This window comes from Microcoleus sp. FACHB-68, from assembly GCF_014695715.1.
Classification (GTDB): domain Bacteria; phylum Cyanobacteriota; class Cyanobacteriia; order Cyanobacteriales; family Oscillatoriaceae; genus FACHB-68.
The window spans coordinates 230,687-461,372 of the sequence record NZ_JACJOT010000013.1 but is presented as its reverse complement, the minus strand read 5'-3'; the positions used below and the strand labels follow the sequence as shown (position 1 = coordinate 461,372).

Below are 230,686 nucleotides of genomic sequence, written 5' to 3'. Positions count from 1 at the left end.
TTAGCCAACCAAACGGAACTTCATTGGTGATAGTTTCCAGCGAATTATAAGCACCACCGGCACTCGGTTGGTAATAAAACGCCAAAAGCCCGCCCGTAATTGCCGCCATTAGCGCCAGTGTCAAAATTGCGACAGACAATATTGTTGCCAGTCGCCGTAGCCTAAACTCCCAGCTTACATCGATCATGGCTATTTTGTACTTTTATTAAGGTACTCTATACTTTTGTAACGCAGTTATTAAAAAAAAGCTCAAAATTTTTCAACAGATGTGCAATCTACTCCCCAAGGAATAGCAGCCGGTTTGCACACAGCCTAAACTGTGCGCCTGCAAATCAGCTCAGACTCCCTTAAAATAACGGGGAACCGGCAACTAAACCAACTGATGGCGCGTACATCTACCATTACATTTGATCGCGGCACACTCATTTTGCACCCACCCCCAAGAGGTAAAGCCTGGGTGGAATTTGCAACGTGGGATGATCGCGTTGAGAAATTTCGCATCCCCGCCATCGACTACCGCCCTCTCATGGAAGCGCTGCAAGCCGAAGGCACCCAAATCAGCGACGAAGCCAAGGCATTTGAACCGCTGGAACTCAATGCCAGTATGGAAATGGAACCTTACGCCCATCAAAGTGAAGCGTTGCTAGCGTGGAAGCAGGCGGGACGTTGCGGGGTGGTGGTATTGCCGACGGCTGCCGGTAAAACTTATTTGGCGCAACTGGCAATGCAAGCCACCCCCCGCAGCACCTTGGTTGTGGTTCCCACGCTAGATTTGATGCACCAATGGTATGCACATTTAGAGGCAGCTTTCCCAGATGTGGAAGTGGGATTGCTGGGGGGAGGTTCACGCGATCGCACCCCGATTCTTGTTGCAACTTACGACAGCGCCGCCATTCATGCAGAAACTTTGGGCAACCGCTACGCCCTGATTGTGTTTGATGAGTGTCATCACTTGCCCACCGACTTCAACCGCGTGATTGCAGAGTATGCGATCGCCCCCTACCGGCTGGGATTGACTGCAACCCCAGAGCGCACAGATGGGAAGCATTCCGATTTAAATACTTTAATCGGCCCAGAAATTTATCGCAAGACGGCAGAAGAACTTGCCGGCGGCGCACTTGCTAACCATGAAATTGTACAGATTAAAGTCAAACTTTCTAAACTAGAGCGTGATCAATATACGGAACTGATTAAAACTCGCAACGAATTTTTGCGGGAATCCAATATTTCCCTCGGCAGTATCAAAGGCTGGCAGCTATTTGTGCAAGCCAGTTGCAGATCGCCGGCAGGAAGACGCGCCATGTTAGCCCACCGGCAAGCCAAAGATATCGCTCTCGGAACGGGCGGAAAATTGCGAATTCTGGCAGATTTATTAGCCCAACATTACCCGGAACGTATCTTAATTTTCACGGCAGATAATGCCACGGTTTACCGCATTTCTCAGGAATTTCTAATTCCCGCGCTCACCCATCAAACACCTGTTAAAGAACGCCATGAAATCCTCACCCGATTTAAAGCCGGTGAATATAAAGCTTTAGTAGCCTCTCATGTTTTAAATGAGGGTGTTGATGTGCCAGATGCTAAAGTTGCCATCTTGCTATCGGGGACAGGTTCTCAGCGCGAGTATATTCAACGGTTAGGGCGAGTTTTGCGAAGGGGAACGGATCGGGATAAAGTCGCAATTTTATATGAAGTTATAGCGGAAGATACGGCTGAGGAAGGAACGTCTCAGCGCCGCCGAGGAGAGAATAAATATGAACCGCACAAACGTGAAGAACCCTTGGAGAAAAAGGCTAAGAAGGATGAGAAGAAATACCGGCAGCTAGAAATTTTGCCTTCCCCTAAAACTGATCCTTCTATATCCCCTGAAGCACCAACGCCTCTGTATGGCGTTTCTAAGCGAGTTTCTAAGCGTGCGGCTGAGTCGAAGGAAAAATGGGGTGAGGAGGCAAAGGAGCAGGATAACGAGGGAACAGAGGAGTAATTTTTTTCCAGACGAAGATAGAAAGAAAATTATCAGGAACCTGAGTAGCTTCTGGTGAATCTTTTAAGGTAAGTGATAGTTGTTACAGAGATGAAAAAGCTGTGGTTGCTGGTGAGTGCTAGTTGCTTGGGAGGTTTCTTTTTCCTGGGCAATTTTAGTCAAGCTTTTCAAACTTCTAGAGTTGAGAGTTCAGCGAATATTAAGCTAGCTCAAACCCAAGTAAGTAGCGAGTGTCAAGTAGATAAAAATCAAAAAGCTTCGGGACGAGTTCGACAGTTGCTGGAGCAGTTTCAGCAGCAGGCTTATATAGAGCAGACTGAGAAAGCCGAGGAAACGCTTCTTCAAGCCTTTAAAAGCCTCCAAAACTTAACAGACGAGCAAATTACAGCTAGTTTCCTTGAAGAAATTGTTGCCGGCTCTAACAATCAACCGGGCGTCTTAAGTCAAATACTTGAGCGATACGAGGAAAGCGGGAAAAAAGAAAGAGCGCAAACGCTTTTATCACCGGCACTGCAATTAACGCAAAGTTTGAGCGCCGGCTCTAGTTTGGTAAAAACAAATGCTTTGAGTTCTCTTGCCGGCTTCTACGCCCAAATTGGACAGACATCACAAGCGTCTGAACTGATTTCTCAAGCACTACAAAGCGAAAAAACAATTCAGGGTGCTGAGTCTAAAACCAAAGCACTTACAGCGATTGCTAAAGCCTATGTGGCAGTGAATGAGTTTGATAAAGCGACACCAATTCTTTCTCAAGCACTGCAAGTCTCGCAATCAATTGAATATACTGATAGCAATCAAAAAGCGTGGACTTTAGAGCCAATCGCCCTTTCTTATGCCCAAGCCGGCAACTATACAAAAGCGATTGAAGTTGCCGAACAAATAACGGATGCTGAGTATTATCAAGGAACTGCTTTAGCCGGCATCGCTAGCCAGTATGCCAAAAATGGACAGTTACGGCAAGCCACCCAACTTGCTACAACCATCAAACCCATTCAAGTACAGGCAAAAGCTTTAACGAATATTGCCACAACTTCTGTTAAAAGCGGTAACAAAGATGGGGGATTTGAAATTTTTTCGCAAGCGTTGAAAGTGGCTCAAACTGAATCTCAGCCATACAATAAGGCAGCGTTAGTTTCAGAGATTGTGATTCAATACGCACAAGCCGGCGAACCGGATGCAGCCTTGACGGGAGTTCAAGCCATTAGCGAACCTCAACTAAAAGCGAGAGCATTGGGTTCTATTGCGCTGCAATACGCCAAAATGGGGCAATCGGAAAAAGCCTCCCAAGTTGCAAATCAAGCATTTAATTCAGTCGCAGAAATTAAGGATGTCCGTCAAAAACTAGATGTCAGTGGGGAGATGCTTCGCAACTACACCAAAGCCGGTTTCTACAACTATGCCATTCTAGCCGGTGAAAAACTAGGGGAGGTCTTTAAACAAGCCGGGAATTCCCTAGACTTGCCAGATAGTATGCAACAAGCAGGAAATTTACGAGAACTTTCTCTGCAAGCCCTAGAAGCTGGAAATTATGATATTGCTTTGCGAGCCATTCAAATTATTCCAAATTCCGTTGGCTATGAATTAAAAGAACCAACTTTATATCAAGTTGCACTTGCTTATGCCAAAACCGGCCAATCAGACAAAGCAGTGCAAGTTGCTCGCAGTCTTGTCAGTTATTCGCCTTTTTATCAATTTCAAATTATAGCTGCAATTGCGCTTCAGTCTCAAAATTCTGCGCTACTATCCCAAACACTGCAAGAGGCAAATGCGATTGCAGATGCCGAGCAGAAAAGTTACGCCCTTGCTGCTATTGGCTTGGAAACATCCAAAGCCGGCCAACAAAAAAATGCTGAAATTATTATAGCACAAGCCTTAGAAGCCTCACAGAAAGTCAATGAAAATACGAATCTTTTAACCGGCATTTCTCACCAATTGATTCGAGCTGAACAATACGAACTTGCCTTGCCGTTTGTGAAAGCAATCAGCATTGAGGATCACAAAAACAACAAGTTGCAAGAGATAGCCCAAGCAGCAATTCAATCTGGACAGTACAGTGCTGCCATTTCCTCGGCTAATTCTCTAGTCAACAATCCGCAAGCGCACGCCCGAATCCTGCTTTTACTAGCTGATAAACATATCGAAGCCGGCCAAACAGAGCGAGTTGACGAAGTTTTAGCTCAAGCTATTGCAGTCACAGGTACAATTGCCGGCCCGGAATCTCAAATAATGAACGTTACAGAGAGTATTCAAGTTGAGGATGAATTTGACAGAGCCAGCCTCTATGAAACAATTGCCATTAAATATGCTGAAGCCAAGCAATATGACAGAGCTTTACAAGTCACTCAAAATATTCAAAACGTCGCAGAGCGGGATTTAGCACAGAAACGTCTTGCCTGTTTCCGCTAGCGCTTGATTGTTTTTTAACCGCAGATACACGCAGATGCACGTAGATACTGTTTAGAATTATCTGCGTGCATTTGCCTATATCTCTAATTTTATAACCCTCATATTTTTTTGAAAGCCTGTAAAAATATGGGTTTAGATAGTTGATAAAAAACTTGACAAATTCAGTATAAAAAAACGCGTCAAATTGGATACAAAATCCCGGATGAACTAGAATTGTGAGCGTAAAATTTAAAAATCGCTGAAAGCGTGCTTTTCTATTTTCTTTATTTGCCATAAAAACGAAATTTAGCAGCCTCTGCAATTAAACCCATATTTCCTAACGAAGCAAACTGCTGAATCACCGACTAAAGGGAAAATTATGTTAACAAGACAAGGATTGATACTTTCCATGCGCTCGCATCTATCGGTTCCTCTTTGGTTTTTTGCTTTCGTTCCCTACAAGTTAGGCGAAGGTTTGCTCATCACCTTGTTGCCTTTATTCATCGTGCAGGTTGCCGGCGGGAGTGTCGCGGATGTCGGAAACATTCACTCCATTATCTCCCTTGCCGGCGTCGTGGCTTTCATTTTTTGGGGCAACCTTTCTGACATGATGAAACGCCGCCGCCCTTTTTTAACCATTGGGTTTCTTGGGTTTGCCGTTTTTACTTGCCTCATCGCTTTAGAGCAAAACGTTTCACACATTCTGCTCTGGAGTTTTCTAGTCGGATTTTTGATGGCAGCCGTGACACCTGTTGCTTCAGCTTTAGTATTAGATAGTGTGCCAGAAGATGAGAGGGCAGAATCTTTCAGCCGCTTCTATGAAATTAGCGGTTGGAGTTTTGTCGCAGGGGTTGTACTCGGTGCAGCTTGGCTGGCGTTGATGCCTCAATATTGGGGCGTTACCGGCTCAATGCGGGCTTTATTACTATTCGCCGGCGGCTTTGCTTCCCTGAGTTTAATTTTATGCCTGTACTGGGTGAAAGAACCGAAAAATGCCCGTTCCCGTCGGCACTTTCAACCCCAACTACGCGGACGTCTCGCAGTCGGCGTAATTGAAGAAAGGGCGCGGATTTACTCGTCCCGGATGATTTATTTTATCCTGCATCCAGGGATTTTGCGTCAAACTTCGCAATTGCTAGAGAGTCCTTTGATACTTTATTATTTGTGTTCTATTTCTTTTTTCTTTGCCATTCAAATCGTATTTGTTCCTTTCCCGATTTTTCTGACGGATGTATTAAAGGCAACCAATACTCAGGTACTTTTAATTACCGTTAGCAAAGCCATCGTGGAAACATTTTTCTACATTCCCGCCGGCAGATTTATCAAACACCGAAACGGCGTAACGCTGCAAGCTGTAGCGACAGGGTTGCGGGTTTTAATTTTTCTCATTTTTGCCACAGTCGCGTTCATGCAACCGACACCGGCAAGCTTGATCATCGTTGGGCTAACTCACCTGCTAACCGGCATTACTTGGGCAGCGATTAACTTATCTAGCATGACAACCATTGCCAACCTTACTCCCAAAGGTCAAGAAGGCACAGCCCTTGGCGTGTATAACGCGATGATTGGTATTTCTACCGTTGTGGGTAGTTTTATGAGTGGCTGGCTGGCCAAAACCTTTGGCTATAGCGTCTGTTTTGTGACGGGTGCAGTCTTGGTTGGCGGGATTGCTGTCGGCTTATGGAGCCTGCGAACAGCGCTGCCAACAAAGCCACAACCGGCATAGAGTCAGACAGTATCGCCGGCCATTGCAAATTTTTGGCAAAACTCCCAGCAAATTTATCTGTAGGGCCGGCACAATGCCGGCCTCTTCTTTTGTAATTTTTACAACAAAAAAATAGTTGATATAATTCCCAGGAGTGTGAGGAGATCAGGCACAATTAAAAAGTTAAAAGTGATGAATAATTTTTCATGCTCCCAACTGATTTATTGATGCACCGGCTTCAGGGCGAAACCATCGTTCCCAAATGCCTTAAAATTGATTCTAAACATCTGGCAATCGCCTTAGAAATTATCACTTGTTTCCAAGACTGCCAGGGTGCGACGCAAGGAGAACTCGACCGGCAACTCCTCGAACTCGAAGGCGACAGTCCCGACTACGGGCTCAAACGCGGACTCGCGCACCTTCTCAAAAGCAGCTTTTGCACCTTTGAAGCGATCAGTCCCCTCGATCCTGAACAATTGCGGCAGCGTGTGTTTGCGCTAGCAGCAGAAACCGTCCCCAGCAGCCACGCCACCGAAAAAACCCTCGACAAACTCGCCACGCAACTGAGTCAGGAATTAGAACGGGAAGTGCTGCCGGTGGAAATCAAAGCCGGCCTTTATGCCGATTTAAACGAAAATAAGATTCTCACTGAATTTGAGGCACCCACACCTGAAAGCTTGCTGCACCGCTACAACCTTTCCCAAGTACAGGGCGTTTTTTACCGCGCCACCCACCTTACCCTCAACGCCCACCGCAACGTTCCCGGTGAGTATAAGCTTTTATTCCGCTATCTCAAACTTTTTCAACTAATGGCTTATATTGAAGGCGATGCCGATTGCGGTTTCACCATCACTATCGATGGCCCGACCAGCTTATTTAAACCGAGCACGCGCTACGGACTCGCCCTCGCTAAAATGATCCCCGCCTTGCTGCACGTCACGAAATGGAGTATGAAGGCAACGCTGCAAACCCGCGACTTCTACACCGGCGACTGGAAAACGGGGCGCTTCGCCCTTGACTCTGAGTGCGGTTTAGTCAGTCACTACCCCCCCGGCAAGCCTTATGACAGTATGCTAGAAGCATCTTTTGCGGACAGGTGGGACGCAATGAAAACGAATTGGGTTTTGGAAAGAGAAGTGGATTTAATTCCCATTCCTGGGAGTGTGATGATTCCAGACTTTCGCCTGGTACATCCCGACGGTCGCACATTTTTGCTAGAAATTGTTGGCTACTGGCGACCTGAATATTTGCAAAAGAAATTTGCTCAAGTGCGCCGGTCAGATCGCGATAACTTAATTTTGGCGATTTCTGAGCGATTGAATTTAGAAAAAGCCGGGGTTAATCTCAAAGATGTGCCGGCGCGAATTGTCTGGTTTAAAGATAAATTATCACCCAAATCTGTGTTAGAAGTCCTTGACTAAATTGTTAAGGCATAATTTCGACAACCTTATACCATAAAACATCAGAATACATCATCCTCTAAAACCACCGCTGTTGAAGAGAGGTCGCTCTCATCTTCATAAAATATGAAATTTTTAACTTATTTTGTACCTAAACTTTCTCAGAACACTCCCGAAGCCGGCAGGAAAATTCACTTATTGCCCTATTTCGCCGCCTCATTCGCCTTCGTGATGGTTTTGGGTGTTACTGGGGTACTGGATTATTCTGAACAAAAACGGTTTCAAGAGCAACATCGCGCCACTGCTCTTAGTGAGTTGAGTGCCGTTAGAGCTCGCCTTGAAGGCGCATTAAACCAGCGGCTTTTTCTTGAACGGGGATTGGTGGCTTATGTTTCGGCTATTAATCCCGATATTGACCAAAAGCAATTTGAAAGTCTGGCTGAAGTGATCGTGGCGCGGCAACGGGGGATTCGCAGTGTCGCACTTTATAAAAATCTAGTGGTGACTCATCTGTATCCCCTAGCAGGGAATGAAGCGGCTATCGGGTTTGAGCCGATGAGTATCCCGGAAGAACGCGAAGCAATCGAACGGGCAATTAGAACCCGAAAAACGGTCGTTGCCGGCCCGATTGATTTAGTGCCGCAGGGGGTGGCATTTATCAGCCGCACGCCGGTTTTTCTGACTCCCCCTGGACAAGCGCCTGAAAGTGGTGATTTCTGGGGGATGGTTGGCATCATCATTGACAAAAATACCTTGTTGCAAGACGCAGGACTAATCGATCCTTCCGCGAAACTTCACTACACCATTCGTGGCAAGGATGGGTTAGGGGATACTGGGGAAGTCTTTTTCGGCGATGAGAAAATTTATCAGCAAGATCCAGTCATTTTGTCAGTGACGCTGCCAAATGGTTCGTGGCAGTTGGCGGCAGTACCGGCACAGGGATGGCCAAGCCAAGCCCCGATTTCCAAATGGTTGAAGTTGGGAGGTGGGGTGCTGGCGCTGGTTGCGGGTGGCTTGGTTTACATTTTGGTCAGATGGCCGGCAAAACTGCAAGAAGCTGTTGCACGGGCTACAGGGGCGCTGAAAAACAGTGAGGCGGCGCTGATGGCGGCAAATGCGGAATTGCAGCACTTGGATCGCATCAAGGATGAATTTTTGGCAAATACTTCTCACGAATTGCGTACCCCGCTGCATGGGATGATTGGGATTGCCGAGTCGATGATAGATGGAGCGACTGGGCAACTGTCAGAATTGCAACAGCAAAATCTATTGATGATCGCGCAAAGCGGACACCGGCTGAACACGCTGGTTAACGATCTTCTCGATTTCTCGAAACTCAAACATAAAAATATTGAACTACAACTGAAGCCGGTGGGAATGAGAGAAATCACTGAGGTAGTTTTAACTCTTAGTAAAGCGCTAGTTGGCAAAAAAAATTTACAGCTCATTAATAAAATTTCTCCGGATCTGCCGATGGCAAATGCCGATGAGAATCGGGTTCAACAAATTTTGTATAACTTAATTGGAAATGCGATTAAGTTTACGCAATCTGGCATAGTAGAAATTTCAGCGGAATTGGTTAAAAAAGACTTAGCGGTATCCTCAACCAATTCCCAACTCGCGATTACTGTTTCCGACACTGGCATTGGGATTCCCAAAGATAAATTAGACAGAATCTTTGAATCTTTTGAGCAAGCGGATGGATCGACAGCTAGGGAATATGGCGGCACCGGCTTGGGTTTAACGGTGACTAAACAGTTAGTCGAATTACATAATGGGGAAATTTGGGTTGAATCGACCCCAGGCGTTGGCTCTCGGTTTACGTTTACGCTGCCGGCATCTGTTGAAGAAAGGAAGCTGGAAAGAGAAGAACAAGAAACCTCTTCACAAACGCATTCTCCCATCCCTGCGGTTTCCCATCCTCCATCTCTCGCGGCGGGTTTCCAATCTTCTCAACTTTCAATTTTTCATCCGGAATCTGTCTCACAGTTTAAGATTCTGATCGTAGATGATGAGCCGGTGAATCTTCAGGTTCTGGTCAATCATTTGTCGCTGCAAAATTATGCCATTATTCAAGCGGCAAATGGGATCGAGGCACTGGCTGCATTTGAGAAAGGTTTCCAACCCGACTTAGTTTTACTGGATGTAATGATGCCAAAAATGACAGGCTATGAAGTTTGCCGGGAACTGCGCGAAAATTTTCCAGCTCATGAACTTCCCATTGTGCTTTTAACGGCAAAAAATCAAGTTGCGGATTTGGTAGAAGGATTGGATGCCGGTGCGAATGATTATCTAACTAAGCCGATTTCCAAATATGAACTTTTAGCAAGAATTAAAACTCACATTAACCTCGCTAATATCAGTCGAGCTTACGGTCGTTTTGTTCCCCACGAATTTCTTCAACTTTTGAATAAGGAAAGTATTATTGATGTCAAACTCGGCGATGCCGTACAACAAAATATGTCGATTTTGTTTTCCGACATTCGGGACTTCACGACGATCAGTGAAACAATGACGCCAGAAGAAAATTTCCAATTTATTAATTCTTATCTTTCTCGCATGGAGCCGGCAATTGCCAGCAATCATGGGTTTATTGATAAATATATTGGGGATGCAATTATGGCTTTGTTTGGAGACAGTGCGGATCGGGCGGTTAAAGCCGGCCTTGCGATGCTACAACGCCAGGGAGAATATAATCAAGATAGGCAACAAGCCGGTAGATCCCCGATTAAAATTGGCATTGGCATTAATACCGGCTCTTTGATGTTAGGCACTGTTGGCGGACACAACCGAATGGATGGAACGGTGATTAGTGATGCGGTAAATTTAGCCTCTCGCATTGAAGGACTGACGAAAAATTATGGGGTGTCTTTGTTAATTTCTCACCATACCTTTTCTCACCTCCAGCATCCAAATGACTATTCTATTCGCCTAATTGATAAAGTTACAGTGAAGGGAAAATCAGAATTAGTAACGGTCTATGAAGTGTTTGATGCCGATTCTGATAAAATTCGAGAGGGAAAGCTAATGACTGTGCAACTTTTTGAGGAAGCTTTATCTCTCTACAATCAAGAAAAGTTTCTTGAATCTGCACAATGTTTTAAAAATTGCTTAGCTAAAAATCCAGAAGATCAAGTCGCTCAAATTTATTTAAAACGCTGTCAAGTTAAAGCTTGGTCGTATTAAGTGCTGAGGGAGAGGAAGTTGACTGGATTAGAGACGGGTTTCTGTTAAAAATAATAAAATAATAAAATATCTATTTTAAAATTATCAAAATATCTACAATTAAAGCAGTTATGCCATTTCCATATCTTCGCCAGTGCCTAAAGCAGGGTTCAATCTATCCAAAAATGCCGACAATGATGCAGTTTTAAGAGAATTTACTGATGAAGCCGGTTTCAGTCGTGAGGAATTGCTCAAAGAATGATACAAGTAACAGAGTTCACACCCCTCTTGGCGCGATTGTACCCGGTATGTTACTTTAACACTCATCTTAAGTGCCGGTTGTGAACCCCACGCTGAAAAACCTTGTTAAGGAATAAAGAAGGTTATCACAAAAGAGAAGCTAAAATTAAGAATTTACCCTAGCTTCTCAAAGTGGAAAGATTCACAGATGCTGCCACTTGATAGGTAAATGTTGCTAGTTTTTTTGAGGATAACACCATGTCAAATGTAGTTAAAGTTCTAGCAATTGATGGAGGCGGAATTCGCGGAATTATTCCAGCGATGGTTTTAGCTGAAATAGAAGCTAGAACGCAAAAGCGAATTTCAGAGATGTTTGATTTAATTGCGGGCACCTCAACAGGAGGGCTGTTGGCATTGGCTTTAACAAAACCAAAAAGAAATAGCAAACAACCTCAGTACAAAGCTGAAAATTTAGTCAGAATGTATGAAGAAGAAGGTGAGACAATTTTTTCACCTAAAACTTTTGCAAAACTGAGAGCTTTAACAGACGAAAAATATCCAGCAGACGGCATTGAATCCGTTTTAGAAAAGTATTTTGGTAACACCCGTTTAAGTGAAGCTCTGACCGAAATTATCGTTCCCAGCTATGATATTGAGCAGCGCCGGCCCCATTTTTTTAAAAGCCGAAAAGCTAAAAATGACTATGAGCGGGATTTTCCCATGAGAAAAGTGGCGCGGGCTACTTCGGCTGCACCGACTTATTTTGAACCGCTCAAATTAGAAAACCATGATCTAACAGATTACTATGCATTAATTGATGGAGGTGTTTATGCCAACAACCCCGCCATGTGTGCCTATGTGGAAGCTAAAGATACTTATCCAAATGCCACTGATTTTCTCGTTGTCTCATTGGGAACAGGAGAGCTAAGTACCAGACTTTTTTACGATAAAGTAAAGGACTGGGGACTGCTTCAATGGGCGCAACCCATTCTTCACGTTGTTTTTGATGGCAGCAGCGATACGGTAGACTATCAACTCAGGCTTTTATTGCCGGCTCTAGAAGAAGGAACCAATCGTTATTACCGCTTTCAAACTAGCTTACTGGGGGATGTTGGCAATCATCTGGATGATGCGAATTCCAGAAATATCATCGGCCTGAAACGCCTTGCACAAGATATGATTGATAAGAACGATACTCTTTTAAACACACTTTGCCAGCAGTTAGTTAGCAGCATCCCAACCGGCAACGTTTAATCGAAGTAAAACGCAAGGTTCGCTTTGCTCTAACCAACCTAGGTTATCTAATTTCCCATGTTTTAGAATGCTTGGCTTGGCTATCCATAATAATTTTGACAATTCCCACTCCTGTTATCACACTTTAGGGGGCAGAATGGAGTTTTCCCCAAAAACCTGCTAACCGGCAGAGAATGCCTTACAATAGGGAATTGTCAAAAATTAGCAGCACTTACTGTCATGGCCGTCCCTAAGAAGAAAACATCAAAATCCAAGCGCGATAAGCGTAAAGCAACCTGGAAGCACAAAGCAGTCCAGCAAGCGCAGAAAGCCCTCTCCCTAGGCAAGTCGATTTTAACGAAACGCTCCAGCTTTGTTTATCCACCCGATCAGGAGGATGACGACGAAGAATAATCAGCAAAGCAGTTGGGCTAAAGGCTAATCGCTAATCGTTGACAATTGAAAGCAAAGCTTGATCGACCATTAGCCATTAGCCATTAGCACGATCACTATCATTAGCAATTCCTGCTATGCGTGCCGCCGGCAAAATTATCATCGCATCGCCAAACGAGTAAAAACGATACTCCTGCTCAATTGCATCCCGATACAAATCCAGCAAGCGCTCACGCCCCACCAACGCACTCACCAGCATCAACAAGCTAGATCGGGGCAAGTGAAAATTCGTAATTAGCCCCTCCACGACTCGCCACCGATAGCCGGGATAGATAAACAAATTGGTCTTACCGCAAAACGGTTGTAGCCGGCCATTCGCAGCCGCCCCCTCCAGAGATCGCACCACGGTAGTGCCCACTGCAATGATCCGCCCTCCCTTCTGCTGCGTCTGACGGATCGCTTCTACGGTGGCTGCCGGCACCTCTACCCATTCTTCATGCATCTTGTGGGTTGTCACGTCCTCAACCTCCACAGGTCGAAATGTCCCCACGCCAACGTGCAGCGTCACAAATGCGTGATTGATGCCGCGTTCAGCCAACCGGCCAAATAATTCGTCAGTAAAGTGCAGCCCAGCCGTGGGTGCCGCAACTGCCCCTGGTTGCTGGGCGTAGACGGTTTGATACTGTGCCGGTGAGGCAGCCGAGTTGGTGATGTAGGGCGGCAGGGGCATATAGCCGAATGCTTCTAACATCTGGCTCAGGGGGATGGCTTCTGGAAGCTCGAAGTGCAGCAAGCGCCCGCCGGTTGCTTCATCTGTGCCGACAACTGTGGCGCTCAACCGGCTTGAAATTGGGGAATTTGAAGATTTTTGGGGTTCAAATTCTATTTTTGAGCCGGCTTTGAAGCGCTTCCCCGGTTTGACTAAAGCCAGCCAGATGTTCTCCTGCCGCTCCTCTAGTAACAGCACTTCGACCACAGAGCCGGTGGGTTTGCGTCCATACAATCGGGCTGGGATAACGCGGGTGTTGTTGAGTACCAGCAAGTCTGCCGGCTTGAGCAAATCGGCTAAATCCCGAAAAATCCGATGGCTGTGTTCAGTGGGGGAATCTACCACCAGCAAGCGGGAGCTATCTCTGGGCACGGCTGGATTTTGAGCAATTCGATCCGCTGGAAGTTCGTAATCATAAGCCATCAATGACCGATCCCATTCACTGCCGGCTGCGGGTGAATTAACAGATGAGGAGTGGATCGGCATATTATTCGCTTCTAACAAGGTTGTACTCGCTTCCCTCGGTGTTCGTCTGGATGGGGGAAGATGGGGAAATTTAACCGAAAAACCTTGTAATTATCTCCTATATCTATTTCTTTGTCAAAATTTGCAATTCGCCCATTTGGCAGCCGTTACAAAAATTTATCAAAATTGAAATCGAGCCGGTGAAAAATTCTGTTTTTTCTTTTGTTCTTCACACAACGCCGACGGTAGAATCAGGTGTTAAGCGTTCACTGCCAGACTTTTTTGTAAGTAGTCAGACAGCTCCCTTGATTCTAGAAAATTGATTTTATCCTATTAAAGGCTTCAAATCACGTAAGTTCGTTGAATAAATAGAAAATATTCTCAAAAAGCCCAATAGCTTAACACGGCGTTACATTAAATTATTGCAACTAAATTGTAAGGAATGATTAGATATTGCTATAGAGTGTCAAAAGCTACCGCTTTCCTTAAAAAAAGAGGGAAAACTTCTAGCAGATAGCGGGCTTGTGTAAAAAGTTTGGAAGTACAGAATTACGATGATTGCTTTGCCCTTGAGCAAAAATACCGGCTCTCTGACAAAAAATTATCTGCTTTGAAAGCGTGTCTCATTCATGGATTCGCGAGAAAGAATAAGCGGCAACCTTTGCGTTTTAACCGTTAAATCCGATTCTGCCTAAAATTTCAAATATAAAATGAGCGCGTTTTCTGTAAAAATAAAAAAAATATTTAGAAATCAGCGATCGCAAGCCGGCAGTGCCAAGGGAAGCCTCAACGCTACAGACCGCTTAAAAATATTGAAGTGCAAACTTCAAAAATATATCTTTAGCTAGATGACTAAAGATAATTTTATTATTTTCTAGAATAAAAATGTTTAATGAGGAAGTGAATTGGGGAAACTTACCCATTAAAGATCGGGCTTTTCCCGTAGTCATAAGCACTGGCACTTCGCGACAATATAACAGTAGCGTATGCAGACCCCCGAAAAGATGGAATACCTTTATTACCTTGCCAATGCCAGCTTGACCCTGAGAGTCGCTGAGTACCTGCACAGCGCACGCCATCTTCCCGTGGAGTTCATGAGCGTTATTCATCAGATAGATGGCTGGGTAATTCGGGTCAAGATGAGCCAGCCGTTAGAATCCCAGACTGATGGCGACTTTCGAGCGTTCATGAATGAAGTAGGAATTTCCTATATGCCCGGAATTAGGCTGCAAATGGCGCTGTGGAGCTTAGAAAACGGACAATCTCCGATTGATGTCATGCGTCGCTATCAAGTGGCAGTGGTTTCTCACGGACATCCAGATCGTGGAGAAATTGAAGAATTTCGCCGGCAGTTTGTAAAAGGATTAGGATACTGCCCGGAAACGCTAGCTTAAGGGTTGTGAGTGTTGAGCTTACTTAACCGTCTTCAGCAAAAGCTGACTCAATGTAATCGATAAGCGTGAGTTTGCAACCTGGAGCGAAGACGGATTGACCTAATATAATTGGTTGCCCGAAAGCGTAAGTGCCGGCATCCGTCCCTATTTCACAATCTTGTATTTGCTTAGGCGCGAGTGGCTGAAAGCTAACAAGCGCCACATCAAATCGGCAGGGTAAATCAGCCAACTCCGGGCACTCTGCCAAAAACATCCCAGCCGCTTTCCTCAGTTTTGCTTGCTTTTGCTCAGTGATAGCCAAAAGTCCGCCGGCATCCCAATTCCACCGGCGACGAGTCTTAACTTCCACAAACGCCAAGGCTGTCTCCTGCAATCGACACTCAGATTTACTCGCTTGCTGAGCAATGAGATCAATCTCTCCCCACCGGCAGCGCCACCGCCGGCGTAGAATTACCCAACCGCGCTGCTGCAACCACACAGCCACCAAATTTTCCCCAAGCGTGCCGGTGTCAGGTTTACGGTTCTCGCCGGCAGACGGGGATGAGGGAAAGCTTGGCATAAAGCAAACTCACAGCGTTCATTTAACTGGTAGGATTACGAGATAGGAAGCATCGGTAACAGTCGTTACTTTTATTCCCCTCATCAAACAGTGGCAGCCTGCCGGCTATACCCTGTTAAGGATAAGGTTTCCTATCAACCTAAAAACCGAATGAATCATAGCTTTATTAAGCGTATCCCAGCAATCCTCCTCAGCGCACTCTTGTGCACTGTCGCCTGCCTGACAGCCCTTGGCGCTATAGCAACCCCTGCGTTTGCGAATGAATACGACAAAGAAATTCTCGTCAACATGGATTTCTCAGGCAAAAACCTGACAGACTCCAGCTTTAACAAAGCCAACCTGCGCGGTAGCAATTTCAGCCATACCAATCTGCAGGGCGTTAGCTTGTTTGGAGCGTATCTGGATGGAGCAAATTTTGAGGGGGCGGATATGCGAAACGCCACCTTAGACACTGCTCGTTTTACCAAAGTCAATTTATCCAACGCAATTTTAGAAGGTGCCTTCGCTTTTAACACCAAATTTGAAGGTGCCACAATTGACGGCGCAGATTTTACCGATGTGCTGCTGCGCGAGGATACCCAGAAATTGCTTTGTCAGATAGCGACAGGGAAAAATCCAGTCACGGGTAGAGATACGCGTGAAACGCTTTACTGTGATTAATGATGTGGCACGGGTGATGCTGCCATAGACATTACCCGTGCCGGCATCTTTAATCTCCATTAACGAAATTAAGCTATCGCAAACATCTGCGTTTATCTGCGTTCATCTGCGGTTAAAAATTAAAACCTATCAACACCCACAAACAATCTAAGATACAAAATTCCCGATCCAAGGTAACTGTACCAAATCAGAAAACGTAGTATGACGCTGCCGATCTAATTCTTGAATGCGAGCTTGTTCCGCATAAAGTTGCTGTAAATAAGACTCAAAAAGATCAGGATTTGCTTTGCTGTCTGTATTGCGCCATAAATCCAGAAATAAACGATAGCGTTTCTCACACATTACCCGCTCTATAGAAGCAGCAGCAGCGCGAATAACCAGCGGAGTACGCAGAATTTCCTGTTTTGTTCTTTCATCTAAATAAAATAGGGGAGAAATAACAGCCATATCCTCAGACAACTCCAAGCAACGATCTTGAAGCGTCGAAATAAGCTGTGCCGGTGTTGAGCCGGCAGCGGGAATCTCTGAAATTTGCCGCCATAAAAATCGATGATGAGATAAACTAAATTCTAAATCTCGTTCCTCTAAAGCATCCATTACAGCCTGCCGGTGTTCGGGGTAGTGAAGATAAATCAGCAGCAGTAAAGCTTCGGCTTTTTCTAAAAGATTGCGTTCAGAAGAAAGCGGAAGTGCTTGATCCGGATTTGACTTGGGGGTGCCGGCACGACGCACGAAACGTCGCTTATTTTGTTGTAAGCGACTTTCGATAAACGGCGCAAACCGGCACGACTCATCATGGCTGAGAAGTTCGTCGCAGTAACGAACAATTTGACTCAGAAGATTATCAGCTAACAAAGGTTGCCGGCGAGAGTCTCCTTGGCTCAAAAGTTCGGCACAGCGATTAATGTAATGAGTGAGCTGATTATCATTAGAAATATTGCACAGTAACTTTACCATTGCCGTCGCCACTTGCTGAAACTGATCCGCTTGTGTCAAGTTGCGCTCAAGCAAAGTTTGCTGAATTTTCCAATCAAGCCACAGAGAAGCATTTGCTAAAAGTTCTCGATACTGCTGGGAAGAATAAGTTTTGAGAAATTCATCCGCATCTTTACCTTCGGGAATATTAAGAATTCGTAACTGTACTTCACCTCGATAAGCCAAATCCGAAATTTCTCCAATTGCTCTGTCTGCCGCATTCGTGCCGGCTTTATCCGCATCAAAATTAAGCACAATTTGCTTCGATTCTGTGTGGCGTAGCAGCTGACGTACTTGATCTAAACTCAGAGCAGTTCCCAAAGAAGCCACAACATTGGCAATACCGGCAGCGTGAAGCGCGATCGCATCAAAATATCCCTCTACTACCACCGCTTGATCTTCTTTAGAAATCGCATTTCGGGCTTTATCTAGGGCAAACAGCGTTCTGCCTTTATCAAATAGCTCAGTTTCCGGAGAATTGAGGTATTTCGGTTGCTCATCCGTCAAAGTTCTGCCGCCAAACCCGATCGTTCGTCCTTGGATATCGTGAATGGGAATAATCAGACGCTCACGAAATCGATCATAATAGCCGCTTCCCGACTTGCGCGGTGCAATTAAACCGGCTTGTTCCACCAACTGCACCGGCTGCTGTTTCACTTCCACCAGATAGCGGTAAAGCGTATCCCAGCCGGCAGGCGCGTAACCTAGCTGAAACTGCTGAATCGTTTCTTGGCTCAGTTGCCGCTCAGATTGTAGGTAATCCAGCGCCAATTTGCCTTGAGGTTGCGTGAGCGCGTGCTGGTAAAAACTGGATGCGATCGCTAGAATTTCATACAATTGCTCTCTGATGGAAATTTGGCGCTGAAATTCCTGCCGATGTTCGGCTTGCAGGGTTTTAATCGGCACTTGATACCGCTTCGCCAAATCTAATACGACATCGCTATAGGATTGCTTCCCCACTTCCTTGAGAAATCCAATCGCATTACCGCCGGCATTACAGCCAAAGCAGTAGTACATTTGCTTGCCAGGACTTACTGTAAAGCTGGGTGATTTTTCCTCATGGAAAGGACACAAACCCACATAATCCTTCCCGCGCTTTCGCAGTACGACGTGTTCGGAGATAACATCGACAATATCAACGCGTTGCTTAACTTCTTCAATGGTGTCTGGATGTAGGCGGGGAGTGTCCATCAGTCAAATTTGCGCCAGAAAGAAATCGTCATCCCTATTTTGACGTTTCTGCTGCCGGCAGTAAAGCAGAGCTAATTTATTTTAAAATTAATTTCTCCTCAGATCGCTTAAAAGTTAAAAGCTGCTAAAATTCTTATCTACTTCCCATTGAGTTCTTTTAAAAAGATTTTCGTGATCAGCTATGGATTTGACATTTTGAGATTTGACATTTTGAGAGAAGACCCCATCAGGCAGTGCTTCTGAATAGGCTGCCGGCAGGGTATTTGTACTTGTGTTTAGCAATTCAATTCGCAGACTCAAGCTGGAGATTCGCTGCTCATAAAATGACTGATATTTATAATTCTAAATTTTCTAAATCCAAAGGTTTTAAAACTGAGCAGTTTCTTCCCTGAGCTTTAGCTTGATAAAGTGCCTTATCCGCTACAGCCATTAAAATTGAAGGGTTGAGTGGATTTTGAGGAATTAAGCTAACAACGCCCAAACTCAAAGTCACATATTGACTGATATCAGATTGGGCATGATCCATCTTAAGATTTTCAACTTCATTTCGCATAGTTTCAGCAATTTGTAAAGCTCCATTAGCATGGGTATTCGGCAAAATTACCACAAATTCTTCACCCCCATAACGAGCAACTAAATCTCCGGGCCGGTTGAGCGTGCAGCGAATTGTTTTTGCGACCTTCTGCAAGCAAAAATCTCCGGCTAAATGACCATAAGTATCGTTATATTGTTTAAAATAATCTAGATCGCACAAAATTAAAGACAAGGGTAATTTCTCTCGTGCCATCCGCCGCCACTCTTGATTCAAGTATTCATTAAAACAACGACGATTCGCCACTCCTGTCAACTCATCCAAAGTCGCAAGCCGGTGGAGTTTCAGGTTAGCTTCTTTGAGAGCGGATTCAGCCTTTTTGCGCTGAACAAGCGAACCTAATTGGGTAGCAACGGCATTAACTAGCTCAATCAATCGCTGTTTGGGTTCAAGCTTTTCTTTCTTAAAAAAAATCAAAACTGTTAAGACTTGGTTGTTAAGAACAATAGGAATCCCTAACGCTGCTTTGAGTCCAGCTTCTAAGGCAAGATCAGACCGAAAAAAAACTGGGTCTTTGGCAACAGAAACATCTTCTATCCACTCCGGTTGTTTAGATATCCAAACTCGTCCCGGCAGTCCTACATTTGGGGCATAGGTTAAGGTCTTGCTCTCAAGTTGAAACTTTTCTAGGTTCGCTTCGCTAGAATACCAACTTCGACTATATTCTAAAACCTCACGCTCCTCATCAGGAATCCAAGCTTCTCCCAAATCCCAACTTATTGTTTCGCAAACTTGGCGAACAGTTACTTCTAAAGCCGAAGGAAAATCTTCCGATGCGCTAATTGCTTGCGTTATCTTCAATAAAAGATTGGTTTCTGCTTCAGCGCGTTGGCGTTTTTTAATTTCTTGTTGTAAGCATTTATTTTGGTCGGTGAGTTTTTGTGCTTGCCGTTGCAGTTGAATATAAAAGCCTCGAATCGTCAATTGACTTTTAATCCGAGCTAAAATTTCTGCCGCCTGGAAAGGTTTCGTAATGTAGTCCACTCCGCCGACATCAAAGGCTTTAACCTTATCAAATATATCATCAAGAGCGCTGATAAAAATTACTGGAATTTCCGCTGTTAGTGGGTTCGCTTTCAGCAATCGGCAAACTTCATAGCCATCCAAATCGGGCATCAAAATGTCAAGTAAAATTAGAGCCGGTGGAGCGGTTTGCGCGACTATTAAAGCCAGTTTTCCATTAATTACTTTTCTCACGTAATATCCTTGCTCAGCAAGTATCGTAGACAAAACTCTTAGGTTGTCCGCGCTATCATCAACGATGAGAATATCTTCAGGAAAAGTAGATGCTTGGTCACTACTCATGATTAAATTCTTGAGTTAAATCAAAAAGCAGATCCAGACGAAAATTATTGAGCAAATCCGTAAGATTATGGGCTAAAGAAGCTTCAGCATCGGGAATTTGTTCGATTAGCTTCAAAATTAAGGGTTCATTTGCACAAAGTATTGCTTGGTGTAGCTGCGCTATCCACTCAGGAGACATGATGCTCAAATCTTGTGGGGTAAGTTTTCTGGGCGCTTCTAACTGAGGTGAGTCGCTTTGATAGTCTTCTTCGTAGATATAGCGCACTTTGAGGTGTTGAGCTATCTTGTCGAACAGTAGCGACTCCCGGAAAGGCTTATGTATGAAGTCGTCGCAACCGGCTGCCAAAATTCTAGCTTGCTGTTCCTCAAAAGCACTAGCGGTTACAGCAATAATTTTAGTTCTGCCGGCCAGAGTCAAGCTATTATTCTCTTGTACCCCCGCATTTTGCTGTTCCAAAGCTTTAATTTTTCTAGTTGCTTCGTAACCATCCATAACTGGCATCCGCATATCCATCCAGATCAGGTGCGGTTTCCAAGTTGACCACAAAGCAATTGCTTCATCACCGTTAACCGCTTCTCGCACTTGAAATCCTAAAGGTTCAAGCAATTTTAATAGCAACTGACGGTTCTCTTCCACATCCTCCACCACCAGGATACGATAGGTTGGCTGGTTTGGTTCTAATCCAATCACTCGCTGGGTGTTCGATAAACTTTTTTCATCAATCCCAACAACCTCGCGCACAAGAACATCAAATTTAAAAATGGTTCCTTTGGAGACTTGACTGCTGACTGTAATATTTCCTCCCATCATCTGTACAAACTGCCGACTGATAGGTAACCCTAACCCAGTTCCTTCCATTGATTTGCGTCCCGTTTCTGTTTGCACGAAAGGGTTAAATAAAGTTTCAATTTCAGGGGAGGCAATACCGGGTCCCGTATCTTCAACTTCAAATAATAGACAAGTTTCAACTTTTAGATGTTGAAAGTAAGCTTTTTCTAGTACCCGATCCTTAACTTCTAAAAGTTCGCGTTTTTTGACTCGCAATGCGACATGACCAACCGTCGTGAATTTAACAGCATTTCCCAGCAGGTTAATTAAGACTTGACGCAATTTATTTTCATCAGTTTGCACGTATTGAGGAATATCTGATGCCCGTTCAAAGATTAGCTGTAACCCTTTGAAAGTCGCTTTTATTTTAAGCATCTGTTCTAAATTGTCAAGTAGCTGATACAGGTCAAAGCGAGTTTGGTTGAGCGTGGTCTGACCGGCTTCAATTTTGGACATTGACAGAATATCGTTGATTAAATTAAGCAAATGTTCGCCACTGCGATTGATGATTTTTAACTGCTCTTTGTGTTCAGCGGAAAGAGAATGGCTGCGAACCATCACCTGACTAAAACCAAGAATGGCGTTGAGAGGGGTACGCAGTTCGTGGCTCATATTAGACAGAAAGCGGCTTTTAGCAATGGATGCGGCTTGGGCAGCTTGGAGTGCTTTTTGCAAGGCGGCTTCTGCCTCTCTGCGATCACTAACATCTATTGCGTGACCGACTGCTCGAATCGCTTGTCCGTTTGCATCTCTGGCGATCGTCCCATAATCTGATAGGTAAACGTAGTGACCATCTCGATGGCGAAGTCGGTATTCTAACACGTAGTAATTTTGAGTTTCACTAGCAAATGCTACGGATAGCTGCTGGGAAACCTTGGCTAAATCTTCTGGGTGGACTTGTTCGTTCCACCAATCAACTTTAGCTTCGGCTTCTTCGGGGCGGTATCCAACGGCTTCAAATAGTCCCTGTGTCCTTAGAACGATATTCTGTTTGAGATCCCAATCGTAGATAAATCCTTTAACTGCTGATGCTGCTAGCTGAAAACGTTCGTTGCTCTCTTGCAGGGCTTGCTCCATTTGCTTGCGGTCGGTAATATCGAAAGCTAAACCCTGAAGCACTTGAGTCTGTCCGCCGGCAGACGAAACGAGATGGGCACGATCTCTAATCCAGATCGTTTTGCCATTACCAGTAATCATGCGATATTCGACACTCAATGGTTCTCCCGTCGAAATCGCAGTGTTTACGGCTTGCCAAACCCGATGGCGATCTTCTGGATGCACATAATTAGTCCAACTATTACAGAACCCAGGAGACCATTCTTCGGGAGAAATCTCTAGCAACTGTTGCACTTGAGGGCTGATATAAGCTTGCTCAGTCGTTGCTGCAATCGCAGAGATATAAACAACGCCTGGAATTTGTTCGATTAAGGTGCGATATTTATGCTCGGCCTGTTTAAGCTTTTCTTCCGCTTGTTTGCGATCCGTGATATCTAATATCACGCCGTGCAAAACTTTAGTGCCATCTTCACGGCATTCCGGTTGGGCTTGGACGCGCAGCCATGTTTGTTTTCCAGAAGGAGCAATATTGCGCCATTCGGAAGTAAACGGTTGCACGTTTTGAATGGCGCGAGCAACAGCCTCTTCATACCTGGGTCGGTCATAGGGGCACATTTGGTTCAACATAAGATTTTCATCGTCTATGACCCGTGCCGGCTCGACCTCAAACATTTCTTGGCAACCGAGACTGATATATTCAAACTTGGCTGAACCATCAGGATAATGTGCATAGGCGTAAAGGGTTCCCGGAATACTAGCCGTTAGATGTTTGAGCCGGCTTTCGCTTAACTGTAGAGCCTCTTCTGCCCATTTGCGCTCGCTGATGTCCTCAACAATGTAAGACAATCTCGGACGACCGCTAGGGCCGGTTCCAATCGGGCAAACGCTTACAGAAAGCCACTTCTGCTCGCTTGAAGTCTCGTGAGTATATTCAAATTGCACGGCAGCTTGAGTGTGTAAAGCTTCTCGGTAGCGATCAATCCACTGTTGTAGGTGTGCTGCCGGCACTCCCAAGTCACTTGCGAACCGATTTTTCATCAGTTCTGGGGTCGTGTTGAAAAACCGCGCTGCTGATAAGTTATCGGAAAGATGCAGAATGTCGTCGTCATAAAGCTCAACAATGCCCATCAACATCGAGCCACTATCAAAGAAGCTGCGAAGCGTTGATTCGCTGTGCCGTAGCGCTTCTTCTGTTCGTTTCAGTTCGGTAATCTCGGTTGAGATCCCGCAAAGAGCGTAAATACTCCCATCGGCGCGTTTAAGGGGAACTTTCACGGCCCAATAGTAATGCACCTCCCCAGAGTGTTTCCTGATAGCAACTTCTTGGGATTGCCACACCTCGCCGCTCTCAATAACCTGCAAATCACTTTCTCGCAAGCGTTGAGCTGTTTCTGCATCAAAAAACTTGGAATTATCTGCACCAATAATCTCTTCTTTGCTACAGCCAAATAATTCCAAGATGGGACGGTTAGCGTAGGTGTAGCGACTATCTAAGTCCTTAATGAAAATATAAGCGCCGGCGTTATCAAAAATGCTCGATAGCATCGCTTCGCTTTCCCGAAGCGCTTCTTCCATTTCCTTGCGTTCAGTGATATCTCGTCCAACCCCTTGCAACTCTAGGAGTTGACCCTCTTCGTCGAATATTCCTCGGTTAATCCACTGCGTCCAACGCACCTGTTGTCCCTTGGCAGTGACCCGATGTTCGATAATCACGAGCGGATTATCGACACTAAGCGTCTTAATCAGTCTTGTAACATTTTCCCGGTCTTCCTCCAACACATCAGGTTCAAAGCAGTGACCGACGAGTTCTTCGCGTGTCTTCCCATAGAATCGACAGAAAGCTTCGTTGACAAACCTTAAGGTTCCATCGGGTGAGGCGCGACCGATCAGTTCCGTTTGATCTTCAATAATCGCAAGATAACGCGCTTCGCTTTGCCGCAATGCCGCTTCTGCCTGCTTACGAGCGCTAATATCCGCGAATGAGGCGACAACTGCGTAGGGAAGCGGTTCGCCGGCTCGAAATAAAGGCCGAGAATTAATTGAAATCCAAGTAAAACTACTATCCGGTTTGTGGACTCCCATCACGACGTTAGAGCAAGCGGTGCCGGTTCGCAGCGTTATCAATGCCGGGTGTTCTTCTTCGGGGAAAAGCGAACCATCTTCGCGAACAGATCGCCAACCGGCATTGAGGGAAGTTCGCCCCATCATTTGCTGACAAGACAAACCCAAAATGCGTTTGGCGCTGAGATTACAAGTTTGAATCGCACCATCGGCGTCTTGCAAGACAATCCCTTCTGCCATCGCTGCGATTACAGTCCGGTAGCGTTCTTTGCTCTCTTCTAGGGCGGCTTGCGAGTGCTTGCGTTCGGTGATATCGCGCACGAGACAAACGACCTCATCAGCACTGCTTTTCATGATGCGCGTCTCGTAGCTGTGCATTCCATCGGGTTGTTTGAGGTCGTGTTCGTAAATTTGCAGCGTTCCGGTTGCCACTGCTGCCTTGAAACGTTCCAGCAGGCCGGTTTTAATGGGTTCGGGAATAGGGGTCTGTTGTATCTTTTTGCCAATGAGTGCTTCGCGCGGTAGCAGTAAGGAACTGTCATTTCCCGCGATATCTAGATAAGTACCATCTACCCGATGCCGAAACATCAAATCGGGTATTGCCCTCAAAAGTGCCTGCATTCGTTCTTCACTTTGCCGCAGTGCTGCTTCTGCCTTCTTGATTTCCGTAATATCTGTGGAAATCCCGCAAATAGCATAGATATCGCCATCGGAATTTTTTAAAGGAACTTTGGTAGATAAATAGTTATGAAGCTCTCCCTGACAATCAATCCCGACTTCCTCAAAGCGATGGACAACACCCGTTTTGATCACCTGAGCGCTATTTTCTCTGTAAGTTACAGCGAACTCTTCTGCAAAAAAATCACGATCATTCGCTCCAATAATTTCAGATTCGTTCCGTCCAAAAAGCTCCGCAGTTAAGCGATTGACGTAGGTGTAAGTGCCATTCAAATCTTTGATATAAATACAAACACCTGCGTTATCTAAGATAGCTGATAGTTTCGCTTCGCTGCGTCGTAATTGCGCTTCTATTTGCTTGCGTTCTTCAATTTTCTGCTCTAAATAAGTATTCATTCGGCTAAGTTCAGCCGTGCGTTCTTGCACCTGAAATTCGAGAACTTGATTGTAATCTTTTAAAAGTTGTTCGGCTTGTTTGCGCTCTGTAATATCGGTAATAGTGCCGATGTAACCGATGATATTTCCCTCGGCATCTTTTTCAGCAATCGCCTGTCCTAACACCCAGATAACGCTACCATCGGGTCGCTGAAAGCGGTGTTCGCAGTGATAGGGAATGCCCTGTTGTACAAAACTCAACCAAGCGGCAATCGTGCAATCCCGATCATCCGGATGTATAGTTGTCGTCCAGCCGGCTCCTATCGATTCCTCTAGGCAAAGTCCGATCATTTCAAAACAGCGTTCGTTGCCGTACACGCAATTGCCTTGAGCATCGGTGCGGAAAATACCGACAGGCGCGGCTTCTGCCAAAGCTGCAAAGCGCTGTTCGCTTTCCTGCAATGCTGTTTCTGCTTGTTTGCGGTTGGTGATGTCAATAACGATGCCGGTGAGAAACCAGAAATCCTCAGATTCGTATTTTTTCGCAACCAAATTGTTATATAACCAGCGCCAACTGCCATTTTTATGACGAAATCTATACTCTATATTTATTTGGCATCCAGCATACAAATCTTCCATAATCGGCAGAATGATCGTCTCAATATCTTCGGCATGAATTCGACAAAACCACAGACTTGGATCGGCAGCAAACTCTTCTCCCTTATAGCCAAAAATTTCCTCTCCATTAGGGGAATAGTAGTCATATTCCCAAAGTTTGTCAGGATGGATACGTCCAGAGGAAATGAAAGCGCCGGTGTTGTCAAGCACTTCTTTCAGTCTGGCTTCTGAGGCTTGCAATGCAGATTGTGCTTGTTTGCGATCACTAATTTCATGCCGCAACTCCTGATTAGCTTTTGCGAGTTGAGCCGTGCGTTCTTTTACCCTAACTTCTAACTCGCTGCGAGCCTGTTTTAGAGCTGCTTCTGCTAACTTGCGTTCGCCAATTTCATGCTCTAGTTCTTCGTTTGTTGCTTCCATCTGTACAGGATTAGGAAGCGCAAGTGCCTTAGGCACTAATAGCAGCATCTCAACAGCCGTTAATAAAGAAACAAACGCGGTGATGGCTTTGAGGCATCCACTCAGCCAATAGGTGGGATGCCAAAGCGTCCAAATCTCCATCAGGTGAGTGGTGCCACAAGCGAGGATGAAGGTGCTAAATAGCAGAAGCATCCAGGAGTAGGGTAAGTCTTGTCGCTTACGAACAAAATAGAGCAGCGTGATGGGAATTGAATAATAGGCTAGGGCGATAATCGAGTCGGAAACAATATGAAGCCCCACTAACCCAGGCTTCCAGAGGAAGCAATGTCCGTGAGGTAGAAATGGTTCCCAAGCGAAAAGATTTTTGAATAATTCCAACATTTTATTTTTTTTAGAAGTATTAATCAGGGATCAAAGTCTATAAGATGTTGAGTTGGAGGTAGGCTCATACCGCTTAAAAGCCGGCAAACTCAACTTTATAGCTTTCTTCATCCCTCCCAGACTCCGTTACTTAAAAAAAGCTTATCAAAACCAGTATAATTAACTCCTCGATAAAGCTGCAACACGATTTCGTGAATTTACCAAAATTTGTTGCAGAAACCCAAGGTAAATATTACTCTTTTGGTAGAATAAAATTCCGCTGATAGGGTAATTGTTATTTTTGTGTGACTAGAAAATTAAATTTCATTTTTTAAAAAATTTTATATAGTAAATCTAAAAAGTGTAAAAGTCAACACTAATATTCATGCAATAAAAAAGCTACTTATATTTGAACAGGGGCAAAAATCAAACGCGATTAGGAAGCTCTTACTACAATTTTGCTAAACGATTTTTATGGGGATTTTTTCCTGACCTCACCGATAGTACCTATAGGGCGAGGGTGAGATAAATTTGACTGTTACTTATTAATGACTTGACTTTTTAGACGCAATAGCAACCATAGAGGCAGGAAACCCTATCAGCGAGGATGGGAATCCACACCCTTAGCCAGTACGCCTGGGCGGGGAAGATGTCAAACTGGTAAGTGTTGATACACAGAGGGATTCCATGACCGAGCAAACGAATGCTCGTGAGTTATTTCGAGCGGCTTACGAGAACCGCTACACCTGGGATGGGAACTTTCCCGGCTACACGGCTGATATCGTACTCAAGCAGGGTGATGAAGTCTATCACGGCCAGATCGCCATCAAGCCTGATATGAGTGTCGAAGTCACCGGCATTGAAGACGACGAGGTGAAACAAAGCGTCTACACCCAACTACGCGACATCGTCACCCACCGCAAACGCAGTAATTTCGAGCAATCTCACGGAAAAAACACCTTTAGTGCCGGCGAAGCTGACAACACCGGCGCACTCGAAATCTTAGTCAAAGGTGACGCGATGGGATCGAATTACAAGATCCGAGGCACCGAAATTTGCCAAGTCAGCCGAGTCATGGGACGGATGGCGTTTACCATCGACACCCACGAAAGCTTGGATACTGGGGAAGGCTACGCCGCAAGCCGGTATGATGCCATTTTCCGCAATCCGCAGACCAATGACACCATCAAAGAACTGCAATTTGAAGACAGCTACGAGAAAATTGGCAATTACTATGTAATGACCCGTCAGGTGATTCATTCCAAAGAAAATGGCCAAGTAACAACCACCGAGTTCAACTTCTCTAACGTAAAACTGCTCGAACCGGCAGCCGTTTAATCCGAAACCTCCTAGGGGGAAGCAAAAGCGCAGATAGTTGCCGTCGCTTTTGCTTCCCCCCCTACTCTTCCTACGCCCACGTTGGGAGAACAAAGGTAAAATGACCAATAGAGCAAGATTTTCCGAGGACACCATGAACACACTGGAACTAACCCCAGACAACGTAGAAACTGTTTTGGATGAACTGCGTCCCTACCTGATGGCTGATGGTGGCAACGTTGAGCTAGTTGAATTAGACGGCCCGATTGTCAAACTGCGCTTGCAAGGAGCCTGCGGTTCCTGTCCTAGCTCTACAATGACCCTGAGAATGGGCATTGAGCGGAAATTGCGTGAAATGATCCCAGAAATTGCCGAAGTCGAGCAAGTGATCTAGTTATCGCTCATCACTTATTTGTCAACAGCAAACGACAAATGACAAGCCATAAAAGATAACTGACAGCTGAAAACTGATACATTGAACAGGGAGAGGTAAAAGCTTTTCCCTGTTTGTTTTTAAGCTGAAACCTATGCCCCATCCCCTCTACGTTGCGTTTATCTGGCATCAACATCAGCCGCTGTACAAAAATCGCAGCAACGGTCAATACCGGCTGCCTTGGGTACGGCTGCACGGTACAAAAGATTACCTGGATCTCGTATTATTGCTAGAGCGCTATCCCAAACTGCATCAAACGGTGAACCTAGTTCCCTCATTGATTTTGCAGTTAGAGGATTACATCGACGGCACTGCACTCGACCCTTACCTGACAGCAGCGCTAACGCCAACGGAACAGCTCAACACCGAACAAAAGCATTTCATCATTGAGCATTTCTTTGACGCCAATCACCACACCTTAATTGATCCCCACCCCCGCTACGCCGAACTGTACCATCAACGACAAGACAAGGGATGGCCGTGGTGCTTGGAAAATTGGAACGGGCAAGATTACAGCGACTTACTTGCTTGGCATAACTTAGCTTGGATTGATCCCCTGTTTTGGGATGACCCAGAAATCGCGCAGTGGTTAGAGCAAGGGAAGAACTTTACCTTAAGTGACCGGCAACGAATTTATTCCAAACAGCGAGACATTCTCCGCCGCATCGTCCCGCAACACCGGCAGATGCAACAAGCCGGTCAGTTGGAGGTAACAACAACGCCCTACACCCACCCGATTTTACCCTTACTAGCAGATACAGATGCCGGTCGGGTGGCAGTGCCGCACATGACCTTACCGCAACATCGTTTCCAGTGGGAAGAAGATATTCCCCGGCACTTGCAGAAAGCTTGGGATATGTATACCGACCGCTTCGGTCAAGCGCCGCGCGGATTATGGCCCTCAGAGCAGTCTGTCAGTCCGCAAATTTTGCCCTATATTGCCAAGCAAGGGTTTAACTGGATTTGCTCGGATGAAGCGGTGCTCGGTTGTACACTCAAGACCTTTTTCCACCGGGATGGTGTGGGGAATGTTTGCGAACCGGAGTTACTTTACCGGCCTTATCGCTTAGAAACGCCTCACGGGGATCTGGCAATTGTATTTAGAGATCACCGGCTTTCAGATTTAATCGGCTTTACTTATAGCGCGATGGAACCAAAACAGGCCGCTGCCGATTTGGTTGGCCATTTGGAAGCAATTTCACGAACCCTAAAATACCGGCAACCGGGTGATGGCACAGCTTTAGAACAACCTTGGTTGGTGACAATTGCCTTAGATGGGGAAAATTGCTGGGAATTCTATCAACAGGATGGCAAACCCTTCTTAGAACAGCTTTATCAAACCCTAAGCGACGCACCGGATCTAAAACTGGTGACGGTTTCCGAGTTTATCGAGCAGTTCCCCCCGACGGAAAAACTGCCGGCAGATCGTCTGCACAGCGGTTCCTGGGTGGATGGCAGCTTTACAACGTGGATCGGTGATCCCGCAAAAAATCGGGCTTGGGATTTGCTCACACACGCGCGGCAGGTACTCGCCAATCATCCAGAGGCGACCGAAGAAAACAATCCGGAAGCGTGGGAAGCGCTATATGCGGCGGAGGGTTCTGACTGGTTCTGGTGGTTTGGTGAAGGCCATTCCTCGAACCAAGATGCGATTTTTGACCAGCTATTCCGCGAACATTTAGCGGCGATTTATCAAGCGCTGAATGAGCCGGTTCCCACTGAGTTGATGCATGCGGTGGAGATCCACGAAAATCAGGGGGATCACCTGCCACAAAGCTTTATTCATCCCGTTATCGATGGGGTGGGGGATGAGCAAGACTGGGATAAGGCAGGCCGGCTCGATATTGGTGGCGCACGGGGAACGATGCACCGCAGTTCAGCGGTTCAGCGGCTTTGGTATGGGGTGGATCACTTGAATTTCTATCTGCGGCTAGATTTCAAAAGTGGCACGCAACCGGGCAAGGATTGCCCATCAGAGCTAAATTTGCTGTGGTACTATCCGGATCGGACGATGCACAACAGCCGTGCGCCTCTGGCAAGTCTCCCGGATGAAGCGCCGGTGAATTATAGCTTTCACCACCATTTAGGGATTAATTTGGTGACGCAAACCTCTTGGTTTCAGGAAGCCGGTGAGCATCATCAGTGGCATCCCCGTGCCGGTCGTGCTCAGGTGGCTTTAGATAAGTGTTTGGAAATCGCGATTCCGTGGGCCGATTTGCCAATGAATCCAGATTGGTCACTGCGATTGGTGTTGATGCTTTCCGATGCCGGTCAATTCCGTGATTACGTGCCGGAGAATTCCTTAATTCCGATTGAGATGCCGTAGCAAAGGAATTCACTGTTTTATCGGTTTAGCCGGCTGCTTTGAGTTCATCTGTAGTCCCTAAAACCGCCAGGGAATCAATTCCCCGGCTAATAGCTAAAGCCGGCTTAAGCCGGCTAAGTTTAATCAATCAGTAGTCCACTTTAGTGGACTTTTGCTATTAGCCGGGGATTGAAATCCCCGGCGATCTTCTGGGTAAGCGCGAGTACCGTAAAATTCTTAAACCGGCCTAAGAATCCTTCACAGGTCTCATGGTGGGGAACATCACCACATCTCGGATACTTTGCGTATTTGTTAACAGCATCACGAGGCGATCTACTCCAATTCCCATGCCGGCACAATTCGGCATTCCTAACGATAAAGCTTCGATAAAATCTTCATCCATTGGATGCGCTTCATCATCACCGGCATTCTTTTGCGCTAACTGTTCTTCAAATCGCTTTCTTTGCTCTTTCGGATCATTTAACTCTGAAAATCCGTTGGAATATTCAGTGCCGGCGATAAATAATTCAAACCGCTCAACATAACCCGGCTTGCTGCGATGTCCTTTCGCCAAGGGACTGACTTCTACGGGAAAATCTATGATAAACGTTGGCTGAATTAAGGTTGATTCTACCAACTTATCAAAGACGGCATAGAGAACATAACCTAAGCTTTGTTTTTCTAACTTAGAAAGGTTAAGTCCCCGTTCTTCTGCTGCTTGGATGGCTGCCGGTAAATCTAAAACATCAAAATCTAAGCCGGTTTCATCTTTAACCGCTTCAACCATTGTTTTGACTTGCCAATGCTTGCCGGCAAACCCTGGATATTTGTCACTGTAATCGTATTGCCGGTTTAAGCTAATCGTTTGTCCCTGATATTCAATTTCTGTTTGCTCCCCAAAAACAGCCGTAGCAGCGTGACACATGACATCTTCTACCACTGCTAAAATATCGAAGTAATCTGCATAAGCCTGGTAAACTTCTAATCCTGTAAATTCAGGATTATGGGTGCTGTCAACGCCTTCATTTCTAAACACTCTACCGAGTTCAAAAACCCGCTCAAAACCGCCACAAACAGCCCTTTTTAAAAACAATTCTGGGGCAATCCGCAGATACAAATCGACATCTAGGGCGTTATGATGGGTGATGAAAGGTCTAGCCGCAGCGCCGCCATAAATGGCTTGCAAAATTGGGGTTTCAATTTCATAAAAATTCGCGTCAACTAAGTAAGCGCGAATGCTTTGAATGATGCGGCTGCGAAGTTGAAAACGATTGAAAGATTCTAAGTTGCCGGCCAGATCCATTTCCCGATGCCGGCGGCAAGTTTCCGGGTCATTTACACCGTAATAGGCATCAGGAAAGGGGATTGTTGCTTTTGACAAAACATCCAATTCTTTAACCTGAATTGAAAGTTCTCCCCGCTTAGTGCGACAGCCAATTCCAACAGCGCCGGCGAAATCTCCCACATCAAGCAGTTTTTTAATTTGGTCAAAAGATAAGCCGGGATCGCCGGTAACTTCGTTCTTTTCGATCTTCAGTTGAATCTTGCCGGTGGCATCGGTTAAATCGATAAAGCAAATTTTGCCACTGTCACGTTTTGAAGTAATACGTCCTGAAACCCGAAGTTCACGTTCTTCGGGGTCGGTTTCTTCATTTTGCAGTTCGTTTCCTGGCTGACTAAATAAATCGTGAACTTGTTGTGTGGTGTGCGACCGCTGATAAGATTGGCTGGGATAAGGTTCTATCCCTTGCGCTCGCAGTTCATCTACTTTTTGCGCTCGAACTTCCGCTTCACTCCGAGTCATTCCCTAGCATCCTGTGTTAAGTCAAACATAAAATTTTAGCATATAAATAACTTGTTAAAAGTTGGAAAAATTTTAAAGTGCTTGCCTTTCTCGATTCTGGCAGTTTGATTCACCATTGCTTCAAGACTGTGCTGCACTTGCTCAAAACGAAATTTAACTCGTAAACATGATTCAAATTGTCGGGAAAGCGAACACTCACTGCCTCCCAAAACCGGCATATCCACCTTAAACACCTCAGAAATCGAAACCTCATGGGTATGAGTCGATACCACTACTATTCCTAACCGGGGGTCATAACACCCGACCCAAGCTGCCGGGTGACATTCATGGACGAGATAGCCGTAAAGCCAAATGGGGCCTTTCCCTTCAATGACAATACCTTGCGTAAAATCAATTCCTGGGGGAAGTTTTAATCCCTTGAGGTCTGCCAGCATAATAATCCCATTGTCATTCGTAATTTCAATGTGCAGATGCTGATAAGGCAAACCTGAGTGAGTTTGATGAGGAATCACTTTGAGTTGAATGGCATTCATGATTTTTTTTGAAAGTGTTTCTACTGTATGTCTAGAGGTAAAGTGAACCAGAAAGTAGACCCAGAACCCGGAACACTATCGACCCCAATTTCACCGCCGTGAGCAGTAATAATTTGCCGGCATAAATATAACCCCAAACCAAGGCCGGTAGATCGGCGGGCATGAGTGCCACGAGTGTAAAGTTCAAATAATTGATTGCATTGCTCTTGACTCATCCCTACGCCACTGTCTTGAACTGTGCAGCGAATCATCTGCAATCTTGGATTAGAAGAAATAACAAAATTTGCTGCTTCCTCGTCTGTTGTTTCTGTTATTTCCTCACTAATCACTGTCGCAGCAATCGTTAATTGAAGTCCTGGCGGATTATGATTTAAAGCATTCGTGATTAGATTTTCAAACACGCGCCATAACTGCGCCGAATCCGCACTCACCACCGGCAGCTCAGCCGGCACCCAATTAGTCAGCATTGCTTGATTTTTAGCCAACAGAGGCTCTAAGTCCGCCACAATTGCTGCAATGAGCCGGCTCAACTGCAGCGGCTCCCGCTCAAGTACAATTCCTCGCACTTCAGTGGAATGAACTTCTAGCAGCGAATTAATCATCTTAAGTTGCCGCTGACTGCCTTGAATCATCCGCTCTAAAATTGAGCGAGGAATTTCAATTTTAGAGGATAAATTCTGAATACCAGTCTCCCCAGCAGCCGGCTGACTGCTCAGCAAATTATTCAATACCAATAACGAACCCATCACCGGCGTTCGTAAATCGTGAGTAACTGCGTGTAAAAACAAATCTTTCAACTGATTAATCTCTTGCAATTCCTGATTTCGCTGTTGCAACTGCGCCGTGCGTTCCCCTACCAGCCATTCCAAATTAGCCGCACTCGCTGCTAATTTTTGGTAAAGTTGGGCTTGTTTAATCGCCATTGATACCGGCGTCGCCAGTCGTTCCAAAAATTGCAGCTCAAACGGTTCCCAGTGACGCGGATGATCGCATTGATTCGCCACCAACAATCCAAACATCTGATCGTCCACAAGCAGCCGAACTGCCAAACTCGATTTGACTTTAAAATCTGCATAATACTGGGCAATATAAGCAGAAGGAGATTCCTTCAGACTGGTATCATCAACAGCGCGAACTGAAACCTCGTCAAAAAGTATTTTAATTTCCCCAAAATAGATATCACGCGGGGTCACGTGTCCTAAAGAAGAGGGAAAGCCGGCAGTCACAGATTCTGCGACAATTAAACCATCTAAATTCTCATCCAAATGACCGATATAAACGCGATCAGCTTTCAAAAATTGCCGAACTTCCTCAACCGTTGTGTTAAGAATTTGCTCCAAATCACAAGACTGGTGAACGCGCAAGGCAATTTCTGCTAACAAACGTTCGCGTTCTTGCGCTTCCCGCAATTGTTTCTCAGCCAAAACTCGGTCAGTAATATCATTCGTAACCGCTAACAAACAACACTCACCGTTAAGCGTAATAATTTCAGCAGAAAGCAAACCCACACGCACTTCTCCTGTTTTTGTCCGCAGTTGAACGTCCTGGTTATAAACAACACCATCCTCTAGCAATTGCTGTTTCATTCTTTCGCGATCTTCAAGATTAACCCAAAGATTGAGTTCGTAGGAAGTTCGCCCGATTACCTCGTCGCGCTGATAGCCAAAAATCCGTAAGCAACTCTCATTCACATCCAAATAGCGCCCCTCATTTAGGGTACTAATGCTCATTGAACTTGGGCTGGAACGAAAGGCTTTTGAAAACTTTTGCTCTGACTGTAACAGCGCCTCCTGAGCTTGCTTGCGGTCTGTAATATCAACACCAACACAGACAGCAGCTTGACCTTGTAAGTATTTTTGAGCCACCAATAAATGATGTTTGTTTGGAGTTTTTATCGCAATGTTTTCATGCAGCGGCTGAGCGATCTCTATTTCTTGAGAGGCTTCCTGTGCCGGCGAGGCAAAAAATTGATTCACAAACTCTCTAAATCCACCGGCTATATTGAGAAAGCCCATTTCTTTGCCCACAAAGTCTGCCGGTGATAACCCACAAATATTTGCTAAATACCGATTGACTCCCTGATATTTTAAATCTGAGCCAATCCAAGAAACACATCCCGGCACTGCATCTAAAACCGCTTGCAATTGGTCTTTTGCCTCTTGGAGAGCTTGTTCTGCTTGCTTACGCTGGGTGATATCTCGCACAATTGTCAAAACTTCATCTTCCCCACTTACGACAATTCGCGCCTCATAATAATGTTCTTTGAGGTCTGGAAAAGGCAACTGAAACTCAAAAACTTGCAACTCACCTGTTGCTAAAGCTTTTTCAACATAATCCATGCGCTGCTTCGCCACAGATGCCGGCAAAATGTCGTAAATGTTTTTGCCAATTTGCTCACTGGCAGGTTTCAGTATAAAGCTATCTTTTGGCGCTTTCACATCTAAATAAGTGCCATCTCTGCCAATCCGAAAAATTAAATCTGGGATGGCGCTCACTAAGCTGCGATTGTTCGCTTCAGCCCGCTTGCGGTCGGTGATATCGAGAACATACCCCTCATAATTAATCACTTGTCCAGCATCATTTCGGACAACAAACGTGAAGTCATAAACCCACCGTACCTGACCGTCAGGGCAAATAATTCGGTAGTCCTGTTCAAAAGAAGTCAAACCGGCAGCAATATTGGCTTCCACCTCAGCACAGGCTCTGGCCAGATCATCAGGATGCAGAATGCGGTCGTAGGGCACTCTGCCACTCATTAATTCCTCTGGATCGAAACCCCATTGACTGACATTTGGTGAGACATATTCCACCGGCCAGTTTTCTTGTTCGCGCCACCGGAAAACGGTTACCGGCCCTCCCATAAACAGCCGGCGTTCTCGCTCAATAGCCTCTAGCGCTCGTTTGCGTTCCGTAATATCAAACGCGGTTCCAATTAAGCCGGTGACTTGACCGCTATCGTTAAACAGCGGATTGTACCAAGACTCAAACGCCAGCCCATTTAGCTCGACTGTACAGCTAAATGCTTCGCCGGCCAACGCGCGGCGGCAGTTCTCTACAATTTGGGGCACTTCCCGATAAACATCAAAAATGGATTGCCCCAGCAGTTGTCCGGGACGCAGTCCCAGTGTCTCTAAAACTTTGCCTTCTGAAAAGGTGAATTTCCCCTCCCGATCAACTGCCCATAACGTGAGTGGCGCATTCGCAACGATGGTACGCAGAAACGCTTCACTTTTTCGCAGCGCTTCTTCAGCTCTCGAACGTTCGGTGATGTCAATTCCACTGCCGATAATATATTCAACATTGCCAGTGCTATCTAAAAGTGCCTTATTCGACCAAGCAATCAGCCGGCGTCTGCCATCGCGGGCCACCCAATGGTTTTCATACTGCATCGGCAGTTCCCCCAAGCAAAGGGTTTTAAAGACGTTTTTAACCGGCTCGACTTCTTCCGGCAGCAAGAACAAATCCCAGAAAGGCTGACCAATCACTTCCTCAGCCGAGTATCCGGTGGTTTGCTCACAAGCTCGATTAAAGCGGATAATTCTCCCTTGCGTGTCGAGAACCACCACTAAAGCGCCGGCAGTATCGAGAATTGTAGAAACAAAGTTGCGCTGAAGCAAAAGTGCTTGCTCTGCCTGCTCGCGTTGAGCAATTTCTAAGCGCAGGTGCTTGTTTGCTCTCACTAAAGCAGCGGTGCGATCCTCCACCCGGCATTCGAGTTCTGCATTTGCCAGTTGCAATGCGGCTTGTGCCTGTTTCAGAGGGGTAATATCTCGCCCCACACCCTGATATTCAATAAAGTTACCTTGATCATCAAACAGTGCCCGATTTGTCCACTGGTGCCACTGAATATGTCCGTTTGGTAACGTGACTTTGTGTTCAACTATCCTCACCGGCTCTTCCTGATTGAGGCAAGTGATACAACTTTTAACCGTTTCTCGCTCTTCTTCTAAAATTAAAGAAAATAGATTTTTTCCAATCAATTCTTCGCTTTCTTTGGCAAAGTAACGACAGTACGCACCATTAACAAAAGTGAGGGTGCCATCTGCCAAAAATCGGCAGATTAATTCGGTTTGATCTTCGATAATCGCGCGATAGCGGGCTTCACTTTTCCGCAGTTCCTCTTCTGCTTTAATGCGAGCCGTCATATCATTACCAATACAAAGGATTTCTGCAATGTGCCCGTCTGCGTCTAAAATCGCTTTGTTCGTCCACGCGACCCAGAGGCGATCGCCATTGCGACACATATTTTCATTTTCATTGCGCTGATACTGTTCCGGATGTTGAATGATATCCCGGATCGTGGCATCGAGATCGCGCCCGGATGTATCTGTTTGAGGCACAATCGTACCCACGACACTTCTGCCTAGAATTTCATCCTGAGAGTAGCCAAAAAAGCTTTGAGCGAAATGATTGATAAAAGTAATATGTCCCTGAGTGTCCATTTGCAAAATGATGCAATTTGCGTTTTGGACAAGTTCTCGGTACAAGTTCTCATTGGGGCTTAATGACTGTTCTGGCTGAGTCTCTGCAAGGTTTCTAGACATAATTTGAGATCGCTGCCCTTCAAAATTCAAAACACAAACGTTTTCTGCGCTTGCTTGCATCCCCTAAAATACCTGCTGCAAGCGCTTTCCCTTGAATGTGGCTATATTCTAATGCGATTGAAACCCGGTTGCCATGATTGCCGGCTGTTACGAGCAGTTAAGAGAGTTTTTTAACTTTCTTCTTCAATTCCAGGCTGTCTGCTTCTGATACCTGTTGAGGCTGCACGCCTTGCCGGCAGGAAGTTTGGGCTAACTCAGCAACGGTTGCCGGCAAAAAACTGTCAAAAATCCGCATAAGTGCTCGTTTCTCAAACATATATTCCTGTGACAGCCGGCTACAGGCTGAGACGTTAGTAAACGGAGTGCACATTATGCCTACCTACTTGGGGACTATCTTCAGTGACATCTACATAGGGACTTTCCGCGATGAAGACATCGTGGGGGGAAGCGGCAATGACACCCTTGCCGGCGAAGGTGGCGATGATATCATCGAAGGCGGCTTTGGGGATGACTTACTTGATGGCGGACTCGGTGCTGATATTCTTGATGGCGGATATGGCGCAGATATTATTGATGGGGGTGCCAATTCTGACTTACTTTATGGCGGAGACAACGTTGACATCATTGTAGGCGCAGGCGGCAGTGACACTATTTATGGACAAGCCGGCATAGACTACATCGACGGAGAAGAAGGCAACGATCTGATTTTCGCTGGTGTTGGCGATGACTACGTCGATGGCGGCATTGGCAATGACATTCTCAATGGCAACACCGGCAACGATACCTTACTCGGTGCCGGTGGCGATGACTACGTCGATGGCGGGGATGACAATGACTTGCTTTGGGGAGAATTCGGCGCAGACACCCTTTTAGGGGACTTCGGCAATGACTCGCTGCTTGGCGAGGAAGGCGATGACTACCTCGATGGCGGCGCTGGCAGCGACTACCTTGATGGCGGCAGCGATAATGATGCGCTTTTTGGTGGGGTTAATGATGACACGATGCTAGGCGCGGAGGATGAAGACTATCTCGATGGCGAAACAGGTGATGACTGGCTTTTTGGTGAAACCGGCAACGATATTCTCTATGGCAGAAGTGGCAATGACTACCTTGATGGTGGGTTTGGTAAAGACTATGTCGATGGGTTTAACGGCAATGATATTCTCATCGGTGGTGCGAATAACGACACTTTAGATGCCGGTTATGGCAACGATACAATCATTGGTGGCACGGGTGACGACATGATCCTGCTCGGAGATGATGACTCATCAGATACCGTTATTTATGACTTTGTAGATGGTTTTGATGTCATTGTTGGATTTGAGCGGTGTCGGTGCGGTGAGTCTGTCGATACCATCATCTTTAATGACATTTACTCAATTGATGTTGTTACGGTTGAAGACGGTACAGAATTCCGTCTCAGCGATGGAATTGTCGGTAATAGCGGCTTCGGAAGCGGTGAATTGCTGATCACCATGCTAGAAACTCAAGGTTTTACAGCCGATAATATTCAGTACAATATTTCCTCCACAAACACCACTGAATTATTATTTGGCTAATCGATCACTGGCTTTTTTAACCACAGATGAACAGCCAATACTATCTGTGTTTATCTGTGGTTAAAAACTGGCAGGGTGACAACGAGGGCTGAAAGCCAGATGATATAAAGACGCTTGACACTTGTACTCAAACGAGATCAATCAACGAGCCGTTTTCCAATACTTTATGCTTCAGGAATCACTAAAATTGTCCGTTACCTTGAACAATATGTTTGATGGTTGTTAGGGTTTCTAAACCGATTAAGCCCCGGCGATGTCCTTTTTGATTGGACATTCCTAGAAAAACGGCATCTCCTTGTTTTGGATTGCGGGAAAATCGCGGAGAGGCATTGATGTAGGTAGAGGCACTGTTGATTCCTAGGGCAAATTGCCGGCTTTCTTGGTAAGATTCGGTAACGATGCAATCGGCATGACCGCTACTGTAATGATTAATCCAGGCGATTGCGGCTTCGAGACTTTCTACAACTTTAAAGGCAATGGTTTTGGTTAAATAGGCGTTTCCCCACTCTGAGGTTTGAGCCGGCTTTAATTGTGGAAAATCCTCGACTAGATGAGCGTCTCCCCGAATTTCAAAGCCTTTTTCTTTAAGGCTATTCCACAGTGTTGTTAAGGACGAGGGTTTTTGATCGCGGTGAATTAAGACTTTCTCGATGGCGTTGACGGGATCGGGTTCGCTTTGATGGCTATCTCCAATTACCCAGCGGGCCATTTCTAAGCTGCCGGTGGGCGACCAATAGAGGTAACAGTTGCCCATTGCGGATTTCAACACCGGCGCGGTTGCCTGCCGCACGACTTGCTGCACCAAACTGGGCCGGCCATAGGGAATGACTAAATTCAGATAGTGGTCTAAAGTCACTAAATCCCGGATGGATGAGCCTTGGTCTGAGGGCAGTAGCTGCAAGCATTCCACCGGCAACCCTGTTTGTTGCACTGCAGACTGTAGCGCTTGCACAATCACTTCATTCGAGTGGCTTGCCTCACTCCCCCCTTTAAGAATTAACGTGTTGCCGGTTTTCAGGCACAAGCCGGCTGCGATGGCGCTTAATTCCGGAAATGCTTCGTAGATCAGCGCGATCACACCCAGCGGCATGAGCTGGCAATAAATTTGGGAGTGCTCGATTTGGTGGGAAGCGTTCATCACCCGCCGCAGGGGATCAGACAGTTCCGACAACCGTTGCAGAATTTGGATCGTGGTTTGCAGCCGTTCGGGAGTCAGTTTCAGCCACTCCAGAATCAATTCTGGCACGGCCATTTCCCGACTCGCTTCCAAGTCCAGCGTGTTGGCTTCTAAAATCTGGTCTGCCTCACGCTTGAGGGCTTGTGCCATTGCTTGTAAGGTTCGAGAACGGTCTATTCCCTTAACAGTGCCTAATTCCAGGGAAGCCTGATAAGCGCGACGAGCGGCTTGAGCGGATGCCGGTGAAGGATGTAACGAGTCAGTTGTCATGTAGCTAACGCCGATAAGCCAGCCAGACCATGAGCGCCGGCAGCACTGCTAACAGTACCGCTACGATAATGGCCCAGGGAATAATATTAGAACCCAAGGGTAAACTCAGTGCTGAGGGTAGCCAGATCACCAGTAGCACTAAAATAATTCCCAGTGCTAAGGGCAAGTAACTGTCCCTCAGTCCAGAATAAGCTTTACTCCACTGATTTCCCGTCCAGCGCCAAGCTTGCTTGTAGGGATAGTTTGTGGAGAGTTGCTCGATCGAATACCCGTTTTCATCGACAACGAATATCTGCTGACATCGATTGCAGCCAAATGCTTCTGTCAGAACAATCGGAACGAGACGCCCCCGACGCCGGCAGGGACAGGGGTAGTCAGTATTTAAGTCAATCTTCTGGGCTTTTTGAGATTGCACAAGCGCTCTTAAAGGCAAAAGTATGTAAGGAAAGTTTATCTAAAAGATTCGAGAACTAATGTTTTTTTATTAGGCTTTCAACAATAGCTGCCAACTAAATTTCTAAGTTGCGCTAGGTGCGGAAACAGCCCTCTAAGCGTCTGATGACTTACGCTAATTTTACCATTCTCAACTTCAAGCGAGTGTAGCTATCGCCTCAAATATCGGCTTAGCTGGCTGGCTTCTGGTTGTAGCTGTAAGTTTGCACCCGTTTTGAGCAACGACAATGCCACCGGCACTGAAAAAATAGTCTTTCAATGGCTAGGCTAGCTGCTTTAGTGCTACAGCAACCAATACATCTGGAAAACAGGATATAACCTGCACAGATGTTTTGATGAGATTGTTTTTTTTTAAGCGGGTAACGCGATTCGAACGCGCGACATTCACCTTGGCAAGGTGACGCTCTACCACTGAGCTATACCCGCAAATTTGCAGTAATCATTACTATGCCAGATTTCTCAGAGTTTGTCAACTCCCCGCGATGGTTTTTTTTGCTTGGGGAGTTGGTATCGGCTGGAAGCTTATCTACCGGCAGTTTTGACGCCGGTGCCAGCGCTGCTGAGAGCTATCAATTACTGCCGATCCACCGGCTCTTGTATCGGCATGGCATTTTTTATGGGAGCCGGCAAACTCTGGGGCGTACCGGATGGGTGATCGCTGTAAAGATCAGATACCACACTTCCCTTGACTTGATGCATCAAACTAGCCATTTCTAGGGCTGACATCCCGTAGTTCCAGCCGAGGTTACTCTTAATTCCCGCTCGTTCTAGGGCTTGCTGCATCGTGTCGGTAGTGACGACGCCAAACACCACAGGCACGCCGGTTTGAAACCCCGCCGCTGCAATTCCCTTAGACACTTCACCAGCCACATAATCAAAATGAGGCGTTTGACCCCGGATCACTGCACCGAGACAAATCACCGCATCATAACGACCTGTCAGCGCCAATTGGCGAGCCACCAGCGGCAGCTCAAAACATCCCGGCACCCAAGCATAATCAACTTGAGTCCCTTGGGGATTGACATCAACGCCGTGACGTTTTAGACAATCCTGACAGCCCTCTAACAGCTTGCCGGTAATCAGATCGTTGAAACGACCAATAACGATGGCGAACTTGAACTGGCTTGTCTGAGTAAAATTTCCCTCGAAAACTGCCATCTTATTTGTCCTTTGTCAAGTTTAAACTGTCCTTTGTAGGGTTCACTGATTAAGCAATCGTTGAACCCTACAAATGACCGGACTCAGATGACCAAATAGTTCAAGGCACCCACTAAAAATACCAGAGCTATCCAAAGACCAGAGCCAAGGAAGATAAGCTGTTTAGATTGATCCCAGTTTTGGGGAGAGGCATAGGCAACGGGGACGCCAATAACCATCACGAAGGAAAGGAAGACAAGAGCGGCAAGTGCGATTTGAAATAAAATTGACATTTTCTTTTTTTTCCCAACACAGCAATTAACTGGACAGCACCAGTTCAGCCAGACTCAGGCTACTTTAGTAATCAGCCCTGAGTCTTAAGCTACCAAAAAATGACCCTCTCTGATAGAGGTTAGTGAGGAAGTGCGCTCGTTTCGTGTGCGTAGCATAGAGGAAGAAGGGGCAAAGGTAAAAAAACGCTCACCGGCTCCTCAATTTCCAGGCTTCCCAGCTTCTGTATTTCCTTAAACAAGCAAGCGACATGGATTTAATTTTGTGCCACACAACCGCAGATTTTGATACCCTCGGCGCGGCTGTGGGGTTGACACGGCTTCTGCCGGGGGCAAAGGTGGTACTCACCGGCGGTGCTCACCCAACGGTGCGAGATTTTTTGGCATTGCATCGCGATGAGTATGCCCTAATTGAACGCCGTGCTGTGTCCGCCGGCCAAATTCGCTCGCTTTCTGTGGTTGATACTCAGCAGCGCGAACGCTTGGGGAAGGCGGCTGAGTGGTTGGATCTGCCCAATCTAACTGAAATTGCTGTTTATGACCATCATCTAGAGATGGAAAGCGATATCCCAGCCACCCGCAGCCAGATAGAGCCGGTGGGCGCAGCGACGACGTTGATTGTGGAGTTATTGCAAAAAGTCTTAGAAGAGAGGGAAAGAGGCGAGGAAAGCACTCAGCACTCAGAACTCAGCACTCAGGACTCAGAACGGTTCCTCACGCCGGCAGAGGCAACGGTAATGGCATTAGGCATCCATGTGGACACCGGCTCTCTCACGTTTGGCCATTCTACCCCACGAGATGCCAGAGCTTTGGCTTGGTTGATGGAACAGGGAGCCAGTTTGCCGGTAATAGCGGAGTGCGCTGATCCCGGTTTGTCTCCCCAATTGCAAACCTTACTGACGGTTGCCTTAGATCAATTGCAAAAGTCAACTGTCCGAGGTTATACAGTTTCCTGGGTGTTGCTAGAAACCGATGCCTTTGTTCCGGGGCTGTCGAGTTTGGCCTCACAATTGATGGATATTACAGAAAGTGACGCGCTGCTGTTGGCACACCGGCATTCTGGGAAAGATTCGGGGGACGAACGTTTGAGCGTGATTGGGCGATCCCAAATTGCCGGCACCAATCTTAATCAGCTATTCAGTCCACTGGGCGGCGGGGGACACCAACGGGCGGCGTCCTTGAGTTTGCGGGGTGTAGACGCACCGGCAACCCTGGATGAACTGGTAGAGCAACTTAAAGCTCAAATTCCTCATCCGCTGACTGCCGGCGAGTTGATGTCATCGCCGGTGCGAACCATTCGCCCAGAAACCACAATTTATGAAGCTCAGAGAATTTTATTACGCTACGGTCACTCTGGGCTTTCTGTGGTCAATGCCGACGGCAAACTGGTGGGGGTGATTTCCCGCCGGGATCTCGATATCGCCCTGCACCACGGCTTTGCTCATGCGCCGGTGAAAGGCTACATGACGGTGAATCTGAAGACAATTACACCGGCTACCCTGCTGCCAGAAATAGAGTCACTGATGGTAACTTACGACATCGGACGCCTGCCGGTGTTGGAGAATGAGCAGTTGGTGGGAATTGTTACCCGCACCGATGTGCTGCGAGAATTGCACCAAGATCGAGAGCGGGGAAAAGAGAGAGAGCGGGACAGCGGCAGAGCGGGAAAATTGGGTTATTGTCCGCTGCCACAAGCCATTCGGCAGCTATTGCAAGAACGTCTAGCCGCGCCAATGTGGCAGTTGCTCACCGATACCGCCGAACTCGCAGAACAACGGGGCTGCCACCTATATCTCGTGGGTGGCGGCGTGCGAGATTTACTGTTAGCCAACCCCGATGACACCATTTTATTGAGTGATATTGACCTTGTGGTGGATGGCATCGGCGCAGATGCGAACCGGCAACTTGCCACGCCTTTAGAAGGTGCCGGTGTGGAATTGGCAACTGCCCTCCAGCAACGCTATCCCCAAGCTCGTTTGGATATTCACGGGCAATTTCAAACGGCGGCGTTGCTGTGGCACAAAGACCCAATTTTAGAATCGCTGTGGATTGATATTGCCACGGCTAGAACGGAATTTTATCCTTACCCCGCTGCTAACCCGGAAGTCGAGGCATCGTCCATCCGTCAAGACTTATACCGGCGCGATTTTACGATTAATGCTTTGGCGGTACGGCTGACTGGGCCACGTGCCGGCGAGTTGTTAGACTTTTTTGGAGGGTTGGTCGATTTAGAAAGCCGGCAAATTCGGGTTTTACACGCGAATAGTTTTATTGAAGATCCCACACGCATTTATCGAGCAGTGCGGTTTGCCGTGCGCTTGGGATTTAAGATAGACCCGCAGACGGAAGGATATATTCGCCATGCTATAGAAAGTGGTGTTTACGAACGCGCAAAGGGTGACAGTGTATCCGATTTAAAATCTGGCGTGCAAAATCAACGAGCACCGGCACTGGAAACGCGCCTTAAAAGTGAGCTGAAATATATTTTGCAGGCTGCTTATTGGAAGCCGGCGTTGCAGTTGTTGGGAGATTTGGGAGCGCTAAAATGTATTCATTCCACGCTGGAATTGGATAAGCGGTTGTGGAAACAAATTTGTTTGCTCAGTCGCTGTTTGCAACGGTTTGAGTCTTTGAGCTTGAACTCTCAGGCTGAGGTTAAAAAGAAAATCCCCGACCCTTGGCAGATGCGCTTAGAGGTTTTAATTGCTTACTTGGCTGCTGAATATCGAATTCAGGTGGCGGGTGCTTTACAACTGCCGGCAGATAGTATCGACCGGCAACGGGAATTTGAGCGAGCTAAAATTGAGGTTGTAGAGTCTTTGCCTCTGTGCCAACGTCCTAGCCAAATTGTGCGGCTGTTGCGCCGGCATGAGTTACCGACTTTAATTTTGATTGGGGTGCAAAGTTCGCGCTCGATACGCCGGCAGATTTGGCAGTATTTAACCCGATGGTCTTTTGTTCAGCCGGTTCTCAATGGCAATGACTTGAAAGCGCTGGGTTATAAACCTGGCCCTCAGTATAAGGAAATGCTAGATGCTCTACTGGCGGCAACGCTTGATGGAATCATTGACAACCGCCATGCGTCTTCTCAAGAAATCCGTGCCGGTGCTGAAGCTTTTCTGACAGAACATTTCCCGCTTACTGATAATAAATAGTCTATTTTTGTAACTTGCGTTACGAATCTTAACTACTCTTAAATTATCAACACTGGGAACGATTCCCTGCAACCCAAAGGAGGGCCAATGAAGATTCGGAGTTTACTGTCATTGCTCGCAGTTTTTTTAGTGAGTTTAATCGTTGCGGTCAGTTGTACTTTTCCACAACCTCCGACTTCCACCACTTCTCCATCTGCGGTTTCTACTAACCAGTCTATTCGACTAGGCTTTAATAACTGGCCCAGTTTTCTTTATATGCAAGTCGCTGAAGAATCAGAAATATTTAATCAGAATAATGTTAATGTCGATTTAATATTTTATGACTATGCCAAGTCTCTTCAAGCCCTGAAAGAAGGGAAGATCGAGGCTAACTTTCACGGTTTAAGTGACACGATTAAAATGATAGATGGTAATTCAAATTTCAACCCAGTAATTGTCTTAACTACAGATGTCTCTAATGGGGGTGATGCGATGATTGTTCAAAAAGAAATCAAGCAGATGGCTGACTTGAAAAATAAAAAAGTAGCTGTAGAAAAAGGAGAGATTAATCATTATTTTCTGCTTCTAGCGCTGGAAAAGGCGGGTATGAGTGAAGCCGATATTAAGTTAGAAAGCTTAGATACGCGAGCCGCAGTAGCAGCGTTTGTAGAAAGTCAGGTGGATGCTGTCGTGCTTGCTTTACCTTACACGAAGGAAGCTCTTAAGCGTGCCGGCAGTCAAGTGCTAGTGAGTACAAAAGATTTCCCTCAAGCCATTCCCGCTCATTTAGTCGTTGACCGCAAATTGATTGAAGAAAGGCGTTCTGATGTTCAAGCGCTTGTTAATACTTGGTTCGCCACCTTAAACTTCGTTCGCCAGAATCCTGAAAGTTCCTATAAGATTATGGCTGACTATATGGGCGTTTCGGTCAGTGAGTTCAAAGGCTACGAGTCTGAAATCAAGTTTTTTAGTGCAGAAGAAAACTTGAGAGCGTTTAATTCGGGTTCTGATCTGACATCCTTACCTTATGCAGCCAAAGAATTAAGTAATTTTTTGCTGAACGCCGGCATGATTAAACAAAAGCCCGATATCAGTCAGTTATTTGATAGTAGTTTTGTCGAAGCTTATGCAAATTCTTTAAATAAATAAAATCGTAAGCGGATAAACTTTAACGGAGGGTGAAGAACTGGAGTTTTGCTAAAAAAATTGATTAGGAAAGTGAAGATTAAATGAGAACGTGAAAAGGTAAGATATTACTTTTCACGTGCTTATTCATTTTTAACTTTAATCAGAGCGGAGAAGCGACAAAGTAAGTTGGCTAAAGTGAGGGTAAAAATGAATCATCGGTTTAGTACCTGGTTTAAGAAAATGGGGCTGCAAGGAAAACTGATTAGTGCCTTTTTCATCATGGCACTGATTGTCTTTGCTGTTGGTTGGGTAGGGCAGCTCGGTAGTTTCTGGCTAACTCAATACCTTGATGAGATTAGTGAGGTGAGACTGCCGAGTATCGTAGGATTACAAATGGTAGATCAGGGACTGAGGGTTTCTCATGCCGGCGAAATGGCGCTACTCAATACCAGATTGAGCGACACAGTTAGGGAAGATCAAGTAAACCGAATCCAGCAGGCTTTGCTACAGATGCAGGCAGGGCGAGATAAATATGAGCGGCTACCCCGTACCCAGCAGGAAGATAAGCTGTGGAAAAATTTTCTCTCGAAATGGGAGCGCTGGAAGCAAGAGCATGAAGAATTTCTACGCCTCTATCAAAAATTTGAACAGGGAGGCATTTTAGCTCCCCAGACAACGCAGTTGGCTCTGTGGCGGCAGGATCGGGCTAACTCACAAGAAATGATAGCGGCTCAAGCAGCCAGCACTCTGCTAGAACAAATGAACGTGCAGGTCTTTACTATCAACCGGCCAGTATTTAATTCGGCAGCGCAAGACCTGGAAAAAGTTATTAAAGTAAACGAGACACTTGCAGCCAATCAAAAGCAGGCAGCCGATCTGAGTGTGACGCAAACTCAGCGCTGGGTTGTTCTGGGCACAATTGCCGGCCCACTAACGGCGATGATTTTGGGGATTATTCTGAGCTGGTCAATTGCTAAGCCGCTTGATAGAGCCATCAGCGGCATCATTAATGAAATTGTCAGTTCTTCCAGTCAGATTAGCGCAACAGTCGAGCAGCAGGAGCGCATCGCACAGGAACAGGCGACTTCGGTGCGCCAAACGACCACTGCAATGGATGAGCTGGGTGCCTCTTCCCGGCAGTCGGCGGAGCAAGCTGAAGCGGCAGCTGCCGACGCTTCTATGGCGCTGACGCTAGCAGAGGGGGGAAGCCAAGCTGTACAGCGCACGCTCGGAGGCATGACAGAACTCCAACAGAAAGTCAGAGGGATTGCCGGCTCGACCGTACTATTGAGCCAGCAAACCGCTCAGATCCGCGAGATTTCGTCTGTAGTGCGAGATTTAGCCGGCCAGACGAATATGCTGGCGTTGAATGCAGCGGTGGAGGCGGTGCGAGCCGGAGAACACGGTAAGGGTTTTGCCGTCTTGGCAGCGGAGATTCGCAAACTGGCAGACGAGAGCAAGAAATCGGCAGATAAGATTAACGCCCTCGTCGCCAATATCGAAACGGCTAGCAACTCAACGGTGCTAGCAACGGATGAGGGGACAAAAACAGTCGAGGACAGCGTTAAAATCGCTCAGGAAACGGCAGACACTTTCAGAAGTGTGTCTGAAGCTATCGAGCAAATCTGTGTAAGCAATCAGCAAATTGCCCTGACTTCGAGGCAGCAAGCCGTGGCAATCGATCAGGTAATTTATGCCATGAACACTATCAATGCCGGCGCTAAACAAACTGCCGGCGGCATCACTCAAACGAAAGTGGGCATCGACAACCTGAAACAAGCCGCCCAGAATATTAAGGCATTCGGTGTTGGGTAGAGACACGAGTAAGGGAACCCAGAAGAGTGAGTGTTTAAGAGGTTGATTGCGATTACTCTCCCTACTTTCTGCTCTCATTTTTTATTTCTTATTAAGGCATTTTTTTAGAAAAAAAGTAGATTTATATAATAATTTTTTGCTTAAGGAATGCGTCATTTTCTCAATGTAAAGAAATAAAGCTAGCTGTACATTTTTTTTATTAAGTATGTGAACATAAATAAACAAACACCTTTTTCCCCAATCCCCTATTTACGGTCACTTACCGTATCAAAAACTCTATGCCAGATGCCCCATTCTTCAGACGTGGTGATGGCCACCTCACAAGACCCACGACCCCTCTTCAGCAGTGATGTTTAATTTTCTCACCGACTGCTCACCCACATTTTTTCTATTAATATTAATTATAAAGCAAACAAATTAGGAGCGAGAAATATCGTGTTTCGTAACATGAATTTACAAAGTCGGCTGATCTCAGCTTTTTTAATGATGGGCTTACTTGTCTTGGTCGTAGCCGGTGTGGGATGGAATGGAAATTCTCGTCTCAGCGATCATATTAGTACATTAGGTAATAATAGCCTGCCAAGTGTTATGGGGTTGTGGAAAATTAATGAAGGGCAGACTCAAGTTCAATCGTCAGAAAGAGCCTTGCTTAACACCCTCTTGGGCCAAGAAAAACGTCAAGCTGAATTGAGCCGAATAAAAGAAGCTGGGCAACAGATAGACGAAGGATTTCAACAATATACTTCTGCCCCCAGAACTGCACCAGAACAAGTTCTTTACAAGCAATTTCTTCAAGACTGGGCTAACTGGCAGCAAGATCATGAAGAATTTCTGCGTTTATATCAAGAATTCGCACGGCTGGGTATTGTAGATCCTCCAAGCAGAATGGCTGAGCTAGTCAGTCAGCGTAAGCAAAATTCACGGGAAATGACAACAGCAAAAGCCGCCGATGCATTGCTAGATAAAATCAGCAACTTCGCGGCTAATGAAGAAAGAGCCTCGTTTGAAACATCAACAGAAGGGGTGATAAGCCTAATCAAATACAACGAGGAATATGGGGAAGCGGCACAGAAAGCCGCTGAAAGAGATGTGGCTCAAACTAACTTTTGGGTTATCTTAGGCATGGTGTTGGGTCCCATTACGGCGATTGTTTTAGGGATATTTTTAAGTACGGCGATTGCCAAACCTCTGGATAAAGCGATTAGCGGCATTATTAATATGATTGTTAGTTCTTCCACCGAAATTGCCGCTACAGTTGAACAGCAGGAACATGTTGCTTCAGAACAAGCAGCTTTGGTGAACCAAACGAGCAGTACGATGGAGGAGTTGAAGACTTCTTCAAGAACAGCAGCCGAGCAAGCTGGGGTGGCAGCGGCTAGCGCACAGCAGGCACTTAGCCTTTCTGAGGGGGGAACTCACGCAGTCAAATTAACCTTAAAAGGCATGGCGACGCTGCAAGAAAAGGTTGGTGCAATTGCGTCCTCTATTATGCGCTTGAGCGATCAAGCTAACCAAATTCGCAGCATTTCCGGTACGGTGAGTGATTTAGGCAGCAAGACGAATATGCTGGCTTTAAATGCAGCCGTGGAGGCAGTACGTGCCGGCGAGCACGGAAAGGGGTTTGCAGTGGTTGCGGCAGAAATTCGCAAACTTGCTGACGAAAGCCAAAAATCTGCAGATAAAATTAACGGACTTGTCAAAGATATTCAAGTGGCGATCAACTCAACCGTAATAGTGACAGAGGAGGGAACAAAAACTGTTACACAGGGCGTTAAAATTGCTCAAAAAACCGCCAATGCTTTTAAAGGAGTCGCTATTGCAATCGACCAAGTGGTGATCAATAACCAACAAATTGCTCTAAGTGCAGGACAACAAGCTGTAGCGATTCAGCAAGTAGTTAGTGCGATGAATGTTATCAACGCCGGCTCTCAACAAACGGCGAGTGGCATTACTCAAACGAAAGTCGGAACTCAAAAACTCAACGAAGCCGCTCATAACTTAAAAAGTTTGGGTGTGCGTTAAAGGCGAAAAGAACAGAGATGAGTGGATGGGGGGCGGCATCTTTCCCTTTCTCTACCTTATTTAAACGACTGCTTTCAGTGTGGTTGCCGCTTCGTTAAGCTTGTGGGTGCCATTTTTCGTTTGAGTGATGCCACTCGCTGTTTGTAATGCACCTTGCTCAATCGTATTCATGGCTTGTGCTACTTGTTGGATTGCAATCGCTTGTTCTTTAGCCGTGAGTGAAATTTTTTGAGAGTTAAGGGCAATGTTCTCAATTGCCTCCACAATACTTTCAACGGTTTTTGTGCCTTCTTCTGTGACTTTTGCAGTCGAATTCGTGGCTTTTTGAATCTCAATAACTAGGCTATTAATTTTCTCTGCCGATTTGTGGCTTTCATCAGCAAGTTTGCGAATTTCTGCCGCAACTACGGCAAATCCTTTTCCGTGTTCGCCGGCACGTACCGCCTCCACTGCTGCATTTAAGGCCAGCATATTCGTTTGATTCGCTAAATTACTCACTAAAGTTGAAATTGTGCCAATCTGATTGGTTTGTTCGCTTAAGCGGAGAATTTCTCTGGCAATCTGTCTAACTCGCTCTCTCAAACTAGATTCGGAAGCAACATATTTCCCATATTGCCTATTTAATTCAGCGTCGCTATCTACTAAAATTAACACTTGTTTGGCTCCCGCCGCTGCCGCCTCAGCTTGCTCAGCAGTTGCTCTTGAAGAAGCGCCTAATTCATGCATGGTTGCGGTGGTTTGATTCACCGCGACCGATTGCTGTGATGCTGTCCGTTCTTGCTGCTCTACGGTCGCCGCAATTTCTGTTGAGGAGGTCGTAATTATCTTTGTAACTTCATCGATTGGTTTCACAATTCTACGAACAACAAATGATACAATTATAAAACCAAGAGCTGTACCTAAAATTGTTCCCCCTAAAGTAATAAAACTCGAAAATTCTTCAGCTTCTCTCACTGATTGCTGACGCTTTGCTAATAAATCACTTTCTGCTTGGAGCATATTATTAATTCTGTCCCTCAGGATCTCCAACCCGCGTTTACCTTCAAGTAAGTTTGCTTGGGATGGAGATTTACCTGCTCTGGTCAGGGCAATATTTTTGGTTAAAGTATTTATGCCTTGTTGAGATAATTCTTCAATTTCTTCAAGAGCTCGACTTTTAACCGGATCATCTTTAAGCAAAGACTTAGCTTCTTTAAAATTATTAGCTAGATTTTTTTGTGCGTCTCTGTAAGGTTGTAAGAAATCTTCATTTTTAGTAAGAATAAAACCTCGCTCTCCGAGTTGAATATCAACTAACGTTTCTTCTAACTCTTGCAGCTTTGTTTGCACTCGATAACTGTGCATTACCTCACTCGCTGTTGAAACCAGACTGTTAACCGTTAATTTAGAGATTACACCATTGATCGCCATCACCACAATGATTGCTGAAAATCCCAAGGGAACGACTTTACTGAGTTTCATCGTTGCAACTTTGTACTGCATTTTATTTCCCCCTTTTTTAAGATTGTAAATATAACTAAAAAGCAATAATGCAAAACCGGCTAGTCGCGCACTCTAGGCAATCGGCGGGCAGGGTATGTTGGCACAGGCTTACGTCCTTCCCCTTCAAAACCAATACATCTGAGCGTAACTTGGCATCACTAACCGGGTTCCAATCTCGGTCATCTGTTGCTTATTTATTATAAGCTTGAAAATAAATTGAGAGATAGGTAAGCTATTTACTCGTAACAAAAGCTAACTTTAAACTTAGAGTCTCAAGTCTACCGGCCTGATTTACCAGGCAACTGCTGCTGTTAAAAATAGGCTAAGCTCTAAAAAAAAGCGCTTGAATAAAATTATTAGACAAAAGATTAACTTAAATAAAAATTAAAATAGCTTTATAAAAGATGAATTAATATAAATAACTAATTTAGAAGATATTTAAATTATTATTAAAATTTAATTTGTAAAAACATTGAAGGAGCAAGATGCTCTCACTCCTTAAGATGACGACAACAACATTCGAGGAGTAGGAGCAATATGCTCCCTTAGATTACAGCAAGCGGGCAAGATGCCGGCACTACAAAAAATTTTAAACAATGAGATGATCCCGATAGTAATTTTATGGGTTGTGCCGGCTCCAAGCCTGTGCGGTTTATTCTCCAGCCAAATCTGAAATCAAACGTGCCAGCGCAATACCGGCTCCTAAAGGTTCAGCTAACTGTAATTCTACTGCGGAAAATCGCTGGGAAAGCTCACTGACATATTGGGAGATCGCATCGGTAATCGCGCCAGCAAATAAGAAATAGGGCAAAATCCCGATCCTTCGGTGGCCGGCATTCACGAGTGCTTCCACTTGCTTTTCCAAACTTGATCGTACAGACCAATAGGCCGGCACCGCACCTAACTTAATGGCCATATCCTCAATCGGTTGATTGGCACCGGCACGACGGCTGCCGTGAGATAGCAAAATCCAGGCATCAGCTGCCATATTTGCCTGTTGTGCCGACAGCAAGCCGGTAAGACCCGGATGTTTACCTAAGTAAGGCTTGATCTCTATTTTCGCCTGTGAGCCTAAAGCTTGTTGCGCTCTGGCGACCTCTGCCGGGATATCTTCCATGACATGAACACCCGGAAGTAAAAACACCGGCACCACTTGAATAGAGTGGATGCCGGCGGCAAAAGAACGCTCAGCGAATTCTCGAATTTGCTCATGCAAAGGCAAGGGATGCAGTTCTAACAAACCCATCCCAACGAAGGTTTCTGCCGAATGCGTTGCCAAATTTCCCGATCCTGAGCGTCCAGAAGCCGGCCGGTGCATCTGAACATCGCAGACTAATTGAGTCAGTTGCTCGACAGCAACCTGGTAGCGCCGGTCGCGGCTGCCGTGAAATACCAATAGATAAGCAGATAACAATTTCTTGATGGTGCCTGTAAACTTTAAATGAACAATCACTGAGATATTTGCAATCTATCCGCAGTCATTGTACTTATAAAAACATAAATGAGCCAGAAGAAAAGTTACTTCTGACTCATTTTAGAACAAGCTAGGAGCGATTAAAGCAGATTAAGCTTTAGCATTCAACGGATCGGCAATATAGCGGAAATCTGGTTCAGAGTTCCAGGGGCCGCGCTCATCCTGTGCGCCATTTGTCGATAAATTGTAGTAGATATCTACAGTTTGATCGGGCTGAACATTACCGAAGAAAGGATCTGTGAGTTTACCCAGTGATTCCAGCGCCTTCATAAACATCTGGGTGTGGGAAATTTCGCGGGTCAGCAAATGAACCAGCATATCCTTCGTTCCCGCATCCGGAGCGTATTTAATCAACTGTTCGTAAGTTTGACGCGCCCCGCCTTCTGCCGCAATATTAGCCCGCAAATCGCGCACCACGTCGCCGCCTTCATTGATATAAGCTGCTGTCCAAGCACTGCCTTGGCTATCTAAGAAATGCGGCCCGATGCCTCGCATCGCAAAGAGTGTACTCTTGAACGCGTCTGTTTGGTCTGTATTTTTGGTATGGGCTTCAATCAGTTTGCCAACCATTTCTAAATGGCTAAACTCTTCGATGGCAATATCTTGAAGCATATCCCGGATGCCTGGATTTTCCACATGGAAGGACTGCACCCAATACTGTAAAGCTGCGGTCAGTTCGCCGGTTGCCCCGCCAAATTGTTCGAGTAGCAACTGGGCGAAACGAGGATTTGGTGCCTCAATTTTCACATCTTTTTTAATGAGTTCTTTTTTGTGAAAAAACACGATTCAATACCTCTTTGAGCTTTTTTTCGGCAGGTGTCTAACCAGGGAAGCTGCTTGAAGCGTTACCTGGCTTTAAATGTTTGTCTTGGATTCATTGTCTTTTTTGATGGCAATGGGTACGTCTATCTACAGAGACAAATGAAGAATATGCGATCTCTGCTTTAAGATAGAGCCATTTAGATTTATGGATTTTAAATCTTAGATTGATAGGACAGTGACGGGTTTAACCGGCTCCTGATTGCTATAGCAATCAGATATAAATAGCAGCCAGACTCTACTTTTAAAACCTCTGAAATCAAAGGATTTGAGCTTTTTGGAATCAATGAGTATTTGATCAATAACCGAGCGTGCTGTTGCGAATGTGGCATTACTGCCGGCTGGAAAAAACTAAAGAGTGTCACATTTGCTAAGTTTTTCAGACATTGCACCGGCGTGTTGCCACCAGTAAATTCCCCCAACCCATATCCGCGAGGGCAAATGTCCCGCCGGCGCTGAGGATTTAAATTTTAGGCTGTTATTGGGAATCGTTGGGTTATGAGCCGGCCATCCAATGCGTTCACAAAACATTGCGTAGTCCCCGGCAACACTGTCATAAATTTTTTTCTGCACACTAAAGCCAAAGCGACCTGCGCTGTATTTCACCCATAGCCGGTCAATTGTTTGCAAATCTTGACAGGGCAATTGTTCAATATTACGGGTATCGATATAACCGCCTCGCTTGCCGGCAGCCTGACATAAAACGGTTTTCGTTTCCTGATCGGCTTCTTGCCATTTGTGCGCTGCCAGTAAATCGCGCAATTTTGTATAGTCAACCCCCACCTCTGAGGTGAGCGAATCATTATCTTGAGATTGATGGGTTACGCGGCGAAATAGTTTATTTAAAAATGAAGGATTTTGGCGGGGAAGTGAGGATTTTACTACAGCCGGCACAGAAGATTTAATCGAAGGGCAAGCTGTTTTTAAGGATGATTGACGAACGGTTTTTTGAGCAGGGGGGTTTACCGGCTCATTCAGCGCTTGCAACACTTCAGCCGCTGAAAGATATCGCTGATTGAGGGCATTTTGCAACAATTTATCCAAAACTTTACCCAAGCGAATGCGAGACGCGGGCGAAGTCATTCCACCCAAGTCAGTGCCGGTGGGTAAATAATCGCGCCACGCCCACCGATCGCGGGTTGTGTCGTATAAGTTAGAGGGGGCAATGCCGGTGAGTAGGTGAATGCAAGTCGCGCCTAAACTGTAAAGATCACTGGCAGGAAGGGCTTTACCTCGCGTTTGTTCGGGTGCCATATATTCTAAACTGCCAATGATTGTGCCGGTTTGGGAAAGATTAGTGCCGGCAAACAATTTGGCAATCCCAAAATCGATCAGGATATATTTACCATCACTGCGCCGGCGCATAATATTTGCCGGCTTAATATCCCGGTGAATTACTTGTTGCTCGTGGATATACTGCAACACCGGCAGCAAATCTTGTAGCAATTGTAGAATCAGTTTTTCACTAAACACACCTTGTTGCTTCAATTGCTGTGAAAGTGTTTCCCCTTCAATTAATTCTTGAGCTAAATACAACCACTTGTTTTGTTCAAAGTGCGCTAGCAAAGACGGAATTTGTGGATGCGTACCTAAATGTTCTAACCTGACGGCTTCTTGGTGAAAAAGCTGAATCGCTTTTTGAAAGTTGCTATTGCTATCTTGTGAAAAGTAAAGTTGTTTAACCACACAGCGCGGTTGAGAAGGGATATCTTCATCAACGGCTAAAAAGGTTCGGCCAAACCCTCCTTGGCCGATTTGTTGAATCGGGCGGTAGCGATCTTTGAGCCACAGCTTAGAACCGCAACTCTGGCAAATTTTAGCTGTATCACAGTTGTGGGGGTGCTGGCATCCTGGGATAACGCAGTAAGTCATAGGAAGTCGCTCAATGCCGGTGCGTAAAGCTTAAATGTTCCTAGGATAACCTCTAGCTTGGTCGCTTAGCTGAAAAGTAGCCAATTCCTTTATTTTTGCTTGGCTTGATAAGTATAAAAGCTTTGCAGCACTCCAGCAGTTTCAAACTGGTAAGAGGGTAATGCCGGCAGCACAGATGTGAGTCTAGAAGGCAGCAATGGAGTGACAGACAAATTCGTTGTATAAATACTAAAAAAAATAAAGTTTTGTCGTTGTGTGTTCTGGGCGATGGCTTGCTTAAACTCAGATTGTCCAGAATCAACAATTGCAGCGCACCGATTTTCAAAAAAGCCGGCTTTTTGACAAAAGTTGCCCTTCACATACTCCGTCAATTTCTGAACGGCATACTCTTCATAGGCAGTTTGATCTGGATTGGTTACAGCCATTGCCACTCCCACTCCTGCCAAAACAACTCCCCCGACGATTGCAGCAGTCTTGAAACCCTTCATACGTCTTCCGCTGTGAATCTCTAAGCTAAGACTACCCGTTTTCTTTTAGCGATTACGCATTAGACTGAGTTTGCCGACGCAGATTTGAGATTTTGGCGAGGAATTTTGTTGGGATAATCCTTTACTTGCAAAGCTTCCAGCTTGTCGTGGGCGATTTTAGCACAAAGCGGAAAATATAGAAATTTAAAAAAATAATCACAAAAATGGAGAATTTTGAACGCAGGGGTAGATCGCAACCCGAAAGAAGTGCTATAGTAAGAAGCGCAATGGCGGGCGTAGCCAAGTGGTTAAGGCAGTGGATTGTGGTTCCACCACTCGTGGGTTCGAGTCCCATCGTTCGCCCTTTTCTTGTGTAGAGCAACAAATAATTTTCTGTTCTGCTGCTTTCCTGTGGCGCGAGGGTGGCTTTGCTGCGGTTGCAGTCAATTCACGATTTAGAGTTGGGTGCGTGACTCGCGCACCCTAAGACGCTGGGGAGTCGTCAGCAAGTTTCGTTACACTATAATAGCTTTCTCAAGCGCATATAATGGGCATCTTCCCGCAATGTGAGCGCACTTCACCGGCTAGCCATGACTCAAACCACTGACTTTCTCAGCCTCCTCAACTCATCCCAACGCCAAGCCGTTGAGCATTTCTGCGGGCCATTATTGGTTGTTGCCGGCGCAGGTTCTGGCAAAACACGGGCGCTAACTTTTCGGGTGGCAAATTTAATCCGCACCCACCGAGTCGATCCAGAAAATATTCTGGCGGTGACTTTCACCAACAAAGCGGCGCGGGAAATGAAGGAACGCATCGAGAAATTATTCGCCCAGCAGCAAGCAATCGAAAAATACCGCAAGCCTTTTGATGCTTTAGCACCCGATGAACAAACAAGGCTGCGTTCGTGGGTGTACAAAACTTATATTAAACCGCTTTGGGTGGGTACATTCCACAGTTTGTGTGCGCGGATTCTCCGTTATGATATTGAAAAATATCAAGATGAAAGGGGTCGCCGGTGGAAGCGAACGTTTTCTATTTATGATGAATCGGACGCGCAAAGCCGGATTAAACAAATTGTTACCAAAACTCTAAATTTGGATGACAAAAAATTTGATCCGCGTTCTGTCCGTTATGCGATTAGTAATGCCAAAAACCAGGGATTGAACCCGCAAGAACTTGAGCGAGAACAGCCGAATATGCGCGGGCGGGTCATTGCTAACGCTTACAGCCTTTATCAAGACGCGCTTGCCGCTAATAACGCCCTTGATTTTGATGATTTGATTCGGTTGCCGGTGCAGCTATTTAATCAAAATGAGACGGTATTGGGTTACTGGCATCAAAAGTTTTGCCACATTTTAGTCGATGAATATCAAGACACGAACCGAGTTCAGTATGATTTAATTCGGTTGCTGGTAACGAACAACGAAAGCCCCAAAACCTTTAATAACTGGCAAAATCGCTCAGTTTTTGTCGTTGGGGATGTGGATCAGGCAATTTATTCGTTCCGCATGGCAGATTTCAAAATTTTGCTGGATTTTCAGCAAGACTTTGGCGACGGGTTGCCAGATGATGACACGCGCACGATGGTGAAACTAGAGGAAAATTACCGCTCTAGAGATAATATTCTGCACGCGGCGAATCACCTGATTGAAAAGAATACCCAGCGGATTGATAAAGTGCTGCGTCCGACGCGTGGGGAAGGTGAACCGATTTATTTGCATCGTGCCGGTAATGAAATTGAAGAAGCTGAATTTGTTGTGGGCGAAATTAGAAAATTGGTTCGCAAGCACCCTGAACTGAAATGGGGAGATTTTGCTATTTTATATCGCACAAATCCTCAGTCGCGGGTATTTGAAGACTCACTGGTAGAATGGAATATCCCTTACAATTTGGTTGGAGGGTTAAAGTTTTACGACCGCAAAGAAGTTAAAGATGTGGTTGCCTATTTGCGATTTATTGTGAACCCAGCCGATACGCTGAGTTTGGAGAGAATTATCAACACACCCCGCCGAGGAATTGGAAAAGCCACCTTAGATCGGCTACAAAATGCGGCCCAACAATTAACGATCCCATTGTGGGAAATTCTTACAGATGCAGAATCGGTGAATACTTTAGCAGGACGGACTGCAAAGCCCATTCTTCAGTTTGTGGAAATGATGTGCGGGTGGCAGGCAAAAGCGCAAGTTGAGGAAGGAAGTAAACCCACCAGTCCGTCGGAAATTGTGCAAGGTATTTTAGAAGATTCTGGTTACGTTCAAGATTTGAAAGAGCAAGGCAAGGAAGGTGAAGATCGCTTAGCCAACGTGTTGCAACTTTATAACAAAGTGTTGGACTTTGAAGAAGAAAATCCCGACGCCACCCTAGAAGATTTTCTGGCAAATGCAGCGCTGAGTTCTGACATGGATAATATGAAAGAAGAAGAATCTCGCGTTTCAGTGATGACGCTGCACGCTGCTAAAGGCTTAGAATTTCCGGTGGTTTTTTTAGTAGGAATGGAACAAGGTTTATTACCTCATTTCCGCAGCTTAGATGATCCGGCTTCTTTAGAAGAGGAACGCCGGCTGTGTTATGTAGGCATTACTCGCGCACAGGAACGGCTGTTTCTGACTCATGCCAGTGAACGGCGTACTTGGGGAAACCGGGAGCCGGCGATTCCTTCGTTATTTCTCTCAGAATTACCTAAAGAGTTTCTGAGTGGAAGTAAAGCAAAAAGTATGAGTGCGGGGATGCAGAAGACTAAAGGGGCGGGGGAGAAATTTACGCTCAAAAATGCTGCTAAAATCCTAGATTGGAAAGTGGGTGATCGCGTGGTTGATGGGCGACATGGGGTTGGGAAAGTGACTCATCTTTTGGGATCGGGGGAGAAAAGAACCTTAGGGATTAAGTTTTCCGGTGGTAATTTGATGATTATCGATCCGAAGACTGCGCCGCTGCAACGTTTGGAATAAAGGATAATTTCACCGGCACAATTCACCCAAATTTGAGAAGGCGATAAATGCTCACCTTCGTTACGGGTGCTTTCCCCAAAGCACCCACAAAAAAAATGGTTGCATTTAAGTGCTGCAACCATCGAAGTGTGTCAATCAAGGTAACTATTAATGTTATAGCTATCTGATTGCCGGCACTTCCTTCTGTTAGGTCATCCAGTTGGGTGATTTTAAATGACTTCAAAATATGTAATCGGAATTTGCTGAGTGAATGCTTTATTGAGTTAGCCCGCGCATTGCTAATAATGCTGTGCCATAAGCTGCTTCAGTATGTGCCGGCACCCCCACCGGCACCTTTAATAAACGTTCGCGAATTGCACTCCAAACCGGGTTTTTAGCACCGCCACCGGCAGTATAAACGCGCGTTAATTTAGTCGCACCCAACTCTTGCAAAAGTTGATAGGCTTGCGCTTCAATTCGGGCAATACTTTCTAATAAACCCTGCAAGAATTCTACTGGATTATCCGGGCGCGGTTCCAATCGTGGGGGCAAATTGGGATCGTTAATCGGGAAGCGATCACCGGCTTTGGTCAAAGGATAGTAATCAAGCGGACTTTCTTGCTGAGGATCAATCTGCCGGCTGAGACTTTCTAACTCGGTATCGGTGAAAAATTGCCGCAGCACTGCGCCGCCGGTGTTGGAAGCGCCGCCAACTAGCCACAGATCCTCTAGCCGGTGACTGTAAATACCATAGCGAGCATCATCGATGCGAGTTTGGCTGAGCAGCTTGATCACCAGGGTGGAACCGAGGGACGTTACCGCTTCTCCGGGGGATTGCACACCGCTTGCGAGAAATGCGGCTATGCTGTCCGTGGTGCCGGCGCATACCTGGCAATCTGCCGGCAAGCCAAACCGCTCGGCAATTTCTGCGGTGATTTCCCCCACCGGCATCCCTGGCTTGACAATTTCTGGTAAATGTGGTAGTGATTTAATATCTAATAACCAGTTGGGATAGCACAAACGCTCAGGGTCATAACCCAGCTTCAGGGCGTTGTGATAGTCACTGATACCAAGCCGGCCATGTAATAAAAAGGCTAACCAATCGGCCTGATGCAGGAAATAATGCTTTTGCAGTGGCAAGTTTGCGTTTTGCTTGAACCACAGAAGTTTAGCCAAACTGGAAGTGGCGCTAATTACCGGATGATTTGCGGGGGCAATGGCTTTTAACTCCTGCATCACCGCGACTCCCCGCCCATCGTTGTAGAGAAGCGGTTCAGCAATCACTTTGCCACCGGCATCGCAGAGCAAAACGGTGGAAGAGGTGCCATTAATCGCAATTGCCCTAAGATCGCGGCAGATTTCCTGGGGAATTTGGGAAATTAAGGTAAATAACGCCGTTTGCCAGAGATCCGGCAAATGATTTTGTAAATCGCTGGTGCCATCAAAAGGATATTGCGCCTCGGCGTGAAGGGTGCCGGCAGCATCAATTGCAGTTGCCCGTGCGCCGGTGGTGCCGAAATCTATACCGAGATAGAAGTTCATCGCTGTGTTTTTTGACAGATTAAGGTTAATAATGGGAGCCGGCACCACTTTTGCCGATAATCTCACAAAGACCGTAACGGTTGATTAATCTTCGATAAACATTTATGGGTGCTGCCGTCTCGCTCCACAACGTTCACAAAGTTTATAACAACGTCCCCGTCGTTGACGAACTCTCTTTTACCCTCGAAGCCGGCGAAATGTTCGGTTTGCTTGGCCCAAATGGAGCCGGCAAGTCTACAACGATTCGGATGCTGACTACTCTGACGCGCCCCACGAGTGGACGGATAGAAGTGGCCGGTTATGATGTCACGCGGCAAGCAGCGCAAGTTAAGCAGTCGATTGGCGTTGTGTTGCAACAAATTAGTGTTGACAACGATTTGTCTGTGTGGGAGAACATGGAATTTCACGGGCGGTTGCATCATATTCCCAACCCTAGCCGGCAGAAATTGATTAACCAGTGGCTCGAATATGTGGAACTTGCAGATCGGCGGGATGATCTGGTTAAAACCTTGTCGGGAGGGATGAAGCGCCGGCTGCAAATTGCTAGAGCACTGTTGCATGAACCGAAAATTCTATTTCTCGATGAGCCAACCGTCGGACTCGATCCGCAAACTCGCCGCCGGCTGTGGGAAATTATTCGTGATTTGAACAAGCAGGGAATGACGATGCTGCTAACCACTCACTATATGGATGAGGTAGAGTATTTATGCGATCGCATCGGAATTATGGATGCCGGCAAGCTGATTGAATTGGGCACTTTGGAACAACTGCGGCAGAAACACGGCGAAGGACTGGTGATGAAGCAAATTGGAGATCGCTGGGAATATGTGTTTTTCCCGAACTTGGAACAAGCAAATGCCTATCTTGAGCAGCAAAGCGATAAAACCGGCATGATGGTGCGCCCCTCCAATTTGGAAGATATTTTTGTGGAACTCACAGGACGCCAGTTAGACTAACCAAGCGGCTACCCATTTTAGATTTTCGATTATTCGCTCATCTAAAATTTAAAATCTAAAATCTAAAATCTAAAATCCTCAATGCATCGTTTAGCAACCAAAATAGAAGCCATTCTCTACCTAAAGGGTCAACCCCTTTCCCTTGCAGAAATTCTTGAATATGCCGGTTGTGAGAAAGACGACGCGGAAGACGCTTTGATTGAATTGATGAACGACTACGCGCACCGCGACAGCGCTTTAGAAGTCGTTGAGACGCCGGCTGGATATTGCTTGCAACTGCGAGACAGCTTCCAAGAGTTAGTACAAACAATTATTCCCTTAGATTTAGGGTTGGGCGCACTGCGGACTTTGGCGGTGATCGCTCTAAAAGCGCCGATTACGCAAACTGAATTAGTAGAACTGCGGGGTTCTGGCGCTTATCAGCACGTTCAAGAACTTTTGGAACTGGGTTTTGTTCGCAGACGCCGGCAAACCGATGGCCGGTCTTATTGGTTGCAGATAACCGATAAGTTTCATCAATATTTCCAAGTTGATCAATTGCCGCAGCAGCTAGAACTGAAATTCCCCCTCAGCGAAGAGGAAAACTTGGAAGAAGAATAAAACATCTATCTTTAGCATTAACTGACGCTGGAATTTTTCATCCACAACAGCGGAGTACGTCTAGCTTGCAGAGGCGTCATTTTATCAGAATGGTCTAGAGTAGATAATAAGAAAGGCAGACATTTAGAGGCCACATGGTGTTTAACCCTGACTTTAACGAATCCGACACTGACGACAGCGAAACGAACCCGCTGCTGAAATATCTCCAGCACCAACCCCCTGAGGTTTTGGCCCGTGTGGCCAAGTCCGCCAGTCCCGAAATTAAGCAAATCATTTCTCAAAACGTCAAAGGACTCGTGGGACTGCTTCCCTCCGATCATTTTGATGTTCATATCACCACCAACCGCGAAAACTTAGCAGGGTTGCTGGCTTCCGCCATGATGACCGGCTATTTTCTGCGGCAGATGGAACAGCGAATGCAACTAGATGAAAGTCTAGACGATTGTGTCTCCCTGCGTCGCGATTCCTCTGCCGGTGGAGAATCCGAGTGCGATTAACGTTTAGCGTCCAGCGGTTCACTGCCAGTGAGCCGGCGCAGACTGTTCGCGTTCGGCAACTTATTCTAGCTGTTTGAGGGGAAAGGCTTCGGGCCGCACTTCAATCCGCTGGATCTTCCCGTTGCGGTTAATTTCCAAATTGAGTTCGCTACCAACGCCACTTGCTTCGACGCGATCTTGTACTTCTTCTGTCGTCTCAATGGCAGCGCCGTCGATCTTTTGGATAATATCTCCCTCGCGCAAACCGGCTTTCTGTGCCGGCGAGTCATTCAAAACGCCTAAAATCAACACACCTTTGTCCTGGGTAATTTTGAAGTTCCCTTTTGCTTGCTGATTGATTTCTTCTTGCCGCGCGGGGGTGAGCTGTACCATTTTAATGCCCAAAAAGGGATGTTCAGCACGGCCTTTGGTGGCTAAGTCTGTAGCAATGCGTTTGGCGGTTTCAATAGGGATCGAGAAACCTAAACCTTGAGCGTTCGCCCGAATCGCAGTATTGATGCCAATCACTTCCCCTTGGTCGTTTAACAAAGGGCCACCTGAATTTCCGGGGTTGATGGCAGCATCGGTTTGAATGAAGCGAACGCGTTTATCAGGAATTCCTACCTGAGAACTAGAGCGATCGGTGGCGCTGATAATGCCAACGGTAACCGTATTGTCTAAGCCTAGGGGGTTGCCAATGGCAATGGCCCACTGTCCGGGAACGAGGGATTCAGATTTGCCGAGTTGGACTGTGGGTAAATCCTTGGCGTCAATTTTCACCACAGCGACATCTGTGAGGGGATCGATGCCTAATACTTTGCCTTTAAATGTGCGGCCATCTTTGAGTGTGACATCCACAACATCTGCGCCGGCAACAACGTGGGCATTGGTGAGCATCTCTCCGTCGCTGCTGGTAATGAATCCTGAACCCGTACCGCGCTCAAACCGTTCTTCAGGAATTGGGGTATCTTCACCGAAAAACTGCCGGAACAGGGGATTATCTAAAGCTTGGGGAATTTGTGAGGCAACTTTACGGGCTGAGTCGATCCGCACGACTGCCGGCCCGACTTTTTGGGCAACTTCGGCTACAAAGTTAGGGTTTCCTCGCGCAATTAATGCGGATTTGGATGCCGGCAATGGCGCTCGTGCCGGTGTTCGCAGCACTACGGGCAACGTTTGCGGGCTGTTGGCGTTTTTCTGAGCTTCCAGATAGCGACTGCCTAAAAATCCCGCACCGCCGCCTATGGCTAGCAAACTGACATAAACGCTCAACTGCTTTAAGAATGAAGTCATAGATTTTCCCTATCTGACGGCGATACAGGACATAACTCTACTTTAGTCAAATATTCGGCAATTCGGGCTGCAACGACCTCGTTCTTCAACAACTAATAACAAACCGCAATTTTATCTGTCCTACTGCCTTTATTTCCCAGATTTTCGCTGCCGGTGAAATCTATCTCATATCAGACGCGGGAATTTAAGCTTTAGGCTTTAGGTTTTAGGTCATTCAGATTCAAATAACATTTTATCTTGAATTTGTCAATGAAAAAAGAGAATTGTTTTTCCAATCGGCCCGTGCTGTTGAAAAAAGCAAATCCGCTTCTTTTCCTGCTCAGCTCGCCTGAATACTGTCTTTTTCTGCGTGCTAACTTTTTGAGGTGAAGCATTGCATTTTGGATTGTTTGAGCCATTTATTCTTGATTGATTGAACCGGCCTCTTCGTCCAACGCTTGCCAATTAGTAAATTTTATTTTTCTAGCTTTTTTGTATATTATAATTCTTTTTTTAGCTGCATTCTGGGACGTTTCATGGCTAGGAGAATGCCATTCTTATACCTTTTAAACGGGGAAGTGAGGGGGAGGACTTCGCGTTACTGAATTGCTTGCCGGCGACGCAAATTTTGGCATTTTGCTGCTACTTGGCTCATATCATCCTGACTTTACGAGTTTTTATGAGTAAAAAATAGTGTTCCTACATCCTTTGTCCAAAAAAACTCAATTTTTGCAAAGGCCGGTTTTGCAACAATCGCTGCTAATGCATCTAGAGGGTCTTGGACGCTTTTTTTCGTCTATCCAGCAATCAGTCAACCTTTAATTTGCTGGAAATCGCTTTTGCAAAAGTTCGCTGCTAAGCCGCTCAATCATCTTCAGTTAGTGCTGATTGCGCTTCTCATCTGTCGCAGCGCGAATTCGTGTTGACCCCCACTGTCAAAATTTCTAAGTTATGCTATAAAAAACTCAGATTCAGATTTTTTTCATGAGGGTGCGTGTCCTGCAGAAGCAGCCTTAGCAATTCAAAGTTTTGATTTTTCTACCCTTGGTTTCATACAGGACATTTTTTCCAGCCGGCAGGGTAGAGACGCTGAATCACATTTGATGAAGTTGGAATTTTATTTTTCAAGTCTTTTTTCATGTTTTTTAACTCAAAGGAGTTTAATTTTTTTCAAAATTTTGCCGAATTGAAATTTAGCAAAAAGCCGCACTGCTGTTGAAACAATAAATTTTTAAGGGTTGCAATTTAGAGTTTGCAGTTGCTGCTCAACGCTATTATAGGCAATGAATTTAAGCCGCTTCCGCCATCATAATTCACTGATTTGCTACGGTTAGGTTTAAATCTTTCAAAATATGACGTGTCAGTAAGGATTGAGTTGAACTGTGATTTACATCAGCCCTAAATTGACTCAAATAAGCCATGCCGGCGAAATATTGCTCAGCAGTTATGATCCCAGCTTAGTTGCCTTGCCGGTTAATCCTGTATTGCTAGGGTGGGCAGTTTGCATCACGGTCTTAATAATTTTAGTTGTGACTCTCGTAACGTCCCAGCTTAATCGGCATCTGTCAACTCAGCAACAAGCACTGTCTCTGCTGGAGACATTTGTGAATGAAATGCAAGTTGGGGTTTTACTCCTCAGTCCACAGTTAGAGGTGAAATTCGCTAATTTAGCGGCAGCAGAGTTACTGGGTTTAAGCCAAAGTGAATTACTCAGCCAGATCCCTTTTGATAGCGACTGGCAAGTGTTTCAGCAAGACGGCACCCCGTTTGCCAGCAAGTTCCAACCTGTACGGCAAGCAGTGATCACGAAAGTGCCGGTGCGGAATGTTGTTCTCGGCATCCAGAGAAGTAAAGCGTTAAAACAGGAGTGTGAAAAGCAAGAAGCTGCTGCCGGTTTTAAGGCAGCATTTTCGACTGCTGACGCTTCAATTATTTGGTTGCAAGTGAATGCGAATCCTCTGCTTGCAGCTAATGGCGAAGTTGAGCAGGTGATTTGCAGCTTTAGTGATATTAGCGAATGTCTGCATAGCGAAGCTGAATTGCAGCAAACTCAAATCTTTCTGAATTCTGTGATAGATAATTTGCCGGTTTGCGTGTTAATTAAAGAAGCTGAATCTTTGCGGTTCACCGGCTGGAACCAAGCGAGTGAAAAACTATTTGGTTATTCTAAAGCTGAAGCAATCGGTAAAAATGATTATGATTTCTTTCCCAAAGAGCAAGCTGATTTCTTTACCTCAAAAGATCAAGAAGTATTAGCCAAGGGTCAACTTGTAGACATAGCCGCTGAGCCGGTTCATACTCCGCATCAAGGGGTAAGGCTATTGCATACTAAAAAAGTTCCCATCCTCGATGATGCCGGCACCCCTCAATATCTTTTAGCAATTTGTGAAGATATTACTGAGCGCAAGCAAGCGGAAAATGACCTTCTCAAGCAGCATCAAAGAGCGCAATTGTTAGCGGAAATTACACTTAAAATACGCCAATCTCTTCAACTAGAAGAAATTCTTCAAACCACGGTTACAGAAGTGCTAAATCTACTGGAAACGGATCGGGTTTTAATTTACCGACTTTTACCCGATAACTCCGGAACAGTGGTTACAGAAGCCGTGCGTCCGGGGTTTCCAGCGATTTTAGGACAGAATATCTCAGACCCTTGTTTTGGGGAAAAGTATTTACATTTATATGCTGCCGGTCGGGTGAGAGCGATTGCTGATTTGGAAAACTCGGATTTGCTACAATGCCATATTGATTTGCTACAAAGAATTGAAGTCAAAGCTAATTTAGTAGTTCCCATTTTGGTTAATGAAGAATTAAAAATCAAGAATGAAGAAAAGGTCGTTAATCCTAATGGTGCGAGACTTAATTCTCAGTTGTGGGGATTGCTAATTGCTCATCAATGCGGGGATACGCGGCAATGGACGAGCTTTGAAATTGAACTGTTGCAACAACTAGCAGATCAGGTGAGTATTGCTTTGTTTCAAGCTCAAATCCGAGAGCAAGAAAATCGGCAGCGCCAGCAGCTAGCTAAGCAAAACTTAGCTTTAGAACAAGCGCTTAAAAATCTCCAGCAAGCGCAAACTCAACTGGTGCAAAGTGAAAAAATGGTGAGTTTGGGGCAAATGGTGGCTGGGGTGGCTCACGAAATTAATAATCCAGTTAATTTTATCTATGCGAATGTCAGCCCAGCGCGAGATCATGTGAAAAACTTGCTGTATTTGCTGGAACTTTATGCTAAAAATTATCCCAAGCCGGTTGCTGAAATTTCGGAAGCCGCAGAGGAAATTGAGTTAGAGTTTTTGCAGGAAGATTTACCGAAAATTTTATCTTCGATGCACGTCGGGGCGGATCGGATTCGTCAAATTGTTCTAAGCTTGCGAAACTTCTCCCGTCTAGATCAATCGGAGAAAAAGCGGGTTGATCTGCATGAGGGAATTGATAGCACGCTGCTGATTTTGCAACATCGTTTGAAAGCAACGCCAGAACACCCTAGCATTCAGATTGTTAAAGATTATGGGGTTTTGCCGCCGGTGGAGTGCTATGCAGGGCAGTTAAACCAAGTGTTTATGAATATTTGCAGCAATTGTTTAGATGCCCTAGAAAATCAGCCGGCACCCCGTGTGATTACGATCCGCACTAAGCTGATTGAAAGTGCAGCATGGATTGCGAAAAAAGAAGACAAAAATTCAATGTTGGATTCTCAATATTTTGTCCGCGTTAGTATTGCGGATAACGGCCCAGGTATGACAGAGGAAATCCGCAGCCGGTTATTTGATCCGTTTTTTACGACAAAACCCCCAGGAAAAGGAACAGGTTTAGGGCTGTCAATTAGCTATCAAATTATTGTAGAAAAACACAGTGGTCAGTTGACGTGTGTTTCGGAACCGGATCGCGGTGCAGAGTTTATTATTGAAGTGCCGGTTAAGCTGCCGGCGTGGAAGAAGGGCTAACTAAGTTTTAATAACTGAATCGCATCAAGTGGACTGAAACGAGAATCGAGGCAATTGTTTCTAACAGCAATCCGTTTAAAAATAATGCCGGCAGCCACAACACCACCGGCACTCAAAATACAAGTTTCAAACCGGCTTTCAAACTGGAAGCGCTTGAGCTTGCCTCCTCAAAGTCACACCCAACTCGCCACCCACTCGCATCAACTGCGACGCAAGCACCTCAACATAGTCATCGCTGTTGTAGTGCTTCAAAGCATATTCATAGCCGCGCTTGGCTTGTGCTTTAGCTTCTTGAGGATTTTGCAACAAATTCACAATCGCTTGGCGCATTGCCCCAGCATCCCCTGGATTCACAACACTGGCAATTCCTGGAGACGCGACATAATCACTCAATCCTTGAGTGCGAGTGACCACCACTGGGCGGCGGCAAGCCATTGCCTCCATCATCGAAGTCACTCCAGCACAAAACTTGTTATCAATCACGCTAACCACAACCACATCTGCATTGCGGTAAAGTTGCAATAAATCAGGCCATTCGTAGAAGCAATTCGACATATTAATCGGCATCGTTTCCGGGAACGCCTGTGCCAACGACTGCACATCTTGAGAAAAACCGGCAATCTTTACATCAACATCCAAATCACAAGTAGCAGCGGCAACAGTCCGGTAGTCTCGCTTTTCTAAACCGACCCCCACAACCGTTGGTTTCTGCTTGTCTGGTGAGGCAGAACCGGGCGTGAAAAACTGCATATCTGTTTGGTCGCCCAGCATACACAGCCGGTCTTGCGGCAGTTTCAGGAAGCGGCGCAGAAAATCGGATTGAAGGCCGGCGTTGGTTACAAACAAATCAACTCGATCCGCCACGCCAAATAACTTCAATGAAGCGCGACCTCTTGGCCGGTCTAAATTGTGGGCAAACATAACAATTTTTGGCCGGCTTGCTTTTGCGCCGCAAAGTGTAGCTATCGGCACCCCAATATCTTCGCCGGTGCAGAACACCACATCCTCACTGCCTAGCTGCGAAGACAACGCCCGCGCCATCGCCCAGTGTTCAGGCTGGCCTGCTATTTTAGCCCGCAGCTTGTCTAAAGGCAACACCGGCTCTGACCCCGGTTCATGCACCGTTGCCCCCAATCGCTGGCTTAAGGCCCACATTACGTGTCTGGGGCGTTTTCTCTCTGCAGCATCCCTGCTAATTTCCTCTAGGTTGAGCGGACGTCCTAATGCGATATGGTATTTCACTGCATTCTCCTTGCCGTTTCACCTGTATTTGGATATAAAGCAATTCTGGAGGCTATTTTTCAATCGAAGCGAAAACAAATAACCACAGGGTTTCAGTCAATTTACTAAACTAAAAATTCTCAAGTTTTAGTCGCAAAGGTTTTTTCCGCTTCAACTGAAAATAGCCAGCGAAATCTTTTACAAAATGCTTTTGGTTAACTCTTCGCCTGGAACTTTTACGCTTTCAAGTTGGGTAGCTGCAGATGCTAAAATTTCCCCAACATCAAAGCGTTACGGATACTTAAATCACAAACCTTTGAAACTACCCCACCTATTTTTATAAGGAAAATTATGTGGAATGTGCGCCCATACTAAACCTTTTTTTCACTTAAAGAAGTATTCATTAACACTTAAGTCGTTAGAATTTACAGAAAGCGTAGCTTGTGCAGTCAAGATTAGGTTTAAAGTTAGGAATTCCTGACAGACCCAAACAAATTTTTCCCTTTAACAACGGCGGCGCAAAAAAAATAAACCCTGTTTCAAAGAATTTCCCTACCGTTGATCGTGCAGCTGGTAATTCCGGCAGGCTTCTGGATCTGAAAAAGCGCAGCAAGCATCCCGCACTTGCGAAGATTTACAGAAACCTGCCGAAAATCAATAAGTTATTTAGGCGCTGTGGCAAGCGTTTGTCGGTAAATTTCCAGCATTTGATCCGCTTTGCGTTCCCAGTCAAAATGCTGCCGGATGCGTTCTTGCCCAGCCAAACCCATTTGTTGCCGTAATTCAGGAGAGCGGGCTAATTTCAGCATCGCCTCAGTGAGTCCCTGGATCAACACTTCCCGCGAAGCCGGCTCAACTAAAATTCCGCAAGTAGCATCCAAATAATCAGTCGGTCCACCCCATTTCGTGGCAATTGCCGGCAACCCCATTGCCATTGCTTCGAGAACAACTGCCCCCCCAGACTCATACAAACTGGGAAGAACCAGTGCGTCAGCTTGCTGCAATTTAACCGCACACTTATCTTGAGAAAGCCAGCCGACGAATATAACATTACCCTGTAGTTCTAACCGAGCGGCTTGAGCTTCTAGTGCGGCACGTTCTGCCCCATTGCCGATAATTTCTAAAACGGCACCTGTTTCATCGGCAACCGGCTTGAACGCCTCCAGCAGCAAATCTACCGCTTTCCAGTCCACCAGCCGGCCTACAAACACAAAACGAACGGTTGGTTTCGGCTGCTTCGCCGCTAAATCTGTCGAATTCCACACCGACAAATCAACGCCGTTTTCTACCAATTCAATGACTTTACCGCCTACCCCAGCCGGCAGCGCTTGTCTTGTCCGCTCATTAGCAACCAACAGCGTCTCTGCTTTGAGTTTCCCAGGCAGCAGACGATTAAACAAATTGGAAAACCGGCGTCCTTGGTTCACCATCACGGTTGCCAATCGGCCTTGATAATCGGGGAAAGCCGGCGGATATTCCATTCCCCCATTCATCGGGCCAATCACAACTGGCGCACCGACAGAAAACATGAGAGAAGGCACTTTCGGTGAGACAGGGATCGGTTCATGAACAATATCGATATTGTGTTCACGCACCAGCCGGCACACCATGCGGCGCTGCATCACCTGAGTCAGGAGGTGCATGAGCGCGCCGGTGCTTAATTCCGCCACCCGTTGCGGTAAACGCCGGCCCCACTGCCACAGCAGCTGGTGTAGCCAAGTATCCGGGATAAAGTGTAGCCGGTCACCCTCATGCGGGAAAAGCTTACCAAGTTCTGCCTGAGTACGGGCATGAACTACCAGCCATGTCTCAATATTTCGCGAACGAAATAACCGGAAATAGTGCAGGGGCAGAAACGCCTCCCCACCGAATTTAGCAGAGGCGTGTTCAGCAACAATTAAAACTCGCATATCTGAGATTTCCATTGTTTTTCCTTATCAAGCGTCTGCAATTACCGCGCCTTGGTGAGGGAACGAGAGCGGACATTTTCACCCTCGTTCCCACCGGCTTAACCCACCCTAGGCAAAGAACTCATCCACAGGCAGGTATATGCCTTTGTAGATGATGGTTTCCCGGTCTTTAACCGGCGACCAACCAAGGCGGCGCTCAGCCTTAGAAGCGTCGAACCGGGCAGCACAACTGCGACCTTCACATTCGGCGTAGCTAGGAAGTGCGACGTTCGGATCGCGTCCAACGCTCTTGATCGCCCACTTCGCAACTGCTTCCGTGTAAGCACGCCAACCTGGGGTTGGTACGCGGCGCAACTTAATGCCGGCGCGATTTTCCAACTCGTCGAGATACTCGTTCGCCGTGATACAAGGGGCGCTACAGAGGTTAAACGACTCTCCGTCAATATTGGGCAAATCAATCGCCCGCGCCATTGCATCGGCAACATCGTCAACGAGGACGATCGGCAGCCGGTTGTTGCCACTACCATAGAGGGCGGCCACCGAGTTGTAAGGCCAAGCCGCAACGCCCCAATGGTAAGGACTACCACCGGCACCGAGGACAATACCAGGACGGAAGATCACCACCGGCAGTCGCTGTTCCCGGTGAAGTTCCAGTAGCACGCGCTCATTTTCTACCTTTGAGCGCGGGTATGGGGAGGAACGCATCACGCCCTCATGGGGTTTGGTTTCCTCAGTAATCGTCGAGGCGTTCTCGCCGGCATAGTAGATCGCAATTGACGAGGCGTAGAACAAGCGCTCAACCCCGTGTTTGATGCAGAGTTCTCCTAGCTTGCGCGTCGGTTCTACATCATATTTCAGGTATTCTTCCCAGGTTTTCCCGTAGCCGCGCCCCAAGTGGTAAACATACCGGATGCCTTCCAGGGCGGCTTCCAGCGCTTCAGGGTCGGTGAAATCACCCTTTGCGATATCGACTTGAAGTTTAAGTAATTCCGGCGGGCAGTCCCTAGGGTTGCGGCTGAGGACGCGAACCCCGCGCCCGTCCGCCCGTAGCCGCCGCACCAGCGCCCTGCCGATGAAGCCGGTGCCGCCAATCACCAGGACTGTGGGTTTCTGAACCGGCGGTTCCACTGCTTCAACCGGCGCGGACGCTGTTTTTTGAGGTTCTGGGAGATTGGCTTCCCGTGCTACCCACTCGGCCACTGCCACTGCTGCCTCGCCTATTGATGCTTCAACGCGTTCGTCGAGGACGGAACCGCGTCCGTTGTAGAAGCTTTCCACTGTCCGGGCAATGCTGTAAGGAAATGGCCCTTCCGCCTTAGATAGGCGCATCTTCGAGAGCACGAAGTTAGAGAGGGTGCCGCTTGCCTGCAATACCGAGTCGCGGGCGCTGCCAACGACATTGGCGTAGCGATCCACATCTAGTAGGTAGGGGGTGTGTTCGTTGCAGACGTAGGTGTTGTTCTCGAAGTCTACCCTTGCGACGCCATTTGTCCCGCGAATGTGGATATAGTGTTCGGGATATCCATCAATAAAAGAAAACCGGATGCGAATGCTGGTGTTGTCTTTCCACCCTCGGATCTCCCAGCGCCGGTAAAATTCTAGTCCGCGCGGCAGTTCTACTTTGTCGTGGACATCAACGGAAAGCGAGTCGGGGGAACCGATCAGGTGGACGAGGTGAACGAAGGAGTGGGGGGCGACCTCGAATAAGATATTTTTTGGTGAGGCTAGCATCCATGCCCCGAACGGCCCGCCTTTGAGCTGTCCAAGTTCTTTGTTCCAGACGATATCAATTTGATCGAGCCGGCCTAAACGACCACTCCGCAAGTCGGTTAGCAGTTTTTCATAGGCGGGGAAATAGAGAAAGTTGTGGCTGACGCCGAGTGAGCGACCTTGATCGCTTGCCAGCTGACGCAGCTTTTGGCAGTAGTCAACGGTATGGCACAGGGGCTTTTCAATAAAGGCGTCAACGCCGGCTTCTAGAATCTGAGAGCCGGTGACAAAATGGACATGGGGCGGTGTCAGGACGTGAACCACATCCAACTTCTCGGTTGAGAGCATTTCACCCAAGTCTGAGTAGACGTTTGGCACGCCTTTAGCTGCCGCGAAGCGCTCTGCCAGTCCCCGGTTTAAGTCGCAAATTGCCCGCACATCTACGTTGGGCAGTTGGCGCAGTGCGTTGAGGTGGTAGTCAGAAATGTAGCCGGCACCGAGGAGGGCCACGGCTACGGGATTGTTATTTCCGTTGCTAGTCGCCATTGGCTTATCTCCCGCTTGGTTGGATCGTATTTGTCACAGGTGTTCGAGGCCCCTTATATTCAATAATTTCATGTTGTTTGTTGCCCCAGCGATCTAGGAAGTATTTAGCGACTCCGAACGCGCCGGGAATTGCTGAGAATCCGCAGGATAAACCCCACGCCACACTCTCAGACCAAGAATATCCCTGCTGCCGCGTCTTTTTGATCACTTGCAATGCTGACAGTGGGTAACGTGCCAAGAGAATCAGGGAAAGTGCGTGGGTGGGAAGTGCGAAAGCCAGTGCGGCAAAGGGTATGATCGCTCCCCAAAGCCAGGTGCGCCGAATTTCTTTGACAAATTTGCGCTCTGGGCCGGCTCCATGCATCTGGGAAACCTGGGCGTAGGCGTACCCACAGCGCTTCGCCCGTTGCCACCACTGGGACAGACGGTGCATATCTGCGTCGTGCACCGTGCTATCCCGGTCAAGGCGCAGAATCTTGCCGCCCGCCTCGCGCAGGCGTACGCTGAGTTCATCATCTTCAGCGGCGATCACATTGTTATCGTAGCCTCCGACTGCTGCGAGTGCGGCTGCGCGGATCGCGACATCTCCCCCAAAGCTGCCGGTTTCACCGACCCCGCCCATGCGCCACTCTACGTCACAGATTTGGTTATAGAGACTGCGCTCTGGGTAGCGTTCGCGCCGCCAGCCACAGATAGCCACGGCCTCCGGGTTGGCGTCTAGCGCTTCGGTCGCTGCTTCGATCCAGCCGGCCACCACTTCGCAATCTCCGTCGAAGAAGTGGACATATTCTACTTCAGGATGCAAGGCTTGCAGCCGCTCAAAGCCGGCGTTTCGAGCGCGGGCAGCGGTGAATGGCAGCGACATATCTAAATCGACAACATCCACCCCGCGATTGCGAGCGGCTTCACAACTTCCATCGGTGGAGCCGGAGTCAACGTAAACGATCGCTACGCCTTCGGGAAGTTGCCCTTTCAGTGAATTAAGGCAACGAACCAGTCGTTCTCCTTCATTTCTTCCAATGGTGACTACACCGATGCGGCTCATGTCTTTTAATCAAGTATTTTTATTAGTCTAGATGTCAAGATTTTACGATATTTCTTTTTAAATAGCAAGTAAAATAATGATTTCTCCAAATAAAAAATGCCGTCTGTCACGAGATCATGGAGAAGTTCGCAAGCTTTATTTAAAAAGCTTTTATCTAAAGTTGATATTGGGAATCTATTTCTATTTTTTGCTCTCCAATGGATACGAGCAGGTTTCAAGTTTAAACTTGTTGACCCACTGAATAAGTTGACTCATCAGATCCTTTATAAGCTTTCACCCAATAATAATAATTGGTTGCCGGCTTGGCTGCCTTATCGGTAAAAGTAGTCGTCTGCGCCGGCACGGTTGCAATGCTGGTGGCATTACTTGGATTGTTAACAGTATGGCGATAAACTTGATAAGACGTTGCCGCTTCTACGCCCTGCCAATTGATCTCCACTGAATTATCTGAACGCGTCACCGTTACACCTGTTGGAGTCAGCTCTAACTGCTCGTTCAGTTTCAAAAGCGCCCGATATTTGTGAGCTTCCTCAAGGGGTTGGTTCAAATATTCCAACGCCCCCCAAGAACCATACTTGCCAAAGCCACCCACATAATTAAATTGACTAACCGTTTTAAATCCCCAAGCGTTCATCCGACCGAAATATAAAAGATACAGTTCGTATATCCGAGGATCTCGGTTCACTTTAACAAACACATCTGCCCGTTTAGAATCTTGAGGAGCCGCAAAATGTTGTCCGGATTCGTAGGCGAGAATATCTAAACCGCGAGACTTGGCTATCGATACATTTTCTAGCACTCGGTTATATCTTTCGTTGTCGTCTTTTTTGAAGTAATTTTCTGCAATCTCAATGACGCTATCAACGGTCAAACTTGACAATTTTTCTAAATCTTCCTTGGGAATTCCCCAGTAAGGGGCGATTGCTAAAGCATCCGGCTGTAGTTTGCCGGCATTAACCTTCGGATTATCAAGCGCCGCTAAAAGTTTTTCATTATAATCTGGGGCCCCATTCCAACCGGGAATCACTTCCACTAATCTTTCATCCGATCCGAAAACTTCCCGAAATATTTGGAAAATTTCTAGGGATCTTTTAACCGTTAAATCAATTCTTGCTAGCTTTTCACTAATTTCTTTATTTCCTTGCTTATTGAGCGTTTCTCCCAATCCTTGAGCGACGCCTGCTTCGGTAACATAGCGAAATTGCGGAAACCGGCCATTCCAAATTTCATTTGAATATTCTAAATATATCTTCCGGTTGGGAGCGAGACGTTCTTTTAGTAATTCGGCAGCATTTCTAATATATTCATCACTAATTGCATAGCCGGTGCTCCACCACAAATCCGCGCCGACTTCATTGCATAACTCAGCCATATATTCTAAAGGCCATCCCTCGCCCCATCCGCCTTTTCCGCCATCGGGGTAGCGAACTTCATTGGGTTGAATTCTATCCGCCCAAGCAACGATTTTTTGAGGTAGGGCATTGGCAAAAACAGGTTTAGTTGCGTTGCCAAAAAATCTTAAAGGCGAAAATTCTTTTAACCTTTCAACATAGAGGGGATTAAACGGTGCTTGGGTTAAATCGTCATTTTCATATCCCGGCAAAATCACTTGAATATTTCTCACCGGATCGGAAGCGTTTGACTCCATCAGATCCAGCGCAATTCCCCTTTTAGGCGTGACATTAAACTCAGCGGTTGTTGTTCCCCCTCTCCCTTCGACTTCTAATTCTCCATCCTGACTGATCACAATTTTTCCAGTTCCCTCAAACTTGAGGGTGTAGATTCCAGCCGGATAATTGCTGTTATCGGCTTGCATCACTGTTCTCACTCTTAACGGCATTGGCTTGCCGGTTTCTGGATCGTTATATCCCTCAAGAGTGTAGGGAACTTCTTTGGGATAGCCGTCCTCATCTAACCAATTGTTTTTAAGCTTTTCAAAATAGGCGTCATTTTCCTTATTTCGCTGAATCCCGCCGCGTCCCCAATCTCCAGCTTTGAGATTAGCATCGACCACATACCAAGGCCGAGATTGTTTGAATAGATTCTTAAACGGAATCGCCGGCGTCCAGTCGCTTAGGGAAGAAACCTGTATCCCCACCGACATATTCGTTTCTGCTGCGGGTGTAGAACTCACAACAGACAAAGCTAGCGGGTTAAGTCCGTGAATGCCATTCATGTTGAGGACGAGTGCAGCGATGAAGGCCAAAATAAAGCCCGTGATAGCCGTGACAACCGGGTTCTTTCTCAGAACTCTTAATCTATTGAAATGAAAGCGCTTTTTGCTGCCGGCATTCCCTATACTCAATTGTTCCCACAAGTTACTAAATTTGTGCTGCTGTTGGTTGTTTTTCATCTCAAATCCTTGGAAAACTTGGGGGTTGATAATGGAGGGAAGCCCCCTGCCGGCTACATTTTTCCCAACTCTGATTTTAACTTGTCGGGTAAAAATTGGCTGGCATCAGGGGGTTTATCCTGTCACCGTCTCACTTTTTTTCTCCTCCAAAGTTACGCCCTCTGGGTTAGCGGTAACTCCCATCAGATCGAGATATTTTCGAGCGGCATTTTCAAACGTGAATTGATTCAGCCAATCTGAACCGGCTGATTTAGATTGACCAGAGAGAACCTTTACAATTGCGGCTGCCATCGCCTCGCTGTCTCCCACCGGCACGAGTTCGCCGTACTTTCCATGATCTAAAATTTCAGCCGGCCCACTCTGACAATTTGTAGAAACCACCGGAGTGTTCACCGCTAAAGCTTCGACCACGACATTGCCAAAACCCTCCCAAGCTGAAGACAAAGCAAAAACGCTTGCTTTTGCCATATAAGCATAGGGATTTTTAACAAAACCGGGCATAGCAACATCATTTTCTAAGTTTAATTCACGCACAAGTTCTTGCAGTCGAGAGCGCTGCGAACCTTGCCCTAAAATCATCAGTCGAGCCGGTTTTACCTGTCGCACTTTTGCAAAAGCGCGAATTAAAGTGAAAAAGTCTTTTTGTTCTTCCAATCTTCCCACGCCCAAAATTACCGGCAACTCTCCAGGAGCAAACCAGGGATGATCGACGGGTTCTTTGGCTCTTGTCAAAAGTGCCGGCGTGATGACTGGATTATAAATCGTTTGAATTCGCTCTGCCGGCAAGCCGGTGATCGTGGTGAGGTCTTCAGCCACTCCCTTAGAAACTGCGACGATGCCATCCGCCATCGGATAAAACAACTTTGCCGCAAGCGGTGCCCAGTACCTCATCTTGTAAGGCGGTGCGTGTTTTGCTTCAACGGAAATCATCGTCCGTTCAGACACCACAACCCGTGTGGAAACTCCAGAAAGGCGCTTGGCGCACAATGCAACTTCGTTGGCGTAGTGATTCGCTGAGAGTAGCGCCACAGGTTGCTCTTGGCGTAGGTAACGGATTAAGTTTGGAAGTCTTGCTGCTACCCGTCGCGCATCTAAATCTACAATTCGGACTTCTGGTGGAAAATCCCACAGCTCGACGGCTCCTGGAAAGTTGAGGACTAAGTCCACCTTCAATCCACGCTCAATAAACTTGCGCGTTAAGTTCTGCATCATTTGCTCAATTCCACCATTGAAGAGGCAATGGAGATAAATGGCAATGTGCGAGGATTTTTCATGCATGATTAGCCAGTCCCACTTTAATCTTGAGCAGTGTTTACAATCCCAAAAGGGATACGCACCTTTAATGTGCGTTTTCTAACTAGCATTGCCCTGGAAGTTGGAGATTTAAAAAATATAAACCGGCATTTCAACAGCACCTAATTTTTTCAGCACTTCACAAACTTATACTTTGTTTTATTTTCGGTATTTTACGATACTTCTGCGTGCTTACCCTGTTGGCTTCTGACAGATATCCTTAAGCCAGATCTTACTATCCGCGACTCTTTAAGGGATTAATGGCAAGGACTCAATTCAAATTATCGCCCAAACTTAGGTAAAAATGTTGCCATATTGGCATAAAAAAATGTTTGTCTGTAAACTGCTGAGCTTTCCCTGATTAAGCCGTCCCTGATCACTTTAATCTACTTATCTGACAGAAAATTGTCGGCTGAGAACTGAATCAAGGAGGAATTTCATGAGTGACCGTTGGATAATTTTTCATCGGCTTGCCTAAAATTTCCAGGATTGAGATTATCTCTGATTTCTCAGTGGACTCGCCTTTTAAGATAACTGATTCAGTTTAATCTGCAAAGTTTTTACTAACTAAATATCCCAAGCGTTTTAGCAGGTATAGTAACCATTGAGGAGTATTGGCATCAATCTTAGGGTATATATTTAAAAAAATGCTCAAACTTTAGGAATCAGTATTGGCCGGCAGCAATTGATGAAACTGCGGCAGCCGGCGCTTGCAGCAAATCCTGACCTTGACTAGATTTCAGGCATTCAAGAATAATTGATGACAATTACACAAAGGCAGAAAGGATGCGTAAGGCAATTAAGGTGCATTGTCATTGCATTGGTTTAGCAAAATGAAGAATGTACAGGAGCGCAGCAGCAATCTTCTCGCCTTTACAACCACTCCTGCCCTGATAAGATTCCTGCCATTTTGGCAGACTCCCCCGTGCTGAGGACTGCTATAATTGCTAGGGGATGTATGGCAGTAAACATTCAGTAGTTGAAGGCTAAGTTCAAAACATAAGGATACTAGAAAAAAGATGAGCGTTAAGCCAGCAAAATCTTCAATGGCTACACAAGTTCTCGCTACAGAAGTTGTAGATAGTTCGTCACTCATGGAATTACAGACGAAAATAGCCATCGAAAAGATTGATGAGCAAAGCGTAGCAGCAGCACTGCTGACTCATCTGTCAGTAGATGACTGTGTAGTAATGCTTCGCCAATCTCAAACCGGCGAGGAAGCCCTCGTTGCTTACACAGTCCTCACGGGACAGTTCTCACCTGATCGGCTGCAAAGCCACTTAGAAAGTGTGTTTGCCGGCACTGCCTTGCCAAAAATTTACTTTGTGCCGGTTTCGACACTGCCTCTGACTGCTGAAGGTGAAGTTGATCGGCAAGCCTTATCCCAGATGCCGGTTATTGACGATAACTTAGTGCAGGAATGGGAAAACCGGCTGCGATCACTGCCAGAAATTGAACAAGCAGCCGTGGTGTTAGAAGATCACACGGAAAAAATTTCTCCGCTCCATCTGTCGGATCTGCTGCCCAACTGGAAAACCGCCTCAGAAAGTGCGGCAGTTTCAACGGCGGTGGATACACCGGCAGCCTCAACCGGCAAAGCAGAAGATTCAGCCCCCAAACCCCTCGCCATTAGCACCGGCGCACCCCTCACTGAAGAAGCCGATGCCCCGCAAAACCTGGCAGAAGCCCTCGCCAGAACCGCCCAAAAATCGCCGAATAAAGGCATTATTTACCTAGACAGTGACGGATCTGAAACCGTTCAGCTATATCCTGCATTATTAGAAAAAGCCCAGCGAATTTTAGCCGGCTTGAGAAAACTTGGACTGCAACCGCAAGACAAAGTCCTGTTTCAATTCGATAATAATCAAGATTTATTTCCAGCATTTTGGGGTTGCACCTTAGGCGGCTTCGTTCCCGTTCCCATTTCCGCCGCGCCGGCTTACGAAGCCTCCAACAGCACCGTTAAAAAGCTGCAAAACGCTTGGCTAATGCTGGATCGGCCTCTCGTACTCACCAACAGCAGTTTAGCCCCGCAAGTCCGCTCCCTCTCTGATAAATTAAATCTTGAGAACTTTCAAGTTGCGGCAATCGATGATTTCCGAGACTGCGATCCGGATCTGAATTGGCATAATAGCCAGCCAGAGGATCTCGCCTTGCTGCTTCTCACCTCAGGCAGTACCGGCGTTCCCAAAGGCGTCACCCTCAGACATCGCAACCTGATCAGCAGCGTCACCGCCACCTCTGCGATGAGTAACTTTACTCAAGAAGATGTCTCGTTGAACTGGCTGCCCCTCGACCATCCTGGCCCAATTGTCCGCTGTGTCATCCGCACCACCTTTTTAGGCTGTCAGCAAATTCACGCCCCCACCGGCGTTGTTTTGGCAGATCCGCTGAAATGGTTCGACTGGATCGAACGCTATCGGGTTACAACCACTTGGGCACCCAATTTTGCATACGCGCTGGTGAATGATCGCGCGGAAACGATTAAAAAGCGGCAGTGGGATTTATCCTCAGTTCGCTCTATTTTAAATACAGCCGAACCGATTGCCGTACAGACCGCGAAAAAGTTTCTTGAACTTCTGGCCCCTTATGGTTTAGAAGCTACGGCGATGCAATCTTCTTGGGGGATGGCAGAAACCGCCTCCAGCGTCACAGTTTATGACCGATATTTAATCGATTCAACACCGAATCAAGAAAGCGCTTCTTTTGCCGATTTAGGCAGTCCGATTCCTGGCACTTCCTTGCGGATTATTAACGCTCAAAATGAAGTGGTTGAAGAAGGAACCATCGGCAATCTGCAAGTCAAAGGTTCTACGGTAACTGCCGGCTACTATAACAACCCGGAACTGAACAAAGAAATGTTTACGGAAGATGGTTGGTTTAACACCGGCGATCTGGCATTTCTGCATGAAGGCCGGCTGACGATTACAGGCCGCACCAAAGATATTATCATCATCAACGGCAGCAACTACTACACCCATGAAATTGAAGCCGTCGTTGAAGAAGTTGCCGGAATTGAAGTTTCTTATACGGCGGCTTGTGCAACGCGAAAACCGGGAAGCAATACCGATGAATTAATTGTCTTTTTCAACACGGAAATTTCTGAAGATGAGCGCTTATTAGAACTGCTCAAAGACATTCAGAAAACTGTGGTGCGCCGGCTGGGTATCAGTCCGACTTATCTGATCCCGGTTGAGAAGGAAGTTATTCCCAAAACTTCGATTGGTAAAATCCAGCGTTCCCAACTCAAACAAGGCTTTGAATCTGGGACATTTGATGCCATTATCAAGCGAATTGATGTGCTGCTTGGCAATAAAAATACGCTTCCAGACTGGTTTTACCGCAAAGTTTGGCGTCCTAAGCAAATAACCGCTTTCGAGACTAAACCCAAAGCCGGTCAGTCTTTAGTGTTTCTCGACTCGCTGGGGTTAGGGGAATTGTTGCTAAAAGAACTGAGCAAAAATAATGCATCAGTTGTAACAGTGGAAGCCGGCACCGATTTTGCCAAACTTGCAGATAACCACTATCGAATTGACCCCAAAAACTCCGACCACTATCAGCAACTATTGGAGCAGGTTGTTAAAGAGAACGCCCCAATAGAGCAAATTCTGCACCTGTGGAGTTATGACAAATATCAAGGAGAAATTGAGAGTTTAGAAACGCTAGAAACCGCCCAAAATCAGGGAATCTACAGCCTGCTTTTCTTGGTTCAAGCACTTTCTCAAGTTCAGGGTTCTAAAACACCTGTGCGCTTAGATGTGATTGCCAGCCATGTGCAGCCGGTGGAACCTGATGATGAGATTGCTTGTGAGCGTTCCCCCATATTAGGTTTCGTTAAAACCATCCCGCAAGAATTTCCCTGGATAGACTGCCGGCATCTTGATTTATCCCCAGAGCAAAATGAAGAAAATGCCGGCTGCATTCTTCAAGAACTCCAAGGAATTCAACGGGAGTCAGAAGTCGCTTATCGCAGCGGCAAGCGTTTGGTTTCTCGCTTAGAGAAATGCGATTTTTCCCAAGAAGAAAAGCAAGCACTTCCCTTTAAAGCCGGCGGAATGTATCTGATCACCGGCGGCTTAGGCGGCATAGGGACAGAAATTGCCCAATATCTGTTGAAAAATTATCAAGCGCGGTTGCTGTTAATCGGCAGAACTCCCCTACCAGAAAGAAGCACTTGGGAGTCTAAATTAGAGCAGTCAAGTGCCGGTTCTGAGCGAATTAAAGCTTACTTAGAGCTAGAAAAGCTAGGCGGTGAAATCGCTTATGAAGCCGTTGATATTAGCGATTTTGCTGGGATGCAACAAGTTGTTGAAGGGGTAAAATCTCGCTGGCAATGTGAGTTAGATGGGGTGATTCATTTAGCCGGCGTGACATCCAGACGCTTGCTCAGTGAGGAGACAGAAGACAGTGTCGCCGGCACGCTTCGTCCCAAAGTTCACGGCACATGGGTGCTACATCAACTGCTCAAAAATCAGCCAAATGGTCTTTTTATCACCTTCTCTTCTGTAAACGGATTTTTTGGCGGATTTAGTGCCGGCGCTTACTCAGCAGCGAACAATTTCTTAGATTACTTCTGCCATTACCAGCGCCATAAAACTTCCTTGCAAAGTTATTGCTTTGCCTGGAGTATGTGGGATGAAATGGGGATGAGTCGTAACTACGAAATGAAAGAACTCACCCGTGCTCGCGGTTACTATTTAATTTCCGCCGAACAAGGTTTGCATTCAATTCCGATTGCTTTGCAACATCACCAAGCAGGCACAATTGTGGGTTTGGATGGCAGCAACCCGCAGATGTTGCGCTACATGGAGACGGATGCCTATCCTTTGCAGAAGTTAAACGCATATTTTACGGCTGCTGTCAAGGATTTATCCGCCACCCAGTTGCCGGCGCAGGAAGTGGGCGATCAATTCGGAACACCCAGCCATTGCAAATACCGGCAACTTGCAGAAATGCCGGTGACAGAATCGGGTGAAATCGACAAAGCGCAGCTCAGTGCAACCAATCGGGGTGCGACGGCTGAACGGGTTGCACCGAGGGATGAAATAGAACGCCAACTTGCCGGTATTTGGCAGGAAGTGTTAAGCGTTTCAGAATTAGGAATTCATGACAACTTCTTTGAGTTAGGCGGATCTTCCCTATTAGCGATTCAGCTATTTGCCAAAATTGAGGAGCAATTTAACCAAAAGCTGCCCTTAGCGACGCTGTTTGAGTCCCCAACAGTTGAGCAATTGGCGAATATTTTCCGCCCTTCTGAGGTGTCGGTGAGCTTCGATTCCCTCGTGGCGATCAAGTCTGGGGAGGCTTATCCGCCGCTGTTTTTAGTGCATGATGCCGATGGCGAAACCATGCTCTACTTGAATTTGGCACGCTTGCTGAACCCAGAACGCCCAGTTTACGGGTTGCGTCCTTACAGCAAAAATGGATTCCCTATTTTGCACACCCGGTTGTCAGAGATGGTGAATTACTACATCGAAAAGATCCGTAGCGTGCAACCTGAAGGGCCATATTTGTTAGGCGGTTTGTGTGCCGGCGGCGTGATTGCTTATGCGATCGCAGAGGAACTTCAAACGCAAGGTGAAAAAGTTGCCCTCGTTGCCTTGATTGATTCACTTGATGTTCATGCACCGAGGAAAATTGCTCGCGTTGCCAAACAACGTTTGAGTAGTTTTTCACAAGTTCTCAATCAAGACCGGCAGATGAATAAGCTAGAACGTTTTGCCGCTATTGTGAATAAAGCTTCTAAGAAAGCACGCAATTGGCTGGCTTATGAAATCGGCTCAAGAGTTGAGAGCAGCCGCAATAAATTTAAGGTGATGCTTTACAGGTATTACCTAGATAAAGGGCTGCCGGCACCTCAATTTTTGCAAGACCTTACTGTGCGAACAATTTACCGAATTGCTGCCAAAGAATATATGCCCCAAGGTTATCAAGGTCAGTTAGCACTGTTCCGGGCAACTGAAGGAGAAGGCATAGAGGAGCCGGCAATTAACCTCACCAATGATCCTTTATTTGGTTGGGGTAAACGCGCAACAAAAGGAGTCGTGGTTTACGATATTCCGGGCGGACATTCGAGTATGCTGCAAGACCCGAATGTGCAGGTAATGGCAGAAAAATTGAATGCTTACATTCATACAGCTTTGGCTGAAGAATCTGCTTCTAAATAAGCGCGTGTAAGCAAATTTTCTTAGTATGAGGGCGGGCGTAAAGCACCGCCCTTATTGTTTTATGATTGAATGCCGGTGTGATGGGAAGAAGTCAAACCGTTTTTCTTCTGCAGCAAACCGACATAATATGAAATCCCCCAAGCCAATTTATTAAGAAAGGCGTGGGGGATTGAGAACCGACATAAAAGAAAGTGTGATCAGCCTTCTGTTGGCTTGGTAAAGCCTTTAAATAACACACTATTCCGCAAAAAATCATTGAGGAGGTAGGGCGGATCTTCGTCAGGCTTGCGTTGAATCACCCGTCGCCCTCTCCATAAGATAAAACCTGAAGCCCAAGCGAGATCGGCAAGGGCAGTATACGCCCAGCCATGATTTTTGAGAAAATATCGTTGCCGGGAATCAAACCAATACTTCGGTATTCGCTTCCGTGAACCAACAGCCGTCACCCCGGTACTTTGTCCGGGAATATGGGCAACTCGGCTTTGCGGCACATACCAACAAGACCAGCCGGCCCGCTTTGCCTGCAAGCAAAAGTCTGTTTCTTCGTAATAGAGAAAATATTCTTCATCCATCAATCCGATAGACTCAAACACTTCGCGGCGGACGATCAGACTCGCCCCAGGCACCCACTCGGCTTCAGCGGGTTCTTCAGGCATAGGAGTGATCAGCGCCCACTTTGACAATAACTTCGACACTACCCCCAGACGCAGCCCAGAATCTAACTCACTCAGCACTGTCGGGAAGCGAAATGCTCTGCGCCGTTGATTTCCCTCCAAGTCTTCCAAACCGCTGCCGGCAAGCCCCACGTCGGGATGTTCTTCCATGAAATCCACTAGGATTTTTAGGGCGTTGGGGCGAACCACCGTGTCTGGGTTGAGCAATAGAAAATAGGGAGGTGGATTGGGTGCCTCCAAGGCTGGGCGCAAGGCAGCGTTGTTGCCATAAGCGTATCCGCCATTGTGTTCTAGAGCCATGAGTTCGGCCCACTCACCCCACCCTTCATTTTCAATCGCGGCAGCAATTTGTTCAGCGGAACCATCCCCAGAAGCGCCGTCAACAACGACCACATGGGTGCCTGGTAAAGATTGCACTTCCTCCACCAAGGAACGCAAGCATTCAATGGTGAGAACCGGCGTGCGGTAGTTAAGAATCACGACCAGTAAAAGAGGAGGGTTGATTGACGCAATGGCATCAGACATAACGGTGGTGTCCTCTTTCGTCGTTTCTGGTTTAGCTTGCATGGAATCGACCATACTTAAGATGCCCTATCTCGTTATTGATGTAGTAGAAAAAGTGCGAACAATGCGCTCTATGTTTTGGGTAAGGAATTCTGATTTGTAGGGGTAAAAATTGCTGCCCTATCAGAATTGTTTGGTTGCAAAAAATGAAGAATTGGTTACGAGCAGTTCCAGTATTCTAATATCACCTCTGTCGGGCTGTAGAACGCCTCGCCGGCGATGAGCGAGCGCTTGTTGCCTGTTGGGGTTCTGTTTTGCTCAGCATCAGTCCTGTGAGTCCTCCCGCAGCGAGCATAAATATCTGGTTAACCATTGCATTCAATACCGAATCCAGCATGAACAAAGGTAGTAGCACCACTAACACCGCTGCCGGCGCAACTTTGGGATGAGTCCACGTACTGGGCGGATATCCTAACCAGCAAAAACTTAAACTAGGAAGTAGCACAGAGGTCACAAAAGTGCTTAGGCCAAATAAACCTTGGTTGCCAAAGGCAATAATCCACAAGCTGTCGGTAACGGAGATATCTTCACCCCATTCGTCAAAGATCCGCGCTCTGCCCCATCCTCCCCAGCCAAACAACATTCTCTCCCGCGCCTTTTCTGCAAGCGGCCCTTCATTGATAAATCTAAACTCTAAAGACTGCGCTCGGTCTGGGCCAATAGTATCCGCGACGAATGAAACAACTTCACCTCCTGTAAAACCGCCGCTTACTCCCAGGTATAAGTAGAAACATAACCCAAACATTAGGAGATACATCGGCAAAGCCGTGCGGCAGTATTTCACAACAAACAGGATAAAGAGCCCCATCACAAAGTAGAGATAGGCACCCGTAGATCGGCACATAATAAATGTGACCAGCAACGTTAGCACCAGCCAATCCATTGGCATATTCCAGAATCGTTTGATGGTTCCCGTCTTCCACAACCAAACTGCTATCAACGCCGCTGACATCATCCACACACCGACCCAAAGGCCGTGTACCATAAACACGGTTGGTCTGTATCCCCCCAAGCGGATTGTTTGGGCAAAGTCTTTACGGGCGGCAAAACCGTAAACCATCCGGTGCAGTTGCGGACTCATGCGACTTTCAAACAGGCATAAAGGAACGTAGATCAGGCCGCCGGCGAAAATGCCCAATGTCAACTGGCGCAGTCCTTCTAAGTTATTGAGGTAGATCCGGCCTAAAAAATAAGGTGCTCCCCACGCCATCGTTTGTGCGAGTGTTGTTGAAAACCCATCGTAAGGCCCTAAGCCGTTAGTGATGGATGCAGCAAACGGGCTAAGACACCAACAAACCATTGGCACGTCAAGCCAGCCAAATTTAAATGAACTAAAGCGTTGAGGGTCGTAAATAAATGTTGCCAGTAAAATGCAGTAGCAAGGTGCCGATGTTTTGCTGTACTCTGGAATCCCCGGCAATTTAAAGGCCGCAACCGGCAGGAAGATAAACGCCGTGATAAAAACTATCACAACGGCCCGTTGAGAAGGATACCGTATGAACATATAAATGGTAAACGGTAGCAGGCCGAACAGAGCCAGCATTACTGTAGGACTCATGCTTTACTACACTTGTTTTAAAGGTCAGTTGAGTTTAGTGATCGCCAGGTTTCTGTTTATCTTTCAGGTAATTTTTGGCATCAATCAAAATTGGGGGCACTAACTTTTTCAAGAAAGTTTTAACGCCACCCCCTGAAGGATTTTCTACCTGCAGCTCGTCGCCGGGTCGGGCTTTAAATACCGTTGTGTGCGTCCCAGAAACTTCTTCAGCCGGTCGTCCGTTACTGTAGTAGTAAAGCGCCAAAGATTTTCGTGTTTGCCCTTCGGGACAGGTCAGCGGTTCGGGATGCCCGTGATAGGAAAAGTCTGTAGTGCTAAAGATGACACATCGATTAAAAATTGGCAGGATCTTTTTCTCGCATTGAGTCATATCCTTGTCCCAAAGTTCTAGATGACCGCCATATTCTTCTTCCCAATCTTTGTTTAGATAGATTAAGAGGTTTAACCGGCGGTCAAGTTTCAGTTTGTTGTGCCGGTTAAAATCAACGTGCATTTTCAAAAATCCGCCTCTCTCGATCTGATGCAGACCTCCGCCGGCAAAGTGCGGATCAGGGATAATTCCTTCAATCCCCGTGAGGCTTTCTAAAAACTTGATAAACGTTGAAGAATTCAATTGATAGAGCAGAACTCGTGTCCACTCTCCCATTTGCAGTTCCAAGTTAGAAGCCAGTTTCTTTTCCGCAGGATTATTAAACTTTTGCCACTCAATTGTACCGGGCTGGGGAAACTCCTCTAAAATCCTATCTAATAAAGAAGCCGGTAAAAAATCATCTATGATGATATGTGGAAACGGTGTTGCTTGAGCGTAGCTTTGACTGAACTGACTCGCTAGATTATTTAAGCGGTTTTCATCAAGACAAAACAGAGATGTTGTTGAATTCATAACAGCCTCCTAGTACGCTGATTTGATCAAGAAACGAACATTTTTCTTGAGAAGCAATTAAACACACGTAACAGCCGGCAAGCGGAACATCCAAAGGTGATAACAGTTGGTATTCTAGTTGTCGCCAAGCGGGCGACTTTATTTGATCACAAACGTCTTCAGCAGCTTTCGTTTGATCTTTCCCATGAAAGAATTGTCTCGGCGAAGCAACTCCCACTCAATTTGCGTATTAAATGGCAACTCCTGCCGGCGACGGGCATCCGCAGCGATCCATTTAGCATAATCTTCCGCCGACTCAAACTTAAGCTTCCGTGCAGTTAGCGCCGCATCTGAGCCTAGATTGCCAGACTTTGTTTTGACATTCATGGGAGAGCGGGGATCGTCCATGTTGTGGGCGTACAGCATCGGCAACGGGTTCCCACTGATTAAACCATCGAGGGTCATCTGGACGCGATTAATCGGCAAGCCATGACTGTAGCTTTGTTCGTCTGCGATGCTATAGCGAAGCAAGTGTTCTTTTCGGGCTAGAAACGACTGCCCAGCCACCGTAGTGCATCGAAATACCCGTTCGCCCGATAGCTCAACAATATTATGCTGGGCAAGTTTTTCGTTCCAATCTTCAGGCATAAAAATCCAGCATCCCAGCATCCCAAACTTGGGTTCTTTGCGAAGCATCGGCGCGATGCGATCGACCCAGCCGGCAGGCAGCAGAATATCATCATCGACCTTACCCAGCACATCACTGGCAGCCGTTTCAAAAAACCACATACAAGGCTTGTACTGCCCGACGTTTTCCGAGTTAAATTGCCGTTTGACAACACGCGGATCGTTGATCGAGGCGATTAAGTCTGCGGTTCCGTCCTGAGAGCCATTATCCCAACAGTACAGACGAAAATCTGAAGGATCGTTGAAGATCGTCGGCAGCGTCTTTTCAACATACTCCCGACGGTTCCAAGTGATGAGCAGCAAGTCTACAGGTTGAACCATCTATCAGAAACCTCGTGATGCCTACAAGTGAATCAATTTTTAAAACAATTTCTTGAATAGGGTAAGTGTTTAAGAGGTGTTGATTCAACCCCCTAAAGAGCGATTTGAAATGGCAACCCAAAACCCAAAAGATGTCGGCCAAATAGCAGAAGTGCGAGTGCCGCGAGAAACAGGCCGGTCGCTTGCAGATCCTGCCACACACAACTCATTCCCTCACGCCACAAGCCGTAAGTTACAGCGGCGTAATAGGGAATATCATTCAGCGCAATCACGATGATCGCCCCCTGAACTTGGCCCAAATAGAATCCGAGGGGTAAACCGATGATCATGAACACAAACTTGAGAAAGTTGCCGGTTGCTACATAGAAAGGCTTACCAAGGGCGAGAAGAGACGGATCAATTGTTTGAGATAGCAGGCGAGGCCAAAGACCTAGGCCCAGAATCGGCAGCATCCAACCGGCTTGAGAATATCTGTCATCGTAAAGTGCCAGAATCAACAAATCTCCAACCGTGATCAGCACTGCCAAGGCTAAGGCTAACGCCGCAATAATTAGCTTGCGTTTTCCCAGGATTTTAGCCCGAAAAGTTTCGCGAGGTAGGGAAACAAGCTTTGAAGTTGCGGCGAAAAGCACTTTACTGTTGATCGCCCCAACAATCTGACGCGGCATATCCGAGAGGGTAAAGGCAACGGTATAAACCCCCAACATCTGGAATGAAAGCAATCTCCCTAAAATCAGCCGGTCAGCTTGGCCGGCTAAAAATGTCATTGCTGTTGAAATAAATATCCACCGGCCAAAGGTAAATAAATCTTGGAGGGCATCTTTATCCCAGGCAAAACGGTTGCGTTTTCCGGGAATTAAAAAATGGCTCCACACCATTCTAATTAAGGATGAAGAAAGCTGGCCGCCAACGAGCGCCCAGATTGTCGGACTGAAGAACGCCCACACAATGGTTACGACAATGGACAGCGCTTGTGTCGTAAATTGAAAAATTGTCAGCTTACCAATGTCCATGTGCCGGTTGAGCGAGAACACAGCAGTGGAGCTAAACCCAGAAATAATCGTGCTCGCACCCACCAGTGGAATCAACCAAAGCAGCCGAGGGTCTCTGTAGAACTGGCTAATCGGCCAAGCGATGATCAGACAGCACACCCACAAAACAAAACCGCGCATGACTTGCAAAGTCCAGGCAGTATTGAGAAAATCTGGGTCATCGCCGCGTTTATTCTGGATGATGCTGGGACCGGCACCAATATCTGAAAACAGGTTTAGGCCAACAATAAAGGTCGTGACCAAAGCCATCAGACCAAATAATTCTGGCACAAGCAAACGAGTCAGAATCAGGTTGCTGCCAAATCGCATAACCTGACTAGCGCCGTAACTAACAATTGTCCAGACAGCGCCTCGGATAGCAAGCTTTTTAAGTGATGACATGATGACTTTGGCGAGTGGACATAAGGATATTTAGGCGTTAATTGCTCTTAGCGGAGGAGATGCCGGCATAGGGGAGGCTTGGCGATACATCAATGGCCCGCTCCTGAGACTTCTCGATAGTAGCCTGAAACAGAGCAGCAAGTTTGCTGGACTCGATCGCCGCATCATGCTGTTTTGCCACACGTTGAGACCCTTCTTTGCCCATTTCTTCTAGCTGTTGCGCCGGCAATTGCAAGGCAGTCCGCATTGCCTCGGTAAGCGCTTCAACCGATCCGGGGGGCACCAACCAACCGCAAACTCCAGGTTCTACCAACTCAGGAATTCCCGCCACGTAGGTACTAATTACGGGCCGGCCTAAAGCCAGCGCTTCCATAATCACCACCGGCAGTCCTTCTGCAAAGCTGGGTAGTACCATCGCGCGAGCGGCCAAAATCTGCTGCTGAACCTCAGCACCGCTCGCCCAACCTGTAATTTCCACCCGATCTTGAAGATTCAGTTTGGCGATCAACGCTTCAATGGGAGAGCGCAGTTCCCCATCGCCCACCAACACTAACTTAAACTCTAAGCCCTCGGCAGCTAGCTGACCGGCTGCTTCGATTAAAAGCAACTGCCCTTTCTGCTCACAAAGCCGGCCTACACAGGCTAAACGAGGCACTGCCGGCACCGCAGTCGGAGGCTGTTTCAAAAACATCTCGTCTACACCACAGTGAACCACATGAATTTTGGGCCACTGGTCGTAATCACACCAGCGATAAAGCTGGCTCTTGCCGAAGGAACTCACCGCCACCACAAACGCTGATCGCTTGATTTTTTCCGTTAAAGACAGCGCGTCAGGTTTATCAAACTCTTCTGGGCCATGCACCGTGAAGCTGTATGAAGGGCCACCCAAGGCGTGACACAACATCGCCACTGTGGTTGAATTGGTTCCGAAGTGGGCGTGAACGTGTTTGATCCCCATTTCTGCGAACCAGCGCAGCAGAATGCAAGCCTCTGCTAGGTAAGCCAGATGCAGCAAAACGCCGCGATCTGAACCCCAGCCGACTTTCAGCGCCAGTCGCAAAGCACCCAGCAGCCGAATGGGTCGGGTTATGGCGGCCCGGAGTAAGCCCGATAGCAGGCCGGCGACCCCACCTCCTAAGACAGTCCGGGTTTTCTCTAGTTCTCGCTTGTCTGCCTCGTCAACAAGTTCAGATGCGCTGGAACGGATAGAAATCCGCGCCACTGGAATCCCGCAAGCCTCAACCCCAGCAATCTCCCGGCGGACGAAGCTATGGCTGACCTTGGGATACTGATTGATTAAATAAGCAATTGACATTATTTTTTAGGGAAAACGATCGTTCTTAATAAACTCCCCGGCCCTGCTTCACGAAGACGGGGCTGTTTAAACACCGGCTCTCTGTGAATGAGAGAAACATTAATAAAACCTAGCTATGTAAAGTTATACAAACACTGAGCCAGTTAAAGATGTTGCCAAACTGGCAAGCTTTATCAATACTTTATATTTTCCCCCATTTATTTAATTTCTTTGCGATCTCGGCTGTTCTTTCTCCCCCTCTCCCTCTTTTTCGCTCACTCAAACTGAGGCACGGGCGCTGATTAATTTTCGTGTTCTTTCTCCCCATCTCCCCCTCTTCTAGAAGGAGATGGGTGTTAGTTGAGGCACAATTAACCAATCACAAAATTCACCAGCTTTCCAGGCACCACAATCACCTTTTTGATTTCCTTGCCTTCGATATGACGTTGCGCTACTTCAGATTCACGGGCATATTGCTCTAAAGCTTGCCGATCAGCGGCTGCCGGCACTTGAATGGTGCCTCTGGTTTTACCCATAATTTGAATCACCAAGGTAATTTCATCCACCACCAAGGCAGAAGCTTCTGCTTTTGGCCAACTTTGCTCATGGACTGAATCAGTATGACCAATTTCGTGCCACAATTCCTCAGCAATATGGGGCGCAAAGGGGGCTAAGAGACGAATCAGCGTTTCAATGCCTTCTGCATAAACCGGCGACGTTTTACAGCCGGCATCTGAGAGGGCATTGCTGAGTTTCATTAGTTCTGAAATGGCGGTATTAAATTGATAATCGCCTTCCAAATCTTCTGTCACCGCCTCTATTGCCGTGTGAATTGCCCGCCGCAAGTCTTTCTCAACTTTGCTCAGATCCCCGCCTTTATAAGGTTTTGGAGGAGTGCTGCCGGCAAACTCGGTGACTAAGCGCCAAACGCGATTCAGGAAGCGGGATTGACCCTCTACATCTGCGTCATCCCACTCTAAATCTTTTTCCGGCGGGGCTTTGAAGAGGATAAACATCCGTGCCGTATCTGCCCCATATTTGGCCATGACTTCCAGGGGATCGACGCCGTTGTACTTTGACTTGGACATCTTTTCATAAAAGACTTCCAGCGGTTCCCCCGTTTCTGGATCTTTGGGCGCACCGGCATTGACGTTTGTCGAGGGAATGTATTTGCCGGTTGTGGGGTTTTTGTAAGTCAAGCCCTGAACCATGCCTTGGGTAAGGAGGCGCTGGAAGGGTTCGTCAAAGTTGAGCCAGCCACAATCGCGCAACACCTTGACAAAAAACCGGGAATATAGTAAATGCAAGATTGCGTGTTCGATGCCGCCGACATACTGATCCACCGGCATCCAATCATTCACTTTTGCTGGATCGAAGGCTTGGGCGGAGTTTTGGGCGTCTGGGTAGCGCAAGAAATACCACGAGGAATCGATGAAGGTATCCATCGTGTCGGTTTCCCGCTTTGCCGGCGTCCCACAAGTCGGACAGGCCACATTCACCCAGTTTTCTAACTGAGTCAGGGGAGAACCGCCGCGCCCGCTAAATTCGACATCTTCTGGCAACTGCACCGGCAAGTCTTCGTCTGGCACCGGCACGATCCCGCAGTTGGGGCAGTGAATCACCGGAATCGGTGCGCCCCAGTACCGCTGGCGTGAAATTAACCAATCTCTGAGTCGGTATTGTATGCGGGCTTTCCCGAATCCTTTTTCTTGGGCATACTGGACGATTGCCGATTTAGCTTCCGTTGAATCCATCCCGTTAAATAAGTCGGACTCAATCACCACTCCGGGTTCGGTGTAAGCTTGTTTCGGGGCGGCTTTCGGGTCTGCCGCATCTGCCGGCACAATCACTACTTTTATGGGGAGATTTTGTTGCGTGGCAAATTGGAAATCCCGCACATCGTGGGCCGGCACTCCCATGACTGCGCCGGTGCCATATTCATACAGCACATAATCGGCAATCCAGATGGGAATTTCTGCGCCGGTGAAGGGATTGATTGCTTTGCCGCCGGTGGGAATCCCGCGTTTCGGCTTATCCTCGGCGGTGCGATCCAATTCACTTTGAGCGGATACTTCTTTAATAAAGGCGTCTACGGCTTCCTGCCGGTCTGGGGTGGTGACGCGGGGTGTGAGAGGATGTTCGGGTGCCAAAACCACGTAAGTTACACCATAAACGGTATCTGGGCGCGTGGTAAAGACTGCGATTTTCTCATCGAATCCGATAATCGGGAATTCTAAATAAGCGCCGGTGGATTTGCCAATCCAGTTAGCCTGCATCAACTTCACCCGTTCAGGCCAGCCGGTTAATTTATCGAGATCGTTGAGCAATTGTTCGGCGTAGTCGGTAATTTTGAGGAACCACTGCCGCAACAATTTGCGCTCTACTTTAGCACCGGAACGCCAGGAACGGCCCTCGTTATCAACTTGCTCGTTTGCTAGCACAGTTTGATCGATGGGGTCCCAGTTAACGGCGGCTTCTTTTTGATAAGCAAGGCCGGCTTTTAAGAATTGCAAGAAAATCCACTGCGTCCACTTGTAATAATCGGGCGAACAGGTGGCAATTTCTCGACTCCAATCGAAGGAGATGCCGAGTTTTTGCAATTGCCCTTTCATTTGGGCAATATTTTGATACGTCCACTTTGCTGGGGGAATGCCGCGTTCGATCGCCGCATTTTCTGCCGGCAGTCCAAAGGCATCCCAACCCATTGGACTGAGAACCCGATACCCTTGCATCCGTTTCAGTCGGGCAATCACATCGGTAATGGTGTAGACACGGACGTGTCCCATGTGCAGACTGCCTGAAGGGTAGGGAAACATAGACAGGGCATAGAATTTCGGTTTCTCTGTCTCTGCCGGTGTTTCAGCTAAGCCTCGCTCAGTCCAAGTCTGTTGCCACTTCTGTTCTATAGATCCGGGGTTGTAACGGGACTCCACGAACGGAACTCCTCGATGATTAATACTGTTTATCCGCCTTGATATTTTTACATACTCTCGCTCCGGTGCGACTATTCTGATTTAGGGAGATAGGGTGGTGCCGGTGTGCGTCCCCCCATCGGCTATTGCCGTGCTTTTAAATTTGGATGTGTAGCAACTTGATGGATTTTTTTGCCAGCCGGTTTGGTTTTTTTTAGGCAAAATTGTTAATAGCCTGACATCTTGAATCAGTCCAAAAGTATTATTTTGTAACTTCAGCCAATTGCAGTTCAACAGCCTTCTCTACCTATTAAAGCCTGTGTTCCTCAAATAGATTTGCTTAGAACCCTTGGGAATATCAATCCAGCCGAGGTCTTGTAAGCGGTTTGTAAAATTAGATATCGTTACACCTAAATCCTTTCGTAAAGCATAAAGGTGAGACCACTTGGTTAAATCATACTTTTTTCGAGCTTCTTCTAACTTATACCGAGGCATCAACAGACAACTAGCAAAATACTGAGCTTGCCACTCGACCCAATCAGCTTGAGTTTTAGGACTACTAAGAGCCATACGCTCACCAACATCACGACACAAAAATGGTTGTTCTGTTGTCACACAATCTAGAGGTAGCTCTAGTTGTTCTACAATACCATCAGCTTCTTCTTCGTTAATATGTAGTACCCAATGCCCAACTTCATGAGCAATTGTGGACTCTACAAAACCTGGGTCTTGCTGGAGCTTCGGTATATCTTCATTAATTTCTATCAAACGTTGTGTTGGATAAATTCTAGCCGCTACAGGTCTGCCATTTTGGTTAGGAATTTTATCCCAAACCATTCCCAGCTTCAGAAAATCAACTGCACGCTCAGCTACCCCAGGCCAGTTTGGGAAATTTGGTGTTCCCTGCATACGCATGAGAAGATCATTAGCTAAATCCTCTATCTTTTCTTTGGACAAGAACTGAAAAGTCTTAATTACACTCAACTTGATTCCTCCTCACTTTCTGCTTGTGTAGCTTCCCGAATAAATTTTTGAGCAAGTTCAGGATTGTCCCGCATTTGACGGAATAAAACAGGGATCTGTTTTGGGTAGGTTTTGACAAGCTCCTGAACAACTTTGACATCTTCTGGTGCGATCCGACCCGCTAGGTCATGTAACTCCTTCGCATCTAAATCTAGGTGATGTGCTAATGACTGAATAACCTCCTCTTTAGGCGGATACTCTGCGCGATCATTCTCTAGTTTGGACAGGTAAGTATAATCCACCTTTACCAACGCCGCCAAATCGCGCTGGCTGAATCCCTTATTCTGTCGAGCTTCACGGATACGCTTACCAAAACTTTTACTCACAGCTTTTTTCCTACTTACCTATTAATCGTAATGGGGGTTGACGTAATTCGTCAACCTTAGTTAGTATCAAAATAGGGTTGACGAATTACAACAACTCAACAAGGGCACTATATATGGTGTATGCAAGACAACTAGCTGGAAATGAAGCACTGTCTGCGGAACAGCCAACATTGAAGGCATCCCAGCAACAGTCGCCAATCGAGAGAGTCACACAGACAGGACAGGCAGTTGAGATGTCAGTTCATCGGTGCAGTCCGTTCGTTGCCCAAAACCTAGAGCGGGTCTTTCCCGACTGGGTTTTACCCGTAACGACTTGCCGAGTGATTGTAGTTCTCCAACAATCCCGCTACCCCTTGGCGGAAACGGCACCCCATATCGAGAGGGAGAAAGACCGTTTGCGGGAAAGGTTCATCAGCTTTGGTTCAGATGTAGTACGCCATTTGCGAGCTCGCGGTTTCCTAACAGACCTAATCGATCCTCGTACTGGTTATCCCCTACTCTCACGTCCCGGAGAAATCGCCCACGACGACACTGCCGCCGTCAAAGCTTTGTTAGGGTTCCCAGTCATTCACAATCGCTGCTCTGTGTTAGAGCATCCCAGTTGGGGCAGTGGCATTTATCCGAGTATTCTGATAACTTCTGCTTCTTCGCGAGCGATTATGTCTGTTTTAAAAAGAGTGGCCCTCCAGCATGATTGGATTGTTCCACAACCAAAAGCAGAATTAAAACTATCACTACTAGAAATTTGAACATGAAGAAAATTTGGCAGTATGCCAGCTACAATCTGTTGTCTTTATTCTCCCCAGCAGTAGGCCAAGAACACTGGCACTGTGATATGAAACGGGGATTTACTAAAGCTCGAAAAAAAGAACTCCCAGTTAAAACTCTTTTGGAGCAAGATACCCCCTGGCAGAAAATTGGGCTACTAGCACAAAAAGGAGTTTATGAATTTCATCGAGACACACAGCTCTTAGACTCATCAGACGGAATAGAGCGAGTAGCAGAGATTATTCAATTGAATCAGGAATCAATTGAAGTCCAAAAACGAGTTACCCATAGCCTAGAAAACTACCATAAAACCCCAATTCTATTTGGAAAAAATCTTATCAAGCTGAGTCGGGGTGATGAAGGGTTTCCAGAGCCAATTCTCCTTCACCAAGGCAACTACTCATTTAATTTTTTTGCTGCGATTGATTGCATTTTTCTAGAGCCTGATGGCAAGCTGCACATTTTAGATTTGAAGACAGGTAAATCGGAATTTGACCGCCGGCAAGGATTTATTTACCTGTTAGCTGCTCGCTATCTCTATCCAAAGCAACCGGCTGTTGCTTCATTCTATAACTTGGAAACTGGCCATTGGTCTGACCCCATCACTGCAACCTCTGTCCAACTTGACGCTGTTCAGATGGAACTGGCACGAATTTCTCAACAGCATCAAGGGGATTTACGGCGTTATCGACAAAATCCAGCCGACTTTGAAACAATTTTTCCACCGAATCCCGGACTTCCATGCCAATACTGCCAGTTCAATTCAATTTGTCAATTTTCTACTTTTGAGGTTTCCGCATGACTGCTGATGTTCCTGTTTCCCAAGTTCCCACATTTTTAAGCGAAATTTTCCTGCTTACTATCCGACAAGCAAATTTAATGGGCTTTCGATTGAGTCCAGAAGTTGACCGGGAGGTAGGCAACCGCTTAAGCTTCCATTTTTGCCGGAAGTTTCCAGGCATAGTTGTTAGTTGGCATGATAAATCGTTTTGGGTATTAGGGAAACCAAATCAACAAATGCCCCCCTCAAATGCTTGGAAAGAAGCTTTAAAAAAGATCCAAGAGGAAGTGGAAGATTTCAGAACTTGCTACTGGTCATTCCAATGGGTACGTCAGCCGTCAGTAACTCCATATATTTTGGCTCAACTAGCTTTTCAAGTTCTAAAAACAGAACGACGCTTTTTACCTGTACCTGTTTTATCAGACAATGGAATTAATGTCAGCCGTGAAGTCGATTTTTGGCCAGAAACTATTGAATTAAAAGGAACATTAGAGCCTGCCATAGCTTTAACATTACACAGTCGCATTCTATCCAAAGAAAATTTAGCTGAATTTTATCAGAATCATCCCTATCGACACGAGCCTGATAAGCTTTTGATTGGTTTAAAAGTACAAGATATTGAATCAGGGAATATTGCTACTATCACCGAATTAGCGGGAACAGTAGGAGAACACCGACAAAGGTTAATAGAAAATGCAACGGGTTCAGTGAGTAAAGAAGAATTGAAAAATGCGCCAGACAACCAGCCCCTTGTAGCCGTACAATTTGGCAAAAATAAAAAAAAGTTTCACTATGCAATGGCTGCTCTCCGTCCTGCTGTCACGCCTGAAACAGCTAACAAGTTTGGAGTAGAATATGGCTCACTTCTCAAGGCGACTAAAATTCGTAATAGGGAACGACAGGAACTTTTATTTAATTACAAAAAAGTAGCTGAAAATACTTTAGCTTCTTATGGTATCCAGTTAGCATCTAAGTGTCTTAACAGCAATCAATATTCCGATTTATTCTGGCAACCAGAAGTTCCTCTCTCAGAAACTCTTCTTCTTTTTGGTAAAAATTTTAAGGAAGTTCAAAGTAAAATCCTTACGGGCCTTAAAAAAGGTGGTGTTTATCGCCGTCATGATGATTATCGCGATTCCTCAAGATTTGTTAGCATCGCTGCTTTGAAACTGTGCAATACGAAAGTCGCTCCATTTCTCAATGAAGTTCAGAAACGTCTGAAAGAGTATGGATTTGAAAGCCATATTATTGATAAAAAAGCCCTATCGAGCAATAATTTGAGCGGAGCTGAATTTAGAGTAGAAGTTGAGAAAGCTGTTAATGACTTAGTAAATATTACACCAGACATTGTTTTAACGTTTCTTCCAGAAGAAGATCGGAACACAGATCGGAGCGACGAGGGGAGTTTTTATCATCAAATTTATTCACTATTACTTAATCGTCGCATTGCCAGTCAAGTAATCTATGAAGACACTTTAAAAGATGTTGAGTCCAAGTACATCCTCAATCAAGTGGTTCCAGGAATTCTAGCAAAGTTGGGTAATCTACCTTTCGTTTTAGCAGAACCTTTAACCATTGCTGACTATTTTATTGGATTAGATATTTCCAGGTCTTCTAAAGAAAAGTTATCGGGAACTTTGAATGCTTGTGCCAGTATACGTCTTTACGGTCAACGAGGAGAGTTTCATCGCTACCGACTTGAAGGCGATTTAATTGAAGGAGAAGAAATCCCTCAGCGACTTCTAGAAAGGTTGCTTCCATCTGCCGATCTAGGAGGTAAAACTGTCTTAATTTATCGAGATGGGCGGTTTTGCGGTCAAGAAGTTGATAATTTCTTAGCAAGAGCTAAAGCAATCGATGCCAAATTTATCCTGGTAGAGTGCAGAAAATCTCATATCCCTCGACTGTATAACTTAAATCAAAAAGTTTTGGCGGCACCTACACTGGGCTTAGCGCTTCGCCTGTCCTCTCGCGAAGCGGTTCTGGTAACAACTCAGGTTCCTGAAAATGTGGGTTTGGCTTGTCCCCTGCGCTTGACAGTTCACGAGCAAGGACATCCGGCATCAATTAAGGATGTGGTAGATACTACTCTTAAACTCACTCTTTTACATCACGGAGCATTAAAAACTCCTCGATTGCCAATGCCACTTTATGGCTCAGATCGGATGGCTTATCTGCGCTTAAACGGGATTTATCCGAGTCTATTAGAGGGTGATCGCCAATTTTGGTTATAACACCCTGAGACTTTTTGAATTTGCATTCAACGGAACTCTAACCCTAGTTATAGAGATAGATATAGTTAGGGTTAGAACAGGAGGTTGCCCTATCTTAATTACTTCATCCCCTTTTCTCTCATCAGTTGGTGCCGGCCACAAACCGAAAGTTTATACTGGTGCAAAATGCCAGTAGCTCAACGCTTGGAATTGGTACAATTGAGAGCATCTGTTTAAAATTATTAGCAGGGTTTAGCCTCTGTGCTATCTCCTATCCAAATAACCGGCCAAATTAAAGAGCCGGCGCTTGAGGAGAGTAATTTTTTTGGTTGTCAGTAGGAGGATCGCCCTAACGCGTTTGCCACTGTGAAGATGAACCCTAAAAAAGTAAAAACTAAAAAGGCAAGTAATAATTTATTTGTCAATATTGCTTTGCTTATTCTATCATTTATTAATCAGGGCAACGTTTAATTTTATAGTTAATTAATACCCTTGCGTGAAGGCTTAGCAGCCAGAGCAAGAGGCATCTACAGGGTAATTTTCAGCAAACCAATTGTAGAGAGGAGTGTTAAACGATGGCTTTATTCTTAGGCGATGATACAGATGACACGTTAATCGGCAGTATTGGAAATGATCTTTTCATCGGTGATCAGGGCAATGACAGTTTAATAGGGGGATTTGGCAATGATATTGTTTTTGGCGAAGAGGGTAATGACACCTTAACCGGCGGCACCGGCAGTGATGTTTTACTCGGCGGCAGCGGCAATGACAGTTTAAACGGGGGCGACGGCAACGATACTCTTTATGGTGGCGAAGGAAATAATACCTTAACCGGCGGTGCCGGCGTTGATGTATTCGCACTCGGCTTTTCTCTTGATTTAGGGCAAGATATTATTACCGACTTTGAGTTTGGTGTAGACAAAATTGGCTTGCCGGCTGACATTGATCTGACTCAAGTAAGGACACAAATTCTTCCCGTCAGTTCAAATTCAGGCATCGTTTTAATTACCTTTTTGCAACAAACCAACAGTCGGCCTCTCGTTTTGGCACAGTTGAGTTATCAAGGCGATGCCCCAGACTTGTCTAATCTGAGCGATTTATTGGTGCCGGTGAACCCCATTAGCAGTGCCTTAGAATTTAGCGCCCCCACATTTGCGTTTAATGAAAATGGGGTGCCGGTGGCAGTGGTGACTGTGAATCGGGTTGGTAGCACTAGCGGAGAAGTCAGCGCAACGATTAACTTAAGCGATGGCACCGGCACAGCTTTTCAAGATTACATCAACACCCCTATCCAGGTAAATTTTGCTGAGGGAGAAACGACGCAAACCGTCTCCATTCCCATACTCGATGATACCGCCGTTGAAAATACAGAAACCATAAATCTCAGCTTGGTAAACCCCACCGGAGGGGCAACCATTGGGGCGCAAAATACTGCAACTGTCAACATCTTTGATGATGATGTTGCCTTGCAGTTTAGTGATGCCTCCTTTAGTGTTAATGAGGATGGCACACCTGTTGCCCAAGTCACGGTAACTCGCACCGGCATTCTGGATCGAGAAGTCGGTGCCACCCTGACGCTGACAAATGGCACTGCTACCGCCCCAGAAGATTATGACAATACGCCAATCCAGCTAAACTTTGCTTCAGGAGAAGCAAATAAAACCGTAACAATTCCCATTGTTAATGATGCCTTAGTGGAAGGATCAGAAACGATTAATTTAGCCTTGGAAAACCTCACAGGTGGTGCAACAATTGGAGCGCAAAGTACGGCAAATCTAACGATTTTAGACAATGATGTTGCTTTACAATTTAGCGCCCCCATTTTTAGGGTAAATGAAGACGGCACACCGATTCAAGAGATCGGAATCATTCGCACCGGCATCCTCGATACAGAAGTGACTGCTACCATTACTCTGACTGAGGGTACAGCAACGTCCCCAGAGGATTTCAATAATAGCCCTATAGAAGTCACCTTTGCTCCTGGGGAAACCCGTAAAACTTTAGCAGTTCCCATCGTTGATGATAACTTAGTCGAAGGTTCTGAGACGATTAATTTAACCTTAAGCAATCCCCAGCAAAACGCACTGATTGGCAATAATAATGTTGCCGTTCTCGAAATTGTTGATAATGACACCGCACCGCCGGCACCCTCACCCTCACCCTCACCGTCAGCACCAGGCACCTTAGAGTTTAGTGAAGCGAGTTTTTTAGTTAATGAAAATGGGACTCCGATAACAGCCGTCACAGTGACTCGCAGCGGCGGTAGCAGTGGGGAAGTTAACGCGACAATTTCATTAACAAATGGCACAGCAATTGCATCTCAAGATTACAGGGATAACCCAATAACTGTTAATTTTGCTGAAGGAGAACTGTCTAAAACGGTTAATATTCCGATCATTGATGACACGTTAATCGAAGTTCCAGAAACGGTTAATCTTTCCTTAGTTAATCCTACCGGCGGTGCTATCCTAGGAGCGCAGAATACCGCAACTCTCACGATTGCGCGAAGTGATGTGCCGGCATTATTAGATTTTGAGGCTGTAGAAAATTTAGAAAATGTGGGCAATACTTATGCAGTACAAGGGGTTTCTTTCTCTTCAAATGCTTTAGGAATTATTGATAACGATGCCTTAGATGCCTTGGGAAGAAATGATGAATTTGGCGGTAACTTTGGAACACCACCAAGTGGAATTACGGCTTTAACCTATGGTGAAGGCTCTGAAATTGTGATGGATGTCAACGGTGGGTTTGACAGCCAACTTTCGTTTTTCTACGCTTCACCTTTCCGGGATCACACTGTAATTATTTATTCGGGTGCCGGTGGCACCGGCAATATTTTGGCTTCTGTTCCTTTATCTCGAACCCCTGCCGGTGAATTACCCGATGCTTACAGCACATTTAATGAAGTAACAATTCCATTTTCAGGAACTGCCAGATCCGTAACCTTTGGCGATGTGGCTAACAAAATTGTGATTGATAGCATCGAACTCGGTTAAAAAACCGAGCAAATATCCCCTACGTTGTTCAGGGGTTGAAGTCGTTATCTTCTAACTCCTGAACGGGGGATAATTACATCTGTAGGGTCAACGCCGGGAAAAATACCCCGATTTTGAGGCGAAAGCGGTGATAAGCCTTCGTTGCCTGTAAATTCAGCGCCGGCAGCGCCACCTCCCAACGGATCGCTCATACCATTGAGTGAATCCATTAAGAAGGTATTTTTAAATCCTCGCTGATCAAAACCTCTTCTTTCTTCTTCAGAGAAAGTCGGTTTCAGTCGCCGGGGTGCCGGCTGAGTTGAGGGGTTCGCCGGCACCGCTTGAGTCAAGTGATTATTTGCCCGAAATTGCCGGCTTGCATCTAATTCGCCGGCATAAACCGCTAAACAAGGTAAAAAATAAAAAGCTAAGACAGGCAAAAAAAATCGCATAAAATCTAACTCCTAAAACCGAAAAGTTGTGCGAATCGTTCCGATAAAAATATCACTGTTATCTGAATCATGCTCTGGATTCGTGATCAGAAAAAAACCGGGACTGATGGAAACATTATCAGTAATTCGGAAGCGATAAAACGCTTCAAAATGCAGAGAAGTATCCTCATCTTCCCCCAAAATCAGACCGTTGCCATTCACTAACTTAGGTGGCTGACCGAATAAAAACGCTAGCAAATCTCCCTCTCTCCCAAACGGATCGGATAAGCCAACCGAAAACAGATAAGTGGAAGTCGTTGCAGACGCAGATGATTGATTGGAGTTTGTGAAAATTAATCCCCCCCAAGTCCCGAAAGTAATTCTAGGATTGACACGCCATTGTAGAGTACCACTGACTGCATGAATCTGAGCCGGCTCATCCATAAAGCCATTGGTATCGGCAATAAAGCTGCCGGTGAAGGTATCTAACCGGCCATCGCTATTGTAGGCATTTACATAAGCCAAGCCGGTGAGAACATTGGCAGCCGGCTTGAGTAACAACTGCACCCCCAAAGCACTGCGATCTGCTCCAAATACGCCCCCACCAGGGTCAGAACGATTGCTATCTCCCGTACCGTAGGCAACTTGCAAACGCACAGGATCAGCCACTAACCAATCAAACCCAACACCGGCATCTAAATTGCCAATTTTAAACACCGGACTGGCTTCAGTAAACCGTGAAATCGCGCCTCTGCCGGCATCAAAATAAGGCGAGTTAGCGGTTAAAACACTGCTTAAACTAAATCCCACCGGCCTGATCGTAAAAACAACTCGATCATTGAGTGCAGCAAACCGATATTCCAGCTTATCTAATTTAATTTGATTATCTAAATCAGCTTGGTAAGATAGCAATGTCATATCGCTATTAAAAATCTCAGGGTTCGCAAATCCCCGATCATCAAAATTCCCCGTTGCTAATTCCAGCCGTAGCCGATCTTTGCCGGTGAAAGATGTGACAATGCCTAAGCGCGTTAAATGAGTGAGTACCGTGTCGCCGTCTCCTTTGCCTGGAGGATCGCCGCCGGCAGCACTGGATAGGGCAAAAATCACTTCGCCGCCAAAAACTGCTGTGGGAGAAAATTGCTGCACTTCTAATTGCGCTGCTCGATTTTCCAACACATCAACCCGACCCCGCAAGCCGGCTAATTCAGCAGCAAATTCTGCTTGCAGTTTTTGTAAAACTGCCACATCTTCCTGGGTAACATAGTCTTCCCTAGATTCGGCTGCAATCAATTCATTGATACGCTCTAAGCAGGCGTTTAAACCGGCAGCAAATTCATATCGGGTTATGGCTCGATTGCCCCGATAAACTTGATCGGGATAGCCGGCAATACAACCATAACGCTCGATTAAGTTTTGTAACGCCCCAAATGCCCAGTCACTCGGCTGCACATCCAGCAATTGCGATACGGAAGTTACCTGATCCATCGCGCTGTCAGGGGAAACGATTTCAGACGGCTCAGTTTCAATCTGACTAAGCCGTTTATCTAGTGGCGTTTCCGCACTTGCTTGGCTACCTGGATTGCGACTCAGCAGCCGAGTGGATGCCGGTTTACTCTTATGGGTTGATGGCAATAACCCAAATTTCGGGTTATCTGAGAGGATGTTCGGCTGTAAAGACTGTGTCGGCATTTCTCCCCCAAAGCTGCCCTCAACAGTTTTTAGTCCTTCAGATGAACCTGTCGTTGCAGACAACTGGGGGGTTGCTGCTGCCGGTGCTGCGAACAGTAATACTGCCAAACCGGGAAAGATGTACTTCATGCTGACGATCGCTCCTCACACCTAGATACCAGAAACACAGGTTAATGTTTCGCTCCTCTAAGGCACACTACCTGATTCACTGACAAATCTAGGAGATTTTTTATCACCGAAGTTCTGGTAATCCTCTAAATTTAGTCGCAGGTGTCACCTAGCAATAGACTGCCACATCCCCCAGAAGGTTCATCCCTCAGCAGCGATCGCACATCAAACGTGAATGCTTCGTAAATGTTTTCAATCACATCCGCTTTTTCCCGATTTCCCCTCCCAGTTTCTAGTAATTTCGGATCAACCGGCGGTTGCTTCAAGGCGAGCTGTAGTCCCGCCACTTCCGCTTGCTTGACAAAATGTATCGTCTGCATCCCACAACTGTTGTTGGCACTCAACCTTGGATCGATACAGTAGATGTTGTCCTGTGCTCTTCCCCGTCCGTGAATGCCGATTAACTCACCTTGTGCGTTAAACACAGGGCCGCCGCTCATGCCTCGGCGCGTTTGGTTATTATAAAGCAAGCTATAGCCACCATCCGGCGAGGGTGGAGCGACAATTTCACTTAAGTTGCCGGCGGAAAACTCTCGCACCCGGCGAGCGCTCTCATCTTCAGGATTTGGCCAACCGGAGATAAACACCGGCTCTCCTTCCGCTAACTGGTTGGATTTTCCAACTACGGCAACGGGATACTTGATATCGCTCTCAAATTTAATAATTGCCAGATCGAATCCTTTAATGGTTTCGCCTAACTGTTCGTCCTCGGTGCCGAAGGGGAGAATATTCTCGTGAGTTTTGACATCATCAACAAAGTGAACTTCCCCGTCACTGGTTCGCACCCCGTAAACCACATCTCGCGTCCGCACAACATGAAGCGCTGTTAAAACATAATAAGTCTTATCGCTGCGGGCCACGATCACCCCTGAGCCAGGGTTCCATTCCTGTCTGGCTTCAATATCTCCCTTTTGTAGACCTTGGGCGATCACGACCGTGGTTTGGGAGGCAACGGCATTGACCTGTTCTTTTGTCAATCGTTGAGCTGCCATCAGTGGAACCGTGATTGCCACTGCGGCAGTTGCCCCAACCAGACAGGAGGATAACCGGCCAAAGAAAATCATTTTAATAATTATGTTGTACTGAAAATTTATAATTCTCTATATCAATGAAAGCTAGGAGTTGGAGATCTCCCAGCCGGCATCCCTTCAAATCTTGCCGATCTAAAAACGTCTGTAATGTCCTGTGCTTCCTGTTGAAGGCTCTCTGCCGGCATCTTCGCTAAAGTTGGCCATGAACTACCCGGCATCCGCTCGATGGCCAAGCGACTTTATTTAATTAGACGCGCTCAAAGGGCCAGTCAAAGTCACGCAATGAAAGCAATTAACTTGTTGTTAGCAATCAGTTATTTTCTTTGTTGCCGTGACAGAGAACAAATGACCCATAAACCCTAGCGCTGATCTTCGCAACAATGAAGAGTTTGGCGACTTAAAAAAGTTGGTTAACCAACTTGCTCAAATCTACATAATTTTGACCGCCAGACTGCTGAATTGGGGTGCCGGTGCCACTCGCGCTGAATAATTTTTCTAAGACGGTATTGGGATTGTTTTCTCGCTTGAGGGTAAACAGCACGTTATTGCCATTGCAACCGGCTCTTGTGTTGTTTACCGAGCAGATAACGGGCAAACCGTTGACTCTTCCTGCCGTCAGATACAAGCCGTTCAGAGTGCCACTATTTTGAGCGATGGCGCTGTTTAGCCGGCTCGTCACCTCGGCGCAGCGCTTTGCTGGCGGGAACCCTGCCTCGCTAAACTCTTCGGTTGTCCAAACGATCATGGGATCTGAGACGGTGCCATTTTTTCTAACAGCTACTGTCACATAATAGTCATCTTGCCGGCATTCAAACGCTTGTAAGTTGGTTGACTGAGCAGAAGCCGGCTGAACGCTTAGCAGGGGAACTTGAGCGGCAACGAAGCCGGCGAATGCTAAACGAAAAACTGATTTGATACTCATGATGCTAAATCTCCGTAATAAAAAAACAGAATTGCACTTAACAACCTAAAAATTATCCTAAGTTTCACAGCTCAACTGGGGAGCGACGATAGAAGCTCTGTTTAAGCATTCTGAAAACGCATCGGCAATTTTGGGGTTGAACTTTGCAGAGCGGATGCATGACCCGCGTAAGCCAAGTTTAACTGAATCAGACCGTAAAACTGCTTACAGTTAAAAGCTTTAAGCTTTTTTGATAAAAAGCCCAACTTTTGTTAATTTTGTATGAGTTTCAGGGCTGATCTCAGTTGCTGAGCGACCCAGATATTCTGCTAGACGGAAGATACAGGCGTCAAGTTTCACCGAGCGGTATTTTCCTGTCAAGCTAAGCTGACTTACGCTCTCGCGTCCCGGATGTGCTCTAATTTTACTGTAGGAGAGTTTTTTGAGTCTATTAAAGGTATTTGTTTACGGAACGCTCAAACCTGGGCAATGTAACTATCAACGCTACTGTGCCGGCAAGGTTGTAGCGGCACAACCGGCAACTGCGTTTGGCCGGCTATTCGCGCTGCCGGTGGGATACCCGGCGATGACTGCGGGAGGCGATCCTATCAGCGGTATGTTGCTTTCATTTAGTGATCCGGCGGTCTTGCATGACCTGGATCGGCTGGAAGATTATGATCCTCACCGGCTGCCGGCTCACAATGAATATAACCGATGCCAAATTGAGGTCTTTGACTTATCCGGTCAAAAGTTAGAGCTTGCTTGGGTTTACTTAATGACACCCGAACAGGTTGATCGCCGAGGAGGCGTGCCGGTGGCATCTGGCTGCTGGGTTGCCGGTGAATTCCCCGAAAACAAATATGAGAAAACGGATTTTTAAGCTCATTGCAAATCCGCACTCTCACATCTAAAGTAGATTAAGTGTTTTTACTCGACAATTAATGCGCGAGTGATCACCGATTTTTCTGGAGTAGCCACTGGCGCTTTGGGAATTTCTACAACCGGGTTGTTGAGAGCAATCATCAAGCTGTCGTCAGATACACTGGTTTGAGGGGATTGCGCGAGTTGGGGTGCAAAAGACTGCTGAGAGGGGATCATTCCTGACACGGCAGCGATAAACATAGCCGCCAGTGCTGCCCCGCCCCACAGGATAGCTCGCTTTGGCCGGCGATCAATACGGGCAAAAACCTGCTCAACCGTTTCTTCAACACTTTGCTGGGCTGCCGGCACCGGCATCTTATGCAATCCTTGGCGCAGACCTAATAGCCGGCTGTACAACTGCTGTACCCTCGGATCATTGGCCAGCCATTCTTCAACTTGCCGGCGTTCTGCGGCTGTCACCTCGCCATCAAGGTAAGCACTCAGTAATTCAAAACGGTCTCGTTTTAGCGTATTCACGGCACCCATCAACTCAGCGTGATTAGCAAGTTTCCCATCCAGCGACTCCCCTTGGGGTTGCTTTTTAGAATCATCATGGAACTCAAAGTTAGGGGTCATTTTAACACCACCACCAACTCAAATTGGGGCAAAAACCCGGAGCAACGAACACAAGTTAATTTACTACCGATCATAGTGAAGCCGTTAGCTATCTGGGGTCATCTATCAAAGGAACGATTAAACTAGGCGCTTAAGACCTAACCTTCCTACTTACCGTCCAGATAGTTTTGTAATTGTAATTGCAGGCGCTGACGCGCTCTAGCGATTCGTGACTTTACGGTTCCCAAGGATACGCCTGTAATCTCGGCGATTTCCTCGTAAGCCATTCCTTCAATCTCTCTGAGAACTATTGTAGTACGAAAAACTTCTGGCAAGTCAGCAATTGCTTCTCGCAGCTGATCGTAAAATTCTCTAGTTGTGAGATTTTCTTCGGGTCCGGGGCTGTCGGCTGCAATTTCCCAATCCATCTCGCCGTCCTCTAGCAGCCGGGGGGCATCTAAAGAGAGTGGATCGCGCACCCGTTTGCGCTTGCGTAATTCGTCGTAAAACAAGTTTGTCGCAATGCGACTTAACCATCCCCGGAACTTAACCGGATCGTTTAAGCGCTTCACATTACGATATACCCGAATCCAGACTTCTTGAGCCAAATCTGCCCGATCTTGCCAATCTGGAGCCAAGTGGTATAGAACTCTTTCGACATGAGACTGATGACGGCGCAGCAGTTCAGCAAACGCAGCTCTGTCAGGGTGTAGTCCATCCTGACACCGCAGCACTAAGTCGTAGTTAGAAAGTTTCTCAGGTGGAACTGGCACTTGAAGAACCGTTGGCTCACCCGTTGACCAAGATAAAGGAATAGAGTGACTCATGAGCAGTATTGGCTCTGTAACATTCCAGCTTTAGTGACGGTGCCATATCTAAGAAGTTCCTGCGAAAGTTACAAATACATTTAAACACGAGCGGGAAGTGCGTTTGCGTAGGTTCTCCCCAACCCAGTGTATCGACTGATTTTAGCAGCTGCCGGCGCTTTCTGCCTCACCGGCTCTAATACTCACCCAACTGCTCGAATCATCTGCCCAAAGTTCTTTTTTCCAAATCGGTGAAAAATAACGTGCTAAAGCAAACTACCCCGCTAAGCTGCTTGACTGACACCAGGAGCGGTTTCGGTGGTAGGCTTCTAAACGACAACTCGATGGCTCCTTGAGCCACGAATTCACCGTCCTCAGCCGTTTTCCAGCTTCTTATCCCTCTTTTGTTATTTTGGGGAAAGTAAAAGTTAGGCAGCAACGGAATAGGTAGCCCAGAAAGGTGTAAAACAGGGGGGGAAAGTGTCCAAAATTTGCAGCAATTCGCCGAACGAGCGTCGAAATCCAGGAATCTCAAAGACCTCTAACCAAGGAGAGATTAAACAGTAAAAAAGTCAGGGCTGGATAATTAATCTGATATTGTTGAGTGCACTGTTCCAAGTTGTTCCATCTTCCCACCAAGGATGTTGTTGAAATTTGGCAATCAACCGAGATGGAGCGGTTAACTGAGTCGATTGACCTGAGAGAGGTTCATCCGCCAAAGTTTGAAAATTCTGGGCCTGTAGACTGACCAGGAGGTAAGCACTAAAAACCAGTTCCCACCAGCGTTGGATACTGGCAAAATCTGTCAAGCGATAATCGGCCCATCCTAACTCGTTCTTGACTTGTTTAAAGCCGTATTTAATCCAATTTCTTAAGCTATAAAGTTGGGCCACTTGGAGATCAATCTGACCCTCAAGATTTGTCATAATATACCAACTCCTGTCCCCATTTGGGTCAGGAGTATCCCCTTTGGTAATTTGGTAGTAGCGAACTTTACGGCGTTTACCGAAAATAATTTCTCGCACAAATCTTGGTTGCGGTTGACGGTGAGACAGTTGCTGTTGGTAAGCTTTCCATCGGTTATACCGCACTCGTTCTCCAGGAGTAACTAATACGCTATGATTACTGCGAATCGCCAAAATGAAGCCAAGATTGAGAGCTTATAAGGTGTCGATGACACTGCTACTTTCTCCATATAAACTATCAGCCAAAACTAATTTAAATTGAAATCCCCATGCTTTGAGTTCAGAGATGATTTCTCTGGCTAACTGGGGTTTGGTTTTGTCGGTATCCCCTGGCTTCAGACATCCTTTGGGTTTAAAAATCTTAACCTGTTTCTGTCTTGCCTAAATTGCCAATGTACTGTTTAGCTACATAGTCTGTTGCTCGGCCTTTTTTCTCATCGCCGGTTTCATCAATACATAAGATAATTTCTCTCTCTCCTATTAATTGAAGAATTAACTGTAACCTCCGCTGTGTGAAAGCTTGACTTGACGGGGTCGAATCCCTTAAAAAATGATGTTACGATTGACTATTGGATAATCCAACAGCTCTCGCTATTTTAGGCAAAGACTTACGTGGGAGTTCTGATAGAAGTCCAAGATGTAACAGCTTAAAGGCTTCGTAATTTCTCACTTGAGAAAACAGCTCTTGATAGTTTTGACAATACTCATCAATGAACTTGAGTGTGGGAGCGGCTGGGCGACGGGGTGTAACCATTATTGCAATGTTTTGGGAGTTATCCCCTGATTTTACTCTCCCTGAAGTAACAAAAGAGGGATAAAAAACTGTTTTAACGGATATTTGCAGTAAGGGAAAAGTATTGGATTGCTCCCAAAACGGAAAAATAGTTCCATTTGATTATTCAGAAAACAAAGGACTTAATGAAAATGCTTGGCTAACATGGATGTCTAATAATTTTACGGTGGGGGGGGAACCCCCAAAAGACCCTGCGAGCGGAGCAATTTTCAAATGGGGTAATACGGAAGATGGTTGTCTTTTCGGTCAATGTCGTTTAGAAGACGGATCTACGGGGCCAATAAGTAAGTCAGATGTTTGTGATCCAAACATTTTCGAGTAAGTCATTTTATACCTGCCGTTATGAAGTGAAACTTCATGCACATAACGCCTTCTCTTAAACAGATTCTTTTTGCACCGTAGAGAGTCCTTGCCAATTTTTCAACCATTAATAATTGAGCAAGATCGTGTCCATAACACGATTATCTAAATCAATTAGCTTCTTCTAGCTTATGTCAAGCCATTTGCCACGTCATCTCCTGACCTGCCCGTAAAGGCACAAGTCCGAATTCAGTAAATGGAACTTCATCGGGAACGCGCCAGGTCGTTCTGGTCAAGGTAATCTGTTCAGTATTGCGCGGGAGTTGATAAAAATCTGGCCCATAGAAGCTAGCGAAAGCTTCAAGTTTATCGAGTGCATCAACACTCTCAAAAGCTTCTGCATATAACTCCATAGCATGCAGAGCCGAATAGCAACCCGCACAGCCACAAGAACTTTCTTTGCCATTGCGGGGATGCGGGGCGCTATCAGTGCCAAGAAAAAACTTAGGATTGCCAGAGGTTGCTGCTTGCAAAAGCGCCAGACGATGCTCCTCTCGTTTCAAAATGGGCAGGCAGTAAAAATGAGGACGAATGCCACCTTGAAAGAGGATATTGCGGTTAAACAATAAATGTTGTGGTGTAATCGTTGCAGCGATATTGTTGGCAGACAGGACATACTGCACAGCATCTGAGGTGGTAACGTGTTCAAGTACCACGCGCAGGTTGGGAAATCGCTGCTTGAGGGGGATCAAATGTCGCTCGATAAACGCTTTCTCGCGGTCGAACATATCAACATCTGGAGCGGTCACTTCCCCGTGCAGGAGTAAAGGCAGCTCTACCTGCTGCATCGCTTCAAAGACGCGATCGCACTTACGAATATCCGTCACACCGAAGTCTGAATTAGTCGTTGCACCGGCTGGGTAATATTTGACCGCTTTGACAAACTGGGATTCTTTAGCCCGGATAATTTCTTCGGGACTTGTGTTGTCGGTGAGGTAGAGCGTCATCAGTGGTTCAAACCGTTTGCCAGCCGGAATCGCTGCAAGGATGCGATCGCGATAGGCCGCAGCATCCGCGACCGAGCGTACCGGGGGCTTCAAGTTCGGCATGATGATAGCGCGGGCAAACTGACGCACCGTATGGGGGAGAACTGCTTTCAGCGCTGCACCATCGCGTAGATGTAAATGCCAGTCGTCAGGTCGGGTGATCGTAAGCTTTTGCATCTTTCAATTATAAAACTGCGAGTGCTTTAGCAAGGAAGACACAAGCTAACAACGTCCAGGCACACTGCCTACCAACAGATAATCGGTTTGATGCAGAGGTTACTTGCGGCAGGTGACGGGCACTGCTAGCCTACTTTTATACCCCACGATAGAGCAGTAAGCCTTTACCTTCCTTTCATAGCTATGAGCAACGAAGCGATCGCACTTTATGAACCAATCAACCTTCTGAAACAGGTTGACGAAGATATTTGGATCGTTGATGGTTCCATTGTGCAGATGGCAATGTATGGAGCAAAGATGCCCTTTCCAACCCGAATGACGATTGTGCGACTGAGCAATGGTGACCTATGGTGCCATTCACCAACAGAATTGACTCCAGAACTGAAAGCTCAAATTGACTCCCTCGGTTCACTGCGTCACCTCATTTCGCCCAACAAAATCCATTACGCCTATATCAGTGCTTGGGCTAGCGCCTATCCAGAAGCTGTAGCATGGGCATCTCCAGGTGTTCGCGATCGTGCCGCGCAGCAGAAAATTGCAGTAGATTTTGATGCTGACTTGGAAGATGAAGCACCACGTGAGTGGGTAGCAGACCTAGACCAATTAATCTTTCGTGGCGGTCGATTTATGGAAGAAGTCGTCTTTTTCCACCGCAAGAGCGCCACTCTCATCCTTGCCGATCTCATCGAAAACTTTGAACTAAATAAAGTGAGTCAGCAGCTGCATTGGCTACTTAAGTTAGGGGGTGTTGCCGATCCGGATGGAAAGCTCCCATTGGATTTGCGAATGACATTTCTCGGCAAAAAGGAACAGGCACGTAGCTGCTTACAGCGAATACTTCAGTGGAACCCTGAAAAAGTTATCCTATCCCACGGTCGTTGGTATGAGAATAACGGTACTGCTGAGTTACGGCGCGCTTTTCGCTGGCTTGAATAACGTTTAGACGACAGCAAGCTAACACTTTAATGAAGCGGATAGTGTAAAGGATCTCATGCTTAGTTTCACTTGTATCTACCGTCGCTCACTTTTGCCGTTAGCCAGCAAACATTTAGGGCGTTATTGGACTAAATTGTATAACTGAACCTATTGTAAAGGGCTAGGTTAAGCCATCAACCAAATAATATGAATTCGACGGTTAGGAATGGTAAATCTGTTTAAGAAGCTCAGTGGTGGAGCATTGATAGGCATTGGCTACCTGCTGTCTCCCCTCTCTTGGTGGAATGATCTATTTTTTAACCTGCCAATCGCTTTGGTATTTGGTTATGGTGTCACTTTGATCAATTCGAACTGGTTTTTACCTGGGACGATTGTTGGCTACTGGCTCTCAAATGTTTTGGGTATTGTGATGATGCAGTTCGGCGTAATGGATATGTTCCTGACTGAAGATAAACCGAACATTAGACGGGATTTACTAATTGGATTAAGGGGTACAACCTTTTACACGCTTATTGTTTCTGCTTTGGTTTATCTTCATAGCTTAGAAATGCCTGATTTTCTGATAGGTTTACATCCCTAAGTCACTTAATGTAGATTAGTGCGATGCAATAAAGCCCAACATCCTATGCTCAGCATATTAACTGCTTCTGCTGTTCCAGAGCTTGAGCAGTCTAACAGTACCCATGCACACCGAGCGTCGAGAGTTGTTCGGTGCGGATGCAAAGGTTATTTGCGGCGGGCAATGGGCAATGTTATGCATTTCTAAAAACATTTAATATTGCTTGCTTGGCTTTTTCTGAGCTTCTAGCTTACTGTCCTTCAATTTATTAGGTTGTCTAAAACGATTTTTACCAGCAACCCGCAGGAAGCGCAGAAACTTTGGACACTCGAAATGGTTGGGCGCAGTGCAGGCTGCTGCGTGGCGGAGACCATCGCGCATTGCGGTCAGTTCTTTAATTTTTTTGTCCAACTCATCTGCCTTCGCTAAGAGCAGCGTTCTATTAATTTCAGGGCCTTCAGAGGTAAACATTTCACCAATCTCATCCAGTGAGAAACCAGCGCTACGCCCCAATGAAATCAAAGCGAGCCGTTGTATGACGTTGGCATCAAAAAGCCTCCGTAAACCATTTCTGCCATTCGACTGAATAAGCCCTTTTTCCTCATAAAACCGTATCGTTGAGGCGGGTAATCCAGAAGCCTTTGAGACCTCAGTGATATCCATGATTTTCTTGGCGCAGCGACTGCTTGACTTCAAGTTGACTTGAAGTTGTATCGTATCTTCAAACACGAGTAAACACAAGGCTGACGCGATCAGTTTGTGGCAAGTGATGGATATCTTGAGCAATGGAGGCATTGATATGGAAGCAAGTTTTTGGCAGCAAAAATGGGAAGAAGGAGATATTGGTTTTCACCAGAGTGAGGCAAACCCATTCCTCGTCGAACATTTTGAAACATTAAATCTTGCGAAGAGTGGTCGTATATTTCTACCGTTGTGTGGCAAGACGCGTGATTTTGCATGGTTGCTTGCTTGTGGTTATCGAGTGGTTGGCGCAGAATTGAGCGAACTTGCAATTAACGAATTGTTTAACGACCTGGAAGTGGAGCCAAAAATCTCTAGAGTTGGTGAATTAACCCATTACTGCGCTAAGGATATCGACATATTTGTTGGCGATATTTTTGATGTGCCTGCTGAAGTTCTTGGGCCGGTTGACGCGGTATATGACCGAGCAGCGTTGGTTGCAATGCCTGAAAACATGCGTCATCAATATACGTCACACCTGATGGAAATCACCCACGCGGCACCGCAGTTGCTGATTTGTTACGAATACAATCAACAACTCATAGATGGCCCTCCGTTCTCAGTCAGCGAAGCAGAAATAAAACACCATTATGCGTCTGCTTATCAAGTGAACTCTGTTGAAAGCAAGGAAGTCGCTGGTGGATTAAAGGGGAAGGTTGCATCAATTGAGACGGTTTGGTTGCTTCAAAAATTCTAAAAAGTGAGATTGATATGCTGAGTATTGAATGGATGTTGTTATACATCCTGTTGGGTTTCTTTGCCGGCTTGATGGCAGGCTTACTGGGTGTGGGTGGCGGTGGAATACTTGTTCCCTTGCTGGTATCCATTTTTAGTAAGCAGGGCGTCAGTGCAGATAATGTCGTTCATTTGGCATTAGGAACGACATTGGCTTGCATGATTATTTCTTCAATCGCAAGTATTCGCGCCCATGCTGCTCAAGGAACTGTATTGTGGAAAGTGGTCTACGGGATGGCACCCGGCATTATGGTGGGTGCCTTTCTGATTACCCGCATCGCCGCCAAGGTCAACTCAGCTTACATCGCTATATTCTTTGCGCTGTTTATGGCTCTGGTCGCGGGTCAGATGTTTCTGAATTGGCGACCAAAAGCTAGCCGAAAGCCGGCGAAGTTTCGTGGCTTATTTCTAGCGGGGACAGGCATTGGATCGGTATCTGCTCTTGCTGCGGTTGGTGGTGGTTTTTTAGCAGTCACTTACCTCAGCTATCAGAATGTGGAGATGAAAAAGGCGATTGGTACTTCATCTGCAATTGGATTTCCCATTGCGATCGCAGGTACGGTTGGGTACATGATGAGTGGCTGGTCTCAAACATTGAGCGTTCCCTATACGATTGGATTCATTTATGTGCCGGCATTTTTGGTAATCGCGATCGCGAGTTCAATTGCGGCTCCCTATGGTGCTCGCTATTCTCATCGTTTACCTGAGACTCATTTGAAAAAGATATTCGCTGTTCTCTCGCTAGTTCTGAGTATCAAGATGCTCTTCTCAGTCGTTTAGTGTTGACCTAAGAGTGTGTTCCTTGGAAGGGTGTAGTTAAGTATTTACAGCAAAGCACACAACAAGCCCATGATCCACCCATCAGATCTGCTGGATAACACCCCAAATCTGCGGGATTACTCGTCAAATTTTCTGTTTAATTCCTTAAAAGCTGGGTATTATCCCGTAGTTCTGCTTGATAATACCGACTATAAGGGGCTTATCAAGCGGAGCTGACGCTTAATATATAGTTAGGCTGCTGAGTCTCTGGTAAAAAGGCAACCAAAAGGCTATTTGTCGATGCTTAGGATTGAATTATTTTGAGGTTGCGGTAGGCCGGCAGGTGAAGGGTGTCTGCGGAGCGGTTTAGGCTTTATTGTGGTGTTCAGACCCTTTACCAACTTGATAGGAGGACATCAACGTGACTGATGAACAACATTCCCTGCTGAAAGCATCAGACATCAATTCAATGGATGCGTTTGAGTTTCATCATCCGCTTAACCCCAATTCAGAAATTTATTTACGCTTCCTTGGGCGTGCTGTCGGTCTTAAACGCATTGGTGTAACGATTGCTCGTGTACCATCAGGCAAGGAATCCTTCATTTTTCACGCTCACCAGAATGAAGAAGAATGGGTTTACATTTTGTCGGGCCGAGGTATTGCGGAAATTGGAGATGTGGAGTGCGAAGTCGGGCCAGGAGACTTCATGGGCTTTGGGCTACCTCAACAACCCCATCATCTTCGTAATCCATTCGATGAAGACCTTGTATATCTGATAGGTGGAGAAGCAGGACGCTTAGATGTTGGCGTTTTTCCTCGGCTTGGTAAACGAGTGATTAGGGATGGTGAGTCCGCCTACATATTTGATGAGTCAGCGCTTCAACTTTTTTGGAGCAGCAAGCAATCTACTGAGGATTGATATCTGTTGGAGTGGTCGCGGCATAACAACCCTAGCGCAGCGGCCACTTGTGGAGTTAAATAAAGTGTTGGCAACCGCTGGCCAAGAGTGTTCGGCTGAAATTTGTTCTAAGTACAGCTAGAGTTCATACGAGAAGTCTTGAGAGATCGCAAAATGCAAAGTCAGAATATAGATTTAATCCGAACCCTCTTCCAAAGTCGCTTAGCGACTCTTGAGCATCTATTAAAGTCAGCTCAGACTCATTTTTGTGATGACGAGTCGTTCCTTCAAAAGCGCATTGCAGCTGATATGTTTCCCTTCGGTACACAGATTGCTTTCACCTGCAATCAACCACGCAACTTTGCTCTCTGGTGTGATGGCAAACCTGCGAATAATCTAGATCCAGACCTCATAGCTCTCACACAGGCATACGAACACATAGCAAACACTAAGGAACTTCTTTTGGGTGTTAACGCTGAAGATGCAAAGCTAGCTGAGGTGACGCGCATTGACTTGGGTCAGAGCCTCTACGTCGAGTTGTCTGGTAATGCCTACGTGAATGAATTTCTAATTCCAAACTTTTACTTCCATATGGTCACGGCTTACGATATTCTTCGCATGGCTGGTGTACCAATTGGAAAACGAGATTACATGATGCACTTGGTGCCATTAATCAGAAAGGATGAAGCCTAACTATTCAAATGCAGCGAACGGTCAAGAGTCACTCGCTCTAAATTCGGGATTATTGCCACAGCGTAAACCAGTGTCATAAAGCAACTTAATTAAAAGTTGATATACGCTGGATAACTTTTGAAGAATTGCTAAAACTTCATCTTTTGTCAAAAGGGTTGGTAAATAGTTAGATTTCTTTGCACGAACTGCATCGACTTTCAAATCTAAATCTTGTTTTAATACCTCTTTGTAGAGAAATAAAACAGCATGAAGTGCTTGATTCTGCGTTGATGCAGCCACATTTTCATTGACAGCAAGATGTGTTAAAAATTCTTCAATTTCCTTACTTCCCATATCTTTGGGATGGCGCTTATTATGAAAAAGGATATAGCGTCTAATCCAATAGATATAGGTTTTCTCTGTTTGATAAGAATAGTGCTTAAGCCTGATAGCATCTTGCACCTGTTCGAGGAGCTTCTTTGGACGTTGTTCCATTGGAAGTTGTGCAGAAAATTCCGTGTAATATCCTAACTAAGGATGTTATACGGAAAATTTCTATATAACATCAAGGGATACACGAAAAAATTCCATATAATCCTCCTGTAAAGGATGGTTAGACGGAAAAATTTTGTATAATACCTAAATAAGCGGGTAAAAAAGAAATTTTCTGTAGATTCAGGCAAGAATTCGTTATAATGCTTGATGTATTAGGATTGAGAAAAAGATTATACGGAAACTTTCCGTAGAATAAATAATTATACTGCTGTACTCAGCATGGTTGTACACTCTTGATCTGCTTTCATTCTTACTTGAAAAATTGAGTAAATCTCGTCCTTTAGAATCATCTCACTTTGAGAAATAGCCATGGGAAATCTTCGTAACAGATTGGAATTACGCCGTTATATTGCAGAACATGAATACAAAAATAAGTTGATGTTGACTTTTGCACTTAGTAAATTTGCAGAACTGGCAAGATATCCCAATAACTATTTGGCAGACACTAGATGGACCGATGCTTTAATACTCACGGATGACGGAGAGCTTATTGCCAACAGACTTAGAGTAGAAAAAGATAGCTTACCAGAAGCTGATATACGAATGGCTTTATTAGGGCACTTTTATTATCAAAATCTTTTAGTTGATTTTCAAAATTCAAACCTCGATTTAATTCGAGAAATACTACATTCCGAAATAATTAATTGCAAGCTCAGAATTCCTTATTGCTTTGACAGAATTCTTTATAATCGCTTTGCTGAAATGTTTCCGAAAGGGGAAAAACCAATTCTCACACCTGATGAGGTGCATCAATTTCTTGAAAAAACCCCTCAAGGAGTTTTCCAAGTCGGGAATTTATTATCCGGACCCTTTGGATTAATAGATAGCCATGCTCAACGTTATCTACCTCCTGGATTAGGTTTTTTATGGCATTCTAAGGAAGATGGGCAAGTTATCGCACATAGAGTGGCACTTGATGTTCCAGACATTCCCCTCGTGCAGGCATATAGTCAAATATCTAGTATTGCAAAAGACGAAATAGGATATGCTTCTCCTTGGGGACGAGCATTTGCTACTGAAATTAGTCTCGTTGATGGTTCTGATTCTTTCAACTGGACTGCTTTACCTATGCTTTTAGCTGATTGTATTCCGGGTAAGGAGCGCACTCAACTACTCGCTTTCGCATTGAATTCTAACCAGAAAGTATTCATACGTGAAACTCTTAAAAAATATTCTCTAAAGACAGAGCTGAATAGAGGAAATTCAGAAGAGGTGGCTTCTAAAATGCAACCTTGGGAGCAACTTCAAATACTTTTATCAATTTCGGATACTGACTTAGTCTCATTGATTGATGAAGCTTGCAATTGTGGGGTATTAAATATTCCTCTTTCTGAAGTTCGTCGTCCTAAAATGTTTCCTCTAAGAGTGACAATATCTAAAACTCAAACTCTAGAACTCAAGAGCCGTGGAATTAGGCTTTCTGGTGATAGTCCCTCTGTAAAACTTACGCGCCTTCTAGTAGAAAGTTATACTGAGTCTGGAGAACTATCTGATCTATCATGGAAAATTCGTTGTAATTCTCTCGATGGACATCAAAGTAAACTGTCAGAATTTATTTATAAAAACGGACCATATGTAACTCTTGAAAAACTTGTATTGAGCAGAGAAACAATTGCTCGTTACTTTTCAAGGGCGTTGAAGATTCCAGCTAAGGCTGATCAAGATGATTCATATTTTATTAGTCAATGCTTGTTTAAGCTAGATTTTGATGAGCCAGCCTTTGATGATTCAACTCCAACTCTCAAAAGTCGCCTAGAAGAATTTAGAGCTGTTCTTCTATCTATTCCTGATGTCGCTATTGAAGAACGTAGGGCAGTAGTACGGAAGGCAGGAGTTAATCTTTTTGTCTCACTTGAGAGCTTTTTACAAAAATTAATTACTTATAACACATGGCTGATTTTTTCAGACCATTATTTGGTCACCTGTTCTACTTATAATGAACAAAAAGCATTATGTATAGTTCCAGAAATATTCGGAGATGAATTAAAAGTTTCAGAAGATTTTACAGTCGCTTGGAACATTAATGGATCAAATACATTTGGTGTACTTTTACGCTATCTACAAGAACTTAATACTACTGTTTCTGCTCTTGAGAGCAGATTAAGAGATACTTGCCAACGTACATCCATTGATATTCCAAAGAGTAATAAAGGAGTTTTACGTCCATTTCCCTTTAAACATACACAGCTTTGGGCTGATAGTACCAGGGAAAGCCTCAACGAATATGCTGTGGTTTTAAGTAGCATTACTCGTCAGATTAACCAAGCTGGTATCCCCGAAGTTCGTAATGGACTTGATCATCAGAGAAATCCTGATGAGTTTCCATCACTTGAAAAAATGTTTGCGTTTGAGACGCGAGTTTCCTCAGCAGTTGAAGTTGCTGATAAAGCTAGGCTTTTACCCAGTTGGTTTTGGCTAGAACAAAGATCATCCAATAATCAGGGCTATATAGCTTACACTTTTCGAGACTACTCAGGAAAAGAATTGCTTTTACAAGGACCAAGTCATGCGCTTGGGTTGCGGCAAAAAATAGTCTTTGGAGAGCCATGCATTATCGCACCATTTAACTTCCTTGGATTACCTAATTCAGAGCTAGTTTTTGCGATTTCTGATGAAACTGAATACTCTATTCATTGGAATAACTATCCAATTATTCGAGATCTACATGATTTCTCAAAAGAGATCATAGACTTCGATGTAGATGTATGCGATGAGGTTCCTAGTGCAGAAACTAATGCTCTTATAAATGAGCTTGAACCTTCAAGGCAATCCACTGAGCAGTATAACAATTCGTTTGGAGCGGACTGACGGTAGACTTAGTGTATTGCGAAGATGCTTGCAGCCGCTCAAGTGAACCGTTATGCTTCGGAACAAGTAGCGATGTACATCAAGAGGTTAGATTTACTCTGCATGCAGCTGCACATAACGTTGTGGACAGCTATTTTATATATTGGATTTTCTGTGTGCTTTGGGTCATGTTAACGATCGCACAATTAGGCACCAACAAGAACCTAATTGCAGTTTTTAAGCAGCTTTGCATCAAGGTATAAAGCCGAGAGCGGCGTTTCAAGAAAAGTTGAAACGCCGCTCTCATTTTTGTCTCTGGCTTCTACTCGCGTTCAAAATTACTGCAAGTTAGCGTAGTTGATACTAGGCTTAAAAACTCCTCGCAGAGGTTTTCGCTAAGACTGAGCGAAGGTCATAGCGATCGAGGTTCATCACCCTGTCCCACACCGCCACAAAGTCATTCACAAACTTCTGCTGCGAGTCCACACATCCATAGACTTCCGCCAAGGCTCGGAGCTGAGAGTTTGAACCGAAGATGAGGTCAACACGGGTAGCAGTCCACTTAAGTGCGCCGGTTTTGCGATCGCTACCCTCGAACTCATACTCATCTTCAGATGTCGCCTTCCACGTCGTGCCCAAGTCGAGCAGGTTCACGAAGAAGTCATTGGTCAACGTCTCTGGCTGGTCGGTGAAGACGCCGTGCTTGTACCCGCCAAAGTTTGCACCCAGGACTCGCAAGCCGCCCAGGAGAGCCGTCATCTGAGGGGCTGACAGGGACAGCAATTGCGCCCGATCAACCAGCAGCTCTTCGAGCGATTCGCTGTGTTTGCCGCTAGTGTAGTTGCGGAACCCGTCCGCAGCCGGTTCAAGCATGGCGAAGGACTCGACATCCGTTTTCTCTTGCAGCGCATCCGTGCGTCCCGGCTTGAAGGGAACCGTCACGTCGTGACCGGCATTTTTCGCCGCTTGCTCAATGCCCGCGCATCCGCCCAGAACGATCAAGTCAGCGATCGAAACCCGCTTGCCGCCAGACTGCGAGCTGTTGAACTCCTGTTGGATGCCCTCCAGGGTTTGCAGCACCGTTGCCAACTGCTCTGGCTGGTTGACTTCCCAATCCTTCTGCGGCGCGAGACGAATACGCGCCCCGTTTGCTCCACCGCGCATATCGGAGCAGCGGAACGTTGACGCCGACGCCCAAGCGGTCGAAACGAGTTGGGAGACAGACAGTCCGGAAGCAAGAATCTTGGCTTTGAGGGCAGCGATGTCCTGCTCATCAATCAATTCATGATCGACTGCGGGAATGGGATCTTGCCACAAGAACTCTTCCTGGGGAACCTCCGGGCCGAGATAGCGTGAGCGGGGACCCATGTCGCGGTGCGTTAGCTTGAACCACGCCTTGGCGAACTGCTCTGCGAACTCATCCGGGTTATCGTGGTAACGCTTCGCAATCTGGTTGTAGATGGGGTCCATCTTCATGGCCATGTCTGCCGTGGTCATCATAGGGGCGTGCCGTTTCGACGGATCGTGCGCGTCGGGCACCGTACCGGCACCAGCATCGCCCTTGGGCTTCCATTGCCACGCGCCGGCGGGACTCTTCGTCAGCTCCCAGTCATATTTGAACAGGGTTTCGAGATAGCTGTTGTCCCACTGCGTCGGTGTGGGGGTCCATGCGCCTTCGATACCGCTGGTGATCGCATCGACGCCGGCACCCGTGTTGAAGGCGTTCTTCCAGCCAAGACCCTGATCGATGATGGTGGCACCCCCAGGATCAGCCCCTACGTGCGTCGCTTCGCCCGCACCGTGACATTTGCCAAAGGTATGCCCACCGGCAGTGAGCGCGACGGTCTCCTCGTCGTTCATCGCCATCCGACCAAAGGTATCGCGAATATCGCGCCCTGAGCCGACCGGATCAGGCTCGCCGTCTGGCCCCTCTGGGTTCACATAGATTAGGCCCATCTGAACGGCAGCGAGGGGATTCAGGAGTACGCGATCGCCTTCGTAACGCTCATTGCCGAGCCAAGCTTTCTCAGAACCCCAGTAGATGTCTTCCTCTGGCTGCCAGACATCCACACGCCCGCCGGCAAAGCCTAACGTCTTGAAGCCCATCGACTCAAGCGCGCAGTTGCCGGCGAAGATCATCAGGTCGGCCCAGGAGATTTTCTTGCCGTATTTCTGCTTGATGGGCCAAAGCAACATCCGCGCCTTGTCGAGGTTGGCATTGTCAGGCCAACTGTTGAGCGGCTCAAACCGCTGGCTACCCGAACCCGCGCCGCCGCGACCGTCGCCAATACGATACGTGCCGGCGCTGTGCCAAGCCATCCGGATGAAGAGCGGCCCATAATGGCCGTAGTCGGCTGGCCACCAATCCTGGGATGTGGTCATCAGCTCATAGATATCTGCCCTTAAGGCAGCTAAGTCAAGACTCTTGAACTCCTCAGCATAGTTGAACGCCTCACCCATAGGATTGGCCTGGGGTGTGTGCTGGTGGAGGATGCTCAGATTCAAATAATTCGGCCACCAGTCTCGGTGCGACGGCCTATGACGAGGCTGAGATTTCTGACCGCCGCCCGTAAACGGGCATCCGCTTTGGCTGCTCATAGTATTTTCCTATCGAGGTGTGTGGTGTAAGTTTTTTTGATGTCCTGCGGGTAGTGCCAACAACTAGCACATGGTAATTACTGGGGTAATCGATGAACAAATAATCGAAAAAAAATATAATTAACGTTATGCTTTGAAACAATGAATTTGTGATTTGAAACAATTAGTTACCAATAGCCCCATAGTGAGCCTGTAAACGCTCTGGTTGAGCGCGGCTACTTTCCACAAAGCTCACATGATGCTGAGACACCCCTAGGTGTAACGACAGCTCCAGCGGACTCAGCCGACGGGCTTACACATCTGCCACAAGGTAGAGCAATCTAAACGAATGAATATAAATAATCCTTTCATTCATAAACGATTGTAAATATCATAATTGCTCAATTGATTCAGCAGTTGATTTGCAATCCAGCGTGTGAATGCCGGCGGAATACATTGAGCAATTTCACTCTGGGTCATCCAAGGAACCCCCATTGCTTGACGATAGATTTCTAACCGAGTTTGTGATTAAAATGCAGTGTTTGTTCAATCGCTCTGGCTTGCTCAAGAGAAATTAATGGCTCGTGAACATCACAATGAATATGAGAGTTTGGAGATTTTGGAAAATCTACCAAGTGACCTTGTAGAGTAGGCGAAGTCAACCACCGGCATAGCCAAATTGCTCTACAAATGCCCTACAAGATCCACCAGTGCCGGCTTTACTCCCGCAGCCTTTAGACAAGCACTCAGCAGTTTTGTTCACACGCTCCAATACTAACCCAACTGCTCGAACCATCTTCCCAATGCTCTTTTTTCCATATGGGTGCCTGGTGTTTAAGCGTATCTATAGCATACCGGCACGCCTCAAAGGCTTCTGAACGATGAGGACAGCCAACTGCCACCAGTACGCTGATTTCCCCAATTTGCAACCGGCCTGTGCGATGATGGATTACCACCCGATTCACATCTGGCCAGGTTTTGCGGATCTCGGCAGCAATTTGCTCAAACACCCGCAATGCCATCGGTTCATACGCCTGATATTCCAAGGCAACCACCGGCTTGCCATCGGTTTTGTTGCGAACCATGCCACTCATAACAACCACCGCCCCATTACCCGGATCGTCTGCCAGGGCGTAGACTTCTTCTAGGGACAGGGGCGCAAACGTGATGGCAAAACTATCCCCGGCGTGGGGTTGAATGGGTGCGCTTAGGGGAAATGTGGTTCCAAGATTCATGGCATTGAGCTACTTAAGGGCTAGTGGATCTATTTTGCTTGATTAATGCCTAAATGACTGCAATTGATAACCCTTTCCCCTTGCAATTCCTTGATATTGCCGGCCCTTAAGCTTTCCCGCCACCCATCAGGTAAAGCAACGCCATGCGAACCGCAACGCCACTGGTTACCTGTTGGGAAATCAAGCTAAATTCAGGGTCATCCATTAAGTCAGAAGAGATTTCAACCCCCCGATTAACCGGCCCTGGATGTAAAACTTTGACATTCGGTTTGCACAGTTTCAAGCGTTCACGAGTAATGCCAAACCGTTGATGATACTCCCGCAAACTTGGCAACAAATTTTGATCCATTCGCTCTTTTTGCAGGCGCAATGTCATCACAAAATCCGCATCTTGTAAAGCCGGCTCTATTGTCCAATGCAGAAAGAGTTTACCCGCTCTGCCGGTGCCGAAATCTGCAAATAGCTGGGGCAGGAGGGTTGGAGGGCCGGCAAGATGCACCTCTGCGCCGGTTGCCGTTAAACTCCAAATATTCGACCGCGCCACCCGCGAATGCAAAATATCGCCGACAATCGCAATTTTTTTGCCGGCAAGCAGTTCTAAATGAGGCCGCTGAGGATCTAATAAAGAACAAATCGTGAACAGATCCAGCAATCCTTGTGAAGGATGTTCATGCTGGCCATCACCGGCATTAAGAATCCCAACGCGTGAGTCTAGGCGATCCATCTCATCGGCAATCGCTTGAGGCACACCGGCTTGCTTGTGACGAATCACCATCATGTCACATCCCATTGCCAGATAAGTCTTCGCCGTATCCAAAATTGTCTCCCCTTTGGTCAGGGAAGACGTACCGGGGGCAAAATTCAGCGTATCAGCCGACAGCCGCTTTGCTGCCAGTTCAAAGCTGCTACGAGTTCGGGTGGACGGTTCAAAAAACAAATTCGCCACCAATTGACCCTGCAAAGTGGGCACTTTCTTCAAGCGTCGGGAAAGGACTTCCTGAAAACTTGCAGCCGTTTGCAGGACAGTATTGTATTCCTCTGAAACAAAATCAGCCAGAGAAAGAATGTGCCGGCGCGTCCAAGTCGTTGTAGCCATGCAAAAATAGGGATGAAGGAAAAGAGAAAACGGAAAAGGGACAAGGGAGAATTCTTGCGGTTTCCTTTCTCTTTTTACTGGTTTGTGTCAGGGCTGTAAATGGAGGATGTTCAGAGATACCCAAATCAGCGACAGGAAAATCATAAACCCAACGGCATCTAATAATGTAGTTAGCAAAGGGCCGCTGATCAGCGCGGGTTCTAGCTTTAAGCGCTTAAGTCCCATTGGCAGAATCGTTCCTAAAGTGACTGCAACAAAGACATTAATCCCCATCACTAATGGGTATAATCACGGCCAAAACCGGCACTTGAGCGATGACTGTCTGAAAAGGTGCAATCCCACTCGCCGCGCCAATATACAGCCCCATGATGCCCAACAGCCACGGCAGACGCTTGCGAAGTGTCACCATCGGGGCAGAAAGCGCCGCTTGGTTCCCACCGTTGACACCAGCTAGTTTTTGGATGTCTTCCGTGGCTTCTTCTTCCAGAATGTCCACCACGTCGTCAATCGTGATCATCCCAACCAGCCGGTCTTTGCGATTCACCACCGGCAGCACAATTATGTCCTAGCGCTTCATCCGTTGCGCCACTTCTTCCTGGGGCATATCGGTGCCGATTTTGATCATGCCATCGTTAGAAATATCCTGGATCTGGGCTGTTGGATGGGAAAACAACAGCTGCCGCAACGACACAACCGGAATTAGTTTGCGGTTGTTGTCGGTGAGGTAGGCGTAGTAAAAAATTTCCTTATCTTGGTCGTTGCTTCTACAATCTGACACACTTGCACATCGTGCAGCCAACCGCTCAACTCTTCCTGTACCTCTGCCGGCAGATATTCAAAAACATCAATTGCCTGGGATTTATTCCGCAAGCGAAATGAAATTGCCCGACGTTCTGGAGACAGTTCTACAATGTAATCTCCCACATCCACCGCCGGCAGTTGATTCATCTGGGATTTCAACTGATTTAAGTCGGCAATATTGGAAATAGAAATAGGCGCTTCTTGAGTGACCATAAAACCTCCTACGTCTCCCCCGCGCTGGGAGACATGACCACTCAGGCTAGAGGAGTTTAATAGTGTTAGATGATGGACTTAGATTCATAAAATACGCAAAATTCAACATCGGTTTCGTCAGAAGGAACCCGCTAATATCTATGCTAACTGTCTAGGGATTACAACACAATCCGCTGTAGCACTTAAATAACAGCTCGACGAATCGCTCATTTTTTATTGAGGCACCGATGAACATTCCCCAAAAATATCTGACGGCCCTGATTTCCAGCCTGCTTTTAATCGGTTTGGGTAGCTGCACCCCTCCTCCCAGCAACCTTGGCAGTAATAATTCCTTGCAGAATCCCACTCCCTCAAATTCAGTCAGTCCCACAGCAAAGCCCTCCCCAGATGAATCTGAGGGTAAAACTGTAACCGGCAGCCAGCCTTTGAATGCGTCGTCTCAAAATACTGTGAATGTGACAGTTTATGAAGCAGACAGTCAATGTGAGACGGTACTTCCTAAAAAAGTTGCGGTGCCGGCAGATCAACAACTAGAAGCTGCGGTTGGAAAGGTACTAGAAAAGTATGACACCGGCGACTTTGATTTAGCCGGTTATCGCGTTAATGTTGAACCGGCAACGGGTGTGGCTACGGTTGATTTTCGCGTTGCGCCTGATTCTAAACGCAAGCTTGTTTCGCTATCAAGTTGCGAACAATTTGCCTTATTCAACAGTTTGAATAAAACGTTAACCAGTAACCCAGACTGGAAAATCAAAATTGTTCGTTTCACTGAACAAGGCAAAGAAATTCTGCTTTAAAGTCTGGAAACAGCCGGACACTTTGCGACATACCACCGCCAAGGCAATTCAGCGCCGGCAGTGATACCGATGCGGGTTTTTTGCACAAAGCTGATTGCCCCAGATTCCCTATCTTGCTGAAATTTAGGGCTACGATGCTCTAACCACAGGGGTTGGCCGGCACGTAGCTCTATGGCGGTTAAACTCAGGTCAATTTGCAGCGCAAGGCAAAGTTTACCAGGGCCGGCGGCAAGGCGATCGGGTTTGGTGATTTGCCGTGCGTCAATCCAAGGCGGCATCGTTTCCAGCAGTAAGGCGCGAACCAAGACAGCGCTGGGCACGCCGTCGAGATCGGTGACAATGTTGAAGCAGTGGTAAATTCCGTAGATTAAATAGACGTAACTCATCCCTGCCGGCCCAAACATCACCTGATTGCGCGGAGTGCGTCGCCGGTAAGCATGACAGGCAGGATCTCCCGGCCCGTAAGCTTCAGTTTCTACAATCATCCCTCGAATTGTTTGCCCGTCGGCCAACTGCCGCACCAGGGTGCAACCCAGTAAGTCTGGTGCTACTTCTGTAGATGGACGCGCCAACCACGAAGGTTCTACGATCCGCTCGGACTGCGTTACATTCATAGTAATTTGTACCTGAAGGGTTCGGGTCTTGTCTAAATTGCCAGACTTTTGCTCTCGACAGAGTTTGAGCGAATTTTTGCACAAGTACCTAGAATTTCTCTGGGCAATTGAAACAGACGAATTTGGGACAAAACATGGATGTCAAGTTAATTCTGCTGGTATTGACGGGTGTGTTTATCGTGGCAACACTGTTTTTTGGCACGAAAAACGGATTCTATGATACAGATAATTACCACGGGAATGGCTCTGCCCATTGAAGCATAAGCTGATTGATCTTTTAGAGCCAATCGAACACCTCATTAGAGGTGTTTTTTAATGCCTGGGATAGAGCCGGCATCTCATCTCAAGTCGTGTTGCACAACCTTAATCTATTTTGGCAAGGGCAATCCTCTCAAACGGGTTTGATTCAGGGTCAGGTTGCCGACAGGGTATAACTGGCTACTTTGGCATCCTCTTCCTAAAAGCCGATCACCCCTGCCGGTTTTGTAAACTAAAGTAAAGAGGCACCTCATAATTTTTGACAAAAGCAGTATGGATATTTATCAAATTAAAGCCGACCTCAAGAGTTCTGATTCTCAAGCCCGGATGAGAGCACTGACCGCATTGAGAGGCTATGATTCGGAGGTTGCGGTTCCCCTGCTGAAAACCAAATTGCGAGATCCAGAATTTTTGGTGCGTTCGTTTGTGGCGATGGGATTAGGGCGCAAACAAACACCAGAAGCTTTTGACGCTTTAGTTGATCTGGTGAAACACGATAACGATTACAATGTGCGGGCTGAAGCTGCAAACTCGCTGTCTCTGTATGGGGAAGCCGCTGTTCCGTATCTGCTGCAAGTCTTTCGGGCAAACGCGCATTGGCTGATCCGTCGCAGTATTTTGGCTGCTTTTATCGAAATGCCCTACCCCGATATTTTGTTAGAAGTGTGTATTGAGGCGCTGGCAGATTCAGATTTGACGGTACAGGAAGGGGCGGTGGATGGATTTGGATCGCTTGCCGGCAAGACGGAACAAGCGGCAGGATTGCAACAACTGCTAATGTTAGTTAGCTCAGATGAGTGGCGCATTCGCGTGCGAGTGGCTAGGGTTCTGAGAAGATTTGACGATGCAGATGCAAGGGATGCCCTGAGCCGGTTGAGAGTGGATCAGGATCATCGGGTGGTGGCAGCAGTGCTAGAAGGTTTGCTTTAGGAGTTTGCAGCTTACCGGCTCATTAACAGCAAGCTCCCCAGGGTTAGAACTGTAACAATCAGCGCCAGCCAGATAAATCGATTGTCTTTTGTATTGACTTGGCTCAGATCGACCGGCTCAACTTCTGCTTTTGGGCGTTGAGATTTGGAGCTTTTAGCCGGGGGAATGCTGGTTTGGCGAGCATTTGCCTCACTTTCCTCCAAGGCAGTTAAGTCAGGGATTTGAACCAGCCATTCAGGACGGGTATTGAGTCTAGGCGCTTCCAAGATGTAAAGCAACCGGCGTCCTTGTTTGCGGGTGTCTAAATGCGGGTGATGGGTTAGCTGGTTGCACAGGGCGATCGCTTCTGCACGTTGACCGGCTGCTTCGTAGGCTGTGACTAGCCAAATCTGCACGTCTCCCCCTAAGCTGGAAGTGCGCTCTACAAGGGCACTGGCTTTTTGTAAATGCTGCACGGATTGGCGGTACTGGCCGCTCTCAAAGGCAATTTTGCCGGCTTCATATTCGGTTCTGACAAGCTCTAAAGTTTCGGAATTCATCGCAAATTTGGTTAATTGTTGGTGGCTCTTAAACGCTTTGCTAAAAGTTGAAATTTTATTGACAAGGGATTGGGAAAAATTTTTATTATAAGCTGTGTCTGGTTAGTCTAGATTAACTGGATAGTTTTTGTTCAGGCTACTTCATTTTAACTCAAAATAGGTAGCTGGATTGGGATTAAACTAAATTAATTATAGAAAATATTTATATTTTAAGCGGGAAAAATCCAAATTGAATTTAGATTAAGAAATTCAAAAAAACCAAATAAATTATAATGATAAGATAAAAAAAACGGATAGAAGAAGACAAGCATTAACGGAGAAATAAAGTCTGTGAGCGACTTATTAAAAGGGGTGAATTTATATTTGGTTGGCATGATGGGTGCCGGCAAAACAACGGTGGGGCGTATATTGGCCAAGCAGCTCGGCTATCGGTTTGTGGATACGGATGAGTTAGTTGAGCAGGTTGCCGGCCAGTCAATTGCAGAGATGTTTGAGACGGAGGGGGAAGAAGCGTTTCGACAGACGGAAACCAAAGTTTTGGGGGAAGTGGCGGCTTATAAAAAGTTAGTGATCTCCACCGGCGGCGGGATTGTGCTGCGGCAGCAAAACTGGAGTTACCTGCATTACGGCATTGTGGTGTGGCTAGACGTGCCGGTGGAACAACTTTATGAGCGTTTGCGCCAGGATACCACCCGGCCTTTGTTAAGAGATCCTGACCCTTTGGCAAAGCTGCACAGCCTTTACGAGAGCCGGCAACGCCTGTACGCGCAAGCGGATGTACACATCATCACGGGTGCCGGTGAGACGCCACAACAACTTGCACCGCGAGTGCTTGAGGAAATTCGCAAAGTTCTTAAATCAGAGGTTGCGAGTGCGGCTGAGTCAAATTAATCCGCAATAAATTGCATCATCAAGAGATTGTTGAGCCGCACCCTCAGCCGATAAACTGCAATTCAATCCTGTTTGCATAATTGTTACCCCATGCTCTCCGAACACGAATACTTTCAGCAAGCTGAAGCCACGCGGGTGCGAGTGCTGAGTGAAGCACTGCCTTATATCCAGCAGTTTGCCGGTCGCACGGTTGTTGTCAAATATGGCGGCGCGGCGATGAAAGATAGCACGCTCAAAGACAAAGTCATCCGCGATATCGTTTTTTTGTCCTGTGTCGGCATTCGACCTGTTGTGGTTCACGGCGGTGGCCCGGAAATTAACAGCTGGTTAGATAAACTAGGCATTGAACCGCAATTTAAGAACGGTTTGCGCGTGACTGACGCTGCCACGATGGATGTTGTGGAGATGGTTTTAGTTGGTCGGGTGAATAAAGAACTGGTTTCTCTGATTAACCGTGCCGGCGGACAGGCCGTGGGACTGTGCGGCAAGGATGGTAATTTGTTTAATGCACGTCCCGAAGGTCAAGAAGGCATTGGCTTTGTTGGCGAAGTAACCAGTGTGAAAATCAATCTTTTAGAATCGTTGGTTAACGGCGGTTATATCCCGGTTGTCTCTAGTGTGGCGGCAGATTTAGAAGGTCAAGCTTATAATATCAACGCGGATACGGTTGCCGGTGAACTTGCGGCTGCTTTAGGTGCAGAAAAATTGATTTTACTGACCGATACTGCCGGCATCTTGAGGGATTATAAAGACCCATCCACATTAATTCCCAAGTTGAGTATTCAAGACGCACGAGATTTGATCGAAACTGGCATCGTCGCCGGCGGGATGATTCCCAAGGTAAAATGTTGTGTGCGTTCACTTGCCCAAGGCGTTAAAGCCGCTCATATTATCGACGGTCGCCTTCCCCACGCCTTGCTGTTAGAAATCTTTACTGACACTGGGATCGGTTCGATGCTGGTGGGATCTGAGTTTATCGCTTAAGTTGCCAGTGCCGGTGATGATACTTGCTTGCAGGATCGCGCCGGCACTGCTCTCTTTATTTAGTTTTTTTATAGTTGGGAAGCCGGAACAATGGTTGCACTACGGTGTGCCGGCTTTAATTTTGTTTAAACTATTTAAGAACTTTCCCCATTCTGCCGTATAGTACCGAAGGCTCGTCAAACTGCCGAGCGTGTGCGGGTGGCTGTTCAGACTGGAGTTTTGAATCAAATGAGCATTCCTTTAATTTTAGATATTGCGATTGGCTTAATTTTTATTTACTTGATATTAAGCTTACTCGCCTCCGAAATTCAAGAACTAATTTCCACCTTATTACAGTGGAGAGCGGAACATTTAAAAAAATCGATAGAAGTGTTAATTGCCGGCGGCAATAATGACAATGAAAATGCTCAGAAAGCTCGAACTCTGGCGAATTCACTTTACGATCATCCTTTGCTGAGAAACCTTAATCAAGAAGCAAAAGGACTGATGGCAAAAACATTCCGCAAAATTAGTGATACGTTCATTAAGCTGGGTCGCCAGATGTTGCCGAAAGATCGAGATATTTTTGGTAATAAGGATAGTGGCCCTTCTTACATTCCGCCAGAATCGTTTGCGCGGACGCTAATTGACACTTTAAAAATTAAGAAATTGGCTCAATTGCTGAGTCTTGCCAGAGTTGAGAAATTTAAGCAAGATCGATTGCTTCAAGAAATTGGATCACTTGTTAGGGAAGCCGGTATTTCAGAAGACAGCAAAGCACTGGTTGAAAAAGAGCTGAATAAGTTCGCTCAAAGCCTTGAAACAATTGTTGCGGATCTGAAAGCGGAAAGAACTACCTTGGAAATGAGCATTGAGCGGATGTCTGATAAGTTAGATACTTATATTAGCAATTGCAAGATCGGGTTGCCGGCAGATGATCCATCTAGCCAGATATTTTTGAGCCGGCTGCAATTACTCAAACAAGATATTTTTGGAGACAATGAAAGAATAGTATTGCTAGGAACGCTTAAACCAAAATTGCAAGAAGTGATGCAAGTCATTGCCAGAACTCCTGAGCTTTATTCAGAATTTGAACAAGCTGTTAACGATCCAGAGAGTCCGACTTATATAGAAATTTCAAAATTAATTGATACCTTACCCAAGTCTCTAAAAGATAGTATATCCGAACTCGCTAACCGCGTTAAAAGTGGCAGTGCAAGCATTGAGGATGATCTAACTCAATTGCAAATTCAAATTGAAACTTGGTTTGATCGCTCAATGGATCGAGCTTCTGGGGTTTATAAACGCAATGCCAAAGGTGTGGCGATTTTAATTGGCTTGCTCGTAGCTGGAATTGCTAATACCGATACATTCCATATTGTCGGGAGTTTATCAAGAAATTCGGTTTTGCGGGCAACAATCGTTCAAAATGCTGAGCAGGTGGTTACTCGAAATCCAGAAGGAACCGCAGCCGGTTTAACTAAGCTTAAAACAGAAATGAGAGAGGCACTTTCAGATGTTTCTATCCCGATTGGCTGGAGTAAAGCGAATCAGAGACAACAATTTAGAGAAGGATGGAAAATTCCTTATCTCAAGCAGATTGCGGGGTGGATTGTGAGTGGCTTGGCGATTTCTATGGGTTCCTCCTTTTGGTTTAATTTGCTGAACAAACTTGTGAATGTCCGCAATACCGGCAAATCAGACTTCCCTAAACATGAGCAGCAAATTATACCTGAAGTAACTGAGCAGTCATTAAAAACAAAGTGAAAAGGGTTGGGAATGCCGGCGTCAGATTTCCTCTTTCAAGCTGCAACCAGCAGAGGTTTAAATTTGTGGCCAAATTGTAAAAGGTGAGCCTAGTTTCTCTACCAAATGTTTCCCTTGTGAAACCTCACAACTTTTTCTTCTATCGCGCGATAGAGTTATAACTTACAAAGCTAAAGATTAAGACTGGAAATTCTCCAGAGATTCGGCTTCTGGGAAGAGTCGATAGGAATTTGTCAAGACATAACCTGACAGAGAACATCTTAATCCGTGATCTAGCTCACAGTAAACTCCCTATATTTCTCGATAAAGTGAATATAAGTTAGGGAGTTAAGAGGCATTCTTTGGTCAGGCAATAGCTCTTCTAGGTAAAACAACGGTAGAAGCCGAAGACTTCGCTGTGAGTGCAGCCAGAACGAAACCTCCTCGCAAATTGCTGCAATCGGCTAAAGACATCTCAGAGGATAATCCTCAAGAATATAGCGTACCTAATTGGCAAGTACCCGCCGGGTTCGTCCTCCAAGGATAAATTTTATAAAGTAATTGTAAAGAATGGGGCAAGTTGAGTAAAAAATTGCAAAATAGTAATAATTTTTAAGGCATCTGAAAGGTGAGTTCTGATTTGTGGTCGCTGGCTTTTGCTTTGTATCAATCTAAGGATGGGGGCTGGGGAAATGGACGAGTTAACTAAACATCTAGAGCAACGTAATGCCGAACTGGAGCAAAAGGTTGCTGAATTGAGCCGGCAAGTGCAGCGTAAAGACTTGCGCCTTAAAGAAGCCATGACACAAATGAAGCAGATGCAGGAGCATCTGGTTCAGATGGAAAAGATGTCGATGCTGGGTCAGATGGTTGCCGGTATTTCTCATGAAATCAATAACCCGATTAACTTTATTTACGGGAATTTACCGTATGTAGAGGAGCATATAGAAGCGCTGTTAAAGGTAATAGACGTTTACCAGTCGGCTTATCAAATAAATGCTGCGGTTGAGGATGTACTTTTAGAGGTGGAACTAGATTATGTTCTAGAAGATTTGCCGCGTATTGTGGAGTCGATGAAGCTGGGTGCGGAAAGAATTCGAGAATTGGTTCTCAACTTACGCAATTTCTATCGCCTCGACGAATGCCAGATGAAAGAAGCGGATATAAATTCCGGCATTGAAAGTACGCTGGTAATGCTGCACAACCGTTACAAACAAAAAATTGAAATTGTACGGCAATACGGCGAACTGCCGCCGGTGGAGTGCCACATTAACCAGTTGAGTCAGGTGTTTATGAATCTTCTCAGCAATGCGATTGATGCGTTGTTAGCAAAAGAGGCAAAAAATGGGCAGTCGGATGAAGAAATTGCTGCCGGCGCTTCTAACAAAAAGCAAATTGCGATTGCTACACAACTGGTGGGTGCCGACCGAATTTCGATCAGTATTTCTGATAATGGGCTGGGGATTAATCCGGAAGTGAAAACCCGTGTATTTGAGCCGTTTTTCACGACGAAACCGATAGGCGTTGGCACGGGATTGGGATTATCTATTTCTCACCAAATTGTCACGGAAACTCACGGCGGCAATATTTATTGTTTTTCAACATTGGGTGAAGGGACAACTTTTATTGTAGAGCTGCCGGTGTATCAGTCTAACAGACGCGAGGCTGAGGAACGATCCTTAATCATTAATTAGTGAAAAAAAAACGTTAAAAGATGAAAAGAAGTTGCAGATGCAAAGTTGATTCGTGGCGACTAATTTCTATTTGACGGATAAATTCTCGGAAGTAAAATCGACGCTCTGATTCTGATAAATCTAGCCAAAATTGCGGGATAGAAACAGCTTGGGCAATCTCGCGTAAATTCACTGGCGGCAGTTGAGCTAGCCGGCTTTGCAGTTCGGAAATTTCTGTGCGGAGTTTGTAGGCACGTAATTCTGCGGTTTCTGTGTCGAGAATGCCGGTGGCAGTGAGGTTGGGAAGTTGAGAAAGGATGTCTTGCTTAGTTGCAATGGTGCCGGCAATTCCACTTTTGATTTTATCCATATCTGGCATATTGATGCCGGCAACTGCACGGGGTAAATCCCGACAAATTCCCTCAATTGTTTGCTCTAAAACTTGCTCATAAGGAATGGCTTTACATTTGGGTTGTTTAGGGCAGGCGGTGGGGCGCAGATAGAGATATTCCCGATCTTTGCGAAAGGTGGTAACGCGAGACACTGTCATTGATGAGTGGCATTCCCCGCATACAACCAAGCCGGAGAGGGAACGGGGAGCACTGGCGGTACGGGGAGGCATCCGCCGGTTGCGGCGCAAAATTCGCTCGACTTGGGCAGCTTCTTCCCGTGAAATAATTGGGACGTGGGTGTTAGAAATAACTTCGCCATTTTGATATTCTAAATCGCCCCGATAAACAGGATTTGTTAGCCACTGCCGGCCTGTAGAAACCGAGATTTTTTTACCGTGTTTTTGCTCTAAATAGCGCACAGCACCGCGCAAGGAACCATAGAGAAGAAACTGTTCAAAAAAGTCTTTAACCACCGGCGCGGCACTGCGATCAAGGGCGTAGCGATCTTTACCTCTGCGGTATCCGTAGGGGGCTTTACCGGGAGGTGGCAAGGCTTTAATGCGATTGCGGGCGTGTCCTTGACGAATGCGCCGGCTACGCTGATTTTGCTGGATTTCATTAAGCAGTTGGAGTAAGGCTGCTTTTTTAAGTTCTAAGTCCTGAGTTTGTATTTCTGAGTTGGTGGCAATCAATTTGATGCCCAAAGATTCAATTTCAGAAAGGTGATGGCATACATCCTGCACTGAATCACCCAATTCTTCTAAACGTCGAATTAATAAATAGTCAGGGGTTTCGGTTTGGCAATCTTGTAAAAGTTGCTGAAGTTGTGCCCGTTCGCCTAAGTCTTGATAAACGCGATCTACTTCCCAACCCCAGATAAAGCGATCAGGTGCCGGTTCAAACAAAGGATCGGTGTAAGAATAAGCAATGATTTTCATTGCAAGATTAATTGACCCAATCGCTTTAAAATGCTTAGGACGTTGTAGAAATCTTCATTTCCTCGTCGAAGCGTGAATTCATAGGAATAGGCATATTGGGGTGTTCCTTGCTTAGACAGTTTTAAGAAAATAAAATTACTGCCATTTGTGATAAATCCAAAGGCGGGTTTTTCTGTGGCGGGGTTAGCCAGCATATAAGCCAATGCTTGTGGCATTGCCGGTTCAAGGGATAAGCCACCGCGTTTAGATTCGATGGCGAGTAACCACAATTGATTTCGCAACATTAAAACATCAATGCGTCCCTGAACAACTTCGTCTTCATCCTCAATAGAGATTTGCACCGGCACTTCTGCTTCGACTTTAAAAGGAGGTTGGTAAAAGCCGGCTAGATCCAGCAGCGGCGATAGCACCACCATTTGCACGAGGCTTTCTATCATAGGGCGACTCTCAGTCAAGTGCAAATAATTGCTCTTAACCCGATCTAAAGTTTGTTTTTCTAGATTAGAAAGTTCCGGTAAATTCGTTGACCATTCTGTAAAAAATTGGTCATTATAAGTGCGTTGTAGATTGAACTTTTCTTGCAAATATTCCAGGAAAAGATTACTAGCTGGAATGGCTCGAACCATAACATTAGTAAAATGTGAGGTTTTTGACTGATTGTTTATTATCTCATGCCGGCACCGTTCACTCGCTCAGCTCAATTATGTTACCATCTGGATCTTGAGTAAATAAAGCAGCGCGACCGGATGCACTCATTTGGATTGAGCATCCATGAGCGATTAACCCCTCTTTCGCAGCTTCTAAATTAGTAACTGAGAAAGCGATGTGCCCGCTGCGTCCCAATTTTTCAGAATTGATTTGAGCTGAGGGAATATCTGAAGCAACAATCAAGTGAATTTGAAAGTCTCCAACTTGATACCAAGCACCGGGAAATTTTAGCACTCGCTCTACTTTTGACAGTCCTAAAACTATCCCATAAAAATGCTCAGCTCGTTCAAGTTCAGAAACGATAATTGCGGCGTGAAGACATTGAGTGATTTCCATAGCTGTATTGAGTGATGGCAATGACTAATTAAGTTAGTAAGGGCGTAAGATAGTGCAATAGCAATCGTAACGCTGATCTAACTCATGCAACCACTTTCCTTGGATATAAATTTGCCGAATTCTGAGCCGGCAAAAGTTATCTGGTTTCAGCAGATGTTGGATTCATTGGGGGTTAGTCGTGGTTCAGCTTGGCCGGATAAATTTGGCCAATCTCTGCGCCGGTTGCTGAGCGAACTTCATTATTCTCCCATTAAAACGCTGAGTTTATTTTCCGGCGGCGGTGGACTTGATATTGCTTTCCATGATGCCGGCTTCGAGATTGTTCAAATGGTAGAACTTGAAGCTAAGTATGTACAAACTTTGGTAAAAAATTCGCAGCCAGAGAAATTATTAGAAAACTGTCAACCGCTGTGTGTTGATATTAGAGAATTTTTCCCCAATTCCGATTTAAAAATAGACTTTATTATTGGTGGGCCACCCTGTCAAACATTCTCAGCAGCAGGACGGAGAGCATCTGGGGTTTCGGGAACCAGTGATGCGAGAGGAACTCTGTTTAAAGAGTACGTGCGCCTTCTTAAAACATTGCAACCCAAAGGCTTTTTATTTGAAAATGTTTATGGGATAATTGGCGCTCAAAATGGCAAGCCTTGGAAACAAATTCAAGAGGCTTTTAAGGATGCCGGCTACACAATTCATTATCGCATACTCGATGCCGCTGATTATGGCGTTCCCCAACATCGAGAGCGCTTATTTATTGTAGGATTGAAAGAAGGCAATTATTTATTTCCTTGTCCAACACATGGGCCTGATTCTCCGAACAATGAGCCTTTTTATACAGCAGGAGAAGCGGTTGCCGGCACGGTTATATCAAAAACAGAATTAGCAGCAGAAATTGGCGGTCGATACGGTCATCTTCTTGCAAATATTCCACCGGGTTTGAATTATAGTTTTTATACAGAGGAAATGGGACATCCTCAGCCGATATTTAGCTGGAGATCGAAGTTTTCTGATTTTTTATATAAAGCTGATCCTGAGATGCCGGTGCGGACAATTAAAGCACAGGGAGGACAATATAGCGGCCCTTTTAGTTGGGAAAACCGGCAATTCACTATTGCAGAACTGAAGCGGCTGCAAACTTTCCCGGATGCTTATGAAATCGTAGGTAATCGCTCAGTTTGTATTGAACAGATTGGTAATTCAGTCCCACCACAACTAGGGCGAATTTTAGCACTCAGTATTTTAGAGCAAGTGATGGGGAGAAAGTTACCATTCCCCATGAATTACTTGCCGGCAGACAGGGAACTTGGGTTTAGAAAGCGCAAGCGTCAATTAACAAAAAGATATGCTCAAAAAGCTCAGAAAGCAATTGCTGTTTTTTTCAATACCGGCTCATCAACTCAATTAGCTTTTCATGGAGAAGCAGAGCGATTTTTATCTCCTGAGTTTGATTGGAATAAAAAAGCAACTCCTAATAGTGTCAAAATTGATTTAACTTATAATTTGAACGAATGTAGCTGGCTCATTTCAGCAGGAATGGATGAAAAGGGAGAAAATGAAAATCAATATATAATAGAAATTTGCCCAGCGCTGGGACGTAAAAATTGGAATTTAAATACAAGCAAGGTTAAATTATGTGCTAAAAATTTAAATAAATCTGTTTATACCTGCCTTTGGAAAGCCTTTGAAGAAAAATTGATTGAAGTGACAGGTAAAGCTGATTTAGTTCAACTTTCTGGATATTACCAATATCCTCCGCGCATCAGTGCAGAAATAACGTTTCATCACTCATTAACCGTCGATCCTTTCTGGGTTGTGGTTCAATGCGTCGTGAGGGGAATCGGAGTTGCAACACAAATGCCGGCTCAAAAATTGGCAGCGTTGTGGAAAGTTAAGGAAAAGGATGTATTTTCTTACTTGAAATCTTTACGCAGTATGGGTTATGAAGTGAGGAATCACAATACAAACTCTCAAATTACCCAAGGAGAGTATTTAATTCCCTATGCCTTTCCAACCCTATCGCCGCGAAGCGTACAACTTGGCAAAAATTTAGGTTTAGGTTGAATTAACCACAAGGAACCGGATTAATCAAGATGTCTTAGGAATGAGCCGGCATTAGGAAATTTGAGACTGACTCACCCGCTACGGAAAAATTTACAGTAAGATAACCACTAACAGCACTAATTTTATTTTTCCGATGAAACAAGTTTCAGAACAAAAGCCTTTTAGTCCTTGGGACTACAAACCTTGGTGGTGTCAACCTTGGTCAATTCTCCTCACCGGCATCACCCTGATCAGTGGTAGCTGGTTCCTTTTTAAAATTATCTGGGTAACTTTGATTGTTGCTGTGCCGGTGTTAACCTGGATGGGCTTTTTTCTGTTAATTTGGCCTAAGCTTATGAAAGAATATTACCAGCAATCAGTTCAAAATTCACCCCAAAGTGAATGAGAATAGCAATATGGGGAGGGTGCCGGTGATAAACAAGAAAGGTAGATTGCTGAAGCTGTGAAGTCTCTGGTTGGTTAGACGGAATTAATAAGGGTAGCGACATCTGATGTTCTTTGGTGGCTGTATGGGGTATTCTATTGACGACATTAGGTGCCGGTGCTTTGATGGAATGGACAGGTTTACTCTGGTCTTCAAGGAGGGTTTGCACCTTTTAAGGCGATTCATGTGGTTCAAGAGCAGGGGAAGTTTGCTTGGAATTTGATGAAGTGGAACTTGCAGAGTCTTACTGATCTAGAATATAAACAAGCTCTTCAGAGTTTAAGGTCTTACTTAAAACTTGTCTGTTGGCATTCAAAGTTAAGTTGCCTGCAAGGTTATCTGTAAGACTGTACTCAAGAAGTAAGCTGCTAAGTCGCTGCTTGTAGTTCGTATCCAAATACGCTAGACTACCCCGTTGGGTCGGATATCCTAACAAGAGGGAGTGAATGGCTAAAAGCATCTCTACAGTAGATTTGTTTTGTGGTGCTGGAGGACTAACGTATGGGTTTGAGCAAGCAGGTCTTCCAGTCAAAGCTGGATATGACATCGATCCAGCCTGTAAGTTTCCATACGAACACAACAATAAAGCAAAATTTATATTGCAAAATGTAGAAGATGTAAGCGGTTCTGATTTGGCTGAGCATTTTTCTGCAGGTAGCATTAAAGTTTTAGCAGGATGCGCCCCCTGTCAACCATTTTCAAGTTATTCAAGACGTTATAACGATCAACACTCGACGAAGTGGAAGCTAGTGCAAGATTTTGCTCGTCTGATTGAAGAGTGCGAACCAGATATTATTTCAATGGAGAATGTACTTCAGTTAAAACATCATTCAGTTTTTGAAGGATTTATCGCCCGGTTGAAAAAGTTAAACTATTGCTTTGAGTCTTATGAGGTTAACTGTCTAGATTATGGAATTCCTCAATCTCGAAAGCGATTAGTATTACTTGCTTCAAAATTTGGCCAAATTAACCTAATTCCACCCACACATGACCCAAATAATTACCAAACAGTCGGACAAGCTATTGAAAATTTAGAATCCCTTTATGCGGGGCAAGTTTCTAAAATAGATCGACTCCATAGAAGTAGTAAGCTTTCTGCGCTAAATCTGCGCCGTATTCGTGCTTCCAAACCGGGAGGAAGTTGGCGAGATTGGCCTGAAGACTTAATTGCAAAATGCCATTTAAAAACGAGTGGTAAAACCTATCCTGCAGTATATGGTAGAATGGAATGGGATAAACCTAGTCCAACTATTACTACACAGTGTTTTGGTTTTGGTAATGGTCGCTTTGGTCATCCCAAACAAGATAGGGCTATTTCTCTCAGAGAAGCAGCTTTATTACAAACTTTTCCATCAGCTTATCAGTTTGTAGCCCCTGATGAACCAGTGAAGTTTGCTCTAGTAGGACGATTAATTGGCAACGCTGTGCCTGTCAAGCTTGGTCAAGTTATTGCCCAAAGTATACTAAATCATATTGAACAGGTTAGTTAAGGAGTGCCTAAAGTAGATGAGTCTAAATAGTCTTGATTTGATAAATATTGTTCAATATTTTGCAGTATTTGCCTTAAATATATGATTGTTTTATTCTTAACTTCTAATAATTGCTCTGCGGTTTGATCTTTTCCTACTTCTGCAAAAGATTTAAAGCCATGCGCTAAATCATTTCTATTTGACTTAATTATAAGCAAATCTGTTCCATCACCTGTTTTTGTAGGGTCAGTAAAATGTGAAAATCCATACTCAGTTGCCGTCCTTCTTATTTTTCTACAATCAAGGTTTCCAGAAAAAAGATCTTCTTTATCAAACCCAGCAATAATAATATCAATGGAAATAGCCGTTATGCTTAAATATATTTTGTCAGGATCTCGCTTCTTTAAGTTTTTGAGAACAATTCTTTTCAGTTCAGGTCTAATTTGGTCGTAGGAAACTCCTTGAGTTTGCAGTTCATCAAATATAGCTTGGATTGCGTTTCGCATTGTTGCTTCTACTAGGTTATAGAGCAACAGAAAACCACTAGCTTTTAAGGTCTTGATTAACTCAGAATTAATTTCTTTGATTTTTGGGATTCCTCCCTTACCTTCCAGACTTAATTTAGTAGTTCCCTGCTCCAAACTCTTTAAGAACATAAAATATTTGCTCACTTCTCTGGAGCGTTCATTGAAATCCTGAAATAATGCGCTAGTCATGATTTACGGAGAAGTTGATCGCGAACATATTCAATACGCTTAATTACTTTAGGTCTGGAGTTGCTTGCATCTGAGGTAGTATATTCCTTGAATTCGGGTGAGTCAAGCCACTTTATTGACTTTGGTTGAATATCGCTGTTTTCCCTCAAGGCAAGTGCAACACCTACAGAAATTGCCTCAAATCGAATTCGAGGCGTCTTTACATTACCTTTTGATTTACTAAATCCATTTGGAAAGTATTTTTCAACAAAGTCTAACATTTTGTAAAATTCAGAGCGCATACCATCTTGATTAATTCCAGGATGGTTGTGTTCTTCTAAATATTCATTAAGAAACACATTAACCTGTCTTTCAAAGTTCTGATAATTATTTAAGTATGCAAAAAAACGTAACACAAATTCTTCAGGCTCCCGTTTGCGGACAAGTGCTTCTGAAAATGGACATAGTTTACGAAATTTGGTATTTTTGCCGAGTTCTTCAAGAAGTTTGACAAATGGGCCAGGAGATATGCCTCTCCGCTTCTCCATATCATTTAGTTCGACGCTACCTGTGTTGATGCGTTCAAACATATCCCGTCGTGTTTCTTCATCAGCTTTCTCAGTCAGCACAATCATGCGAATGGTAGCACGGTTGAAGCGTCTCTGTCTTGCTAGCGGCAAATCGCTAAATTTGAAGTTATTAAGCTTCTTTAGCTTTTCTAGTTCACACAGCTTTAGCTCGTTATTGAGAAATCTATCTAAAGTACGGATACGTTGGGTTCCATCGACAATTTCTAACCGAGCTAAATCATCCTCATCATCTTCTTGCTCTGGTCGCAAATCAGCAACAAAAATATATGGTATGGGTAGTCCTAGCAAAAGAGATTCAATAAACTTTGACTGCCGAGGTTCCTCCCAAATCATATCTCGTTGATAGTCTGGTATATACAACTCATTGGTATCTTCATCCAGCCCATCTCTGTATTTTTTGACAAGCACTTCCACTGGATATTCTTTTGTGTCATAGTCAACTACTTTTTGCTTTTCTCGAATTTCGACTTCTGCGGCTTCTCTTTGTTCATCTGTAATTTCTGAGTTGGGTGATATTTTTGGGGCTTTTGGCATATTGATCTCCAGCTCTGGCAGAATGGGTGTACCAGAAGTACAGAATAGTGAAACCTTAGTTGGGACATCTACGATTTTAACCGCTATAGTCTACCGCCATACGGGCGACCCTCACTCATCAGCGTTTCATCAGAAATGCTTTCGCGTAGCGTGCCGTAGGCAACCCTTGCACCGGCCATAGCTGTTTAAGCAATTCTGATTTATCTAAAAGTGCTTTGGCAAGAGCAGGTTTGGGATAGAACATCAAATATACAGTGGGAGCCATTGCCCTTGAGTGATTGAGGATAAATCAAAAAGCTCTACCTATATAGCATATTGACGATCCACATAAATGTTTCAGTTGCAAGTAAAAGATAGTGGTTAAAATTTGGTCAGGTAATTTGACCACTATGCCCCAGATGTCGAGAAAACAAGACTACATCATCAGCAATTTGCTGCTTACTTATGAGCAAATAACTTTGGTTGTTCCACCGGCTCTTCAGTTCCTAAATAAATTTTGCGCGTTCCTTTCGGAACATGAATCCAGCCTAAATCCTTAAGCCGGTGTTTTAAATTCGAGATTGTCACGCCAAGTTCATCAGCCATTGCGTACAAATCAGACCACCGCGTTAAATTTCGCCCTTCTCGTTTCTCTTCTAAAATAGAGCAGGGCATCAGCAAACAGGAGGCAAAATATTGCGCCTGCCACTCAATCGATTCAATTTTAGATTGATTGCTCGAACCCCGGCAGACAAAAGGCTCTAACGGATCTACCGGCTCAATATCCAACCCCAATTCTAATTGCTTCGCCACCCCATCCACTTCATCATGATTAATGTGAAGCACCCAATGACCGATTTCATGAGCAATAGTAGATTCTTGAAACCCTTGGGGCAAATTCAAAATCTCTTCATTAATCTCAATTTGCCGCAACGAGGGCAGAATCCGGGCTGCGATCGCCCCTTCCTCATCGGGGGGGATGCAGTCCCAAACTACCCCTAGATCCAGAAAATCAGCCACCAAACTCGCCTCAAAAGGCCATTTGGGAGTAAAATTCGGCGTCAAATCCATCCGCCTCAGCAAGTCATTCGCCCGACGCTCAATTTCTGCCTTGGAATAGAAGCGATACGGTTTGAATAGACTCACAATTACTCGCCCCCGTTATCTGCCTGTGTCGCTGCCTGGAACACTTGTTGAGCAAAATCAGGATTTTCCCGCATCCGGCGGAACAGAACTGACATATCTTTGTAGTTCTGCTTAAGAAAATCTTCGTCCCCTTGGGGAATCCGACCGGCCAGGAAAATTAACTCTTCCTCGTTTAAATCTAGATTCCGTGCCAAAGCGCGAATCACGTCCTCTTTAGGAGCATAATCACCGCGATCGTTCTCTAGCTTGGATAGGTATGTAAAATCCAGCGAGAGTAACTTAGCGAGCTGTCTCTGGCTGTATCCCTTCGCTTTACGCGCATTCAGGATCAACTGTCCAAACGTCTTGTTCACATCTTCTGCTTTTCTTACTGCATCTGCATTCTACGCAAATTTGAATAAAAAATCAACAATACCCTTGACGAAAAAATCAACCGTGCGTTAGGATAGGCTTAGTTGACGAGAAAATCAACGTATCGACCTTACCCGTGGAGTAATAACCCAAAATTGAATCGCTCAAGACACTATATATAGTGTAGCCAAAATTTCACCGGCTACAAAGCGCAGCACGCAGGGTGGAGACGCAATCAGTTGCAGAAGCGTCGGCGCTGTGCCCCATCCATCAATAAACAGTGCCACGGCACACGGAGAAGTCCCCAGCTCTTTTGGGAGAATTACAATGCTCAAAACTTGGACAGATACTCACTACAAACTGGCTGAGAGCGACTGGCTTTATATCGCCAAGCACGACCAACAAAGTTCAGCTTCTCTCGTTTGTCCTGGCTATGCACGGGATGGACAAGGCTTCAGCATCCACTTCACCGTAGCCCACATTGAGCTGCTAGAGCAATTAACTGAAGTGTTGCGTGACATCAAATCTCAGTCAGCAGCCGCAACTGAGCACAGCCAGCCGGCAGTTGAGATGTATGCAGAGCAACGGGTGCGTGCTGCAACTGAACAGGCGATAGGCGTCGGTGCCGGCAGCGAATATGCAGCGCATCCAAAGCCGGTGTCAACCCATCAACCTCTGGTTTCTTACCCAGTCGGGCGCGAAAAGTAACCAATTGCGAGCGAGTGAATAACAAATGGCGAATCAAGCTCGAAATAAACAGCAAACAAACAACAATAAACTAGGAACTGAATTTATGTCTGAACATCCTAAACTTTCTGTCTTTGGTTGCAAACCGGCTGATGCAATTATTGTCCCAGAACTTCCCCTGTCAGTCCGTAATAATTGTCAGTCTGGGCGCTGGACAATTGGCGATGAGGAATATGGTTCTAAGCTGGCGATGACGATTTTAAAATTTAGCAAATTCTTCGGCAGCCTCGGTCAAACTCACCATACACTTTGGGGACAAATTTGGTTTGTTGCGGAAGCCGGCGATATGCCTCAAGGCGTCGTCATGTGTACATACATTAAAGGCCGCTCCTTGAGCGATTTCAACCGCAAAGTCACAGAAATTATGGCGCGGGGCATTGAGCCGGCAGAAGGCATTTTTGTGCCAGATTTCGTTAAACACTCCGGTCAAAAGCCAGATGAAACCGGCATTTTGAAACCGATTAATTACTATTCGCTGAAATGGGAATGGTACGAGCGCGGCGCGAAATTCCCGAATGTCTCTGATCCGCTGCTGAAACAGCTAGATGCCACGTCCGATAAAGCTTGGAGCCGGCTCGATCAAGTCGCAGTCGCGCTGGAAGATGAAAACAATCAAGCCCGCTTGCTGGATCTGGAAGGCACAAAACTCATGGCTTGTCTGGATCACTTACCGCCCCATGAAATTGTCCGCTTAATGGCGGCTCATGCCAATGGAAATGGCGCTAGCGAAATGCTGCTGCCCCATAATAACGTCAGTGAAATGGAAGCAAGCGTCGTTAACTAAAATCATCAGTCTGGATGGTGTCCCCTGCTACCATCCAGACTTGCATTTGTTGAACTTTGTATAGATAGAAATAGGAAGGGTATCAACTAATACCAAGTAGCTGGGTAAGTGCGGCTTATTTACTCCCGGCATAGATAACGGGTAACAGGTAATGGAGATGACCATTACCCATTACTGATTATCGATTACCCGGTTATTACAATTCTATCTAAGCCCAAGGCAAAAGTGCTACAAAGCCGGTTTCAGTTTTTCAGCAATCTTTAACTTTAAGAGCCATGAGAACCAATCCCACAAACCGACTGAGTGAAATCGTCCTTAACGCTCAATTGGAAATTGGTGACGCTTTAAGCCAAGACACGCTAGAGCATCTAGAGGATCTCCATGAAGATTTAGCCTATGTGTCTCAATCCATCGAGCAAGCACAAGCTCGTTTTGCAAAGGTACTCGCAGAAAACCGGCAGATGAAGGCATTTCTGCTGCAAACGGTGAAAGAATGCTGGTGTGTGGAAGGCAACCGCTGCGCCCGGTGTCAGAACACTTTGCTCACTCTCAGCCATTTCGAGGTTTAGAAAATTTTAGATCGCCGCCAAGCTTGAAAAAATTGCAAATATATTTTGCCGGCTAGATTTAACACCACGAATTAAATTGCCGGCTAACCGGGGCGTATTTCTTTACGCCCCTACAGTTATCACACTTTTATTTAATTTCTAAAAATCGTCAGATGAGAACCCCGGCTTTTCTATAAAAGTTGGGGATTTTAGCATTTATAAACAATATCTGGTTGCTATAATTTAGTTTAAAACTAATTATTCATATAAATTTAATTGTTTGGTTGCAGTTTAATCTTACCCTTTAAATAATGCAGTTAAGTCGGCCCTGTTTGCTCCTAAATATTGTTAATTAGCAAACTTGGCGGCAGCAGGTGCCGGCAAATTGTTCTTATGAACTTGTGTAGAGCAATCTTCCAGATGCCTCTATTACAGGCAGAATAAATAGTAAATTAGGCATACAGGCCGGCTGAGATACCTTGTCCTAAAATTTATAGTTGTTAACATTCTTTAAAAATTTGTTGAATATTTTAAAATTTGCTTTCAACCAACCAACATCTAGAGCATGATTTAAGCAGACATTGTGCGACAACTTTTCGTTTAAAGGTTTTCTGGCCGGCTCATCATTAAGCATTCTTAACATTCTGTTAAGTATCCACACCTACCATGCCACTCAACGACACGCTCATTTATTCCTCTGCTCTAGATCGTGCAATTGATCCATCACCACTGATTGTTGCGCCTGAAACGCCTTTGGTTGATGTACTGGCACTGATGAGCCAAGTCAGAAGTAGCTGTCCACTGCCGGTGGCAAGTTCCTCGCTCAATGCAACGATTCTGTCAGAGATTCGGGCAAGCTGTGTGCTGGTGATGGCAGGGATGCCGGCGGGGATGCACTGTCAAGTCCCTGGTGCACAGGTGATGGGTAATGTACCGATTTTAGGGATTTTCACAGAGCGAGATATCGTGCGCCTGACTGCCGCGAGGATGGACTTAAATAGCGTTTGCGTGGCTGATGTGATGACGAAGCCGGTGATCACTCTCACGCAATCGGATTCTCAAGGTATTTTTACCGCCTTGTCTCTGTTTCGCCAGCATCGGATTCGCCATTTGCCAATAGTAGATCAACAGGGGCAGTTATTGGGAATGGTTACGCCGGAAAGCATTCGCAAAGCATTGCAACCGGCAAACATTCTAACTCGATTGCGCTCTGTTAAAGATGTGATGAATCCCCAAGTGATTCAAGCATCAAAAGAAGCATCGGTTCTAGATTTAGCCAAACTCATGGCAGAGCATCGTGTCAGTTGTGTCGTTATTGCACAAGAGCAAGAGAAAGCAGAAAAGAAGAAAAAAGGGAAAAAAGAGGAAGAAAGTTTCTCCACACTTTCGCCATTACCATTAGGCATTGTCACCGAGCGCGATATTGTCCAATTTCAAGCATTAGCGCTGGATTTAGGGAAAATGCCGGCACAAGACGTGATGAGTTCACCGTTATTTTGCCTAAATCCTTCGGATTCTTTATGGTTGGCACATCAAGAAATGCAGCGCCTTCATGTGCGGCGAATGGTTGTTGTTGGCAATCAAGGGGAATTGGTAGGAATTGTTTCTCAGACGAGTTTGCTGCAAGCACTTGATCCAAAAGAAATGTATGGAATTATTGAGGCTTTGCAGCAAGCTGTTGAGGAACGCACAACAGAATTGCAAAACACAAACGAGCGATTGCAAAGTGAAGTTTTAGAGCGCGTGCGGGCGGAAAAAGCGCTGCAACAAGCTCATGATGATTTACAAAGACAGGTTGAGGAACGCACAGCAGAACTTCAAGCAGCGAATGCTATGCTTTTGGAAGACATTATCGAGCGTCAGCGGGTTGAAAATGCCCTGCGGCAATCGGAAACTCAATTGCGGCAAAAGGCGGATCAGCTCACAACTGCGCTACAAGATTTGCAACAAACCCAAGCTCAGCTTATTCAAGCCGAGAAAATGTCGGGTTTGGGGCAGTTGGTTGCCGGCATTGCCCATGAAATTAATAATCCTGTTAATTTTATCTATGGGAATTTATCTTATGCCGGCCAATATATTAAAGACTTGCTGCACTTGCTAAAGCTTTACCGACAGTCATATCCTAATTTAACTCCAGAAATTAGCGATCAGTCTGAGAAAATTGACCTAGATTTTCTGATTATAGATTTGCCAAAATTACTAGATTCGATGAAGTTAGGGGCTGAACGTATCCGCAAAATTGTTTTGTCTTTACGCAATTTTTCCCGATTGGATGAAGCAGAAAAGAAGCGAGTTGATATTCATGAAGGCATCGATAGCACTTTGCTGATTTTGCATCACCGGCTAAAACCTAAATCAAAAATTCAGCCGGTTGAGATTATCAAAGAATATGGGGTTTTGCCCGCAGTCGAGTGTTATGCCGGCACCCTCAATCAAGTGTTTATGAATATCATTAATAATGCCATTGATGCGCTGGAGGAGGTTCAAAGTTTTGTGCCTTCGGTTGGTAGCAATGAGCGAGTGGCGCTGAACAAGGAACAGCCCCCAACGATTCGGATTCGCACCGGCGTACTAGACAGCAATTGGATATTTATCCGAATTGCTGACAACGGAATTGGAATGCCGGCATCTGTGCGCCAGCATTTGTTTGAACCGTTTTTCACCACTAAGCCGGTGGGGAAAGGCACTGGCTTAGGATTATCTATTAGCTACCAAATTGTGGTTGAAAAACACAAGGGGCGATTGGAATGTATTTCAGAAGTAGGCGAAGGAACAGAGTTTATTATTGAAATCCCAATTCTACAGCCAAAACAGCAAAAACATTTACTTCATAAGTTTAAACAAAACGAATAAAGTTTTTAAGTTTTAAATGTTTTCAATACCGAGAAAGTTTTTAAATAGCTAAAAACTCTCCTTTTCAGCCGGCTCAGCCGTTGCCGTTGCCACCGTGCAAGCGGCGCAATAGAGCTAAATCCGCATAAGTAGCACCGCCGGCATCCCCAGCCAAAACCCGAAAAGGCTGGTTGGGTTCTCCCAAGGAATCTACCACCAGGCACGCGCCGGTAAAATCTTCTGCTTGGGTGTACTCGTTAACCGTCACAACAGCCTTTAAACCCGCTTGACAGGCAGCCTGAAAGCCATGATGGGAATCTTCAATCACCAGGCAATCGGCAGCCGGTAAATCCATCTGTTCCAGCGCGTAGTAATAAATATCTGGTGCGGGCTTTTTCGTTGCAACCATGTCGCCGGCAGCAATCACCTCGAACCAAGCAGGGTCAAGCATTTCTCCCAACACAGCCAATACATTCGGCACAGCGCTAGTCGTCGCAATCGCTAAACGCAAGTTATTCTCTCGCGCTTCTGCGATCAATCGCTTTACACCGGGGCGCAAGGGAACCGCACCGGCAGAGAGTAATTCTTGGTAGTGTTTATTTTTCAGGGCATGAATGCCGGTAATGAACTGCTCTAAATCCTCAGGTGGCTGAAAATCAGGTAGGTAGTCGTTCAAGTAAAAGCGGATGCGCTCCTTACCTCCCGTAACCGCCAGCAATTCGCTGTACAAAGAGTCTGACCAATTCCAATCATAGCCGGCCTCTGCAAAAGCACGATTAAATGCGACTCTGTGCCCCTCCCGTTCCGTATCTGCTAAAGTTCCATCTACGTCAAAAATCAAAGCACGTAGTTCACTCATCAGTTTTTATTTCCTTTGTGAAATGGCATAGGAAAGGAGATTGACTGGCAATTCATATCAAGTCCAGTAAATCGCCCATCAGAGAATATGTTAACGTCAAGCCGGCATATCCAGTTGTGCCAACTCATGATCCGCTGAAAGGGCTGCCGGTTCAAGGCAAGCCGGTGATAGTCGCTGTTGGATTTACTCTTGTGCCGGCAGTTCACCAAAGCGCTGCCGGTATTGCTCAAGTAATTTTGCATATTCATCAGCCTGCTGCTGAAGCAACTCTCGCTGCTGACGTTCAATTGCCAGTTGCTCTCGTGCTTGTTGCTCAACTTCTTCTAATGCTAAATACCGACTGCCGCGCTCATCGTACCAGTAGAGAACCTCGCGTTGCACGCCCCCAAATCTTCTAATTGCTCGCCCAATTCCTAACCCAATTTCTGGCATAAAAAAGGGTTCTCCGATCTGCAATTCATACGCCCCATTGACCAAGCGATAAACTTCTAGAGGCGTGTGGCGATCACGCTGCCAAAATTTGGGGTTATAAATCACATAATATAAAACTCCCAATCGGGCGTAGATATCCATTTTGCTATCGTATTCTCCCCCGTAGGTCAGAGAAACCATTTCTAAAGCAAAAATTGGGGGAACACCATTTTCTTCCCAAAGGACATAACTCGACCTTGAATTTCCTCCTTTGCGACGTTCCACTCCTAAACTGAGAAACCCATCTGGAACAATGGGCACTAATGGGCTGACGCCGGTTGTATGGTAGATACCCATATCCACACTAAAAAACCAATCCAAACGATCTGCCCAGAGAAATTCGAGCAAGAACAACAGGAAATTAGGGACAAAATTTTGGTCTTCGTTATCCACAGGCGTGTCATCGGAACAAGGAAGTTCAGCACTGCTTGGGAGGTAGACTCCAGGTTGATACTGTACCATGTCAGGGCTAGACTCAATATCGTTGTTTAAATTGTACTCAGTTAAGGGGTTGCTCTGTGCGGCCCGACGTGCCGGTGAGCGCCCTAAAAATTACCTCTAATGGTTGTGCCGGCAGTTAATTCATGTTTTAAGCCGGCGAAATCTTTCTCTCATCTTTGCTAGATAAATTACTAAAAATTGCCATAAAAAATGCCGGGTTCAAACCGGCTGCCTCCTGTTAAAAAAAGAAGGAAAGTTGCTCCTCTAGGCTAAAGGTGCTGTCGAGCGGGATAAGCGGTAAGCACTTGTTAGGGGAAGTGAACGACAATGACTGAAACCTCTGGGTGAGCGCGAGCGATCGCTTCTGGTTGAACCCCTAAAGCCGGCATCCCAAAAACATGAGGATTGGTGCCGGCAGTTAAGATCAGTAAATCATCCGTTTGTAACATCCTTGAGACTTTGCTCACAAATTTTCCCCGCACCAGTTGAATCGGAGTAGTTTGCTCTAATCCAACTGATTCTAAATCGATTAGTCCACTGTCATTTTTGTTGACTACCAACAATAGTTGCAGAGGAGCTTTAAGCTCCACGGATATTATCTTAGCAATGCCGACTGTTTGCTGAAATTTTGAGGAAGATGTTTCCATCTGGGCAATCGCTAAAAAAATGCGCGTTGTATTTTTAATGGGTTGCGAAAACCGGGAAATCAACACCGGCACCGATGCGCGACGCATCACATTATCAATGACGCTACCAAAAAAGTTTTCCTGATAACTTGAGTAGCCTTTCCAACCGCAAATAATTAAGCTGGCATTGCGTTCTTCTGAGGAACGCACAATTCCTTTATCGATAGAATCGTCAATTCGACCGATTGGTTCAACTGCCGTTACCGCTGCGTGCGCCGCCGTTTCTGCTACAGCCAATAATTGATTTTGTTGAGTTTTAGCGGCAACTGAAATTGGCCCTCCTTTATCGGATATGACATGAAGCGGCAGCAAAGTGCCTTGGGCAGATTTAGCGAGTATCATTGCTAATTGCAGCAGGTTATCTTCAGTATTCGGGTTAGCCACCGGCACCAAAACCCGTGAAGTGAAGTTCTCTATACTTGCGGCATTACTCAATAACTCTTCCCCAGCGCTGCTCTCCGGTTTCTGTCCGCTTGCCAACTCTGACTGAAGTTTTTTACCCCAGCGTTCTGTAATCCAGGGAGACGCAATACAAGTCACCAAAATCATGGCAATAATGCCATTAACTGTTAATTGATCCACCAGCTTGATTTCATAGGCAACTGTAATCGCTGCCAAGGTAGAAGCTGCCTGTGCGGCTGACAGACCAAATATCACCATCGTGCTGTTAAAGCTAAAGCCAAACAGCTTTCCTGGACCCCAAGCCGCCAAAAATTTACTGAGGACTTCTGCACCGATCATCACGCCTGCGACTAGCAAAGAGCGAGGTTCTTTCACCAAGATCAGCGGATCGATCAGCATCCCGACTGAAATGAGAAAGAATGGCACAAATAAAGTATTGCCGATGAACTGAATGCGGTTCATCAAGGGACTAAGCTGGGGAATCAGTTGCGTGATCGCAATGCCGGCTAAAAACGCCCCAATAATTGGCTCAATTTGAATCAATTCTGCGGCATAAGATACCACAAATAAGGTAGCTAAAACGAAGGTAAATTCTGCACCTTCGTCATGCCCAAAACGTCGGAAAAACCACCGCCCGATTTTTGGGACTCCCCATAAAGTCGCGAAGGTATAGATGACAAGTGACGGAATCAGAAATAACCAAAAACTTAAGGTGAGGGTTCCTCCATGCGCTTTGACGACAACCGCCAGCACCAAAAGTCCCAGCACGTTGGTAATTAAGGTTCCACCCAGCGTTGCCGTTACCGTCTGCGTTCGCATAATTCCCAGCTTGGTGAGGATGGGTAGTGCTAAAAGCGTATGAGTCGCAAAACACGATGCCACCAAGATTGCCGCCAGGTAGCCGTACCCCAAGAGCAACATTGCCCCAGTCCCCAACACCATTGGGATAATAAAGGTGGCTAGCCCAAAAATAATCGCTTTATTGGCGTTCGTTTTGAGGTCGTCGAGGCTGGTTTCTAAGCCGGCCATGAACATTAAAAACAGCAATCCAACTGTACCTAACAGGACGATGGTGACGTCACGATCCAAGATGCCAAGACCATTTGGCCCCACAATGACTCCAGCCAAAATTAGGCCGACAATGCCCGGTAATTTGATCCGCTCAAACAACAATGGCGCGACTAGCATGATCGCCATGATGGTCAAAAAAACCGGCACTGGAGCGGTAATCGGTTTGGGAAAAATTTGAGCCGGATAAGCCATCACTGAAGGTAAGTTCAGTCCGTGCCACCCGTTGTTCAGGAAGTGCCAAAAATCGTTCACCAGGTAACTCCGATGCAGGTTTTATTCTACCAGTGTATTAGCCGACTATTCTCTTGTCTTTAATCACCGGCAAGATGTCAGATTACCACTTGTTGTTGCCTTTTTCTCTTAAATGTTCTGATCACAAATCGTCAAGGCACAACACCGGCTTTGATGGGCAGTTGCCGGCACTTCCAGAGGCGTTAAATCTGTCCTTTTTGGCTTATTCTTTGCTTCATTGTCGCGAAGCTCTAAGCTAGAGTAGGTGGGTGATTTATCTTATCTCATCTAGCCCAAAGCTGCCTCTTTCCAAAGGGGTAAATTTAAAATTCCAATGCTAACTTCTAAAAGACTCATGACTCACCCTTGCCAAATTCAAACGGGAAAAGGGTTTTTTTTATAGTGAAATTTCCTGAATATTAGCAAGATTTGGCAAGTTGCTAAGAGTACCGGCTGCTTCTGCTGTCTCTCTTGAGCGCTCACAACGAACCCCAAAATTACAGGAAGTACAGTGACCGTTTGCTGCCGGCACTTGAGGGAACGCTTCTCCTGTTTCTTGATACTGTTGCAGCCAAAGATCCAAATTGCTCAATAAGTGCGTTAAATCTGCTCTTGTTTGTTGGTGCAAAGAGTCATTATATGAAAATTTCAGGCTTTGTAAAGACGGCAGATCCGACGTTTCTAAAGGAGACTGAACAAACCAATAAGTCATAGAAATTTGTTCGGGCAAATAGTTGCTTGTTTCTGCCAAAACATAAAGATACAATCGGGTTTGCCAATTTTTTTCTAACCGGCTTCTATTTTGCGGGCTGGGATAGGTTTTCCAGTCAAGGATTTGAGCATTTTTCGCTTCAGCTATTAATAAATCGTAAATAACGGTGAGTAAATATCCTTTAAAATTTAACGTGCGGCAATGCTCAGCTTGACGGAAAATCCCGCTTTTTTTAGCAGGATCAGGAGTTAAAATTTCTGGTGCCGCATTAATAAAAGCCGTCAGACAGCGCTCTAATTGAGGGTCTTCTTCTATCAAAGATTCTATGGGTAAACCCAATTCGCGCTGCTGCATCAGCAAGTGAAACCGGCTTCCCCAGTCTTGCCGGTCTTGCTGTTCTGGGGAAGCCGGTGAACTTAATTGTTCCAGATAGGTGTTTTGAAATTTGCGGGGGCAAGTCTCTAAAAGATTTAGTTGCCCTTGGGATAAGCGCATATCAGTTTTGAAGTGGTGAATTTTGAATTTATCGCCCTTTTGTCAGGACAAACACACTACCTTCGTTGCCGCGACCGATCCGCAGGTTCTCGTCTAAATAGGTAATATCTAACCAACCTTGCTGTTCGCGGCTTTCAATGGGAAAATCAATGGCGATAAATTTTTTGCCGGCTTCAATTTGCTCGATTAAATCTTCAGGTGATTGATAGTTAATGAAGCGCTGTATCCCGATAATTGAGCGATTGAATTTCACTTGAACTCTACGTTCAGAAACCGGCTCAAAGGTAGCGCCAACGCTAACAATACCTTCTAAGTAAGGCACACCATAAACTTCGGCAATGTTATAAACTTTTGCGTCTTTGACGCGGATGCACTGATAGATTTGGCCGAGTTTGAGCAAAGGGAACTGATCAATCCCTAAAAGTCCCCGACTGGTGGTGTAAAGCAAGCGCCAATTTCCATCTAGCAGTTCGGCAGCTTCTACAGGTCTGGGAGTGGGGTTACGGTCTTCCAGTTGCGCGACTGCCGCGAGAATGGCCAGTTTATCTGTTTCTGTTGCCAGCAGTCCGCGATTTTTGCCGGCAATTATTTCTAATAAGTCAGATTTTCCTATCATAATTGTTGTTACTTGTTAGGTGGAATTCCCTCTTGTCGGGGCACGCTGCGAATTGTGCCCCTACGGAAGATGAAATTATTGAAGGCGCAGGACATCAAATTTTAAAAGATAAACCAAAGTGCGAGATAGATGTTGTGCTTGTGCGGGATTTTGATGGGCAAACCGGCTGAGGATGTCTCCCACAGAAAGAGAACCCTCTTGTTTAATGGTAGCTAAAATTGAATCGACAGTGGCCGCCGACGTTCTTCTCGGCGCACCAAAATTAGTGTTCCAGGTTTTTCGCAGTCCCTCTAGATGTGCCGGCGTGGCCATTGAACCCAAACCGAGAATTATTTTGCTGTCCAGATGGGCCGTTGAATAATGACTTAACCACCGGAAAGGATCGTCACACAGGGGATAAGGTGGAGCACCGGCAGGCGTCGGAAAAGACACCGGCTTTTGAGTGCGAATCTCAGCGAGTTCTTGCCATAACTGCTCATACGCAGGGATGATCACTTTCCAATCGTAAACCTCCCTTGCCCTGGTTTTCCCATTTTCTCCCATGCGCTGTCTTAGTTCCCTATCCTCAATTAAAGTAATTAATGCGCGAGTGCAAGCCTCAATATCAACAGCCGTTACCATCGCAGCATGACCGATGTAAGAACTGTAATTTAAATTGTCATTCAGATAACTAGATGCGAAATCGATGCCATCTGCCGCTGCCGGCATAATTGTGGGAATTCTAAATCCATCAATTTCATGACGCACCGATTCTTGATAGCCATCCCAATCAGAAACAATCACTGGCAATCCTTGAGACATGGCTTCAATTGGCGTCAAACCAAATGTTTCTTGAATATTATCGGCAAGGGATATAAAAATATCAGCAACAGACCAAATGCCCGAACGAATTGCCGGCTCACGTCCGTCTAGAAAAATTGCATTCACGGAAGGACAAAATCGCTGAGGACTGTTTTTGCCGTCAGCCTCTTCCCTCGCATCTTCAAACCAGCCGGCCTGGATTAGATGAACTTTCGCGCCGGTTGCTTGAACGGCCCGCTCCAAAGCCAAATACATCGGCACTGGATGCGCTTTTGCATAAAAAATTAAGCGCCCCACAAACAGAACCACAATATCATCGGGAGCGATGCCCAGTTCTTGACGCATCCGGCTGCGAATCTCTTGCGCCTCACTGCTTTGGGGAAACGCATCACAATCAACACCTAGGGGAATAATCGGCAGTTGAATCTCAGTCACAGGCTTGCTGCCGGTGCGTTGGGCTAAATACTCAGCCCAGGTTTCTAAAAGGCGCTCAACCGCCGTTTTAACCGCAACAGATGTGCAAATTAAAGCGTCCCAAGGCTGCACCGGCGCTATCAGTAAATCTCCAATTGCTTTGGTTGCCGGCCTGCTAACGATGGTGTGAGTTACCCCACAAATACTATAAGCACGCTCATCTGTAAATCGCCGCATCCAAACCAAGTCAGAAATGCTCGGATCGGGTTTGTAAATACCACCGGCTTCAGCAAGGCTTGTGGGATTGTCAGCCGGTAGCCACCGGACAGGACGGGGGCGTTTTGCCCAAGGTTCTATCCGTTGGCAAAAATCGCTGAAATCTTGCCGGTGCCCTGTGTAACAGTAGAGACGCTCTGCTGTTCCATACTTGACTAAACCTTTAAGAAAACCTTCACCTGCCGCTTGACGACCGAGCAGTTGTTTACCACTCGTATCGAAACCATCCTTGATATAAAAAACAGCCGAACTCGTACTCATCCTCAGATGACTCCCGTTCACATCTTTTTTTGACAGTCTGACAACTGATCATAAACATACTTTCTGCCGGCTCGTGTAAGATGACTTAGGGCACAAGTTGCAATAGCGGATCGACTTTAGTCGTGGGAGTGTAAGAATGTATAACCCTTCTCTGCGTCAAGAATCTCGTCATGAGCCGGCGGATGTGATTCCATTGAATCAAGAGACTTCCCTTTTAGACTGGTTGGAAAACACAGGTCGTTTGATCGCCCGTGACTCTCACGAGCTTGCCGGCTATCTGGATGAGGAAGAAGAAATTTCTGAACTGATGGCTGTGGATGAGGGCACCTTTGACCTCGATGATGATGATGATGATGAGCTTGATTTGGAGGAATAAAGACTAAACAACGACGTGTGAGGGGTGTATTCGCTCACCCAGCGTACAGGTAACGCATTGGCTAAAGTGGGGAGTGTGGAGTGCAAATAATTTCTACCTCTCAAACTCCCACTGCCTTGAGTTTTCATCCCAAATCCTTGACCCTTAACCCTTTACCCCTCACACTTTTTTTTGAGCGGAGACTTGAGCGCCGTCTTCGGATTATTGGTGTGTGGAGTGAAATAAAAACTTTGTGGACGCTAAATCATTTTCTGGCAACGCATTAAACCTTTCAGGCACGAATCTGTTTTGGCTGCTGGGCGTTGGGCTGAGTGCAGCAGCGCTGATTTTGGATTGGACAGCCGGCAGGTTTCTCAATTTAGGGTTCTCCCTGACGTTGCCCCTGTTAGTTTCTGCCTTGCTAACAGCGGGGTTGGGCTACTGGGTGGTGCCGCTACTGCAGCAGCTAAAAACCGGCCAAGTTATTCGAGAAGATGGCCCTCAAGCACATTTGAAAAAAGCCGGCACTCCGACAATGGGCGGGGTGTTTTTTGTGCCGGTGGGCGTGCTGGTGGCGCTGCTGTGGGCTGGTTTTTCGCCGGCAGTCTCAGCGCCCGATTTCATGCCGGTGATCGCTGTAGCCGCCTTAACCCTTGCCTATGGCTTTATTGGTTGGCTGGACGACTGGCAAATCCTACGCCGCAAATCGAATAAAGGCATTTCGCCTCAAATGAAACTCGCCTTACAAGTGGGATTTGGTGGGCTGTTTTGTCTGTGGTTGTTCATCCAGACGTACTTTCTAGAATCGGTTGAGCCGGCAAGTATCACAACAATTCTTTTACCCCTCGGTTTAGCGATTCCGTTAGGGCTGCTATTTTGGCCCTTGGCAGTATTTGTGCTAGTAGCAGAAAGTAACGCCACTAACCTCACCGATGGCGTGGATGGACTAATGGGCGGACTCGGTGCGATTGCGTTCCTGGGTTTCGCTGTAGTGGTTGCACCAACCTCTGCCGGTTTGGCGATTTTCTGCGCCTGTCTCAGCGGTAGCTGTCTCGGTTTCGTGGCACATAACCGCAACCCCGCTCGTGTTTTTATGGGGGATACCGGCTCTTTGGCACTGGGAGGCGCTTTAGCATCTGTGGCGATTCTCACAAATAGCCTCTGGAGTCTTTTTATTATCGGCGGCATTCTAATCGTTGAAACGTTGTCTGTAATGGCTCAAGTGGGATATTATAAAGCCACAAAAGGCCCAGATGGAATTGGCAAACGCCTGTTTAAAATGGCACCCCTTCACCATCATTTAGAACTTTCGGGATGGCGCGAAATCAAAATAGTAGGCGTTTTTTATGTGATTAACGCAATCCTCGTTCTCCTCGCCCTGGTGCTTCATTAATGACTAAAACGCTGACAGATGCGCCGGCAGCATTGAAACGGAGAAACTGTTAGACAAAATCTGCCTGCACGCTTGGCTGGGTGCCAAATTCATCAGAAAACCTTCAATCTATCAATATGTCTCCCAGCCAAGCAAATAACTTCAGCAACCCGGCTTTTTTACCCAGAGTTTCCGTCATTGTTCCGATTTACAATGGCGAGGCAGATTTACCAGATTTACTAAATTGTTTGCGATTACAAACTTACCCAACGCATTTAGTTGAATATTTGCTCGTAGACAATAACAGCAGCGATCACACCGGCCCCCTGATTGCATCTGCCGGTGAGGGTTTCCGCCACCTCAGCGAGAATCAAATTCAAAGTTCTTATGCCGCTAGGAATACCGGCATTCGTGCTGCAACCGGCAACATTCTTGCCTTCACCGATGCCGACTGCCGGCCCAACCCTAACTGGTTAAATACATTAATTCAGCCATTTGTCAAGGAAAATGTGGGAATTGTTGCCGGTGAAATTGAGGCACTTGCCGGTGAAACTCTGCTGGAAAAATACGCCAGCCGGCAGGATACTTTATCCCAAAAGCATACCTTAGCTCATCCTTTTTGTCCTTATGGTCAAACGGCAAATTTAGCAATTCGCCGGCAAGTGTTAGAAGAAGTCGGTTTATTTCGCCCTTATTTAACGACTGGCGGCGATGCTGATATTTGCTGGCGAATTTTGCGGCAAACTCATTGGCAGCTAGAATTTGCCCCAGATGCGATTGTGCAACACCGGCATCGCTCAACTTTGCGGCAGTTACGAAGTCAGTGGCGGCGTTATGGTGAATCTAACAAGTATTTGCACGAATTGCACGGCATCGATTTAATGCGGGAATTGACTGCGAAAGAATATCTTTATCGCCTCAGCCGGTGGTTGTTGAAAGAATTGCCGGCTGCTAGTGTGAAAGCAAGTCTGGGAAAAGCCGGCTTGGCAGATTTATTAAGTACACCCCTCGATCTCTTTTGTTTTCAGGCGAGAACAACGGGGCAACGAGAAGCAAATTTAGCAGAAAAAGCGCGGGAAATTGAACAATTTATCCAGCCCTAAAATTAAGGCGTTAAGAAATTAATATGATCGCCGGGAAGTTTTCGCAAATCCTCCACAGAACCTTGTAATTTTAATTGACCATTTTCTAGAAACACAATCCACTCAGCACGCTCAATCACTCTAGGGCGGTGACTGATTGTAATGGTCGTTTTATCTTGCCGGTAGGACAGCAGCCGGTCTAGAACTTCAGCCTCACTGACCGGATCTAAACCGGCTGTGGATTCATCTAAAATTAATACAGGCGGATCATTAACAATCGCTCTGGCAATTGCTAGTCGCTGCCGCTGTCCTCCAGAAATATTTGCGCCAAATTCTCCCAAAACGGTTTGATATTTATCGGGTAACTTACTAATAAATTCATCAGCCTCAGCAATTTGGCAAGCCGTAACGATTTGCTCAAATGTCACGTAAGGATTACCCAAACGAAAATTTTCAATAATTGACCGGCTCCAAAAGTGAGCGTCTTGCGGGACTAGGACAACCTGTTGGCGCAAGCAATCCAAAGAAAGGTCTTGCATATTATAAATGCCAAAGCGAATATTGCCTGATTGGGGTGAGTGTAAACCCGCAATCAGCTTAGCCAGGGTACTTTTGCCACAGCCAGATTTACCGATTAAAGCAGTGGCTTTACCGCCAGGGATTTTGAGAGAAAATTCCTTGAGAAGGTCAACTCTACCCGCATGATAAAAGTTGAGGTTCGTACAAATAATGTCAGCATTGCCGGGAATTTTAGCAATCGGCTTTTGATAGTCGTTCTGACTTTCAGGAGTCGAGTCAATCACTTCTGTCAGGCGTTGTGTAGCCGTTTGAGCCATCGTAAATTCATCCACAAATCCGACGATTGTGCCGATGAAGCCGATGAAATTACCATTCATGCTGTTAAATGCCAATAGCTGACCGATGGTTAATTCTTGGCTAATCACTAAACTGCTGCCGAGCCAAAGCAAGGCAACGCTGCTGATACTGGAAACTAACCCAGAAAAGGTATTATTGATAATGCCAATTTGAATTGTGCGGAATGTCACGTTAGCTAGGCGACCAAACCGGCTCTGAAACTCTTCCCAAAATTGGGGGGCTGCTGTGGTGGTTTTTAGGGTGAGTGCGCCCTTAAAGGTTTCGACTAAGACGCCCTGATTTTCTGCCTCTAAAACTAATAAGGTTCGAGTTTTTTGCTGAAGTGCCGGCAGAAAAATGACTGTCGAGAAGGTCATTAAAAGTGCAAATAAAAAGGCAGCTATGGTGAGTTTCCAACTGTAGAACAGCATAAAGCTCAAAGAAATCGCAGCAATGAATAATTGGCTGGGAAGACGGATAACGACTTGGGAAACTAACTGATTAATTTCTTGAATATCTCGTAGCCGGCTGACAATTTCACCACTGCGACGCGCTTCATAATAGCTTAGGGGTAAACGCAAAATGACTCTTCCAAATTCCAGCACTAGCCCTAACTGTAACCGTTGGGCAAAGTGAGCAATCAGGTTAGACTGGACGAGCTGGAGGCTGCTGCTGAGAAAGTTCATAATCACAACAGCAATGACCACACCTGTAAGCAACTGCGTATCCCCACGAACCAGCACATCATCGGTGAGAATTTGCAGCAGAAACGGGGAAGTTAAAGACAGCATCCCTAAAACAAGATTAATTAGAAAAGCCTCACCCAGAATGCCTCGATAAGCCCACACCGGCTTAAAGAAACGCCCAAAACCGCTAATTTTATCATCGGACTGGGAAGAAAAGCGGACGGGATCGGGTTCAAGTAAAAGCATCAAGCCATTGGCCCAGCCCTCCCTTAACTCTTCCTTAGACAGGTAACGGATGCCAACAGCCGGGTCAGCGATCGCATATTTCTTACCCCGCTGTCCATGCAAAACCACCCAGTGATAGCCCATCCAGTGAATGATCGCCGGCAAAGGGGCTTCTTTCATCTTGTCTAAAATTTCAGGTGAAGCCCTAACGCCTCTAGCATTGAAACCAAGTACCTCTGAACCCCGTTTCAGTCCTAGTAAGGTCGTTCCCAACTGGCCGGTACCGACGGCTTCCCGGATACGGTTGAGGGTAAACGTGCGCCCGTACTGTTTAGCAATGGTGGCAAGACAAGCAGCCCCACAGTCTTCTTCACTGTGCTGTAAAACAACCTGGTATTTCATTCGTCTTTAAGGGAAAGCGCATCTTTAATGATGGTAGATGCCGGCTTGGCTGAGAAGATGTCAGAGAAGTCTTAGATATCCTCTCAGTGTTCCTGCCTTGAAGCGAGATTGCAACCCTCAAGCCGGCTAGAAACCTCTTAGGTTGAATATCTTTGATTGACCTGGGTTGAAGCAAATTTGCTTGGGATCACAAAGCCGCCGGTAGAAAATTAATCTTGACAAAATTTAGAAATATGCCAACTCAGCTATCCAAACTTATCCCAACTTTCCCCTATTCGAGAAAATTTAAATAATTCCTAGGAAACTTTCTGGCATTAAAGCACACATTCTAAAAATTCTCTGTCTACTACCAATCTTGAAATAACTGCATGAAACCGAGCGCGTATTTCTTCCTCATCCGGATTTTCATGCTATTGGCCAAACACTGATCGCTTTAAAAAATTGGTTTTGATTTTTTAGCCGGCGGAAATCATTACTTTGATCGCTTAACCCTATCTTAATGCAAATGCGATTGTCAAGTCCTGGGGATCGCGTGTAACCTACTGAAAATATCAGTTTTTTCGGAAGAAAAGTAAAAATACTTATCTAGAAATTTTACTAAATTTCAAGTAACATTTTTTTAAAACAAGGAACCCACAATTCCTGAGAAACGTCTTTCGGCTTCAGTCTGAAACTGAGTGGTATTCAGCTAGCCAGATTTTTGCTATCCAAAAATTGACTGCTACAAAGAAAGGAGTAATATACTCATGTCTGAAATGCCAAACGAAAAAGCAGTTCCCTTTTTCGCCCGCTTCCTAGAAAGCCAGAACATTGAAGAACTTTCTGAAGAGGATATGGAAGCCGCAGCCGGCGGTAAATGCAGGAAAAAATCAAAATGTAACGGCGGCGGAATTGCTGTAACTGAAAAGTATCCATCTGACCAAGAAGAGGGTGGAGACGTGACAACGACGAAGTACCCATCTGATGCCGAAGATGAAGGGGAAGTCATGGTGACAATGAAGTACCCGTCTGATGCCGAGGACTCCGGCGGCTGCCTGTAATGGCTTGATCAAGCTGAGTTTAATGCAATTAGACAGCCGGCTTTGGAAACCAGCAAACTGCAACAAGTAATAACTGCATAGCTTATAATCCGCAGTTATCTGATTCCCAGTTAATCAGTTCTGCGGATTTTTGGGTTTGCAACCTTTTTTGTTTGCCCACCTCACCGCATTTTTTTTCATGAGTTTGTCTCGCAATATTGTTTTATTGCTCACCCACAGTGGAGATTTCTTCACGATTGATCGCGTTGCCGAAGCCATCGTTCAGCGCGGGGCACAACCTTTTCGTCTCGACACCGATCAATTCCCAATGAATCTGCAACTTTCAGCTCAAATTGATAGCGAAAGACTGCATCACCGGCTTCACTATCAAGACAAATCTATCAGCACAGAGCAAGTGCGATCAGTTTGGATGCGCCGGCTTTGGGAACCCAAGCTGAGTCCAGAATTATCACCACAGTACCAGTACGCTTGTCGTCGAGAGTCACGCGCTGCCCTTCTCGGCTTCTTAGACAGCCTCAGTGAGGTGCGCTGGGTGGATGATTTGCGACACATTTCCGCCGCAGAAAACAAGTTGCGTCAGCTTAGAATTGCCAGAAAAGCCGGCTTACAAATTCCCCAAACGCTCGTTACCAACGATCCTCAAGAAGCACGAGACTTTTTTCAACAACTGAAGGGAAAAATGGTGGCTAAACTTTTGACCCCCCTTTCAGCAAGTATGGAAGGCTCCGCTTTTTTCCTGTATACCAGCGAAGTTAAAGAAGCGGATCTGGCAGATGCTGAATCACTGCGTTATAGTCCGATGGTTTTCCAAGAGCAAATTCCAAAATTGAGAGAATTGCGAGTGATCTTTGTGGCAGGGAAATTGTTTGCTGGGGCACTCGATGCATCTCGTTATTCCGCAACAACAATGGATTGGCGTAATGCTAAACCCGGAGAGTGTGTGTGGGAGCCGGCAGAAATCCCAAGTCAAATTGCCGATGGTCTTAATATTTTTATGGCAGAGTTTGGGCTACTTTTTGGAGCCTTCGATTTTATCCAAACACCAGACGGTGAATATATCTTTCTTGAAGTTAACCCGACAGGGGAATGGGGAATGTTAGAGCGAGATTTAAACCTTCCAATTTCTGAGGCAATTGCAGATACTTTATTATCTGAGCAGCGTTGAATTTTGTTAAGTAATTGCTGTTTCATCTTTCTAAGGTAAGCCAAATGCTTAAATTCTTGGCTAATGACAGAAGTTTGTTAAAATTAATTCAAATACTCATTACAAAATTATTTGATTCTGGGGCTTAAAATTCTGGAAGCATAGAGCCGAATAAAAATAAATAAGCTTGAAAACATCTAAAATCTAAAATCCTATGACAGTTTTAATTATTACCCATAGTAAAGATAACGAAAGCATCCCGATGGTAATCGACGCCATCGAAAAACAAGGCGGCAAAGCATTTCGTTTTAACACAGATCAATTTCCCACAGAGATTCAGCTAGATATCTACTACAGTAACGGAAAAGAGCGATTAATGATCGCTACTGAACAAGAGCAACTGGATCTGCGTGAAGTTTCCGCCGTCTGGTATCGCCGGCTCAGAATTGGCGGGCGAATTCCTAACACAATGGATGCCCAACTCAGACAAGCCTCGATTCAAGAATCACGGGCGACTGTTCAAGGCATGATCGCTAGCCTTAAAGCTTTTCACCTTGATCCAGTGCCCCATCTGCGGCGGGCGGAAAACAAACAATTGCAGTTGCAAGTTGCACGAGAATTGGGGATTGATACGCCACGCACTTTAATGACCAATAATCCCCAATCCGTGCGAGAATTTGCCCACGAGTGCGAGGGAAATTTAATCACCAAAATGCATTCCTATTTTGCAATTTATGAAGAGGGTGTAGAAAAAGTCGTTTTCACCAATCCTTTAACTGCTGAGGATCTAGAAAATCTTGATGGACTGTGCTTTTGTCCGATGACATTTCAGGAACATATTCCCAAAGCCTTAGAATTACGCACAATTGTTGTCGGGAAGCAGTTGTTTACCGCCTCAATTGATTCTCAAAGTTCGGAGAAGGCGCGTCACGATTGGCGCAGGCAAGGCTTAGCCCTGATAGATGATTGGAAACCCTATAATTTACCCCAGAGACTCGAAGAAAAGCTGCTACAGTTAATGAGCAACTTTGGCTTAAATTACGGAGCGCTTGACTTAATCTTAACGCCAGACGGTCGCCATATTTTCCTAGAAGTTAACCCAGTCGGGGAGTTTTTCTGGCTGGAATTGTGCCCTGGTTTACCGATTTCCCATGCAATCGCGGATATTTTGCTCGCTCAGTCTCAAAAATAACTGGCTTTATTTTAATCATGTTGAGTGAATCAGACTCAGAATTTTTTCAACCACTTAATAGTAACGAATTTCTCCCGCCTATCAGTCTGTGGACAAGGCTGGGCGGACTCTTTTTGGTTGCAACATTTGGCATTGGCGTCACCGTTGCTGCTATCACAAAATACAATGTTACTGTTAAAGCCGCTGCAACAGTTCGCCCCACCGGCGATCTGCGACTCATTCAAGCGGCTGCTCAAGGCAGCGTTAACCGAATTGAAATCAAAGAAAATCAAGCAGTCAAACAGGGAGAAGTGATCGCTTATATTGATGATTCACAACTGCAAACTAAAAAAAATCAACTGCAAGGAAATATTCAAAACAACCAACTCCAACTCACTCAACTCGATGCTCAAATGAAGGCGATAGACGGTCAAGTTGCAGCAGAAACTGACCGCAATAACCGCATGGTTGCCTCAGCTCAAGCAGATTTAATTCGCACTCAACGGGACTATCAAAATCAGCAAGTAACCTCTGTAGCTGGAGTCTCCGAAGCTGTAGCCAATTTAAGGAGTTCTGAAGAAGAATTGCAAAAAGCGCAGGCAGATTTAACGTCAGCCGAGGCGAATTTGAGATCGATTGAGGCGGCTTTAAAGTCAGCGAGGACGAGGCGAGATCGGTATCAGCCTTTAGTTGAATCTGGCGGACTTTCTCAAGATCAATTCGAGGAAGTTAAACTTGCAGTTGAGCAACAAGAAGAAGCCGTTGAACAGCAAAAAGCGGTGATTGCCGGCCAAAAGCAAGCAATTGAGCGGCAACAACAAGCGATTGAGGCGGCAAAAGCGCGATTGCAAGGGGCATCAGCCGGCCTTGATCCGAGTGAGGCAATCGTGGCAATGGCAAGGGAGAAAATTGATCAGGAAAAAGCTGCCGGTGTTGCCACCTTAGCGAGATTAAATCAGGAACGAGAACAGTTAATTCAGCGAAAAGTTGAACTCCAAAGCCAACTGGGCCGCGATCAGCAAGAACTGCAACAAATAGAAACTGAACTGAAATATACTGTGATTCGCGCGCCGGTTTCTGGCACGATTCATCAGCTTAATCTCCGTAACACTTCTCAAATGGTGCGTCCAGGGGATCTGATTGCTCAAATTTCCCCCAGTGAAGCGCCTTTGGTGGTGAAAGCGCTGGTGTCATCTGAAGATATCAGCCGCGTGAAAGCCGGCCAAGCTGTGCAAATGCGAGTGTCTGCCTGTCCTTATCCTGATTACGGCATCCTTAAAGGCAAGGTGACGGGAGTTTCACCGGATGCAATGAAGCCTGACGTCAATTCACAATCTCCCCAAACTCCCACCTCAAACGCTGCTTTTTTTGAAGTGACGGTTCAGCCGGAAAACCTTGCTTTGGTTCAGGGTGATCGCAAATGTCCGATTCAAGCTGGGATGCAAGGCACGGCTGATATTATTTCTAGAAAAGAGACGGTTCTGACGTTTATTCTCAGAAAGGCAAGGCTACTGACGGATTTGTGAACAAGCTGCCGGCATCCTTTCGCGTCCTTATCGTTGCTAAAGTTAAATAAATTAGCAGAAAGGGAACATCCATGTCAGCACAATTATTACTGGTCGATGATGAGCCTGGATTGCGCGAAGCAGTGCAAGCTTATCTAGAAGACAGTGGATTTAGTGTGAACGTAGCCAGTAATGCCAATCTCGGATGGGAACTGGTGCAGCAGAAACGGCCTGATTTGGTGATTACGGACGTGATGATGCCCCAAGTCGATGGCTATCAGTTTCTCAAGCAATTGCGAGATGACCCTCGTTTTAAGGCGTTGCCGGTGGTGTTTTTAACTGCTAGAGGCATGACATCTGACCGAATTCTAGGCTATCAAGCCGGCTGTGATGCCTATATTTCTAAGCCGTTTGACCCCGATGAATTGGTGGCAATTGTAGAAAATTTGCTGGAGAGGCGAGAGGCGACGGCAAAGACTGGCGATGGTGAAACGCCTGATATTACTGAGCTTGCCAGTCAAATTGCTGAGATTAAGTCTTTACTGACGGGTCGTAGTGGCATTACGCAGACACCGGCACCGATTAAAATTGACTTGACTCCCAGAGAGCAAAGTGTTTTGGATCTGGTTGCTCAAGGGTTGATGAATAAAGAAATTGCCCGCCGCTTAGAAACCAGTGTTCGCAATGTGGAAAAGTATGTTAGCCGGCTATTTAGCAAAACCGGCACCAATAGCCGCACTGAATTAGTCCGCTACGCCTTGGAACACGGCTTAACAAAGTAGCCAGTAAGCGTTGCCGGTGCCGGCATCTAAGATATTGAACGTTGAAAGCCGGTGCCGGCAGCCCTATTTCAGCTAAAAATCTATTTCTAAACCCTCCAAACTCGGCTTTTAAGCGAACTCTACCGCAATAAAAGTCGAGTTCGTTTTTTAAGATAGTTTACGTTTCTTTAAAAGATTTTAATGTTTTGTATAGTTGTAGGAAGTTCTGTTATTGTTATGAGAACCTCAGTAAGAATACAGAGACTAAAATATGAAAATCTCAAATACTCAGCTTAGTCAATCACTTTCAATGGGAGCTTTACTGGTTTTGATGAGCGTTGCGGTGATTGGCTTGGTCGCCATGCAAAGCGGACTATAGCTCATAACTTTTCAGCATAATAATTTTGTTTAATTCTCTCACAAGTCAACCGCGTCTCTAAACTTAATCAGATAGAGGCGCGAACTTTGTGGGTATGCCTCCTCTCTTCTTACTACAAATATTTACCCTCTCTAAATTTAAAGCGATTTATAAAAAGCTCAAGATAACCTTGAACTCACCGCTATTTGCTAAAAAAATAATGGAAAAGCCCGAATCTTAAACCGGCTTATCTTATTCCCTTAAAAAACGGTTTGAGTCCAAAAATTCTGCATCAGCAAAGATACAAAACTTAATTACCTGGGCAGATAAATTAAAAAAATTAATAAACTTTTATGTTTAAATTCAGATAAGGTGGGTTGCCGGCAGCTTAAACCAACCTTCAGTTAGCGTTACCGGGAACAATCTCAATCAGGCAGACAGGCTGACTCATTTAATGTAAAGATTTGTCTGATTAGGGCACCGATTGCTAACTTCTGTGTTCAAGTCAGCAACCCAAATACATTTGGAGTACATTGATGAGACGCCTTTGCTACGGATTTATCGCTGCCGGCCTTTTATTTGCCATTGCCACCCCGTCTTTTGCAGCCAAGCAAGATAATCCGAATTTCGAGTTTCCAACTCCTGTAGATAGTGTGCAACAGGATAGCGCCGCACAGTTTAAAGAAGCCCTTCTGTCTCGCGAGATGTCAGAAGATGCGAGGGCGATTTTATCGGAAACTTCAGCAAGCGACATTCAGCGAACCGGCGAAGGAGTTTGCCGGCTGATTTCTGACGGCATTGATGAAGAAACTTATCTCGCTGAATTTCCGCTTGGAGAATCACCCGCAAAAGAAGCCGGTCGCCACATCTGGAACCAAGCAGTCCAAAGCCTTTGTTCGCCGGCAACGAGTCAATAATCTCAAATTACGGTTGAAAACTTATGATTAATCGTTTGGGAAAGCCTAGGACAGCGAAGTCGAAAAGCCTTCAATTATAGAGATTGTCCGCTGCTCAAAAGTAACTTCGTAAACATTAATCATAACCATCCAACTCAATTCAATAAGCTAAAACGCATTTAATTTAGATTGTAACCGAACGGGTAAAAATCCCCGACTTCCTCACCCACTCTACCACTCATACTAAATCCGGTTGTCAGACTTTTTTTTAGAAACGAAACCCTGATTAGATAAGGGTTAACCAGTCGCTAATTATCCCGGATTTGGTATGATTACAGTGTTGTTCATTGCTACCCAACCAGGTTGAGCTAAAAAAGGAGGTGTACTTATGTCTGAAACTCGCTTTAGCCTCGGTGCCCATGAGCTACAGTTGGTTCGTGATGGAAGAGGGAAGGAACGCATCATCTACGACAATAAAACAGTTTCTGAAAAACGAAACTTGGGTCGATCCTCTCGCCACCAATTTGAAGCCACTGAAAGTGGAGAATTAGCTAAGTATGACGTAACCTTTAAAGCTAGTTTGTCAGGATTAAATCACTATACGGTAAAACGCAACGATGTGCTAGTTAAAAAAGGCGCAATTAGCACATTGACAGGTGGTTTATTGAGAATATTCTTTTTCTTTATCGGCTTAGGCTTGGTCTGTAACTCCTTATATGTAGTATTTTGGTATAGCAAGTTTATTGTTTCACTAGCTATTCCAGGCAATATTACCTTGTTATACATCGATGCTGGCATTGAATGTATTTTCGGAATTTTCTTTCTTATACTTGCATTCTTATGGAAAATAATTATTTTTAAAATACCGAAACTTATTACTACAGTATTATGGCTTCGTATAGGGCTGATGTTTATCGGATTGTCTTCTTTTATATTGAAAAATTTGATTCAAGGTAATAATTTTTTAGATTACAAATTATTGCAATTAATAGTTATGAAGGTTGGGTTTATTTGGGTATTTTGGTTGATTTTAGAAAATGTTAAACAAATCAGTCTTGGATTAAGGGAAACCCCGAACCAGTGAGTTAACTTTCTGAATACAATTATGGTTAGCAAGCGGTTGGCCTTGTCTAATCAGGGTTTCGCGTCTTAAAAAAAAGCTTTTGTAACCCAAATTGAGCATCACCCCCTCAATCTGATCAAAAAAATTAAATGTGTGGCAGCTGATCAAAGGGCATTTGCCAAGCGCACTATGCCAGCCTCCACCACACCGGCAGAGGTTTTTTTAATTGCCTCAACATTAATCTTTTGCCGACACCAGATGAGACAATGAACCTAGATGGGGGGAAACCCGCGTGCCATTTTGCTTGAAAATTGCAAGATTGACTGACGCGCTGAATCCGGTTTGACTGGGGTGCGGGTCAATCAAAAATTAACAATTAAAAATCAAAACTGGTCTGACATCGCCCCCCGCAAGGAAAGGCACAGCATAAAGGCAACCGCTGACATGATCAAACGAATTGCAGCAATACTTCTCGTCATACTTACCGTAACCCTAAGCGGTTGCGTAGCTACCGCCACCGCCGGCTTAAAAGGCTACGTCGATACCACCGATGGGTATAAATTCCTCTATCCTAATGGCTGGGTGGAAACGAAAGTCAACAACGGCCCAGATGTTGTGTTTCGGGACTTAATTCAGGAAACCGAGAACGTCAGCGTCGTAATCAATCCAATGCCGGCAAATAAAACCCTCGCTGATTTAGGAACGCCTAGCGAAGTGGGTTACAAACTCTCCAAAAGCAGCCTTGGCCCTCCCAACTCAGGACGCGAAGCAGAATTAGTCAATGCTGAGCAGAAGCAGGTCGGCGACAAGACTTACTATATATTGGAACATACGATTAAACTGCCCACTCAACAACGGCACAATCTGGCCAGTGTGGCCATTGGTCGGGGTAAACTCTACACCTTAAGCGCTTCAGCAACAGAAGAACGCTGGCCAAAAGTGCAGCAGTTGTTTGAGCAAGTCGTCAATTCTTTCTCTCTTGATTAGATATCTGTGTTCAGCATTCAGTGGTCATCACAACCGGCTGGGAATTTGTATGGGTGGGTTACAATAAACCCGCTCTTACAATATCGGCAAACCGCCTACAGCCGGCCAAGCAAAAGCGCCCCGAATAACTAGACAAATCACCCCTTTCTATTCTTATGGGACTGCCTTTATTGTTACTCGCCTCTGCATCCCCTGCGCGACGCCGGTTACTGCAAAGCGCCGGCATCCCTCCCATTGTCTGCCCTAGCGACATTGATGAGTCGCAAATTCAAACCAGCAACCCAGCCGAATTGGTGCAAACCCTCGCCAAACTGAAAGCTGAAAGCATTGCAGAACGCTTGAAAGTTGGGGATTTGCCGGCTCATACCTTGGAAGAAGCACCAAGTTTGGCGTCCTGGCTGATTTTGGGGTGTGATTCGGTTTTGTGGCTAAAAGGTGAAATTCACGGCAAGCCGGCTGACTCAGCCGAAGCGATCGCACGCTGGCAGCAAATGCGCGGATCGATTGGAGAACTCTACACCGGCCATACATTAATTGATTTGGCTCAAGGGAAAACACTCGTGCGCTACCAGATCACGCGAGTTTATTTTGCCAATGTCAGCGATAGCGAAATTGAAGCTTATGTTGCTACCGGCGAACCGCTTCAGTGCGCCGGTTGCTTCGCCCTCGAAGGCAAAGGCGGTCTTTTTGTCGAAAAACTTGAAGGTTGCCACACTAACGTCATTGGCCTGAGTTTGCCACTGCTGCGGCACATGATTGGCGAACTTGGGTATAACGTGACAGATTTTTGGCAACCCCAACCGGCTTAAACGGCGGGTAGCTGCCGGCAACAACCCGCCAGATATCGTTAGCTAAAGAAGAACTGCGCTGTGTTCTCAGATGCGACATTCTCACTCATATTGCCGGCATTGAAACCCGTGCTTCCCACCAGAGTTAGCAGCACCTGTCCACTGCCAAAGCCGCTATTGCCAGAAATGCCATCGGCTAAACGCAATTGTGTGCTGCTGCCACTCTTGACAACATCAATCGCAGCAATGTCAATAAATGCGATCGCATCACCCCCAGCACCCCGGAGAAATTGATTCAGCGTATCACTTCCATCCCCGGTAGCATAAACAACGGTGTCAGTGACCTGATCGCTACCCAGGGTAAGCGCATCGTTGCCGGTTCCCCCAATCAACCAGTCCCTGCCATTGCCGCCAATTAAGTTGTCGTTGCCGGCACCCCCAATCAAGGTATCGTTGCCATCACGACCATTGAGGACGTTGTTCGCTTCATTGCCGGTGATGATATTGTCAAGGGCGTTGCCGGTGCCGTTAATTGTGGCTGTGCCCGTTAGGATAAGGTTTTCGAGGTTGGCCCCCAAGGTGAAGCTGACGCTAGACTCGACGCTATCCTTGCCGGCATCCAAGTTTTCTTTGATAATTTCGTTGGCATTTTCAACGATGTAGAGATCGTTGCCAAAACTGCCACTGAGGCTGTCGAGTCCAGGGCCGCCAATCAGGGTATCGTTGCTATAGCCGCCCTCGATAGTGTCATTGCCGGCTCCCCCTTGCAAGTAGTCATCGCCATAGGAACCGATGAGAGTATCATTGCCGGCACCGCCATCCAGGTTGCTCACACCGTAATTCACCCCTGTCACGAGAGAGTCATTACCCTCACCACCGATTAGGGTTGCATAGCTTGTGCCAAAACTACTACCATAGCCAACGATCGTGTCATTGCCGGTGCCGCCATCCAAGTAGTCATTGGAACTATGCTTTGAAGAGCTGCCATAGATAATGTCATCGCCCTGTGCGCCATAAATTGTGGCCTGACCACCGGCCTCCCCTCCGCTGGCTCCTCTTAAAATGTCATTGCCGGCTCCCCCATCGAGAGTATCATCGCCATCAGTTCCACCGTTTAGGGTGTCATTGCCGTCCCCGCCTTCGAGCGAGTCACTGCCACTTCCCCCATCGAGAAAATCATTACCCCCTCCGCCTCTTAGGGTGTCACGATCAAAGGCATAGTAACCCGAATCGCCGACGATATAGTCATTGCCTTCCCCACCCTCAAGCAACTCAGAATTAATGTCTCCGATAAGCTTGTCATTGCCGGCTCCTCCCATGAGAGTGTTATTACCACCATAAAAATTGCTATAAACCAAGTCATTGCCCTCTCCCCCGTCCAGTAAGTTACTGCCATAGCTACTGAGGGTATCATCGCCGGCTCCTCCGATCAGGTTGTTATTGCCATAGCCGCTGCTATAAAGCAAGTCATTGCCCTCTCCCCCGTCCAGTAAGTTACCTCCATTGCTATCGAGGGTATCATCGCCGGCTCCTCCATTGAGGGTGCTGTCGAATCCCCTGCTATAAAGCAAGTCATTGTCATCCCCAGCATCGAGGTAGCTCCTCTGCTGCTCGTCAACCAGTGTGTCATCGCCGGCTCCTCCGATGAGGGTATTATTAGTGCTCAAACCGATCCCGCCATACCCATTAAAAAACAGCAAGTCATTTCCATTCCCGCCATCTAAAGAGTCATTACCGAGACCGCTGAGCAGTGTGTCATTGCCTTCACCACCCAAGCCGGTAATACTGCCTCTGCCACCCTCGCTTTCGATCCAGTCATTGCCATTGCCGCCATCAAGGAAGCCACCCCTAGCGCTAGGGCCAACAAGCAGCCAATCGTCACCGTCTTCGCCATACATCTGGTGAAAACCTTCTCCGTCATAGAAGGTGTCGTTCCCCGCTCCGCCATAGAAAATGCCATCAGCACCACCAACACTGATAGAAAGCAAGTCATTGCCCTCTCCGCCGTTGAGGTACGTTCCTCTCAGTATGTCGTTGCCGGCTTCCCCATCTATGGTGTCATTCCCCCGTTCGCCATCGAGCGAGTCATCGCCCTCTCCTCCCTTAATAGAGCCATCGTGGTCCCCACCCACAACTGTGTCATTGCCGGTGCCGGCATCAAAGTAGTTGTCGCCGACTAGAGCGTATAGCCAGTCATTACCTTCCCCGCCAATAACGGTGGCCATAGCATAGCCATCGCCGGCAAATATAGTGTCATTGCCAATGCCGCCATCTAGGGTGTCATTGCCATAACCGCCTTTGAGCGAGTCATTGCCGCCTCCGCCAATAACAGTGGCGTCACCAAAGCCATCGCCGGCAAATACGGTGTCATCACCTTCCCCGCCATCGAGAAAGTCATTGCCATCACCACCTCTAAGACTGTCATTACCGGCACCTCCTTCTATATAGTTATTGCCACCTCCCCCATCTAGGGTGTCATCGCCGGCATATCCAAATAAAGAATCATCTTCCTCTCCACCTATAAAGTAGTCATTACCCGCAGTACCTGTGTAAACTGTCATATTTTTCCTCTTTTATTTCTTAATAAATCGCTCTGTTCATCAGTTCTGTAGCTGCACCCTAATGAGATAATTTTCTGTTTGTTTGTTAATCAATTGCAACTTAAACTAGGAAACTTTACACAATCTTCTTTAATCCTTAAAGGTTTTGCTAAAATCCTCTATCTAAATCTTTAAATTATTATAGATATTGAGCTTTAGCCTTGCTTTTTATTTTATCGGCTGCCCAGCCATTATCATTATGGCGCTTTGATTTATTGATAAGCTGCCAAATTGGCATTTCTTTTCTTAAACATTCAGCCATTGCTTTAGCAATCCTAGAGCTTTGTTCAAGGCTCACCGCCCCCAAAAGCTTGCTGTGCTTGCATTTCGGTTACTATAAATCTGATAATTAATTTAGGATTGCTATAGCTAAAGCTGAAGTTTAAAAACTTTATTCTTAATAATAAAAAGCTTTTTAGATTAGATGGATTTTAGAATTTTTATTATAAAACTTTTTAACTTTTACGATCTATATTATGCATTTTCTGAGGGCCACCTTATTTATCTGACTAAGGCAGGTATTTGAACTTATATAAAAACAGACGATTAGCAGAATGTTGTCAAACTCTGGCAAAAATTCGCCCTAGCTATTAACTAAGACTTGTCTAGGTTTTATTTGAAATCAACTGACTTTGGTTGTTTTATACAGAGGCTTAATCAATGGGATTGCCATTGAAGAGGGCTTGACAAGATCCCCAGAGTAGAGAGAGCGGACTCTGTGCTTATCATTAAGGATGCACCGGCTCAATTGACTTTTTTGCCAATCACTACCTTAAGCCTGGTACTTAAGCTAATCTATTTCTAATTTGTAAATATTGATACAAAATCCCCCAAAAGGAGGATTTTTGCAATTATGTCAGAAAAGAACTGACTTTTTTTCACCGGCACATTGCGAACAACAGACAAAAAATAATACAATTTACTAATTTCGTATAAACGGATAATCTATTTAGAAAAAGCTAACTTCATCTTGGCCAAAAATTTTATAACCGTTAATTTATAAAATGATATTTTTATCTAATTCAATAAAAAATAGAAACCCTTGATACTTTAATCTTCCGTTATCGTTCAAAATTTAAAGTTTGTAAAACCATAAATGATAACCAGCGGATAGTCAGGCCTACATAGAGAATTATCCCTTGAAACAAACAAAAAAATAGAGTGGGTTTCTCTACACAAGAAATACCCACTCAACTGTCTATTAGCCATTCGTTATGAACTACTTGTCGGCTAATTTCACCTTAGTGGCTAAACCGAGGGCTTGCAAAAATTGAATCGTCATCCACGTTAAATCAATTTCCCACCATTGCAGACCGTGACGGGCAGAATATTGACAAGCGTGGTGATTGTTGTGCCAGCCTTCACCATAAGTCACTAAAGCCACCCACCAACAATTGGTAGATTTATCATCAGAGTCAAAGGTGCGGTAGCCGAATTTATGAGTGGCGCTGTTCACAAACCAAGTGCAGTGAAAAACTACAACCAAGCGAACAAAGATACCCCAAACAACAAATGACCAGCCTAACCCTGGAGAATAGGCTTCTCCCAAAAAGTAAAGCAAAACGCCTAAACCAATTTGAAGCGGGAAAAAATACTTGTTTAAAAACTGATAAACTTTGTCATCAGCAATATCTTTGGTAAAGCGATCAACTTCTTTATCGGCTGGAATGTGATAGAACCAGCAAGTCATGTGACTCCACAAAAAGCCCTTGTTGGAATCATGGGGATCTTTCTCCTGATCCGAGTGCAAGTGGTGCATTCGGTGTAGCCCCACCCAATCAGTCACGCCGCCTTGGCAAGTGAGGGAACCGCAGAAAATTAGAAAATACTCCAGCCACTTGGGAGTCTGGAAACTACGGTGAGTCACGAGGCGATGGAAACCCAGAGTAATGCCCAAGCCACCCGTTACCCAGTGAAGGAAAACGGCGACTCCCACTGCTGCCCAGCTAAAGTTACTGGGCAAGAACGCTAAAAGAGCAGCGAGGTGGACGACTGCCATGAAGATGATCACCGTCCACTTGGGGCGAAGCGGCGTTTCTTGTAAAGTCTGTTCTTGTTTTAAAGGTGCGATCGTCATGAAGATATTTTGTGCGAACTATTTGACCCAATCTGCGCCATAATGAACTCCGCGCACCTAGATGGCCGGCGAGGGGTTAATGGATAGCATTCAGCAGCTACAGGCAGCAGAAAAGGCACTGTCTCCGATTTTTTCTGGAATTGACGCTCAGGTCAAGCAAAATCTCAAACGCGTGTTGGATGCCTTTCGGGTTCATCGTGTCGGGGTTCACCATTTTGCCGGCGTCACCGGCTATGGTCACGATGATTTGGGGCGAGAAACGTTAGATCGTGTGTTTGCTGAGGTCATGGGCGCTGAGGCTGCTGCAGTGCGAGTGCAGTTTGTCTCTGGCACTCATGCTATCGCCTGCGCCCTGTATGGCGTGCTCCGTCCGGGGGATGAAATGCTGGCGGTTGCCGGCCCTCCTTATGACACATTAGAAGAAGTCATTGGATTGCGGGGGTCTGGCCAAGGATCACTCATGGATTTTGGCGTGACATACCGGCAACTCCCCTTAGCCAACACCGGCACCATTGACTGGCAAGCTTTGGCATCTGCTGTCACCGAGAAAACCCGTTTGGCTTTGATCCAGCGCTCTTGCGGATATTCTTGGCGTCCGAGCTTGTCAATATCAGATATTGAAAAGATTGTCAAGATTATCAAGGGGCAAAATCCCCAAACGGTGTGCTTTGTCGATAACTGTTACGGGGAATTTATAGAAGAACGGGAACCCCCGGCAGTCGGTGCTGATTTGATTGCCGGCTCATTAATTAAAAATCCCGGCGGCACCATCGTTCCTAGCGGTGGTTACATTGCCGGTCGAGCGGACTTGGTCGAAGCAGCCGCGTGCCGGCTCACAGCCCCCGGAATAGGCAGTAGCGGCGGCGCTACCTTTGATTGTAACAGATTGTTAATGCAAGGATTATTTTTAGCCCCTCAAATGGTTGGGGAAGCCATGAAAGGCAATCACCTCACCGGCTATGTTTTCGACAAGCTGGGATATCCCGTGAATCCGCCCCCAATGGCACCGCGCCGGGATGTCATCCAAGCCATTCAGCTGGGAACCCCTGAAAAATTAATTGCCTTTTGCCGCGCCATTCAGCAGCATTCCCCCGTGGGTTCCTATCTTGACCCCGTGCCGGCACCGATGCCAGGGTATGAAAGCCAGTTGGTGATGGCCGGCGGCACATTTATCGATGGCAGTACCTCGGAATTTTCAGCCGATGGGCCGCTGCGGGAGCCTTATATTGTCTTCTGCCAGGGGGGCACACACTGGACTCATGTCGCCATTGCCCTGGAAGCTGCCATAGAAGTGATTGGCAAGAAAGATTAATTTTATTCATTGCCGCAGCTCATCCGCCCCCAATCCCCGATCTGCCGGCAATTCCCCACAAAACATACAGATGCCAATTTATCGATACAATTCTATACACCCGCTGATAAACTTTGGAATGGTCTATCACTAGGAGTCGGAATGGAAATAGGTCAGAGAGTGAGAGTGTGCCGTCTGAGAGACCGGCTGCCGGCCAACGTAGTCGGCAAGCTCAAGCAGAATCCAGTCGGCACCATCGAACAATTTAAAATGGTGGATGGCAGCGGCGTTGGAGTATTTGTCCGGTTTGATGACAAATTTTCCACCTGGTTCTTTGAAGACGAACTAGAACCGCTACAACAGTAGTTAGATGCCAGCCGTCATTTGTCGTTTGTCAAAAGTAGCGCCCAACAGACCAAGGACAAACGACAAACGACAGTTAAGCCGGAGTGTGGCACACATCCAAAGCGACCGCTAACATAAGGAAAACTTGGATTTTTGAGTGCTGCACTCGATATCGTTGGATGCTGTCAGCATAGGGAATAAACATGGCCCGGTTTTTAACATTTTTGGGTAAAGGCGGCACAGGCCGAACCACCATTGCAATTGCCGCTGCCAAGAAATTTGCCAGCCTTGGGCAGCGAGTGCTACTTGCCGGCTCTGACCCTGGGCCAGGGCTGGGTATACTGCTTGGAGAAGCTATTGGGCCAGATCCGCAAGAGATCGCCCCAAACCTAAAAGCAGTGCAGTTTCAGACATCTGTGCTACTAGAACGGGGTTGGGAAGAGGTAAAAAAACTAGAAGCGCAATATGTCCGCACACCTTTCTTCAAAGCCGTTTTTGGCCAAGAATTAGGGGTCGTGCCAGGGATGGATAGTATCTTAATTTTGAATGCCATCCGTGAGTATGACAGCAGCGGCCAGTATGACGTAATTATCTACGATGGCACCGGCGATCAAACTACCTTGCGAATGCTGGGTTCCCCAGAAATTGTTAGCTGGTATATCCGCCGGTTTCGTCAGGTATTTGCCGATTCCGACTTGGGCAAAACCTTATCGCCCTTTATCCAACCTGTCACCAGTTCTGTTCTGAATGTAGATTGGTCGGGGGATAACTTTTCCCAACCCACTCAGGAATTTAACAAAGTGCTGGATAAGTGGAAGGACGCAGTCGCCGATCCGAACCAAGTCACTGCTTACTTAGTCACTACCGGCAGCCAAGCAGCCATCGCCACCGCCCGTTACCTCTGGGGCAGCGCCCAACAAGTCGGGCTAAGCGTTGGAGGGGCGATCCTGAATCAAGTGCCGGCAGCCGATACGTTGGCAGGCGAATTCGATCCGCTGCCAATCAGCTCAGTTCCCTTGTGTAGCGATGATAACTGGCAACCGCTAATAGATGCCCTGCCAGATTTCAGCAAGGCCGGCAGCGTACCTAAACCGATCACCATTAACGTTGCTGAGCGCACCGTCAGCCTATTTCTGCCCGGTTTTGACAAAAAGCAAGTCAAACTGACTCAGTACGGCCCAGAAGTCACCATAGAAGCCGGTGATCAGCGGCGCAACATCTTCCTCCCCCCAGAGTTGAAAGGCAGACAAGTCAAAGGAGCTAAGTTTCAAAATCAATCCTTAATTGTCTCATTTGCCTAGCAATCAGTCGTTTAGAGGGCCGAGATTGGGAGATCACATCCCCTAGTCCCGGCTTCCCATTCCTCAACTCCCCAATTCCCCAATGTCTAATCCTCCAACTTCTTCGCCAAATCAAGCCGAGGGGGCTGCCGACGCAGCAGCAACCCAGACAGATCGCAGCGCTAAAACCAGACAACTATTAGGCATGAAAGGCGCTGCCGGTGGCGAAACCTCCATCTGGAAGATTCGCTTGCAGCTAATGAAACCGATCACCTGGATACCCCTGATTTGGGGTGTGCTGTGTGGGGCGGCTTCTTCGGGCCGGTTCACCTGGACACTGGAAAATGTGCTAATAGCAGCGGCTTGTATGCTGCTGTCTGGCCCTATATTGGTGGGTTACACCCAAACCCTCAATGATTTTTACGACCGCGAAATTGACGCCATCAACGAACCGTACCGCCCCATTCCATCGGGTATTATCTCAATTCCTCAAGTCATCACCCAAATTTTGGTGTTATTAGTAGCGGGAATTGGCTTAGCTTATGCCTTAGATGTGTGGGCCGGCCATGAATTCCCCACCATCACCGCCATCGCCCTTGGCGGATCTTTTTTGGCTTATATTTATTCGGCCCCACCCCTAAAGCTCAAGAAAAACGGCTGGTTGGGTAACTACGCCCTGGGTGCCAGTTACATTGCCCTGCCTTGGTGGACCGGCCACGCCTTATTTGGCGATCTTAATCCCACGATCATGATTTTGACCTTATTCTACAGTTTGGCCGGCCTGGGAATTGCCGTTGTCAACGACTTTAAAAGCGTTGAAGGCGACCGGCAGCTTGGCTTACAATCGCTGCCGGTGATGTTTGGCATTACCACAGCCGCTTGGATCTGCGTGATGATGATTGATGTCTTTCAAGCAGGAATCGCCGCTTACTTGGTCAGCATTCACCAAAACCTCTACGCCGTGATTCTGGTGTTGCTGATTATTCCTCAAATTACTTTCCAGGATATGTATTTTCTGCGGAATCCCCTGGAAAATGATGTTAAATATCAGGCAAGCGCTCAACCTTTCCTCGTCTTTGGAATGCTCTTTACCGCTATAGCCTTGGGACGTGCCTTTGTTTAAATGTTCTGATCCCTCTGGGTTCAGCTGTAAGTAGAGTTGTCAGAGCCTCTTAACAGGCTAGTTAGACAAACCATTATTCGCTGAACCCTAAATGGGAACAATTGACAGCAAAAGCGCAATTTTCGATTTCCCGGTCTAAAATAAAGCGAATGTAGTTAGTCTTTGTTTGGCTTTGTTTGGGGTGGTGTCTGCAACTTGAGTAGAGAAGTTCTAGCCTACCGTTGCGGAGAGGATATTGTTGGTGTATCCTTCCAATGGCTCAAGCGAAGGGTTAATAGGGCTGAATCATCTGGTGGTGTGTGAGGGTCTGTTGTGTCAAAGTTTCTCTCAAAACTCAAGGATATATCCACAAAGAGCAAAAGCTCTACTGGAATTGAGGCTGGAAAACCCAGCTTTGTTCATGAAGATCCAGCGCTAGATAGGCTGGAAGCTCAAGAACCAGAAATTCAACATCAAGAACGACAACATCAAGAACCAGAACCGGAAAGCACGCCTGAGTCATCTGTAGCCCATCAAGAACAAGCGCCTCAAGAACCAGAAGCCGCAAAGACTCCGGGTTCATCTTTGTTGAAAAAGAGGCTTCAGGCAATTCGCGAAACGCCATTGGTGACGAAACTGGCCACCACACTCAAACCGATAGGGCCAATCGCGAAGGCAGCTCAAAAGAGCCTGCGCGAGAAACCTTTACACCAGCGGCGCTCATTTTGGATTGGTCTCGGTTTGGTCGGTGTGGGAAGTGGGGCGCTGGCTGTAGGCGTGGGTTTGCATTCTTTGGAGCGCAGCTTACCGGCAACCTCAGAAATATTAACCTTTGTTCGCGGAAAAACCCTGACGATCAAAGCCGCAGACGGCGCAATCTTAGAACAAATGGGGGAGGCAACGCGAGAAAAGCTACAAATTGAAGAAATCCCTCCCAAGTTGGTTGAAGCATTTATTGCCATCGAAGACCGGCGCTTTTACAAGCACGAAGGTGTAGATTTTCAAGGCATTCTGAGAGCAAGTGTCTTGAACGTATTGGCCAGAGATGTCGTGCAAGGGGGCAGTACAATCACGCAACAATTGGCTCGGATTGTATTCCTCAATCAAGATCCGAGTGCAGAACGCAAAATTCGTGAAGCCTTACTCGCTCGAAAAATTGAGCGAGAGATGAAAAAAGAACAGATTTTAGAACGCTACCTCAACCTCGTTTATTTGGGTTCAGGCGCTTATGGGGTGGCCGACGCGGCCTGGGTTTATTTCGGCAAACAAGTGGACGAAATGACCTTAGCAGAAATGGCCACGATTGCCGGCTTGCCTCCAGCCCCCACGGAATACTCTCCCTTAGTGAATGCGAAAGTGGCACAAGATCGCCGCGATATCGTATTGCGGGAAATGCAGGAGGCGGGGTTTATTACCGCAGCAGAGGCGGATGCAGCGATTAACAGCCCCCTGAAGCTCAATCCCAAAATACCCAAGCGTCTTCAGATCGAGTCTGCCTACTTTACAACCTACATCAAGCAGCAACTGCCCCGGTATGTCTCAACAGAGTCCATTGAAATGGGTGGTCTGACGGTGGAGACAACGCTCAACCGCAAGTGGCAGAAAATTGCCGAAAAAGTGGTCAAAGATGCGATTGAACTGGACGGGCCGGCTCAAGGATTTGAGCAAGCGGCTTTAGTGTCCATTGACCCCCGTAATGGTGAAATTAAGGCACTGGTTGGGGGAAATGATTTTGAAACGAGCCAATTCAACCGCGCCACTCAGGCTCAGCGGCAGCCAGGTTCCACGTTTAAAGGATTTGTCTATACAGCTGCGATAGCAGCCGGCTTCTCTCCCTACGATGGTTACCTAGACGCACCGCTGTCGATTGATGGGTACAAACCCCAGAACTACGGCAAAACCTATCGCGGTTGGACTTCCATGATGGATGCCCTCACCTCTTCGATTAATATTGTTGCCGTGAAGGTGTTGGCAGATGTGGGGTTTGAACCGACGATCAAACTCGCCCGTGACATGGGGATTAAAACAGAACTCAAGCCTTACTACGCCCTAGCCCTCGGTGCGATTGAGGTGAACTTGTTAGAACTCACCAACGGCTACGGAACTCTGGCAGCCCAAGGTAACTTTATGGAAGCCCACGGCATTACCAAGGTGACAGACGGGCGGGGTAAAGTTCTCTACGATGGGAATTTAAAACAGAAACGGGTGGTGGACAAAGATTCGGCGGCGCTGATGACTTGGATGCTGGAAAGAGTGGTGCAAAACGGCACTGGCGCGCCGGCACAACTGGCCGATCGGCAAGTGGCTGGGAAAACCGGCACCTCTGAGGAAGCCCGTGACCTCTGGTTTATTGGCTATATCCCCCAATTGGTAACGGGGGTATGGCTGGGCAATGATGACAGCTACCCGACTTGGGGGACAAGTGGCACCGCTGCGTTTACTTGGCGCGAGTTTATGTCCAAAGCGGTGGAAGGAATGCCGATAGAAGAATTCCCAGAACTGCCAGAAATCGAAGGTCGTCAAGCCAGTATTAAAGCGAAGCCGGTGAATGCTGAAATGATTACGCTGCCGCTGCCGGCCCCACCCCCTCAGCCCAACTCCAACACAGGTTACAGCAACCCTGATCCGGGCTATAACTCCGGGCAATACTACGATCAAGGTAACTCAGCTCCAGAAAGTTCAGGGAATTATTACGAGCAGCCGGCATCCCAAGACTATTATCCACCTCAGTAAGGTTGTGAACCCCTGCCTCAATAGCCGGCAAAGTTCTCTTGTGCCCATTTCAATTTGAGCGGTTAGGGGGGATGTTCGCTCCCTCCTGCCTGGATTTCTACTGGCTGCCAATGAGTAAAAGACCGCTCTGGATTATATCTTTTCCCGCTTCCTCTCTGGCCTGCTCCAACTCGCTATGCTTTGAAGGGTAAGCCCCTCAAACGGGATCGCTTTGCCGGTTGTACTAACTTTTTCTGTCTAATGGAAGAATCGAAGAACCCTAATAGCTGGTTATACTAATTTTGCGATTACTAAGAGGATTTATCATTTATGAACGTCTTAATGGATGTCAGTGTCGGTACGGGTGCTGAGAGTTTTCCACTCTCTTTTACCTTGGTCTATGTAGTCGGATTTATTGCTGCTGTTACAATTGGCTCGGTTGCATGGTATAACTCCAAGCGTCCACCCGGCTGGGAAGATAAAGAGCGTCCTGATATTGTGCCTAAAGTCAAAAAAGAAGAAACCCCAGGTGTTGGTGAACCGAAACGGTGAACTTGAGTTTATTTGTAATTTTCGCCCCACGCTCAGCGATTGAGCGCTGGGGTGCGTTTTAGTGAGAGGGCGCACTCGATCTACAAAGACCGCCCTCGCTTGTAAGGTTATTAATTTTGATAGCCAAGCCAGCGCTGGTAAAGCTGTTGAACGGCTTTTAATACGTTATTGAAGGCCGGCTCAGATGAAGCGCTGGCAGGATCGATCAGCTTAATGTTTGTCAGAAGCCTTGCTTCTTCCATCGCTACCAACCCATCGCTATAAACAACCGCGTTAATCGCTTCAATTAAGTCGTGAAAGTCTTCAGATGTGGGGTGTTCGCCCAGATATTCTCTAATCCACTGGTAGCACTCTTTTGGCTCTACAGTTCTGAATTCAAACAGCAGTAGCTGAATCTCGGCATCGTCAGCGAAACCCTTGTCTTTAGCCACCTGCTGGAGATGTCTGCGTTCTTCTGGCTGGATTTGCCCGTCAATCCAAGCGGCACCAATCAGGATTTTGACGAGTTGTTTGGCACTAGAGTTGTCTGCCATTGTTGTTTTCCCGCAAACCTGTGTGTTTGTTCAGTCTTTTTCACGCTTCAATCGCACCATAAAAAACCCGTCCATTTGATAGCGGTGGGGCCAAACTTTCACCCAACCTTCTGGGGTGGGTGGAACGGGAAAATTTGCAGCCGGCAGCTCAATATTCCAGTTAGAATGACGCCCTAGAAATGTTTCAATAACCTGTTCATTTTCCAAGGGATGCACGGTGCACGTCGCATAAACCAGAACGCCGCCGGTTTTAACCCAGCCGGCAACTTGTTCAAGCAGTTGTCCCTGAAGTTGAGAGAGTTCTTGGATGTTTTCCGGTGTCTGACGCCACCGGGCATCGGTTCGCCGGTGTAGGGTTCCCAAACCCGAACACGGGGCATCGAGTAAGACACGGTTGGCTAAATGAGTAAATTGGGGAAAGTTGCGACTGTCGCCGGCACAAATTTGAATTGATTTTAGCCCGATCCGCTCAGCATTTTCTTTAACTTTTTTAAGTCGGGAATTCGCTCGATCACACGCCCAAATCGTGCCGGTGTCGCCCATCAATTCTGCGATGTGGGTTGTTTTGCCTCCGGGTGCGGCGCACGCATCAATTACCACGTCTCCCGGTTGTGGGTCGAGCAAATAGCTAACCATCTGGGCGCTGCTATCTTGAACAGTCCACCATCCTTCACTAAATCCCGGCAAATTTTGAATCGCACCGGCACCACTGGTTAATCTTAAGGCTTGCGGTAAATGGGGGACGCGACTGATCGGCACGCCGGCGCTTTGCAGCGCTGCCTCCACTTCTTCTATCGAGGAGCGTAAGATATTAACACGCAGATCAATGGTTGGGGAAGTGTTGAACCACTCACAGAGCTGTTCTGTTTCTGCAAAACCCAATCTGTCTAGCCAACTTTGAATCATCCAGTCGGGATAACTGTGCAAGACGCCCAAACGCTGTAGCGGATCTGCCGGCAGTTGCAGTGGATCGTTTTGAAACGAGGAATCCTCAGTGCCGGCTTCATCTTGGAGAAGACGTAAGTATTGCCGCAGCAACCCATTGACAAATCCTGAAAGACCTGTTAATGAATTTTGCTTAGCTAGCTGCACCGTGGTATCAACTGCCGCTGCGGCAGGAATCTGAGTTAGATAGCGCAGTTGGTACAACCCAATGTGCAAAATTGTGCGGAGATCAGGCGGTTGCCGATCAGCTTTCTTTTTAGCGAGTTGGTCGATGAGAGCATCAAGAGTCCGCTGTCTTCTGACACAACCATAGACGATTTCCGTGGCTAATCGCCGATCAGCCGGCATCGGAGGTTCTGCCCCAGCGCTGGCTTTTTGCAGCCATTTGTCAAGGGCAACATCGGTAAAAGCACCCTGCCGGTGTACATCCCGGAGTGCGAGAAATGCGAGTTGACGTGAATTGTGCATATTAACCAGTATGCGACATCATTCAACTCAGTTGATCACCGGCTTCGCTTGATGGCAACCTCAGCAAAAAGCCCGTTGGTGAGTTTACCAACGAGCTAAAAATGTTAATTTACGACTTTTTACAGCGAAGTCAATCTAGCTCAAAAACGAATATTTCTGTTTTTAAGTTCAACAGCAAAAGTTTGATTTTCAAACCAAAGTGAACTCTTTTGCTTTCAACTTTGAAGCGGGAATATCTAGCATCACGCTGGCAATTTTGCTAGCCGTTTGTTGCCATGAATAAGATTCGAGACAATGCTTCTGACCGGCAGCCCCCATTTTCTGCAATCTTTCAGGATCAGAAAACGTGTCTAGCAGTAACTCTGCCATTCTTTCGGGTGTTTGCTCATCCATCAAAAACCCATATTTTCCATTTTGCGTAATTTCCGGCAAAGAAGTGCGATTGAGTGCCAAGATTGGGTTTTTAGTTGCCAAAGCTTCCAAATAAACTAATCCCCAGGCTTCATTGATTGCCGGCATTGCAAATAAAGCCGCTGTATTGAACAAATTTTGCAGTTCTTCCCCCCAAGGAATAAACCCGTGAACTGTCAGGTTAGGAATAACTCCATTTAAATGTTTGTAGTTTTCTTGACCGACAATTACCAGTTTCAGGGATGGATTTTTCTGTTGAGCAATTTTAAACCCTTCAAGGAGTAAAGGGCCACCTTTTGCTTCAAAACGATCTTTTGCAACAAATAAGATATGACCGTTTTTGTAGTCTTTTTCCCCATAAAAAGGTTGAAGGCTGCCTCTGCCGGTGTTAATTACGGTAATTCGGCTGGGGTCAATTTGGTAATAATCGATCAGGTTATCGCGGACGTATTGAGACAAAGGGAAAAAGTGCTTGATTTGAGCGAAAGATTCCCACTCCAAACGCTCAGCAATTTTTAGCATTTTTGGCGTGTAGCCCTCAAGATTGGAACGTTTATTCCACAAATTTCGAGTTCTGTCACACACCAAATAGTGTTCAACACCGGGATTAATCTTCGGCATGGGAAGCGATAGTTGCCCCATGTGCAGAACTTTTTTACAACCTAAAGCTTTGACTTGACGCTGGATAATTTTCCCACTTTCACCCCGAAAAACCGGCCCTCCCCAAAAGTCGCTGCCTAGTCCAGACATCTGGTGAATCAGCGTACAAGCCCGTTTCTGATATCTATTGAGATGAGCATTAATACCTAAAACACTAATCCCCAAATCTTCCAGTGCTTTAGCAATATTGCTGGAAGTACCTGACCAAGTTTTTGGGTTATGCGGGTTGCCTTCATGACTGGCGATCGCGAGGACTGGTTTAACTGCGCTATCCTCGCGATTATTCTGTATAGGTGGCTGTTTCTTGCCGTTTTTAATTAAATTGTTGAGTTTAGAGGCGCTAACCATAATTCACTCCTGTGCTGGGATGGACTGACTTGACTAACTGAGAGCTATCTTCAAAGCTTTACCCTGCAAGACTTTGATGAATATTCTCAAGAATTTTACGGAGTGTAGATGCGCGAGAGTTCCTCAATCGTTCCACTAACTCTGAACTTATAGTGGAATTACTTAAGGAATATACAGACTGTATCTAGAATTTAACGGATTAATGTCACAACTTCCTGACAAAACTGCACAATTACCCAGTTTTCACCGAATTTTGAAGTTTTTAGCTATTCTCTTTACAAGAACTTTATAAACCGGATTACATGGCTTGAAAGAATCAATACGCAGTGCAAAGACTCAATTGCAATCGCTCGTTCTCTATATTGTGATAGATAGATATAAATTCTGAAACCATTCGGCAGTGGTATCTTGAGCGATCCTTGCCCTCAGCGCCCGCAAGGTTTATCGGCAAAGGATTTCACCAAGTCCTAACTCAAGAGTGCTGTGACAGCTCAGTAAACTTACGGCAGTTGTAATTTTGTTAAGTTTTTGATGAACAAGAAAATCGGCTCAACTCAAGCCGGCGCAATAGGTTCGAGACGTTGTGAGCGTTCAGATACAGCCGGCGCAAACAAAGAAATGAGGCGAATGCATCGCAAGATCGAGCGCTGAGGTATTGTGAGAGAAGTCATCCCAGCTTAAAAAACCAAGTTTCAATGACCATCACGACTCCTGACTCTGCCAAACATAAGAAAGCCAAAGCCCTCAAGCCTTCCAGCCGCAGACCGGCTAAAGAATTGTGCAGCGAATGCGGACTGTGCGACACCTATTATGTGCATTATGTCAAGGAAGCCTGCGCTTTTATCCATCAGCATATTGCCGAACTCGAAGAAGAAGCCCACGGACGTTCACGCAATTTGGATAACCCGGATGATTGGTACTTTGGTGTCAGTCAAGATATGATGGCGGCGCGTAAAAAGCAGCCAATTGAAGGAGCACAGTGGACGGGAATTGTTAGTTCAATTGCCTGCGAAATGCTGAATCGCGGCATCGTTGAAGGCGTCGTCTGCGTTCAGAATACCAAAGAAGACCGATTTGGGCCGATGCCGGTGATTGCGCGGACACCAGAGGAAGTGCTTGCAGCCAAAGTCAACAAGCCGACCCTATCGCCTAATCTTTCAGTATTAGAGCAAATCGAGCAATCTGGAATGAAGCGGCTGTTGGTTATTGGTGTCGGTTGCCAAATTCAAGCACTGCGGGCTGTGGAAAAACAGCTAGGCTTAGAAAAGCTCTACGTTTTAGGTACGCCTTGTGTCGATAATGTCAGTCGCGCCGGCTTGCAAAAATTCCTCGATACCACCAGCCGGTCTCCTGAAACAGTCGTGCATTACGAATTTATGCAAGACTTTCAAGTTCACTTCAAACACGAAGACGGTTCGATTGAAAAAGTACCTTTTTTTGGCCTCAAAACTAACCAGCTAAAAGACGTATTTGCGCCTTCGTGTATGAGCTGTTTTGATTACGTTAATTCCTTGGCAGATTTAGTTGTTGGCTATATGGGTGCGCCTTTTGGCTGGCAGTGGATTGTGGTTCGCAATGACACCGGCCAACAGATGCTAGATTTGGTGAAAGAGCAGCTAGATACGCAGCCGGTGATGTCTCAAGGAGATCGTAAAAAAGCCGTACAGCAAAGCATTCCGGCATACGACAACGGCGTAACTTTGCCCATGTGGGCGGCCAAATTGATGGGCATTGTCATTGAAAAAATTGGCCCTAAAGGCTTGGAATATGCTCGTTTCTCAATCGATTCTCACTTCACCCGCAATTATTTATATGTGAAGCGCAATCACCCAGAGAAATTAGAAGCTCATGTGCCAGAGTACGCTAAGCGGATTGTAGGACAGTATAAATTGCCAGAATCTTAAAGCTGGAAGGGCGATAAAAGTGTGGAGGGTGACATTTCGCCCTCCACGCTTCTCCCTATTCCCAGTATCAAGCTCACAAAACTTACCGATAAAAGTTTCAGAAGTCTGTATTAGAAGTGCGTTATTCATAATTTCAGCCGGCACAATTTATCTAATGCAAATGTACAGTGTTGGTAACCATTAAGCTACCAGTCTTAATCGAATGTCATTAGGGTTTGAGTCTGCCTGTCATTGTCAAAAATTTTAGAATTCAGGAAAAAATAGTTAGTATTTACTTAATAATAATTAAGTATTTTTATGGAAATATCAGGTTTAAAAAAATAAGTGATAGAGAGCAGGTACGTGTTTCTACGGAAACAGACCCTTGGATTGAAACTTTTGGATAAGAGAAAGGCTTTAAACAAAAATAAGACAGGCGATCACCTCCTAAGCAAACATCCAGACAACCGAGCGCAGCATTAACTGTGAACAAAGGTTATTCTCTTTGTGGGAACACCCAACTTTGTTGATTAAGATAAAATAATAAATTAAGTGCTTTTTAAACTCAAAGGCTAACTGGAGGAACTTATGTTAATTTGGTGGGTTGAGTAACAAGAACAGAATTTTTAGGCAAGGGCTGGAAATTTAGGAAGGAAAATTTTAGTGAACGTTCTGAAACTAGAGAGATGCCGGTTTAAGCTTAAGAAAAAATAAAAATCATTGTTTCAAGACCACTGTACAACCCTGTGAAGGCAAGCCCCCCAATTTCGTAATAGGCGAATTAGCGTAGTGTGCCCTCCAGGCATAGCAAAGGATCGCAGTGGGTGGGGGATCGAACTAAAGATTGATGACCTGAATGCTTTCCCATAATAAAGTAGTGGCTACAAAGCATAAAAATTTTTTATTAAATTAACATTAAACACCCAATAAACCGGCCCCAATTTCCCTGGTAGGGAAGAAGGGAAAATCAGTGGAAAATTTCATGATCAACTTCTTAACCAGCTTACTTTCAGCGGGAGAACTTATTCACCCCGGCCAGTTGCATCTACCGGCAGGCTTTATGCCGCACGGGATGTGCTACCTCTGGAAACCCGGATTAGTGTGGCTTCATGTCGTGTCAGATTCTTTAGTCGCACTTGCCTATTACTCGATTCCAATCACCCTAATCTACTTCGTGCAACACCGGCGCGACTTACCCTTTCGGTGGATTTTCTGGTTATTTGGAGCCTTCATCATTGCCTGTGGCACCACCCATATTATGGAAGTGTGGACACTCTGGCATCCGAACTACTGGGTAGCTGGCATCATTAAAGCCTTTACCGCAATTGTTTCCCTCTACACCGCTGTCCAACTCATCCCCTTGCTTCCCCAAGCACTCGCACTTCCTAGTCCTACCCAGCTCGCGCTCATCAACCAAAACCTGGAAAAGCAAATCCTTGAGCGCCAGAAAAGTGAGGAAGCACTGCGTCAGAGCGAAGCTCGCTACCGCGCGATCGTTGAAGATCAAACTGAACTGATTTGTCGCTTTTTGCCCGAAGGCACCCTCACCTTCGTCAACCAAGCTTACTGTCGCTACTTTGGGGGAACCCAAGAGGATTTGATTGGCAGCAGCTTTTGCCCAATGATTTTGGAAGAAGACTTAGAAAAAGTCAAAGCACAACTAAACGCTCTGAGCAAAGAAAAGCCGATAGTTACTATCACCCATCGCATCCTCAACTCTCACGGAGAAATCCGCACTCAGCAGTGGAGTAACCGAGCAATTTTTGACGATCAAGACAGTTGTGTAGAGATCCAAGCCGTGGGGCGAGACATCACAAAACTTAAACAGGCTGAGGAAGTCTTAAAAGCCTACTCAGCTCAACTAGAAGTGAGAAACCGCGAATTGCAAGATTTTGCTTATGTAGCTTCCCACGACTTGCAAGAACCGCTGCGAAAAATCCAAACCTTTGGCGACCGGCTGAAGGTCAAATACGGAGATGTGCTCAACGTTCAAGGGCGAGATTATCTAGAGCGAATGCACAATGCAGCCAAACGAATGCAAACGTTAATCGACGACTTGCTAGCCATATCGCGAGTGGCCACTCAAGCTCAATCTTTTGTTAAAGTTAATCTTGCTACAGTCGCAACAGAAGTGCTGTGTGATCTGGAAACGCGGATCGAGTCTTCAGGTGGATCTGTAGACATTGGAGAACTGCCAAGCCTGGAAGCCGATCCAACTCAGATGCGCCAATTGCTGCAAAATTTAATTGACAATGCCTTGAAATTCAGCCGGCCCGAAGAAAGCGCCGCCGTTAAGATCCGCAGTCAACTGGTGAACCAAGTCGAGGAAACCCCAGCCGGCAATATTTCCTATCAGGAGTTTTATCAGATTACAGTAGAAGATAACGGCATCGGATTTGAGCAAAAGTACCTTGATAAAATTTTTGTCCCTTTTCAACGTTTGCACAGCCGCAGTCAATACGAAGGCACCGGCATCGGTTTAGCAATTTGTCGCAAAATTGTTGATCGCCACGGCGGCAGTATCACGGCCAAAAGCTCACTAGGAGAGGGAGCAACCTTTACGGTTATGCTGCCGGTAAAACAGTTCAAAGGAGGAAATCTAAAGTGAATCAGCGCCGCCGCCCCATCACGATTTTGCTGGCTGAAGACGATCCAGATGACCGGCTTTTAGCCCAAGATGCGCTAGAGGAAAGCTCCGTATTAAGCGATCTTCACTGCGTTGAAAATGGCGAAGAATTAATGGATTATTTGTACCGGCGTGGCCAATATACCCAGGAAAACTCACCCCGACCGGCAATCATTCTGCTTGATCTGAACCTACCCAAAAAAGACGGGCGACAGGCACTCAATGAAATCAAAGCTGACCCAGATTTACGACGAATTCCGATTGTGGTATTCACAACCTCAAAGACTCATGAAGATATCAAAACTGCCTATGATGGCGGGGCAAACTCGTTTATTACCAAGCCCATGACCTTTGATTCTCTTGTCGATATCATGGAAACTTTAAGCAAATATTGGTTTGGAATTGTCGAACTGCCACCTAACGGAGTTGGGGATGGATATGGACAACAGCCACGTTAAAGTGCTTTTGGTAGAAGACGACGAAGACGACTACGTGATCACAAGAGACTTGCTCTCTGAGATTAAGGGAAAAAAGTTCATCCTAGAATGGGCCGATACGTGTGAGAAAGCTTTAGATGCGATCGCCCGTCATGAACACGACGTGTATCTGATTGACTACTGTCTGGGCAAGCGTAATGGATTGGAAGTTTTGCGTGAGGCACTCAACTCGGAACAGCAAGCGCCCGCGATCTTTCTGACCGGCCAAAGAGACTACGCAGTAGACGTTGAGATCATGAAAGCCGGCGCGGCAGATTACCTGACCAAAGGCCAGATCGATGCGCCTTTACTAGAGCGTGCCATTCGCTATGCGATTGATCGCACGCAAACATTGAAAGCGCTAAGTGAAAGCGAGAGACGCTTGCGGGCAATCTTCAACCAGACATTCCACTTCATTGCAGTGCTTAAACCCGACGGCACGCTGGTGGAAGCCAACCAGACAGCACTCGACTTCTGCAAACTTACCCATACAGACGTTGTGGGACATCTGTTTTGGGAGTGCCGGTGGTGGAAGCAAGATCAGGCCACAGAGCTGCAAACTTCATCCTCTGTAGCGCTGACACCGGCACAAAAACAATTGCAAGCGGCCATTGGCCGTGCCGCAGCCGGCGAATTGGTTCGTTATGAAATGGATCTGCCTTCTGCAACAGATGCCATCATGACCATTGACTTCTCCCTCAAGCCGGTGAAGGACGAGACAGGTCAAGTTTTGTTACTGATTGCTGAAGGTCGCGATATCACGGAGCGCAAGCAATCTCAGGCGGCACTGCAACAGCTGAACGAACAGCTAGAACACAAAGTGCAGCAACGCACAGCTCAATTAAGACAGGCGAATCAGCAACTTTTGGCAGAAGTGGCCGAGCGCCAGCAGACCGAGAAAGCGCTCAGGGAAAGCGAGCAGCGATTTCGCGCCACTTTTGAGCAAGCCGCTGTGGGGATCGCTCACGTCTCGCCAGATGGCCGGTTTGTCCGCGTTAATCAGCGCTTTGGCGACATTGTCGAACACACCCCAGAAGAACTGTTGTCAAAGACATTTCAGGAGATCACTCATCCAGATGACCTAGAGGTGACCCTTGATAATACCCGTTCGCTACTTGCCGGCCAGATCCAGACTTTTGCCTTAGAAAAGCGTTGGATCGGCAAAAATGGTTCTGTAATCTGGAGTCAGGTTACAGTCTCACTCATACGCGAGAATCATAGTGAATTCATTGAATCCGAATCGATACCAACCGCTTTAGGTGAACCGAAATATTTCATTACGGTCATCCAAGACATTAGCGCTCGCAAGCAGGCAGAAGCAGAACAACAAAGGTTAGCCGCTTTGCTCGAACAGCAAGCCAGAACCCTTGACGAAATTCTTTCAGCCTCTCCAGACCTCTTCTACCTGTTTGACCGCAGCGGGACGTATACCTACGTCAGTCTTGCCGGCGCTAGCACCTTGGGCTTCCAGCAAACAGAAATCATCGGGAAAACTTGGCCTCAGCTAGGGTTGCCGGCACAGAAGATGGAGATATTTGACACCCAACGGCAAGCAGTCTTCGAGCGCGGGTTAACCTTGAGGGCCGAGATGAAGTTCCCCACGGCTAAGGGTTTGCGAGACTTCGAGTACATCTTAAGTCCAATTCACGGCAGCGATGGTAGCGTTGAGTCAGTTGTTGCCACCGTACGAGATATTACCGACCGCGTAGAAGCTGCGGCTGCATTAGCTGAGAGAGAACAACAACTACGGGCTATCTTTGACAATGCTCTTGACGCAATTCTGATTGCAGATGATGCCGGCAGTTATCTCCAGGCCAATCCAGCCGCCTGTCACCTTTTTGGCCTGTCCCAGCAACAGCTCATAGGCCGCTGTATAGCAGACTTTACAGCGCAGAATGTAAATTTTGACCAAGCGTGGCAAATTTTTCTGCAACAAGGGCAGCAAACTGGAGAATTTCGGATTGTGCGACTGGATGGTTCGTTGCGAGATGTAGAGTTTTCCGCAACTGCCCATATTCTCCCCGGCCAGCATTTATCAGTCTTGCGCGATGTCACCGAGCGCAAGCACGCAGCAGAGGCGCTGCGAGAGAGCGAACAGCGACAAGCTTTCCTCCTGCGCTCAGTTCCCGTGGTGCTCTACAGTGCACACGCCTCCGGCAGCTTCAAGACTACGTGGGTGAGCGAAAATGTTGAACGCATTACCGGCTTCCCTAGCCACCAGTTCACTGACGATCCTTACTGGTTGGGGTCGAGGCTGCATCCTAATGATCAACAAAGAGTACGCGACAGTTTTGAAACTATAGTCGAAAAAGGCGAAATTACGGTTGAATACCGTTGGCAGTGTGCTGATGGTTCCTATCTTTGGTTTCTTGATCGCGCTGTTGTCGCCCCCAACGATAGCAGCGAAGTGCTTGAGATTATTGGCGTCTGGATAGATATTACAGAACGCAAGCAAGCAGAGGCTGCTCTGCAAAAAAGTCAAGAGCTTTATTCCACACTGGCGAGAAATTTCCCTGATGGCGCTGTTGTCTTGTTTGATCAAGATCTCCGCTACACCCTCGCAGAAGGTCAAGAGTTAGAAACCGTGGGTCTTTCTAAACAGTTATTAGAAGGAAAGACCATTTGGGAAGTCTACCCACCCGAACACTGTGAAAGCCTAGAACCGATTTATCGCGCCGCACTCGCCGGCACCCAAACCCAGGCTGAATATCAGTATGCAAATCGCATTTACAGCGCCCACGCACTGCCGGTGAAAAACGAGCGCGGTGAAATTTTAGCCGGCATGATTGTGGCGCAAAACATCACCGAACGCAAGCAGGCAGAGGAAGAATTAAGATCGAGCGAAGAATTATTTCGCTCTTTAGGTGCCTGTTCGCCAGTGGGTATCTTCATTACTGATACTGAAGGCCGGTGTAGCTACACGAACCCCCGCTGTCAAGCTATCTGTGGTTTCACTTTAGAAGAAAGCGTAGGAACAGGTTGGACGAACTCAATCCATCCAGATGATCGCGAACGGGTATTTCAAGATTGGTCTGAATTTACTCGTGAACGTAGGGAATACTCTGACGAGTTTCGCTTCCAAACGAAAGAGGGAATTATTCGTTTTGCTCATATCCGATCATCGCCTTTGTTGTCAGATCAAGGCCAGCCAATTGGTTATGTCGGCACAGTCGAAGACATCACCGAACGCAAGCAGGCTGTGGAATTGCTGCAAAATAGCGAAGAGCGTTTCCGCCAACTTGCAGAAAACATCCATCAAGTGATTTGGATGGTTTCTCTTGATGCGAAGGATATGCTCTACATCAGTCCTGCTTACGAAAAAATTTGGGGTCGTACCTGCCAGAGTCTTTACGAGCAGCCGAGATCGTGGTTTGACTCTATCCATCCCGATGATCGAGCGCACGTACTTAGTGCTTTCAACAAATCCAGGGTAGGAGAACAATACATCAATAAAGAGTACCGAATTGTGCGCTCTGATGGAGAGATTCGCTGGATTTGGGCGCGGACTTTTCCTGTTCGCAATCAACTTGGAGAAGTTTATCGTATTGCCGGCATTGCGGAAGACATTAGCGAACGCAAGCTAGTAGAAGCCGAACTTCTGAATGCTTTAGAAAAGGAAAAAGAACTCAGCGAACTTAAAACTCGCTTTGTTTCAATGGTTTCTCACGAGTTTCGCACGCCATTAAGTACGATTATTTCTTCTGCAGATTTACTAGAATATTACTTTCAAATATGGCCAAGTGAAAACAATCAGAAAAAAATGGAACATTTGGTGCGAATTCAAACCTCGGTTGTGAATATGATTCAATTATTAGAAGATGTTTTATTTATCGGCCAAACAACAGCCGGCAGGCTTCCATTTAACCCAACCGTGGTTGAATTAACGCAATTTTGTCGCGAAGTGGTACAAGCAACCCAAATGGGATCAGTTGGTCAACACACGCTTTTTTTTCTGAGCCAAAACGAATTTATCGAAGCTTATCTCGATCCAAAGTTGTTGCGACTACTCCTCGGCAATTTGCTTTCAAATGCTATCAAATATTCTCCTCAAGGGGGGACAATTCGGTTTGAACTTTGTTGCCAAGCTTCCGAGATCATCTTCAAAATTCAAGATGAAGGAATTGGCATTCCTGCTGAAGATAAACTTCGATTGTTTGAAGCTTTCCATCGCGCCCAAAATGTCGGCACTCTCCCTGGCACAGGACTGGGGCTAGCTGTCGTTAAACAGTGCGTGGATTTACACGGCGGCAAGGTAGCGGTGGAAAGCGAACTGGGTGCCGGCACGACGTTTACTGTGACACTGCCATTAAAGCGATTGGCGAATTCGGTTGTCCCCATCCCTCTAAACAACTCAACTGCTTCTTAAGCAAGCAGACAGCCGGTTCATTAAAGAAAATTTGTGTGTAATCAGGTGAACAAAATTCACCCGCTTCAGGATGTGTAACCGGCATCCAAAATTAGGGAAAAATAGGGAATAGCCCAGTAACACATCCAGTTACACAGTTAGATAGTTTCAAAACCGGCTGTCTTGCGTTAATCTTCATAATCGGAACGCCAGCAGAACTCGCTGTCAGTGGCGTTTGTACTTTAAAGGAGTTACTATGCTGGCCAAGCGAATTTTACCCTGCCTGGATGTTAAAGCCGGTCGGGTCGTCAAAGGTGTGAATTTTGTCAACCTGCGGGATGCCGGCGATCCGGTAGAGCTAGCTCAGGTTTACAATGAGGCCGGTGCCGATGAATTGGTGTTTCTGGATATTACAGCCACTCATGAAGACCGCGATATTATCTATGACGTGGTGTACCGCACCGCAGAACAGGTATTTATACCGTTGACAGTCGGCGGCGGCATCCAAAACTTAGAAACTATTAAAAAATTGTTACGAGCCGGTGCGGATAAAGTGAGCGTAAACTCCGCTGCTGTGCGCGATCCTGAGTTTATTAATAAGGCCAGTGAGCGGTTTGGCAACCAGTGTATTGTAGTGGCTATAGATGCCCGCCGGCGCTCCGATCCAGCAAATCCAGGCTGGGATGTCTATGTCAGGGGCGGACGAGAAAACACCGGCATTGATGCGCTGGCATGGGCGAAAGAAGTTGAGCAGCGCGGTGCAGGTGAGCTGCTGGTGACGAGTATGGATGCCGATGGAACTCAAGCTGGGTATGACTTAGCGTTAACCCGCTCGATTGCTGAACAAGTGCAAATTCCAGTCATTGCTTCAGGTGGTGCCGGCAACTGTCATCACATTTATGAAGCCCTCAGTGCCGGTCAAGCAGAAGCCGCTCTTTTAGCCTCTCTGCTGCATTACGGACAGTTAACCGTCTCTGAAATTAAACAACACTTAGCCGCCCATCAAGTCCCCGTGCGTTTGCTCTAAAGGATTATGAGAAATTAGGAAGGATGCAGTTTCCAAGCTTCTCACTTTGCCAAAAAACCAGGGAACCAAGACTTGACATCAGCTCGTTGCACTTATTGAGCTAAGTGTTACAATATGTCAAGATATCAAAAGTTAAATTATGTAAAGTGATGTTCATAATACTGATTATTGTTATTGCCCTGGTAGCTTGGTCACTGCACCTGATGCAAGAGGCAGTGGAAAACCAGGAGTTTGCCTTAATGTTGGCCGGCACCCTAGTTGCAACAGCAGCAGCGGCTATGGTGGCGGTTTATTTTTTGATGGGTGGCTATATCGGCTACGTCACACAAATGACCCAGCAGCCTTATTCACTTGATGGATCAATCGATCAAGAATATCTAAGCTGGGTTTCTGAATGGGATGGGCTAATGGATGAAGGTATCCCCTTCGTCGGTAGCGAAGTCATGCCGGCTTCTAACTTGCAGACAACAACACAGCTGCGTCTGAGATAAGGCCCAGTTATAAACCGAAAGCTAGAATCTGAGATGATCACCCTAGCTTTCAGTTAAATAAAAAAAGCCGGTGAAAAAGACTTGACGAATCGCTAACACTTAAGGCAAGATAATAAAGCGCTGGAAGGGGCTATAGCTCAGTTGGTAGAGCACCTCAATGGCATTGAGGGGGTCAGCGGTTCGAGTCCGCTTAGCTCCATATAATCTGCATAAAATAATGTGATCGGTGCCAATATTTTGCGCTCAGGCAAGCAAAATTTGGTCAAAATTGATGATATATCCTTATACTTTCACAGCCAGCTATTGATTTTCTCACGCGTTGGCAAATCTCCTCCTCAAGGCTGAAAGCTATGCTAGGATCGTATTTGAGAGTTAAATTCGGTTGCAGCGTTTGTTTCTAGTGTTGACAGGCATTTTCCTTTTGATCTTGACAAGCTACTCTCCGAAATATCAATCTCTACACCTATTGAGTTTTGGAGACAATTTATGTCTATTTATGTAGGCAATCTATCCTACGAAGTGACCCAAGAAGACTTGAGCGCCGTTTTTGCAGAATATGGTTCTGTCAAGCGTGTTCAGCTACCCACCGACCGGGAAACAGGTCGTCCTCGTGGTTTTGGTTTCGTTGAAATGGAAACCGAAGCCGAAGAAACCGCAGCCATTGAAGCGCTTGATGGTGCTGAATGGATGGGCCGGGATCTGAAAGTGAACAAAGCCAAGCCTCGTGAGGATCGCGGTCCTGGTGGTGGCGGTGGTGGCCGGCGGAACAACAGCTTCTCTCGCCGCTACTAAGTTGTGAAGCCAAATCCAGACTCAGACAAGAAAGCTTAATTCACTTTTAAGCGCTATCAGTCTCAGGAAGTAATTTAATCTAAACAGGCTCAGGCAGCAATGCTTGAGCCTTTTCTTTAGTGCTGAGTGCTGAGTAAAGTTAGTGCTGAGTTCTGAGTCCTGAGTGGCCAGTTCCCCATGCCCCTACCGTTCTTGTTGGCGAAGCCTTGACCCATGCCCCTACCTTTAGGTTGGCGAAGCCTTGACCCATGCCCCATGCCCAATAGTGAGAGAATCTACGACAAAGTTTGAGATTTAAAGAGTGCCTTTAATATAGAAAATATTCACCGGCATAAAAACAATTTGTGACTAAGTCAACCCACAACAGCGAAACCAAAGATTTGCATCCAGAAACAGCACCCGCCCGGACACCCCTGTACGCTCTTTCTGTCGAACTAAATGCCCGGATGACCGATTTTGCCGGCTTCTTAATGCCGGTGCAGTATGCCGGCATCAACCAGGAACACCAAGCAGTTCGCACCACAGCGGGAATATTCGACATCTCCCACATGGGCAAATTCGCCCTAAAAGGTAAACAGCTAATCGAACAGCTTCAGTTTTTAGTGCCCTCGGATCTGAGCCGGCTGCAACCAGGACAAGCCCAGTACACTGTTTTATTAAACGATCAAGGCACCATCCTAGACGACATCATCTTCTATTACCAAGGCCAAACCGATAGCGGTGAACACAGAGGAATGATCATCGTCAATGCCGCCACCCAGTCCCAAGACAAAGCATGGCTATTGGCCCACCTAAAATCAACAGAAATTGATTTGCAAGATTTATCCCAAGAAAAAGCCCTGATCGCCCTTCAAGGCCCACAAGCCGCCAGCTATCTCCAGCCGTTTGTAGACGCCGATCTCAAGCCGGTGAAGCCCTTCGGTCATTTAGAAACTTCCGTGCTGGGTGCGCCCGCTTTCCTTGCCCGAACCGGCTACACCGGCGAAGATGGCTTTGAAATCATGGTAGACCCACAAATTGCCATTCAGCTATGGCGAAATCTCCTGGCAGCCGGCGTCACTCCTTGCGGACTAGGGGCACGGGATACCCTGCGTTTGGAAGCTGCTATGCCACTTTATGGGCAAGATATTGATGATACCGCAACACCCCTAGAAGCCGGCTTAGGTTGGGTTGTCCATCTCGACAGCAAAGGCGACTTTATCGGTCGATCAGCCCTAGAACAGCAAAAGCGAGACGGCTTAAACCGGCGACTCGTAGGACTGCAAATGGAAGGACGTCACATCGCCCGTCACGGCTATCCCATCCTTCATGCCGGCCAGCCGGTGGGCGTCGTTACCAGTGGCGCACCCTCACCCACACTGGGCTATCCAATTGCGATGGCTTACGTTCCTCCCCAGCTAGCCACTGCCGGCCAACAACTCGAAGTTGAAATTCGGGGAAAATTACATCCAGCCGTTGTTGTCAAGCGTCCGTTTTATCGCTCACCGAATCGACCCTCTAAATAATCAGAGGGAGAGCGGGAGAGCGGGGGCAGCTAAGAAGATAGGCAGAGGGAAGACATTTTTTTGAGTGCTTAAACTCGTTGTGAAAGTGCTTTAGCGATTAAGGAATTTTGCCATGATCCAGATGCCAGGAGAAAGCTACAGTGGTGAGATGCTACCGCTAACCGCCCAGGAAATCGTCATTCGAGACGCCCTGCGGCGGGATATTGAACAGCTAGCCGGCCAAATTGGAGAGCGTAACTGCTGGCGCTATCAACAGCTCACTGCTGCTGCAAATTTTTTAGAAGTCTCATTTGTAGATAGCGGCTATCAAGTCCACCGGCAAAGTTTTGACATCGACGGGCAAACGTTCCATAACCTGGAAGTTGAGATTGCCGGCACTGACAAGCTAGATGAAATTGTCATCATTGGCGGTCATTATGACTCGGTTCCCAACTGTGCCGGCGCGAATGATAACGGCACCGGCACAGCCGCCGTACTTGCTTTAGCTAGAGCATTTGCCGGCACAAAACCGTCTAGAACCCTGCGCTTTGTCGCCTTTGTCAACGAAGAAGCCCCATTTTTTGGCACCCCTTCTATGGGCAGCCTGCGGTATGCCCAACGCTGCCATAAGCGTCATGAAAAAGTCGTTGCCATGCTTAGCCTAGAAACCATCGGCTACTACTCCGACGAAATTGGCAGCCAGAAATACCCCTTGCCCCTCGCTGCCAGCTATCCCCTCACGGGCAACTTCATCGGTTTTGTTAGCAACTCAGAAAGCGCTCAACTATTGCAACAAGTTGTTGGCGCTTTCCGTACCCATGCGAAATTTCCCAGCGAAGGCGCAGCCCTGCCGGCAGACGTTCCCGGCGTCGGTTGGTCAGATCAATGGGCATTCTGGCAGCAAGGTTATCAGGCGATTATGGTGACAGATACCGCGCCCTTCCGCTATCCCTACTACCACACCCCACAAGATACGCCCGATAAAATCGACTTTGACAGCACTGCCCGCGTCGTTGCCGGTTTACAAAAAGTTATCGCCGGCCTCGTAGAATTGCTTGAGAAGTAACATCATCGTGGGCGGGAAGCGAGTCAGAGACAGAGGTTAAGGAGCGAGTTTTTAGCAACTGAACGAACTCCCGCAACGCTTTGGCATACTGATCGCCGGCCACTTCCATCACATCATTATGGCCAGCACCCTCAACCCACAAAAAGCGCTTCGGTTCATTTGCAGCCGCAAACAATTGCTGCCCGTGCCAAAATGGAATCAGATCATCAGCAGTGCCATGCATGACCAAAACCGGACAGCGCACCTGCTGAATTTTGTCAATATTGCTAAACTTGTCAAACGGTACAATCGGAATGCGTGTAATCACCCGAAAAGCCGAGAGAAAAGGGTTTTCTAAGATCAAACCGGCAGCATTAACCCGACTCGCTAAATTAACGGATGGCCCAGAACCCACCGAACGTCCGTAGATAATAATTCGTGCCGGTGACACACCCAGCTTCTGCGTCAGATAATTATAGGCAGCGTTAATATCCCCATAAGCACCCTGCTCAGTCGCTTTCCCCTCACTTATCCCATAGCCCCGATAATCATAAGCGAAGACAGCAAACCCCATCTTCTGCAAATCCTCAAGCATCCAGCGAATATTCCCCAAATCTTCTGCATTTCCGTGGCTGTAGAGAATCGTGTGAGTTGCCTCTCGATTCGGCAAATAGATAGCAGCAATCTGAATACCATCCGCTGAGATCAGCTTGATCGTCTCACGAGAATCCTCATAACTGGCTACAGGTGGCTGAAAAATCAATCGATCTGTAAAAAAGTACGCGTAAAAACAAACAAAGGCATAAATAATAATGGCAGAGCGTCCTAAACGTTTAAAGGAAAATTCGCCCAGCAGCAGATGTCTTAACGTTTTTCGCTTCATTTGCAGCACCACATACCCAGAATTGAAAGTTTGAGGAATAATCTGTACGAGTAACTTAATGCTATAACCGGCTAGATTCCGGGCACCGGCAATCCTGAGCTGAGAACCCGCCAGTTGCGCGAATCCTTTTATCTATGTTGTGTGAGGAAGTAACATGAGCTTGGAATATCCTGACGATTTGAAGTATCTCGACACCCACGAGTATGTGCGGCTTGATGGTGAAATTGCCACCGTTGGCATCAGTGCCTTTGCCGTCGATCAGCTCGGAGACATCGTGTTTCTGGAACTGCCAGAAATTGGCGAAGCTTTGCGAAAGGGCGATACTTTTGGAACAATTGAGTCAGTGAAAGCGGTTGAAGACCTCAAATCCCCAATTTCCGGCACCGTCGTGGAACGCAATGCCGAAGTGATTGAGGCACCGGAACAAGTGGGAGACGATCCCTATGGAGAAGGCTGGCTGCTCAAGCTTCGCATTGACGATGCGGATGAGCTAGATGAGGCGATGTCATCGGATGAGTATCGCGGCTTGGTAGAGGGAGACTAGCCGGCAATCCCCAACCCCAGGTTAAAACAGTTAAGTTTCATCATTTCTTTTTTAAGGTTCGCTCTCAATCTCTTCTAAAAACAGCGCTAGACGCACAGCGGCTGAGCAAGCAAGTTGTCAAACAAAGTGAAATCAGGGGTTTTCTATTTTCCGATTGAACCCTTACCTGCGCCTAAGAATTGTGAGCTTATTAAATTGCCCTGGAAAGCGTCCTCATCAGCTTTCTAGGGCAATTTTTCTTTCCGGCATCCTTCCAAACTCAAAGCAATCACCCAATTTTAGCGGGTCGATTTTTATGTTTAGTGAAATAAACGCAAAGTTATGAAAGCTTATAAATAGTTTAGATTTTAACTTTGACAAAACTTATTAATTGCAACTATAAAGCAACTATTATTTTTTGACCTTCTGATAGTCTGTGCCTTTGAATGGGCTACCTATAAGTAAGTTAACGAGCCTATAACTTTCTGATTGCTGCGAACGAAAAAAACTGTCTGTCCTTCTCCCATGCCCATACCTTTAGGTTGGCGAAGCCTTGCCCCATGCCCCATGCCCCATGCCCCATGCCCCATGCCCCATGCCCAATGCCCCATGCCCAATCCCCCATAACAGCCAAAATCCCAGCCTGAAAACCTTACTGACTGTACGCTGAATGCCCAGAGCTACCTGTAAACTTTAAGTTATGTTGCAAAATAATAAGTAGAGGTACAGACTGTTTACAAATTAGCCGCCGGCGCAAGTTAACCTCACGTTCCACACCCTGCCATAGGATATCCAGTCGGGATCAAGGTGGAAGCCGCACACAGTCAAATTCTTAAACCGTTAGAGTTATATGCCTAATTTGAATACCACAGCTAGCACAGAGACCAATTTATCAAGTTTGCTGAACCCTGACCTTGCGCCGACCGATACATTTGTTCATCGGCACATTGGCCCTAATTCCGATGAAATTCAGCAAATGCTTGATGTGCTAGGGCTGCCATCCCTTGACACCCTCATCGATAAAACAGTCCCCCAAGTAATCAGGTTGACTCAACCGCTGCAATTGCCGGAAGCGCAAACCGAATACGCAGCCTTGGCAACATTGAAACAGATTGCCTCAAAAAATCAGGTGTTCCGCTCATTCACGGGCATGGGCTATTACGACTGTATCACCCCGCCGGTTATCGGGCGCAACATCCTAGAAAATCCCGGCTGGTATACCGCTTACACGCCTTATCAAGCGGAAATTGCCCAAGGGCGTCTGGAAGCATTACTGAATTTCCAGACGATGATTATCGACCTCACCGGCTTGGAAATTGCCAACGCGTCTCTACTGGATGAAGCCACAGCCGCCGCAGAAGCGATGGCGATGAGCTATGGCTTCTGCAAAACAAAAGCCAAAGCTTTCTTTGTATCCCAAAACTGCCATCCCCAAACCATCGAAGTTGTGCAAACTCGCGCTAAACCACTGGGGATTGAAGTCATTGTCGGCGATCACCAAACGTTTAACTTTGAACAAGCAATTTTTGGGGCGCTGCTGCAATATCCCGCCAGTGATGGGGCAATTTACGATTACCGGCCTTTTGTTGAAAAAGCCCACAGTGCCGGTGCCTTGGTGACAGTGGCGGCAGATATTTTAAGTCTTTGTATCTTGCAACCCCCCGGCGAATTTGGAGCAGATATTGCCGTTGGAAGCACCCAGCGCTTCGGAGTTCCCCTCGGATATGGGGGACCTCACGCAGCCTATTTTGCCACGCGAGAAGCTTATAAACGGCAAGTTCCAGGGCGAATCGTCGGCGTTTCCCAAGATGCCAACGGTAAGCCGGCGCTGCGTTTAGCCTTGCAAACACGAGAACAACATATTCGTCGTGATAAAGCTACCAGTAACATTTGTACTGCACAAGTGCTGCTAGCTGTTATTGCTTCCATGTATGCCGTTTACCACGGGCCGACAGGATTGCAACGAATTGCCCAGAGAGTTCATCAATTAACTGCTATCCTGGCAGTCGGCTTGAAACGTCTGGGCTACAGCATCGGTTCAGAACCCTTCTTCGATACACTGCGGGTAGAATTAGGGTCAAAATCCCTGGAAGAGATTCTGCAAACCGCTGAAGTTAATCGAATTAACCTGCGTACCATTGATGCTACAACCATCGGCATTTCCCTAGACGAAACCGCCACAGTCACAGACTTGCTTGACCTCTGGCATATTTTCGCCGGCAGCGAAACTCTCCCCTTCACGGTTGAAGAATTATTGCACAGCGGAGAATGGCCACGCCTTAAACTCCGCAGCAGTAGCTATCTCACCCACCCCGTTTTCAACCGCTATCACTCGGAAACCGAGCTTTTGCGCTACCTACACCAGTTAGAAGCAAAAGACTTGTCCCTGACAACCTCAATGATTCCCTTGGGTTCGTGCACCATGAAGCTGAACGCCACAGCGGAAATGATGCCGGTGAGTTGGCCAGAATTCAACAAACTTCATCCCTTTGCGCCACGTTCTCAAACTCAAGGTTATCAAATCTTGTTCGGGCAACTTGAGCGATGGTTAGCAGAAATCACCGGCTTTGCGGGAGTTTCCCTACAACCGAATGCCGGTTCTCAAGGCGAATATGCCGGCCTGTTGGTGATTCGTCAATACCACGAACAACGGCAAGAAGCACACCGGGATGTCTGTCTCATTCCCCAGTCAGCCCACGGGACAAATCCAGCGAGTGCAGTCATGTGCGGCATGAAAGTTGTGCCGGTTGCCTGTGACACTCAAGGCAACGTTGACCTCGACGATCTCAAGGATAAGGCACAAAAGCACAGCAAAGAACTTGCCGCCCTGATGGTGACTTATCCCTCGACTCACGGCGTATTCGAGGAGCAAATTAAGGAAATCTGCGAGGTTGTCCACGCCCAAGGCGGCCAAGTTTATATGGACGGGGCGAATATGAACGCTCAAGTCGGGTTATGCCGGCCAGGAGATTTTGGCGCAGATGTCTGTCACTTAAACTTGCACAAGACTTTCTGTATCCCCCACGGCGGCGGCGGTCCTGGCATGGGTCCCATTGGTGTCGCCTCCCATCTGGTGCCGTTCCTACCTCAACACGGGGTTGTTAAACACGAAGAATTGAGAATTAAGAATGGAGAAAATTCTCAAATTTCAGTGGGTGCGGTTTCGGCTGCGCCTTGGGGAAGCGCTAGCATTTTGCCGATTTCATGGATGTACATTGTAATGATGGGCGCTGCCGGCTTGACGCAAGCAACCAAGGTGGCGATTCTGAATGCAAATTACATTGCCCGCCGATTAGAAGCTTACTACCCTGTGCTGTACAAAGGAAAAGCCGGCTTAGTGGCCCATGAGTGTATTTTGGATTTGCGATCTCTGAAAAAGAGTGCCGGTATTGAAGTGGATGACATCGCCAAACGCTTGATGGATTATGGCTTCCACGCGCCTACCGTTTCTTGGCCGGTGGCGGGAACCATGATGGTAGAACCCACAGAAAGTGAATCGAAGGAAGAACTCGACCGTTTTTGTGATGCGATGATAGCCATTCGCCACGAAATCGAGGAAATTGAACTCGGTCAGGCGGATGCTGAAGATAACGTTCTCAAGAATGCGCCCCACACGGCAGAAAGCTTGATGGTAGCGGAATGGAACCATTCTTATGAGCGCGAACAAGCGGCTTTCCCGGTTCCGTGGACTCGCGAACACAAATTCTGGCCGGCAGTCGGGCGGATTGACAATGCCTTTGGTGATCGCAATTTTGTCTGTTCTTGTTTGCCAATGGAGGCATACTCGCCGGCATAAATAAGTTGGGTGGGCATTGCCCACCCGATCAAATGCCGGCGGTCTAAGCTAATTAGCATTAAACTTAACTATTCATTTTTGCATTCAAAGTTCTCTATTTGCTGAATTTTAAGCTTTTATCCCAATCGCACTTTGTAACAAAGCTGCAAGTTTAATGCTGGTTAGCTTAGGTGCCGGCTCCAGTTAACCCTCCTAGCAAAGCCAGCACAAATACAAGTGCCAGAAAAACAAGGGCAATAATTAAAAGCCAGTATTGGAAAGTATAAAGTTTCCTCAACTCTCCCAGGGAAAGCATTAAGTTCTCGATATCATTTCCCTGAGTATCCACAATTTTTTGAAAAGAAGAGGCTGCACTGGTTGTCCAGATGCCAATGACGATGTAAACAATGCCGTTGATGATACTGCCGCCTCCCCCTCGTAACACCGTCAGTAAGCCGGCAATGGCAGACAAGACTCCCACCCCGATCAGGAAGTAGCTCACAAAGCGCATTTTCTTAGCCAGATCCCGAATCAGCTCGTTCTGGCTGCCGGTGAATTCGTACTGTTCAAATGCCATATTATGATTTCCCCGCGCACACAACCCAAATTCTAGAGGATATCCGACACTTAAAAGGATTTTCCGGAACAAAGCGGTAAGTCTTTATGTCCTAAATGTTCAGGATGTCTGAAAACCCGCTTTTTTCAAGCGAAAAGCTAAACCCTCAGCTAATCGCACTCAGACACTGCCGGCATCTCAAAGCCATCTTGCAGCTTTATTAAAGATCGGAGCAGTCACCCCCGATGAAATCAAACGAATGGCCATCTCAACAACACACGCAGCAATTCTCAACGATTCTCAAGCTGACCGAACCCGATTCGTTTGATTCATACTACACCCAATTACATTTCGTCGGGGACGTTCGCTGTGCCGGCGTTAAAAGTATAAACAGCGATTTAGCCCAATTGTCCTGAGTTTTGAGTGGAATATAACAGAACAAGAGGCGCACGCCAAAAAGATTTTTCAGACTTTGATGAAGACCTTGAGATGTGAGAGTGTAGTGTGAAAATTTTGCTAGCGACTGTAGTGACGAAATGAATGTCCGCTTTTGTCCAGAGTGGAAGCGTAAGACATTAATGAATTGCAAGAAAGCTCTTTGAAAAACCCGACATTTACCACCTAGAGATTTATGTAGGGATGTGAATCTCAAAGCGACTGATAAGTCAAGTATTTTTGTTTAAAAAACAAAATCTATCTTTAGGATGATTCAAAAAATAGACCTTATCTAGTAATTATTTTTTTCTTAAGTCTGTTAGCTTCCGTTTAGACTGCCGGCTTAAATCACACGAACAATTAATAGCTGAAGCCGGCAGTGCGTTCGCAAATAGAGCAGCTCAACGTTAGAATCCGCCGCCATCTGGGAACTATTAAGTTGTCAAACCAGTCAAAATTTTTATGCTGCTAGAAATCTTTTACAGATTCTCGCGTATTAATCAAAATAAACTTCAAATTATCAGTCCAACTCAGACTTGACAAGATTGTCTCTAATGTCTGAAGTTCCCAATTTTGGCAGACGCATAATCTTGCGTTTGGGTACTGTTTTTTGAAGTTTTTAATTTTGGAATGACTTGCTTATTTTATATTTATATTTAAGCCTTTTCCGTAAATTCCCTGATGACATTTCAATAAAAGAAATAGCTCTTAAATTAATTTATAAATTTAATCAAATCTTTAATTAGTGATATTACTGAACTTTTAAAAATTTATCCAAAAACCATAAAAAACATCTTGCCAGATAGAAAAAGTAGGATAATATAAATAACAGGGAAAGAAATAAAAAACTGCTTGTGTCCGATAAGCAAAATAATTGTTAAGCGGCATAAATGATCACAACACTCTTATTTAGTGATCGTGAGAGCAGTTGCTTTTGGTGCATCAAAACTTGGGAAATGTAATTTAGTGAAGTTAGCATCTTGAGCAGCTTTTTTAAAGGATAAAAAGTGTGCTTCAACTGTGTAAGCACCTAAAGGGAATGTAAAAGTATCGTTGCAGAAGCTACCGAATTGGGTAAATGCAACTTAGATAACGTGACTCAAGCACTCGCAACATCTTGGACTCCAAGATAACTGTTTCTCTACTATCACCAGAGGTTTTATATGGCTACGGATTCACTCGAACTCGAAAACAATCAGTCAGAAATCACCAGCGAAGAATCGACATCTCCCAACAGAAAGTTCCGCAGCAACAATAGCAGCCCCAACATTCGTGGTGTTAATCGCAAGAACAAAAATGGCGGCGGCAACAGCGGCAACAGCAGCAATAGTGGCGGCAGCGTAGTCCAAATGTCTGGTGGCAGCGGCAATATGAAAGGCGACACCGGCAAACTGTCCGGTGGCGGTGGTAGCGGCGGCATGAGCGGCGGCATGAGCGGCGGCGGAATAACTCAGCCCACTGATGGCAATACAGACAATGTCAGTTCCATCGATATCATCAAAATCAACTACCTTCGCATTGAATACTCCGCCCAATTAACTTTGGAATTCGGGGTAGACAGCGTGGAAGACCTCACTGACAGCCAAATCCTCGATTACATTAATGGCCCAGGCAAATTTTCTACAATATTCGGCATTTTTGATGTAGACGTCTATCGTGATTGCAACGAAGACTTAGAGGGCATGAGCGATGCAGACTTAACGGTTCACTTCCTCAATCACGGGATGATGGAAGAAAATCGCACATTCTCGGCAGTGGTAGACATTAACTACTACAAGGAAGTTAACGCAGATTTAACCGGCAAGAGCAACAAAGAAGCTCTGCAACACCTGGTCGAACACGGACTTGAAGAAAATCGTGAGTTCTCCGCATTCGTCAGCCTTGATTTCTACAAGCAAACCAACAAAGACCTAAGCGGTAAGAGCACCAAAGAAGCACTGCAACACCTAGTCGAATATGGATTCGATGAGAACCGCCAGTTCTCTGCTTTCTGCGACCTCAATTACTACCGGCAAGAAAACAAAGATTTGTACGGGATGAGTGCTAAGCAAGCACTGCAACACCTGATTCAATACGGCGTTGAAGAAGGGCGTTCCTTCTCGGCAGTCTTTGATGTCAAATTCTACCTGACAGCTCACTCAGACCTAGCCGGGATGAGCTACAAGGAAGCAGTGATGCACTTCTTCCAGTACGGCATTAACGAAGAGCGTTCCTTCTCCTCACTCATCGATGTTAACGGCTACAAAGCCACCAACGCTGAAGTCCTGATCAAATTCTTTGGTGTGGCATCACTCGAAGAAATCAGCTACGCGCAAGTTGTCGAATTCATGGCCGGCGCTGGTTTGCAGGCAGGCATCAGCCCCTCCGATAAAGTTGACATCGGCTACTTTATCAGCGAACCCCCCGCTGAAGGTCTCGCCGGCGGCGAAGGCAACGACTTGGCCGGCGGCGAAGGCAACGACATGGCCGGCGGCGAAGGCAACGACATGGCCGGCGGCGAAGGCAACGACATGGTTGATGGTGGCACCGGCAATGACAGCGTGAACGGCGGCCAAGGCAATGACAGCGTGAACGGCGGTGAACCCAACGACACCATGAACGGCGGCGAAGGCTCCGACACCATCAACGGCGGCGAAGGCACCGATTCAGTTGTTGGCGGCGGCTCAGGCGGCGGTGCTCCCGTTTTCGTCCCGCCAACCGGCACTCCAGGCGGCACTCCAGGCGGCGAACCCGGCGGCGAACCCGGCGGCGAACCCGGCGGCGAACCCGGCGGCGAACCCGGCCCCGGAGGAAGCCCGGTGTTCAACATCGACTTCGTTATCAAGACCCATCTCACGCTACTGCAAGCTCAGTTCCCCGCCATTGACTTCTCGGGCACCCTGACTGCAGCACAAATTGCAGAAGTCCAAGCTTTCGTAGATGCGGAAAGTTTAGACCCAGCGCCTTTCGTAGAAAGCGCCACCATTACCATCAAGCTTGAAAGTGCTGAAGTTATTGCCAAACTCGTAGAAGCCGGTTACACCAGCGCCCAGATCGAAGCCTTCACCCAAGAGCAAGCCACCAACGCGCTGATCGAAGTCGGCGAAAGTCCAACCACGCTATTTAGCTTTGAGTTCGTCTTAGCCAAGAACCCCGAACTCGAAACCCAATTCACCAAAATCGATGGTTCAGTAGACTACAAAGCTTTGTTTGAATACTGCACCGTTGGCGAAGGCGCAACAATGGGATTGGAACTGTCGGCCTTCTTTGATGTCAAAGCAGCCAAGGTGATAAACCTCAAGGAGTTGTCCGAGTACGCCACCGAAGAGTTTGGCATCACAACAGCAGAGGTTCAAGACAGCGCCACCTTCACAAACGACCTACTTATTCAATATGCGGTGAACGAGGCTGCTCCCGTCATCAATATTGAGTATGGTCTGTCTAAATACACCCTCACAATCGCCAAGTTCTTTGCAACAGAACTGGCTCTAGACGACACCCAGATCGAAGCCCTCAGCCCTGAGGAACTCGTTGTCAAGATCAAAGCGGCCATCACAGCGCAAACCATTGATGTGAAAGACATCGAGGCTTGTATGCTGCAACTGGCCTCAGACAAAACATTTGGCTTGAGCGAGATCGACTTCAAGGGCATGCTCCAAGATGCAGATATCAAAGTCAAATTGAAATTGCACTTCTTTGGCAGCGAGACCGTTGATGACGCAGAACTCGAAAAGATTGGCGAGACGAAAATCAAAGAATTTATTGGCAAAGAAGCCTTTAAACTCAAGCTCGACATCAAGGACTACGTCGATACCGACTTCTACACCGCCAAGTTCAAAGTTCAAATTAAAAACGCCTTCGGCTTGACCGACGACGCAGCCATTGCAACCCTCGATGCGAACAAGATCGCCCGCTTCTTCTTGGGTGACGGTGGCGAATACATCGACACCAAGTTCTATCGCATGAAATATGGTGCGGAACAAACTGCCGACGGCAAACTGGTCAAAGACCTCAATGACTTTGAAATCAAACTGCACGCACACGGCGAAGGATGGGCACCAGGTGTTAAGAAGTTGTCTGCCTTCAACGTCAAAGGATACGCTGCTGTCGAAGCCAACAGGACTGCGCTGTTAGAAGCTTACGGTGTTACCACCATCGAAGAAGTCAGTCAAGGTCAAATCGTCGCCTTCATGAAGGGCCAGGGCTTGAAGAAAGGGCTGAAGCTCGACACCTTCTTGGATCAAGAAATCGTCACCGAGATCAAGACCACCGAGCAAGCTGCAATTGCTAACTTCTTCAAGATTGATGTGACTGAGGTTGCGAGTCTGAGTGCAAATCTGGTCTTCGAGTACAAGTATGGCGGGTTGGGCGAGTATGTTGACAGCAGCTACGTGCGCTACATGGCCCAGCAAGAGAGCCTCACCACCGCAGCCGGTGAAGTAGTCGCGACCTTGAGCGAAGCTAAATTGCTTGAGTATGTGTACAGCGAGAAGTCCCAGGAAGTCGGTTTCACAGTCAGCAGCCTGTCAGCCTTCGATTACGAAGCCTTTATCGCGGTACAGGCAAATGCCGATGCGCTGAAGGTGGAGTACGGGGTCAAAGATGTTGCTGAACTCGATGTTAAGCAAATTCGCGAGTTCATGCTCAACGGCGCTACGGAACTCGGTTTGAGCTTGGAAGGGTCGGTTGATACCGGCTACATTCGCGAAACCTTCGCTGCTGCGATCGCCAGCACTCTCGAAGGCGTAACCGCTGAACAAGTTGCTACCGATACCCTTGCAGTGACAGACCTAGAAATTCTCAACTGGGTTAGCACCGAACAATCCTCTATCGATACTGAGTTCGTCAGCTACCAGCTGGAAAAATGGATCGCTGCCGGCACCTTAACGGTTGCAGAAGTCGCTGCCTTCATTCCCAACGCTGATCCTGCCACCTTCACTATTGAGTCGCTCACTGAGAAGCAACTGATTGATTTGTCCTTCAACGCTGATTTCAAGATCTCGTTAACCACTAAAGGTGTGTTAGCGGAAGGCGAAGAAGTTAAGCTGTCGGGTATTGACACTGAGGGATTTGCTGCTGAATTCAGCGCACAGCTATCAGCATTCTATGTGGATGTGTTAGCCGGCGCAGATGTGAGCACGCTGTCTCAACAGCAGGTTCTCGAATACATGGCCGAAGCGATGGCGCAAGAAGGCATCGATGTCTCCACTTTCGTCACCGATATCAGCTACATCCGCACGGAACACGCAGCCGAGATCGCCAAGCACTTCGATGTTACCGTTGATGTCGTTCAAGACGCTACCCAGTTCAGCGACAAGCTTGTCCTTGACTGGAAGTTGGGCGGCGCACTGTCCAAGTATATCGACAAAGAATACTTGGAGACGGCAAAAGCCATCACGGGTGATGCTGATTGGAAAGTCCTCAAACTCGCTTACGAACAAGGCTTAAAAGCCGCAGACGTGTCAGAATTCGATGTGGCCGGTTACTCCAAGAAATTCCTCCAGCAACTGGCTGACGAGTTGGAAGTCCCCTACGGTCAGCTCAAGAAGCTCGACAAATGGGAGATCGACCAAATCACAGAATTCGGCTTAAGCGATGAAGGACTGGCACTTCCGTCAACCGATGGCTCAACCGTTAGCGCGTTTATCAAGGCTGATTACTTGCGCCAGAACAAGGCTGAGGATATCGCCTCCAACTACAACGCTGAAAACGCCACACTCGACGACGCGGAAACTCAAGAGTTCTTGACCACTGAAGCTCAACAGCAAGGGTTGGAAACGTCGGCGACGATGGATAAAGAGTGGTATCGTGCCACCTACGCAGCCGACTTAGAGGCCGGAAAAACCGAGATTGACGCTGACGCCAGTGGCGCAATTGAAGATGACGAACTCACCAACTATATGAAGACAACCGGCTTGGAAGACGGCAACAGCCCATCCAAAGCGGTTAACTTGGAGGAGTACCGTCAGACTTACAGCCAAGACTTGCTCACTCAGTACAGCGCTACCTCCATTGAAGAAGTCAGCTACCAAGAAACCTTGGAATATTCTCTAACTATTGGATTGGAGAAAGGCTACAAAACCTCTTCGCTGCTGCAAGACTTCGAGGCGTATAAAACAGCCAACTCCGGCTCGTTGGTCAAGGAATTCAACGTCACCTCTGTTACGGAGATCACGACCTCAATGACCTATGAATTCATGATTGGCCAAGGTCAAGAAATGGGTATCAACCCTTACCAGGCATAATTCCTCGGATTCTCTCAAGAGGCTGCTGCCCTTGCCGGCGCAGCCTCTTGAGGGGGTGTTGATGATAGGTCACAGCTCTCTCCCTAACCGTTAAATTCAACACTTTTTGCCACCCCGATTTGACTAAAAATTGTCTGCGGGGTGGCTAATTTTTTCTGCTTTCAATTACGATTGGGATGAGCCAGTATTTAGTCATTTGGCACCCTTTTTCCTGGGATACCCAGTGGCCCTCAGAAACATAATTTTGAGCATGAGGCATGAATGTAACATGAGGCATTTGAAAGTTACAATCTAGAGTGCAACTTGGTTTTAAGGCAAAGTAAGACGGCGAGATTTGTTGAAAAACTTCGCTAGAGGATGGAAAAATAATGGTTTGGGAACCGGGTCATGTCTTGCAAGACGGTAAGTATATTATTGAAGAAAAGCTAGGAGAAGGAGGCTTTGGGGTTACTTATCTCGCTAGCGATAGTTCTGATAGTTTTGTTGTTATTAAAACATTGAATGAAAAAATTCAAAATCGGCGTAATTTTGCTAAATGTCAGCAGGATTTTTTAAATGAAGCCTTGCGCTTGGCTAAGTGCGCTCACCCTCATATTGTGGGAATTCATGAGTTAATTCAGGAGGAATTATTATGGTGCATGGTAATTGAGTATATTGATGGGATAGATTTAGCAACTTTAGTAGACAACGAGGGAGCTTTACCAGAACCGGAAGCATTGCACTACATTCAGCAAATTGGGGATGCTTTATGCGCGGTTCACCGGCAGGGTTTTTTACACCGAGATATCAAGCCGCTTAATATTTTATTGCGAGCAGATCGAGACGAAGCTGTGTTGATTGATTTTGGCTTGGCTCGTGAATTTACACCTAATTTGACACAAATTCATACAGAATATATCTCGAAAGGTTTTGCTCCGATTGAACAATATGATCGGCGCTCACTTCGGGGTGCTTATACAGATGTCTATGGTTTGGCTGCGACGTTATACGCGCTTTTAACGGCAGAAATTCCTGAAGCTTCTCCAACTAGAGATCGCCAAATTAACCGGCATCAAAACGACCCCCTGGTGCCCCCAAAGCAACTGAATCCGGAAATTAGTGATCGGGTGAATGCGGCGATTCTTGAGGGGATGGCATTAGAACCTGAAAATCGCCCGCAAACGATACCGGCTTGGTTTAATTTATTAGGGATTGAGCTGAATTCTAAGGTTTCTTCACCGGCACAAATTTCAAGTGTTACTGAACCGGCTATGTTTTCTCCCCAATGGACTTCAGCCGTGGGGATGGATTACAGCCGGCTGCGCGATTTCTTAGCGGCGGGAAATTGGCAAGAAGCTGATCGGGAAACGGCGGCTATTATGCTTCGGGTTTATGGTAGAGAAAAAGAAGGCCGGTTTAGTATAGAAGATATTCAAAAGTTTCCCTGCCGGGATTTACGCACCATTGATAAATTGTGGTTGGATTATAGCAACGAAAGCTTCAGTTTTAGCGTACAGAATAAAATTTGGAAAAGTGTTGAAAAAAATTATGAAGCATTTGGGGAAATAGTTGGTTGGCGTAGAGGAAATTCTTGGATTTCTTATTCTGAACTTATTTTCAATTTAACGGCTCCCGAAGGACATCTTCCCAGTTGGGGCCGGCGAGGGCGTTTGTGGTCTTCTTTGGCGAAAAGAATTGAAGACTGTGGTTTATAAGAAAATAAAAAAAATATTTTTTATTTTTATAATTTTAATAAATTCCTAAATATAACTTAATTTCTCATAAAGAAATAATTTGAATTAGAAGAAGTTAGAAAATTAAAAAAATACGGCCAAAAAAATCAAAATAATCATTTTAAGTTTTTAAATTTACAAATTGCTGTGGTGTTTTTAGGGTGGGGAAAGTGAGAGCCGGCAATTGCAGCCAAGTGTGGAGTGAAATTGTCTGGAAACACACAGTTGTGATGCTGGCGTGTTTTCGTGAGATTTAAATAATTGAGAGGTTCCCAGCGAAAATCTTCCGGATTGCTCCGACTGGATAGGCGTATCTAGATTGTGATGTCGTTACACCCAATTGGGAAAAGAACTTGTTTGGCCACAGGATGTTCCCGATCGCGTGCGGGAAAAACAACTGGGTAACAACGCTCTATCCCAATACCAGAGGAGCTTCTGCAAACATGGCACGGGCACTTTCTTTTTCTACTCGAACACGCATTGCCAATGTCACCCTGCCCCGAACCAGCCGATCAGTGGTATTTATGTTGCTGGTTACAGCTTTTTTAAGTGTGTGTGTTGGGCGCTTGGTTCAGCTGCAATTTATTCAAGGGGAATACAACCGGCAACGAGCTGAGCAGAATCGCATCCACTTAGTTCCGATTGCTTCCGATCGCGGCAATCTTCTGGATCGCAATGGCAAACTGTTAGCGGCTAATCGGATGTCCCGGTCGGTTTATGTGTGGCCCCGCGAACAATCGCCGCAAAAATGGCGTGTGACGGCGGCTGAGTTGGGTTCTTTGCTAAATATCCCTGCCGGCGATATCGTCAAAAAATTAGAGCAGGTGGGTTATAAGTCTCCTATGCCGGTGCGGATTAGCCGAGATATCACGATCAACACTTTTGTGAAGTTAGCAGAACGTTTTGGTGAATTTCGCGGCATCGAAGTTCGGGCGGAATCTAACCGTTACTACCCCAATGGCGATTTAGGCGCTCATGTGATGGGCTACATTGGGGAAGCCACTGCGGAAGACCTGAAAGCCCATCCAGAGTATCCAATGGGCATGATTGTTGGGCAAATGGGGCTAGAACGTAAGATTAATACGAAACTGGCAGGCGTCTGGGGAAATCGTTTGGTGGAAGTGGATGCTGCCGGTTCTGAACTGCGGGAATTGGGTGAGAAACCTGCTAAACCTGGTGAGTCGGTACGGCTAACACTTGACCTTGAACTACAGAAAACTGCCGAAAAAACTCTTGGGAAGCGGCGAGGCGCGGTTGTCGTTCTCGATGTCAAAACCGGCGCTGTTTTGGCAATGGCGAGTGGGCCGACGTTTGACCCGAATCTTTTCACTCGCAAAATCACCTCTGCGGATTGGAAGCGCCTGCAAGGTGAGGAAAAGCCCTTCCTAAACCGGGCACTTCAAGGCTACCCACCCGGTAGCACGTTTAAAATTGTTACGTCAATCGCCGGCATGGAGTCTGGGAAGTTCGCACCTGACTCGACGCTACTGAGTTCTTCCTCCATTAATATCGGTGGCATTAGTTTTCACGAACATGGCGGCGGTTATGGAGTGATTGGCTTTACGGATGCTTTGGCCTATAGCAGCAATACATTTTACTATCAAATGGGAATGGCCGCCGGCCCGGAGGAGATTGCTAAATGGGGCCGCCGCGTAGGAATTGCCGGCACAACGGATTTAAATTTATTGGGGTTAGGTGAAGGCAATCACGGGACACTACCAACGCCGGCTGAGAAGGAAAAGCTTTATGGTGAACCTTGGTATGTCGGTGATACGGTGACAATGGCCATCGGTCAGGGGTTGGTCTTAACCACACCTTTAGAGATGGCCGTGATGGTTGGGGCAATCGCCAACGGTGGCAAACGTGTTAAACCGCATTTCTTGAGCGCTCAAACCAACACACCCGCCACTAAACCCGAACCCACCGGCATGAAACCTGGAACGGTGGAGGCGATTCGCAAAGGATTGGTTGCAGTGGTTCAGAAAGGAACTGGCCAGCAGCTCAATGATGGTTCTATCCCCCTGACGGGTGGCAAAACCGGCACGGCTGAAGTCCCAGGACAAGAAGATAATTCCAATTATGTTGCCTTTGGGCCGGCTAATGATCCCCAGATTGCAATTGCTGTCGTTGTGGAAAATGGCGGCTATGGTGCTGTTTCTGCTGCCCCAATTGCTCACGAAATATTCAAAACCTATTTCAAGCAAAAGCGTTAGGGCATTTTGAGCTTATGGGGGGCTTTGAAAACTTTCCCCCACTGCTCTCTTTGTAAATTTTCTATTTTAGATGCTACAAATCAACCGCTCTGTGGATTGACTTATGCAAGTTTATACGCATATTTAAAGACTGAACTTATAAATTAACCCCCATCTAACTCGCAGACCCGCCCAACCAGGTAAAAACAGCCAATTCTTCTGCCGGTCTTGGTTTGTGCCACCAAACGTCCTCAACCTTAACAGATAAGTTAAATGTCTAGCCCCTGATAGAGCCGGTGTTCAGGCCATTGTTTTTTCTCTGGCTAACTTGAAACTTATCCCAGGAACAATTAAAAATCCAAGCAAAACCAACAAAAATATTTAGAAAAGCTTATGCAACCCCGGCATTTACCGCTCTTGAGAAAGCCATAATGAATTTTCAGTAAAATTTGATACAGTTTTAACCTAAAAATGTTATTCTAAAAATACAAACCCATTAAGTCACTTGTGTTTTTAGGACTGTTCACCATGAACAAATCACGTCAGGAAATCTTGAAAGAAACAGCCGCAACCCATCGCGCCAGCCTTCAAAAACACTTGCAACACCGACTGGAAGTGGCCAGAGCCAAAGGCGACGAAAATTTAGTCCGACAGTTGGAAGCGGAATCTAATTACCTGAGCTAGTAAGGTTTTAGCGCTCAGAGGTCAGCGCTCAGTTGCAAGATTGCGAGCTGATTCATCCAGCAGATGCGATGAGCGATGAGCCTCTGAACCCCATAACAGATGCAGCGTCAAGCCACCTTTAACCCAACCGCCGTTAAAGCCGGCATCGGCTGCAATTATTCTTCATCTTTAAGCTTCTTGAAGCTTTGCCGGTGAGCGTGAGATCGCTCGCCGGTTTTGCTATTGGGCTATTCTTTGATCAAATGATAAAAATCACTAACACCGGCATCGATCTGACTAAAGCCTTACCAGCCAGGATTTTCCCTCCCTTTTTCTCCACTAAATAAGGAAACCCATCGGCTAATATCTGTCAGCAGCTCTCTAAATGCGGTAAACAAGTATAGAGGACGGATCAAGTGTGGCCCACAACCAGAGCGAGGAACCACCTTCCAGATTCAACAGTCCAATTACAGCCGAGACGTGCTATCTCATCGCAGCAGCCGGCGAAGCGCCGCACAACGTTAAGCTGAAATGTTTCACCAGGGGAAATGACAACTATGACAGCTCAACTAACCAACTGGATATCTGTGGCGTGGCAAGCACTGCTTGCGAATAACCGCTGGATGGGTTGGAATCTATTTTTAGCTTTAGTGCCACTAGCTTTGAGTTTTTGGCTGTTCCACCGGCCTCGATCTCGCGTGTTGCGCTGGGGAACTCTCATCCTCACCGGCATTACTTTTTTCCTAGGTATACGGCGCTACTCTTTAACATCTGCGGTTAATCTTTTACGGGATATCCGGTCGATTTATTTAGGTATAGATCCAATTTATTTAGTTGGGGCACTCATCGGAACGCTCATTTTAATGGGATTAGATTTTTGGCTGCTAGGCTGGCGCGGCGCTCGTTCTCTACTGTGGTGGGTGGGATTTCTAGCTTTCATCTTTTTCTTGCCGAATGCTCCTTATGTGTTGACAGATGTCATTCACTTTTACGAAGAAATCCGCTATAACTATTCGGTTTGGGTGCTAACTTTGGCTTTAATTCCTCAGTATTTAATATTTATGGGAATTGGGTTTGAAGCCTATGTGCTGTCTTTGATTTACTTAGGTTTCTATTTACGCCGGCAGGGTTGGGGCAAATTTATTTTATGGGCTGAATTAATCTTGCACGCTTTGAGCGCTATTGGGATCTATCTCGGTCGCTTTCAACGCTTCAACAGCTGGCACGTCATCTCTCAACCAGATCAGCTAGTGATGAGTGTGATGACAGATTTAACCCGCACCCGCCCGCTGCTCGTAACAGTTGTTACATTTGTGGTTATTGCGGTTTTTTACTGGCTAGTCAAACAAGTGAGTTTGGGAATTATGCAGCGCCTGAGTAATCCGAACAATGCTTTCCCTCCAGCCGCCGATCCTGATTCTTCTCCGGCTCGATTTTAAGTTTAACCACGGCCTAACTCGGTGATTTTTTCAACCAAAGTTTTTTATTTTCTTCATTTTAAATGCCTTGAGAAGTAGGTGGAGATGAACCACAACACCTTTCTTGAAGCCTGAAGTTTATTGGAGTTGATGACGGGCTGCGTCTAAAAGCAGGCGGTGTTCCGCACGGGCGAGGGCGGTGTAGGTACTTTCAATAGCTTTTGGCTCGACAGAAATCGAGCGAATCCCCCACTGAACCAATTGATCAATGAGATCAGGATATCGTGCCGGCGCACCACCGCAGAAAGAGCAAGGAATACCGGCTTGTTTGGCTAGCCCAATTAAATGCTGAACTGCTCGCATTACCGCAGGATGATGCTCGTCAAAAGCTGCTGCCATTTGCGGATTTTGTCGGTCGGCTGCTAACAGCAATTGAGTCAAGTCATTTGTCCCGATAGAAATTCCTTGAAGGCCGGCTTTTACATAATCAGGCAATAAAAACAGTACGGAAGGCACTTCCGCCATTAGCCAGAGTTGGAATGATTTTTGCTGAGTTAAACCGGCCCCGTCTACTCGCTGCCGGCAAAAGGTAAATTCTTCAACACTACGCACGAAAGGCAAGATTAAGTTTATATTTGTGTGGCCGGCACGGTGTAGTTTAGCTAATGCTTGAAGTTCTAAATCAAATAAGCTTGGATCTAAAACATAACTAAAGGTGCCGTGAACGCCCAAGGTGGGATTAACTTCTTCGCCGGCATCCGCACCCACCAACGATTGCAATTCATCAGAGCGTAGATCGAGAGAACGATAAAATACTGGTCGTGGCGAAAAAGCTCTGGCAAACTGGCTTAGCTGGGCGGTAATTTTTTCAACGAATTCCTCAGTCGCTCCTTTTTGTAACCATTGACGAGGATGCTGATTTTCCAACACTTCAATCAGCATGAGTTCTGAACGCACTAAACCCACGCCATCTATCGGCAAGCCTGCCAGTTGTTCAATAGAACTGGGTTGACTTAAATTAACGAATAATTGGGTTGCTAAAGGAGTTGAGAATGAAGAATGGAGACTGGAGCATAGAGAATGAGATGGTTGACTGTTCATTCTTAATTCTTGATTGTTGAGTCCGAATTCTTGATTGTGCTGTTCGCTGAGGCGATAGATTTCGCCCTTATCCCCATCAATAAACACCAACTCGCCGGTTTGAATTAATTGGGTGACACCGGCAGCCCCGACAACCGCTGGAATGCCCAGTTCTCGCGCCAGAATTGCCCCGTGGCTGGTCATTCCCCCTTGTTCTGCAACTACACCGGCAGCTTGCTTGAGCAAAGGAAGCCAGTCTGGCAAGATGACGGAGGCAATTAAAATTCGTCCGGGGGGCATTGCCTCGGTGTTTTCATTGAGGCTAGCAATAACTTGAGCCGGCGCGGTTGCTTGTCCTGCGGATGCCGGCACGCCTTTAATCTTAGTATTAGAAAAATTAGTTGGTGGCAAGTTAACAGGTAAATTATCGCCTTCTAGCCGACTTGTCTTCTGTGTGTCTTCATCTCTTCCATCGGGATAAGCTTGGGTGAGATAAAGTTGCGGTTGGGAACCGTCTTTTGCTTTGCCAAGTGTCCACTCTAAAACACAAGCAGAACCCAACTCAACCGATACTTTCTGGATTAACTCGATTAATTGTTTTAGATAAGGGGGCTGCAAAGCATACTGGTTTTGCTGTTCAGTGCTGAGCATATAAAGTTTGAGGCAATCACTCGCATGGGAAGATAAGACATCTTCAGTCGGATCAGACGGATCAATGAGGTCATAGGCGATTGTTTTGCTTCCCAGTCGCTGAATTTGCAGTGCGCCTGTATGGGGGTTTAACTGATAGGAATCTGGGACAACTTCTCCTAATTTAATAGACTTGCCCAGCCCCCAAGTGGCTTGAATTTCGATAGCCCCTGAGTTGGCTTGCACTTCCCCTGAGACAATTGCCGGCCATAGCGGTTGCACTAAAACCCCTAAGCTAATGTGTTGCAACTCAATGCCGAGCCGGTGCCAGTAAAATAAACTTCTGGCCCTAAATAATTCTGCCCACGTTCTTTTTAAGGCGATGGCCATTTGCTCTGGCTCGCACCGGCACACATGGCTTTCCAGCAGTCCAGAAATCTTGAGGCTACTGGCATCTGCCGGCGATGAGGGTAAGGTTACGGAAGGACGAAAAATCAGCACGGGTGCCTGCAATAGCTTGCCTGCCGGCTCTAAAGCTTCAAACAGTGCCGGTGGCAACTGTGCCGTTATAATTTCATGGCGGATGCGCTGGGCGAGTGCACTGAGTTGGTGCGACTCATCCACATTCAAATGCAGGGAAGAATGGGGCAGTTCCGCAAATAGTGGCTCTAACCAGTCATAAGTGTGCCAAAACTCTTGCAATGCCGTAGCAGACACGACAAATCCAGGCACAATGGGATAGCCCAGCAGCACTAGCTGATTCAGGTAAAATGCTTTTTCCCCTACCAACTTGCGCTCTGGGGGTTGAATCTGGCCGAGCCAGTAGAGATTTTCCACGTTAACGGTTGTAGCCGAGCTAAATACTATTAATCTTATTTTGCATGGGCTAGTTTTTTCGCAGGAGTAAATACTTTTCCCTAAAGAAAAGAATTGGCCACGAATCCTGAACTCGCGCTCGCTTCAATTCAATGAACATTTTGAGCTAGCTATTGGTGGAGACTCTGCGCCGGCGAGACACCGCGAATAACCCCGTAACAGTTGCGATGCCGACGAGTGTGCGGGGTTCTGGAATCGCAGTTTTAGTTCCGGCAACTATCTTAAAATCCGCTCCATCGAACTGCTTTTTACCAATTACCCGAACACCCTTGATGGTGGATTCAAAGTGAATTCCTTTAGAACCCACGTTTTGAGCCAGATTGATTTCTGTGGTGTCAATCGAGTAACCGGCATCATCCCACTGATTTCCCGATATTTTCACGGCATCGCCAACCGTTGCTGTTTGGTTATCAACAACTTCATAAATTGGTTGAATTTCTATGTCGCTGTTCATCCCCCGTTCCCACAGGAAGACGGAGTTAAATGAAGTGCCTTGATTGAACAGCAAATCCATCGTGAAAACGCTTCCCTCATCTGAGGTGCCTTCCACGCCATCATCCTCGGTATCAATAATATCGTTCAGGTTAAAAACAGATTGTGTGTGATTGCCCAAGGTTTCCACGATCATTCGTTCTACCCTCGACGTATTGAACTGTCCGCGCCGGCTCACGTCACTCTCCGCCGGCAGAGACTCGCGCGTCACACCCGTTGCAAAGTCACCTCTATCAAGGCTAATTCCACCCGCACTGCCTGTTCCGTCTGAAGCGATTAATCCCTCAGTGTTGGATAATAGGGCCGTTTCTGTAACCCGAAACAAATCATCAAGCTGCCAAGACTCATTTCCCGCAGTAATTTTCTCAAGTGCAATATCGCACTGAGTCATTGAAGTGCACGAGTTTACAGTCCCAGTGCCGGGATAAGAAAAATCTGTACCAAAAGAAAATAAACTGGCTGCACGAGCTGGTGTCGTAGAGAAGGCTAAGACGCCACCGACAATTAAGCCAAACCCGATACAAGTCGGTCTAAGATTCATAATAATTTCCTTCCCCCTGATTATCTATCAAAAATGTTATGGGCCGGCTTTCCGTATATTTACCATCTCAAGTTTGCCTTCTTGACAATCATATTTTTGAGCTAAAATCCAGCAGTTTTACTTATAAATCCGCAAATTTGCGTTTAATGGAAGCTTACCCGACTCTCATTGACTCGCGCTCTTGCAACCGAATTCACCGTTTATGGCAAATCTGCGGTGTTTTCTGTTGCCTATTATAGTAAGTTATGCTAACCACAATCCAGTATTTTTACCGGATCTTTACGGATTCTTTAAAATACCTGTATAAATCCTCTGAAAAACCTCATAAATGCCTGAAGTTTGGCTCTAACCCCTCAAAACAGAAGTTTTTGGTAGTTTTCATATATCATAAAGTTGTCTGAAATTTTATAAAGATACCTTAAAGATGTCAATGAGTTACAGAATTTTTACAGATTTTTCTCACCTTTACTAACAAGATGGCAAGGCAAGGAAATTATAAAAAGCCTCGTAGTTGCTGCCAAAGCAACCACCGGGAGCATTTCACCTTAGAAGTGAGAGCGAGTACGGGGCAAGTGAGATAAAATTTTCTGACAAATGTCATGTTATATAAAGGTTAAACTTAAGTAATTTATTATACAAACAGGGAATTTTGAGCCAGAGAATTATGAAAATCTTCCACAACATTGGATCGTGCGCCACAGCCGGCCTGGGAATGGGCTAGGTAAAATCGCTATGATGCGGTTAAAGGATGTTGCAGCCAAACGCCAATAATCGCACACTCAAGAACTGAAGCTGATTTCGGGTCACACAAGATGAGGAAATTGACAGACGGATTTAAAGGCTTCCTCGATTTATTTCTCAAGTCAAGTTGTCCCCTATGCCAGCGTCCAGCTCAGGATTTACTCTGTCAGTATTGCCACCGGCAACTGCAACGCTGCCAATTAACTAAAGTCAGCCAGCGTTCAGCAGACGAGCCGGTGTTTGTCTGGGGAATTTACGGAGGTGCCCTGAAACGCGCAATTGCGGCGATGAAATATGAAAATCATCCTCAATTAGCCAAACCCCTCGGTCACTGGATGGGTGAAGCTTGGCTAAAATCACCCCTATCTACCGGCAGCCGGCTGACAGTGGTGCCTATCCCTATGTACCCGCAAAAGCTAAAGGAACGAGGTTTTAATCAGGCAGAGTTACTGGCAAAAAGTTTTTGTGAAGTGACAAATTTGCCGGCGCAACCGCAAGGCTTAGAGCGAGTTCGGCAGACAGAGGCTCAATTTGGGCTGTCTGCTTCTGAACGGGAGCAAAACGTTGCCGGTGCCTTTAATTTGGGAAAAGCATTTCGCCACCGGCATCCACAAGGTTCGGTTTTATTGTTAGATGACATTTACACAACCGGCTCAACAGTTCGCGCAGCCGCTCAAACCCTGCGTTCCGCAAAAATTCCCGTGTGTGGGATTGTGGCACTTGCGGCACCGCAGCAGGGGGATCGGGAGATTTAGAACTAAATTTTAAAATGGGTTCGTTCTTTAAGAAATTCGTCAAAGGTTTGCCGGTTGGGCATTGAAGGTTGGGCACCGGCTTTGGAGGCACAAAGGGCACCGGCTGCCGCACCCCAGATGACGGCTTGATGAAGCGATAAGCCGGTGGCAAGGGCGGCAGCGAGTGCGCCATTGAAGGCATCACCGGCAGCGACGGTGTCAACAGCTTCGACGGGAAAAGCGGGGACAAAGAAGCTTTCAGCAGCAGAGGCGCAGAATACTCCTTGATCACCCAATTTCACAATTGCAGTGCCGGCACCCCTTGAGCGCAACTGCTCAGCCGCTTTGGCAGCCGTTTCAGGATCATTTACGGGAAACCCAACCAGCTGGGCTGCTTCAATTTCGTTGGGGGTGATAATGTCAACGAGCGGATAAAGACCGGCAGGAATGTCTGGGCGTGCCGGTGCGGGGTCAAGAATGACGGGAATGCCTGCATTTTGGCCGGCTGCTGCTGCCAGTAGGACAGTGGTGAGGGGAATTTCTAATTGCAACAGTAAGACTTTTGCAGCCGGCAAGAGTTTGATCAAGCGCCCGACATCTGAAGTTTTGACGCGCCCGTTGGCACCGGCAACGATGATGATGCTATTTTCGCCGGCATCGTCTACCGCAATCATGGCCACCCCAGAATGAGCGTCCGAATCTATTAATACGCCGGCAGTGTCCACACCAGCAGCTTGCAGACTCGCGAGGAGTTCTTCGCCAAAGCTGTCACCGCCGACACGCCCCACCATTTGAGCCGGCACTCCCAGACGGGCTGCTGCGACGGCTTGATTTGCGCCCTTGCCACCGCCGGCAGTTAAGAAGTGGTGGCCGGCTAAGGTTTCCCCAGCTATTGGCAGCCGGGGTGTTTTGGCGACAAGGTCAAGGTTAATACTACCGAATACAATCACGCTCATGGCCTTTTAATTATACCATTTTATTGCCTTTAATCAAGAGTTGATCTTGTGAATTCCCAATCTCTCGTTATCTTTTTTATTTAATTTTGCATTTCAAGAGTCGCTACTTGAAAAACGTAAACTTTAGTGTATTTCTCTTGATCCCCAAGGGGATTTTGATAAAGTAATAAAAGAAGCAACCGAGCTTCCCCGACAGATACCACAGCGAAGTCCATTTAATTGAAGAGGTAAAAAACGCTGTTTCATCTAACATCTGTCTCATTCCCTAAAAACAGCAGCATCCAACTAGAGGGCTGATATTTCCTATATTACTAACTGGAGAGCTATGCAAACTGAACTTTTTAAGTCAGTGCAACTCTAAGTTAAAGGATTAAAACAGGAAATTCCTCAGCGAGTATAGCTTGGGTGCTGTTGTTGTTTTAAAGATTTTATCAGTAGGTTGCGTATCTCAGAGCATGTTTCTAAACAATTGTTAAGTTGGCTGAAGTGATTTTCTTAAATGACGTAACATCAAATGAATCATTGCTCCATGAATCATGGCTTGACTCATCTCTGGTAACACTTCATAGTCTTTACTTAAACGTCGATAGTAATTCCAGCAAGCAAAGGTTCGTTCAACAATCCAACGCTTGGGTAAAATCTCAAATCCAGCGCTTTGACGGGCGTTTCACTTCAACCGACGCCCCTGTTAATTGTTTCACCACTCGGGCAAAATTCGCTCCACTAAATCCCTGATCTACCCAGATGACACTGAAGTCTTGTGTGCCGAACTCACAGGCTTCGAGAACAACGCTTGCTCCTGCTAATCGCTCAGCACAACCCGCTTCCAAGACAACGACCCCGATTAAGAGTGCGAGTCTATCGACAAGGGCAACCCGCTTGCGTCCTTTGACCTTTTTAGCTGCTAAGGCTTCGCCTCGCCAAAGGCGAACATAACCGCAGAGTTCCCCCTTTTTTCCGGCGTTTTGACGGATTGGGAATCGAGAACAGAGGCACTGGCTGGCGCTGTTTTCCCGACAGCTTGCCGAACTTGTGTTCTCAATTGGTCATGAATTTGTTGCCAAACACCGAGTCTTTGCCAATAGCGTAAGTAGTTATAGACCGTTTGCCAAGGCGGGAAATCACCCGGCAATCCTCGCCAAGGAATGCCTTCTCGCTGAAGATAAAAAATGGCGTTAAGAATTTCTCTTAAATCGACTTGTCTAGGATGACCAATGACCGGTTTCTCTGGCAGCAAGGGTTCGATAAACTTCCAATCAATGTCAGTTAAGTTGCCCGGATAGGTTTTACGAGACATCTTTGTGAGGCTAAACGCTGACTTCAGCTTGACTCAAAAGTTTGGCTTTGGTTGCTCACTTTTACATTTCTTTAGAAACAGGCTATCAATTGCTACCTTTTTGAAAAGTTCATAGATTCGCTGCCGACCTTTAAACTTAGAATACTTTAAACCGGGAATTCCTTTATGTGAGAAAGGCCATTTAAAAACAGCATCTTCCGCCCATGTTGCCAATAATTTATCCACCTCTTTTATCTCAAGAAAAGATAAAAATTTAGCGACAGCTTTGCCACTTGGGTTAGTGGTGATAGCTGCTATCTCTGTAGCGTTCATCATTGTTTCCTTTTGAAATTCTTAGCATTTTTTTAAGACAAGGAAATCAAACTCGAAAGTATGGGCGTTGCTGATTTTATGTATGAAAAAGGTTTTTATCTCAAAACTTTTTTAGAGATTTTCCGGCTGGAAGCTCTACATCTAAATTCACACTTTGGTTTAGCAACGCCAAATTACGATGGCCAAGCGGTTAGAAATATTCTGCCCTTATCCTGATCGCTTCACTGTCATCGAACACCTTGATGAAACTAATATCAATGTCCTCGTTGTAATACCAAGCATTCTTTTTAGACTTGCTAAGTTGCTCAGCCCGTTTTTCAGGATTGTCACCTGTAATTAAGAAAATTTCTTGTTCGTCTATGCTGACGCTTTTTAAGGGAGATGAACTCCGTTGATTGGATATGGGGTCGCGCTTGGGCAGTTCAGAGGGATCGTGCAATACGGCAACGAAGAAATATTTCTCTTCTTCCTTATCGGACGGTGAGTAATTGTCATGCCCGCGATTGATGTTAATTATGCGTGTTTTCCAATCGAAATTGGGGTTGGGGTAGCCACTATGGTGGATCTTTACTTCGCGATATTCTCCCTTACCCATCTCGTCACTTCCGGGCAATTCTTCTCTTGATGGTGCGGAAGAACGACTAACCCCATCATCTAAGTACATCTTGTAACTTGCTTGGACAGAGAGTTTTTTACCCACCTCGTCGTCGGCAACATTTGTGGACTCGCCGGGATAGATGTTAATGGTAATGGGGTTAGGCAATCCTTCGGCCTTGCGTTGTCCCACATACTGTTCGACCTCAATGGTAGGAATAATTGCTCCTGCACGCACATAGATCGGCACAATAAAGTTAACGTGGTTGGGATCAGCACTCAGACGAGCATCGAAATCACGAATCGTAGTACCACCTTCCACTGCACCATCCAGTGGTTGTCGGTTATTTTTAAAGCAATACCAATCACTACCTGCGGGAAGGTAAATATCCCGTTTACCACGGCACTGGTTCTCCTCATCAAGGATAGGAGCTACCAGCAAATCTCGACCCACAAAGAACTGATCATCTAAAAAGGAAATTTTGTCATTGTAGAGTGACTTATCACTTGGGTCGTTGAGGAACATCGGGCGACAGATAGGTTTCCCATTGATGCAATTTTCAAACATCGCATCGTAGAACAACTGAAGCAGACGATATCGCAATTCGATGTAGTATTTGCAAACTGGAAGTACCATCCGGTATTGAGCTTGTGGTTCTGGTGGATTGCCGTTAAACCACTCCATATACATAAATGGTTCTTGGAATTCTTTCCGTCCTTTCCGCATGTAGTGGTTGCGGAACCAGGGGAGGAAAGCACCTACCGCCGTCCAGCGCATAATCAGTTCTGGCCCTGCCCAATGTTGGGAGTCATCCTCAGCTTCAAACCCCCCAATGTCCTGACCGCAAATAGACATACCACACATCCCCAAAGAGATCACTTGCGATACATTCATCTTCAGGAAGTCCCAACTCGAACTGTTGTCGCCCGTCCAGAGTGCCGCAAAACGGTGCATCCCTGTGAAACTACCACGTCCGACAATAAAGTTACGTTTATTTGCTCGATCCCCAAGTGTCTCTGGGAAATCATTAGCTAGGTGGTTTAGACCGTGATATGTAGCTTTGTGGAGGTTGTAGGAATACAAATTCCACATCTTAATAAATGGTGTCTCTTTGGGAGGTTCGTCGGAGATAAAGTCATCAGTTACTAGTAGTCGGAAAGGAAAACTCCGCATATCTCCTCGTGTGGAACGAATCGCTGGTGTCGTCATATCCTGCCAGACAAATTCTAGACCCATCTCAAAGAGATATTTATATTGTTTGCCCCACCATTGACGTACCTCTGAGCGTCCGAAATCAGGATAATGGCCTGGTGTACCGAGATCGGAACCTTGAGGATTGCCATAGAATACTTCCCCGGTATAAGGTTTACCGTCGTTGTAGTTCGGACGGTTGGGTTGGTTAAAATATTCGCGACCGCCGGTGTAATCTTGATACCACCATGACGCAGTTTGTTCGGCATTATGACGCTTATCGACAACAAAATAATTGCTTTCCAATCCCTCTTTATAGGTTTGGTAATCCGGGGCTTTGTTGCTAATGATAGGTGTGATATTCGTACTGCATTTAATCCCCTTTGCTCTTAAATTAGCAAACATTTCTTTTGGATTGGGGAATTTTTGCGTGTCAATTGTGA

At 46.3% G+C, this 230,686-nt stretch carries 167 protein-coding genes, 3 tRNA genes and 1 pseudogene (2 of these 171 cut by a window edge); 86 read left to right on the top strand and 85 right to left on the bottom strand.

The annotated features are described in order from the left end of the window. Positions 1-187, bottom strand: partial view of a cytochrome b N-terminal domain-containing protein gene (locus H6F73_RS19610; RefSeq protein ID WP_190760441.1) — the 5' portion only. The gene continues 437 nt to the left of window position 1, outside the view; only the first 187 of its 624 coding nucleotides appear in the window; the start codon lies at positions 185-187; the stop codon falls past the left edge of the window. A 195-nt stretch (positions 188-382) separates the two neighbouring features. On the opposite strand from H6F73_RS19610, the gene H6F73_RS19605 reads away from it, so the two are divergent. From H6F73_RS19605 to rpmF, 7 genes are all read left to right on the top strand, one after another. Then, entirely contained in the window at positions 383-1,984 is a 1,602-nt protein-coding gene (locus H6F73_RS19605) for a DEAD/DEAH box helicase family protein (RefSeq protein WP_190760440.1), read from the top strand. Positions 1,985-2,056: 72 nt separating this feature from the next. Further along, positions 2,057-4,390: a hypothetical protein gene (locus tag H6F73_RS19600; protein ID WP_190760439.1), complete on the top strand. Its 2,334-nt coding sequence runs from the start codon at positions 2,057-2,059 to the stop codon at positions 4,388-4,390. Positions 4,391-4,748: 358 nt separating this feature from the next. Beyond that, positions 4,749-6,095, top strand: a complete 1,347-nt coding sequence (locus H6F73_RS19595; RefSeq protein WP_190760438.1) for an MFS transporter — start codon at positions 4,749-4,751, stop codon at positions 6,093-6,095. 185 nt (positions 6,096-6,280) lie between these two features. Beyond that, a complete protein-coding gene (locus H6F73_RS19590) occupies positions 6,281-7,495 on the top strand; it encodes a DUF790 family protein (RefSeq protein WP_190760437.1) in 1,215 nt (404 codons plus the stop codon). A gap of 105 nt (positions 7,496-7,600) precedes the next feature. Beyond that, a complete protein-coding gene (locus H6F73_RS19585; protein WP_190760436.1) occupies positions 7,601-10,660 on the top strand; it encodes an ATP-binding protein in 3,060 nt (1,019 codons plus the stop codon). 477 nt (positions 10,661-11,137) lie between these two features. Continuing rightward, the gene (locus H6F73_RS19580) at positions 11,138-12,133 is read left to right on the top strand and encodes a CBASS cGAMP-activated phospholipase (RefSeq protein ID WP_190760435.1); all 996 of its coding nucleotides are present in this window, start codon (positions 11,138-11,140) and stop codon (positions 12,131-12,133) included. A gap of 219 nt (positions 12,134-12,352) precedes the next feature. Continuing rightward, the gene (gene rpmF / locus H6F73_RS19575; protein WP_190760434.1) at positions 12,353-12,526 is read left to right on the top strand and encodes a 50S ribosomal protein L32; all 174 of its coding nucleotides are present in this window, start codon (positions 12,353-12,355) and stop codon (positions 12,524-12,526) included. Between the two features lie 76 nt (positions 12,527-12,602). Here rpmF and queA read toward each other — a convergent pair whose 3' ends face one another. Beyond that, positions 12,603-13,760, bottom strand: a complete 1,158-nt coding sequence (gene queA / locus H6F73_RS19570) for a tRNA preQ1(34) S-adenosylmethionine ribosyltransferase-isomerase QueA (protein WP_190760433.1) — start codon at positions 13,758-13,760, stop codon at positions 12,603-12,605. Between the two features lie 983 nt (positions 13,761-14,743). Between queA and H6F73_RS19565 the strand changes: the two genes are divergently transcribed. Next, complete coding sequence (locus H6F73_RS19565; RefSeq protein WP_190674976.1) at positions 14,744-15,133, top strand: hypothetical protein; 390 nt, start codon at positions 14,744-14,746, stop codon at positions 15,131-15,133. Between the two features lie 22 nt (positions 15,134-15,155). On the opposite strand, the gene H6F73_RS19560 is transcribed toward H6F73_RS19565, so the two are convergent. After that, positions 15,156-15,692: a YraN family protein gene (locus H6F73_RS19560; RefSeq protein ID WP_190760432.1), complete on the bottom strand. Its 537-nt coding sequence runs from the start codon at positions 15,690-15,692 to the stop codon at positions 15,156-15,158. 288 nt (positions 15,693-15,980) lie between these two features. Here H6F73_RS19560 and H6F73_RS19555 point away from each other — a divergent pair, with 288 nt between their 5' ends. After that, positions 15,981-16,352, top strand: a complete 372-nt coding sequence (locus tag H6F73_RS19555; protein WP_347239586.1) for a pentapeptide repeat-containing protein — start codon at positions 15,981-15,983, stop codon at positions 16,350-16,352. A gap of 147 nt (positions 16,353-16,499) precedes the next feature. Here H6F73_RS19555 and dnaG read toward each other — a convergent pair whose 3' ends face one another. From dnaG to H6F73_RS19540, 3 genes are all read right to left on the bottom strand, one after another. Further along, complete coding sequence (gene dnaG / locus H6F73_RS19550; RefSeq protein ID WP_190760430.1) at positions 16,500-18,518, bottom strand: DNA primase; 2,019 nt, start codon at positions 18,516-18,518, stop codon at positions 16,500-16,502. Positions 18,519-18,852: 334 nt separating this feature from the next. Continuing rightward, complete coding sequence (locus H6F73_RS19545; RefSeq protein ID WP_190760429.1) at positions 18,853-20,415, bottom strand: diguanylate cyclase; 1,563 nt, start codon at positions 20,413-20,415, stop codon at positions 18,853-18,855. After that, positions 20,408-26,833: a PAS domain S-box protein gene (locus tag H6F73_RS19540; RefSeq protein ID WP_190760428.1), complete on the bottom strand. Its 6,426-nt coding sequence runs from the start codon at positions 26,831-26,833 to the stop codon at positions 20,408-20,410. Before H6F73_RS19540 ends, H6F73_RS19545 begins: the two co-directional genes overlap by 8 nt. 666 nt (positions 26,834-27,499) lie before the next feature. On the opposite strand from H6F73_RS19540, the gene H6F73_RS19535 reads away from it, so the two are divergent. The 3 genes from H6F73_RS19535 to H6F73_RS19525 all read left to right on the top strand — a co-directional run bounded on the left by H6F73_RS19535 (position 27,500) and on the right by H6F73_RS19525 (position 30,888). After that, positions 27,500-28,150, top strand: coding sequence for a DUF3386 domain-containing protein (locus tag H6F73_RS19535; RefSeq protein ID WP_190760427.1), 651 nt, complete (start codon positions 27,500-27,502; stop codon positions 28,148-28,150). A gap of 142 nt (positions 28,151-28,292) precedes the next feature. Beyond that, positions 28,293-28,523, top strand: a complete 231-nt coding sequence (locus H6F73_RS19530; RefSeq protein WP_199330692.1) for a NifU family protein — start codon at positions 28,293-28,295, stop codon at positions 28,521-28,523. Positions 28,524-28,656: 133 nt separating this feature from the next. Next, the gene (locus tag H6F73_RS19525) at positions 28,657-30,888 is read left to right on the top strand and encodes a glycoside hydrolase (RefSeq protein WP_190760425.1); all 2,232 of its coding nucleotides are present in this window, start codon (positions 28,657-28,659) and stop codon (positions 30,886-30,888) included. A 226-nt stretch (positions 30,889-31,114) separates the two neighbouring features. On the opposite strand, the gene lysS is transcribed toward H6F73_RS19525, so the two are convergent. From lysS to H6F73_RS19505, 4 genes are all read right to left on the bottom strand, one after another. Then, the gene (lysS, locus tag H6F73_RS19520) at positions 31,115-32,671 is read right to left on the bottom strand and encodes a lysine--tRNA ligase (protein ID WP_190760424.1); all 1,557 of its coding nucleotides are present in this window, start codon (positions 32,669-32,671) and stop codon (positions 31,115-31,117) included. 35 nt (positions 32,672-32,706) lie between these two features. Next, positions 32,707-33,204: a CRISPR-associated ring nuclease Crn3/Csx3 gene (crn3, locus tag H6F73_RS19515; RefSeq protein WP_190760423.1), complete on the bottom strand. Its 498-nt coding sequence runs from the start codon at positions 33,202-33,204 to the stop codon at positions 32,707-32,709. Positions 33,205-33,224: 20 nt separating this feature from the next. Further along, positions 33,225-37,748 (bottom strand): PAS domain S-box protein, encoded by a 4,524-nt coding sequence (locus H6F73_RS19510; RefSeq protein ID WP_190760422.1) that lies wholly within the window; start codon positions 37,746-37,748, stop codon positions 33,225-33,227. A 157-nt stretch (positions 37,749-37,905) separates the two neighbouring features. Further along, positions 37,906-38,064, bottom strand: coding sequence for a hypothetical protein (locus tag H6F73_RS19505; RefSeq protein WP_206754752.1), 159 nt, complete (start codon positions 38,062-38,064; stop codon positions 37,906-37,908). A gap of 55 nt (positions 38,065-38,119) precedes the next feature. Here H6F73_RS19505 and H6F73_RS19500 point away from each other — a divergent pair, with 55 nt between their 5' ends. Next, a complete protein-coding gene (locus H6F73_RS19500; protein ID WP_190760420.1) occupies positions 38,120-39,307 on the top strand; it encodes a calcium-binding protein in 1,188 nt (395 codons plus the stop codon). A 181-nt stretch (positions 39,308-39,488) separates the two neighbouring features. On the opposite strand, the gene H6F73_RS19495 is transcribed toward H6F73_RS19500, so the two are convergent. From H6F73_RS19495 to psbZ, 5 genes are all read right to left on the bottom strand, one after another. After that, positions 39,489-40,754 carry a glutamate-5-semialdehyde dehydrogenase gene (locus tag H6F73_RS19495; protein WP_190760419.1) on the bottom strand — a complete coding sequence of 422 codons (1,266 nt, stop codon included), beginning with the start codon at positions 40,752-40,754 and terminating at the stop codon, positions 39,489-39,491. 4 nt (positions 40,755-40,758) lie between these two features. Then, positions 40,759-41,169, bottom strand: coding sequence for a hypothetical protein (locus tag H6F73_RS19490; protein ID WP_190760418.1), 411 nt, complete (start codon positions 41,167-41,169; stop codon positions 40,759-40,761). Between the two features lie 392 nt (positions 41,170-41,561). Next, positions 41,562-41,633 (bottom strand) — tRNA-Gly (locus H6F73_RS19485). Between the two features lie 147 nt (positions 41,634-41,780). Continuing rightward, a complete protein-coding gene (ribH, locus tag H6F73_RS19480) occupies positions 41,781-42,365 on the bottom strand; it encodes a 6,7-dimethyl-8-ribityllumazine synthase (protein ID WP_190760417.1) in 585 nt (194 codons plus the stop codon). 83 nt (positions 42,366-42,448) lie between these two features. Continuing rightward, positions 42,449-42,637, bottom strand: a complete 189-nt coding sequence (gene psbZ, locus H6F73_RS19475; protein ID WP_190760416.1) for a photosystem II reaction center protein PsbZ — start codon at positions 42,635-42,637, stop codon at positions 42,449-42,451. Between the two features lie 248 nt (positions 42,638-42,885). Between psbZ and H6F73_RS19470 the strand changes: the two genes are divergently transcribed. The 4 genes from H6F73_RS19470 (at position 42,886) to H6F73_RS19455 (ending at position 50,733) form a co-directional block, all read left to right on the top strand. Next, a complete protein-coding gene (locus tag H6F73_RS19470) occupies positions 42,886-45,789 on the top strand; it encodes a CBS domain-containing protein (protein WP_190760415.1) in 2,904 nt (967 codons plus the stop codon). Between the two features lie 87 nt (positions 45,790-45,876). Then, positions 45,877-46,917, top strand: coding sequence for an aliphatic sulfonate ABC transporter substrate-binding protein (locus tag H6F73_RS19465; RefSeq protein ID WP_190760414.1), 1,041 nt, complete (start codon positions 45,877-45,879; stop codon positions 46,915-46,917). A gap of 186 nt (positions 46,918-47,103) precedes the next feature. Next, positions 47,104-48,711 carry a methyl-accepting chemotaxis protein gene (locus tag H6F73_RS19460; RefSeq protein WP_190760413.1) on the top strand — a complete coding sequence of 536 codons (1,608 nt, stop codon included), beginning with the start codon at positions 47,104-47,106 and terminating at the stop codon, positions 48,709-48,711. A 435-nt stretch (positions 48,712-49,146) separates the two neighbouring features. Then, a complete protein-coding gene (locus tag H6F73_RS19455; RefSeq protein ID WP_347239576.1) occupies positions 49,147-50,733 on the top strand; it encodes a methyl-accepting chemotaxis protein in 1,587 nt (528 codons plus the stop codon). Positions 50,734-50,793: 60 nt separating this feature from the next. On the opposite strand, the gene H6F73_RS19450 is transcribed toward H6F73_RS19455, so the two are convergent. The 5 genes from H6F73_RS19450 to H6F73_RS19430 all read right to left on the bottom strand — a co-directional run bounded on the left by H6F73_RS19450 (position 50,794) and on the right by H6F73_RS19430 (position 56,868). Continuing rightward, entirely contained in the window at positions 50,794-52,215 is a 1,422-nt protein-coding gene (locus H6F73_RS19450) for a methyl-accepting chemotaxis protein (RefSeq protein WP_190760411.1), read from the bottom strand. Positions 52,216-52,867: 652 nt separating this feature from the next. After that, on the bottom strand, positions 52,868-53,668 hold the full coding sequence (locus tag H6F73_RS19445; protein WP_347239575.1) for a CbiX/SirB N-terminal domain-containing protein: 801 nt from the start codon (positions 53,666-53,668) through the stop codon (positions 52,868-52,870). A gap of 111 nt (positions 53,669-53,779) precedes the next feature. Next, positions 53,780-54,472, bottom strand: coding sequence for a manganese catalase family protein (locus H6F73_RS19440; protein ID WP_190760410.1), 693 nt, complete (start codon positions 54,470-54,472; stop codon positions 53,780-53,782). 387 nt (positions 54,473-54,859) lie between these two features. Then, positions 54,860-56,380, bottom strand: coding sequence for a serine/threonine-protein kinase (locus H6F73_RS19435; protein WP_190760409.1), 1,521 nt, complete (start codon positions 56,378-56,380; stop codon positions 54,860-54,862). Between the two features lie 89 nt (positions 56,381-56,469). Further along, on the bottom strand, positions 56,470-56,868 hold the full coding sequence (locus H6F73_RS19430; protein ID WP_190760408.1) for a DUF4359 domain-containing protein: 399 nt from the start codon (positions 56,866-56,868) through the stop codon (positions 56,470-56,472). A gap of 269 nt (positions 56,869-57,137) precedes the next feature. Between H6F73_RS19430 and H6F73_RS19425 the strand changes: the two genes are divergently transcribed. Both H6F73_RS19425 and pcrA read left to right on the top strand, forming a co-directional pair. Beyond that, positions 57,138-57,210, top strand: a tRNA-His gene (locus tag H6F73_RS19425). 227 nt (positions 57,211-57,437) lie between these two features. Beyond that, positions 57,438-59,795, top strand: coding sequence for a DNA helicase PcrA (gene pcrA / locus H6F73_RS19420; RefSeq protein WP_190760407.1), 2,358 nt, complete (start codon positions 57,438-57,440; stop codon positions 59,793-59,795). Positions 59,796-60,050: 255 nt separating this feature from the next. Here the strand turns inward: pcrA and H6F73_RS19415 are convergent, their stop codons facing one another. Continuing rightward, positions 60,051-61,316 carry an FGGY-family carbohydrate kinase gene (locus H6F73_RS19415; RefSeq protein WP_190760630.1) on the bottom strand — a complete coding sequence of 422 codons (1,266 nt, stop codon included), beginning with the start codon at positions 61,314-61,316 and terminating at the stop codon, positions 60,051-60,053. A 104-nt stretch (positions 61,317-61,420) separates the two neighbouring features. Here H6F73_RS19415 and ccmA point away from each other — a divergent pair, with 104 nt between their 5' ends. From ccmA to H6F73_RS19400, 3 genes are all read left to right on the top strand, one after another. Continuing rightward, on the top strand, positions 61,421-62,272 hold the full coding sequence (ccmA, locus tag H6F73_RS19410) for a heme ABC exporter ATP-binding protein CcmA (RefSeq protein ID WP_190760406.1): 852 nt from the start codon (positions 61,421-61,423) through the stop codon (positions 62,270-62,272). An 81-nt stretch (positions 62,273-62,353) separates the two neighbouring features. Further along, complete coding sequence (gene scpB, locus H6F73_RS19405) at positions 62,354-62,872, top strand: SMC-Scp complex subunit ScpB (RefSeq protein WP_190760405.1); 519 nt, start codon at positions 62,354-62,356, stop codon at positions 62,870-62,872. Between the two features lie 134 nt (positions 62,873-63,006). Next, on the top strand, positions 63,007-63,369 hold the full coding sequence (locus H6F73_RS19400) for a DUF760 domain-containing protein (protein WP_190760404.1): 363 nt from the start codon (positions 63,007-63,009) through the stop codon (positions 63,367-63,369). Between the two features lie 60 nt (positions 63,370-63,429). On the opposite strand, the gene H6F73_RS19395 is transcribed toward H6F73_RS19400, so the two are convergent. Continuing rightward, positions 63,430-64,641: an HhoA/HhoB/HtrA family serine endopeptidase gene (locus H6F73_RS19395; protein WP_190760403.1), complete on the bottom strand. Its 1,212-nt coding sequence runs from the start codon at positions 64,639-64,641 to the stop codon at positions 63,430-63,432. Between the two features lie 1,382 nt (positions 64,642-66,023). On the opposite strand from H6F73_RS19395, the gene H6F73_RS19390 reads away from it, so the two are divergent. After that, a complete protein-coding gene (locus tag H6F73_RS19390) occupies positions 66,024-68,567 on the top strand; it encodes a PAS domain-containing protein (protein WP_190760402.1) in 2,544 nt (847 codons plus the stop codon). A 138-nt stretch (positions 68,568-68,705) separates the two neighbouring features. Here H6F73_RS19390 and H6F73_RS27315 read toward each other — a convergent pair whose 3' ends face one another. The 6 genes from H6F73_RS27315 to H6F73_RS19360 form a co-directional block, all read right to left on the bottom strand. Continuing rightward, complete coding sequence (locus H6F73_RS27315; RefSeq protein WP_190760401.1) at positions 68,706-69,809, bottom strand: glycosyltransferase; 1,104 nt, start codon at positions 69,807-69,809, stop codon at positions 68,706-68,708. Between the two features lie 641 nt (positions 69,810-70,450). Beyond that, positions 70,451-71,713: a glycosyltransferase family 4 protein gene (locus H6F73_RS19380; protein ID WP_242072547.1), complete on the bottom strand. Its 1,263-nt coding sequence runs from the start codon at positions 71,711-71,713 to the stop codon at positions 70,451-70,453. Positions 71,714-71,806: 93 nt separating this feature from the next. Beyond that, positions 71,807-73,954, bottom strand: coding sequence for an NAD-dependent epimerase/dehydratase family protein (locus H6F73_RS19375; protein WP_190760400.1), 2,148 nt, complete (start codon positions 73,952-73,954; stop codon positions 71,807-71,809). 4 nt (positions 73,955-73,958) lie between these two features. Further along, positions 73,959-74,999, bottom strand: a complete 1,041-nt coding sequence (locus H6F73_RS19370; RefSeq protein ID WP_190760399.1) for a glycosyltransferase family 2 protein — start codon at positions 74,997-74,999, stop codon at positions 73,959-73,961. A gap of 220 nt (positions 75,000-75,219) precedes the next feature. After that, on the bottom strand, positions 75,220-77,352 hold the full coding sequence (locus H6F73_RS19365; RefSeq protein ID WP_190760398.1) for a fibronectin type III domain-containing protein: 2,133 nt from the start codon (positions 77,350-77,352) through the stop codon (positions 75,220-75,222). A 114-nt stretch (positions 77,353-77,466) separates the two neighbouring features. Continuing rightward, positions 77,467-78,630 carry a glycosyltransferase gene (locus H6F73_RS19360; protein ID WP_190760397.1) on the bottom strand — a complete coding sequence of 388 codons (1,164 nt, stop codon included), beginning with the start codon at positions 78,628-78,630 and terminating at the stop codon, positions 77,467-77,469. Positions 78,631-79,691: 1,061 nt separating this feature from the next. Here H6F73_RS19360 and H6F73_RS19355 point away from each other — a divergent pair. After that, entirely contained in the window at positions 79,692-84,812 is a 5,121-nt protein-coding gene (locus H6F73_RS19355; RefSeq protein ID WP_190760396.1) for an SDR family NAD(P)-dependent oxidoreductase, read from the top strand. A gap of 197 nt (positions 84,813-85,009) precedes the next feature. On the opposite strand, the gene H6F73_RS19350 is transcribed toward H6F73_RS19355, so the two are convergent. From H6F73_RS19350 to H6F73_RS19310, 9 genes are all read right to left on the bottom strand, one after another. After that, complete coding sequence (locus H6F73_RS19350; protein WP_347239574.1) at positions 85,010-86,065, bottom strand: glycosyltransferase family 2 protein; 1,056 nt, start codon at positions 86,063-86,065, stop codon at positions 85,010-85,012. Positions 86,066-86,234: 169 nt separating this feature from the next. Continuing rightward, the gene (locus H6F73_RS19345; protein WP_190760395.1) at positions 86,235-87,608 is read right to left on the bottom strand and encodes an O-antigen ligase domain-containing protein; all 1,374 of its coding nucleotides are present in this window, start codon (positions 87,606-87,608) and stop codon (positions 86,235-86,237) included. 34 nt (positions 87,609-87,642) lie between these two features. Then, positions 87,643-88,491 (bottom strand): 2OG-Fe(II) oxygenase, encoded by an 849-nt coding sequence (locus tag H6F73_RS19340; protein ID WP_190760394.1) that lies wholly within the window; start codon positions 88,489-88,491, stop codon positions 87,643-87,645. Between the two features lie 138 nt (positions 88,492-88,629). Further along, entirely contained in the window at positions 88,630-89,478 is an 849-nt protein-coding gene (locus tag H6F73_RS19335) for a glycosyltransferase family 2 protein (RefSeq protein ID WP_190760393.1), read from the bottom strand. Between the two features lie 92 nt (positions 89,479-89,570). Next, a complete protein-coding gene (locus H6F73_RS19330; protein ID WP_190760392.1) occupies positions 89,571-90,911 on the bottom strand; it encodes an oligosaccharide flippase family protein in 1,341 nt (446 codons plus the stop codon). 37 nt (positions 90,912-90,948) lie between these two features. Continuing rightward, the gene (locus H6F73_RS19325; protein ID WP_190760391.1) at positions 90,949-92,226 is read right to left on the bottom strand and encodes a glycosyltransferase; all 1,278 of its coding nucleotides are present in this window, start codon (positions 92,224-92,226) and stop codon (positions 90,949-90,951) included. A gap of 350 nt (positions 92,227-92,576) precedes the next feature. Continuing rightward, entirely contained in the window at positions 92,577-95,138 is a 2,562-nt protein-coding gene (gene leuS / locus H6F73_RS19320) for a leucine--tRNA ligase (RefSeq protein ID WP_190760390.1), read from the bottom strand. Between the two features lie 282 nt (positions 95,139-95,420). Further along, the gene (locus tag H6F73_RS19315) at positions 95,421-96,101 is read right to left on the bottom strand and encodes an ImmA/IrrE family metallo-endopeptidase (protein ID WP_190760389.1); all 681 of its coding nucleotides are present in this window, start codon (positions 96,099-96,101) and stop codon (positions 95,421-95,423) included. Further along, a complete protein-coding gene (locus H6F73_RS19310) occupies positions 96,098-96,466 on the bottom strand; it encodes a helix-turn-helix domain-containing protein (protein ID WP_190760388.1) in 369 nt (122 codons plus the stop codon). Before H6F73_RS19310 ends, H6F73_RS19315 begins: the two co-directional genes overlap by 4 nt. A gap of 113 nt (positions 96,467-96,579) precedes the next feature. Here H6F73_RS19310 and H6F73_RS19305 point away from each other — a divergent pair, with 113 nt between their 5' ends. The 4 genes from H6F73_RS19305 (at position 96,580) to H6F73_RS19290 (ending at position 103,224) form a co-directional block, all read left to right on the top strand. Continuing rightward, positions 96,580-97,215 carry a methylmalonic aciduria and homocystinuria type D protein gene (locus tag H6F73_RS19305; RefSeq protein WP_190760387.1) on the top strand — a complete coding sequence of 212 codons (636 nt, stop codon included), beginning with the start codon at positions 96,580-96,582 and terminating at the stop codon, positions 97,213-97,215. Between the two features lie 2 nt (positions 97,216-97,217). Continuing rightward, complete coding sequence (locus H6F73_RS19300) at positions 97,218-98,036, top strand: PD-(D/E)XK nuclease family protein (protein WP_190760386.1); 819 nt, start codon at positions 97,218-97,220, stop codon at positions 98,034-98,036. After that, on the top strand, positions 98,033-100,249 hold the full coding sequence (locus H6F73_RS19295) for a Piwi domain-containing protein (RefSeq protein WP_190760385.1): 2,217 nt from the start codon (positions 98,033-98,035) through the stop codon (positions 100,247-100,249). The genes H6F73_RS19300 and H6F73_RS19295 overlap by 4 nt, the downstream gene beginning before the upstream one ends. Before the next feature lie 554 nt (positions 100,250-100,803). Next, the gene (locus tag H6F73_RS19290) at positions 100,804-103,224 is read left to right on the top strand and encodes a Calx-beta domain-containing protein (RefSeq protein WP_190760384.1); all 2,421 of its coding nucleotides are present in this window, start codon (positions 100,804-100,806) and stop codon (positions 103,222-103,224) included. 44 nt (positions 103,225-103,268) lie between these two features. Here H6F73_RS19290 and H6F73_RS19285 read toward each other — a convergent pair whose 3' ends face one another. From H6F73_RS19285 to H6F73_RS19270, 4 genes are all read right to left on the bottom strand, one after another. Next, positions 103,269-103,655 (bottom strand): hypothetical protein, encoded by a 387-nt coding sequence (locus H6F73_RS19285; protein ID WP_190760383.1) that lies wholly within the window; start codon positions 103,653-103,655, stop codon positions 103,269-103,271. A 12-nt stretch (positions 103,656-103,667) separates the two neighbouring features. Beyond that, positions 103,668-105,455: an iron uptake porin gene (locus H6F73_RS19280; protein ID WP_242072545.1), complete on the bottom strand. Its 1,788-nt coding sequence runs from the start codon at positions 105,453-105,455 to the stop codon at positions 103,668-103,670. Positions 105,456-105,586: 131 nt separating this feature from the next. Beyond that, positions 105,587-106,558: a serine protease gene (locus H6F73_RS19275; RefSeq protein WP_190760382.1), complete on the bottom strand. Its 972-nt coding sequence runs from the start codon at positions 106,556-106,558 to the stop codon at positions 105,587-105,589. 364 nt (positions 106,559-106,922) lie between these two features. Beyond that, entirely contained in the window at positions 106,923-107,447 is a 525-nt protein-coding gene (locus H6F73_RS19270) for a COP23 domain-containing protein (RefSeq protein WP_190760381.1), read from the bottom strand. Positions 107,448-107,868: 421 nt separating this feature from the next. On the opposite strand from H6F73_RS19270, the gene H6F73_RS19265 reads away from it, so the two are divergent. Then, on the top strand, positions 107,869-108,306 hold the full coding sequence (locus H6F73_RS19265; protein ID WP_190760380.1) for a gamma-glutamylcyclotransferase: 438 nt from the start codon (positions 107,869-107,871) through the stop codon (positions 108,304-108,306). Positions 108,307-108,353: 47 nt separating this feature from the next. Here H6F73_RS19265 and H6F73_RS19260 read toward each other — a convergent pair whose 3' ends face one another. The 4 genes from H6F73_RS19260 to pyrC form a co-directional block, all read right to left on the bottom strand. After that, on the bottom strand, positions 108,354-108,923 hold the full coding sequence (locus H6F73_RS19260; RefSeq protein WP_190760379.1) for a zf-HC2 domain-containing protein: 570 nt from the start codon (positions 108,921-108,923) through the stop codon (positions 108,354-108,356). Positions 108,924-109,069: 146 nt separating this feature from the next. Further along, complete coding sequence (locus tag H6F73_RS19255) at positions 109,070-109,729, bottom strand: sigma-70 family RNA polymerase sigma factor (RefSeq protein WP_190674106.1); 660 nt, start codon at positions 109,727-109,729, stop codon at positions 109,070-109,072. Between the two features lie 551 nt (positions 109,730-110,280). After that, on the bottom strand, positions 110,281-110,799 hold the full coding sequence (locus H6F73_RS19250) for a hypothetical protein (RefSeq protein WP_190760378.1): 519 nt from the start codon (positions 110,797-110,799) through the stop codon (positions 110,281-110,283). Positions 110,800-111,960: 1,161 nt separating this feature from the next. Beyond that, positions 111,961-112,989, bottom strand: coding sequence for a dihydroorotase (gene pyrC / locus H6F73_RS19235; RefSeq protein WP_190760377.1), 1,029 nt, complete (start codon positions 112,987-112,989; stop codon positions 111,961-111,963). A 183-nt stretch (positions 112,990-113,172) separates the two neighbouring features. On the opposite strand from pyrC, the gene H6F73_RS19230 reads away from it, so the two are divergent. Together H6F73_RS19230 and H6F73_RS19225 are read left to right on the top strand one after the other, a co-directional pair. Beyond that, a complete protein-coding gene (locus H6F73_RS19230) occupies positions 113,173-113,925 on the top strand; it encodes a DUF4336 domain-containing protein (protein ID WP_190760376.1) in 753 nt (250 codons plus the stop codon). Between the two features lie 205 nt (positions 113,926-114,130). After that, entirely contained in the window at positions 114,131-114,505 is a 375-nt protein-coding gene (locus tag H6F73_RS19225; RefSeq protein WP_190760375.1) for a hypothetical protein, read from the top strand. A gap of 192 nt (positions 114,506-114,697) precedes the next feature. Here the strand turns inward: H6F73_RS19225 and H6F73_RS19220 are convergent, their stop codons facing one another. After that, complete coding sequence (locus H6F73_RS19220; protein ID WP_190760374.1) at positions 114,698-115,147, bottom strand: helix-turn-helix domain-containing protein; 450 nt, start codon at positions 115,145-115,147, stop codon at positions 114,698-114,700. A 136-nt stretch (positions 115,148-115,283) separates the two neighbouring features. On the opposite strand from H6F73_RS19220, the gene tmpT reads away from it, so the two are divergent. The 4 genes from tmpT to H6F73_RS19200 all read left to right on the top strand — a co-directional run bounded on the left by tmpT (position 115,284) and on the right by H6F73_RS19200 (position 118,310). Beyond that, a complete protein-coding gene (gene tmpT, locus H6F73_RS19215) occupies positions 115,284-115,922 on the top strand; it encodes a thiopurine S-methyltransferase (RefSeq protein ID WP_190760373.1) in 639 nt (212 codons plus the stop codon). Continuing rightward, positions 115,901-116,740 (top strand): sulfite exporter TauE/SafE family protein, encoded by an 840-nt coding sequence (locus tag H6F73_RS19210; protein WP_199330665.1) that lies wholly within the window; start codon positions 115,901-115,903, stop codon positions 116,738-116,740. The genes tmpT and H6F73_RS19210 overlap by 22 nt, the downstream gene beginning before the upstream one ends. A gap of 400 nt (positions 116,741-117,140) precedes the next feature. After that, positions 117,141-117,638, top strand: coding sequence for a cupin domain-containing protein (locus H6F73_RS19205; RefSeq protein ID WP_190760372.1), 498 nt, complete (start codon positions 117,141-117,143; stop codon positions 117,636-117,638). A 153-nt stretch (positions 117,639-117,791) separates the two neighbouring features. Continuing rightward, entirely contained in the window at positions 117,792-118,310 is a 519-nt protein-coding gene (locus H6F73_RS19200) for a DUF1993 domain-containing protein (RefSeq protein WP_190760371.1), read from the top strand. Between the two features lie 21 nt (positions 118,311-118,331). Here the strand turns inward: H6F73_RS19200 and H6F73_RS19195 are convergent, their stop codons facing one another. Continuing rightward, positions 118,332-118,784: a phage integrase N-terminal SAM-like domain-containing protein gene (locus H6F73_RS19195; protein WP_190760370.1), complete on the bottom strand. Its 453-nt coding sequence runs from the start codon at positions 118,782-118,784 to the stop codon at positions 118,332-118,334. Positions 118,785-119,153: 369 nt separating this feature from the next. On the opposite strand from H6F73_RS19195, the gene H6F73_RS19190 reads away from it, so the two are divergent. Next, entirely contained in the window at positions 119,154-121,652 is a 2,499-nt protein-coding gene (locus tag H6F73_RS19190) for a hypothetical protein (protein ID WP_190760369.1), read from the top strand. Positions 121,653-122,000: 348 nt separating this feature from the next. Here the strand turns inward: H6F73_RS19190 and katG are convergent, their stop codons facing one another. The 6 genes from katG to H6F73_RS26680 all read right to left on the bottom strand — a co-directional run bounded on the left by katG (position 122,001) and on the right by H6F73_RS26680 (position 127,553). Then, positions 122,001-124,229, bottom strand: a complete 2,229-nt coding sequence (gene katG, locus H6F73_RS19185) for a catalase/peroxidase HPI (RefSeq protein WP_190760368.1) — start codon at positions 124,227-124,229, stop codon at positions 122,001-122,003. A gap of 725 nt (positions 124,230-124,954) precedes the next feature. Next, positions 124,955-125,443, bottom strand: a complete 489-nt coding sequence (locus H6F73_RS19180) for a molybdenum cofactor biosynthesis protein MoaE (RefSeq protein WP_190760367.1) — start codon at positions 125,441-125,443, stop codon at positions 124,955-124,957. A 106-nt stretch (positions 125,444-125,549) separates the two neighbouring features. Next, positions 125,550-126,539 carry an aspartate carbamoyltransferase catalytic subunit gene (locus tag H6F73_RS19175; RefSeq protein WP_190760366.1) on the bottom strand — a complete coding sequence of 330 codons (990 nt, stop codon included), beginning with the start codon at positions 126,537-126,539 and terminating at the stop codon, positions 125,550-125,552. Positions 126,540-126,801: 262 nt separating this feature from the next. Further along, complete coding sequence (locus tag H6F73_RS26685; protein ID WP_242072544.1) at positions 126,802-127,095, bottom strand: hypothetical protein; 294 nt, start codon at positions 127,093-127,095, stop codon at positions 126,802-126,804. Between the two features lie 9 nt (positions 127,096-127,104). Next, positions 127,105-127,230: a hypothetical protein gene (locus tag H6F73_RS27075; protein WP_277882627.1), complete on the bottom strand. Its 126-nt coding sequence runs from the start codon at positions 127,228-127,230 to the stop codon at positions 127,105-127,107. A gap of 8 nt (positions 127,231-127,238) precedes the next feature. Beyond that, positions 127,239-127,553 (bottom strand): hypothetical protein, encoded by a 315-nt coding sequence (locus H6F73_RS26680; RefSeq protein ID WP_242072543.1) that lies wholly within the window; start codon positions 127,551-127,553, stop codon positions 127,239-127,241. Positions 127,554-127,780: 227 nt separating this feature from the next. Here H6F73_RS26680 and H6F73_RS19165 point away from each other — a divergent pair, with 227 nt between their 5' ends. Beyond that, positions 127,781-128,350 (top strand): GerMN domain-containing protein, encoded by a 570-nt coding sequence (locus H6F73_RS19165; RefSeq protein WP_190760365.1) that lies wholly within the window; start codon positions 127,781-127,783, stop codon positions 128,348-128,350. Here the strand turns inward: H6F73_RS19165 and H6F73_RS19160 are convergent. Further along, the gene (locus tag H6F73_RS19160) at positions 128,347-128,964 is read right to left on the bottom strand and encodes a DNA-3-methyladenine glycosylase (protein WP_190760364.1); all 618 of its coding nucleotides are present in this window, start codon (positions 128,962-128,964) and stop codon (positions 128,347-128,349) included. The genes H6F73_RS19165 and H6F73_RS19160 overlap by 4 nt on opposite strands. A 531-nt stretch (positions 128,965-129,495) precedes the next feature. Between H6F73_RS19160 and H6F73_RS19155 the strand changes: the two genes are divergently transcribed. After that, a complete protein-coding gene (locus tag H6F73_RS19155) occupies positions 129,496-130,152 on the top strand; it encodes a HEAT repeat domain-containing protein (protein WP_190760363.1) in 657 nt (218 codons plus the stop codon). 11 nt (positions 130,153-130,163) lie between these two features. Here the strand turns inward: H6F73_RS19155 and H6F73_RS19150 are convergent, their stop codons facing one another. After that, positions 130,164-130,691, bottom strand: a complete 528-nt coding sequence (locus H6F73_RS19150; RefSeq protein WP_190760362.1) for a hypothetical protein — start codon at positions 130,689-130,691, stop codon at positions 130,164-130,166. Between the two features lie 330 nt (positions 130,692-131,021). On the opposite strand from H6F73_RS19150, the gene H6F73_RS19145 reads away from it, so the two are divergent. The 4 genes from H6F73_RS19145 (at position 131,022) to H6F73_RS19130 (ending at position 135,985) form a co-directional block, all read left to right on the top strand. Beyond that, on the top strand, positions 131,022-131,582 hold the full coding sequence (locus H6F73_RS19145; protein WP_347239573.1) for a shikimate kinase: 561 nt from the start codon (positions 131,022-131,024) through the stop codon (positions 131,580-131,582). Between the two features lie 90 nt (positions 131,583-131,672). After that, the gene (gene argB, locus H6F73_RS19140; protein WP_190760361.1) at positions 131,673-132,566 is read left to right on the top strand and encodes an acetylglutamate kinase; all 894 of its coding nucleotides are present in this window, start codon (positions 131,673-131,675) and stop codon (positions 132,564-132,566) included. 228 nt (positions 132,567-132,794) lie between these two features. Beyond that, entirely contained in the window at positions 132,795-134,312 is a 1,518-nt protein-coding gene (locus H6F73_RS19135; RefSeq protein ID WP_190760360.1) for a hypothetical protein, read from the top strand. Between the two features lie 671 nt (positions 134,313-134,983). Next, on the top strand, positions 134,984-135,985 hold the full coding sequence (locus H6F73_RS19130; RefSeq protein ID WP_190760359.1) for an ATP-binding protein: 1,002 nt from the start codon (positions 134,984-134,986) through the stop codon (positions 135,983-135,985). Between the two features lie 13 nt (positions 135,986-135,998). Here the strand turns inward: H6F73_RS19130 and H6F73_RS19125 are convergent, their stop codons facing one another. The 3 genes from H6F73_RS19125 to H6F73_RS19115 are packed head-to-tail and all read right to left on the bottom strand — an operon-like array spanning position 135,999 to position 138,338. Further along, complete coding sequence (locus H6F73_RS19125; protein WP_190760358.1) at positions 135,999-137,294, bottom strand: recombinase family protein; 1,296 nt, start codon at positions 137,292-137,294, stop codon at positions 135,999-136,001. Further along, positions 137,291-137,920 carry a type I restriction endonuclease gene (locus H6F73_RS19120; RefSeq protein WP_190760357.1) on the bottom strand — a complete coding sequence of 210 codons (630 nt, stop codon included), beginning with the start codon at positions 137,918-137,920 and terminating at the stop codon, positions 137,291-137,293. Before H6F73_RS19120 ends, H6F73_RS19125 begins: the two co-directional genes overlap by 4 nt. A 58-nt stretch (positions 137,921-137,978) precedes the next feature. Then, on the bottom strand, positions 137,979-138,338 hold the full coding sequence (locus H6F73_RS19115; protein ID WP_190760356.1) for a VOC family protein: 360 nt from the start codon (positions 138,336-138,338) through the stop codon (positions 137,979-137,981). 84 nt (positions 138,339-138,422) lie between these two features. Between H6F73_RS19115 and H6F73_RS19110 the strand changes: the two genes are divergently transcribed. The 3 genes from H6F73_RS19110 to H6F73_RS19100 all read left to right on the top strand — a co-directional run bounded on the left by H6F73_RS19110 (position 138,423) and on the right by H6F73_RS19100 (position 142,313). Further along, entirely contained in the window at positions 138,423-140,399 is a 1,977-nt protein-coding gene (locus tag H6F73_RS19110; protein ID WP_190760355.1) for a DNA cytosine methyltransferase, read from the top strand. A gap of 133 nt (positions 140,400-140,532) precedes the next feature. Continuing rightward, positions 140,533-140,784, top strand: coding sequence for a DUF6737 family protein (locus tag H6F73_RS19105; RefSeq protein WP_190760354.1), 252 nt, complete (start codon positions 140,533-140,535; stop codon positions 140,782-140,784). Between the two features lie 485 nt (positions 140,785-141,269). Further along, a complete protein-coding gene (locus tag H6F73_RS19100) occupies positions 141,270-142,313 on the top strand; it encodes a DNA cytosine methyltransferase (RefSeq protein ID WP_190760353.1) in 1,044 nt (347 codons plus the stop codon). Here the strand turns inward: H6F73_RS19100 and H6F73_RS19095 are convergent. From H6F73_RS19095 to H6F73_RS19075, 5 genes are all read right to left on the bottom strand, one after another. After that, a complete protein-coding gene (locus tag H6F73_RS19095) occupies positions 142,310-143,008 on the bottom strand; it encodes an MAE_28990/MAE_18760 family HEPN-like nuclease (RefSeq protein ID WP_190760352.1) in 699 nt (232 codons plus the stop codon). The two genes, H6F73_RS19100 and H6F73_RS19095, sit on opposite strands and share 4 nt — an antisense overlap. Beyond that, on the bottom strand, positions 143,005-144,111 hold the full coding sequence (locus H6F73_RS19090; RefSeq protein WP_190760351.1) for a DUF262 domain-containing protein: 1,107 nt from the start codon (positions 144,109-144,111) through the stop codon (positions 143,005-143,007). The genes H6F73_RS19095 and H6F73_RS19090 overlap by 4 nt, the downstream gene beginning before the upstream one ends. A 118-nt stretch (positions 144,112-144,229) precedes the next feature. Continuing rightward, on the bottom strand, positions 144,230-144,376 hold the full coding sequence (locus tag H6F73_RS19085) for a hypothetical protein (protein WP_242072542.1): 147 nt from the start codon (positions 144,374-144,376) through the stop codon (positions 144,230-144,232). Between the two features lie 173 nt (positions 144,377-144,549). Then, on the bottom strand, positions 144,550-145,236 hold the full coding sequence (locus H6F73_RS19080) for an ImmA/IrrE family metallo-endopeptidase (protein ID WP_190760350.1): 687 nt from the start codon (positions 145,234-145,236) through the stop codon (positions 144,550-144,552). Positions 145,237-145,238: 2 nt separating this feature from the next. Next, the gene (locus H6F73_RS19075) at positions 145,239-145,589 is read right to left on the bottom strand and encodes a helix-turn-helix domain-containing protein (protein ID WP_190760349.1); all 351 of its coding nucleotides are present in this window, start codon (positions 145,587-145,589) and stop codon (positions 145,239-145,241) included. Positions 145,590-145,914: 325 nt separating this feature from the next. Between H6F73_RS19075 and H6F73_RS26675 the strand changes: the two genes are divergently transcribed. The 4 genes from H6F73_RS26675 (at position 145,915) to H6F73_RS19055 (ending at position 150,519) form a co-directional block, all read left to right on the top strand. Then, the gene (locus H6F73_RS26675) at positions 145,915-146,295 is read left to right on the top strand and encodes a hypothetical protein (RefSeq protein WP_242072541.1); all 381 of its coding nucleotides are present in this window, start codon (positions 145,915-145,917) and stop codon (positions 146,293-146,295) included. Positions 146,296-146,380: 85 nt separating this feature from the next. Beyond that, entirely contained in the window at positions 146,381-147,118 is a 738-nt protein-coding gene (locus tag H6F73_RS19065) for a hypothetical protein (protein ID WP_190760348.1), read from the top strand. Positions 147,119-147,393: 275 nt separating this feature from the next. Further along, positions 147,394-147,687, top strand: coding sequence for a hypothetical protein (locus H6F73_RS19060; RefSeq protein WP_190760347.1), 294 nt, complete (start codon positions 147,394-147,396; stop codon positions 147,685-147,687). 645 nt (positions 147,688-148,332) lie between these two features. After that, positions 148,333-150,519 carry a CBS domain-containing protein gene (locus H6F73_RS19055; protein ID WP_190760346.1) on the top strand — a complete coding sequence of 729 codons (2,187 nt, stop codon included), beginning with the start codon at positions 148,333-148,335 and terminating at the stop codon, positions 150,517-150,519. A 73-nt stretch (positions 150,520-150,592) separates the two neighbouring features. On the opposite strand, the gene H6F73_RS19050 is transcribed toward H6F73_RS19055, so the two are convergent. From H6F73_RS19050 to H6F73_RS19025, 6 genes are all read right to left on the bottom strand, one after another. Next, positions 150,593-151,357: an HAD family hydrolase gene (locus tag H6F73_RS19050; RefSeq protein WP_190760345.1), complete on the bottom strand. Its 765-nt coding sequence runs from the start codon at positions 151,355-151,357 to the stop codon at positions 150,593-150,595. 183 nt (positions 151,358-151,540) lie between these two features. After that, entirely contained in the window at positions 151,541-152,290 is a 750-nt protein-coding gene (locus H6F73_RS19045; protein ID WP_190760344.1) for a Uma2 family endonuclease, read from the bottom strand. Positions 152,291-152,577: 287 nt separating this feature from the next. After that, a complete protein-coding gene (locus H6F73_RS19040) occupies positions 152,578-154,680 on the bottom strand; it encodes a cation:proton antiporter (protein WP_347239572.1) in 2,103 nt (700 codons plus the stop codon). A 376-nt stretch (positions 154,681-155,056) separates the two neighbouring features. Further along, positions 155,057-155,866, bottom strand: a complete 810-nt coding sequence (locus tag H6F73_RS19035; RefSeq protein WP_190760343.1) for a PD-(D/E)XK nuclease family protein — start codon at positions 155,864-155,866, stop codon at positions 155,057-155,059. Between the two features lie 28 nt (positions 155,867-155,894). Continuing rightward, entirely contained in the window at positions 155,895-156,482 is a 588-nt protein-coding gene (locus H6F73_RS19030; protein WP_190760342.1) for a PAP/fibrillin family protein, read from the bottom strand. Between the two features lie 75 nt (positions 156,483-156,557). Then, a complete protein-coding gene (locus H6F73_RS19025) occupies positions 156,558-158,234 on the bottom strand; it encodes a glycosyltransferase family 4 protein (RefSeq protein WP_190760341.1) in 1,677 nt (558 codons plus the stop codon). A 136-nt stretch (positions 158,235-158,370) separates the two neighbouring features. Here H6F73_RS19025 and H6F73_RS19020 point away from each other — a divergent pair, with 136 nt between their 5' ends. From H6F73_RS19020 to H6F73_RS19010, 3 genes are all read left to right on the top strand, one after another. Continuing rightward, positions 158,371-158,610: a DUF3134 domain-containing protein gene (locus H6F73_RS19020; RefSeq protein WP_190760340.1), complete on the top strand. Its 240-nt coding sequence runs from the start codon at positions 158,371-158,373 to the stop codon at positions 158,608-158,610. Between the two features lie 232 nt (positions 158,611-158,842). Further along, a complete protein-coding gene (gene mraY / locus H6F73_RS19015; protein WP_190760339.1) occupies positions 158,843-159,982 on the top strand; it encodes a phospho-N-acetylmuramoyl-pentapeptide-transferase in 1,140 nt (379 codons plus the stop codon). 116 nt (positions 159,983-160,098) lie between these two features. Next, the gene (locus tag H6F73_RS19010) at positions 160,099-161,064 is read left to right on the top strand and encodes a glycosyltransferase (RefSeq protein WP_190760338.1); all 966 of its coding nucleotides are present in this window, start codon (positions 160,099-160,101) and stop codon (positions 161,062-161,064) included. Between the two features lie 2 nt (positions 161,065-161,066). On the opposite strand, the gene H6F73_RS19005 is transcribed toward H6F73_RS19010, so the two are convergent. Further along, the gene (locus H6F73_RS19005) at positions 161,067-163,211 is read right to left on the bottom strand and encodes a peptidase domain-containing ABC transporter (RefSeq protein ID WP_190760337.1); all 2,145 of its coding nucleotides are present in this window, start codon (positions 163,209-163,211) and stop codon (positions 161,067-161,069) included. 746 nt (positions 163,212-163,957) lie between these two features. Here H6F73_RS19005 and H6F73_RS19000 point away from each other — a divergent pair. The 9 genes from H6F73_RS19000 to H6F73_RS18960 all read left to right on the top strand — a co-directional run bounded on the left by H6F73_RS19000 (position 163,958) and on the right by H6F73_RS18960 (position 172,945). After that, positions 163,958-164,251 (top strand): microviridin/marinostatin family tricyclic proteinase inhibitor, encoded by a 294-nt coding sequence (locus H6F73_RS19000; RefSeq protein ID WP_190760336.1) that lies wholly within the window; start codon positions 163,958-163,960, stop codon positions 164,249-164,251. 178 nt (positions 164,252-164,429) lie between these two features. Continuing rightward, a complete protein-coding gene (locus H6F73_RS18995) occupies positions 164,430-165,416 on the top strand; it encodes an MvdC family ATP-grasp ribosomal peptide maturase (protein ID WP_190760335.1) in 987 nt (328 codons plus the stop codon). A gap of 193 nt (positions 165,417-165,609) precedes the next feature. Further along, a complete protein-coding gene (locus H6F73_RS18990; protein WP_190760334.1) occupies positions 165,610-166,587 on the top strand; it encodes an MvdD family ATP-grasp ribosomal peptide maturase in 978 nt (325 codons plus the stop codon). 17 nt (positions 166,588-166,604) lie between these two features. Continuing rightward, positions 166,605-168,092 carry an HlyD family efflux transporter periplasmic adaptor subunit gene (locus tag H6F73_RS18985; protein ID WP_190760333.1) on the top strand — a complete coding sequence of 496 codons (1,488 nt, stop codon included), beginning with the start codon at positions 166,605-166,607 and terminating at the stop codon, positions 168,090-168,092. A 71-nt stretch (positions 168,093-168,163) separates the two neighbouring features. Further along, the gene (locus H6F73_RS18980; protein ID WP_190760332.1) at positions 168,164-168,853 is read left to right on the top strand and encodes a response regulator transcription factor; all 690 of its coding nucleotides are present in this window, start codon (positions 168,164-168,166) and stop codon (positions 168,851-168,853) included. A gap of 873 nt (positions 168,854-169,726) precedes the next feature. Further along, a complete protein-coding gene (locus tag H6F73_RS18975; protein WP_190760331.1) occupies positions 169,727-170,107 on the top strand; it encodes a hypothetical protein in 381 nt (126 codons plus the stop codon). Positions 170,108-170,474: 367 nt separating this feature from the next. Next, a complete protein-coding gene (locus tag H6F73_RS18970; RefSeq protein WP_190760330.1) occupies positions 170,475-171,170 on the top strand; it encodes a hypothetical protein in 696 nt (231 codons plus the stop codon). A gap of 423 nt (positions 171,171-171,593) precedes the next feature. Then, complete coding sequence (gene psbP, locus H6F73_RS18965) at positions 171,594-172,136, top strand: photosystem II reaction center PsbP (protein WP_190674267.1); 543 nt, start codon at positions 171,594-171,596, stop codon at positions 172,134-172,136. Between the two features lie 155 nt (positions 172,137-172,291). Next, on the top strand, positions 172,292-172,945 hold the full coding sequence (locus H6F73_RS18960) for a nucleoside triphosphate pyrophosphatase (protein ID WP_190760329.1): 654 nt from the start codon (positions 172,292-172,294) through the stop codon (positions 172,943-172,945). Positions 172,946-172,983: 38 nt separating this feature from the next. On the opposite strand, the gene H6F73_RS18955 is transcribed toward H6F73_RS18960, so the two are convergent. The 3 genes from H6F73_RS18955 to H6F73_RS18945 all read right to left on the bottom strand — a co-directional run bounded on the left by H6F73_RS18955 (position 172,984) and on the right by H6F73_RS18945 (position 177,601). Next, positions 172,984-175,485 carry a calcium-binding protein gene (locus tag H6F73_RS18955; RefSeq protein ID WP_190760328.1) on the bottom strand — a complete coding sequence of 834 codons (2,502 nt, stop codon included), beginning with the start codon at positions 175,483-175,485 and terminating at the stop codon, positions 172,984-172,986. Between the two features lie 178 nt (positions 175,486-175,663). Next, a complete protein-coding gene (locus H6F73_RS18950) occupies positions 175,664-175,822 on the bottom strand; it encodes a hypothetical protein (protein ID WP_190760327.1) in 159 nt (52 codons plus the stop codon). 921 nt (positions 175,823-176,743) lie between these two features. Continuing rightward, the gene (locus H6F73_RS18945) at positions 176,744-177,601 is read right to left on the bottom strand and encodes an acyl-CoA desaturase (RefSeq protein ID WP_190760326.1); all 858 of its coding nucleotides are present in this window, start codon (positions 177,599-177,601) and stop codon (positions 176,744-176,746) included. Positions 177,602-177,680: 79 nt separating this feature from the next. On the opposite strand from H6F73_RS18945, the gene H6F73_RS18940 reads away from it, so the two are divergent. The 6 genes from H6F73_RS18940 (at position 177,681) to H6F73_RS18915 (ending at position 184,883) form a co-directional block, all read left to right on the top strand. Beyond that, complete coding sequence (locus H6F73_RS18940; protein WP_190760325.1) at positions 177,681-178,913, top strand: methionine gamma-lyase family protein; 1,233 nt, start codon at positions 177,681-177,683, stop codon at positions 178,911-178,913. A 141-nt stretch (positions 178,914-179,054) separates the two neighbouring features. Continuing rightward, positions 179,055-179,258, top strand: a complete 204-nt coding sequence (locus H6F73_RS18935; RefSeq protein WP_190760324.1) for a DUF2862 domain-containing protein — start codon at positions 179,055-179,057, stop codon at positions 179,256-179,258. A gap of 182 nt (positions 179,259-179,440) precedes the next feature. Continuing rightward, positions 179,441-180,538 carry an ArsA family ATPase gene (locus H6F73_RS18930; RefSeq protein WP_190760323.1) on the top strand — a complete coding sequence of 366 codons (1,098 nt, stop codon included), beginning with the start codon at positions 179,441-179,443 and terminating at the stop codon, positions 180,536-180,538. 82 nt (positions 180,539-180,620) lie between these two features. Continuing rightward, the gene (chlG, locus tag H6F73_RS18925; RefSeq protein WP_190760322.1) at positions 180,621-181,640 is read left to right on the top strand and encodes a chlorophyll synthase ChlG; all 1,020 of its coding nucleotides are present in this window, start codon (positions 180,621-180,623) and stop codon (positions 181,638-181,640) included. Positions 181,641-182,285: 645 nt separating this feature from the next. Beyond that, positions 182,286-184,352 carry a penicillin-binding protein 1A gene (locus H6F73_RS18920; protein WP_347239585.1) on the top strand — a complete coding sequence of 689 codons (2,067 nt, stop codon included), beginning with the start codon at positions 182,286-182,288 and terminating at the stop codon, positions 184,350-184,352. 321 nt (positions 184,353-184,673) lie between these two features. Continuing rightward, entirely contained in the window at positions 184,674-184,883 is a 210-nt protein-coding gene (locus tag H6F73_RS18915; RefSeq protein WP_347239584.1) for a hypothetical protein, read from the top strand. 110 nt (positions 184,884-184,993) lie between these two features. Here H6F73_RS18915 and H6F73_RS18910 read toward each other — a convergent pair whose 3' ends face one another. The 3 genes from H6F73_RS18910 to H6F73_RS18900 form a co-directional block, all read right to left on the bottom strand. Beyond that, entirely contained in the window at positions 184,994-185,416 is a 423-nt protein-coding gene (locus H6F73_RS18910) for a TerB family tellurite resistance protein (RefSeq protein WP_190760320.1), read from the bottom strand. 30 nt (positions 185,417-185,446) lie between these two features. After that, complete coding sequence (locus H6F73_RS18905; RefSeq protein ID WP_190760319.1) at positions 185,447-186,829, bottom strand: 16S rRNA (cytosine(967)-C(5))-methyltransferase; 1,383 nt, start codon at positions 186,827-186,829, stop codon at positions 185,447-185,449. Between the two features lie 189 nt (positions 186,830-187,018). Beyond that, the gene (locus H6F73_RS18900; protein ID WP_190760318.1) at positions 187,019-188,248 is read right to left on the bottom strand and encodes a glycosyltransferase family 4 protein; all 1,230 of its coding nucleotides are present in this window, start codon (positions 188,246-188,248) and stop codon (positions 187,019-187,021) included. Between the two features lie 695 nt (positions 188,249-188,943). Between H6F73_RS18900 and H6F73_RS18895 the strand changes: the two genes are divergently transcribed. From H6F73_RS18895 to H6F73_RS18850, 10 genes are all read left to right on the top strand, one after another. Beyond that, complete coding sequence (locus H6F73_RS18895) at positions 188,944-190,152, top strand: Coenzyme F420 hydrogenase/dehydrogenase, beta subunit C-terminal domain (RefSeq protein ID WP_190760317.1); 1,209 nt, start codon at positions 188,944-188,946, stop codon at positions 190,150-190,152. A 961-nt stretch (positions 190,153-191,113) separates the two neighbouring features. After that, entirely contained in the window at positions 191,114-192,739 is a 1,626-nt protein-coding gene (locus H6F73_RS18890; RefSeq protein WP_190760316.1) for a PAS domain-containing sensor histidine kinase, read from the top strand. Continuing rightward, positions 192,736-193,215 (top strand): response regulator, encoded by a 480-nt coding sequence (locus tag H6F73_RS18885; RefSeq protein ID WP_190760315.1) that lies wholly within the window; start codon positions 192,736-192,738, stop codon positions 193,213-193,215. The genes H6F73_RS18890 and H6F73_RS18885 overlap by 4 nt, the downstream gene beginning before the upstream one ends. Then, positions 193,196-197,599, top strand: a complete 4,404-nt coding sequence (locus H6F73_RS18880; RefSeq protein WP_190760314.1) for a PAS domain S-box protein — start codon at positions 193,196-193,198, stop codon at positions 197,597-197,599. Before H6F73_RS18885 ends, H6F73_RS18880 begins: the two co-directional genes overlap by 20 nt. Before the next feature lie 235 nt (positions 197,600-197,834). Next, positions 197,835-198,605 (top strand): imidazole glycerol phosphate synthase subunit HisF, encoded by a 771-nt coding sequence (gene hisF, locus H6F73_RS18875; protein ID WP_190760313.1) that lies wholly within the window; start codon positions 197,835-197,837, stop codon positions 198,603-198,605. Positions 198,606-198,754: 149 nt separating this feature from the next. Continuing rightward, complete coding sequence (locus H6F73_RS27310) at positions 198,755-199,096, top strand: hypothetical protein (RefSeq protein ID WP_190760312.1); 342 nt, start codon at positions 198,755-198,757, stop codon at positions 199,094-199,096. Positions 199,097-199,222: 126 nt separating this feature from the next. After that, positions 199,223-199,295: transfer RNA gene (locus tag H6F73_RS18865), tRNA-Ala, on the top strand. 287 nt (positions 199,296-199,582) lie between these two features. After that, the gene (locus H6F73_RS18860) at positions 199,583-199,888 is read left to right on the top strand and encodes an RNA-binding protein (protein ID WP_190760311.1); all 306 of its coding nucleotides are present in this window, start codon (positions 199,583-199,585) and stop codon (positions 199,886-199,888) included. Positions 199,889-200,232: 344 nt separating this feature from the next. Beyond that, positions 200,233-201,393 (top strand): glycine cleavage system aminomethyltransferase GcvT, encoded by a 1,161-nt coding sequence (gene gcvT / locus H6F73_RS18855; protein WP_190760310.1) that lies wholly within the window; start codon positions 200,233-200,235, stop codon positions 201,391-201,393. Positions 201,394-201,505: 112 nt separating this feature from the next. Beyond that, positions 201,506-202,438, top strand: a complete 933-nt coding sequence (locus tag H6F73_RS18850; protein ID WP_190760309.1) for a M28 family peptidase — start codon at positions 201,506-201,508, stop codon at positions 202,436-202,438. Here H6F73_RS18850 and H6F73_RS18845 read toward each other — a convergent pair. Continuing rightward, entirely contained in the window at positions 202,404-203,300 is an 897-nt protein-coding gene (locus H6F73_RS18845) for an alpha/beta hydrolase (protein ID WP_190760308.1), read from the bottom strand. The two genes, H6F73_RS18850 and H6F73_RS18845, sit on opposite strands and share 35 nt — an antisense overlap. A gap of 154 nt (positions 203,301-203,454) precedes the next feature. Here H6F73_RS18845 and gcvH point away from each other — a divergent pair, with 154 nt between their 5' ends. Then, the gene (gene gcvH, locus H6F73_RS18840; protein ID WP_190760307.1) at positions 203,455-203,844 is read left to right on the top strand and encodes a glycine cleavage system protein GcvH; all 390 of its coding nucleotides are present in this window, start codon (positions 203,455-203,457) and stop codon (positions 203,842-203,844) included. Positions 203,845-204,278: 434 nt separating this feature from the next. Here the strand turns inward: gcvH and H6F73_RS18835 are convergent, their stop codons facing one another. Continuing rightward, complete coding sequence (locus H6F73_RS18835) at positions 204,279-204,434, bottom strand: hypothetical protein (RefSeq protein WP_190760306.1); 156 nt, start codon at positions 204,432-204,434, stop codon at positions 204,279-204,281. Between the two features lie 239 nt (positions 204,435-204,673). On the opposite strand from H6F73_RS18835, the gene gcvP reads away from it, so the two are divergent. Continuing rightward, on the top strand, positions 204,674-207,619 hold the full coding sequence (gcvP, locus tag H6F73_RS18830) for an aminomethyl-transferring glycine dehydrogenase (protein WP_190760305.1): 2,946 nt from the start codon (positions 204,674-204,676) through the stop codon (positions 207,617-207,619). Between the two features lie 166 nt (positions 207,620-207,785). Here the strand turns inward: gcvP and H6F73_RS18825 are convergent, their stop codons facing one another. After that, positions 207,786-208,175 (bottom strand): hypothetical protein, encoded by a 390-nt coding sequence (locus H6F73_RS18825; protein WP_190760304.1) that lies wholly within the window; start codon positions 208,173-208,175, stop codon positions 207,786-207,788. 224 nt (positions 208,176-208,399) lie between these two features. On the opposite strand from H6F73_RS18825, the gene H6F73_RS18820 reads away from it, so the two are divergent. The 6 genes from H6F73_RS18820 (at position 208,400) to H6F73_RS18795 (ending at position 220,819) form a co-directional block, all read left to right on the top strand. Beyond that, positions 208,400-208,570 (top strand): hypothetical protein, encoded by a 171-nt coding sequence (locus H6F73_RS18820; protein WP_190760303.1) that lies wholly within the window; start codon positions 208,400-208,402, stop codon positions 208,568-208,570. Between the two features lie 1,182 nt (positions 208,571-209,752). Next, on the top strand, positions 209,753-214,813 hold the full coding sequence (locus H6F73_RS18815; RefSeq protein ID WP_190760302.1) for a calcium-binding protein: 5,061 nt from the start codon (positions 209,753-209,755) through the stop codon (positions 214,811-214,813). 368 nt (positions 214,814-215,181) lie between these two features. Further along, positions 215,182-216,507 carry a serine/threonine-protein kinase gene (locus H6F73_RS18810; protein ID WP_190760301.1) on the top strand — a complete coding sequence of 442 codons (1,326 nt, stop codon included), beginning with the start codon at positions 215,182-215,184 and terminating at the stop codon, positions 216,505-216,507. A gap of 461 nt (positions 216,508-216,968) precedes the next feature. After that, on the top strand, positions 216,969-218,738 hold the full coding sequence (mrdA, locus tag H6F73_RS18805) for a penicillin-binding protein 2 (protein WP_190760300.1): 1,770 nt from the start codon (positions 216,969-216,971) through the stop codon (positions 218,736-218,738). 507 nt (positions 218,739-219,245) lie between these two features. Next, the gene (locus H6F73_RS18800; RefSeq protein WP_190760299.1) at positions 219,246-219,401 is read left to right on the top strand and encodes a hypothetical protein; all 156 of its coding nucleotides are present in this window, start codon (positions 219,246-219,248) and stop codon (positions 219,399-219,401) included. 536 nt (positions 219,402-219,937) lie between these two features. Continuing rightward, a complete protein-coding gene (locus tag H6F73_RS18795; protein ID WP_190760298.1) occupies positions 219,938-220,819 on the top strand; it encodes a DUF1361 domain-containing protein in 882 nt (293 codons plus the stop codon). Positions 220,820-220,936: 117 nt separating this feature from the next. Here H6F73_RS18795 and H6F73_RS18790 read toward each other — a convergent pair whose 3' ends face one another. Together H6F73_RS18790 and H6F73_RS18785 are read right to left on the bottom strand one after the other, a co-directional pair. Then, positions 220,937-223,345 carry a putative PEP-binding protein gene (locus tag H6F73_RS18790; RefSeq protein WP_190760297.1) on the bottom strand — a complete coding sequence of 803 codons (2,409 nt, stop codon included), beginning with the start codon at positions 223,343-223,345 and terminating at the stop codon, positions 220,937-220,939. Positions 223,346-223,490: 145 nt separating this feature from the next. Beyond that, the gene (locus H6F73_RS18785) at positions 223,491-224,417 is read right to left on the bottom strand and encodes an exosortase-dependent surface protein XDP2 (protein WP_190760296.1); all 927 of its coding nucleotides are present in this window, start codon (positions 224,415-224,417) and stop codon (positions 223,491-223,493) included. An 812-nt stretch (positions 224,418-225,229) separates the two neighbouring features. Here H6F73_RS18785 and H6F73_RS18780 point away from each other — a divergent pair. Further along, a complete protein-coding gene (locus tag H6F73_RS18780; protein WP_190760295.1) occupies positions 225,230-225,913 on the top strand; it encodes a ComF family protein in 684 nt (227 codons plus the stop codon). 2 nt (positions 225,914-225,915) lie between these two features. Here the strand turns inward: H6F73_RS18780 and rbsK are convergent, their stop codons facing one another. The 4 genes and pseudogenes from rbsK to H6F73_RS18760 all read right to left on the bottom strand — a co-directional run. Next, the gene (gene rbsK, locus H6F73_RS18775) at positions 225,916-226,848 is read right to left on the bottom strand and encodes a ribokinase (protein WP_190760294.1); all 933 of its coding nucleotides are present in this window, start codon (positions 226,846-226,848) and stop codon (positions 225,916-225,918) included. A 472-nt stretch (positions 226,849-227,320) separates the two neighbouring features. Next, positions 227,321-228,145 (bottom strand): annotated as a pseudogene (locus H6F73_RS18770) (IS5 family transposase). Between the two features lie 33 nt (positions 228,146-228,178). Beyond that, positions 228,179-228,460, bottom strand: a complete 282-nt coding sequence (locus tag H6F73_RS18765) for a hypothetical protein (protein WP_190760293.1) — start codon at positions 228,458-228,460, stop codon at positions 228,179-228,181. A gap of 187 nt (positions 228,461-228,647) precedes the next feature. Beyond that, positions 228,648-230,686 carry the 3' portion of a TIM-barrel domain-containing protein gene (locus H6F73_RS18760; protein WP_190760292.1) on the bottom strand. The gene runs 1,141 nt beyond the window's last position, so 2,039 of the gene's 3,180 nt are visible here — the last part of the coding sequence; its start codon lies off the right edge, out of view; it ends in the stop codon at positions 228,648-228,650.

Bases quoted from the DNA above. Each gene is read 5' to 3' on its own strand.
- H6F73_RS19605 (WP_190760440.1), top strand. From the start codon at position 383: ATGGCGCGTACATCTACCATTACATTTGATCGCGGCACACTCATTTTG.
- H6F73_RS19595 (WP_190760438.1), top strand. From the start codon at position 4,749: ATGTTAACAAGACAAGGATTGATACTTTCCATGCGCTCGCATCTATCG.
- H6F73_RS19590 (WP_190760437.1), top strand. From the start codon at position 6,281: ATGCTCCCAACTGATTTATTGATGCACCGGCTTCAGGGCGAAACCATC.
- H6F73_RS19585 (WP_190760436.1), top strand. From the start codon at position 7,601: ATGAAATTTTTAACTTATTTTGTACCTAAACTTTCTCAGAACACTCCC.
- H6F73_RS19580 (WP_190760435.1), top strand. From the start codon at position 11,138: ATGTCAAATGTAGTTAAAGTTCTAGCAATTGATGGAGGCGGAATTCGC.
- rpmF (WP_190760434.1), top strand. From the start codon at position 12,353: ATGGCCGTCCCTAAGAAGAAAACATCAAAATCCAAGCGCGATAAGCGT.
- queA (WP_190760433.1), bottom strand. From the start codon at position 13,760: ATGCCGATCCACTCCTCATCTGTTAATTCACCCGCAGCCGGCAGTGAA.
- H6F73_RS19565 (WP_190674976.1), top strand. From the start codon at position 14,744: ATGGAATACCTTTATTACCTTGCCAATGCCAGCTTGACCCTGAGAGTC.
- H6F73_RS19560 (WP_190760432.1), bottom strand. From the start codon at position 15,692: ATGCCAAGCTTTCCCTCATCCCCGTCTGCCGGCGAGAACCGTAAACCT.
- H6F73_RS19555 (WP_347239586.1), top strand. From the start codon at position 15,981: ATGGATTTCTCAGGCAAAAACCTGACAGACTCCAGCTTTAACAAAGCC.
- dnaG (WP_190760430.1), bottom strand. From the start codon at position 18,518: ATGGACACTCCCCGCCTACATCCAGACACCATTGAAGAAGTTAAGCAA.
- H6F73_RS19545 (WP_190760429.1), bottom strand. From the start codon at position 20,415: ATGAGTAGTGACCAAGCATCTACTTTTCCTGAAGATATTCTCATCGTT.
- H6F73_RS19540 (WP_190760428.1), bottom strand. From the start codon at position 26,833: ATGTTGGAATTATTCAAAAATCTTTTCGCTTGGGAACCATTTCTACCT.
- H6F73_RS19535 (WP_190760427.1), top strand. From the start codon at position 27,500: ATGACCGAGCAAACGAATGCTCGTGAGTTATTTCGAGCGGCTTACGAG.
- H6F73_RS19525 (WP_190760425.1), top strand. From the start codon at position 28,657: ATGCCCCATCCCCTCTACGTTGCGTTTATCTGGCATCAACATCAGCCG.
- lysS (WP_190760424.1), bottom strand. From the start codon at position 32,671: ATGACTCGGAGTGAAGCGGAAGTTCGAGCGCAAAAAGTAGATGAACTG.
- crn3 (WP_190760423.1), bottom strand. From the start codon at position 33,204: ATGAATGCCATTCAACTCAAAGTGATTCCTCATCAAACTCACTCAGGT.
- H6F73_RS19510 (WP_190760422.1), bottom strand. From the start codon at position 37,748: ATGTCTAGAAACCTTGCAGAGACTCAGCCAGAACAGTCATTAAGCCCC.
- H6F73_RS19505 (WP_206754752.1), bottom strand. From the start codon at position 38,064: ATGTTTGAGAAACGAGCACTTATGCGGATTTTTGACAGTTTTTTGCCG.
- H6F73_RS19500 (WP_190760420.1), top strand. From the start codon at position 38,120: ATGCCTACCTACTTGGGGACTATCTTCAGTGACATCTACATAGGGACT.
- H6F73_RS19495 (WP_190760419.1), bottom strand. From the start codon at position 40,754: ATGACAACTGACTCGTTACATCCTTCACCGGCATCCGCTCAAGCCGCT.
- ribH (WP_190760417.1), bottom strand. From the start codon at position 42,365: ATGGCAGTTTTCGAGGGAAATTTTACTCAGACAAGCCAGTTCAAGTTC.
- psbZ (WP_190760416.1), bottom strand. From the start codon at position 42,637: ATGTCAATTTTATTTCAAATCGCACTTGCCGCTCTTGTCTTCCTTTCC.
- H6F73_RS19470 (WP_190760415.1), top strand. From the start codon at position 42,886: ATGGATTTAATTTTGTGCCACACAACCGCAGATTTTGATACCCTCGGC.
- H6F73_RS19465 (WP_190760414.1), top strand. From the start codon at position 45,877: ATGAAGATTCGGAGTTTACTGTCATTGCTCGCAGTTTTTTTAGTGAGT.
- H6F73_RS19460 (WP_190760413.1), top strand. From the start codon at position 47,104: ATGAATCATCGGTTTAGTACCTGGTTTAAGAAAATGGGGCTGCAAGGA.
- H6F73_RS19450 (WP_190760411.1), bottom strand. From the start codon at position 52,215: ATGCAGTACAAAGTTGCAACGATGAAACTCAGTAAAGTCGTTCCCTTG.
- H6F73_RS19435 (WP_190760409.1), bottom strand. From the start codon at position 56,380: ATGACTTACTGCGTTATCCCAGGATGCCAGCACCCCCACAACTGTGAT.
- H6F73_RS19430 (WP_190760408.1), bottom strand. From the start codon at position 56,868: ATGAAGGGTTTCAAGACTGCTGCAATCGTCGGGGGAGTTGTTTTGGCA.
- pcrA (WP_190760407.1), top strand. From the start codon at position 57,438: ATGACTCAAACCACTGACTTTCTCAGCCTCCTCAACTCATCCCAACGC.
- H6F73_RS19415 (WP_190760630.1), bottom strand. From the start codon at position 61,316: ATGAACTTCTATCTCGGTATAGATTTCGGCACCACCGGCGCACGGGCA.
- ccmA (WP_190760406.1), top strand. From the start codon at position 61,421: ATGGGTGCTGCCGTCTCGCTCCACAACGTTCACAAAGTTTATAACAAC.
- scpB (WP_190760405.1), top strand. From the start codon at position 62,354: ATGCATCGTTTAGCAACCAAAATAGAAGCCATTCTCTACCTAAAGGGT.
- H6F73_RS19400 (WP_190760404.1), top strand. From the start codon at position 63,007: ATGGTGTTTAACCCTGACTTTAACGAATCCGACACTGACGACAGCGAA.
- H6F73_RS19395 (WP_190760403.1), bottom strand. From the start codon at position 64,641: ATGACTTCATTCTTAAAGCAGTTGAGCGTTTATGTCAGTTTGCTAGCC.
- H6F73_RS19380 (WP_242072547.1), bottom strand. From the start codon at position 71,713: ATGGAAATCTCAGATATGCGAGTTTTAATTGTTGCTGAACACGCCTCT.
- H6F73_RS19375 (WP_190760400.1), bottom strand. From the start codon at position 73,954: ATGGCGACTAGCAACGGAAATAACAATCCCGTAGCCGTGGCCCTCCTC.
- H6F73_RS19370 (WP_190760399.1), bottom strand. From the start codon at position 74,999: ATGAGCCGCATCGGTGTAGTCACCATTGGAAGAAATGAAGGAGAACGA.
- H6F73_RS19365 (WP_190760398.1), bottom strand. From the start codon at position 77,352: ATGAAAAACAACCAACAGCAGCACAAATTTAGTAACTTGTGGGAACAA.
- H6F73_RS19360 (WP_190760397.1), bottom strand. From the start codon at position 78,630: ATGCATGAAAAATCCTCGCACATTGCCATTTATCTCCATTGCCTCTTC.
- H6F73_RS19355 (WP_190760396.1), top strand. From the start codon at position 79,692: ATGGCTACACAAGTTCTCGCTACAGAAGTTGTAGATAGTTCGTCACTC.
- H6F73_RS19350 (WP_347239574.1), bottom strand. From the start codon at position 86,065: ATGGTCGATTCCATGCAAGCTAAACCAGAAACGACGAAAGAGGACACC.
- H6F73_RS19345 (WP_190760395.1), bottom strand. From the start codon at position 87,608: ATGAGTCCTACAGTAATGCTGGCTCTGTTCGGCCTGCTACCGTTTACC.
- H6F73_RS19340 (WP_190760394.1), bottom strand. From the start codon at position 88,491: ATGAATTCAACAACATCTCTGTTTTGTCTTGATGAAAACCGCTTAAAT.
- H6F73_RS19335 (WP_190760393.1), bottom strand. From the start codon at position 89,478: ATGGTTCAACCTGTAGACTTGCTGCTCATCACTTGGAACCGTCGGGAG.
- H6F73_RS19330 (WP_190760392.1), bottom strand. From the start codon at position 90,911: ATGTCATCACTTAAAAAGCTTGCTATCCGAGGCGCTGTCTGGACAATT.
- H6F73_RS19325 (WP_190760391.1), bottom strand. From the start codon at position 92,226: ATGTCAATTGCTTATTTAATCAATCAGTATCCCAAGGTCAGCCATAGC.
- H6F73_RS19305 (WP_190760387.1), top strand. From the start codon at position 96,580: ATGGTGTATGCAAGACAACTAGCTGGAAATGAAGCACTGTCTGCGGAA.
- H6F73_RS19300 (WP_190760386.1), top strand. From the start codon at position 97,218: ATGAAGAAAATTTGGCAGTATGCCAGCTACAATCTGTTGTCTTTATTC.
- H6F73_RS19295 (WP_190760385.1), top strand. From the start codon at position 98,033: ATGACTGCTGATGTTCCTGTTTCCCAAGTTCCCACATTTTTAAGCGAA.
- H6F73_RS19290 (WP_190760384.1), top strand. From the start codon at position 100,804: ATGGCTTTATTCTTAGGCGATGATACAGATGACACGTTAATCGGCAGT.
- H6F73_RS19285 (WP_190760383.1), bottom strand. From the start codon at position 103,655: ATGCGATTTTTTTTGCCTGTCTTAGCTTTTTATTTTTTACCTTGTTTA.
- H6F73_RS19280 (WP_242072545.1), bottom strand. From the start codon at position 105,455: ATGAAGTACATCTTTCCCGGTTTGGCAGTATTACTGTTCGCAGCACCG.
- H6F73_RS19275 (WP_190760382.1), bottom strand. From the start codon at position 106,558: ATGATTTTCTTTGGCCGGTTATCCTCCTGTCTGGTTGGGGCAACTGCC.
- H6F73_RS19270 (WP_190760381.1), bottom strand. From the start codon at position 107,447: ATGAGTATCAAATCAGTTTTTCGTTTAGCATTCGCCGGCTTCGTTGCC.
- H6F73_RS19260 (WP_190760379.1), bottom strand. From the start codon at position 108,923: ATGACCCCTAACTTTGAGTTCCATGATGATTCTAAAAAGCAACCCCAA.
- H6F73_RS19255 (WP_190674106.1), bottom strand. From the start codon at position 109,729: ATGAGTCACTCTATTCCTTTATCTTGGTCAACGGGTGAGCCAACGGTT.
- pyrC (WP_190760377.1), bottom strand. From the start codon at position 112,989: ATGCAAAAGCTTACGATCACCCGACCTGACGACTGGCATTTACATCTA.
- H6F73_RS19230 (WP_190760376.1), top strand. From the start codon at position 113,173: ATGAGCAACGAAGCGATCGCACTTTATGAACCAATCAACCTTCTGAAA.
- H6F73_RS19225 (WP_190760375.1), top strand. From the start codon at position 114,131: ATGGTAAATCTGTTTAAGAAGCTCAGTGGTGGAGCATTGATAGGCATT.
- H6F73_RS19220 (WP_190760374.1), bottom strand. From the start codon at position 115,147: ATGGATATCACTGAGGTCTCAAAGGCTTCTGGATTACCCGCCTCAACG.
- tmpT (WP_190760373.1), top strand. From the start codon at position 115,284: ATGGAAGCAAGTTTTTGGCAGCAAAAATGGGAAGAAGGAGATATTGGT.
- H6F73_RS19200 (WP_190760371.1), top strand. From the start codon at position 117,792: ATGCAAAGTCAGAATATAGATTTAATCCGAACCCTCTTCCAAAGTCGC.
- H6F73_RS19195 (WP_190760370.1), bottom strand. From the start codon at position 118,784: ATGGAACAACGTCCAAAGAAGCTCCTCGAACAGGTGCAAGATGCTATC.
- H6F73_RS19190 (WP_190760369.1), top strand. From the start codon at position 119,154: ATGGGAAATCTTCGTAACAGATTGGAATTACGCCGTTATATTGCAGAA.
- katG (WP_190760368.1), bottom strand. From the start codon at position 124,229: ATGAGCAGCCAAAGCGGATGCCCGTTTACGGGCGGCGGTCAGAAATCT.
- H6F73_RS19180 (WP_190760367.1), bottom strand. From the start codon at position 125,443: ATGAATCTTGGAACCACATTTCCCCTAAGCGCACCCATTCAACCCCAC.
- H6F73_RS19175 (WP_190760366.1), bottom strand. From the start codon at position 126,539: ATGGCTACAACGACTTGGACGCGCCGGCACATTCTTTCTCTGGCTGAT.
- H6F73_RS26680 (WP_242072543.1), bottom strand. From the start codon at position 127,553: ATGGTCACTCAAGAAGCGCCTATTTCTATTTCCAATATTGCCGACTTA.
- H6F73_RS19165 (WP_190760365.1), top strand. From the start codon at position 127,781: ATGAACATTCCCCAAAAATATCTGACGGCCCTGATTTCCAGCCTGCTT.
- H6F73_RS19160 (WP_190760364.1), bottom strand. From the start codon at position 128,964: ATGAATGTAACGCAGTCCGAGCGGATCGTAGAACCTTCGTGGTTGGCG.
- H6F73_RS19155 (WP_190760363.1), top strand. From the start codon at position 129,496: ATGGATATTTATCAAATTAAAGCCGACCTCAAGAGTTCTGATTCTCAA.
- H6F73_RS19150 (WP_190760362.1), bottom strand. From the start codon at position 130,691: ATGAATTCCGAAACTTTAGAGCTTGTCAGAACCGAATATGAAGCCGGC.
- argB (WP_190760361.1), top strand. From the start codon at position 131,673: ATGCTCTCCGAACACGAATACTTTCAGCAAGCTGAAGCCACGCGGGTG.
- H6F73_RS19135 (WP_190760360.1), top strand. From the start codon at position 132,795: ATGAGCATTCCTTTAATTTTAGATATTGCGATTGGCTTAATTTTTATT.
- H6F73_RS19130 (WP_190760359.1), top strand. From the start codon at position 134,984: ATGGACGAGTTAACTAAACATCTAGAGCAACGTAATGCCGAACTGGAG.
- H6F73_RS19125 (WP_190760358.1), bottom strand. From the start codon at position 137,294: ATGAAAATCATTGCTTATTCTTACACCGATCCTTTGTTTGAACCGGCA.
- H6F73_RS19120 (WP_190760357.1), bottom strand. From the start codon at position 137,920: ATGGTTCGAGCCATTCCAGCTAGTAATCTTTTCCTGGAATATTTGCAA.
- H6F73_RS19115 (WP_190760356.1), bottom strand. From the start codon at position 138,338: ATGGAAATCACTCAATGTCTTCACGCCGCAATTATCGTTTCTGAACTT.
- H6F73_RS19110 (WP_190760355.1), top strand. From the start codon at position 138,423: ATGCAACCACTTTCCTTGGATATAAATTTGCCGAATTCTGAGCCGGCA.
- H6F73_RS19105 (WP_190760354.1), top strand. From the start codon at position 140,533: ATGAAACAAGTTTCAGAACAAAAGCCTTTTAGTCCTTGGGACTACAAA.
- H6F73_RS19100 (WP_190760353.1), top strand. From the start codon at position 141,270: ATGGCTAAAAGCATCTCTACAGTAGATTTGTTTTGTGGTGCTGGAGGA.
- H6F73_RS19095 (WP_190760352.1), bottom strand. From the start codon at position 143,008: ATGACTAGCGCATTATTTCAGGATTTCAATGAACGCTCCAGAGAAGTG.
- H6F73_RS19090 (WP_190760351.1), bottom strand. From the start codon at position 144,111: ATGCCAAAAGCCCCAAAAATATCACCCAACTCAGAAATTACAGATGAA.
- H6F73_RS19085 (WP_242072542.1), bottom strand. From the start codon at position 144,376: ATGGCTCCCACTGTATATTTGATGTTCTATCCCAAACCTGCTCTTGCC.
- H6F73_RS26675 (WP_242072541.1), top strand. From the start codon at position 145,915: ATGCTCAAAACTTGGACAGATACTCACTACAAACTGGCTGAGAGCGAC.
- H6F73_RS19065 (WP_190760348.1), top strand. From the start codon at position 146,381: ATGTCTGAACATCCTAAACTTTCTGTCTTTGGTTGCAAACCGGCTGAT.
- H6F73_RS19060 (WP_190760347.1), top strand. From the start codon at position 147,394: ATGAGAACCAATCCCACAAACCGACTGAGTGAAATCGTCCTTAACGCT.
- H6F73_RS19055 (WP_190760346.1), top strand. From the start codon at position 148,333: ATGCCACTCAACGACACGCTCATTTATTCCTCTGCTCTAGATCGTGCA.
- H6F73_RS19050 (WP_190760345.1), bottom strand. From the start codon at position 151,357: ATGAGTGAACTACGTGCTTTGATTTTTGACGTAGATGGAACTTTAGCA.
- H6F73_RS19045 (WP_190760344.1), bottom strand. From the start codon at position 152,290: ATGGTACAGTATCAACCTGGAGTCTACCTCCCAAGCAGTGCTGAACTT.
- H6F73_RS19035 (WP_190760343.1), bottom strand. From the start codon at position 155,866: ATGCGCTTATCCCAAGGGCAACTAAATCTTTTAGAGACTTGCCCCCGC.
- H6F73_RS19030 (WP_190760342.1), bottom strand. From the start codon at position 156,482: ATGATAGGAAAATCTGACTTATTAGAAATAATTGCCGGCAAAAATCGC.
- H6F73_RS19025 (WP_190760341.1), bottom strand. From the start codon at position 158,234: ATGAGTACGAGTTCGGCTGTTTTTTATATCAAGGATGGTTTCGATACG.
- H6F73_RS19020 (WP_190760340.1), top strand. From the start codon at position 158,371: ATGTATAACCCTTCTCTGCGTCAAGAATCTCGTCATGAGCCGGCGGAT.
- H6F73_RS19010 (WP_190760338.1), top strand. From the start codon at position 160,099: ATGTCTCCCAGCCAAGCAAATAACTTCAGCAACCCGGCTTTTTTACCC.
- H6F73_RS19005 (WP_190760337.1), bottom strand. From the start codon at position 163,211: ATGAAATACCAGGTTGTTTTACAGCACAGTGAAGAAGACTGTGGGGCT.
- H6F73_RS19000 (WP_190760336.1), top strand. From the start codon at position 163,958: ATGTCTGAAATGCCAAACGAAAAAGCAGTTCCCTTTTTCGCCCGCTTC.
- H6F73_RS18995 (WP_190760335.1), top strand. From the start codon at position 164,430: ATGAGTTTGTCTCGCAATATTGTTTTATTGCTCACCCACAGTGGAGAT.
- H6F73_RS18990 (WP_190760334.1), top strand. From the start codon at position 165,610: ATGACAGTTTTAATTATTACCCATAGTAAAGATAACGAAAGCATCCCG.
- H6F73_RS18985 (WP_190760333.1), top strand. From the start codon at position 166,605: ATGTTGAGTGAATCAGACTCAGAATTTTTTCAACCACTTAATAGTAAC.
- H6F73_RS18980 (WP_190760332.1), top strand. From the start codon at position 168,164: ATGTCAGCACAATTATTACTGGTCGATGATGAGCCTGGATTGCGCGAA.
- H6F73_RS18975 (WP_190760331.1), top strand. From the start codon at position 169,727: ATGAGACGCCTTTGCTACGGATTTATCGCTGCCGGCCTTTTATTTGCC.
- H6F73_RS18970 (WP_190760330.1), top strand. From the start codon at position 170,475: ATGTCTGAAACTCGCTTTAGCCTCGGTGCCCATGAGCTACAGTTGGTT.
- psbP (WP_190674267.1), top strand. From the start codon at position 171,594: ATGATCAAACGAATTGCAGCAATACTTCTCGTCATACTTACCGTAACC.
- H6F73_RS18960 (WP_190760329.1), top strand. From the start codon at position 172,292: ATGGGACTGCCTTTATTGTTACTCGCCTCTGCATCCCCTGCGCGACGC.
- H6F73_RS18955 (WP_190760328.1), bottom strand. From the start codon at position 175,485: ATGACAGTTTACACAGGTACTGCGGGTAATGACTACTTTATAGGTGGA.
- H6F73_RS18945 (WP_190760326.1), bottom strand. From the start codon at position 177,601: ATGACGATCGCACCTTTAAAACAAGAACAGACTTTACAAGAAACGCCG.
- H6F73_RS18940 (WP_190760325.1), top strand. From the start codon at position 177,681: ATGGATAGCATTCAGCAGCTACAGGCAGCAGAAAAGGCACTGTCTCCG.
- H6F73_RS18935 (WP_190760324.1), top strand. From the start codon at position 179,055: ATGGAAATAGGTCAGAGAGTGAGAGTGTGCCGTCTGAGAGACCGGCTG.
- H6F73_RS18930 (WP_190760323.1), top strand. From the start codon at position 179,441: ATGGCCCGGTTTTTAACATTTTTGGGTAAAGGCGGCACAGGCCGAACC.
- chlG (WP_190760322.1), top strand. From the start codon at position 180,621: ATGTCTAATCCTCCAACTTCTTCGCCAAATCAAGCCGAGGGGGCTGCC.
- H6F73_RS18915 (WP_347239584.1), top strand. From the start codon at position 184,674: ATGGATGTCAGTGTCGGTACGGGTGCTGAGAGTTTTCCACTCTCTTTT.
- H6F73_RS18910 (WP_190760320.1), bottom strand. From the start codon at position 185,416: ATGGCAGACAACTCTAGTGCCAAACAACTCGTCAAAATCCTGATTGGT.
- H6F73_RS18905 (WP_190760319.1), bottom strand. From the start codon at position 186,829: ATGCACAATTCACGTCAACTCGCATTTCTCGCACTCCGGGATGTACAC.
- H6F73_RS18900 (WP_190760318.1), bottom strand. From the start codon at position 188,248: ATGGTTAGCGCCTCTAAACTCAACAATTTAATTAAAAACGGCAAGAAA.
- H6F73_RS18895 (WP_190760317.1), top strand. From the start codon at position 188,944: ATGACCATCACGACTCCTGACTCTGCCAAACATAAGAAAGCCAAAGCC.
- H6F73_RS18890 (WP_190760316.1), top strand. From the start codon at position 191,114: ATGATCAACTTCTTAACCAGCTTACTTTCAGCGGGAGAACTTATTCAC.
- H6F73_RS18880 (WP_190760314.1), top strand. From the start codon at position 193,196: ATGGACAACAGCCACGTTAAAGTGCTTTTGGTAGAAGACGACGAAGAC.
- hisF (WP_190760313.1), top strand. From the start codon at position 197,835: ATGCTGGCCAAGCGAATTTTACCCTGCCTGGATGTTAAAGCCGGTCGG.
- H6F73_RS27310 (WP_190760312.1), top strand. From the start codon at position 198,755: ATGTTCATAATACTGATTATTGTTATTGCCCTGGTAGCTTGGTCACTG.
- H6F73_RS18860 (WP_190760311.1), top strand. From the start codon at position 199,583: ATGTCTATTTATGTAGGCAATCTATCCTACGAAGTGACCCAAGAAGAC.
- H6F73_RS18850 (WP_190760309.1), top strand. From the start codon at position 201,506: ATGATCCAGATGCCAGGAGAAAGCTACAGTGGTGAGATGCTACCGCTA.
- H6F73_RS18845 (WP_190760308.1), bottom strand. From the start codon at position 203,300: ATGAAGCGAAAAACGTTAAGACATCTGCTGCTGGGCGAATTTTCCTTT.
- gcvH (WP_190760307.1), top strand. From the start codon at position 203,455: ATGAGCTTGGAATATCCTGACGATTTGAAGTATCTCGACACCCACGAG.
- H6F73_RS18835 (WP_190760306.1), bottom strand. From the start codon at position 204,434: ATGGGGCATTGGGCATGGGGCATGGGGCATGGGGCATGGGGCATGGGG.
- gcvP (WP_190760305.1), top strand. From the start codon at position 204,674: ATGCCTAATTTGAATACCACAGCTAGCACAGAGACCAATTTATCAAGT.
- H6F73_RS18825 (WP_190760304.1), bottom strand. From the start codon at position 208,175: ATGGCATTTGAACAGTACGAATTCACCGGCAGCCAGAACGAGCTGATT.
- H6F73_RS18820 (WP_190760303.1), top strand. From the start codon at position 208,400: ATGAAATCAAACGAATGGCCATCTCAACAACACACGCAGCAATTCTCA.
- H6F73_RS18815 (WP_190760302.1), top strand. From the start codon at position 209,753: ATGGCTACGGATTCACTCGAACTCGAAAACAATCAGTCAGAAATCACC.
- H6F73_RS18810 (WP_190760301.1), top strand. From the start codon at position 215,182: ATGGTTTGGGAACCGGGTCATGTCTTGCAAGACGGTAAGTATATTATT.
- mrdA (WP_190760300.1), top strand. From the start codon at position 216,969: ATGGCACGGGCACTTTCTTTTTCTACTCGAACACGCATTGCCAATGTC.
- H6F73_RS18800 (WP_190760299.1), top strand. From the start codon at position 219,246: ATGAACAAATCACGTCAGGAAATCTTGAAAGAAACAGCCGCAACCCAT.
- H6F73_RS18795 (WP_190760298.1), top strand. From the start codon at position 219,938: ATGACAGCTCAACTAACCAACTGGATATCTGTGGCGTGGCAAGCACTG.
- H6F73_RS18785 (WP_190760296.1), bottom strand. From the start codon at position 224,417: ATGAATCTTAGACCGACTTGTATCGGGTTTGGCTTAATTGTCGGTGGC.
- H6F73_RS18780 (WP_190760295.1), top strand. From the start codon at position 225,230: ATGAGGAAATTGACAGACGGATTTAAAGGCTTCCTCGATTTATTTCTC.
- rbsK (WP_190760294.1), bottom strand. From the start codon at position 226,848: ATGAGCGTGATTGTATTCGGTAGTATTAACCTTGACCTTGTCGCCAAA.
- H6F73_RS18765 (WP_190760293.1), bottom strand. From the start codon at position 228,460: ATGATGAACGCTACAGAGATAGCAGCTATCACCACTAACCCAAGTGGC.